Annotated in this window: 211 protein-coding genes, 9 tRNA genes, 2 pseudogenes and 1 riboswitch (2 of these 223 cut by a window edge); of the genes and pseudogenes, 144 read left to right on the top strand and 78 right to left on the bottom strand. The window is 61.3% G+C overall.

Features of this window, described 5'->3' with window-relative positions:
- A protein-coding gene (gene cynR, locus AB4P94_RS16400) for a transcriptional regulator CynR (RefSeq protein WP_395606446.1) crosses the window boundary here: on the bottom strand, window positions 1-64 show its 5' portion. The gene continues 818 nt to the left of window position 1, outside the view; the window shows 64 of its 882 coding nt (coding positions 1-64); it begins with the start codon at window positions 62-64; its stop codon lies beyond the left edge, outside the window.
- Between the two features lie 111 nt (window positions 65-175).
- On the opposite strand from cynR, the gene AB4P94_RS16405 reads away from it, so the two are divergent.
- The gene (locus tag AB4P94_RS16405) at window positions 176-817 is read left to right on the top strand and encodes a carbonic anhydrase (RefSeq protein WP_395606447.1); all 642 of its coding nucleotides are present in this window, start codon (window positions 176-178) and stop codon (window positions 815-817) included.
- Here AB4P94_RS16405 and AB4P94_RS16410 read toward each other — a convergent pair.
- Window positions 814-1,134: a hypothetical protein gene (locus AB4P94_RS16410; RefSeq protein ID WP_395606448.1), complete on the bottom strand. Its 321-nt coding sequence runs from the start codon at window positions 1,132-1,134 to the stop codon at window positions 814-816. The genes AB4P94_RS16405 and AB4P94_RS16410 overlap by 4 nt on opposite strands.
- Window positions 1,135-2,162: 1,028 nt before the next feature.
- On the opposite strand from AB4P94_RS16410, the gene cynS reads away from it, so the two are divergent.
- Window positions 2,163-2,633, top strand: coding sequence for a cyanase (cynS, locus tag AB4P94_RS16415; protein WP_395606449.1), 471 nt, complete (start codon window positions 2,163-2,165; stop codon window positions 2,631-2,633).
- Window positions 2,634-2,735: 102 nt separating this feature from the next.
- On the opposite strand, the gene AB4P94_RS16420 is transcribed toward cynS, so the two are convergent.
- The gene (locus tag AB4P94_RS16420) at window positions 2,736-3,767 is read right to left on the bottom strand and encodes an alpha/beta hydrolase family protein (RefSeq protein WP_395606450.1); all 1,032 of its coding nucleotides are present in this window, start codon (window positions 3,765-3,767) and stop codon (window positions 2,736-2,738) included.
- 161 nt (window positions 3,768-3,928) lie between these two features.
- On the opposite strand from AB4P94_RS16420, the gene AB4P94_RS16425 reads away from it, so the two are divergent.
- Entirely contained in the window at window positions 3,929-4,342 is a 414-nt protein-coding gene (locus tag AB4P94_RS16425; protein WP_395606451.1) for a DoxX family protein, read from the top strand.
- 56 nt (window positions 4,343-4,398) lie between these two features.
- Here the strand turns inward: AB4P94_RS16425 and AB4P94_RS16430 are convergent, their stop codons facing one another.
- A complete protein-coding gene (locus AB4P94_RS16430) occupies window positions 4,399-4,782 on the bottom strand; it encodes a RidA family protein (protein WP_395606452.1) in 384 nt (127 codons plus the stop codon).
- 229 nt (window positions 4,783-5,011) lie between these two features.
- Between AB4P94_RS16430 and AB4P94_RS16435 the strand changes: the two genes are divergently transcribed.
- Both AB4P94_RS16435 and msrA read left to right on the top strand, forming a co-directional pair.
- Window positions 5,012-5,923, top strand: coding sequence for an AraC family transcriptional regulator N-terminal domain-containing protein (locus AB4P94_RS16435; RefSeq protein WP_395606453.1), 912 nt, complete (start codon window positions 5,012-5,014; stop codon window positions 5,921-5,923).
- A 79-nt stretch (window positions 5,924-6,002) separates the two neighbouring features.
- Window positions 6,003-6,509, top strand: a complete 507-nt coding sequence (gene msrA, locus AB4P94_RS16440) for a peptide-methionine (S)-S-oxide reductase MsrA (protein WP_395606454.1) — start codon at window positions 6,003-6,005, stop codon at window positions 6,507-6,509.
- 8 nt (window positions 6,510-6,517) lie between these two features.
- On the opposite strand, the gene AB4P94_RS16445 is transcribed toward msrA, so the two are convergent.
- A complete protein-coding gene (locus tag AB4P94_RS16445) occupies window positions 6,518-7,579 on the bottom strand; it encodes an aldo/keto reductase (RefSeq protein ID WP_395606455.1) in 1,062 nt (353 codons plus the stop codon).
- Between the two features lie 203 nt (window positions 7,580-7,782).
- On the opposite strand from AB4P94_RS16445, the gene AB4P94_RS16450 reads away from it, so the two are divergent.
- From AB4P94_RS16450 to AB4P94_RS16465, 4 genes are all read left to right on the top strand, one after another.
- The gene (locus AB4P94_RS16450) at window positions 7,783-8,694 is read left to right on the top strand and encodes an AraC family transcriptional regulator (RefSeq protein ID WP_395606456.1); all 912 of its coding nucleotides are present in this window, start codon (window positions 7,783-7,785) and stop codon (window positions 8,692-8,694) included.
- A gap of 42 nt (window positions 8,695-8,736) precedes the next feature.
- Complete coding sequence (locus AB4P94_RS16455) at window positions 8,737-9,270, top strand: GNAT family N-acetyltransferase (protein WP_395606457.1); 534 nt, start codon at window positions 8,737-8,739, stop codon at window positions 9,268-9,270.
- A 226-nt stretch (window positions 9,271-9,496) separates the two neighbouring features.
- Window positions 9,497-10,390, top strand: a complete 894-nt coding sequence (locus AB4P94_RS16460; protein WP_395606458.1) for a LysR family transcriptional regulator — start codon at window positions 9,497-9,499, stop codon at window positions 10,388-10,390.
- Window positions 10,391-10,690: 300 nt separating this feature from the next.
- A complete protein-coding gene (locus tag AB4P94_RS16465) occupies window positions 10,691-11,572 on the top strand; it encodes an alpha/beta fold hydrolase (RefSeq protein ID WP_395611345.1) in 882 nt (293 codons plus the stop codon).
- An 88-nt stretch (window positions 11,573-11,660) separates the two neighbouring features.
- Here AB4P94_RS16465 and AB4P94_RS16470 read toward each other — a convergent pair whose 3' ends face one another.
- The 3 genes from AB4P94_RS16470 to AB4P94_RS16480 all read right to left on the bottom strand — a co-directional run bounded on the left by AB4P94_RS16470 (window position 11,661) and on the right by AB4P94_RS16480 (window position 14,084).
- Window positions 11,661-12,572, bottom strand: a complete 912-nt coding sequence (locus tag AB4P94_RS16470) for an enoyl-CoA hydratase-related protein (RefSeq protein ID WP_395606459.1) — start codon at window positions 12,570-12,572, stop codon at window positions 11,661-11,663.
- Window positions 12,573-12,739: 167 nt separating this feature from the next.
- A complete protein-coding gene (locus AB4P94_RS16475) occupies window positions 12,740-13,048 on the bottom strand; it encodes a hypothetical protein (RefSeq protein WP_395606460.1) in 309 nt (102 codons plus the stop codon).
- 70 nt (window positions 13,049-13,118) lie between these two features.
- Window positions 13,119-14,084, bottom strand: a complete 966-nt coding sequence (locus tag AB4P94_RS16480; RefSeq protein ID WP_395606461.1) for a LysR substrate-binding domain-containing protein — start codon at window positions 14,082-14,084, stop codon at window positions 13,119-13,121.
- 98 nt (window positions 14,085-14,182) lie between these two features.
- Here AB4P94_RS16480 and AB4P94_RS16485 point away from each other — a divergent pair, with 98 nt between their 5' ends.
- Window positions 14,183-15,403 (top strand): MFS transporter, encoded by a 1,221-nt coding sequence (locus AB4P94_RS16485; RefSeq protein ID WP_395606462.1) that lies wholly within the window; start codon window positions 14,183-14,185, stop codon window positions 15,401-15,403.
- Between the two features lie 112 nt (window positions 15,404-15,515).
- Here AB4P94_RS16485 and AB4P94_RS16490 read toward each other — a convergent pair whose 3' ends face one another.
- From AB4P94_RS16490 to AB4P94_RS16500, 3 genes are all read right to left on the bottom strand, one after another.
- The gene (locus AB4P94_RS16490; protein ID WP_395606463.1) at window positions 15,516-16,766 is read right to left on the bottom strand and encodes a flavin-containing monooxygenase; all 1,251 of its coding nucleotides are present in this window, start codon (window positions 16,764-16,766) and stop codon (window positions 15,516-15,518) included.
- A 153-nt stretch (window positions 16,767-16,919) separates the two neighbouring features.
- Entirely contained in the window at window positions 16,920-17,360 is a 441-nt protein-coding gene (locus tag AB4P94_RS16495) for a type II 3-dehydroquinate dehydratase (protein WP_395606464.1), read from the bottom strand.
- Between the two features lie 17 nt (window positions 17,361-17,377).
- Window positions 17,378-17,800, bottom strand: a complete 423-nt coding sequence (locus AB4P94_RS16500; RefSeq protein WP_078738207.1) for a RidA family protein — start codon at window positions 17,798-17,800, stop codon at window positions 17,378-17,380.
- Between the two features lie 186 nt (window positions 17,801-17,986).
- Between AB4P94_RS16500 and AB4P94_RS16505 the strand changes: the two genes are divergently transcribed.
- The 7 genes from AB4P94_RS16505 to argE all read left to right on the top strand — a co-directional run bounded on the left by AB4P94_RS16505 (window position 17,987) and on the right by argE (window position 25,224).
- Window positions 17,987-18,961, top strand: coding sequence for a LysR family transcriptional regulator (locus tag AB4P94_RS16505; protein ID WP_395606465.1), 975 nt, complete (start codon window positions 17,987-17,989; stop codon window positions 18,959-18,961).
- 331 nt (window positions 18,962-19,292) lie between these two features.
- Entirely contained in the window at window positions 19,293-20,810 is a 1,518-nt protein-coding gene (locus tag AB4P94_RS16510) for an amino acid ABC transporter permease/ATP-binding protein (protein WP_395606466.1), read from the top strand.
- 26 nt (window positions 20,811-20,836) lie between these two features.
- Window positions 20,837-21,709 carry a phytanoyl-CoA dioxygenase family protein gene (locus AB4P94_RS16515; protein WP_395606467.1) on the top strand — a complete coding sequence of 291 codons (873 nt, stop codon included), beginning with the start codon at window positions 20,837-20,839 and terminating at the stop codon, window positions 21,707-21,709.
- A 42-nt stretch (window positions 21,710-21,751) separates the two neighbouring features.
- On the top strand, window positions 21,752-22,582 hold the full coding sequence (locus AB4P94_RS16520) for an ABC transporter substrate-binding protein (protein ID WP_395606468.1): 831 nt from the start codon (window positions 21,752-21,754) through the stop codon (window positions 22,580-22,582).
- A gap of 54 nt (window positions 22,583-22,636) precedes the next feature.
- Window positions 22,637-23,368, top strand: coding sequence for a class II aldolase and adducin N-terminal domain-containing protein (locus tag AB4P94_RS16525; RefSeq protein WP_395606469.1), 732 nt, complete (start codon window positions 22,637-22,639; stop codon window positions 23,366-23,368).
- Window positions 23,369-23,377: 9 nt separating this feature from the next.
- Entirely contained in the window at window positions 23,378-24,055 is a 678-nt protein-coding gene (locus tag AB4P94_RS16530; RefSeq protein WP_395606470.1) for a DUF1028 domain-containing protein, read from the top strand.
- On the top strand, window positions 24,052-25,224 hold the full coding sequence (gene argE, locus AB4P94_RS16535) for an acetylornithine deacetylase (protein ID WP_395606471.1): 1,173 nt from the start codon (window positions 24,052-24,054) through the stop codon (window positions 25,222-25,224). The genes AB4P94_RS16530 and argE overlap by 4 nt, the downstream gene beginning before the upstream one ends.
- 140 nt (window positions 25,225-25,364) lie before the next feature.
- Here the strand turns inward: argE and AB4P94_RS16540 are convergent, their stop codons facing one another.
- On the bottom strand, window positions 25,365-26,603 hold the full coding sequence (locus tag AB4P94_RS16540) for an acyl-CoA dehydrogenase family protein (protein WP_395606472.1): 1,239 nt from the start codon (window positions 26,601-26,603) through the stop codon (window positions 25,365-25,367).
- Between the two features lie 301 nt (window positions 26,604-26,904).
- Between AB4P94_RS16540 and AB4P94_RS16545 the strand changes: the two genes are divergently transcribed.
- The 3 genes from AB4P94_RS16545 (at window position 26,905) to AB4P94_RS16555 (ending at window position 28,652) form a co-directional block, all read left to right on the top strand.
- Window positions 26,905-27,828 (top strand): ABC transporter substrate-binding protein, encoded by a 924-nt coding sequence (locus tag AB4P94_RS16545; protein WP_395606473.1) that lies wholly within the window; start codon window positions 26,905-26,907, stop codon window positions 27,826-27,828.
- 138 nt (window positions 27,829-27,966) lie between these two features.
- Window positions 27,967-28,269: a type II toxin-antitoxin system RelE/ParE family toxin gene (locus AB4P94_RS16550; RefSeq protein WP_395606474.1), complete on the top strand. Its 303-nt coding sequence runs from the start codon at window positions 27,967-27,969 to the stop codon at window positions 28,267-28,269.
- A gap of 2 nt (window positions 28,270-28,271) precedes the next feature.
- The gene (locus AB4P94_RS16555) at window positions 28,272-28,652 is read left to right on the top strand and encodes an addiction module antidote protein (RefSeq protein ID WP_395606475.1); all 381 of its coding nucleotides are present in this window, start codon (window positions 28,272-28,274) and stop codon (window positions 28,650-28,652) included.
- Between the two features lie 43 nt (window positions 28,653-28,695).
- Here the strand turns inward: AB4P94_RS16555 and gudD are convergent, their stop codons facing one another.
- Both gudD and AB4P94_RS16565 read right to left on the bottom strand, forming a co-directional pair.
- Window positions 28,696-30,021, bottom strand: a complete 1,326-nt coding sequence (gene gudD / locus AB4P94_RS16560) for a glucarate dehydratase (RefSeq protein ID WP_395606476.1) — start codon at window positions 30,019-30,021, stop codon at window positions 28,696-28,698.
- 19 nt (window positions 30,022-30,040) lie between these two features.
- Window positions 30,041-31,402, bottom strand: a complete 1,362-nt coding sequence (locus tag AB4P94_RS16565; RefSeq protein ID WP_395606477.1) for an MFS transporter — start codon at window positions 31,400-31,402, stop codon at window positions 30,041-30,043.
- Between the two features lie 338 nt (window positions 31,403-31,740).
- Here AB4P94_RS16565 and AB4P94_RS16570 point away from each other — a divergent pair, with 338 nt between their 5' ends.
- From AB4P94_RS16570 to AB4P94_RS16585, 4 genes are all read left to right on the top strand, one after another.
- The gene (locus tag AB4P94_RS16570; RefSeq protein WP_395606478.1) at window positions 31,741-32,451 is read left to right on the top strand and encodes a FadR/GntR family transcriptional regulator; all 711 of its coding nucleotides are present in this window, start codon (window positions 31,741-31,743) and stop codon (window positions 32,449-32,451) included.
- Window positions 32,452-32,475: 24 nt separating this feature from the next.
- Window positions 32,476-33,171, top strand: a complete 696-nt coding sequence (locus AB4P94_RS16575; RefSeq protein WP_395606479.1) for a tRNA (adenine(22)-N(1))-methyltransferase — start codon at window positions 32,476-32,478, stop codon at window positions 33,169-33,171.
- Window positions 33,172-33,272: 101 nt separating this feature from the next.
- The gene (locus AB4P94_RS16580; RefSeq protein WP_395606480.1) at window positions 33,273-34,499 is read left to right on the top strand and encodes a DUF1444 family protein; all 1,227 of its coding nucleotides are present in this window, start codon (window positions 33,273-33,275) and stop codon (window positions 34,497-34,499) included.
- A gap of 74 nt (window positions 34,500-34,573) precedes the next feature.
- Entirely contained in the window at window positions 34,574-34,873 is a 300-nt protein-coding gene (locus AB4P94_RS16585; protein WP_395606481.1) for a DUF3144 domain-containing protein, read from the top strand.
- Here AB4P94_RS16585 and AB4P94_RS16590 read toward each other — a convergent pair.
- Window positions 34,843-35,382, bottom strand: a complete 540-nt coding sequence (locus AB4P94_RS16590) for an AAA family ATPase (RefSeq protein WP_395606482.1) — start codon at window positions 35,380-35,382, stop codon at window positions 34,843-34,845. The genes AB4P94_RS16585 and AB4P94_RS16590 overlap by 31 nt on opposite strands.
- A gap of 1,605 nt (window positions 35,383-36,987) precedes the next feature.
- Here AB4P94_RS16590 and AB4P94_RS16595 point away from each other — a divergent pair.
- Window positions 36,988-37,680, top strand: a complete 693-nt coding sequence (locus AB4P94_RS16595) for a methyl-accepting chemotaxis protein (protein WP_395611346.1) — start codon at window positions 36,988-36,990, stop codon at window positions 37,678-37,680.
- 190 nt (window positions 37,681-37,870) lie between these two features.
- Window positions 37,871-38,497 (top strand): glutathione S-transferase family protein, encoded by a 627-nt coding sequence (locus tag AB4P94_RS16600; protein ID WP_395606483.1) that lies wholly within the window; start codon window positions 37,871-37,873, stop codon window positions 38,495-38,497.
- A gap of 37 nt (window positions 38,498-38,534) precedes the next feature.
- On the opposite strand, the gene solA is transcribed toward AB4P94_RS16600, so the two are convergent.
- Window positions 38,535-39,698, bottom strand: a complete 1,164-nt coding sequence (solA, locus tag AB4P94_RS16605; protein WP_395606484.1) for an N-methyl-L-tryptophan oxidase — start codon at window positions 39,696-39,698, stop codon at window positions 38,535-38,537.
- Window positions 39,699-39,841: 143 nt separating this feature from the next.
- Between solA and AB4P94_RS16610 the strand changes: the two genes are divergently transcribed.
- Entirely contained in the window at window positions 39,842-40,315 is a 474-nt protein-coding gene (locus AB4P94_RS16610; protein WP_395606485.1) for a GNAT family N-acetyltransferase, read from the top strand.
- Between the two features lie 36 nt (window positions 40,316-40,351).
- Here AB4P94_RS16610 and AB4P94_RS16615 read toward each other — a convergent pair whose 3' ends face one another.
- Complete coding sequence (locus tag AB4P94_RS16615) at window positions 40,352-40,978, bottom strand: LysE family translocator (protein WP_395606486.1); 627 nt, start codon at window positions 40,976-40,978, stop codon at window positions 40,352-40,354.
- A 78-nt stretch (window positions 40,979-41,056) separates the two neighbouring features.
- Window positions 41,057-41,497 (bottom strand): hotdog fold domain-containing protein, encoded by a 441-nt coding sequence (locus tag AB4P94_RS16620; protein WP_395606487.1) that lies wholly within the window; start codon window positions 41,495-41,497, stop codon window positions 41,057-41,059.
- Between the two features lie 135 nt (window positions 41,498-41,632).
- On the opposite strand from AB4P94_RS16620, the gene AB4P94_RS16625 reads away from it, so the two are divergent.
- Entirely contained in the window at window positions 41,633-42,250 is a 618-nt protein-coding gene (locus AB4P94_RS16625; RefSeq protein ID WP_395606488.1) for a TetR/AcrR family transcriptional regulator, read from the top strand.
- A gap of 152 nt (window positions 42,251-42,402) precedes the next feature.
- On the opposite strand, the gene AB4P94_RS16630 is transcribed toward AB4P94_RS16625, so the two are convergent.
- Entirely contained in the window at window positions 42,403-43,068 is a 666-nt protein-coding gene (locus AB4P94_RS16630) for a TIGR02466 family protein (protein WP_395606489.1), read from the bottom strand.
- 89 nt (window positions 43,069-43,157) lie between these two features.
- On the opposite strand from AB4P94_RS16630, the gene AB4P94_RS16635 reads away from it, so the two are divergent.
- Entirely contained in the window at window positions 43,158-43,406 is a 249-nt protein-coding gene (locus tag AB4P94_RS16635) for a hypothetical protein (protein ID WP_395606490.1), read from the top strand.
- Window positions 43,403-44,260 (top strand): DUF5677 domain-containing protein, encoded by an 858-nt coding sequence (locus AB4P94_RS16640; protein WP_395606491.1) that lies wholly within the window; start codon window positions 43,403-43,405, stop codon window positions 44,258-44,260. The genes AB4P94_RS16635 and AB4P94_RS16640 overlap by 4 nt, the downstream gene beginning before the upstream one ends.
- A 63-nt stretch (window positions 44,261-44,323) precedes the next feature.
- On the opposite strand, the gene AB4P94_RS16645 is transcribed toward AB4P94_RS16640, so the two are convergent.
- A complete protein-coding gene (locus tag AB4P94_RS16645; RefSeq protein ID WP_395606492.1) occupies window positions 44,324-45,580 on the bottom strand; it encodes an epoxide hydrolase family protein in 1,257 nt (418 codons plus the stop codon).
- Between the two features lie 109 nt (window positions 45,581-45,689).
- On the opposite strand from AB4P94_RS16645, the gene AB4P94_RS16650 reads away from it, so the two are divergent.
- The gene (locus AB4P94_RS16650; RefSeq protein ID WP_395606493.1) at window positions 45,690-46,277 is read left to right on the top strand and encodes a TetR/AcrR family transcriptional regulator; all 588 of its coding nucleotides are present in this window, start codon (window positions 45,690-45,692) and stop codon (window positions 46,275-46,277) included.
- 7 nt (window positions 46,278-46,284) lie between these two features.
- Here the strand turns inward: AB4P94_RS16650 and AB4P94_RS16655 are convergent, their stop codons facing one another.
- Window positions 46,285-46,641: a hypothetical protein gene (locus tag AB4P94_RS16655; protein ID WP_395606494.1), complete on the bottom strand. Its 357-nt coding sequence runs from the start codon at window positions 46,639-46,641 to the stop codon at window positions 46,285-46,287.
- Window positions 46,642-46,835: 194 nt separating this feature from the next.
- On the opposite strand from AB4P94_RS16655, the gene AB4P94_RS16660 reads away from it, so the two are divergent.
- Complete coding sequence (locus AB4P94_RS16660; RefSeq protein WP_395606495.1) at window positions 46,836-48,674, top strand: ATP-binding protein; 1,839 nt, start codon at window positions 46,836-46,838, stop codon at window positions 48,672-48,674.
- Window positions 48,675-48,712: 38 nt separating this feature from the next.
- Here the strand turns inward: AB4P94_RS16660 and AB4P94_RS16665 are convergent.
- Window positions 48,713-49,972: pseudogene (locus AB4P94_RS16665) on the bottom strand (serine hydrolase domain-containing protein).
- A 358-nt stretch (window positions 49,973-50,330) separates the two neighbouring features.
- On the opposite strand from AB4P94_RS16665, the gene AB4P94_RS16670 reads away from it, so the two are divergent.
- The 7 genes and pseudogenes from AB4P94_RS16670 to AB4P94_RS16700 form a co-directional block, all read left to right on the top strand.
- Window positions 50,331-51,314: a DUF1852 domain-containing protein gene (locus AB4P94_RS16670; protein WP_395606496.1), complete on the top strand. Its 984-nt coding sequence runs from the start codon at window positions 50,331-50,333 to the stop codon at window positions 51,312-51,314.
- A 27-nt stretch (window positions 51,315-51,341) separates the two neighbouring features.
- Window positions 51,342-52,370 carry a methionine synthase gene (locus AB4P94_RS16675; protein ID WP_395606497.1) on the top strand — a complete coding sequence of 343 codons (1,029 nt, stop codon included), beginning with the start codon at window positions 51,342-51,344 and terminating at the stop codon, window positions 52,368-52,370.
- Window positions 52,371-52,386: 16 nt separating this feature from the next.
- Window positions 52,387-52,896 (top strand): flavin reductase family protein, encoded by a 510-nt coding sequence (locus AB4P94_RS16680; protein ID WP_395606498.1) that lies wholly within the window; start codon window positions 52,387-52,389, stop codon window positions 52,894-52,896.
- A 175-nt stretch (window positions 52,897-53,071) separates the two neighbouring features.
- Entirely contained in the window at window positions 53,072-53,305 is a 234-nt protein-coding gene (locus tag AB4P94_RS16685) for a hypothetical protein (RefSeq protein WP_395606499.1), read from the top strand.
- 259 nt (window positions 53,306-53,564) lie between these two features.
- Window positions 53,565-54,134 (top strand): nucleotidyltransferase family protein, encoded by a 570-nt coding sequence (locus AB4P94_RS16690; protein WP_395606500.1) that lies wholly within the window; start codon window positions 53,565-53,567, stop codon window positions 54,132-54,134.
- Between the two features lie 325 nt (window positions 54,135-54,459).
- The gene (locus AB4P94_RS16695) at window positions 54,460-54,900 is read left to right on the top strand and encodes a TspO/MBR family protein (protein ID WP_395606501.1); all 441 of its coding nucleotides are present in this window, start codon (window positions 54,460-54,462) and stop codon (window positions 54,898-54,900) included.
- Window positions 54,901-54,997: 97 nt separating this feature from the next.
- A pseudogene (locus AB4P94_RS16700) lies at window positions 54,998-55,138 on the top strand (alpha/beta hydrolase); the annotation flags it as partial.
- On the opposite strand, the gene AB4P94_RS16705 reads toward AB4P94_RS16700, so the two are convergent.
- The 4 genes from AB4P94_RS16705 to AB4P94_RS16720 form a co-directional block, all read right to left on the bottom strand.
- Window positions 55,116-55,514: a hypothetical protein gene (locus AB4P94_RS16705; protein ID WP_395606502.1), complete on the bottom strand. Its 399-nt coding sequence runs from the start codon at window positions 55,512-55,514 to the stop codon at window positions 55,116-55,118. The pseudogene AB4P94_RS16700 and the gene AB4P94_RS16705 sit on opposite strands and share 23 nt — an antisense overlap.
- 133 nt (window positions 55,515-55,647) lie before the next feature.
- On the bottom strand, window positions 55,648-56,412 hold the full coding sequence (locus AB4P94_RS16710) for an ABC transporter ATP-binding protein (RefSeq protein ID WP_395606503.1): 765 nt from the start codon (window positions 56,410-56,412) through the stop codon (window positions 55,648-55,650).
- Window positions 56,409-57,413 (bottom strand): FecCD family ABC transporter permease, encoded by a 1,005-nt coding sequence (locus AB4P94_RS16715; protein WP_395606504.1) that lies wholly within the window; start codon window positions 57,411-57,413, stop codon window positions 56,409-56,411. Before AB4P94_RS16715 ends, AB4P94_RS16710 begins: the two co-directional genes overlap by 4 nt.
- Window positions 57,410-58,420, bottom strand: coding sequence for an ABC transporter substrate-binding protein (locus AB4P94_RS16720; RefSeq protein WP_395606505.1), 1,011 nt, complete (start codon window positions 58,418-58,420; stop codon window positions 57,410-57,412). The genes AB4P94_RS16715 and AB4P94_RS16720 overlap by 4 nt, the downstream gene beginning before the upstream one ends.
- A 114-nt stretch (window positions 58,421-58,534) precedes the next feature.
- Window positions 58,535-58,729: riboswitch (cobalamin riboswitch) on the bottom strand.
- Between the two features lie 83 nt (window positions 58,730-58,812).
- Here AB4P94_RS16720 and AB4P94_RS16725 point away from each other — a divergent pair.
- A complete protein-coding gene (locus AB4P94_RS16725) occupies window positions 58,813-59,442 on the top strand; it encodes a hypothetical protein (RefSeq protein WP_395606506.1) in 630 nt (209 codons plus the stop codon).
- Window positions 59,443-59,503: 61 nt separating this feature from the next.
- Here the strand turns inward: AB4P94_RS16725 and AB4P94_RS16730 are convergent, their stop codons facing one another.
- Complete coding sequence (locus AB4P94_RS16730) at window positions 59,504-60,886, bottom strand: aldehyde dehydrogenase family protein (RefSeq protein ID WP_395606507.1); 1,383 nt, start codon at window positions 60,884-60,886, stop codon at window positions 59,504-59,506.
- Window positions 60,887-60,990: 104 nt separating this feature from the next.
- Between AB4P94_RS16730 and AB4P94_RS16735 the strand changes: the two genes are divergently transcribed.
- Complete coding sequence (locus AB4P94_RS16735) at window positions 60,991-61,863, top strand: LysR family transcriptional regulator (protein WP_395606508.1); 873 nt, start codon at window positions 60,991-60,993, stop codon at window positions 61,861-61,863.
- A 39-nt stretch (window positions 61,864-61,902) separates the two neighbouring features.
- On the opposite strand, the gene AB4P94_RS16740 is transcribed toward AB4P94_RS16735, so the two are convergent.
- Both AB4P94_RS16740 and AB4P94_RS16745 read right to left on the bottom strand, forming a co-directional pair.
- Window positions 61,903-62,112, bottom strand: coding sequence for a hypothetical protein (locus AB4P94_RS16740; RefSeq protein WP_159958220.1), 210 nt, complete (start codon window positions 62,110-62,112; stop codon window positions 61,903-61,905).
- Between the two features lie 298 nt (window positions 62,113-62,410).
- Window positions 62,411-63,607, bottom strand: coding sequence for an amino acid aminotransferase (locus AB4P94_RS16745; protein WP_395606509.1), 1,197 nt, complete (start codon window positions 63,605-63,607; stop codon window positions 62,411-62,413).
- 343 nt (window positions 63,608-63,950) lie between these two features.
- Between AB4P94_RS16745 and uvrB the strand changes: the two genes are divergently transcribed.
- The 13 genes from uvrB to AB4P94_RS16810 all read left to right on the top strand — a co-directional run bounded on the left by uvrB (window position 63,951) and on the right by AB4P94_RS16810 (window position 75,524).
- The gene (gene uvrB, locus AB4P94_RS16750) at window positions 63,951-65,966 is read left to right on the top strand and encodes an excinuclease ABC subunit UvrB (RefSeq protein WP_395606510.1); all 2,016 of its coding nucleotides are present in this window, start codon (window positions 63,951-63,953) and stop codon (window positions 65,964-65,966) included.
- A 202-nt stretch (window positions 65,967-66,168) separates the two neighbouring features.
- Window positions 66,169-67,650, top strand: a complete 1,482-nt coding sequence (gene gltX / locus AB4P94_RS16755) for a glutamate--tRNA ligase (RefSeq protein ID WP_395606511.1) — start codon at window positions 66,169-66,171, stop codon at window positions 67,648-67,650.
- Window positions 67,651-67,797: 147 nt separating this feature from the next.
- Window positions 67,798-67,873, top strand: a tRNA-Ala gene (locus tag AB4P94_RS16760).
- 78 nt (window positions 67,874-67,951) lie between these two features.
- Window positions 67,952-68,027 (top strand) — tRNA-Glu (locus tag AB4P94_RS16765).
- A gap of 50 nt (window positions 68,028-68,077) precedes the next feature.
- Window positions 68,078-68,153 (top strand) — tRNA-Ala (locus AB4P94_RS16770).
- Between the two features lie 78 nt (window positions 68,154-68,231).
- Window positions 68,232-68,307: transfer RNA gene (locus AB4P94_RS16775), tRNA-Glu, on the top strand.
- Window positions 68,308-68,488: 181 nt separating this feature from the next.
- Window positions 68,489-69,028 carry a TetR/AcrR family transcriptional regulator gene (locus AB4P94_RS16780; protein ID WP_395606512.1) on the top strand — a complete coding sequence of 180 codons (540 nt, stop codon included), beginning with the start codon at window positions 68,489-68,491 and terminating at the stop codon, window positions 69,026-69,028.
- Window positions 69,029-69,043: 15 nt separating this feature from the next.
- Window positions 69,044-69,877, top strand: coding sequence for an alpha/beta fold hydrolase (locus AB4P94_RS16785; protein WP_395606513.1), 834 nt, complete (start codon window positions 69,044-69,046; stop codon window positions 69,875-69,877).
- Between the two features lie 40 nt (window positions 69,878-69,917).
- Entirely contained in the window at window positions 69,918-70,352 is a 435-nt protein-coding gene (locus AB4P94_RS16790; protein ID WP_395606514.1) for an acyl-CoA thioesterase, read from the top strand.
- A 55-nt stretch (window positions 70,353-70,407) separates the two neighbouring features.
- Window positions 70,408-71,373, top strand: coding sequence for a tRNA dihydrouridine synthase (locus tag AB4P94_RS16795; protein ID WP_395606515.1), 966 nt, complete (start codon window positions 70,408-70,410; stop codon window positions 71,371-71,373).
- 381 nt (window positions 71,374-71,754) lie between these two features.
- Entirely contained in the window at window positions 71,755-73,167 is a 1,413-nt protein-coding gene (locus AB4P94_RS16800; protein WP_395606516.1) for a hypothetical protein, read from the top strand.
- A 121-nt stretch (window positions 73,168-73,288) separates the two neighbouring features.
- Entirely contained in the window at window positions 73,289-74,209 is a 921-nt protein-coding gene (locus tag AB4P94_RS16805; RefSeq protein ID WP_395606517.1) for a hypothetical protein, read from the top strand.
- A 40-nt stretch (window positions 74,210-74,249) separates the two neighbouring features.
- Window positions 74,250-75,524: a hypothetical protein gene (locus AB4P94_RS16810; RefSeq protein WP_395606518.1), complete on the top strand. Its 1,275-nt coding sequence runs from the start codon at window positions 74,250-74,252 to the stop codon at window positions 75,522-75,524.
- Between the two features lie 2 nt (window positions 75,525-75,526).
- Here the strand turns inward: AB4P94_RS16810 and AB4P94_RS16815 are convergent, their stop codons facing one another.
- Window positions 75,527-78,805 carry an EAL domain-containing protein gene (locus AB4P94_RS16815; protein ID WP_395606519.1) on the bottom strand — a complete coding sequence of 1,093 codons (3,279 nt, stop codon included), beginning with the start codon at window positions 78,803-78,805 and terminating at the stop codon, window positions 75,527-75,529.
- A gap of 65 nt (window positions 78,806-78,870) precedes the next feature.
- On the bottom strand, window positions 78,871-79,761 hold the full coding sequence (locus tag AB4P94_RS16820) for a LysR family transcriptional regulator (protein ID WP_395606520.1): 891 nt from the start codon (window positions 79,759-79,761) through the stop codon (window positions 78,871-78,873).
- A gap of 147 nt (window positions 79,762-79,908) precedes the next feature.
- On the opposite strand from AB4P94_RS16820, the gene leuC reads away from it, so the two are divergent.
- From leuC to AB4P94_RS16915, 19 genes are all read left to right on the top strand, one after another.
- The gene (gene leuC, locus AB4P94_RS16825) at window positions 79,909-81,327 is read left to right on the top strand and encodes a 3-isopropylmalate dehydratase large subunit (protein WP_049712328.1); all 1,419 of its coding nucleotides are present in this window, start codon (window positions 79,909-79,911) and stop codon (window positions 81,325-81,327) included.
- A 10-nt stretch (window positions 81,328-81,337) separates the two neighbouring features.
- Window positions 81,338-81,982, top strand: coding sequence for a 3-isopropylmalate dehydratase small subunit (gene leuD, locus AB4P94_RS16830; protein WP_058426887.1), 645 nt, complete (start codon window positions 81,338-81,340; stop codon window positions 81,980-81,982).
- A 136-nt stretch (window positions 81,983-82,118) separates the two neighbouring features.
- Window positions 82,119-82,883: a class I SAM-dependent methyltransferase gene (locus AB4P94_RS16835; protein ID WP_395606521.1), complete on the top strand. Its 765-nt coding sequence runs from the start codon at window positions 82,119-82,121 to the stop codon at window positions 82,881-82,883.
- Between the two features lie 53 nt (window positions 82,884-82,936).
- Window positions 82,937-84,019: a 3-isopropylmalate dehydrogenase gene (gene leuB, locus AB4P94_RS16840; RefSeq protein WP_016970952.1), complete on the top strand. Its 1,083-nt coding sequence runs from the start codon at window positions 82,937-82,939 to the stop codon at window positions 84,017-84,019.
- A 64-nt stretch (window positions 84,020-84,083) separates the two neighbouring features.
- A complete protein-coding gene (gene asd / locus AB4P94_RS16845; RefSeq protein ID WP_395606522.1) occupies window positions 84,084-85,196 on the top strand; it encodes an aspartate-semialdehyde dehydrogenase in 1,113 nt (370 codons plus the stop codon).
- 242 nt (window positions 85,197-85,438) lie between these two features.
- Entirely contained in the window at window positions 85,439-86,449 is a 1,011-nt protein-coding gene (locus tag AB4P94_RS16850) for an aspartate-semialdehyde dehydrogenase (RefSeq protein ID WP_395606523.1), read from the top strand.
- A 162-nt stretch (window positions 86,450-86,611) separates the two neighbouring features.
- Window positions 86,612-89,155 (top strand): FimV/HubP family polar landmark protein, encoded by a 2,544-nt coding sequence (locus AB4P94_RS16855; protein ID WP_395606524.1) that lies wholly within the window; start codon window positions 86,612-86,614, stop codon window positions 89,153-89,155.
- A 229-nt stretch (window positions 89,156-89,384) separates the two neighbouring features.
- Window positions 89,385-90,209 carry a tRNA pseudouridine(38-40) synthase TruA gene (truA, locus tag AB4P94_RS16860; RefSeq protein ID WP_053128844.1) on the top strand — a complete coding sequence of 275 codons (825 nt, stop codon included), beginning with the start codon at window positions 89,385-89,387 and terminating at the stop codon, window positions 90,207-90,209.
- Between the two features lie 63 nt (window positions 90,210-90,272).
- Window positions 90,273-90,905 carry a phosphoribosylanthranilate isomerase gene (locus AB4P94_RS16865; RefSeq protein WP_395606525.1) on the top strand — a complete coding sequence of 211 codons (633 nt, stop codon included), beginning with the start codon at window positions 90,273-90,275 and terminating at the stop codon, window positions 90,903-90,905.
- 244 nt (window positions 90,906-91,149) lie between these two features.
- Window positions 91,150-92,070, top strand: a complete 921-nt coding sequence (accD, locus tag AB4P94_RS16870) for an acetyl-CoA carboxylase, carboxyltransferase subunit beta (RefSeq protein ID WP_078738128.1) — start codon at window positions 91,150-91,152, stop codon at window positions 92,068-92,070.
- Window positions 92,067-93,374 (top strand): bifunctional tetrahydrofolate synthase/dihydrofolate synthase, encoded by a 1,308-nt coding sequence (gene folC / locus AB4P94_RS16875; protein ID WP_395606526.1) that lies wholly within the window; start codon window positions 92,067-92,069, stop codon window positions 93,372-93,374. Before accD ends, folC begins: the two co-directional genes overlap by 4 nt.
- The gene (locus tag AB4P94_RS16880) at window positions 93,358-94,020 is read left to right on the top strand and encodes an SPOR domain-containing protein (RefSeq protein WP_395606527.1); all 663 of its coding nucleotides are present in this window, start codon (window positions 93,358-93,360) and stop codon (window positions 94,018-94,020) included. Before folC ends, AB4P94_RS16880 begins: the two co-directional genes overlap by 17 nt.
- A gap of 245 nt (window positions 94,021-94,265) precedes the next feature.
- Window positions 94,266-94,823: a CvpA family protein gene (locus AB4P94_RS16885; protein ID WP_003192538.1), complete on the top strand. Its 558-nt coding sequence runs from the start codon at window positions 94,266-94,268 to the stop codon at window positions 94,821-94,823.
- A gap of 41 nt (window positions 94,824-94,864) precedes the next feature.
- A complete protein-coding gene (gene purF / locus AB4P94_RS16890) occupies window positions 94,865-96,370 on the top strand; it encodes an amidophosphoribosyltransferase (protein ID WP_058426877.1) in 1,506 nt (501 codons plus the stop codon).
- A 65-nt stretch (window positions 96,371-96,435) separates the two neighbouring features.
- Window positions 96,436-97,647, top strand: a complete 1,212-nt coding sequence (locus AB4P94_RS16895) for an O-succinylhomoserine sulfhydrylase (RefSeq protein WP_395606528.1) — start codon at window positions 96,436-96,438, stop codon at window positions 97,645-97,647.
- 11 nt (window positions 97,648-97,658) lie between these two features.
- Window positions 97,659-98,423, top strand: a complete 765-nt coding sequence (locus AB4P94_RS16900; protein WP_395611347.1) for an SDR family oxidoreductase — start codon at window positions 97,659-97,661, stop codon at window positions 98,421-98,423.
- A 107-nt stretch (window positions 98,424-98,530) separates the two neighbouring features.
- Window positions 98,531-98,606, top strand: a tRNA-Val gene (locus AB4P94_RS16905).
- Window positions 98,607-98,661: 55 nt separating this feature from the next.
- Window positions 98,662-98,738 (top strand) — tRNA-Asp (locus AB4P94_RS16910).
- A gap of 105 nt (window positions 98,739-98,843) precedes the next feature.
- Window positions 98,844-98,920, top strand: a tRNA-Asp gene (locus AB4P94_RS16915).
- Between the two features lie 153 nt (window positions 98,921-99,073).
- Here AB4P94_RS16915 and AB4P94_RS16920 read toward each other — a convergent pair.
- On the bottom strand, window positions 99,074-100,357 hold the full coding sequence (locus AB4P94_RS16920) for an NAD(P)/FAD-dependent oxidoreductase (RefSeq protein WP_395606529.1): 1,284 nt from the start codon (window positions 100,355-100,357) through the stop codon (window positions 99,074-99,076).
- Between the two features lie 184 nt (window positions 100,358-100,541).
- On the opposite strand from AB4P94_RS16920, the gene AB4P94_RS16925 reads away from it, so the two are divergent.
- The 3 genes from AB4P94_RS16925 to AB4P94_RS16935 all read left to right on the top strand — a co-directional run bounded on the left by AB4P94_RS16925 (window position 100,542) and on the right by AB4P94_RS16935 (window position 102,504).
- Window positions 100,542-100,618 (top strand) — tRNA-Val (locus AB4P94_RS16925).
- A gap of 324 nt (window positions 100,619-100,942) precedes the next feature.
- A complete protein-coding gene (locus AB4P94_RS16930) occupies window positions 100,943-101,914 on the top strand; it encodes an acyltransferase (RefSeq protein ID WP_395606530.1) in 972 nt (323 codons plus the stop codon).
- Window positions 101,915-102,279: 365 nt separating this feature from the next.
- Window positions 102,280-102,504: a hypothetical protein gene (locus AB4P94_RS16935; protein ID WP_395606531.1), complete on the top strand. Its 225-nt coding sequence runs from the start codon at window positions 102,280-102,282 to the stop codon at window positions 102,502-102,504.
- A 44-nt stretch (window positions 102,505-102,548) separates the two neighbouring features.
- Here AB4P94_RS16935 and AB4P94_RS16940 read toward each other — a convergent pair whose 3' ends face one another.
- The 3 genes from AB4P94_RS16940 to AB4P94_RS16950 are packed head-to-tail and all read right to left on the bottom strand — an operon-like array spanning window position 102,549 to window position 106,005.
- Window positions 102,549-103,580, bottom strand: a complete 1,032-nt coding sequence (locus AB4P94_RS16940) for an SIS domain-containing protein (RefSeq protein WP_395606532.1) — start codon at window positions 103,578-103,580, stop codon at window positions 102,549-102,551.
- Window positions 103,581-103,582: 2 nt separating this feature from the next.
- The gene (locus AB4P94_RS16945; protein ID WP_395606533.1) at window positions 103,583-104,593 is read right to left on the bottom strand and encodes an ROK family protein; all 1,011 of its coding nucleotides are present in this window, start codon (window positions 104,591-104,593) and stop codon (window positions 103,583-103,585) included.
- Between the two features lie 8 nt (window positions 104,594-104,601).
- Window positions 104,602-106,005, bottom strand: coding sequence for an APC family permease (locus AB4P94_RS16950; RefSeq protein WP_395606534.1), 1,404 nt, complete (start codon window positions 106,003-106,005; stop codon window positions 104,602-104,604).
- 209 nt (window positions 106,006-106,214) lie between these two features.
- Between AB4P94_RS16950 and AB4P94_RS16955 the strand changes: the two genes are divergently transcribed.
- The 5 genes from AB4P94_RS16955 to pcp all read left to right on the top strand — a co-directional run bounded on the left by AB4P94_RS16955 (window position 106,215) and on the right by pcp (window position 110,439).
- Window positions 106,215-107,417 carry an ROK family protein gene (locus AB4P94_RS16955; protein ID WP_395606535.1) on the top strand — a complete coding sequence of 401 codons (1,203 nt, stop codon included), beginning with the start codon at window positions 106,215-106,217 and terminating at the stop codon, window positions 107,415-107,417.
- Window positions 107,418-107,463: 46 nt separating this feature from the next.
- Window positions 107,464-107,889, top strand: a complete 426-nt coding sequence (locus AB4P94_RS16960) for a GNAT family N-acetyltransferase (RefSeq protein ID WP_395606536.1) — start codon at window positions 107,464-107,466, stop codon at window positions 107,887-107,889.
- A 240-nt stretch (window positions 107,890-108,129) separates the two neighbouring features.
- Window positions 108,130-108,843 carry a DUF969 domain-containing protein gene (locus tag AB4P94_RS16965; RefSeq protein ID WP_395606537.1) on the top strand — a complete coding sequence of 238 codons (714 nt, stop codon included), beginning with the start codon at window positions 108,130-108,132 and terminating at the stop codon, window positions 108,841-108,843.
- A complete protein-coding gene (locus AB4P94_RS16970; protein WP_395606538.1) occupies window positions 108,840-109,790 on the top strand; it encodes a DUF979 domain-containing protein in 951 nt (316 codons plus the stop codon). The genes AB4P94_RS16965 and AB4P94_RS16970 overlap by 4 nt, the downstream gene beginning before the upstream one ends.
- A gap of 7 nt (window positions 109,791-109,797) precedes the next feature.
- The gene (pcp, locus tag AB4P94_RS16975; RefSeq protein WP_395606539.1) at window positions 109,798-110,439 is read left to right on the top strand and encodes a pyroglutamyl-peptidase I; all 642 of its coding nucleotides are present in this window, start codon (window positions 109,798-109,800) and stop codon (window positions 110,437-110,439) included.
- Window positions 110,440-110,454: 15 nt separating this feature from the next.
- Here the strand turns inward: pcp and AB4P94_RS16980 are convergent, their stop codons facing one another.
- The 5 genes from AB4P94_RS16980 to AB4P94_RS17000 all read right to left on the bottom strand — a co-directional run bounded on the left by AB4P94_RS16980 (window position 110,455) and on the right by AB4P94_RS17000 (window position 114,146).
- Entirely contained in the window at window positions 110,455-110,772 is a 318-nt protein-coding gene (locus AB4P94_RS16980) for a hypothetical protein (RefSeq protein WP_395606540.1), read from the bottom strand.
- Window positions 110,773-110,892: 120 nt separating this feature from the next.
- The gene (locus AB4P94_RS16985; protein ID WP_395606541.1) at window positions 110,893-112,293 is read right to left on the bottom strand and encodes a heavy metal sensor histidine kinase; all 1,401 of its coding nucleotides are present in this window, start codon (window positions 112,291-112,293) and stop codon (window positions 110,893-110,895) included.
- Window positions 112,290-112,961 carry a heavy metal response regulator transcription factor gene (locus tag AB4P94_RS16990; protein ID WP_395606542.1) on the bottom strand — a complete coding sequence of 224 codons (672 nt, stop codon included), beginning with the start codon at window positions 112,959-112,961 and terminating at the stop codon, window positions 112,290-112,292. Before AB4P94_RS16990 ends, AB4P94_RS16985 begins: the two co-directional genes overlap by 4 nt.
- A 42-nt stretch (window positions 112,962-113,003) precedes the next feature.
- A complete protein-coding gene (locus AB4P94_RS16995) occupies window positions 113,004-113,264 on the bottom strand; it encodes a DUF2790 domain-containing protein (RefSeq protein ID WP_395606543.1) in 261 nt (86 codons plus the stop codon).
- Window positions 113,265-113,375: 111 nt separating this feature from the next.
- Window positions 113,376-114,146 (bottom strand): alpha/beta fold hydrolase, encoded by a 771-nt coding sequence (locus AB4P94_RS17000; RefSeq protein WP_395606544.1) that lies wholly within the window; start codon window positions 114,144-114,146, stop codon window positions 113,376-113,378.
- A 218-nt stretch (window positions 114,147-114,364) separates the two neighbouring features.
- Between AB4P94_RS17000 and AB4P94_RS17005 the strand changes: the two genes are divergently transcribed.
- Window positions 114,365-115,039: an HAD family hydrolase gene (locus AB4P94_RS17005; protein WP_395606545.1), complete on the top strand. Its 675-nt coding sequence runs from the start codon at window positions 114,365-114,367 to the stop codon at window positions 115,037-115,039.
- Window positions 115,040-115,060: 21 nt separating this feature from the next.
- Here the strand turns inward: AB4P94_RS17005 and AB4P94_RS17010 are convergent, their stop codons facing one another.
- The 3 genes from AB4P94_RS17010 to csrA all read right to left on the bottom strand — a co-directional run bounded on the left by AB4P94_RS17010 (window position 115,061) and on the right by csrA (window position 116,107).
- Window positions 115,061-115,342: a hypothetical protein gene (locus tag AB4P94_RS17010; protein ID WP_395606546.1), complete on the bottom strand. Its 282-nt coding sequence runs from the start codon at window positions 115,340-115,342 to the stop codon at window positions 115,061-115,063.
- 94 nt (window positions 115,343-115,436) lie between these two features.
- Window positions 115,437-115,700: a hypothetical protein gene (locus AB4P94_RS17015; protein WP_395606547.1), complete on the bottom strand. Its 264-nt coding sequence runs from the start codon at window positions 115,698-115,700 to the stop codon at window positions 115,437-115,439.
- 212 nt (window positions 115,701-115,912) lie between these two features.
- Window positions 115,913-116,107, bottom strand: coding sequence for a carbon storage regulator CsrA (gene csrA / locus AB4P94_RS17020; RefSeq protein ID WP_003192511.1), 195 nt, complete (start codon window positions 116,105-116,107; stop codon window positions 115,913-115,915).
- Window positions 116,108-116,369: 262 nt separating this feature from the next.
- On the opposite strand from csrA, the gene AB4P94_RS17025 reads away from it, so the two are divergent.
- Complete coding sequence (locus AB4P94_RS17025; protein ID WP_395611348.1) at window positions 116,370-116,735, top strand: SPOR domain-containing protein; 366 nt, start codon at window positions 116,370-116,372, stop codon at window positions 116,733-116,735.
- Between the two features lie 30 nt (window positions 116,736-116,765).
- On the opposite strand, the gene AB4P94_RS17030 is transcribed toward AB4P94_RS17025, so the two are convergent.
- The 3 genes from AB4P94_RS17030 to AB4P94_RS17040 all read right to left on the bottom strand — a co-directional run bounded on the left by AB4P94_RS17030 (window position 116,766) and on the right by AB4P94_RS17040 (window position 118,983).
- Entirely contained in the window at window positions 116,766-117,455 is a 690-nt protein-coding gene (locus tag AB4P94_RS17030) for an endonuclease (protein WP_395606548.1), read from the bottom strand.
- A gap of 4 nt (window positions 117,456-117,459) precedes the next feature.
- The gene (locus AB4P94_RS17035; RefSeq protein WP_395606549.1) at window positions 117,460-117,711 is read right to left on the bottom strand and encodes a DUF1654 domain-containing protein; all 252 of its coding nucleotides are present in this window, start codon (window positions 117,709-117,711) and stop codon (window positions 117,460-117,462) included.
- Between the two features lie 183 nt (window positions 117,712-117,894).
- Window positions 117,895-118,983 carry an asparaginase gene (locus tag AB4P94_RS17040; RefSeq protein ID WP_395606550.1) on the bottom strand — a complete coding sequence of 363 codons (1,089 nt, stop codon included), beginning with the start codon at window positions 118,981-118,983 and terminating at the stop codon, window positions 117,895-117,897.
- A gap of 564 nt (window positions 118,984-119,547) precedes the next feature.
- Here AB4P94_RS17040 and AB4P94_RS17045 point away from each other — a divergent pair.
- The 7 genes from AB4P94_RS17045 to AB4P94_RS17075 are packed head-to-tail and all read left to right on the top strand — an operon-like array spanning window position 119,548 to window position 126,515.
- Window positions 119,548-120,507, top strand: a complete 960-nt coding sequence (locus tag AB4P94_RS17045) for a sugar ABC transporter substrate-binding protein (protein ID WP_395606551.1) — start codon at window positions 119,548-119,550, stop codon at window positions 120,505-120,507.
- A gap of 57 nt (window positions 120,508-120,564) precedes the next feature.
- Window positions 120,565-122,118 (top strand): sugar ABC transporter ATP-binding protein, encoded by a 1,554-nt coding sequence (locus AB4P94_RS17050; protein WP_395606552.1) that lies wholly within the window; start codon window positions 120,565-120,567, stop codon window positions 122,116-122,118.
- Window positions 122,115-123,092 (top strand): ABC transporter permease, encoded by a 978-nt coding sequence (locus AB4P94_RS17055; RefSeq protein WP_395606553.1) that lies wholly within the window; start codon window positions 122,115-122,117, stop codon window positions 123,090-123,092. The genes AB4P94_RS17050 and AB4P94_RS17055 overlap by 4 nt, the downstream gene beginning before the upstream one ends.
- Before the next feature lie 3 nt (window positions 123,093-123,095).
- Entirely contained in the window at window positions 123,096-124,118 is a 1,023-nt protein-coding gene (locus tag AB4P94_RS17060) for a LacI family DNA-binding transcriptional regulator (protein ID WP_395606554.1), read from the top strand.
- 23 nt (window positions 124,119-124,141) lie between these two features.
- Complete coding sequence (rbsK, locus tag AB4P94_RS17065; protein ID WP_395606555.1) at window positions 124,142-125,059, top strand: ribokinase; 918 nt, start codon at window positions 124,142-124,144, stop codon at window positions 125,057-125,059.
- Window positions 125,056-125,460, top strand: a complete 405-nt coding sequence (gene rbsD, locus AB4P94_RS17070; RefSeq protein ID WP_395606556.1) for a D-ribose pyranase — start codon at window positions 125,056-125,058, stop codon at window positions 125,458-125,460. Before rbsK ends, rbsD begins: the two co-directional genes overlap by 4 nt.
- A gap of 26 nt (window positions 125,461-125,486) precedes the next feature.
- Window positions 125,487-126,515, top strand: coding sequence for a nucleoside hydrolase (locus tag AB4P94_RS17075; RefSeq protein WP_395606557.1), 1,029 nt, complete (start codon window positions 125,487-125,489; stop codon window positions 126,513-126,515).
- A gap of 33 nt (window positions 126,516-126,548) precedes the next feature.
- Here AB4P94_RS17075 and AB4P94_RS17080 read toward each other — a convergent pair whose 3' ends face one another.
- A complete protein-coding gene (locus AB4P94_RS17080; protein ID WP_015884938.1) occupies window positions 126,549-126,761 on the bottom strand; it encodes a hypothetical protein in 213 nt (70 codons plus the stop codon).
- A 155-nt stretch (window positions 126,762-126,916) separates the two neighbouring features.
- Here AB4P94_RS17080 and AB4P94_RS17085 point away from each other — a divergent pair, with 155 nt between their 5' ends.
- Both AB4P94_RS17085 and AB4P94_RS17090 read left to right on the top strand, forming a co-directional pair.
- A complete protein-coding gene (locus AB4P94_RS17085) occupies window positions 126,917-127,225 on the top strand; it encodes a hypothetical protein (protein ID WP_395606558.1) in 309 nt (102 codons plus the stop codon).
- A 142-nt stretch (window positions 127,226-127,367) separates the two neighbouring features.
- On the top strand, window positions 127,368-127,688 hold the full coding sequence (locus tag AB4P94_RS17090; RefSeq protein ID WP_395606559.1) for an I78 family peptidase inhibitor: 321 nt from the start codon (window positions 127,368-127,370) through the stop codon (window positions 127,686-127,688).
- Between the two features lie 72 nt (window positions 127,689-127,760).
- Here the strand turns inward: AB4P94_RS17090 and AB4P94_RS17095 are convergent, their stop codons facing one another.
- The gene (locus AB4P94_RS17095; protein ID WP_003234260.1) at window positions 127,761-127,973 is read right to left on the bottom strand and encodes a cold-shock protein; all 213 of its coding nucleotides are present in this window, start codon (window positions 127,971-127,973) and stop codon (window positions 127,761-127,763) included.
- A 289-nt stretch (window positions 127,974-128,262) separates the two neighbouring features.
- On the bottom strand, window positions 128,263-128,577 hold the full coding sequence (locus AB4P94_RS17100; RefSeq protein ID WP_395611349.1) for a hypothetical protein: 315 nt from the start codon (window positions 128,575-128,577) through the stop codon (window positions 128,263-128,265).
- A 366-nt stretch (window positions 128,578-128,943) separates the two neighbouring features.
- On the opposite strand from AB4P94_RS17100, the gene thrS reads away from it, so the two are divergent.
- From thrS to AB4P94_RS17145, 9 genes are all read left to right on the top strand, one after another.
- Window positions 128,944-130,866 carry a threonine--tRNA ligase gene (thrS, locus tag AB4P94_RS17105; protein WP_395606560.1) on the top strand — a complete coding sequence of 641 codons (1,923 nt, stop codon included), beginning with the start codon at window positions 128,944-128,946 and terminating at the stop codon, window positions 130,864-130,866.
- Window positions 130,866-131,417 carry a translation initiation factor IF-3 gene (infC, locus tag AB4P94_RS17110; RefSeq protein WP_015884933.1) on the top strand — a complete coding sequence of 184 codons (552 nt, stop codon included), beginning with the start codon at window positions 130,866-130,868 and terminating at the stop codon, window positions 131,415-131,417. The genes thrS and infC overlap by 1 nt, the downstream gene beginning before the upstream one ends.
- A gap of 60 nt (window positions 131,418-131,477) precedes the next feature.
- Entirely contained in the window at window positions 131,478-131,672 is a 195-nt protein-coding gene (gene rpmI / locus AB4P94_RS17115; protein ID WP_002553160.1) for a 50S ribosomal protein L35, read from the top strand.
- Between the two features lie 29 nt (window positions 131,673-131,701).
- Window positions 131,702-132,058, top strand: coding sequence for a 50S ribosomal protein L20 (gene rplT / locus AB4P94_RS17120; protein WP_003174975.1), 357 nt, complete (start codon window positions 131,702-131,704; stop codon window positions 132,056-132,058).
- A 106-nt stretch (window positions 132,059-132,164) separates the two neighbouring features.
- A complete protein-coding gene (gene pheS, locus AB4P94_RS17125; protein ID WP_065874065.1) occupies window positions 132,165-133,181 on the top strand; it encodes a phenylalanine--tRNA ligase subunit alpha in 1,017 nt (338 codons plus the stop codon).
- A gap of 26 nt (window positions 133,182-133,207) precedes the next feature.
- Window positions 133,208-135,586: a phenylalanine--tRNA ligase subunit beta gene (gene pheT / locus AB4P94_RS17130; RefSeq protein WP_395606561.1), complete on the top strand. Its 2,379-nt coding sequence runs from the start codon at window positions 133,208-133,210 to the stop codon at window positions 135,584-135,586.
- A gap of 3 nt (window positions 135,587-135,589) precedes the next feature.
- A complete protein-coding gene (ihfA, locus tag AB4P94_RS17135; protein ID WP_002553164.1) occupies window positions 135,590-135,892 on the top strand; it encodes an integration host factor subunit alpha in 303 nt (100 codons plus the stop codon).
- On the top strand, window positions 135,873-136,229 hold the full coding sequence (locus AB4P94_RS17140) for a MerR family transcriptional regulator (protein WP_003174972.1): 357 nt from the start codon (window positions 135,873-135,875) through the stop codon (window positions 136,227-136,229). Before ihfA ends, AB4P94_RS17140 begins: the two co-directional genes overlap by 20 nt.
- A gap of 90 nt (window positions 136,230-136,319) precedes the next feature.
- Window positions 136,320-136,396, top strand: a tRNA-Pro gene (locus AB4P94_RS17145).
- Between the two features lie 58 nt (window positions 136,397-136,454).
- Here AB4P94_RS17145 and AB4P94_RS17150 read toward each other — a convergent pair.
- Window positions 136,455-137,288, bottom strand: a complete 834-nt coding sequence (locus tag AB4P94_RS17150) for a CmcJ/NvfI family oxidoreductase (protein WP_395606562.1) — start codon at window positions 137,286-137,288, stop codon at window positions 136,455-136,457.
- Window positions 137,289-137,304: 16 nt separating this feature from the next.
- Window positions 137,305-138,033 carry an SDR family NAD(P)-dependent oxidoreductase gene (locus AB4P94_RS17155; protein WP_395606563.1) on the bottom strand — a complete coding sequence of 243 codons (729 nt, stop codon included), beginning with the start codon at window positions 138,031-138,033 and terminating at the stop codon, window positions 137,305-137,307.
- Window positions 138,034-138,214: 181 nt separating this feature from the next.
- On the opposite strand from AB4P94_RS17155, the gene AB4P94_RS17160 reads away from it, so the two are divergent.
- From AB4P94_RS17160 to fecE, 5 genes are all read left to right on the top strand, one after another.
- A complete protein-coding gene (locus tag AB4P94_RS17160) occupies window positions 138,215-140,620 on the top strand; it encodes a TonB-dependent siderophore receptor (RefSeq protein ID WP_395606564.1) in 2,406 nt (801 codons plus the stop codon).
- A gap of 268 nt (window positions 140,621-140,888) precedes the next feature.
- The gene (locus AB4P94_RS17165) at window positions 140,889-141,803 is read left to right on the top strand and encodes a Fe(3+) dicitrate ABC transporter substrate-binding protein FecB (RefSeq protein ID WP_395611350.1); all 915 of its coding nucleotides are present in this window, start codon (window positions 140,889-140,891) and stop codon (window positions 141,801-141,803) included.
- Window positions 141,804-141,805: 2 nt separating this feature from the next.
- A complete protein-coding gene (gene fecC / locus AB4P94_RS17170; RefSeq protein WP_395606565.1) occupies window positions 141,806-142,795 on the top strand; it encodes an iron-dicitrate ABC transporter permease FecC in 990 nt (329 codons plus the stop codon).
- Window positions 142,792-143,760, top strand: a complete 969-nt coding sequence (locus AB4P94_RS17175; protein WP_395606566.1) for an iron chelate uptake ABC transporter family permease subunit — start codon at window positions 142,792-142,794, stop codon at window positions 143,758-143,760. The genes fecC and AB4P94_RS17175 overlap by 4 nt, the downstream gene beginning before the upstream one ends.
- A 4-nt stretch (window positions 143,761-143,764) precedes the next feature.
- Window positions 143,765-144,556 carry a Fe(3+) dicitrate ABC transporter ATP-binding protein FecE gene (fecE, locus tag AB4P94_RS17180; RefSeq protein WP_395606567.1) on the top strand — a complete coding sequence of 264 codons (792 nt, stop codon included), beginning with the start codon at window positions 143,765-143,767 and terminating at the stop codon, window positions 144,554-144,556.
- A gap of 21 nt (window positions 144,557-144,577) precedes the next feature.
- On the opposite strand, the gene AB4P94_RS17185 is transcribed toward fecE, so the two are convergent.
- From AB4P94_RS17185 to AB4P94_RS17195, 3 genes are read right to left on the bottom strand one after another with little or no spacing between them, the layout of a single operon-like run.
- Window positions 144,578-145,501 carry a sulfonate ABC transporter substrate-binding protein gene (locus tag AB4P94_RS17185; RefSeq protein ID WP_395606568.1) on the bottom strand — a complete coding sequence of 308 codons (924 nt, stop codon included), beginning with the start codon at window positions 145,499-145,501 and terminating at the stop codon, window positions 144,578-144,580.
- Entirely contained in the window at window positions 145,498-146,829 is a 1,332-nt protein-coding gene (locus AB4P94_RS17190) for an LLM class flavin-dependent oxidoreductase (protein ID WP_395606569.1), read from the bottom strand. The genes AB4P94_RS17185 and AB4P94_RS17190 overlap by 4 nt, the downstream gene beginning before the upstream one ends.
- A 2-nt stretch (window positions 146,830-146,831) precedes the next feature.
- Window positions 146,832-149,021: a TonB-dependent receptor gene (locus AB4P94_RS17195; protein ID WP_395606570.1), complete on the bottom strand. Its 2,190-nt coding sequence runs from the start codon at window positions 149,019-149,021 to the stop codon at window positions 146,832-146,834.
- Window positions 149,022-149,230: 209 nt separating this feature from the next.
- Between AB4P94_RS17195 and AB4P94_RS17200 the strand changes: the two genes are divergently transcribed.
- The 18 genes from AB4P94_RS17200 (at window position 149,231) to AB4P94_RS17285 (ending at window position 168,287) form a co-directional block, all read left to right on the top strand.
- The gene (locus tag AB4P94_RS17200) at window positions 149,231-150,271 is read left to right on the top strand and encodes a LacI family DNA-binding transcriptional regulator (protein WP_395606571.1); all 1,041 of its coding nucleotides are present in this window, start codon (window positions 149,231-149,233) and stop codon (window positions 150,269-150,271) included.
- Window positions 150,272-150,522: 251 nt separating this feature from the next.
- Window positions 150,523-152,220, top strand: coding sequence for a type II secretion system ATPase GspE (gene gspE / locus AB4P94_RS17205; protein WP_395606572.1), 1,698 nt, complete (start codon window positions 150,523-150,525; stop codon window positions 152,218-152,220).
- Entirely contained in the window at window positions 152,217-153,413 is a 1,197-nt protein-coding gene (gspF, locus tag AB4P94_RS17210) for a type II secretion system inner membrane protein GspF (protein ID WP_395606573.1), read from the top strand. Before gspE ends, gspF begins: the two co-directional genes overlap by 4 nt.
- A 13-nt stretch (window positions 153,414-153,426) precedes the next feature.
- Window positions 153,427-153,837 (top strand): type II secretion system major pseudopilin GspG, encoded by a 411-nt coding sequence (gene gspG / locus AB4P94_RS17215; RefSeq protein ID WP_395606574.1) that lies wholly within the window; start codon window positions 153,427-153,429, stop codon window positions 153,835-153,837.
- Window positions 153,838-153,844: 7 nt separating this feature from the next.
- Window positions 153,845-154,270: a Tfp pilus assembly protein FimT/FimU gene (locus AB4P94_RS17220; RefSeq protein WP_395611351.1), complete on the top strand. Its 426-nt coding sequence runs from the start codon at window positions 153,845-153,847 to the stop codon at window positions 154,268-154,270.
- The gene (locus AB4P94_RS17225) at window positions 154,267-154,599 is read left to right on the top strand and encodes a prepilin-type N-terminal cleavage/methylation domain-containing protein (protein ID WP_395606575.1); all 333 of its coding nucleotides are present in this window, start codon (window positions 154,267-154,269) and stop codon (window positions 154,597-154,599) included. The genes AB4P94_RS17220 and AB4P94_RS17225 overlap by 4 nt, the downstream gene beginning before the upstream one ends.
- Complete coding sequence (locus tag AB4P94_RS17230; protein WP_395606576.1) at window positions 154,596-155,165, top strand: prepilin-type N-terminal cleavage/methylation domain-containing protein; 570 nt, start codon at window positions 154,596-154,598, stop codon at window positions 155,163-155,165. Before AB4P94_RS17225 ends, AB4P94_RS17230 begins: the two co-directional genes overlap by 4 nt.
- Window positions 155,162-155,863, top strand: a complete 702-nt coding sequence (locus AB4P94_RS17235) for a type II secretion system minor pseudopilin GspK (protein ID WP_395606577.1) — start codon at window positions 155,162-155,164, stop codon at window positions 155,861-155,863. The genes AB4P94_RS17230 and AB4P94_RS17235 overlap by 4 nt, the downstream gene beginning before the upstream one ends.
- Entirely contained in the window at window positions 155,860-156,852 is a 993-nt protein-coding gene (locus AB4P94_RS17240) for a type II secretion system protein GspL (protein ID WP_395606578.1), read from the top strand. Before AB4P94_RS17235 ends, AB4P94_RS17240 begins: the two co-directional genes overlap by 4 nt.
- Window positions 156,827-157,426 (top strand): type II secretion system protein GspM, encoded by a 600-nt coding sequence (gene gspM, locus AB4P94_RS17245; RefSeq protein WP_395606579.1) that lies wholly within the window; start codon window positions 156,827-156,829, stop codon window positions 157,424-157,426. The genes AB4P94_RS17240 and gspM overlap by 26 nt, the downstream gene beginning before the upstream one ends.
- Window positions 157,423-157,941 (top strand): hypothetical protein, encoded by a 519-nt coding sequence (locus AB4P94_RS17250; protein WP_395606580.1) that lies wholly within the window; start codon window positions 157,423-157,425, stop codon window positions 157,939-157,941. Before gspM ends, AB4P94_RS17250 begins: the two co-directional genes overlap by 4 nt.
- Before the next feature lie 5 nt (window positions 157,942-157,946).
- Window positions 157,947-160,058, top strand: a complete 2,112-nt coding sequence (gene gspD, locus AB4P94_RS17255) for a type II secretion system secretin GspD (protein WP_395611352.1) — start codon at window positions 157,947-157,949, stop codon at window positions 160,056-160,058.
- Between the two features lie 1,104 nt (window positions 160,059-161,162).
- Window positions 161,163-163,556 (top strand): TonB-dependent receptor plug domain-containing protein, encoded by a 2,394-nt coding sequence (locus AB4P94_RS17260; protein WP_395606581.1) that lies wholly within the window; start codon window positions 161,163-161,165, stop codon window positions 163,554-163,556.
- A gap of 16 nt (window positions 163,557-163,572) precedes the next feature.
- On the top strand, window positions 163,573-164,538 hold the full coding sequence (locus AB4P94_RS17265; RefSeq protein WP_395606582.1) for an amino acid ABC transporter permease: 966 nt from the start codon (window positions 163,573-163,575) through the stop codon (window positions 164,536-164,538).
- Window positions 164,531-165,304, top strand: coding sequence for an amino acid ABC transporter ATP-binding protein (locus AB4P94_RS17270; RefSeq protein WP_395606583.1), 774 nt, complete (start codon window positions 164,531-164,533; stop codon window positions 165,302-165,304). Before AB4P94_RS17265 ends, AB4P94_RS17270 begins: the two co-directional genes overlap by 8 nt.
- A gap of 17 nt (window positions 165,305-165,321) precedes the next feature.
- The gene (locus AB4P94_RS17275; protein ID WP_395606584.1) at window positions 165,322-166,245 is read left to right on the top strand and encodes an ABC transporter substrate-binding protein; all 924 of its coding nucleotides are present in this window, start codon (window positions 165,322-165,324) and stop codon (window positions 166,243-166,245) included.
- A gap of 12 nt (window positions 166,246-166,257) precedes the next feature.
- The gene (locus tag AB4P94_RS17280) at window positions 166,258-167,841 is read left to right on the top strand and encodes a flavin monoamine oxidase family protein (RefSeq protein ID WP_395606585.1); all 1,584 of its coding nucleotides are present in this window, start codon (window positions 166,258-166,260) and stop codon (window positions 167,839-167,841) included.
- 11 nt (window positions 167,842-167,852) lie between these two features.
- Window positions 167,853-168,287 carry a RidA family protein gene (locus AB4P94_RS17285; RefSeq protein ID WP_395606586.1) on the top strand — a complete coding sequence of 145 codons (435 nt, stop codon included), beginning with the start codon at window positions 167,853-167,855 and terminating at the stop codon, window positions 168,285-168,287.
- Window positions 168,288-168,291: 4 nt separating this feature from the next.
- Here AB4P94_RS17285 and AB4P94_RS17290 read toward each other — a convergent pair whose 3' ends face one another.
- The 4 genes from AB4P94_RS17290 to AB4P94_RS17305 all read right to left on the bottom strand — a co-directional run bounded on the left by AB4P94_RS17290 (window position 168,292) and on the right by AB4P94_RS17305 (window position 171,675).
- Window positions 168,292-168,864, bottom strand: coding sequence for an HD family hydrolase (locus AB4P94_RS17290; protein ID WP_395606587.1), 573 nt, complete (start codon window positions 168,862-168,864; stop codon window positions 168,292-168,294).
- An 80-nt stretch (window positions 168,865-168,944) separates the two neighbouring features.
- On the bottom strand, window positions 168,945-169,502 hold the full coding sequence (locus AB4P94_RS17295; RefSeq protein ID WP_395606588.1) for a helix-turn-helix domain-containing protein: 558 nt from the start codon (window positions 169,500-169,502) through the stop codon (window positions 168,945-168,947).
- 90 nt (window positions 169,503-169,592) lie between these two features.
- Window positions 169,593-170,429, bottom strand: coding sequence for a 5'-nucleotidase, lipoprotein e(P4) family (locus tag AB4P94_RS17300; RefSeq protein ID WP_395606589.1), 837 nt, complete (start codon window positions 170,427-170,429; stop codon window positions 169,593-169,595).
- 40 nt (window positions 170,430-170,469) lie between these two features.
- Window positions 170,470-171,675 (bottom strand): DUF1835 domain-containing protein, encoded by a 1,206-nt coding sequence (locus AB4P94_RS17305; protein WP_395606590.1) that lies wholly within the window; start codon window positions 171,673-171,675, stop codon window positions 170,470-170,472.
- Window positions 171,676-171,850: 175 nt separating this feature from the next.
- Between AB4P94_RS17305 and AB4P94_RS17310 the strand changes: the two genes are divergently transcribed.
- A complete protein-coding gene (locus AB4P94_RS17310) occupies window positions 171,851-172,534 on the top strand; it encodes an ATP-binding cassette domain-containing protein (protein ID WP_395606591.1) in 684 nt (227 codons plus the stop codon).
- The gene (locus AB4P94_RS17315; RefSeq protein ID WP_395606592.1) at window positions 172,531-173,322 is read left to right on the top strand and encodes an ABC transporter permease; all 792 of its coding nucleotides are present in this window, start codon (window positions 172,531-172,533) and stop codon (window positions 173,320-173,322) included. Before AB4P94_RS17310 ends, AB4P94_RS17315 begins: the two co-directional genes overlap by 4 nt.
- A 696-nt stretch (window positions 173,323-174,018) precedes the next feature.
- Here the strand turns inward: AB4P94_RS17315 and AB4P94_RS17320 are convergent.
- From AB4P94_RS17320 to AB4P94_RS17330, 3 genes are read right to left on the bottom strand one after another with little or no spacing between them, the layout of a single operon-like run.
- Window positions 174,019-175,071 (bottom strand): L-idonate 5-dehydrogenase, encoded by a 1,053-nt coding sequence (locus AB4P94_RS17320; RefSeq protein ID WP_395606593.1) that lies wholly within the window; start codon window positions 175,069-175,071, stop codon window positions 174,019-174,021.
- Between the two features lie 14 nt (window positions 175,072-175,085).
- Entirely contained in the window at window positions 175,086-175,859 is a 774-nt protein-coding gene (locus AB4P94_RS17325) for a glucose 1-dehydrogenase (protein WP_395606594.1), read from the bottom strand.
- Window positions 175,860-175,879: 20 nt separating this feature from the next.
- Window positions 175,880-177,232, bottom strand: a complete 1,353-nt coding sequence (locus AB4P94_RS17330) for a GntP family permease (protein ID WP_395606595.1) — start codon at window positions 177,230-177,232, stop codon at window positions 175,880-175,882.
- Window positions 177,233-177,374: 142 nt separating this feature from the next.
- Here AB4P94_RS17330 and AB4P94_RS17335 point away from each other — a divergent pair, with 142 nt between their 5' ends.
- The 5 genes from AB4P94_RS17335 to AB4P94_RS17355 all read left to right on the top strand — a co-directional run bounded on the left by AB4P94_RS17335 (window position 177,375) and on the right by AB4P94_RS17355 (window position 181,986).
- Window positions 177,375-178,247 carry a LysR family transcriptional regulator gene (locus AB4P94_RS17335; RefSeq protein ID WP_395606596.1) on the top strand — a complete coding sequence of 291 codons (873 nt, stop codon included), beginning with the start codon at window positions 177,375-177,377 and terminating at the stop codon, window positions 178,245-178,247.
- A gap of 105 nt (window positions 178,248-178,352) precedes the next feature.
- Entirely contained in the window at window positions 178,353-178,985 is a 633-nt protein-coding gene (locus tag AB4P94_RS17340; protein WP_395606597.1) for a glutathione S-transferase family protein, read from the top strand.
- A 172-nt stretch (window positions 178,986-179,157) separates the two neighbouring features.
- Entirely contained in the window at window positions 179,158-180,078 is a 921-nt protein-coding gene (locus tag AB4P94_RS17345; protein WP_395606598.1) for a LysR family transcriptional regulator, read from the top strand.
- A complete protein-coding gene (locus AB4P94_RS17350; RefSeq protein WP_395606599.1) occupies window positions 180,078-180,962 on the top strand; it encodes a LysR family transcriptional regulator in 885 nt (294 codons plus the stop codon). The genes AB4P94_RS17345 and AB4P94_RS17350 overlap by 1 nt, the downstream gene beginning before the upstream one ends.
- A gap of 79 nt (window positions 180,963-181,041) precedes the next feature.
- Window positions 181,042-181,986: a pyridoxamine 5'-phosphate oxidase family protein gene (locus tag AB4P94_RS17355; RefSeq protein ID WP_395606600.1), complete on the top strand. Its 945-nt coding sequence runs from the start codon at window positions 181,042-181,044 to the stop codon at window positions 181,984-181,986.
- A 300-nt stretch (window positions 181,987-182,286) separates the two neighbouring features.
- Here the strand turns inward: AB4P94_RS17355 and AB4P94_RS17360 are convergent, their stop codons facing one another.
- The 3 genes from AB4P94_RS17360 to AB4P94_RS17370 all read right to left on the bottom strand — a co-directional run bounded on the left by AB4P94_RS17360 (window position 182,287) and on the right by AB4P94_RS17370 (window position 184,867).
- On the bottom strand, window positions 182,287-182,472 hold the full coding sequence (locus AB4P94_RS17360) for a hypothetical protein (protein WP_395606601.1): 186 nt from the start codon (window positions 182,470-182,472) through the stop codon (window positions 182,287-182,289).
- Window positions 182,473-182,648: 176 nt separating this feature from the next.
- Window positions 182,649-184,073 carry an AdeC/AdeK/OprM family multidrug efflux complex outer membrane factor gene (gene adeC, locus AB4P94_RS17365; protein ID WP_395606602.1) on the bottom strand — a complete coding sequence of 475 codons (1,425 nt, stop codon included), beginning with the start codon at window positions 184,071-184,073 and terminating at the stop codon, window positions 182,649-182,651.
- On the bottom strand, window positions 184,073-184,867 hold the full coding sequence (locus AB4P94_RS17370) for a helix-turn-helix transcriptional regulator (RefSeq protein ID WP_395606603.1): 795 nt from the start codon (window positions 184,865-184,867) through the stop codon (window positions 184,073-184,075). The genes adeC and AB4P94_RS17370 overlap by 1 nt, the downstream gene beginning before the upstream one ends.
- A 504-nt stretch (window positions 184,868-185,371) precedes the next feature.
- On the opposite strand from AB4P94_RS17370, the gene AB4P94_RS17375 reads away from it, so the two are divergent.
- The gene (locus tag AB4P94_RS17375) at window positions 185,372-191,641 is read left to right on the top strand and encodes an amino acid adenylation domain-containing protein (RefSeq protein ID WP_395606604.1); all 6,270 of its coding nucleotides are present in this window, start codon (window positions 185,372-185,374) and stop codon (window positions 191,639-191,641) included.
- Between the two features lie 121 nt (window positions 191,642-191,762).
- Here the strand turns inward: AB4P94_RS17375 and AB4P94_RS17380 are convergent, their stop codons facing one another.
- The 8 genes from AB4P94_RS17380 to AB4P94_RS17415 all read right to left on the bottom strand — a co-directional run bounded on the left by AB4P94_RS17380 (window position 191,763) and on the right by AB4P94_RS17415 (window position 201,761).
- Window positions 191,763-192,071, bottom strand: coding sequence for a hypothetical protein (locus AB4P94_RS17380; RefSeq protein WP_395606605.1), 309 nt, complete (start codon window positions 192,069-192,071; stop codon window positions 191,763-191,765).
- Window positions 192,072-192,963: 892 nt separating this feature from the next.
- On the bottom strand, window positions 192,964-194,076 hold the full coding sequence (locus AB4P94_RS17385; protein WP_395606606.1) for an LLM class flavin-dependent oxidoreductase: 1,113 nt from the start codon (window positions 194,074-194,076) through the stop codon (window positions 192,964-192,966).
- Window positions 194,066-195,031, bottom strand: coding sequence for an LLM class flavin-dependent oxidoreductase (locus AB4P94_RS17390; protein WP_395606607.1), 966 nt, complete (start codon window positions 195,029-195,031; stop codon window positions 194,066-194,068). The genes AB4P94_RS17385 and AB4P94_RS17390 overlap by 11 nt, the downstream gene beginning before the upstream one ends.
- A gap of 16 nt (window positions 195,032-195,047) precedes the next feature.
- Complete coding sequence (locus AB4P94_RS17395) at window positions 195,048-196,037, bottom strand: LLM class flavin-dependent oxidoreductase (RefSeq protein ID WP_395606608.1); 990 nt, start codon at window positions 196,035-196,037, stop codon at window positions 195,048-195,050.
- Window positions 196,034-197,023 (bottom strand): LLM class flavin-dependent oxidoreductase, encoded by a 990-nt coding sequence (locus AB4P94_RS17400; protein ID WP_395606609.1) that lies wholly within the window; start codon window positions 197,021-197,023, stop codon window positions 196,034-196,036. The genes AB4P94_RS17395 and AB4P94_RS17400 overlap by 4 nt, the downstream gene beginning before the upstream one ends.
- Window positions 197,020-197,934 carry a 5'/3'-nucleotidase SurE gene (locus AB4P94_RS17405; RefSeq protein WP_395606610.1) on the bottom strand — a complete coding sequence of 305 codons (915 nt, stop codon included), beginning with the start codon at window positions 197,932-197,934 and terminating at the stop codon, window positions 197,020-197,022. Before AB4P94_RS17405 ends, AB4P94_RS17400 begins: the two co-directional genes overlap by 4 nt.
- Window positions 197,931-199,268, bottom strand: coding sequence for an LLM class flavin-dependent oxidoreductase (locus AB4P94_RS17410; RefSeq protein WP_395606611.1), 1,338 nt, complete (start codon window positions 199,266-199,268; stop codon window positions 197,931-197,933). Before AB4P94_RS17410 ends, AB4P94_RS17405 begins: the two co-directional genes overlap by 4 nt.
- 57 nt (window positions 199,269-199,325) lie before the next feature.
- Window positions 199,326-201,761 (bottom strand): TonB-dependent receptor plug domain-containing protein, encoded by a 2,436-nt coding sequence (locus tag AB4P94_RS17415; RefSeq protein ID WP_395606612.1) that lies wholly within the window; start codon window positions 201,759-201,761, stop codon window positions 199,326-199,328.
- Window positions 201,762-202,068: 307 nt separating this feature from the next.
- Here AB4P94_RS17415 and AB4P94_RS17420 point away from each other — a divergent pair, with 307 nt between their 5' ends.
- Window positions 202,069-203,061: a P1 family peptidase gene (locus AB4P94_RS17420; protein ID WP_395606613.1), complete on the top strand. Its 993-nt coding sequence runs from the start codon at window positions 202,069-202,071 to the stop codon at window positions 203,059-203,061.
- A 125-nt stretch (window positions 203,062-203,186) separates the two neighbouring features.
- On the opposite strand, the gene AB4P94_RS17425 is transcribed toward AB4P94_RS17420, so the two are convergent.
- The gene (locus AB4P94_RS17425) at window positions 203,187-204,533 is read right to left on the bottom strand and encodes a tetratricopeptide repeat protein (RefSeq protein ID WP_395606614.1); all 1,347 of its coding nucleotides are present in this window, start codon (window positions 204,531-204,533) and stop codon (window positions 203,187-203,189) included.
- A gap of 355 nt (window positions 204,534-204,888) precedes the next feature.
- Between AB4P94_RS17425 and AB4P94_RS17430 the strand changes: the two genes are divergently transcribed.
- The 6 genes from AB4P94_RS17430 (at window position 204,889) to AB4P94_RS17455 (ending at window position 211,633) form a co-directional block, all read left to right on the top strand.
- Window positions 204,889-206,472 (top strand): ABC transporter substrate-binding protein, encoded by a 1,584-nt coding sequence (locus AB4P94_RS17430; protein ID WP_395606615.1) that lies wholly within the window; start codon window positions 204,889-204,891, stop codon window positions 206,470-206,472.
- Entirely contained in the window at window positions 206,469-207,446 is a 978-nt protein-coding gene (locus tag AB4P94_RS17435; protein WP_395606616.1) for an ABC transporter permease, read from the top strand. Before AB4P94_RS17430 ends, AB4P94_RS17435 begins: the two co-directional genes overlap by 4 nt.
- Window positions 207,446-208,273, top strand: a complete 828-nt coding sequence (locus AB4P94_RS17440; RefSeq protein ID WP_395606617.1) for an ABC transporter permease — start codon at window positions 207,446-207,448, stop codon at window positions 208,271-208,273. Before AB4P94_RS17435 ends, AB4P94_RS17440 begins: the two co-directional genes overlap by 1 nt.
- Complete coding sequence (locus AB4P94_RS17445; RefSeq protein WP_395606618.1) at window positions 208,270-209,877, top strand: ABC transporter ATP-binding protein; 1,608 nt, start codon at window positions 208,270-208,272, stop codon at window positions 209,875-209,877. Before AB4P94_RS17440 ends, AB4P94_RS17445 begins: the two co-directional genes overlap by 4 nt.
- A 143-nt stretch (window positions 209,878-210,020) precedes the next feature.
- Window positions 210,021-210,848, top strand: coding sequence for an alpha/beta fold hydrolase (locus AB4P94_RS17450; protein WP_395606619.1), 828 nt, complete (start codon window positions 210,021-210,023; stop codon window positions 210,846-210,848).
- 53 nt (window positions 210,849-210,901) lie between these two features.
- Window positions 210,902-211,633, top strand: coding sequence for an ATP-binding cassette domain-containing protein (locus AB4P94_RS17455; protein ID WP_395606620.1), 732 nt, complete (start codon window positions 210,902-210,904; stop codon window positions 211,631-211,633).
- Here the strand turns inward: AB4P94_RS17455 and AB4P94_RS17460 are convergent.
- The 3 genes from AB4P94_RS17460 to AB4P94_RS17470 form a co-directional block, all read right to left on the bottom strand.
- Window positions 211,614-213,131, bottom strand: a complete 1,518-nt coding sequence (locus AB4P94_RS17460) for an ArnT family glycosyltransferase (RefSeq protein ID WP_395606621.1) — start codon at window positions 213,129-213,131, stop codon at window positions 211,614-211,616. The two genes, AB4P94_RS17455 and AB4P94_RS17460, sit on opposite strands and share 20 nt — an antisense overlap.
- 27 nt (window positions 213,132-213,158) lie before the next feature.
- Window positions 213,159-214,814, bottom strand: a complete 1,656-nt coding sequence (gene arnT, locus AB4P94_RS17465) for a lipid IV(A) 4-amino-4-deoxy-L-arabinosyltransferase (RefSeq protein ID WP_395606622.1) — start codon at window positions 214,812-214,814, stop codon at window positions 213,159-213,161.
- 187 nt (window positions 214,815-215,001) lie between these two features.
- Window positions 215,002-215,676, bottom strand: a complete 675-nt coding sequence (locus tag AB4P94_RS17470; protein ID WP_395606623.1) for a histidine phosphatase family protein — start codon at window positions 215,674-215,676, stop codon at window positions 215,002-215,004.
- Window positions 215,677-215,949: 273 nt separating this feature from the next.
- Between AB4P94_RS17470 and AB4P94_RS17475 the strand changes: the two genes are divergently transcribed.
- Genes AB4P94_RS17475 through AB4P94_RS17485 form a run of 3 tightly spaced genes read left to right on the top strand, consistent with a single transcriptional unit; the run spans window position 215,950 to window position 220,136 of the window.
- Complete coding sequence (locus tag AB4P94_RS17475) at window positions 215,950-216,618, top strand: ABC transporter ATP-binding protein (protein WP_395606624.1); 669 nt, start codon at window positions 215,950-215,952, stop codon at window positions 216,616-216,618.
- 1 nt (window position 216,619) lies between these two features.
- Complete coding sequence (locus AB4P94_RS17480) at window positions 216,620-219,082, top strand: FtsX-like permease family protein (protein ID WP_395606625.1); 2,463 nt, start codon at window positions 216,620-216,622, stop codon at window positions 219,080-219,082.
- On the top strand, window positions 219,072-220,136 hold the full coding sequence (locus AB4P94_RS17485) for a lipocalin-like domain-containing protein (RefSeq protein WP_395606626.1): 1,065 nt from the start codon (window positions 219,072-219,074) through the stop codon (window positions 220,134-220,136). Before AB4P94_RS17480 ends, AB4P94_RS17485 begins: the two co-directional genes overlap by 11 nt.
- Before the next feature lie 178 nt (window positions 220,137-220,314).
- On the opposite strand, the gene AB4P94_RS17490 is transcribed toward AB4P94_RS17485, so the two are convergent.
- Both AB4P94_RS17490 and AB4P94_RS17495 read right to left on the bottom strand, forming a co-directional pair.
- A complete protein-coding gene (locus tag AB4P94_RS17490) occupies window positions 220,315-221,415 on the bottom strand; it encodes an SMP-30/gluconolactonase/LRE family protein (protein ID WP_395606627.1) in 1,101 nt (366 codons plus the stop codon).
- Window positions 221,412-222,089, bottom strand: coding sequence for a sterol desaturase family protein (locus tag AB4P94_RS17495; protein WP_395606628.1), 678 nt, complete (start codon window positions 222,087-222,089; stop codon window positions 221,412-221,414). Before AB4P94_RS17495 ends, AB4P94_RS17490 begins: the two co-directional genes overlap by 4 nt.
- Window positions 222,090-222,382: 293 nt before the next feature.
- On the opposite strand from AB4P94_RS17495, the gene AB4P94_RS17500 reads away from it, so the two are divergent.
- Window positions 222,383-223,300: a substrate-binding domain-containing protein gene (locus AB4P94_RS17500; RefSeq protein ID WP_395606629.1), complete on the top strand. Its 918-nt coding sequence runs from the start codon at window positions 222,383-222,385 to the stop codon at window positions 223,298-223,300.
- A gap of 63 nt (window positions 223,301-223,363) precedes the next feature.
- Window positions 223,364-223,855, top strand: the 5' portion of a protein-coding gene (locus tag AB4P94_RS17505; protein ID WP_395606630.1) for a sugar ABC transporter ATP-binding protein. 1,017 nt of this gene lie beyond the right edge of the window; only the first 492 of its 1,509 coding nucleotides appear in the window; it begins with the start codon at window positions 223,364-223,366; its stop codon lies off the right edge, out of view.

Here is a 223,855-nt window from a genome sequence, read left to right on the forward strand (position 1 = left end):
CCGCTTTGGTGAAACCTTCATGTTGCGCCACGGCAAGGAAGTACTGGAGGTGTCGCGCGAGCATGGCTTGATCCATAAGATTATCGAATGTGGTTGATCACATATCAGACTTTTACCTTATTTCTTGGGCTGCGTAACCTTTGCTCCATCGCATCGCGGTTCAGAGGAGTCACCCATGAAAGACATCATCGACGGTTTCCTGAAATTCCAGCGCAACGCTTTCCCTGAACGCGCAGGCCTGTTCAAAGACCTCGCCAATCAGCAGAGCCCGCGTGCGCTGTTCATCTCTTGTTCCGACAGCCGCCTGGTGCCGGAACTGGTGACCCAGCGCGAGCCCGGCGACCTGTTTGTGATCCGCAACGCGGGCAATATCGTACCGTCCTACGGCCCGGAGCCGGGCGGGGTGTCGGCCTCGGTGGAGTACGCCGTCGCGGCCTTGCAGGTCAGCGATATCGTGATCTGCGGGCATTCGGACTGCGGCGCGATGACGGCCATCGCCACCTGCAAATGCCTCGACCACATGCCCGCCGTGGCCGGTTGGCTGCGCTATGCGGACTCGGGCCGGGTGGTGAACGAGGCCCGCCAGCACCCGGACCCGCAGGCCAAAGTCGCTTCGATGGTGCGTGAAAACGTCATCGCGCAATTAGCCAATATTCAAACCCACCCCTCGGTGCGCCTTGCCCTTGAAGAAAAGCGCGTGACGCTGCACGGCTGGGTCTACGACATCGAAAGCGGCTGCATCCAGGCCGTCGATGGTCGCACCGGCAAGTTCGTGTCCCTCGCCGACAACCCTGATGTACGCGCCATTTCGCATTAACCCTGCCACTCCTGTTGTCGCACCACAGCTCCCCTGTGGGGGCTGTCGACATTTTTTTCAGCCGTGCCGCCGCCCTCGCAGGCAAGCCAGCTCCCACCTTTGAGCTTTATCGCTGGCGGGAAGGCGTTCGGCAGTGGCGTTTTTTGAAACACCGCAGTTCCCCTGTGGGAGCTGTCGAGCTTTAGCGAGGCTGCGAAGGCGGCGGGCCAGGCGACATCTTTTTCAGCCGTGCCGCCGCCATCGCAGGCAAGCCAGCTCCCACCTTTGAGCTTTATCGCTGGCGGGACGGTGTTCGGCAGTGGCGTTTTTTGAAACACCGCAGTTCCCCTGTGGGAGCTGTCGAGCTTTAGCGAGGCTGCGAAGGCGGCGGCTCAGGCGACATCTTTTTCAGCCGTGCCGCCGCCATCACAGGCAAGCCAGCTCCCACCTTTGAGCTTTATCGCTGGCGGGAAGGCGTTCGGCAGTGGCGTTTTTGAAACACCGCAGTTCCCTTGTGGGAGCTGTCGAGCTTTAGCGAGGCTGCGAAGGCGGCGGCTCAGGCGACATTTTTTTCAGCCGTGCCGCCGCCCTCGCAGGCAAGCCAGCTCCCACCTTTGAGCTTTATCGCTGGCGGGAAGGCGTTCGGCAGTGGCGATTTTTGAAACACCGCAGTTCCCCTGTGGGAGCTGTCGAGCTTTAGCGAGGCTGCGAAGGCGGCGGCTCAGGCGACATTTTTTTCAGCCGTGCCGCCGCCCTCGCAGGCAAGCCAGCTCCCACCTTTGATCTTTATCGCTGGCGGGAAGGCGTTCGGCAGTGGCGATTTTTGAAACACCGCAGTTCCCCTGTGGGAGCTGTCGAGCTTTAGCGAGGCTGCGAAGGCGGCGGCTCAGGCGACATTTTTTTCAGCCGTGCCGCCGCCATCGCAGGCAAGCCAGCTCCCACCTTTGAGCTTTATCGCTGGCGGGAAGGCGTTCGGCAGTGGCGATTTTTGAAACACCGCAGTTCCCCTGTGGGAGCTGTCGAGCTTTAGCGAGGCTGCGAAGGCGGCGGCTCAGGCGACATTTTTTTCAGCCGTGCCGCCGCCATCGCAGGCAAGCCAGCTCCCACCTTTGAGCTTTATTGCTGGCGGGAAGGTGTCTGGCAGTGGCGTTTTTTGAAACACCGCAGTTCCCCTGTGGGAGCTGTCGAGCTTTAGCGAGGCTGCGAAGGCGGCGGCTCAGGCGACATCTTTTTCAGCCGTGCCGCCGCCATCGCAGGCAAGCCAGCTCCCACCTTTGATCGGCGGTGCCTTGCTGATGGTGGTCACTCACTCAATCGATCAGTTACAGCTGTTTTACTTCCAGTGTTTTACCCACGGAGAAAACCCATGATCCAGTCGCAAATCAATCAGAACTCCCGCCTGGCCCTGACCGACGTCATTCTGCTGGCCAAGGCTCGCAAGGACCTTTCATTTGCCCAAGTTGCCGAAGGCACCGGCTTGTCCGAGGCCTTTGTCACCGCGGCTTTGCTCGGCCAGCACCCATTGCCGGCCAGCGCCGCCCAGGCGGTTGCCGACACCCTCGGCCTGGACGCGGACGCTGTGGCCCTGCTGCAAACCATCCCGTTGCGCGGCAGCCTCGGCAACGGCATTCCGACCGACCCGACGATCTACCGGTTCTACGAAATGATTCAGGTCTACGGCACCACGCTCAAGGCGCTGGTTCACGAGAAGTTCGGCGACGGCATCATCAGCGCGATCAACTTCAAGCTGGAGGTCAAAAAGGTCGATGACCCGGACGGTGGTTCGCGCGCGGTCATCACCCTGGATGGCAAGTATTTGCCGACCAAACCGTTCTGATTGCACGGCAAGAGACCCGGCGCCGCAAGGCGGCCGGGTCACGTGCGTTTGGAAGGGGGATTCGGTTCGTTTTCTAAAGCGGTTTTTCTGTTTTAGCCTGAATTACTGCTTCGCCAAAAACGCCGTAATCAGCTCGATCACCTGCTGGTGAATCACCGCCCGTGGCCGAGCCCCTTCGCCATCCCGGCAGATCATGCCATCCCCCGGCGAACCCTCTTCAATCAACGCTATCGCCCCCGGCTTGCAGATCGACATAAAGCTGAAATGGTTGGCGTCGCTGATATCCACGTAGGTTGTCGACGCTTTGGGCAGCCGCTTGGCCAAGTCGGCGGATTCCAGTTCGGCAGGCATATCCTGCGAGGGCGTACCGCCGGCAATGACCAGCGCCGGAACCGGCAGTTTGGCCAGGCTGGCGTCGGTGAAGCCACGTGACAGGCCCAGGTCCAACGGCACAATGGCGGTGACGCGCTTGTCGCTCAAGTCAGAGGCCAGATGGGCCTTCAGGGCCGGTGTGCCGGCAGGGTTCATCTCATGGTAGGCGATGCAACCGCCCAATTTCGGGTGCACGCTGCAGTCGCGGCTGAACAGGTCGGGGTCGAAGCGGGCGCCGGCGATTTCCAGCGCGGTCCAGCCGCCGAGGGAATGGCCGATGACGGCAATTCTGTGGTTTTCGACCGCGCCAAATTGTTTGGGCTGTGCCAGCACGGCGTCGATCGCGCGGCTCAGGTCGGCGGGGCGCTTCCACACCTGTGCGGCGGCTTGCGGGTTGCGGTCTTTCGTCGTGGTGCCCGGGTGGTTGACCGCCGCCACGATGTAGCCCTTGTGCGCCAACGCGCTGGCCAGCCACACCTGTTTACCCCAGTTGCCGCCGTAACCGTGGGAGAGCACGACCAAGGGATGCGCGCCAGCGGCTGGCGGTGCGTCTGGAACGCCAGGGGCTCCGACGAAGACCACGGTGTCGGCGATCAATTCAGGTTTGGCGGTGGTTGTGGCGGGGTACCAAACCACCAGTTCCAGTGGGTTGTTGTTTTGCGCATCGTGAAGGGTGGTGGTGCGAAAACCCACGGGGCTTTCTTCGGCGAGTGCAGGGGTGGCCAGGCACAGCAGAAACAGGGCGGTGAGGGCGTTTTTCACGGTTGTTATCGTCCTTGATTTTTTGTCGGCGCATCATGCCCTGAAGTCTGAGGCGCGCGCATCCCCCCTGTGCACGAAAAGTAGCTGCTACGAATGGGCGCAATTGACTATGGTTAAGCAACTGCCCATTACAAACACACAACCGCAAAAGGACCAACGCCATGCGATACACCCTGTTCGAGCGCCAACGCGACCTGATCATCCTGCTGGCCCGCATCCTGCTGATGCTGCTGTTCGTGACCTCCGGCTGGGGCAAACTCACCGGGTTCAGCGGCACCGTCGGCTACTTCACCTCCATTGGTGCACCGCTGCCGTCCATCGCCGCGTCGGTGGCCGTGGTCATGGAATTCGGTGTAGGCATTTTGCTGCTGATCGGTTTTTATACGCGGCCACTGGCCCTGTTGATGAGCCTGTTCGTATTGGGCACGGCGATTATCGGTCACCACTTCTGGGACATGGTTGAACCGGCCAGGTCGGCCAACACCCTTCAATTCTTCAAGAACATGAGCATCATCGGCGGGCTTTTGCTGCTGATCGTGACCGGGGCCGGGCGCTATTCGCTTGACCGGCGATAAGCGCGGCTGAGCGCCCGATGCGCAGGCATCGGGCGCCACGCCCGCCAACGGGGGGATTACAGCGCGAAAATAGCCTCGATTTCGATATTCAGTTCCGGGGAAAACAATTTGGAGACTTCCACCAAAGAGCTGGCCGGCAGGTTCCCGGCATAGTGATGCACCAGCACTTGGCGCAGCTCACCCACCTGGCTGAAGTCGGTAATGAATACGGTGACTTTCAAGAGTGAGGACATGTCGGTGCCTTCTTCAGCAGCCACCGCTTTTATCTGCTCCAGGATGGCATTGGCCTGTTTATCCATGCTCTGGCCCTGGGCTTGCGTGCCAAAGGCGGTGAAGCCTGACAGGTAGAGCGTGTTGCCGTTTTTTACCGCGTGGGAATAAGGGCCGACGGCAGGAGGAAGGGCCGCGTAAGTTTTGCGTTCGACAGGCGTGCTTGGCATGGTGTCTTCCAGGTTTTCGAGTGAGTGGTGAGTCAGGCTCGGTTCACGTTATCCATGTTCCCAAAGGCGCCCGGCTGGCTGTAGTCACGTTCCTCCACGGTTACTGCCTGATTCTCTATGTGTTGAATCAGCTCATATTCCAGGCGTTCTTCCCTGTGTCATAATTTTTTTGGGCGCCCTGTCGATACCCTTTCTGGCGATGGTAATGCCGCGCCGGAGGTCATTGTCTGTGAAGAATTACAGAGTTTCATTTGAAGACGGCTGCCTGGCGCTCAGGGAACGCCTACTCGCGCTACTTCCCGAGGCGGGCCGCTTCGCCACGCCAATCGAAGGGTTTGCACTCCATCGTTATGACCAGTGCGACACGGCAAAACCGCATTTCTACAACCCGATATTGATCATAGCGGTGCAGGGCAAAAAGTGGGTTCGCATCGGCATTCGGGACATTTCATTCGGTGAGCGCACGTGCTTTATCGCAGGGGTGAACATGCCCGTCACCAGTTGCCTTGTGGACGCCACGCCGCAAATGCCCTACCTGTCGATGTCCCTGGACCTGGACAGAAACCTGATGGCCACATTGGCCGCCAAAATCCCGCAGCCCATTGAATACAGCGCCCAGGCGGCTATCGGCGCCGCTGTGCAAGACCTCAGCCCGGAACTGCTCGACGCTTTTTTGCGCATGCTTGAGCTGCTGGATAAAGCCGATGAGGCAAAGGCGTTGGGCGCGCTGATCTATCAGGAAATCCACTACCGCTTGCTGGCCACACCGTTCGGGCAGCAACTGCGCCAGTTAAATACGGCAGGCTCTCAAAGCCATAAAATTGACCAGGCGATTCTCTGGCTGCGCGAGCATTATCGGGAAACCTTGCAGGTGGATAAACTGGCCGCGCGGTTGAATATGGCGTCTTCAACGCTCTATAAACACTTCAAGGACGTGACGACGCTCAGCCCGCTGCAATATCAAAAGCGTTTGCGCCTGGATGAAGCTCAGCGACTGATGCTGGTTGAACACCGTGATGTCAATCAAGCGGCTTTCAGTGTCGGGTATGAAAGTGCCAACCAGTTTGGCCGGGAATACAAGCGGCTGTTTGGCGAGCCGCCGCGGCAGAATGTGGTGAACATCAAGGCGGGCAGGCAGTGAAAGCAATCTTGGCCGGCCCACCTTGGTATCCGCCAACCCGGCCCCATAACTACACCGGTATCCACTGAGGTGACCGACCATGACCAACCCGACCGAAACCGCCATCCTCGCCGGCGGCTGCTTCTGGGGCATGCAAGACCTGTTGCGCCGCTACCCCGGCGTGCTGCACACGCGCGTCGGCTACACCGGCGGCGAGGTGCCGAATGCTACCTACCGCAACCACGGCAACCACGCCGAAGCGATTGAAATCGAGTTTGACCCGGCCGTGATCACGTACCGGCAGATTCTCGAGTTCTTCTTCCAGATCCACGACCCCAGCACGCCCAACCGCCAAGGTAACGACCGTGGGCCGAGCTACCGTTCGGCGATTTATTACCTGAGCGAACAGCAACGCGACATCGCCGAAGACACTGCCGCCGACGTGGATGCCTCGAAGCTGTGGCCGGGCCGTGTGGTCACCGAAATCGAACCGGCGGGGCCGTTTTGGGAAGCCGAGCCGGAGCATCAGGATTATCTGGAGCGCATTCCCAATGGGTACACCTGCCACTTCATCCGGCCGAACTGGAAGTTGCCCAAACGCGGCTGAGAAAGGGATCAGGACGTGTGGGCCGTCGCGGCGTCCCACAGGTCCGTCTCGCCAAAACGGTCGGCGCCTTGGGTCTCGACCATCCAGCCGGGGTATTCGCGCGGCAACTCGCTGACCTCATCGAGCTGGCGCATTTCGTCGGCGGTGAGTGCCAGGTCGATGGCCGCGAGGTTGTCCTCCAACTGATCCAGCCGCTTGGCACCGACCAGCACCGACGTCACCGCCGGCTTGGCCAGCAGCCAGGCCAGCGCGACGCGGGCCGGGCTGCAGCCGTGGGCTGCTGCAATCGGGCGCAGCACGTTGATCACTTTCCAACCGCGTTCTTTATCCACAATCGGGAAATCAAACCCGGAGCGCCGTGCACCTTCGGGTGACGGGTTTTCGCGGCTGTACTTGCCCGACAGCAAGCCGCCCGCGAGGGGGCTCCAGATCAACAAGCCCATCTGTTCGGCCTCCAGCAGCGGCACCAGTTCACGCTCAAGGTCACGCCCGGCCACCGAGTAATACGCCTGCAGGCATTCGAAACGCGCGAGCCCCGCCCGGGCCGCGATGCCCTGCGCAGTCGCCAGCCGCCACGCCTGCCAGTTGGACACGCCGATGTAGCGCACCTTGCCTTGGCGCACGAGGTCATCGAGCGCGCGCATCGTTTCCTCCAGCGGCGTGAGGGCGTCCGTGGCGTGAATCTGATAGAGATCGATATGGTCAGTCCCCAGCCGTTTCAGGCTGGCGTGCACGGCGTCCATGATGTGCCCGCGAGACGCGCCCACCTGATTTTTCCCGGGCCCCATGCGCCCGGCCACTTTGGTGGCAAGCACATAGTTGCTGCGGGCGATGCCCAGGTTTCGAAACGTCTGGCCGAGGATCTGCTCGCTCTCGCCGCCTGAATAAATGTCGGCGGTGTCGAAGAAATTGATCCCGGCTTCAAGGCTGGCCTTGACCTGGGCATCCGCCGCGCTTTGCCCCACTGCGCCAATGTGCTTATAGATGCCGGTGCCGCTGCTGAAGGTCATCGTGCCCAGGCACAGCTGCGAGACGATGAGGCCAGTGTTACCCAGTTGTTTGTATTTCATCACGAACTCCTGCGGTCAATCGGACAAGGCGGGGCGGCGTGAGGCCGACCCGGTTTCGAGGTTTATCCTCTGACCGGCCAGGCGTTGGCCGGTAGCATGCTTGTCCCGGATGCTTGCACGATCGTCCGGATGCGCGGACGGCTGGCTTTCGTACTCGGCCAAATCATGAGAAAACAACGGCATGCCCCAACCGGTGAACGTGCATGACCCCGCTGACAAGCTTCGCCCACCTGATTTCACGCCAGACCCCAGGCGACGGCACCTTCGACACGCCGGTGGCCGGGGTGAAGCTTATCCGCTGGTCGACGCCGAGCGCGCCGATGCCGGTGATCTACGAGCCCACCGTCTGCCTGGTCGCCCAGGGCCGAAAGCGTGCGAGCGTGGGAACAACCTCCTATGTTTATGATCAAGCGCGTCACCTCATCGCCTCGGTGGCCCAGCCGGTCATGGGCGCCGTGATTGAGGCCAGCGAGGCCGAGCCTTACCTCTGCTTGCAGATCGACCTCGATATCAAGGAAATCGCTGAACTCGTGATGCGCCATCCCTCGGGCATGAACACCGCCGCGCCGGCCTCTGGCTTGTCACTCAACGACACTTCGCCAGCCCTGCTCGACGCCGCCGTGCGGTTGGTAGCGTTGTTCGAAACCCCCGCCGACGTCCCCGCCCTGGCCCCGATGATCCTGCGTGAAATCTACTACCGGCTGCTCACCGGCCCCGGTGGCGGCGTACTGCGCCACATGGCACACGCCAACAGCCGGCTCAACCAGATCGCCCGCGCCGTGGTGTGGATCCGCCAACACTTTCGCCAGGCCTGCCGAATCGAACAGGCCGCCGACGTTGCAGGCATGAGCCGGTCAAACTTCCACCTGCATTTTCGTGCCGTCACCTCGCTCAGCCCTCTCGAGTTCCGCACCCAACTGCGCATGCAGGAAGCCCGCAGGCTGATGCTCGCCGAGGGTGCCGACGCGGCCAGTGCGGGGTTCGAAGTGGGCTACAACAGCCCGTCGCAGTTCAACCGTGACTACTGCCGGTTGTTCGGCGCGCCCCCGGCCCGGGACGTGGAGCAACTGCGTGCCGGCGGCAGAGGGAGAGCGGTGGGCGTCATCGAGTTGTGATAAACACTGAGGACTTTCCCCGTTCGAAGAAGGATGACTTCGATGATTCGCAACGCATTACCCGGTGACGCCAAGGCCATTGCCCAGGTGCATGTCAGCAGTTGGCAAGCGGCCTATCGCGACTTGATGCCCGTAGACTATTTGCACTCGCTGGGCGCGACGCTGGCCAGGCGGGAAGACTATTGGAACCGTGCGATTGAAGCGCAGGAGCCGCGCGTATTGGTTGCCCAGGTGAACGAGCAGGTGGTGGGGTGGATAGCGGTTGGCGCCAGCCGTGATGAGGCGGTTGCCGGAGGGAGGGTGGGCGAGGTGCTGGCCATCTACGTGTTGGCGGATTATTGGCAGACGGGTGTGGGGCTGGCGCTGTGGACGGCGGGTTTACAGTGGTTGCAGCAGCAGGGTTATGACGGTTTGACGCTTTGGGTTTTGAGCGGTAATGAACGGGCTATCCGGTTTTATCGCAGGGTGGGATGTAGCGAGGACACGGGAAGTGAGCGCGGCCTTGAGAGGGGAGGCGTGTCGCTGGTGGAGGTGAGGTACCGGATGTCTTTGGCCCCTTTAAGTAAGCAAGCATGATGCAATATTTAACGTTTGCCATTGCCCGGATCGGCCAGATCCACCAGATCGCTGGATTTTGTTCCTCACGTTGGCGGCAATCACATTAACGGGCACAGACAAAGCAAACGTACCTGTAATTTGTTTTATGAATAAGCCGGCCAAGAGGTGATAAAAACCAAGGTGAAAGTCGTGGGATCAGAGACCCGCGCGGTACTAAGTCAGCACAGTGGGGGACGTTGTTCCAATGGAACTTCCTTGGCTTTATTCCTTTGTGAAGTTGGCCGAATATCTGCATTTTGGCCGGGCCGCATCCGCACTTTGCCTCAGCCAATCGGCACTGAGCGTGCAGATTCGCAACCTCGAATCCGCACTCGGCGTTTCACTGTTCGAACGTGACAGGCGGTCAGTGTCATTGACCCGGGCAGGCGAAAGTTTCCGTCAGAATGTGCAGCGTATCCTTAAAGAACTCGAAGCCGCCAAACGCAACGCCAAGCAGTCTGCGACCGGGGAAGTCGGCACGATTCGCATTGGATTCGTTCAGTCCGCCGCGCTTGGCATTGTTCCCAGGATTGTTCGCTACTACCGGGAACACCTGCCGGGCGTGCAGTTGAACATGGTTAATCTGCCCTCGGCACAACAAGTTGCCGCACTGCTGCGCAAGGACATCGACGTGGGCTTTATTCGCTTGCCGTTTGAAGCCAGGGAGCTGGCTGTGCAGCCGTTGGAGGAGGAGCCTTTCATGTGCTTTCTTCCAAGGAACCATCCCTTGGCCAAGTGCAGGAAAATTGATCCCAAGGACCTCGGTTCAGAGTCTTTCATTCTGTATGAGCGCCGCCAGGCACCCGGTTTTTTTGACCGTATGCTGAGCATTTGCCTCGCGTCGGGCTTCAGCCCCAACGCGATTCAGGAAGCCTGCGAGATGCAAACAATTTTGAGCATGGTCGCATCGGAAATGGGCGTTGCCCTGTTGCCGAAGTCCTCGGGTGCTCTGGGGCTTACCGAAGTCGTGATGCGCCCGCTCGCCGGCACATGGCCTGCGTCCGAGACGGGTACCGCCGTGCTGAGTCAGCACATGGATGACGCCTTGATCGGGCGGTTCCTGCAGGTCGCCAAGGCGCAGAGCGGAACCCGGTTGTAATGTGTTTTTCCGATCACAGGCGGTCGATCATTTCAAGAAGGGCATTGCGCCGAAGGTGATCTAATTCAAGGGGGTTCCAACACGATGTAAGCGAGGATCACGATGAACAGACGACACTTCACGACTCTTACGATCAGTGCAGCAGCGGCAGCGCTGATCAGAAACGCATCTGCCCAGACATTGCCGGCGGTGTCCCCTGGAGGTCTGCTGCAGGCGCTTCCGAGCCCGGTTGAGGGGCCGGGCAGTTGCCCTGTGCTGCCAGAACTTCCGCTGCCTTTGTCGAATGCGATCACGCAAAAGCTGTTTCCTGGTTTCAAGTCACAGTTCATCAAAACATCGGGAGCGACGATCCGCGTCTTGACCAAAGGCGACGGGCCGCCCTTGCTGTTGCTGCACGGGCACCCGGAAACGCATGTCACCTGGCACAAGGTCGCCCCGGCGCTCGCCGCAGAATACAGCGTTGTCATACCGGACTTGCGTGGCTACGGCGACTCCAGCAAGCCGGCTTACAGTGAAAATAGCAGTCAATATTCTTTCCGGGCCATGGCGCTGGACCAGATCGAAGTGATGAAACAGCTGGGCCATACGAAGTTTCTGGTTGCGAGCCATGACCGGGGCTCGCGGGTAGCCCATCGGCTCTGTCTGGATCACCCCGAAGCGGTCAAAAAAGTTGTCTTCATGGACATTGCGCCGACGCTGACGATGTATGACGGCACCAACAAAGCGTTTGCGACCCGCTACCTGTGGTGGTTCCTTCAGATTCAACCCAGCCCGATGCCCGAACATCTGATCAGCCTGGACCCTGCGTATTACCTGCGCGAACACCTCCTCGTGCAAAGCAAGACGCCCGGTGCAGTGACACCGGACGCCATGGCGGAGTACATCCGCTGCTACTGCTGCAAAGGAACCATTCGTGCCGTTTGCGAGGACTACCGCGCGGCCGCAGGCATCGATCTTGATATGGACCGCGCCGACGATGCGGCGGGCCGCAAGGTCCAGGCCCCCGTGCACGCCTTGTGGGGCGCAAAGGGCACGGTGGGTGAACTCTGGGATGTGCTGGCTACCTGGAAATCCAAGGTTGCAGGCCCTTTGACCGGCAAGGCGTTGCCCTGCGGCCATCTGCTGCCTGAGGAACAACCTGAGCTTGTACTTGCGGAGTTGCGGGCCTTCTTCAATTCATGAGATGCCGCCCGAATCGACGCTTGCGCATCTCTGCGCTAACCCCGTCGGAGGCTGCCTGGTGCAGCCTCCTCGGGATGTGCAACGGGCCTCAGTTACCCTGGTAGACCGGTTTTCTCCCTTCAGCTTCCGCCTTGCGGCCTTCCTGAAAATCGTTCGATTTATACAGCGCTGCACGTTGCACATCCAGGGCGGACAGCGCGTCGGCTTGTGCCGGGTCGATCACCCGATGCGCAGAAGCCAGCGATGCTTTGATCCCCAAGGGGCCATTGGCGGCGATCTTGTTGGCGATCTTGATGGCTTGGTCCAGGGAAGATTTTGCACCGGCGATCTCCTGGATCTCTCCCATGCGATAGGCCTCACCTGCGGTCCAGTGATCGCCCGTCAGGATGTAGCGCATCGCGTTGCCCCAGCCAGCTTCGCGCACGAAGCGTACGGTCGAGCCACCGCCCGGGTAGCGCCCGTGGGTATTTTCGTCCTGCCCGAAGTCGGTGTTTTTCGCTGCGACCCGTATATCGCCAACCAGAAACAGCTCGTGCGCCATATTCCAGGTGTCACCGTGCACCGCCACAATCAACGGTTTGGTCAGGAAGGGCATTTTCTTGCCGAGCGGGTCAATGAACCCGTCACCCAGCGTTACTCCGCCTGAGGTGGCGGCGGCCTTGAAGCCCTCAACATCGAGGCCTTGCGAGAAATTGTCGCCATGCCCGAACAGCACGGCGGCACGCAGCGACGGGTCATGGTCGTAGTCGTAATAGGCCTTGGCGAGGGCCAGATACGCTTCCGGGTCCAGCCGGTTCTGAATGGACGGCCGGTTGATACCGATCAAGACGATCTGACCACGCCGCTCGACCGTAATCTTGTGGGCCGCACTGGTCGCAATATCGACCATGGTGACGTTGGCAGCGGGGGCTTTGGCGTCGTCGACCGATTGCGCAAAGGCAGACGCCGTGGACAGGGAAAGTGCCGAGAGAATGAAGATCGTCTGGAATAACCTTTGCATCGATGGTTCCTCGTGTGGAATGGATCGCGGCGACTCGGCGGGGCACCGGGTTGGCGTCGATGCTGGAAGGTTAGAGGACGGAGTGAATCGGCTATAGGCGGCCAGCGGGACTAACTTTTATTCCTGGTTGGAATGCTCGTTTACGGCCTGCGCAAAAAGCGGATGCCTTAATCAGTGAGCAGGTGCGTATCTACAAATCGGAAGGTGAACTCCATGGGATCGGCCGTCGATCCGTTCTGCTGGATGGAGTTGGAATAGGCATCCCATTGGGCGTTGATCAGGCTGGAAAAGTCATCTGGAAGATCCATCTGCCTGGCAACTATTTCAAACCACGTGCCCTGGAGGGCATAGGTCTCGCGTAGTTTGGGTTCAAGTTGAGCAAGGGCATTCAACTGCCCGGGCTCAAGCTTGCCGATGGATTTTAAAACGTAGAAATCGACTAGTTTTAGAAAGGGTTTGCCTTCGTAGCGGCTCATCGCTGCCTCCTTGCGCATGGGGTGATGGGGGTATTGAATCACACATCCAAACGCCAGGTGTTGCCTCAGGTCAGCTCGGTTTTGCGCTCAACCTCCTGCCATCAGGCACTTCAACGTCCAACAACAGCTCATCGGTCGCGTGTTCAAAATGCTCAATAAGGAAATCCAGCAATACACGCACGCGGGGAACCCGGTAACGGCTGCCGTGTAATACCGCAAAAACGCCGGCCTCTCGGACACAACAGTCAGGCAACAGGACTTTCAGCCGCCCAGCTCGGATATCGGCTGCCGCGTCCCAAATGGTCTTGCGTGCAATGCCATGCCCGGCCAATGCCCATGCGCGCGCGAGTGCGCCATCATTGGTTTCCCATGCCTGGCTCATGGGCACGGTGTGGTTCCATGCCTGACCGTCCACCACAAAGTGAAAGGTGTTCAATGGCCCTGCGCCCGTCACCAGCACGATGAACTTGTGGTTAACCAAGTCAGCCGGGGTCTGGGGTTCACCGTATCGCGCCAGGTAGTCAGGCGAAGCGCAGAGTACTCGCCAGTTGGGCGCCAGCTGCCTGGCGATCATTGAGTTTTCATGGGGCTGGCCAAACCGAATTGCCAGGTCGACATCGTCCTGCACCAGGTTCGACACCGAATCCGATAGCGTCAGCGCGATGGACAGTTCCGGGTGCAATGCACTGAATGCCTCAAGCCAATCATTCAAAAGGTTGCGGCCAAAATCGGCAGATGCGGATATGCGTACCTTGCCACGCACCTCTGTTTGGCTGGCTTGAAGCCCCGCTTCCGCCTCGTCGATAGCCCGCAATGCGACCCAGCACTGTTGCAGATAAAACCGGCCTTCTTCCGTGAGGCGCAATTGGCGTGTGGTGCGATCAAACAATTTGGTGCGCAACGCCGCCTCAAGCTTGATAAGGCGCGCGCTGGCCGCCGCGGGCGACAACGCCAGTTTGCGTCCTGCGGCAGAGAGGCTGCCGAGTGCTGCCGCCTCGACAAACAGGCGCATATCACCCAATCGGTCAGTGGCCATATTCAATTCACATTTGAAAGTTCATCAAATGGTAGGCCAATTATCAAATCAGTGGCAATTCCTCACACTCCGGTCTTCCATCCTCTTGAGCACAGGTCATGACCGGCAAATCCCACTTTGAAAATGGCTCTTTCACGCCTTCGGGTAATACCGAATATCTCGCGACCGCGCGCCTGCCAGTGGCGGCCCTGTTGGCGCTGACCATGGGCAGCTTTATCGCCACCGCCAACGAAACGGTACCTGCAGGGCTGTTGCCGCAAATCGCCGAAACATTGGGGGTGTCGCAAGCATGGGCCGGCCAGATGGTGACGCTCTGTGCCTTGGGCTCAGGGTTGGCGGCTATTCCATTGACGCTCGCGTTGCAGGGTTGGCGTCGGCGCCTGGTGCTGTTACTGGCCGTCGGGGTGTTTTGCGCCTGTAATGCGGTGACCGCCCTGTCGCCCTGGTTTTCACTGACGCTGGCTGCCCGCTTCATGGTGGGTATTGCAACCGGTCTGGCCTGGAGCCTGCTGGCCGGCTACGCCAGACGGTTGGTCATTCCGCAACTGCAAGGCCGCGCCATGGCGCTGGCCATGCTCGGCATCCCTTTGGCACTGGCCCTGGGCGTACCGCTGGGTGCCTGGCTCGGCAAACTGCTGGGGTGGCGTTGCGTGTTCGGGGCGCTCTCGGGGCTCAGCCTTTTGCTGATGGCGTGGATCTACCTGAAAGTGCCTGATTATCCCGGACAACGTTCCGACCGACGCCTACCGCTACGCGGGGTTTTGCAAACCCCGGGTGTACGGCCCGTGCTGGCGGTGGTCATGCTTTGGATCCTGGCCCATTACACCCTCTATACCTATATTGCTGCGTTCCTGGCCTCGGTTGGATTGGCCGATCAGGTAGACCGGGGCCTCCTTTCATTTGGTATTGCAGCCTTGTTTGGCCTATGGATGATCGGCACGCTGATTGACGGCAGGCTTCGGGGCCTGGTTGTGCTCAGCCTGACAGCCTTCACTCTGGTTTCGTTTGCCCTCGGGCTGGGTCACCTGCCCGTCAGTGCGATCTATATCAGCATCGTCTTGTGGGGGATGAGCTTCGGCGGTGCGCCAACCTTATTGCAAACCGCCTTGGCGGATGTGGCCGGTGACGGCGCTGATATTGCGCAATCAATGCTGGTCACCGTCTTTAACCTGGCGTTTGCAGGCAGTGGTGTGATCGGCGGCGTACTCCTGGAAACCTGGGGGGCAAGCGCCATTCCCTGGGTCGCGTTGGCGTTGTTGCTGCCGGCGCTGTGGGTTGTCTCTCTGGCCTGGTCAGGGCCTACACCGCTTCGCGACTAAACGAAGGGGTGGCAGCTGTGCACAGGTTAGTAGACCGGGGAATTACACAAAGCCGGCGCGCCCGAGGGCGCCCTGCGCACAGCCACGCGCTGCGGCCTCGGACTTTGCTGTTTCAGGGCTTGCTGTAGGCCATGTACTCATTCTGCAAAACAATATGGTCGGCCACGTACTTTGCGTCGTGCCACACGCCATAGATAAACGACGACGCGCGGTTGACCAGGTTGGGCAGGCCGAGGAAGTAAATCCCGCTCTGCGCCGAGATGCCGCGCTTGTGGAAGGGCTCGCCTTTTTCGTCGAAGGCATCCACTTGCAGCCAGCTGAAATCGAACTTGAACCCCGTCGCCCACAGAATGGTGGTCACGCCAGCCTCGGCCAGGTTCAGGCTGAGCGTGGGGTTAACCAGGCATTCGGGGTCGGGCAGCAGTTCCCAGGCGTCGGGCTCCTGGGGGAAGGGCAGGCCGTTGGCTTCGATGTAGGCGTCGGCGTCGCGCAGCACGTCGAAGTAGGCACGGTCGCCTTCGGCCACGTTGGCGGCCAGGCCGGGTTCGAAGGCCATGACGCCGTCGTCCCAATTGCGCGTGACGCCCACCAAATGGATGCCCTGGTGGGCGAGCCGGCGGAAGTCCACCGTCTTGCCGCCTTCGTAGCCACTGACGGCAAAGGCCACGTGCTTTTTCTTCGGCTGGATTTTAACTTCGTCCCACAAGCCCAGCGCACCCAGCCACCAGCAATAGTCGCGACCACGGTAAGCGCGGGGTGGGCGGTAGTGTTCGCCGACAGAGAGGTACACGGTTTTGCCGGCCTTTTGCAGTTCTTCGGCGATCTGTGAGCCTGAGGCGCCGGCGCCGACCACCAGCACCGCACCTTCGGGCAGTTGGGCGGGGTTCTTGTAGGCGGAGGAGTGCAGTTGATGCAGCGGCGCCGACGCCGGGACGATAGTGGGGATCGACGGGCGCTGGAAGGGGCCGGTCGCCGCCACCACGTTGGCGGCTTCGATCACGCCTGCCGAGGTGGTGACCTTGAAGCCGGGGCGGCCCACTTGGCGTTCCACTTGCAGCACTTCCACGCCGGTGCGCACGGGGGCCTGCAACTTGTCCACGTAAGCTTCGAAATAGTCGGCCATGCGTTCTTTGGGCGGGAAGGCTTCGGGGGAAATGCCCTCGAATGTCAGCCCCGGAAAGCGGTCGTGCCAGGCCGGGCCGTTGGCGACCAGCGAGTCCCAGCGCTCCGAGCGCCAGCGTTCGGCGATGCGGTGGCGCTCCAGCACGATGTGCGGTACGCCCATCAGGGAAAGGTGTTCGCTCATGGCCACCCCGGCCTGGCCTGCGCCGACAACCAGGGTGTTGATGGTTTCTACTGACATAAGGCGTTTCCTGGAAATAAGAAATTTATCTGCCAAACCGAAGATCAACTGTGGGAGCTGGCTTGCCTGCGATGCGGGCACTGCGGTCCATCAGGTGGACCGGGTTGATGCAATCGCAGGCAAGCCAGCTCCCACAGTTTGGCGGTGGTGTTTTTAAGGTTTCAGCAAGGCGGCCACCGCTGTGAGAGCCAGCTCGTAACCCAGCGCCCCCAACCCGGCAATCACGCCCGTGGCGGCCTTGGACACATAGGACTGATGCCGAAAACTTTCGCGCTTCCAGATATTGCTCATGTGCGCTTCGATGATCGGCCCGTCGAAGGCCAGCAGCGCATCCAGAATCGGCACCGAGCTGTAGCTCAACCCGGCGGCGTTGATCACGATGGCGTCACCGTTGAGCCGGGCCTCTTGAATCCAGTCCACCAGCACGCCTTCGTGGTTGCTTTGGCGAAACGCCAGGGTCAGGCCCAGCTCGGTGGCGTGGCGTTGGCAGCGTGCTTCGATGCTGGCAAAGCTTTCGCTGCCGTAGGTGCCGCTTTTGTCCAGCCCATAGAGGTTGGCGTTGGGCCCATTGAGGAAAAACACGCGGTGGCTCATGGCGTACTCCAGGTTGTTCAGGGCTGCCAGTCATCCGGCACCACGGCGATCACGTCGATTTCCATCAGCCATTCCGGCTGGCCCAGGCCGGAAATCACCAGCCCGGTGGAGATCGGGAACACGCCTTTGAGCCATTTGCCGACTTCCTGATAGACCGGCTCGCGGTAGCGCGGGTCGATCAGGTAGGTGGTGGTTTTGACGATGTGGCTCAGGTCGGAACCGGCCTCTTCAAGCAGTTGCTTGACGTTTTTCATCGCCTGTTCGGCCTGGGCGCGTGGGTCGCCGAGGCCGACGAGGTTGCCGTCGAAGTCGGTGCCGATCTGCCCGCGTACATAAATGGTGTTGCCGGCGCGCACGGCCTGGCACAGGTCGTTGTCCAGCGCCTGGTTGGGGTAGGTCTGCTTGGTATTGAACATGCGGATGCGGGTGTGGGTGGGCATGGCGGTGGCTCATCGGCAGCGGGATGAAGGCAGCTTCACACCGCCCCCGTTCCGGCGAAACCAGCATTTGCGCGGGGTAGTGCTTAGGAAAAACCGAAGCCTGTGCGCCTCGTCGGCTGGGGCTGTGACCCGGCACGAACTCTGCAACACCGACGGTGCATACCTATTTGCTGCTGTGGAGGCGTGATGCTCAGTCGTATAACCCAACGCCAGCTGGAATATTTCGTCGCGTCCGGCGAGGCGGGCAGCATCAGTGCTGCGGCGGAACGCATTCATGTGTCGTCGCCGTCGATCTCGGCGGCGATCACGCACATGGAAGCGGAACTGGGGATTCAGCTGTTTATCCGGCATCACGCCCAGGGCATTTCCCTCACCGCCGTGGGGCGCCAGGTGATGCAGGAGGCCAAGCTGATTCTGGAGCAGATGACCAACCTCTACACCATCGCCTCCGAATCGTTGAACACCGTGCGCGGGCCGTTGCGCGTGGGGTGTTTGGAGTCGCTGGCGCCGATGATCACGCCGGAACTGGTGTTCGGGTTTGGCCGCGCCTTTCCCGGCGTGCGCCTGACCCAGGCCGAAGGCAACCATGAGGAACTGCTGGAAAAACTGCGCAGCGGCGAACTGGATATCGCCTTGACCTATGATTTGGTGACCAGCCCGGACATCGACTTCCAGCCCCTGGCGCACCTGCCGCCCTATGTGATGGTCGGCGAGTACCACCCGTTGGCGAGCGCTGCGGCGGTGAGCATGCAGGACCTCGAAACTTACCCGGTGGTGCTGCTCGACACGCCGTGGAGCCGCGACTATTTCCTCAGCCTGTTTATCCAGGCGGGCACCACGCCGAACATCATCATGCGCTCCACCAACCTCGAAACGGTGCGCGCGATGGTGGGCAATGGCATTGGCTATTCATTTGCGAATGCGCGGCCCAAGTCGAACCTGTCCCAGGACGGCAAACGGGTGATCCGCCTGCGCCTGGCGGGTTCGCACCGGCCCATGCGCCTGGGCTACGCCACGGCCAGCAACACCCAGCTGTCGCGGGTGGTGTCGGCGTTTGCCGAGCGTTGCCGCATGTTTGTGTCCGACCAGTACATCCCCGGCATGGCGCCGCCGAGCTTTTTTGATCCGCATGCGGTGCGGGTGTTGAGTGGTGTGAGCTGAGGTTGCACCAATAAGTGGCGTGTGCGGGGTCGCTGATTCAGACGCGCACCATTTTGGGCGCTGCACTCAATCCCTAAAACACTGCAGATCAAATGTGGGAGCGGGCTTGCTCGCGAAGGCGGTGGTTCAGCGGATGAATCTGTTGACTGACACACCGCATTCGCGAGCAAGCCCGCTCCCACATTTAGCTCCTTGGTGGTTTTAGAAGGTAGTTACCACTGCATAGGTTCTGCCTACCCAGTGCCCCGGCTTTTACGAATTGACCCTGAGCCCCTCCCGCCACGACTCTGAACCCATCGATGTCGATCCACTTATTCAGGGCACCACCACGATGACTTTCGACTGGCACTACATGTTTGGTTTGCTCGGCGATGCCGAGTTCTGGCGCGCGACGTGGACGGTCATCAAGCTCAGCACCCTGACCTGGCTGTTGAGCATCGCCCTGGGCTTTCTACTGGCCCTGGCCAAACAGTCGAAAAGCCCGCTGCTCAGTCTGCCGGCCCGTGGTTATATCTGGCTGTTCCGCAGCCTGCCGCTGCTGGTGCTGCTGATCTTTATCTACAACTTGCCCCAGGCGCTGCCGGGCACCTCGGCGGTTCTGGCCGACCCGTTCTGGTCCGGCCTGCTGGCCTTGGTGATTTGCGAAACAGCCTACGTGGCCGAGATTCATCGCGGCGGTTTGCTCTCGATTCCAAAGGGTCAGGGCGAGGCGGCGCGGGCGTTGGGCTTGCGCTTCTTCGGCACCCAGATTCGCGTGGTGATTCCTCAGGCGTTGCGTGTTGCGCTGCCGTCACTGGCCAACGAATACATCTCCATCGTCAAGCTCACCTCGCTGGTGTCGGTGATCTCCCTCACCGAAATCCTGATGGTCGGCCAGCGCCTGTATTCGCAGAACTTCCTGGTGATTGAAACCATGGCGGCGGTGGCGTTCTTCTACGTGTTTATCGTCACCGTGTTCGACTTTTTGCTTAAACGCCTGGAGCGCTTTCTCGACGTCAACCAGCGCAATGTCTCGCGTGTGCCGGATGCGGCGGTGCTGGCCCTGGCCACTCAACAACGCCCGGCGATTGCGCGCCCGGCCAGCACGGGTGTGGCCGCGTTGCAGGCTTCGCGGTTGCACAAGGCTTACAACGACATCGAGGTGCTGGGCTCGGTCAATTTGCAGGTGCAGCCGGGTGAAGTGGTGTCGGTGATCGGGCCGTCGGGTTCGGGTAAAACCACGCTGATCCGCCTGCTCAACGGCCTTGAGCAACTGGACAACGGCGAGATTCATATCAACGGCCTGCCGTTCATTCATTTGAGCAAAACCGGCGCGCTCAAACCCCAGTTCATCGAGCACGCCGAGCACCGCCTGAACATCGGCATGGTGTTCCAGAGCTTCAACCTGTTCCCGCATTTGAGTGTGCTCGACAACCTGCTGATGGCGCCCAAATACCACCGCCTGGGCGCGACCTCTGAACTGAAACAACAGGCCTACGCGCTGCTGCACAAGGTGGGCATGCTCGACCACGCCTGGAAGTATCCGCACCAGTTGTCCGGCGGCCAACAGCAGCGGGTGGCGATTGCCCGCGCGTTGATGATGCGCCCGCAAATCATGCTGTTCGACGAGCCCACCTCGGCCCTCGACCCGGAAAAAGTCAACGAAGTGCTGCAGGTCATCGAAGCCCTGGCCGGGGAGGGCATCACCATGGTGATCGTCACCCACGAGATGAATTTCGCCTTCAAAGTCTCTGACCGCATCGTCTTCATGGAGAAGGGCCGCGTGGTCTGCGACGACACGCCGGTTGCCCTGCGCAGCGGCCATAACCCACGCGTGGAGGCGTTCCTCAAGGACGTCTCGCTGGCGTGAACCCTTTAACGTTGAGGAACCAGAAAATGATCGGGCAAGCGCAAATCGAACAATTCCAGCGTGACGGATTTTTGGTGGTGCAGGACGTGCTCTCGGCTGAAGAAGTGGCCGCGCTGCAGCATGACTTCGACCAGTGGGTGGAAGACAGCCGCAGCCACGCTGAGGGCTGGGGCGCCACGGTGGATGGCCGCGCGCGGTTTGATCTGGAGGGCGACCATCGCCCGGATCACCCGTCGTTGCGTCGGGTGAGTTCGCCCACCGAGATTTCCCCGGCTTATGAGCGCGTGGCGTTGCAGTCGCGCATGGCGGCGATTTCCGCCCAGTTGATTGGCGCCGGTGGCGCGCGTTTTCACCACAGCAAGATCAACTCGAAATTGCCCCACACCGCGACCCAGGTGAAGTGGCACCAGGACTTTCTGTTCACGCCCCACAGCAACGACGACATCGTTACTGCCTTGCTGATGGTCAGCGAAGTGACCCCGCAGAACGGCCCGCTGAATGTGATCCCCGGCAGCCACAAAGGCCCGCTGTGGTCGCACTGGCAGAACCAGCGTTTCACCGGTTCGGTGGACGATGCGGTTGTCGAGGAACACTGCCAGCAACCGGTGGCCTGCTACGGCCCGGCCGGTTCCGTGTGCTTCATGCACACCCGGCTTTTACATGCGTCGAGCCCTAACGAGACCGAACTGCCGCGCACCCTGTTCATCAGCGTCTACGCCGCTGAGGACGCGCTGCCATTCGGCGAAAACCCATTGCCCAGCGCACACGCCGGCCTGCTGGTAGCCGGTGAAGAAAGCGGTTTGGTGCGCTCCACGGACAACCACATGCGCTTGCCGCAGAAACCCCGTGGCGCCTCCTTTTTCGTGCAACAGGCCGGTCAAGACTCCGCCACTGCCTAACTGCTTAATCCACGAGCTTCTTAAACCTTGCAGGTAATGACCATGACAGCGTTTCGCAAAAGTGTTCGCCCCCTTGCCGTGTGCCTGCTGGGCGCTGCGGTTGCACTGACATCGCTGGCCGCTTCGGCGTTCCAGCAGGAAGGCAAGATCATCGCCGGGTCCGACGTGACCTTCTTCCCGTATGAGTACATGGACAACAACAAGCCGGCAGGCTTTGACATCGAATTCATGGAAGGCCTGGGCAAGGTCATGGGGCGCAAGGTCGAGACCCTCGACACGCGTTTCCCCAACCTGATCACCGGCCTGCAAGCCGGGCGGTTTGACGTGACCAACTCGTCGATGTACATCACCGCCGAGCGGGTCAAAGTCATCGACATGATCCCCTACCTGAAAAGCGGCGAGTCGATCCTCACCCTCAAGGACAGCGCCTATCAGCCCAAGACCCCGGAAGATTTCTGCGGCCACAAGCTTGGCTCAATGGGCGCCACGTCCTGGCTGGCGCAGATGCACAAGCTGTCGGATGACTACTGCGTGGCCAAGGGCTTGAAGCCGATCCAGATCAGCGAATACAGCACCGACCCGCAAACCACCCAGGCCTTGCTCGCCCACGCGGTTGAAGCGCAAATCACCGACGCCGCCGTGGCCCGTGGCGTGATCGACAAGCTGGGCAGCCGCGTGGTGATTTCCTCCGACACCCTGATCTACCCGGTGCTCAACGGCTTCGGCGTGAAGAAGGGCAATGACGAGGTGAAGAAAGCCCTGGTCGATGGCCTGGCGAAATACCGCACCACCCCTGAGTACGCGGCCTTGCTGAAGAAGTACAACTTCCAGGCGCCGACCGATGCCGACATCGCCGAACTGATGCCCAAGTAAGCCTACCGCGCGCGCCGCAGCCTGCTGCGGCGCGCGCCCTGTGGAGACCGATTCATGGCGTTATCCCTTGAAGAACAGGCGCGCATTGATCTGGCGGCGACCTTTCGCATCATCGCCCACGTGGGCATGCACGAAGCGGTGGCCAACCACCTGAGCGCCGCCGTGTCGGCCGATGGCAAACAGTTTTTGCTCAACCCCAAGTGGAAGCATTTCTCGCGTATTCGCGCCAGTGATTTGCTGCTGCTGAACGCCGACGACCCGGCCAGCGCCGACCACCCGAATGTGGATTCCACCGCCTGGGCGATTCACGGGCAGATTCACCGGCTGTTGCCGCAAACCCGCGCCGTGCTGCATTTGCACCCGATCTACACCACGGCGGTGGCGTGCCTGGCCAAGCCGCATATCCCGCCGATCGATCAGAACACCGCGCGCTACTTCAACCGCGTGGCGGTGGATGAACTCTACGGCGGCATGGCCGACACCGAAGCCGAAGGCGCGCGCCTGGCCGGGTTGCTCGACGGCAAGAGCCGGCTGTTGATGGGCAACCATGGTGTGATGGTCACGGGTGTTTCCATAGGCGAGGCGTTTGACGATATCTGGAACCTGGAGCGTGCCTGCCAGATTCTGGTCACGGCGTGGTCCACCGGGCAGCCGTTGCGCGTGCTGTCGGACGATGTGGCGGAGAAAACCGCGCGGGGCTGGGAAGGCATTGCCGATTTCTCGCGCCAGCACTTTGAAGAGATGAAGCAATTGATGATCGAGGCCGACCCTTCGGTGCTCGACTGAGGGCTTTTTATGACGTTTTCCGTTGTCGCCCGCTGCGCTGAAACGGGCCAGTTGGGCATTGCGATCAGCTCGTCGAGCATTGCCGTGGGCGCGCGTTGCCCGTGGCTGCGGCCCGGCGTGGGCGCGGTGGCGTCGCAGAACATCACCTTGCCCAGCCTGGGGCCGTCTGTGCTGGACCGGCTGGAGCGGGGTATGACGCCGATTGAGGCGTTGGCCAGGGCGCTTGAACACGAAGAACACCATGAATACCGCCAGGTGACGGTGATTGATCATGAAGGCCGCACCGCGCATTTCAGCGGCGCGCAGACCCTGGGCATTCATGCCGCGCTGAGCGGTGAACAGTGCGTGGCCGCCGGCAATATGCTCGCCAACCCCGGCGTGATCGGTGCCATGGTGCACGCCTTTGAACACGCGCCCGGGCACCTCGCCGACCGCCTGCTCGCCGCGATGCACGCCGGCCAGGCCAAAGGCGGCGAAGCCGGGCCGGTGCATTCGGCCGCGTTGATTGTGGTGGATGACCTGCTGTGGCCCATCGTGAACTTGCGTGTGGACTGGGCCGATGAAGATCCGATTGGCGCCCTCGACCAGCTCTGGCAAGCCTATCGTGGGCAGTTGCAGGCCTACATCGACCGCGCCCTCAACCCACAACAGGCGCCGGGCTATGCCGTGCCGGGAGATGACCGATGAGCAGCAGCCGCGACCTGCTCGCGCACCTGGTGCGCTTCGACACCACCAGCCGCGAATCCAACCTGGCCTTGATCGATTTTGTGCGCACCTATCTGCAAGGCCATGGCGTGGCGTGCGAGCTGGTGTTCAACGAACACAAAAACAAGGCCAACCTGCTGGCGACCATCGGCCCGGCTGACGTGCCCGGCATCGTGTTGTCTGGCCACACCGACGTGGTACCGGTGGACGGCCAGCGCTGGAGCGTGGCGCCGTTCGAGCTGACGGAAAAGGACGGCAAGCTGTATGGCCGTGGCACGGCAGACATGAAGGGTTATATCGCCTGTGTGTTGGCCAGCGTGCCGGCGTTGGTGGCGGCGCCGTTGCGCCTGCCGGTGCATATCGCACTGTCCTATGACGAAGAAGTCGGCTGCCTTGGCGTGCGCTCGCTGATCGAAAGGTTTCACACGAATCCGGTCAAACCGCTGCTGTGCGTGATCGGCGAGCCCACCGAGCTCAAACCAGTCCTGGGCCACAAAGGCAAGCTGGCGATGCGCTGTGAAGTGCACGGCGCAGCCTGCCATTCGGCGTATGCGCCGTCGGGCGTGAATGCCATTGAATACGCCGCGCGCTTGGTCAGTGAGCTTGTACGTTTGGGGGAAACCTTGAAGTCGCCGCAGCATCTGAATGCACGGTTTGATCCGCCGTTTTCCACGGTGCAAACCGGTGTGATTACCGGAGGCAAGGCGCTGAACATCGTCCCGCAGCATTGCAGTTTCGATTTTGAAGTGCGCTCGTTGCCGGTCCAGAACCCTTGGCAGGTGGCAGACCAACTGCGCGACTATGCCGAGCACAGCTTGCTGCCCGCGATGCAGGCGGTCAGCGCGCAGTGTGCGATCAACTTCAGCGAGTTATCCAGCTACCCGGGCCTGGCCACCTCGGTCGAAAGCCAGGCGGCCGAATGGGTCGCGCAGTTTTGCGGCTCCCGGGATTACGGCACCGTGGCCTTTGGCAGCGAAGGCGGGTTGTTTGACCAGGCGGGCATTCCCACGGTGGTGTGCGGGCCGGGCAGCATGGAGCAGGGGCACAAGCCGGATGAGTTCATCAGCCTGGAACAGTTGGCGGCGTGTGACCGGATGCTGGCGCGGGTGGTTGGGTTTGTGAGCCGCCAGGCCGCTGTACCTCTCAAGTAATACACCGATAAAAAGTGTGGGAGCGGGCTTGCTCGCGAATGCGGTGTATCAGTCACAGATGGGTTGACTGACCCACCGCATTCGCGAGCAAGCCCGCTCCCACATTGGTCCTCAGGTGTTTTGGCTGGCGAGCAAGGCTTTCAGCCTTTCGCCACACCCACCCGCCACTGCGCCGGTGGCAGCAACCCATTGACCAGGTAGTTGCCCACAATCCGCGACTTGTACACCCGCGGGTTGTGGTTCGCCAGCGTGCGCGCGTTACGCCACAAACGGTCCAGCGCCTTGTCGCTGGCCGTGGCGCTGGCGCCCAGTGCGTCGAACAATGCCGTGGTCGCGGCAAGCGTGGCGTCAATCACCGGGTTTACCGCCAGGCACACTTCCAGTTCCGCCAGTGCCACCTGCGGGTCGTCATCATGCAGCGGCTGGTCGTGGGCGATCACATACTGCGCCGTCTGGTCCAGCCGCTGCGCCGCTTGCCGGGTGATGGCTTGCGCGGCATAGGCCTGGCTGGCGACTTCGCCGATCACTTGCAGCAATTGCACATCCTGGGCCGCCGTGTCGGCGTTGCCGGTGGTGAAGGTTCTGGCGCGTGCTCCGAGTTCTTCGGCGCCACTGAGTGCCGCGCGGCGGGCGATGCCGGAGAGGGTGGCGAGGTGGTAGATCTGGAAGAAGGATTGGCCATAACCGAAGCGGTGTGTGGTGGGGCGGCCTTCGTCGACCAGCGGGGCATTGTCGAAAATGCACGTGCCGCTGGCGGTCAGGCGCTGGCCGAAGCCGTTCCAGTCGTCGACGATTTGCACGCCGGGGGCCTTCAGGTCGACAACCACGCTGTGGGTCTCGCCGTCTTCGCCCGTGGCGATCGTGTTGATCAGGTCGCTGTAGAGCGCGCCGGTGGTGTAGAACTTTCTGCCGCTGATGCGCAGCGTACCGTTTGCATCGCGGTGCAGGCGGGTTTCGAATTCACCACGGGTCTGGTTGCCGACCTCGGTGCTGCCCGGCGAGAGCAGGGCGCCGGTGCCGAGCCGGTCGAGCCAAGTGGCGCGCCAGCCTTGGTCCTTGGCGCAGAGCACGTCTTCGCAAAAGCCGAAATGCCCGCGCAGGGCCTGGGTGATATTGGAGTCGGCGGCAGAGAGTTCGGTGAGCAAGGCGAGCAATTCGGCGAACGTCGCGTCCTGGCCGCCGTAACGCGCGGGCAGACGCCAGCGCGGCAAGCCCAGTGCGTTCAGTTGCTGGATAAACTCGGCCAAACTGGCGCGTGTCTGATCAGCCTCGGCAGCTTGGGCCAGAATGTGTGCGAAGAGCGGGCGAAACGGTGCAGCCAGTTGTTCATAACGGGCAGACGGCGGTGCGCCCCAGATATTCAAAGCAGGATTGGACATGATTGACCTTGCCGGGCCGGCCCGCGTGGTCGCGGCGGCGCTGTAAAAAGGGGTTCAGAAGCGGGGCCCAGTGGTCTGGTGACGTCACCCTAACCCACGGGTGGCGAAGTTTTTAATACGAAAAATAGCTATCGATCTGCGCGGCAGTTCTATCGATAGTGCCCAACAGTATTAAACCTTGCGCTTTTATTGCGTTAGCTTCTACGGGCGCCACGCTTGGCGACCGTCAAACCCCTTTCCTCATCACCAGACTGCACGCCCACAGATGGTTGAGTCAGCCTTCAACCTGTGGAATATGTTCATGATCAATCGTCGCAACTTGCTTGCCCTGTTGGGCCTGGCCTCATTCACGCTGCACGGCTCATCGGTGTGGGCCGCAGAGCCCCTGACCCTGACCGTGGGCGACCAGTTCTTCTCCAACCGCATCGTGCTGGAGCTGTCTGGCGAGCTCAAAGACCTGCCATACAAGATCGACTTCAAGCGTTTCAATACCGGCTCGCCGGTGGCCTCGGCCGTGGCCAGTGGTGCGCTGGATATCGGCATTGTCGGGGATACGCCGGTGATCAGCCTCGCCGCCAATGGCGCGCCGGTCAAAGTGGTCGCCAGCACGCAGACCAGCCTTGACGGCGTGGGGATTGTGGCGCGCAAGGGCATTGCGTCGGTGGCAGATCTGAAAGGCAAGACGGTCGCCATCTGGAACGGTTCGTGGAGCCAGCAACTGGCGTACAAAGCCCTGGACGAAGCTGGCGTGCCGCGCAGCAGCGTGACCTTCAAATACCTGCTGCCCGCCGAAGCCAGCCTGGCACTGACCCAGGGTGACATCGACGCCTTCGGCACCTGGGAACCCTATGTGTCGTTGCAGGAAAAAGAAGGCAGCAGGCTGATTCGCAATGCCAAGGGCCTGATGAGCGCGCCGACCTACATCGTCGCGTACGAACCTGCGCTGGCGCAAAAAAGCGCAATCATCAAAGACTTTATCGCCCGCCTGACCCGCGCACGGGTGTGGAGCAACAGCCATATCGACGCGTACGCCGAAGCCTGGTCGAAGGCCAACCAGTCCGCGCCGGAAATTGCCAAGGTGTGGTTCAAGCGCGACGCGATCACGGTGCTGCCGATCTCGCCGACGATTGTCAGCGAAGCCCAGGCCACGGCAGATTTTCTGGTGGATGCACAGATGCTCAAGCAGCGGTATGACGTGACGCCGTTATTTGATCGGGCGCTTTAAACGGCAGGGAAACAAGCGCTAATAGAATTGAACGGCTGCTCCTGCGGGGCTGGGCTAGGTTTTTTTGATCCGGAGCTCACCGGAACTGAAAATTCACTAGCATCGGCAAGGAGTAGCCAGTAGGCTACATGTGAAAACGTGACCAATTTGATCGGCAGGACGCCGGAGTTCGACACATGGCTCGACGGCATGAAGGATATTTGCGGGAAAACGGCGGTTCTGACTCGCTTGGACCGCGCCGAAGAAAACAATTTTGGCGACTGTGAGGCAGTAGGCGACGGAGTCAGTGAAATGCGTGTTTTTGTCGGGCCCGGCTACAGGATTTATTTTGTGCGCACGGGCATTGCCGCTTACCTGATGCTGTGGGGCAGTGACAAGACCGACCAGAACAGAGGAATCAAACGGGCAAAAGAGATTCTTGATGCCCTGAGAGGTCAATGAAAATGAGCGAATCAACCTTCAAACCCGAGGACATGCCAATCCTCGACCTTGATACATCCGGTACCAGCGTTTACGAGGCCTCGCGCTTCCTCGACAGCCCGGAGGTGATCAGTGCGTATTTGGCGCAAAGCATGAAATCGCAGGACCCCCAGATCCTCATGAAGGCACTTGCCGAGGTGGCCAAGGCCCAAGGCGTGAACAAGGTGGCCGAGGCGGCGGGGGTCAATCGGGAGAGCCTTTATAAAACCCTGAAAGGCGGCTCGAAAACCCGTTATGAGACTGTGCAGAAGCTGATGCTGGCCTTGGGAGTAGAGCTTACGGTGCAGCCGATTGCAGCCAGGAAAACGGCCAGGGCGAAAGCGGTGTCGGCCACCAAACCCTGATGCTAAAGCGCCCCTTTTTAGGGGCGCTTTGGTTTCCATGGCGTTATCGCACCAGGCAAGGCTGCTTGTTGTTGAAGCTCCAGCCCGGAATCAGGAACTGCATCGCCACGCTGTCATCCCGCGCGCCGAGGCCCATGCCTTTGTAAAGCTCATGGGCTTTGGCCACGGCGTCCATGTCGATATCCACGCCCAGGCCGGGTTTGCTCGGCACCTTCACGTAACCGCCTTCGATTTGCAGCGGCTCTCTGGTCAGGCGCTGGCCGTCCTGCCAGATCCAGTGGGTGTCGATGGCGGTGATGTCGCCCGGCGCGGCGGCGGCGACCTGGGTGAACATCGCCAAGGAAATATCAAAGTGGTTGTTGGAGTGCGAGCCCCAGGTCAGGCCCCACTCGTTGCACATCTGTGCCACGCGGACCGAGCCCTGCATCGTCCAGAAGTGCGGGTCTGCCAAGGGAATGTCGACCGATTGCAACTGAATCGCGTGGCCCATTTCCCGCCAGTCGGTGGCGATCATGTTGGTGGCGGTTTTAAGGCCCGTGGCCCGGCGGAATTCGGCCATGACTTCACGGCCCGAATAACCGTTTTCAGCGCCGCACGGGTCTTCGGCGTAAGCGAGTACGTGATGTTGATCGCGGCACAGGCGGATGGCTTCCTTGAGTGACCAGGCGCCGTTCGGGTCGAGTGTGATGCGCGCATCCGGGAAGCGTTCGGCCAGTGCGGTGACGGCGTCGATTTCCGCATCGCCACTCAGCACGCCGCCTTTGAGTTTGAAGTCGTTGAAACCGTATTTGGCTTTGGCGGCTTCGGCCAGGCGCACCACGGCTTCGCTGGTCAGGGCTTTTTCATGGCGCAGGCGGAACCAGTCGTCATCAGCGTCGGCTTCGTTGCGATAGGCCAGGTCTGTCGCGCTGCGATCACCGACGTAGAACAGGTAGCCGAGCATTTTCACCGCATCGCGCTGCTGCCCTTCGCCGAGCAAGGCTGCCACCGGCACTTCGAGAAATTGCCCCAGCAGGTCGAGCAGCGCGGCTTCCATCGCGGTCACGGCGTGAATGGTGATGCGCAGGTCAAAGGTTTGCAGGCCGCGGCCGGCAGAGTCCCGCGAGGCAAAGGTGCTGCGCATTTGATTGAGGATGCGTTGGTACTGGCCGATGGGTTGGCCAACCACCAAATTGCGCGCGTCTTCCAGGGTTTCGCGGATGCGCTCGCCGCCCGGCACTTCGCCTACGCCGGTATGGCCGGCGCTGTCCTTGAGAATCACGATATTGCGCGTGAAGTAGGGCCCGTGGGCGCCGCTCAGGTTGAGCAGCATGCTGTCATGGCCGGCAACGGGAATGACCTGGAAGTGGGTGACGACAGGGGTATTCATGGCAGTTTCCTGAGTAAGCTTAAAGAGGTTTGCTGAGGGCGGCGCCGGCTGGCACGGCGCTTGGCGCGGTCAGTACGGCAGAGGGAGCGGTCTTGGCGAAGAACACCAGGATCGCCGCGAGCACCGACGTGCCGGCCAGGCCGTAGAGGCCGCCCTGGATCGAGCCGGTGGTCTGTTCCAGAAAGCCGAAGGTGGTGGGGGCGACAAAACCGCCCAGGTTGCCGATGGAGTTGATCAGCGCGATCACGGCGGCGGCGATGCGCACGTCCAGATAGCCCTGCGGGATCGGCCAGAACAGCGACGAGGCCGACTTGAAACCAATGGCCGCAAAGCAAATCGCAACAAAGGCGAAGATCGGCCCGCCGGTGGTGGACATGAACATGCCGGCCGCCGCGATCAACAGCGCTGCAGCAACCCAGGCCTGCTGGAACTTGAACTTGCCCGACAGCGAGGCGAAGGCGTACATGGCGATGATCGAGATCAGCCATGGGATCGAGTTGAAGAAACCCACCTGGATATCGCTCAGGTCACCCATCTTCTTGATGATGCTCGGCAGCCAGAATGTTGCGGCGTAGATCGTCAGCTGGATGCAGAAGTACAAGGCGCAAAACAGCAGGATCTGGCGGTCTTTGAGTAGCTTGCCGATGGTCGGTTTGACCGTGGTCAGTGCTTCGCGCTCACGCTGTTCCTGATCGATCGCGTCCACCAGCGTGTCTTGTTCTTCGCGGGTCAGCCATTGGGCGTCATGGGGTTTGGAGTCCAGCCAGAACCACACGAAAAAACCCAGCGCCACCGAGGCCAGGCCTTCGATGGCAAACATCCACTGCCAGCCGTGAAAACCAAAGCCCTCAATCTGCAACAGCGCACCCGACAGCGGCCCGGATATCAGTGAGGCAACCGCCGACCCGCTGAGGAAGATTGCAATGGCTTTGCCGCGCTCAACACCGGGCAGCCAGCGGGTGAAGTAATAGATCACCCCGGGGAAGAACCCCGCTTCGGCCACGCCCAGCAGGAAGCGCAGGATGTAGAACTGGGTTTCGTTCTGGATGAACGCCATCAAGGTGGCGACGATGCCCCAAGTGAACATGATGCGGGTCAGCCAGATACGTGCGCCGACCTTTTGCAGCAGCATGTTGGAGGGTACTTCGAAGAGTGCGTAGCCGATGAAGAACAGCCCGGCACCGAGGCCGTAGGCGGCCGCGCCGATGCCGAGGTCATGCTCCATGTGGGTGCGCACGAAGCCGATATTGACCCGGTCGATGTAGTTGAGGATGAACATGATCACGAACAGCGGGAGCACATGGCCCTTCACTTTGCTCACGGCGCGCGCGAGGACGGAATCATTTTGTGAAGCGGCAGATGCATGGCTTGAATTGTTCACAATTCAAAACTCCCCCTGATTATTTTTATGCGGGTTTGTGTGTCTTGTTGATAGACATCATACAAGTGCTTTTCTGATGATCGCAATGCAGGGGTGAGTGTATTTGTTTTTATAAGCACGGTGGTTGAGTGCGTATTTTGGTTATTTACTCAATATTTGTTGGGTTTTTTTGCGAGGTGCGGCGTGCTGGAAACTTCGTGTGAGGTACTTGCTGGCGGGCGTTGGAGAATTTCTCGACTAGACCGGAATAGGTTGGTTGTCATACAAGTAGATTGATTTCGAAACAGCTCGGTGAGGGTGTTAAGCTCCCACCAGCCCAACCCCGTGGACCCGTAACAATGCCCATTGAAAGCGCAAATGTTGTCCGCCGACGTTCCAACAACCTCGCCCAGGGCGTGGTCGAGGCGCTGAGCCAGCGCATCCTGCTCGGCCAACTGAAACCCGGGGAAAAACTGCCATCGGAATCCACCATCGTGCTGGAGCATGGCGTGAGCCGTACGGTCGTGCGTGAGGCCATCTCCAAGTTGCAGGCGTCGGGCCTGGTGGAGACGCGCCACGGCATCGGCACGTTCGTGCTGGCGCCGCATGCCCAGCAAGGTTTGCGTTTGAATGTGGACACGGTCGCCAGCGTGCGCAACATGCTGGAGCTGCGCCTGGGCCTGGAGGTGCAAGCCGTGGCGCTGGCCGCACTGCGCCGGTCTGACGAGCAACTGGCCCACATGCGTCAGGCGCTGGACGACTACCAGGCCTCGCTGGCCAACAACGACAGCTGCGTGGAGGAAGACAAACGCTTTCACCAACTGATCGCAGAAGCCACCGGCAATACGTTTTTCACCGAGATCATGCTGCACCTGGGCAATGCGATGATCCCGCGCACCCAGGTCAAGGGCGACGAGCGCGGCGGTGCCGACTTCGCCAGGCTCGGGCAGTTGGCGAACCTGGAGCACGAGGCGATCTTCAATGCGATCAAACGTCAGGACCCGGACGCCGCAAGGGCGGCGATGGTGCTGCACCTGACCAACAGCCGCGACCGGTTCTCGGGTGAGTAATTTTTTAGCGACAAGGAACAACCGTTGAACGAACACACTTTATCCCTGCGCCTGGAGCGCGTGGCGGCGAACGTGCCTGCCGGTGCGCGCCTGGCCGATATCGGCTCGGACCACGGTTACCTGCCGGTAGCCCTGATGCGCCGTGGCCTGATCACTGCGGCGGTAGCGGGGGAGGTGGCGGCCACGCCCTTTCACGCGGCCCGGCGCACGGTGCGTGATAACGCTCTGGAGCAGCAGATCAGCGTGCGCCTGGCCGATGGGTTGGCGGCGATTGAACCTGGCGACGGCATCACCGCGATCAGCCTGTGTGGCATGGGCGGCGAGACCATTCGCGACATTCTCGAAGCCGGCAGGGCCCACCTGGGTGGCGGAGAACGCCTGATCCTGCAACCCAACGGCGGCGAGCAACCGCTGCGCCAATGGCTGATGGACAACGGCTATCGCATCCTCACTGAAGAGTTACTGCGGGAAAACCGTTTCTACTACGAAATCATCGTTGCCGAGCGCAGCGGGCCTGTGATCTACACCGATGAAGAGCTGTACTTCGGCCCCCTGCAAATGCAGGCGCGCAGCCCGCAGTTCCTGGCCAAGTGGCAACGCATGCTGCGCCAGAAGCACAAGACCTTGGCCAGCCTTGAGCAAGCGCTGCAATCGGTACCGGAAGATAAAGTGCAGGAGGTCGCCCGACAGGCTCGGTGGATCACCCAATTGCTGGCCTGAGCTGGCAGCAGTGAACGCGATCACACAACGCGGGTCGTTACTTTACCCCGGCCCTTGCACCGCCCATGATGGGCGTCTCGCACTCATGGAGGAACCTGCGCATGTTCGGCACGCTGATCGACAAACTCTTCAATCGCCCCCTGACCGAGGAGGCCTTTGCCCAAAAAATCATCAAGGCTGCCCGCGATGCGGGCTTCAGTGGCCACCTTGAATACGTGCCGAATGAATTTCGCCTCAGCCATGGCGACGGCGACGGTTACTTCAACCTGCATAACGCGTTCCGTGATTACCAGAGTGCCGAAAAGTCGCAAAAGCCCGATGTGTTGAACGGGTACGCCTCGACCCTGCTCAATTACAAAAAGGATGCGCCGCAAAGCTTCGAAGAGGTCAAGCCGCTGCTACGGCCAGTGATTCGTAACCTGGCGATGCTCGAGGAAGTGCGCCTGCATCAGGTGCGTACCGAAGGCTGGGACAAGGCCCACGCTGCTGTCCACCAAGCCCTGGGCAAAGACTGCGTGACCTTGCTGGCGGTTGACTATCCCGAGACCACCGCGACGCTGACGGATGGCCCGAAGGAAAACTGGGGCGTGAGCCTCGACGAGGCGCTGGCGGTGGCGGTGAGCAACCTGCGCGAAACCACCCCGGATGCGTTCGACGAAATTGTGCCCGGGCTCTACATTGGCCGCTGGAACGACAGCTATGACACCAGCCGCGTGCTGCTGCCGGATGTGCTCCAGCGCGCGCCGATCAAGGGGCGTCCGGTGTTCATGATCCCGAACCGCGACGTGCTGATGGTCACCGGTGACAAAGATGAAGACGGCATCCGGCATATGGTGGAGGTCAGCTTCAAGGCCATGGAAAACGGGCGCGTCGTCTCCAGCCAGGTCTATACGTACGAGGGCCAACGGATTGTGCCATTTGTCACCCACGACGAAGCACTGCTGACGCGTATGGCAAGCCTTGAACGCATGTTGCTTGAAGGTAATTACAACGCACAAAAGGAGCAGCTCGACACGATTCATGAAGAGCAAAATATCGACGTGTTTGTGGCTTCTTACAAAGTGCTCGCGTTCAAGGGAGGCGACGGCCAGCAGTTTTCGCTGAGCAGTTGGACGCAAACCGTGGACACTTTGCTGCCCAAAACCGAGCGCGTAGCGCTGGTCACGCCACAACCCGATGGCACCGTCCAGACCCGGATTGTTGAATGGGCTGACCTTGAAGCCCGGGCGGGTGATCTGTTGAAACCGATGGACATTTATCCGCCACGCTACAGGACGCTGGGGTTCCCGACGGATGAGCAGTTGAGCCGGATGACGTCGTTGGTTTAGCCCCCGCGTCTGCAAACCTGTTGCCGGATATGCTCCAATGACCACCCTCATTCGTTTATCCGGGAACACCCTCAATGGCCGACGCCACCGACCAAGCCTTCTACGACCGCGCAGACGCTCATATCGAGTTGTCGAACGAGCAGCTTAAAACCTGTGACAACTTCGGTGAGGTCAGCGCCTCAATGATGTTCGGCGCCACGCGCTTCAATGCTTGGGCGTGCGCCCGCAACTTCAAGTCCGGCGCCGAAATGGCAGCGGCGCGGGAGGCGATGCTGAAGTATTTCTGTGATCAGTACCGGATGATGCTGGAGGACAATCTGGATGACCATATCAATAATTTCAGTCAGTACGGGCTGGTTAAAGCGCAAGGTTGAGCTGAGCGTTTCAGAAAATCGGCAACCTCGCGTGCAGTGCGCAGATGAATGACCGGAATATGCGGCCCGATGGCCAGGCGCACCGCGTCAATCCGCGGGCGGCTCACCCGGTCAAAGTTCCAGCACCAACTGAGGAAGGTCAAGAACGCCCTGTCGAGTTTTTCCTTGCAGCCCGCCGGTTTGTCCGTGCGGGGCCGGTCCAGCAGGCTGCGCAGCAGTACACGTCTCACGCACGTCGTACGCGGGGTGTCCAGCCAGATGACCAGGTCTGCGCGGGGCAGGCGCAGGTCGAAGGTGCGGCGCGCGTAATTGCCCTCACACACCCAGCGATCCGGCGCGATGGCCTGCTGAACCCGTGCCCGGAAGATAGCGTTGTCGGCCTCCACCCAGCCCGGTTCCCAGAACAATCTGTCCAGGTGAACCACGGGAGCGTCCAGGCGTTTGCCCAGTTCGCGCGCCAGGGTTGATTTGCCGCTACCGGCGTTGCCGAGTATGACGATGCGTTGCATGCCGCAGGCCCTTTGCTGAAAACGTAAAAAAACCGGACTTCGTCTCCGGGGGTTACAGGTGTGTGTTCAGCACTGAGTGTTTTTGCCCCATTTTCGTGCGCGGCTTGATGATTATCCGTCGTCGCAGCGCCTATCTCCGGCCCTGGCACCTGCGGCCCGTATCTTGCTAGAGCCAAGCTAATCAATGACATGGCATTTTGCTTCCAGTCATTTTCAGGTTGCTTCAGGGAGTGGTCGGCCATGCACAGTCTTTTATCACCCGGTATCCGTCTGCTCGGCCGTTTCGGTTTCGCGCGCAAGTTTCAGATCCTGTTTTTCCTGTTCATGCTGCCCCTGGCCGGGAGCCTGTGGATGATCGGCCAGGATTATCGCGACAAACTCGCGGTGATTTCCAGTGAACAGTCCGGCGTGCGCCAACTGCTGGCCGTGGACACACTGGATGGCCAACTGACGACGCAACGCAACCTGGCCGCGCGCTGGAAAGCACTGGACATCCTGCACACCCCGACGCCTGCGGCCCAGGCCGCGATGGACAAGGTTGACGCCGGCAGCCCCGCGATTGCCCAAAGCCTGCAAGCCTTGGGCGATGCCCTCAAAAGCCAGAACGCCAGCGCCGACACCCTCGCGCGTTTCGAGGCGCTGCAGGCGACGGTCAAGGGCATGGACACTCAAGCCCTGCGCTCCGTGGGTTGGTGGCCGGACGGTTACGATCGTTTCACCGCCGCCCTGACTGCGATGCAAACCTTGCGTGAGCAAATCACGCTGGATGCCGGCCTGATTCTCGATCCCTGGCTGGAAACCTACCTGCTGATGCAGATTTCCACCCAGCACACGCCGGACCTGATCGAGTGCATCGGCCGCACGGCGAGTGTCGGTGAGTCTTCCATCGCCTCGGGGCAATTCACCCTGCAAAGCCGCTTGCAGATGCGCGACCTGCGTGGCCGCATCGGTGATGCGCGTGACCAGTTGGCGAAGGCCGCCACCTCGCTCAAAGCCAAGCAATACGCGGGGCTGGAACCGTGGACGGCGCAATACGACAGCAGCCTGCAATTGCTGGATAACGAGCTCAAAGCCCTGGATGACGGGGTGTTCGGTGGCACCATCAAACTCGACATTGCAGGCTTCGACCGCAGTGTCGACAGCATGCTCGGTGCCTTGGGCGCGTTGCGCAGCCAGTCGCTGAATTCGCTGGATGAGCGCCTGGGTTACTACCGCGACCGCTCGCTCAAGCAGTTTATCCCGGTGGTGGCGACGTTCAGCCTGTTGGCACTGGCGGCGTTGTACCTGTTCATCTGCCTGCAGGCCTCGATTCGCCGCAGCGCCAGTGGCATCACTACGCTGGCCGAGTCCCTGCGCGACGGTAACCTGTGCGTGGAAGTGGCGGTGGAAGGCCGCGATGAACTCGCGGCCATCAGCACGGCACTCAACGTGGCGGTGGTGCAGTTGCGCACCAGCCTGCTGGGCGTGAACCACGAGACTCAGCAGCTTGGCTCGGCGGTGCTCACGCTCAATTCACAGTCGGGCAGCACCCTCACGGAAGTCGAAGACCAGCAACAGCAAATCAGCCAGATTGCCGCCGCCGCGACTCAATTGGCCGCCACGTCCATGGGCGTCGCCAAAAGCTGTGAACAGGCCTCGGGCAGCGCCCAAAACACCCGGCGCATCGCGCAAGAGAGCAGCCGCGACAGTCAGCGCACCACGGCCAGCATCCAGCAGCTTAACCAGCGCCTGACGGACACCGCCAACGCACTGGAACAAGTCAGCCAGCAGGGCCAGCAGATTCAGTCGGTGGTCGACACTATTCGTGGCATCGCCGAACAGACCAACCTGCTGGCGCTGAACGCGGCCATCGAAGCTGCCCGTGCGGGCGAGCAGGGCCGGGGGTTTGCCGTGGTCGCCGATGAAGTGCGCAGCCTGTCGCAACGCACCCAGGCCTCGACGGCGCAAATCGCCGGCACCGTAGACAGTTTGCGTTCAACCGTCAGCCAGGCCGTGAGCCTGATGAGCGCCGCGTGCGACCAAGCGCTGACCGATGCCGAATCTGTCACCGGTTTGGGGGCACGGCTGGGCGAGATCGCCGGGGCTGTGCAAAACGTCACTGACACCCTGGCGCAGATTGCAGCGGCGGTGGAGGAACAAGCGGCCACCGCCGACGAAGTCAGCGGCAATATCCAGCAAGTGGACCAGGCCGCAGGCCGCCTGCTCGACGGCGCCCGCGCAGTGAACCAGGCGGCCGACACGCTGAGCAAAGGCAGCCGCGCATTGAGCGACAACACCGCCCGGTTCCGGTTGGCCTGATCAGAGGCTCGCGGCGAGCGGGCTCCATGTCGCAGGCGGGCTTGTTGTGGTGAGCGGGGCAAGCTCACTCACCACAACAAGCCCGCTCACCCTATAAGGCCCACAAACGCGTTAACAACTTCAGGGCACTCCCCTGCGCGCGCGCAGTCTGCTGATGTACCCTCAACGCTCGCCCAATGGAGCTGCCCCCATGATCACCGTCCACCACCTCAACAATTCCCGCTCGCAACGCATTCTCTGGCTGCTTGAAGAGCTCGGCCTGCCTTACGAAATCAAACGCTACAGCCGCGACTCGAAAACCAACCTCGCCCCGGCGGAACTCAAGGCCATCAACCCGCTGGGCAAATCGCCGGTGATCGAAGACGGCTCGCTGGTGCTGATCGAATCCGCCGCGATCATCGACTACCTGATTCGCCGCCACGGCCAGGGCCGCCTGCAACCCGATCCTGCTACCGCCGCCTACGACACATACGTGCAATGGCTGCACTTCGCCGAGGGCTCGGCGATGTTGCCGCTGATGCTCAACCTCTACGTTGGCCGCCTGGGTGACGCCGGCGCGCCGCTGCAACCGCGTATCCAGTCGGAAGTGGCCAACTACCTGGGCTATTTGAATGACGTGCTGGCGGACACCCCGTATCTGCTGGGTGACGAGCTGAGCGGCGCGGATATCCAGTTGAGCTTTATCGGTGAGGTCGCCGGCGCACAGGGCAAATTGCAGGCGTACCCGAACCTGGTCGCGTGGGTGAAGCGGTTCCAGGCGCGCCCGGCTTACCGTAAGGCGGTGGAGCAGGGTGGCGAATACGCGTTCGCTAAATAACCCGGGCAAGGGGCAAACGTGCCCCTTTTTTTGGCAGTTATTGGCTTTCGAAGCGTTTGAGTGAAAACGAGGAAAGGTCCAGGTCACTCGAACCGCGTATGCACCACTGTGCGAACGCTTCGCCCAACGCCGCCGAGTGCTTGAAGCCATGCCCTGAACAGGGCGACACCACCAGTGTGTGCTGCAGTGTGGGGTGTTCGTCGATGATGAAGTGGTGATCCGGCGCCACGGTATAGGCGCAAACCGCCGACTTGACGACCTTGGCGGTCACGCCTGCGATACGCCCCTGCACCTGCTGTTCATACATTTCCTGTTCCTGCACCGTCGAGACGGTGCGGTCCAGTGTGTCGGGCGTGGAGGGGGTGTGATACTGCGCCGTGGCAATCTTCAGGCTCCCCTCGCCGGGTAACGCCGGGAAACCGTAGTGGGTCTGGTCTGTGCCATGCGTGAGGATGTAGGTGGGCGACTTCCCGACCAACTCGGCGCCCGGCTCAAGCTCGAACCAGAAAAGCTCTTGCCGGTAAACGCTGAGCAAGCGATCAAACGGCGCTCCCAACAAACCTCCCGCCCAATTGCCCGCGCTGACCACCAGCTTGTCGGCCTGCAACGTACGTCTGTCGGTGGTCACCGTTACGCCGTGGGCGTCGGAGCTGATATGGGTGACAGTCTCGCCCTTGTACAGCGTGGCCCCGTTTTGCTCAGCCAGCTTCAATTGCACATCAATGCACCGCTCGGGGCGTACAAAACCGCCTTCGGGTTCGTAGTAACCGATGGCGCTGTCGACCACTTGGGCAAACTGGGGGAAGCGCCGGCGAATCTGCGCAGCGTCCAGCTGTTCGTGTTTGATTCCGTAGGTTTGCGCCAGGCTTATTGTGCGCAGGGTAAAGTCGGTTTTATCGCCGGGGTCGAAGTCAGCGCTGGAGGTCAGCACCAACAGGCCCGACTGCTCAAACAGTGCTTCCCCCGACAACGCTTCAAGCTCGCGCCAGATACGGTGCGAGTTGCGCACAATGGGCACGTACTGCGCACCCTCACCGACAGAAAGCCGTGTGATCCGGGTATCGCCGTGGCTCGAACCCCATGTATGGGGCGGGTGATGACGGTCAATGCCGGCCACTTTTACACCGGCCTTTGCCAGTTGATAGACCGTGGCCGCACCCATGGCGCCGAGGCCGATGACCAGCGATTGATAGCGTTCCAAGGTTGATACTCGCGTCTGGGGGAGCGGACTAGTTGAGGCCAAGGCGTAAAAAAAAACAATGAGGATTTACGGGTAGCGTAGCTGTTGAGAGGCGACGTGTAGATCAGCCATAGTGACTGCTGGTCTCAACCCAGGAAGAAGCCGTGAGCGTGCCGCATCATGAACAACCGCCGATAGCCCACCGACTGCGCAAAGCCCTGGTCACCGACCTGCCCTTGATCTACCGGGGTGAGCGCGAGTACATCCAGCGCTGGGAGCCCAGCCACGAAGACGGCTGGCTGCGCCAGACCGAGCGGCACCTTGCGGATTGGATAAACCACTTCGACCGCTTGATTGTCGCCACGGTTGATGAGCAGTTTGCAGGTTATTGCTTGTGGATGCCGCAGGACGGCTGCGCGCTGCTGTGTACGATTGGCGTCGGGGCGCAATACCGTCAAAGGGGTTTAGGCGCTGCGCTGTTGACGGCCTACGCCAGCGAAGCTGGCCTAGCAGGGTTTACCCATTTGACCTTGAGTGTGCGTGCCGACAACCCCGCGAGGCGGCTGTATGAAAGCGCCGGGTTTACGCAGACGGGAGCGGACGCCAATGGCTATTTGAGGTTCGAGCTGGAGGGTTGACGCTTCCCAGAGGGCCACGGGATTTTTACCCGTTGTTTATCGCTGCTGAAAGGCTATTTTCAACCCCAGCCCCATAAACAACGTGCCAATGATTTTCCCTTCCCACCGCCGCAGCCTCGCAAGCCCCTTGAACCCCCGGCTCAACGGGCGGATGGCGATGGCCAGCAGGCTGGTGTACACGGCGCTGAGCCCGGAAAAAATCAGGCCCAGCACCGCGAATTGAACCAGCGACGAGCCGGCTTCGGGGTGGACGAATTGCGGCAGGAAGGCGAGGAAGAAAATTGCGGTTTTCGGGTTCAGCACCTCGGCGCCCACGGCCTGGAAAAATGCCTGGCGCGGCGTGACGGCGGGCAAGGCCAAGCGGGTGTTCGCGCCCGACTGAGCCATGAACGCCCGTATGCCCAGGTAGATCAGGTAAGCGGCGCCGGCCCACTTCACGGCGTTGAAGGCTGTGGCTGAGGTCATCAGAATCGCCGACAACCCCAGTGCTGCGCACAGGGTGTGTACAAGGTCACCGCACGCCACGCCCAGGCCGGTCGCCACGCCGACCTTGCGGCCACCTTGAAGCGTGCGCGTGAGTACCAGCAACACGGAAGGGCCGGGAATCAGGAACAAGCCAATCACAACGGCGATGTAGGTGATGAGGGAGGCAGGTTCAAACATGGCGGCTTATCTCGACGCGGGGCTTGGGCCACAGTAATCCTCAGCCTGCACCTGAATGCAACCCCGCGTCGATGACCCCTAACCGAGCTTCACATTCATGGTGATGCTCGCGGTAAACACCTTGACCCCGGCTTCATCAAAGATCGTCACCGGCACGAACTTGTCGCCGGCAGTTTGCCAGTCAATGCCCGAGCCATCGGCCACCGCGCGGATGTTCGACTTGGCTTTGGCCAGATATTCCACGGTCATGCCCTTGGGAATCCATTTGGCGCCCGAGGGAATTGATACGTCCGTCATTGTGCCGCCCGCCAACTCGGCGGCGTTGCATAGGGCAATGGCGTGCACTGAGGCCAAATGGTTGGTGATCTCCTTGCGAAACGGCACGTTGACCACCGCGTGGCCGGGGCGCAGCTCGGAGATTTCCGGCGTGATGGTGCTGAAATACGGAGCGACCTGACACGCCATTTGGCTGAACGCAGCCGGGCCGACGCTGTTGAACATGTTTAGGAACTGGCTCATGGACTATCCTCGAAATTGGTTTACAGAATAATATTCTGTAACGGAACAATATTCCGCCATTCCGAGGAGTGTCAAGCCATGCCTTCTCTGCGAGCCGATGTACCTTTAGACTCCGCTGATTTGGCGAGCTTGCTCATGCACGCACCTGATTTGATCGAACGCACCTTCCCCGGCCGGCGCAGCGAGCTCAAGCGCAGCATCCTGCGCCAGGCGCTGGCGTGCTTTAACGAGGTGGGCATCGAAGCCACCAATATCGAAACCATCCGCGCGTTATGCGACACCAGCGTGGGGGCGATCTACCACCACTTCGGCAGCAAGGAAGGCATTGTTGCGGCGCTGTTTTTTGCCGCGCTTGAGGACCAGAGCGCGCTTCGCGACACCTATTTGCAACAGGCTGACAGCGCTCACGACGGTATCGTGGCGCTGGTGCAAAGCTATGTCGAATGGGTGAGCGAGCAACCGGAATGGGCGCGCTTCGTGTTCCAGAGCCGCTTTGCCGTGGCGAACGGGCCGTTCAAGGACGAGTTACTGTCACGCAACAAACTGCGCAACCAGCAATTGGCTGACTGGATGAGCGTTGAGGGCCGCAAGGCGCATTTCAGCCACCTTCCCGCCGAGCTTTTGCCGTCATTGATCATCGGCTCGGCGGAAAGCTATTCACGTGCCTGGCTGTCGGCACGGGTAAAGCAAAGTCCGCGTGAGTATGGGCACGTACTGGCAGAAGCGGCCTGGCGTTCGATCTGCCCGGATTAAGGCGAACTTTCAGGCGAACAACGCGGTGGCGCCCGTCAGCAGTGACACGGCCACGCTCATTTCGTGAAGTGAAACATGTGCCGACGGCAGCTGTGGTTTGATTTGTGGGTGGCGTTAAAAAAGCTGGGTCTTTGAGGGCTCGAGGGTGCTTCTCAAGCACCGAAGTTAAACGCAATGGAGACGCGCGGCCTGGCGCCTTCAAAGCGTTGCACTGAATGCATCAGCCAGGAGGGGAACATCACAAATGTTCCACTGGTGGCCGCATAGGTGCTGCTGAAACCGGCCGTCAGGCAATCCTCGACACGCATGCGCAGGGCTGGGTTGTAGGTTGATGCGACCATGCCGCGCGGGTCTATAAACTCCAGATCGCCGCCCACTGCGGGGTCGTCTTCGCGCCCCCCGGCGTCGACCCAATAAACCCCCAACCAAAACGCACCCGGGTGGCCATGCAGTGAATTGCTGTGCCCCGCTTGATTCACGTTGGCCCACGCGTTGAGTTTCCATTCAAAAGCGGGCTCGGTTAACCCGTATTGTTCGCTGTGAACGGCGGTGAGTTGAGTGGCGAACGCGGTGGCGAATGTCACCAGCGCAACGCAGGAGGCATCGTCCCATTTCTGGAAGTCGTTCGCGGACTGCCAGCCGCCCTCATTGCTACGCTGCGCGCCTCTCAGATCGTGGGCCATGCGGCGGGTGATCACGGCTTTCAGTTGTGCGTTGAGCGTGGCTGCGTCGGGGTATTGGATACTCGCCAAGGGCGTTGTGAAGAGCCGTTTGATCGTTATCAGTTCGGGATCTACCGGGTAGTTACTGGGCAGCATCAAGGCGTCATCGGGTGGCGGTATAAGCCATAAACCTTAACGGATCAGATAAATGGCTGATGTAAACCTTTGTCAAAAAAACAGGGGTGGTGAGTACAAATACCTTACAGAAAAAGACAGAAAATGCCCTGAATTTCCAATTGGTTGAAGAGTTTCCGATGTTCGCCGTTGTTATCGTTTCCGGGACGACCGGTGAGATTGCAATGCACACAGAGGCTGGGGTCTGTTGTTTGAAAAAGTTTTGGCCTGGCCCTGACTCATCGTGGTTTGATCTGCGAGTGGCAATTAATGCAGAAGGCTTTTTACCGGCAGGCGTTTTCAATAAGGAGTCACAATGATTGACCTGAAGCAGGATGCTCTGACGATTACACACTTCAATCAACAGTTCGATGCGCTGATCGGCCGGCATAAAGAGGCCGTGCTTTCGGGGCTGGGAAACGACCCTCAACGCATCATCATCCGCCATTATCTGAATGTGTTGGTGGAACTCAGCCAGCAGGGCTGTCGATGCCTGCACGCCAAGGCGTTCTCTACGCTGGAGGCCTTGAGCCGGGTCATCATGGAGCAATCGGCCAACCTGCTCTACATCGGCATGGACGCGGGCGATAACGCGCTCGCACTGCTGCGCAGCAGCAAGCAGATGACCGCCGGCAATGGCAAGGCCTGGGCGGCTTACCTGGACTCGCAGGGCGCCCACAATCCGGCTGCGCGAGCGCGGCAGGCGAATGGCGAGGCGATGTTGGCGCACTTCGACGAGCGCTGGCCAAAGGTCGAGCGCTACCCCGGCGGCAAAGGCTTGTTCACGGCTCTTGGCTGGGAAAACCACTACCACGCTTTCTATGCGCCGCTGTGCGATTCCGTCCATAGCTATTCTGACGATATGTCCGCACTGGTCGGCTTCGGTGACCTGTTTGTACAGTCACCGTCAGAGGGTGAGCAGTTGCTCCGCTACTGGGACAAGGAGCGCCGCCGCCTGGCGACGTATCACTATGCAATTGCGCTGGGCCTGCGTGCCGAGGCGTCCATCCGGCTGTTCAACCTGCTGACTTCCGAACTCGAAGATGACGCCGCCGATGCCATCTTCAAACCGCTGAGTGACCTGATCAAGCGCCATGATCAGTTTGACCATGGCCGCTTGGACGGGATGAAGGAGGACGGTGCGGTGTTTGGCGATTTTGCGATCAAGACCTGACCGCGGGCGTCTGCTCTGCCGAGTTCATTGCCCGCGTTACAGGTACTGTGCAGATTTGCAGAGTCAAACCGGCGTACGGCGAAACGGCCGAAACGCTCTCCACATTTCCTGCGCAAAAATCTGCGGCTGTTCGAACGCGGCAAAGTGCCCGCCTTTTTCCACCGCATTCCAATAAAACACATTGGCCCACGCTGCCTCAGCCCAGGCCCGTGGCGGCTTGAAGGTTTCGGCCGGGAAAATACTTGCGCCCATGGGCACCTCAATGCGTTCAACCCCACCTCGGGCCGCCGAGAAGAAATCCGCCCCGCGAATGGTCGCGCCCACGCCTTCCCAGTAGAGGCGCGCACTGGAGGTGCCGGTGCCGGTAAACCAATACAACGAGATGTCATCGAGCATCTGGTCACGGGTGAGGGCGTCTTCCGGGCGGCCGTTGTTGTCGGTCCATTCCTGGAATTTTTCGTACATCCAGGTGGCCATGGCGATGGGCGAGTCACTCAGCCCATAGCCGATGGTTTGTGGGCGGGTGTTCATCTGGTTGGCGTAACCGGCCTTGTCGGACACGTAACGCTCAATGTCTGCCAGGGCCTGGCGTTCCTCTTCGGTGGGGTTGGCGGGGAGCCGGGCCGGCACCACCATCGGTAAGTTCACGTGCGCCGCCATCAGCCCTTGGGGGGCCTGGCCTGCCAGAGCAGTGGTGATGGCCGCGCCCCAATCGCCGCCCTGCGCTACCCAGTTTTTATAGCCAAGGCGTTCGGTCATCAATACCGCCCAGGCCCGGGCGATACGCGCCGGGTTCCAGCCTTGCTCGGTGGGTTTGTCGGAAAAACCGTAGCCCGGGATCGCAGGCACCACTACGTCAAAAGCGTCTTCGGCGTTGCCGCCAAACACCACCGGATCGGTCAGGCGCTCGATCACATCCAGAAACTCCGCCACTGAGCCCGGCCAGCCGTGTGTCAGCAGAATCGGCGTGGCGTTGGGGTGCTTTGAGCGGGCATGGATAAAGTAAATGCCCACGCCGTCGATGCGCGTGCGGAACTGCGCGAACGTATTCAGACGCGCTTCAAAGGCGCGCCAGTCATAGCGGTTGAGCCAGTAATCCACCAGCGATTTGGCGGCGTGTAACGGAACACCCTGGGACCAATCGCTCACCAGCTCCTGGTCCGGCCAGCGCGCCAGGCTCAGGCGCAGACGCAAATCATCCAGGGCGGCCTGAGGTACGTGGACTTCAAAGGCAGTCACCGCTTCGGTGGCGGGTGGCAACACCAGTGCGTTGCGCGCAGTGCTGTCGTTAAGGGCGGGCATATAAGGGGTGGCGAGCATTGCTTTCTCCGTGAACTATTGGTTGTAGCGACCGCTACAAAATAGCTCGAGCAGAAATGCCGCGTCAATGATATTGTATCGGCCGATACAGAAACGGCGAGTGAGCCCCATGGCGAGAAAAATTGCATTCGATTACGACCAGGCCGTGGACAAGGCCAAGGTGCTGTTCTGGCAGCGTGGCTATGTCGCCACGGGCTTGCGCGACCTGCTGAAGGTCATGGATATCGGCGAGAGCTCTTTCTACAACTCCCTCAAAAGCAAAAAGCACCTCTACCTAGCATGTGTGCAGCGTTACGAAGATGACGTGGTGGCCCGGCGCCTGGAAGCGCTGGTGTCTGCCCCCACTGCTGCCGCCGGCATCCGCGCGTTTTTCACGGCCATCCTCGATGATCTTGATACCGCGCAACTGCCATCGCCGTTGTGCATGGTTGCGGCCATGGTCACCGATGTGGTGCTGTCCGACCCTGAACTGCGCGAGCGCGCCGAACAAGGGCTGGAGGCGGTGCGCGGGATCATGTGTGAGCGCTTGATCGAAGATCAGGCCAGCGGCGTGCTCCCGGCTTCGCTGGACCCGCAGGTGACCGCCTCAGTGTTGCTGACCTACCTGCAAGGCCTGTGGCGCATGGCGTTGGTGAAGTTTGAAAGGCCCGTGTTTGAGCAGCAGGTGAACGCGTTTCTGCGCGGGATGGGGCTTTAGGCGCGCGTTACTTGCGTGCCAGGCGCCGCCGCCAATCTCCACCCTGTTGGGCCTGGCATTCTTCTTCCGAATCAAAACGCACGCAACGCTCCATCGGTATCGGCGCCACGTCGGCTTCGAGCAGGGCGGCGGCGGTCAACTCGCGCATGCGTTGGTCGGCGCCCGTCGACAGGGCGTGGTCCTTGTTGGCGCGAGTATCGAACACCCAGGTGATGCGCAGGCTATGGGGGAATGTGGCGTAGTCGACGGTGTGGGTCAGCCAGTCGAAACCTGGAATTTCAGCCTTGGCGGTTTCGCAGGCGTCGGTCAGTGTGGCGACCAGGCGGCGTTCGAGGCGGGCGTTGTCGCGTTTGGGTGAAGGCATCAAAACTCCGGCGTTTGTTGTCATTTCAAGTGTTTCCAAATAACCCTATCCCATTGTTCACTCAGGGTCATTCTGGAAAAGTCAGCCTTCAGCCGCACAAAAGCTGAACACCACCGAACATCCGCCCATTTCGCGTGGTCAGAGCTTTACTGATAATCTGCTACTAGCTCAATGCCAGCTCCCCAGGGGCCTCCATGAAAACCTTGCGCACCGCCTTCCCGGCCGCGTTTCCCCGAGGCGTTTCCCGCGCCTCGCAAACGGCTCTCTCAGACATCGAATTTCTGCATCGCATCAGCCTCGACCTGATCGGCGAACAGGACCTCGAAGCCCTCTATGCCAAGATTGTCGATGCGGCCGTGTCCATCACCGGTTCGCAGTTCGGCACCATGCAGATGCTGTGCCCGCAAGGGCATGCGTCCGGGCACGATGGCGAGTTGCAGTTGCTCTGTTCCCATGGCCTGCCGCCCGAAGCCGTCGGCTTCTGGCAATGGGTGAGCCCCTTTGCCTACAGCAGTTGCACCATGGCCCTCAAGCTGGGCCAGCGCGCAATCATCCCTGACTTCGAACAGTGGGCCGACATTGCCGGCACTGAAGACTTGCAAGCCTTCCGCCGTGCGGGCATCCGCGCGGCGCAGACCACGCCGCTGCGCTCGCGCGATGGCCGTTTGCTCGGCATGATTTCCACCCACTGGAGCCAGCCGCACCAACCGTCCGAACGTGACCTGCGCCTGCTCGACATCCTCGCGCGCCAGGCCGCCGACCTGCTGGAGCGCACCCAAGCGGACGAGGCCCTGCGCGAAACCCAAGCCCAGTTGCGCGCGCTCAATGAAACCCTCGAACAGCGCGTGGCCGAACGCACCGCCATGTTGATGCAGGCTGAAGAAAAGCTGCGCCAATCGCAGAAGATGGAAGCCGTCGGCCAACTCACCGGTGGCCTGGCCCACGACTTCAACAACTTGCTGGCGGGCATCTCCGGCGCCCTGGAACTGATGAACCGACGCATTAACCAAGGCCGCCTCAGCGACGTGGACAAATACATGGTCGCCGCCCAAGGCGCAGCCAAACGCGCCGCCGTGCTGACCCAGCGCCTGCTGGCGTTTTCGCGGCGCCAAACCCTGGAGCCGCGCGCCACCAACGTCAACAGCCTTGTGTACGGCATGGCCGAATTGATCCAGCGCACCGCAGGCCCTGGCATCCAGATCGAGACCCTCGGTGCCGCCGATGCCTGGAATGCTTTTGTTGATGCCAGCCAACTGGAGAACGCACTGCTCAACCTGTGTATCAACGCCCGCGATGCGATGCCCGAAGGTGGCCGCATCACCCTTGAAACAGCCAACCGCTGGCTCGACCACAGTGCTGCCCGCGCCTTTGACCTGCCCGAAGGCCAATACCTGTGCCTGAGCGTGCGCGATACGGGCTCCGGCATGCCACCTGACGTGCTCGCCCACGCCTTCGAGCCTTTCTACACCACTAAACCTATCGGCCAGGGCACCGGGCTGGGCTTGTCGATGATCTACGGCTTTGCCCAGCAATCCGGCGGCCAGGTGCACATTCACTCCCACGTGGGCGAAGGTACCTGCGTCACGCTCTTTCTGCCGCGCCATCATGGTGCCGCAGCTTTCGACGAACTTGCCCCCGGGCAAGCTGAAATCGAAGGGGCTCAGCACGGTGAAACCGTACTGCTGGTGGACGACGAGTCCACCGTGCGCATGCTCCTCGCCGATGTGCTCGGCGAACTCGGCTACACCGTCATTGAAGCCGCCGACAGCGCCGCCGGCCTGAAACTGCTGCGCTCAGACGTGCACATCGACTTGTTGGTGACCGACGTCGGCTTGCCCGGTGGCATGAATGGCCGGCAAATGGCCGAGGCGGGAATGCAACTGCGGCCTGGGTTGAAAACGCTGTTTATCACCGGCTACGCGGAGAATGCGGTGATGGGGTATGAGCAGCTGGGGGCGGGGATGGGCGTGTTGACCAAGCCGTTTGCGGTGGAGGTGCTGGGGGGCAGGGTGAGGGAATTGTTGGGGCGGTAGGGGGGCGGATCCATCTTCAATAAACCCGCCCCTCTCTGTTACGGCAGCACCTTGGCAATCGCGTCAAACGCGACCATATCGTCGATCACCTCGCCCCCGGTGGGTTTGGTCTGCGCTTGCCACGCCACAATCACCAGGTTTTTGGTCGGGTTGATATAGATGAACTGACCAAACGTACCGGCTGCCGTAAAGGCTTTATCGGCCTTGGAAGCCGCTGTCCAGCCCGGCCACCACATGGAGGCAAACTCACCGTCCTCCTCGGTTTTGCCGGTGGTCGCGCTGGCGAAACTCAACCAGCCTTCAGGCAAGATTTGCTGCCCACCCGCCTTGCCGCCGCTGAGTACGAACTGGCCAAAACGGCCGTAGTCTTCCAGGGTTGCGCTGATGCCGCTGCCGCCGACCTCATTGCCGTTCGCGCCGTCGAGCCACCACTTGGCGTCGGTCTGCATGCCATAGGGGGCCCAGATTTTCTCGCTCAGGTATTGCGTCAGTGGTTTGCCCACCGCCGAGCTGACCAACTGCCCTAATACCTGCGTTTCACCGGTACTGTAGTTGGTGCGCGTTCCCGGCGGCGCGGCAGTGGACAGGCTTGCCATGAACTTGAGCATGGAGCCGGACACCTGTTCGCTGCGCAACTTGATCAAGTGGCGTTCGTCCTAGGTGGGGTCGGTGTATTTCTCGTTCCATTTGACCCCGGAACGCATGGCCAGAATCTGCCGCACGGTGACCTGGTCGTACGCGCTGCCTGCCAACGAAGGCAGATAGCGAGTCACCTTGTCATCCAGGCTCTTGATGGACCCATCCTGCAGCGCCGCACCCACCAGAGTCGACGTGACCGACTTGGCCACCGACATCGACATCCAGCGCGTCTCGGCTGTATTGCCCTTCTCATAACGCTCATCAACGATCTTGCCGTCCTTGAGCACCAACAGGCCGGTTACATGGTTGGTCGCCACGTAGTCGTCTAGGGTGTAGTGCTTGCCTTTGAAGTCAAAGGCCACCGGGGGCAGGGGCTGGCTGCTGCGCGGCAGCGGGAAAGGGTGGCCCCCCGCCTTGATTGTGCGCACCGGGAACAAGCGGTCGGTGTTGCGGAAGGTGGTGACCGCCAGTTCTTCGCTGAGCCTGCCGTCAAAAATGGTTTGTACGTCGCCAATCGGCTCCTGGGCGTGCGGGTAGGGCTTGGTGGCGTCGGGGTGGGTGGCGCACGCGGACAGCGACAGCGCGAGGGTTGCAGCGCACGTCAGTAGGTGAAGAGGGTGGAGCTTGAAGCGCGATAAAGGGCGAGGGAGTGCGGGCATAAGAACCTCTTTGATTATTTTTCATCGGTCTTAAACGGCGTTGCGCACGTCCGAAGGAAAACGTGCCAGGGAGAAGCATGCGATGGGCGATTTTTTTTGGCGCGCGGGATCGGGACGGGTTTTGCGTGGGATTGGGCCGTGGGCAGAAGCTTCACCAACGGGCCTTATATCCATCATGAGGAGGGCTAAAGGTTTAGTGAAATCAATTCATTTTCTCTCGAACAGTTGCTCAGCCTAAAATGCACCTTAATTAAAGAACATATAAATATTCTTGGGTAAGACCGCAGAGATAGCGTGGGAGCATTTCAAGGACCACGCGATTGAGGTGTTATCTCGATAGTCAGGGTGTCAGATTACAATGAGTACTGATTTTTCATTTTCGATTAAAAGCATCGGTTTCGACGAGGATTATCATCCTTCGGAAAATACGCGCATCACGACTAACTTCGCCAACCTGGCCAGAGGGGCAAGCCGTCAGGAAAACTTGCGCAACACCCTGACAATGATCGATAACCGCTTCAATGCCCTCGCGCACTGGGATAACCCCAGGGGCGATCGCTATACCGTCGAACTTGAAATTATTTCCGTCGAGATGGACCTGGCTGTTGAAAACGGTGGTCGTGCCATCCCGCTGATTGAAATATTGAAAACGACGATTATTGATCGAACAACCGGTGAGCGTGCCGACGGTATCGTCGGCAATAATTTTTCCTCCTACGTTCGGGATTATGACTTCAGTGTGGTGTTGCTGGAGCATAACAAGGGCAAGCCCGAGTTCGGCATTCCAGAGGGGTTTGGCGAGCTGCATGGCCAGCTGTTCAAGCATTTCGTGAACTCGAAGGCCTACACGGATCATTTCAACAAGCCGCCGGTTATTTGCCTGAGCGTTTCAAGTGGCAAGGTCTATCACCGCACTGAAAACACGCACCCGGTATTAGGTGTTGAATACCAGCAGGACGAATACTCATTGACCGATGAGTACTTCAAGAAGATGGGCTTGAAAGTTCGCTATTTCATGCCCGCCAACAGCGTTGCTCCGCTGGCGTTTTACTTTTCCGGTGATTTGCTGGGGGATTACACCAACCTTGAGCTGGTCAGTACCATTAGTACGATGGATACCTTCCAGAAGATTTACCGCCCCGAGATCTATAACGCTAATTCGGCGGCAGGGAAATCCTATCAGCCGAGTCTGAAACATCAGGATTATTCACTCACGCGCATTGTTTATGATCGCGAAGAGCGCAGCCGGCTGGCCATTGAACAAGGCAAGTTTGTTGAAGAGAACTTTATCAAGCCGTACCAAACGGTGCTGCAACAATGGTCCGCCCACCACGCGCTCTGATTCATTTAAAAGACAAGGTCATCTGTTATGAAAAAGCTGTTACCCACTTCCACTGCCGGTAGTTTGCCTAAACCGTCCTGGCTCGCCCAACCTGAGACGTTGTGGTCACCCTGGAAACTGCAGGAAGAAGCGTTGGTGGAGGGCAAACAGGATGCGTTGCGCCTGGCCCTGCAGGAACAACAGCAAGCCGGTATCGATATCGTCAGTGATGGTGAGCAGACTCGCCAGCACTTCGTCACGACCTTCATTGAGCACCTCAGCGGCGTGGATTTCGAAAAGCGTGAAACTGTGCGCATTCGTGACCGCTATGACGCGAGCGTACCGACTGTGGTCGGCGCGGTAACCCGCCAAAAACCCGTGTTTGTGGAAGATGCCAAATTCTTGCGCCAGCAAACCGATCAACCCATCAAGTGGGCGCTGCCAGGCCCGATGACAATGATCGATACGCTGTACGACAACCACTATAAAAGCCGCGAAAAACTGGCCTGGGAATTCGCCAAGATTCTCAACCAGGAAGCCCGGGAGCTGGAAGCCGCGGGCGTGGATATCATTCAGTTTGATGAGCCGGCCTTTAACGTTTTCTTCGATGAAGTGAACGAGTGGGGCGTTGCCACCCTGGAACGGGCAATCGAAGGGCTCAAGTGTGAAACGGCGGTGCACATTTGCTACGGCTATGGCATCAAGGCCAATACCGATTGGAAAAAGACCCTGGGTTCAGAGTGGCGCCAATATGAAGAGGCGTTTCCAAAACTGCAAAAATCCAGCATCGATATCGTCTCGCTGGAATGTCATAACTCCCACGTGCCGATGGAGTTGATTGAGCTTATTCGCGGTAAAAAAGTGATGGTGGGTGCCATTGACGTGGCGTCCAACCTCATTGAAACGCCTGAAGAAGTCGCCAATACCTTGCGCAAGGCCCTGCAATTTGTGGATGCCGACAAGCTCTACCCGTGCACCAACTGTGGCATGGCGCCGCTTTCCCGTGGGGTTGCAAGAGGCAAGCTGAATGCTCTGAGTGCGGGCGCTGAAATAGTCCGAAGAGAACTCTCGAACTAAGTATTCAGGATTTGCCATGTCACTTCCCACTACGGTTATCGAACCCTTGAGCTTTCGCGAAGCGCTCGGGCACTACGCGTCCGGCATCACGGTGATTACCTCCCAGGTAGATGGCGAGCCGATTGGTTTCACGTGCCAGTCGTTCTACAGCGTCTCGGTGAGCCCGCCGCTGGTGTCGTTCAGCGTCATGTGCAGCTCGGCCAGCTATCCCAAGATCCGCCGGGCCGGGCGGTTTGCCGTGAACATCCTGTCGGGTGAACAGGTCGGGATTTCCAACCGGTTCGCCCGGCGCGGCACAGACAAGTGGCAGGGCGTCGACTGGCAGGCGTCGCCGCTGGGTAACCCCATCATCGGCGGCAGCCTGCACTGGCTGGATTGCGAAATTCACGCCGAGCACGTTGCCGGTGATCACCTGATCGTGATTGGTGAAGTGAAAGCGCTGAACCTGCAGGAAGCCGCTGCGACGCAGCCCTTGCTGTATTTCAAGGGGCAATATTGCAACCTCGCCACGCACAGCGCTGTTTGAGCCTTTACCGGAGCACGTTGCCGTGCTCCGGTTTTTCATGCCCGAACGTCCTGCAGATTTCAGCCCGTCACGGCTCGGGGCAGTAAACCAGCCCCTTTTCTCATCAAACAGGTCTACCATGCCTCCCCGGCAGTGGTTCCACGCGCTACCGACTCTTCTTATTAAAGGTACCGCCATGTCCATCGACCAAATTTCCCTTCCTAAAGGCGTAGGCCCTCACGCCGCCAAGCTGCGCGACGCCATCACCGGCGCCGCCACCCATGAAGAACTCAACCGCGCAGGCGGGAAAGCCGAGGGGTTTGTGTTGGGGCTGGAAGCTAGCAAAGCCATCAAAAGCCAGATCGCTGAATCGTTGTATGTGGCTTACGATGACGCGGCGAGTCATCGTGAAGGTGAGCTGAAGGGCTGATGTTCAATCAGGGCAATGTCGCGTGGTTTTCCGCTCAGGTCTTCGCACATGTCGAGCGGCAGGGGCTGGTGAAGGTTTCGTAGCGATGGGTGATTAAAGTGCCGAGGAAGATCAAAGTACATGCCCTGCATCTCGCCCAGCGGTTGGTTGAGTCAGGTTGGACCCTGAAACACGAGTTCAAGGCTGAAAATGTAACCTACGAGTGGTATCTGGAGTGGGAGCATGCCGGAGACCCGCCGACATTCAAGGACGCATAAACATGACATTGACCGTCAACACCTTCCTCGAACTGGCCATGGCCAACCCCGTCAACGCCGAAATCATCGCGCGCTTGCCAGCCCTCGGCGTGAGCCAGTGCATGCTCACGGCGGGTTGTCTGTTTCAGGCGGTGTGGAATCACCAGGCGAATTTGCCTGCTGATCAGGGTGTGAAGGATTACGACGTTTTTTATTTTGACACCGACCTTTCCTACGAGGCGGAAGACAAGGTCATTCGAGCGGCTGAGCATTTGTTTCAAGACCTTGGCGTCAATGTGGAAGTGAAGAATCAGGCGCGGGTTCATCTTTGGTATGGCCAGCGCTTTGGCCGGCCCTATCCGCAATTGCACACGGCTCAACAGGGCGTTGACCGTTACCTCGTCGCGGGTACGTGTATCGGTCTGGAGATAGACACAGGCGAGGTGTATGCGCCATACGGGTTGGAAGACGTGGCGCAGGGTATTTTGCGGATTAATCCGCTGCACCCCGAGCCTGAATTGTTCGTGGCGAAGGCCAGGAGTTATCAGTCGCGCTGGCCGTGGCTCAGGATTGTGACGCCGCAAGCAGTTTAGCGATGCAGGCTTTGGCGGTTGGCAGCGAATGCGTGGTGATCCCTTCGCAGCCTCGCTGAAGCTCGACAGCTCCCACAGGGGACTTGCTGTGTTGGGAAGACCGCTATCAGCAAGGCCAGCTTGCCGGGCGCTTTATCGCCAGCAATGAAGCTCCAATGTGGGAGCTGGCTTGCCTGCGAAGACGGCGGCACGGCCAATAAAGAGGTCGCCTGACCTACCGCCTTCGCAGCCTCGCCAGGGCTCGACCGCTCCCACAGGGGATCGCAGTGAACTTTTACCTGCGTGTTGGGCGTCCAAGCTTGAAATGATCAACTGAGCACAGACGATGACCTTCTTTATCTTCCTGCTAGCCTGCGCTGCCGCTGCGAGTACCGGCATTCTCTTCAAGCCGGGCGCTTGGTACGAGGCGCTGGTTAAACCCGGCTTCACGCCGCCCAATTGGCTGTTCCCTGTCGCGTGGACGATTATCTATTTGTTGCTCGCCTGGGCCGGTTATCGGTTAAGCCTGATACCGGACAGCCAGGCCGTGCTGGCGTTGTGGGCGGCGCAAATTGCGTTGAACACGCTGTGGACGCCGGTATTTTTCGGTGCGCATCGCATCTTCGCGGCAATGGTGGTGATCACGCTGCTTTGGGTGACCGTGGCGACCATGGTAGTGCTGGCCGTGCGCCTGGATTTGATCACCGGGTTGATCCTGTTTCCGTACCTGGTGTGGCTGAGTGTCGCGGCAGCATTGAATTTCTCGATTTTGCGCAATAACCGCTGATGGCCCATAAACCCTGGCCTGCCAGTGAGCCCGAGCTGGCGCGGCGGTGCTGTATTACGGCGCATACGATACACATTGCTGCTGAACGGGCCGGGAATGGCCGCAGGCCGAGGCGCATTTGCTGCCAGAAGCTGCTCATGGCTTTATCCATTTCCCGGTGGCGCTGGGCGCCAGTGTGTTGGCTTACAGCCACCGGTGGATCACTCGGCAAATGCTCACGCCTGCTCTTGAGGGCTGACCAACAAGGCCTGCCAGGCCAAGCCAAGCTGGACCAGTTTCTCCACCGGGAAAGGCGCAGAAGTGAACCGCAAGGAAATGGGGGTTACGTAAAGGATACGCAGGTGAATTTCACCAGGCTTTTTGCTTTTTACCAGTGACAGCCGGTTCCAGATGAAGCGGGCAGGTTTCCACTTCACCACCTGCCCCGGAGCTGAAGCCGTAAAAAAAGCTGACAACCTGGGGGCGTCTGCGGCCTTTATAAAAAGGTGGAAGTTGCCCGTACTGCCTTGCTCCATGGTCAGGTAAAAGTCTTGCTTCCTGGATTGCAGGAACAGGTAAACGCAGCGCCAGCCGCTTTCATGGCAAACACTGAACAACGCTTTTGCATTGATCATGGTTGAAGTCTTCCGTGACGGGGTTCCGTGAGGTGTAGCTGATGCCGCGCAGGTTTGCACGTGCAGGGGCTCAGGCTCAATGCCACCGCCTTCGCAGGCAAGCCAGCTCCCACACGGATTTGCGCTTGCTCTGTCAGATAGGGCGCAGCCGCAGTATCTGCGCGCCGTCAAACGGGTCTGTCAGGTAATGCGCCTGCACGCCAAACGTGTTGCGCAAGCGCTCTGGGGTCAGCACCTCCAGCGGTTTACCCAGCGCCACTAACCGCCCGTGATCCAGCACGGCCAGCCGATCACACGTCAGCGCCTGATTCAGGTCATGCAGGGCAATCAAGGTGGTCACCGGCAGCGCTTGCACGCCTTTCAAAATCCCCAGCTGATGCTGAATGTCCAGGTGATTGGTCGGCTCATCCAGCAGCAAAATCTGCGGCCGTTGCGCCAAGGCGCGGGCGATGTGTACGCGTTGGCGTTCGCCGCCGGAGAGGCTGCGCCAGGCCCGCTGGCTCAGGTGGGTGGCGTCTACATCGTGCAAGGCTTGATGCACGATGGCGTCGTCTTCGGCGGACCACGGGCTCAGCGCCGACAGCCACGGCGTGCGGCCCAACGCCACGGCGTCGAACACGCGAATGGCGTCGTCAGTGTCGGCCTGTTGCTCCACCACGGCCAGTTGTTGCGCGATGGCGCGACGGGACAAATTTCCCAGGCGCTGCCCGCCCAGCAGCACTTCACCGGACGCCGGTGTACGCAAGCCAGCGAGCAGTTTGAGCAGGGTGGATTTGCCGGAGCCGTTTGGCCCGACAATCCCCAGTGTTTCGCCGGTTTTCACTTCCAGGTGGATATCGCGCAGCAACTCGGCCTCACGCACCTTGAAGCCCAGCCCGCTGCAACTGAGCACGCTCATCGCGCATTCCTCCGGCCGATCAGGATCAGCGCAAACACTGGGGCGCCCACCAGAGCGGTGACCACGCCAACCGGAATCACCTGGCCCTTGATCAACGTGCGGGACAGCACATCGGCCGCAATCAGAAACAGCGCGCCACCCAATGCGCTGGCCGGCAGCAAGCGTGAATGCCCGGTACCGAGCAGCAGGCGCGCGGCGTGGGGAATCACCAATCCGACAAAGCCGATAGAGCCAACAATCGACACCATCACCGCCGTCACCAGCGCTGCGCAGCCCACCAATACCAGCTGTACGCGGCGCACCGGGATGCCCAGGGAGGCCGCCGAATCAGTGCCGAAAGTGAACGCATCCAGCGCGCGACGGTGCCACAGGCACACGGCCAAGCCTGCGACCGCCACCGGCACTGCCAGCCACACCGACGGCCAGCGCACGCCGCTGAGGTTGCCCAGCAGCCAGAACATGATGCCGCGCGCCTGTTCGGAACTGGCGGACTTGGTGATGAGGAACGCGGTGAGCGCGTTGAACAGCTGCGAACCGGCGATACCCGCGAGAATGATTTGCCCGGTGCCGCTGGCAGAACCGCTGGCCCGCGCCAGCAGAATAACCAAAGCAAATGCAGCCATCGCGCCCACAAACGCGCCCGCCGACAACGAAATCAAACCGCCGCCGACGCCGATCAGCGCGACCAGAACAGCGCCGGTGGAAGCCCCGGCGCTGATGCCCAATAAGTACGGATCCGCCAACGGGTTGCGCAACAGCGACTGCAGGATCACCCCGCACGTCGCCAGCCCGGCCCCGCACGCGGCGGCCACCAGGGCGCGCGTCAGACGGTAGTTCCACACCACGCCTTCGTCGATGGGGTCGAGTACATAGCCGGCAGCCCAGAGTTTGTTGGCCAGCACTTGCAGCACCACCTGTGGCGAGATGGCGGTTTCGCCAATGGCCACGCCAGCCAGCACGGCCGCCAGCAGCAAGGCGAGGGCGAGCAGGGTGCGCATCATTTGGGCAGGTCGTATCCGTCGATGGCTGCGGCCAGTTGTTCCAGGCCATCGAACATGCGGATGCTGGCCTGCAACGCCAAGGCGTCGAGGATGATGATGCGGTTGTTTTTCACGGCGTCCATATTGCGTGTCACCGGGTCGCTGCGCAGGAAGGCGAGTTTCTTTTCATGGTCGTCGGCGGGGTAGCGGCGCCGGTCCATGCGCGCGATCACCAGGAAGGTCGGGTTGGCCTTGGCAATGGTTTCCCAGCCGACGGCGGGCCACTCCTCATCGGACTGCACCACGTTGGACAGGCCTAGGGTTTCCAGCATGAATTCGGGAATGCCCTTGTGGCCCGCCACATACGGGTCGCTGGCCATTTCGGAGCTGGAGAACCACACCAGCGCGCTGGCGTGCTTGAGGCCTTTGCCTTGTGCAGTGGCAACCGACTTGGCCAGGCGCGCCTTGAGCTCGTCGTTCAGCTGTTGGCCGCGGTCTTGTACGTCGAAAATTTCGGCGAGCTGGCTGATGCTTTTATAGATCGTCTCGATATGGAACGGCTCAAGACGGGTGCCATCGGCGCCCACCAGGTTGTCCTTGCCTTCGCAGTCGGAGGGCAGCAGGTAGGTGGGGATTTTCAGTTCGTGAAACTGCTCGCGGGTGCCAACCACACCTTGGGGGCCGACCACCCATTCCAGTTCGGCGGCCACCAGTTGCGGGCGTTTGGCGATCACGGCTTCGAAGCTCGGCTCGTTGTCGGCCAGGCGCTCGATCTTGTCGTTCTGCGCCTTGAACTGTGGCAACACGCTGTTGAACCACAACGAGGTGCCGACCACTTTATCGGCCACGCCCAGGGCGTAGAGCATTTCAGTGGCGGCCTGGCCGATGGTCACGCTGCGCGCCGGTGCCTGCTGGAAGGTGATCGTGCTGCCGCAGTTCTGCACGGTCAGCGGGTAATGGGTGGGTGCAGCCTGGGCCAGGGCGCAGAAGCCAACACCTGCGAGCAGGACGGTAACGCGTGGCAGCATGGGGCAATCTCCGTGAGAACCGTAGGTGAAGCGGGAGAGGTACGGTTCGGAAACACACCCTCAGAGGCTGCGGGTAAGGCAGGCGAGGACGTCCTTCCCGGACACCCCGCCGGTCAGTGATAACGCTGGGCCGGCAGGTCTCCTGACTGATGCGTCGTCGCCACGCTCCGGCCTTCCCGAGCGCAGCTCAGTGGCGTTTTGGAGCAGGCTCAGCACCTACAGTTGCGGGGGCAGTTTCGATTGACGTCGCGCGCGGCGTTTCGAATTCCCTATTAGTCCCGTTTGGGAACCGGCGCGGTATGGTAGTCGATTAGGATCAGTGAGGGGAGTTTCTTAAAGATGGCTCAGTGATATCATCTGCCGCGTTCATGCCCCTTGCTCATGGAGAGCCTATGCACTTTCGCCGTGTTGTCGCGTTGACTCATTTGTCTGCCGTATTGCTGCTTTCGGGCTGTGCCCAATCGGTTGCGCCGCCTGCGGCGGTTGCCCCTGTACAGCTTGAAGCCCTGGGCCAGCCACTGCCCTCAAGCCCTGCGCGCGCGGGGTGGATCGACCAGATTATCAAGCAGGATCCGGTAGTGGTTTCATCGCTCAAACCGGTGTTGAAACCGGCGGTGGATAACGATGAGCGCATCGCCCGGCTGCGTAAACAGGATGGCGGCGTGTTGCCGGAGGGCTACTGGGCGCTCTACAAACAAAATCTGGAAGCCATGCAGTACGACTTGAATCACCAGCACGATGCAGCGCGCGAGCAATACACGCAGGTTTACCGGGATGAATTGGGCCGTTTGAGTGATTCGACGCTGCAGGCCATGGCCACCACACCGCAGGCGGTGGATGCCGGTACCCGGCGCCAGCTGAGTGCGCGGATGAGCGACCGCATGGTGAACTACATGACCACCAGCGAGCAGGCATTCAAAGGCGCCACGGATGCGCACCTTAACCGCATGGCCTTGATGGACCGACAGTACAACGTGTGTGCGCGCAAGCCCGATTGCTGGGATGCGCCCGTCAAAAAGTGAAGTGCCCGTTTGACCCCGTGGCGAGAGAGCAGGCTCCCTCGCCACGGGAGCAGGTTTGACGTTATTTGCGATCCAGCCACACCGTCTGCGCATTGCAGAATTCCCGCACGCCGAAGTGCGACAATTCCCGCCCAAAGCCACTCTTCTTCACACCACCGAATGCCACCCGAGGGTCCGACACGCTGAACGCGTTGACGAAGATCCCGCCGGTTTCCAGTTGGTTTGCAATATCACGCGCCTTCGCAGAATCCGTGGTGAAGATGCTCGCGGTCAGGCCGAACTCGCTGTCGTTGGCCAAGGCCACAGCATGGTCGGCGTCACGGGCGGTGATGATCGACGCCACCGGGCCGAACAGTTCCTGTTTGAACGAGGTCATCTGGTCGGTCACGCCGGCCAGCACGGTCGGCTCGTAATAGTTGCCCGCGCCTGGCACTTTGTTGCCGCCCAGTAGCAAGATCGCGCCTTCTTCCAGGGTGGCCTGGACCTGGCCGTGCAGTTCGTCACGCAAGTCGAAGCGTGCCATCGGGCCGACGTAGGTGCTTGTCGACGTCGGGTCGCCCATCACCAGCGCGCGGCTGGCTTCGAGGAATTTAGCGGTGAAGGCTTCGGCCACGCCGGCTTCGATGATCAAGCGCTTGGCGGCGGCGCAGACTTGGCCACTGTTCTGGAAACGGCCGATCAGCGCGGCCTGCACGGCGGCGTCGAGGTCGGCGTCGTTGAGCACAATGAACGGATCGGAGCCGCCCAGTTCCAGCACGCATTTTTTCAGCGCGGCGCCGGCCTGAGAGCCGATGGCGATGCCGGCGCGCACGCTGCCGGTCAGGGTCACGGCGGCGATGCGTGGGTCGGCGATGGCTTTGGACACGCCGTCAGTGGTCACGTTGATCACTTCAAACACGCCTTCGGCAAAGCCTGCTTTGTGGAACGCTTGCTGGATCAGGTAGGCGCTGCCCATTACGTTCGGTGCGTGTTTGAGCACGTAGGTATTGCCGGCGAGCAGGGTTGGCACGGCGCCGCGCAGCACTTGCCACACCGGGAAGTTCCACGGCATGACGGCGAGGATCGGGCCCAGCGGGCGGTATTCGATGTGGGCGGTGCCGTTGTCCACCAGGGTCGGTTCCGGGGCGAGCATGGCTGGGCCGTGAGTGGCGTACCACTCGCTCAGTTGCGCACATTTTTCGATTTCGGCGCGGGCCTGGGCGATGGGTTTGCCCATTTCCAGGGTGATCATTTGCGCCATGTCTTCGGCTTGTTCACGCAGGGCGGCGGCCAGGGCCATCAGCAGTTCTGCGCGTTGGCTCACCGGTTGGCGGCGCCAGGTACGGAAGGCAGCGGTGGCGCGGTTGAGGGCGGCCTCCAGTTGCGAATCGGTTTCGTACGGGTAGCTGCCGACGGTTTCGCCATTAGCCGGGTTGATCGAGAGAGCGTGGGTAGTCGCGTTCATGGCACCGTCCTGCGCAGTGATTTAAGTTGCGTTCAGCGTACGGGGCTATCTCTTTTCTGGAAACTGAATAATATTAAGCAATACGTTCACGATTGGAGAATGATTTGGACTTGGTGCAGCTGGAAATTTTCAAGGCCGTTGCCGAGCAAGGCAGCATCAGCGCCGCCGCGCAGTTGATTCATCGGGTGCCGTCGAACCTGACCACCCGTATCAAACAATTGGAGCAGGACCTGGGCGTGGAATTGTTTATCCGCGAGAAAAGCCGCCTGCGGCTGTCACCGGCGGGGTGGAATTTCCTCGGCTATGCGCGGCGCATTCTTGATTTGGTGCAGGAAGCCCGCGCGACGGTGGCGGGGGAGGAGCCTCAGGGTGCCTTCGCTCTGGGCTCGTTGGAAAGCACGGCGGCGGTACGCATTCCGTCGCTGCTGGCGGCGTATAACCAGAAGCACGCCAAGGTCGAGCTGGACCTGAGCACCGGGCCGTCGGGCACGATGATCGAGGGCGTGCTGTCCGGGCGGCTGGCGGCGGCGTTTGTCGATGGGCCGGTGCTGCATGCCACGCTGGAAGGGGTGGCGGTGTTTGAGGAGGAAATGGTGGTGATCGCGCCGCTGCATCACGCGCCGATCACCCGGGGGCAGGACGTGAACGGGGAAAGCATCTATACCTTTCGTTCCAACTGCTCGTACCGCCATCACTTGGAGCGCTGGTTTTCACAAGATGGCGCGGTGCCGGGCAAGATTTTCGAGATTGAGTCCTACCACGGCATGCTTGCCTGCGTCAGCGCCGGCGCCGGGCTGGCGCTGATGCCACGCAGCATGCTGGAGAGCATGCCGGGGTATGCGGCGGTGAGTGTGTGGCCACTGACGGACAACTTCCGCATTCTGCATACCTGGCTGATCTGGCGGCGGGGCACGGTGTCGCAGAGTCTCAACAGCTTCGTAAAGCTGCTGGAGGAGCGCAATCTGGTCGCAACCTGAATCCAATGTGGGAGCCAGCTCCCACATTTTTGATCTTCATCAGCCGCCGAACTGGAAGGTGCCCATCGCCAGTTTGGCCATGATGGCCGTCGCGCCCAATTGCACCAGCCACAGCGCCAGGCCGCCGAGGAATACGCCAAGGGCCACTTGCAACACCAGGCTCTTCTGGCGCTTGGCTTGCGGGGCGCGCGGGGTGAAGTCATGCAACTCGTCGCGGTCGGCGCGCAGGTCCAGGTCGTCGTTTCTCATAAGGCTCTCACGGCAAAGGGGCAGTCGGGGTTCAGTTTAGGGCTTGGGCGCACGTCGCAGCGATCTTTTTGCGGCCAGCTTTATGCAGCGAGCGAGTTTGTTGTGGCGAGCGAGCTTGCTCGCGCTGGGGCGCGTAGCGGCCCCTTGTTCAGGCACCGCGGTCGTCCAGTAAGTTCACCGTCGCAGGTTTTGGGGCCGCTGCGCAGCCCAGCGCGAGCTCGCTCGCCACAGGAAACAGGGGAGCATCAGTATAAAAAAGGGGAAGCCATTGGCTTCCCCTTTTCACAACCGCTGAGGCTTACAACACCTTAACGATGGCTTCGGTGACTGCACCAATGTTGGACTGGTTCAGCGCCGCCACGCAGATACGCCCGGTGTCCAGCGCGTAGATGCCGAACTCGGTGCGCAGGCGGGTGACTTGTTCAACGGTCAGGCCGGAGTAGGAAAACATCCCGCGCTGACGGCCGACGAAGCTGAAGTCCTGGCCCGGGGCTGCCTTGGCCAGGGTGGCGACCATTTGCTCGCGCATGCCGCGGATGCGCAGGCGCATTTCGGCCAGTTCGGCTTCCCACTGGGCGCGCAGCTCAGGGGTGTTCAGCACTGCTGCCACAATCGCCGCGCCGTGGGTAGGCGGGTTGGAGTAGTTGGTGCGGATCACGCGCTTGACCTGGGACAGGATGCGCGCGCTTTCTTCCTTGGACTCGCCAACGATGGACAGTGCGCCCACGCGTTCGCCGTACAGCGAGAACGATTTGGAGAACGAGCTGGAGACAAAGAAGGTCAGGCCCGACTCAGCGAACAGGCGCACCGCAGCGGCGTCTTCGTGGATGCCGTCGCCGAAGCCCTGGTACGCCATGTCGAGGAACGGCACCAGGTTTTTCGCCTTGACCACGTCCAGCACGTTTTGCCAGTCGGCCGGGCTCAGGTCGACGCCGGTCGGGTTGTGGCAGCAGGCGTGCAGCACCACGATGGACTGTGGCGGCAGGGCGTTGAGGTCTTCGAGCAGGCCGGCGCGGTTCACGTCGTGGGTGGCCGCGTCGTAGTAGCGGTAGTTCTGCACCGGGAAACCGGCGGTTTCGAACAGGGCGCGGTGGTTTTCCCAGCTCGGGTCGCTGATGGCGACGACGGCATCCGGCAGCAGTTGCTTGAGGAAGTCAGCGCCGATTTTCAGCGCGCCGGTGCCGCCGACCGCTTGTACGGTGGTGACGCGGCCGGCAGCCAGCAGTGGCGACTCAGCCCCGAACAGCAGGGTTTGCACGGCTTTGTCGTAGGCGGCAATACCGTCGATCGGCAAGTAGCCACGGGCGGCGTGTTGCGCCACACGAATGGCTTCCGCTTCGGCAACGGCACGCAAGAGTGGAATCTTCCCCTCCTCGTTGCAGTAAACGCCCACGCCAAGGTTGACCTTGGTGGTTCGTGTGTCGGCGTTGAATGCTTCGTTGAGGCCCAGGATTGGATCGCGTGGTGCCAACTCGACAGCGGAAAACAGGCTCATTTTGCGGCAGCTCTATGGGGGATAGGAGGGACGTGTCGCGCTCCAGCCGAATGCACTAGAGCGGTGCACAAACGGGGAGCTAGTATAGAGGCCCTCAACGCCGAGGGCGACCACAGAAACGGCTTTTCGACCAAGTTTTTCGGTTTATTTGCTGACCGTTAGTCTTATTGCAATGTTGATCTGTGGCAGCGGGAAAAACGATGGCCTTGAAACCCGTCACATTCGGCACCACTTCTACAGCTATCATGGTTTTTTCCTGCAACCTGCGAAGACAATTCGCGGGTCGCTGAGCTTTTTTCGTCCTGGTGCGGTTCCATCCGGGGTGACTTGAAAGAGGTACGTAATGTCGGATTTCCAGCTCGTCACCCGCTTTGAACCCGCCGGCGATCAACCCGAAGCCATTCGCTTGCTGGTCGAAGGCATCGATGCCGGCCTCGCGCACCAGACGTTGCTCGGGGTGACCGGTTCAGGCAAAACCTTCAGCATCGCCAACGTGATTGCGCAGACCAATCGCCCGACGCTGGTGCTGGCGCCGAACAAAACCCTGGCCGCGCAGCTCTATGGCGAGTTCAAGGCGTTCTTCCCGAACAACGCGGTGGAGTACTTCGTTTCCTACTACGACTACTACCAGCCCGAGGCCTACGTGCCATCCTCCGATACCTTTATCGAGAAGGATGCGTCGATCAACGACCACATCGAGCAGATGCGCTTGTCGGCGACCAAGGCGCTGCTGGAGCGCAAGGACGCGATCATTGTCACCACGGTGTCATGCATCTACGGCCTGGGCAGCCCGGAAGCCTATTTGAAGATGGTGCTGCATGTGGATCGGGGCGACAAACTCGACCAGCGCGAGCTGCTGCGCCGTCTGACGAGTTTGCAGTACACCCGCAACGATATGGATTTTGCCCGCGCCACCTTCCGCGTGCGCGGCGATGTGATTGACATCTACCCGGCCGAATCCGACCTCGAAGCCATCCGCATTGAGCTGTTCGATGACGAAGTGGAGAGCCTGTCGGCGTTCGACCCGTTGACCGGCGAGGTGATCCGCAAGCTGCCACGCTTCACGTTCTATCCAAAAAGCCACTATGTGACCCCGCGTGAAACCCTGATGGGTGCCATCGAGGGCATCAAGGGCGAGTTGGTCGAGCGCCTGGATTACCTGCGCGCCAATAACAAACTGGTGGAAGCCCAGCGTTTGGAGCAGCGCACGCGCTTCGACCTGGAGATGATCCTGGAGTTGGGCTACTGCAACGGCATCGAAAACTACTCGCGCTACCTCTCAGGTCGCGAATCCGGGCAGGCGCCGCCGACGCTGTTTGACTACTTGCCGGACGACGCGCTGCTGGTGATCGACGAGTCCCACGTCAGCGTGCCGCAGGTCGGCGCGATGTACAAAGGTGACCGCTCGCGTAAAGAAACGCTGGTGGAGTACGGGTTCCGCCTGCCGTCGGCGCTGGATAACCGGCCGATGCGCTTCGACGAGTTCGAAGGCATCAGCCCGCAGACCATTTTTGTCTCGGCCACGCCGGGTAATTACGAAGCCGAGCATGCAGGGCGCGTGGTTGAGCAGTTGGTGCGCCCGACCGGCCTGGTGGACCCGGAAATCGAAATTCGCCCGGCGCTGACCCAGGTCGACGACCTGCTGTCGGAAATCACCAAGCGCGTCGCCCTCGAAGAGCGGGTGCTGGTGACGACGCTGACCAAGCGCATGTCCGAAGACTTGACTGACTACCTGGCCGACCACGGCGTGCGCGTGCGGTACCTGCACTCGGACATCGACACCGTGGAACGCGTGGAAATCATCCGTGACCTGCGCCTGGGCACCTTTGACGTACTGGTGGGCATCAACCTGCTGCGCGAAGGCCTGGACATGCCGGAAGTGTCGCTGGTGGCGATTCTGGACGCGGACAAGGAGGGCTTTTTGCGCTCCGAGCGTTCGCTGATCCAGACCATCGGCCGAGCGGCGCGTAACCTCAATGGCCGCGCGATTCTCTACGCGGACCGTATCACCGGCTCCATGGAGCGGGCGATTGGCGAGACGCAGCGTCGTCGCGACAAGCAGATAGCCTTCAACCTGGAAAACGGCATTACCCCCAAAGGTGTATTCAAGGACGTCGCCGACATCATGGAAGGCGCCACCGTACCAGGCTCGCGCAGCAAAAAGCGCAAGGGCATGGCCAAGGCCGCCGAAGAAAGCGCCAAGTACGAGAACGAACTGCGCTCGCCGAGTGAGATCACCAAACGTATCCGGCAACTGGAAGAGAAAATGTACCAGTTGGCGCGGGACCTGGAGTTCGAGGCGGCGGCGCAGACGCGGGATGAGATTGGCAAATTGCGCGAGCGTCTTTTGGCTGTTTGATCTGTAGTGACTGAGCTGACGCCTTCGCGAGCAAGCCCGCTCCCACAGGTTGACCGCATTTCAACTGAATGAATGCGGTCAACCTGTGGGAGCGGGCTTGCTCGCGAATGCAGGCGCCTCGGTCTGCCAGAATCCCCCGTGCTGATGTTACCATTCGCCCCTTGTTTCAATTTTCAGTTTTATCGCCCATTCGAGACCTGCCATGACCACCGTCCGCACGCGCATTGCGCCATCGCCTACCGGCGATCCCCACGTCGGCACTGCCTACATCGCCCTGTTCAACTACTGCTTTGCCAAGCAGCACGGCGGTGAATTCATCCTGCGGATCGAAGATACCGATCAACTGCGTTCGACTCGCGAGTCGGAACAGCAGATTTTCGATGCCTTGCGCTGGTTGGGCATTACCTGGGCGGAAGGCCCCGACGTGGGTGGGCCGCACGGCCCGTATCGCCAGAGCGAGCGCAGCGACATCTACAAGCAGTACACCCAGCAACTGGTCGACATGGGGCATGCGTTCCCGTGTTTCTGCACCGCAGAAGAACTCGACCAGATGCGCGCCGAGCAACAGGCCCGCGGCGAAACCCCGCGCTACGACGGCCGTGCGCTGTTGCTGTCGAAGGAAGAAGTGGCCGCACGCCTGGCCGCCGGCGAACCTCATGTCATCCGCATGAAGGTCCCGAGCGAAGGCGTGTGCGTGGTCCCGGACATGCTGCGCGGTGACGTCGAAATTCCGTGGGACCGCATGGACATGCAGGTGCTGATGAAGACCGATGGCCTGCCGACATACTTCCTGGCCAACGTGGTCGACGACCACCTGATGGGCATCACTCACGTACTGCGTGGCGAAGAGTGGCTGCCGTCGGCGCCGAAACTGATCCTGCTGTACGAATACTTCGGCTGGGAACAGCCGCAGCTGTGCTACATGCCGCTGCTGCGTAACCCGGACAAGAGCAAGCTGTCCAAGCGCAAGAACCCGACCTCGGTAACCTTCTACGAGCGCATGGGCTTCATGCCTGAAGCGATGCTCAACTACCTGGGCCGCATGGGCTGGTCGATGCCGGACGAGCGCGAGAAGTTCTCGCTGCAGGAAATGGTCGACCACTTCGACCTGTCCCGTGTCTCGCTGGGCGGACCGATCTTCGATATCGAGAAGCTGTCGTGGCTCAACGGCCAATGGCTGCGTGACCTGCCGGTGGAAGAATTCGCCAGCCGTGTGCAGCAGTGGGCGTTGAACCCCGAGTACATGATGAAGATCGCGCCGCTGGTGCAGGGCAGGGTGGAGACGTTCAGCCAGGTTGCACCACTGGCCAGCTTCTTCTTTGCCGGGGGCGTGAACCCGGATGCCAAGCTGTTTGAGTCCAAGAAACTCTCGGGCGATCAGGTTCGCCAGTTGATGCAATTGATCCTGTGGAAGCTCGAAAGCCTGCGCCAGTGGGAGAAGGATGCGATCACTGCGACGATTCAGGCGGTGGTGGAGTCCCTGGAATTGAAGTTGCGTGATGCCATGCCGCTGATGTTTGCCGCGATCACCGGGCAGGCCAGTTCGGTGTCGGTACTCGATGCGATGGAAATTCTCGGCCCGGACCTCACGCGTTTCCGTCTGCGCCAAGCCCTTGATTTGCTTGGTGGTGTGTCGAAGAAAGAAAACAAAGAGTGGGAAAAGCTGTTGGGCGCCATCGCCTGAATAAGCGGTTGTAACGGCGAAACCCCGGTTTTCCGGGGTTTCGCCGGTAAGTGATTGTTATCCCGGCAAAAAACTTTGGAAATTGTTGAAAATAAATTTGACACACTTCCAAACCGCCATTAAGATTCGCCCCGTCCTCACCGATGAGGGGCTATAGCTCAGCTGGGAGAGCGCTTGCATGGCATGCAAGAGGTCAACGGTTCGATCCCGTTTAGCTCCACCAATTTACAGGTTCAAGGTCTGGCCACACCGTCCTTGAATCGATCAGTTCTCAGCACTGATTAGTTGTACAGAAGGTTTTGTCCCCTTCGTCTAGTGGCCTAGGACACCGCCCTTTCACGGCGGTAACAGGGGTTCGAGTCCCCTAGGGGACGCCAGTTTCAACAAGTAGTTCGAAAGGCCTGCTGCGTCGCGAGACGAAAAATCCGGGGCTATAGCTCAGCTGGGAGAGCGCTTGCATGGCATGCAAGAGGTCAACGGTTCGATCCCGTTTAGCTCCACCAATTTACAGGTTCAAGGTCTGGCCACACCGTCCTTGAATCGATCAGTTCTCAGCGCTGATCAGTGTATAGAAGGTTTGTGTCCCCTTCGTCTAGTGGCCTAGGACACCGCCCTTTCACGGCGGTAACAGGGGTTCGAGTCCCCTAGGGGACGCCACGATTACCCGCTCTGCGGGATTTTTAAGGGTCATTCAATTATTGAATGGCCCTTTTGTTTGTCTGGCGTTTGGCCAATTCTCTCCTCATTTCCTGTTTTTGCTCTGACCAGCGGTCATGCCTGTCGCTTGTCAAATATTATTATGGTAATAATATTCAACCCATGAAAAACGGAGGCTGTGATGAGCGATAAAAAAGCGCAAACCCGCGAACGCATTCTGCAGGCTGCCAGCGCCGCGTTGGTCCAGCGCGGCCCGGCCGAGCCGAGCGTCGGTGAAGTCATGGGCGCCGCAGGGCTTACGGTCGGCGGCTTCTACGCGCACTTTGAAAGTAAGGATGCGCTGATGCTGGAGGCCTTCACCCAGCTGCTGGCCAGGCGTCGCGCGTCGATTGACGACATGGACGCGCAACTGACTGGCGAAGAGCGCAGAAGCCTGGTGGCGGCCTTTTACCTGTCGCGCAAACACCGCGATTCGACCGCCCAGGCCTGTCCGATCCCGGCGACCGTTGGGGAAATGAGCCGTTTGCCTGATGTGTTTCGCGAGGCGTTGAACGAGCACGTCGAGCTGATGGCTGCCCAATTGGCCGCGAGCCCTGAGGACACTGACAAAGCGCTGGCCGACATGGCATTGATGATCGGTGGCCTGGCCCTGGCGCGGGCCCTGGGCCCTGGCGAGTTGTCCGACCGCGTATTGCGCGCAGCCAAATCGGCGGTGCGTTGAAAAAGGAGTCGCATCATGGGCGCATTAACCTGGATCCGTGGCTTCAATGGCACCGTCGGCCGTCTCGCGCCGCACACAGTGGCCAGCAAACTGCGCCGCACCTTCATGACGCCGCGCAATCTGCCGCCGCGTGATTGGGAGCTGCCGCTCCTGGCGCAATCGGAGCGCGTCACCCTGCGCTTTGGTTTGTCGGCGTTGCGCTGGGGGCAGGGGCCTGCCGTTCTGTTGATGCACGGCTGGGAAGGGCGCCCGACGCAGTTCGCCAGCCTGATTACCGCGTTGGTGGATAATGGCTATTCGGTGATTGCCCTGGATGGCCCTGCCCATGGCCGTTCGCCGGGGCGTGAGGCGCATGTGTTGCTGTTTGCTCGCGCCATGCTGGAGGCGGCCAATGAGTTGCCGCCGCTGCATGGGGTTATAGGTCACTCAATGGGTGGCGCCAGTGCGATGCTGGCCGTGCAATTGGGGTTGCGTACCGAAACATTGGTCAGCATTGCTGCGCCGTCACGCTTCCTTGATGTGTTACGCGGTTTTACCCGCATGGTGGGCCTGCCGCCGCGCGCGCGCTCGGCGTTCATTCAGGAAGTAGAATTAACCTTCGGCATGCCGCTCAAGCATCTGGACGTCGCGCACTACCAGATGAATATCCCGGGGCTGATCGTGCATGCCGAAGACGATACTTTCGTGCCGGTCAGGGCCGCTCAAGCGATTCACGAGGCTTGGTTCGACAGCCGCCTGCTGCGCCTGGAGCAGGGTGGCCACCAGAAAGTATTGGCCGATCCCCGTGTGATCGACGGCGTACTGGCGCTGCTGGCTGGCCGTCGCTCACTGGAGCGGCAAACCGCCTGATACACTGCCCCCCGCCGACATTAATCGACTGGAGCAAGGCATGGGCTGGGATTTGGCAACGCCGTTTATCATCGACCTGCAGGTCGCCGCCGAAGATATCGACGGCCTGGGGCACGCCAATAACGCGGTGTACGTGTCCTGGCTGGAACGCTGCGCCTGGCGCCACTCCCAGCGCCTGGGGCTGGACCTCACCGAGTATCGCCGGCTGGACCGAGCCATGGCGGTGGTGCGTCACGAGATCGACTACCTGGCCGCTGGCTACGAAGGCGATGAGTTGCAGCTTGCTACCTGGATTGTCGATTGGGATCAGCGCTTGAAGATGACGCGGCGTTTTCAGCTGATTCGACCCCGGGACGGTGCGACCTTGTTGCGTGCACACACCACGTTTGTCTGCATTGAACTCTCCACCGGCAAGCCCAAGCGCATGCCTGCCGAATTTCTCGACGGTTATGGCCCTGCACTGACGGGGGGTTAACGGTTTCTGCGGGAAACCCAGTAAACTGCGCCACGATTTTTGTTGAGTGTTTTCCATGCAAATTGCTTTGGCGCCCATGGAGGGGTTGGTCGACAACATCCTGCGGGACGTGTTGACCCACGTGGGGGGTATTGATTGGTGTGTGACCGAGTTTATCCGCGTCAACGACCGCCTGCTCACGCCTGCCTATTTCCATAAACTCGCCCCGGAACTGTTGCACGGTGCCCACACCGCAGCCGGCGTACCGCTGCGCGTGCAGTTGCTCGGTTCCGACCCGGTGTGCCTGGCGGAAAACGCCGCGCTGGCCTGCGAGCTGGGGTCGCAGGTGATCGATCTCAACTTCGGCTGCCCAGCCAAGACCGTCAACAAGTCCCGGGGCGGCGCGGTATTGCTCAAGGAGCCGGAGCTGCTCAACCAGATCGTCGAGCACGTGCGTCGCGCGGTGCCGGCGCATATCCCGGTCACCGCCAAGATGCGCCTGGGCTTCGACAGCCCTGATGGCGCGCTGGTATGCGCCACGGCCCTGGCCGAAGGCGGTGCGGCGCATATCGTGGTGCACGCGCGGACCAAAACCGATGGCTACAAGCCGCCGGCCCACTGGGAGTGGATCCCGCGCGTGCAGGATGTGGTCAAGGTCCCGGTGTTCGCCAATGGTGATATCTGGAGTGTCGAAGACTGGAAGCGTTGCCGCGAAGTCAGCGGCGCCGAAGACATCATGCTGGGCCGAGGCCTGGTGGCACGGCCTGACCTGGCGCGGCAAATCGTGGCGGCAAAGGCAGGTGAAGAGGTAGTGCCAATGACCTGGGCACAGATGCAGTCCATGTTGCGGGAGTTCTGGACCCAATCAGTAGCGCAGTTGACGGAGCGCCAGGCGCCCGGCCGTTTGAAGCAGTGGCTGGCGATGTTGACGCGCAACTACCCGGAGGCGGTGGAGCTGTTTACGGCGTTGCGTCGCGAAACGGACCTGCAACAGGTCAGCCGTTTGCTGGGTATGAATCACCCAGGCGTTTCGGCAATGTAGACATACCCAGTTTATCTTTATAAAAGATACATTTATTAAAAGGCGCCATGGGCGCCTTTTCTATGGCAGCACTAACATAATTGTGGGCTGTGGTTGTTGGTCAATGGTGTCATTAAATTGCGTCTGTCACGGTTTATTAGCGCGTATGTCAAGGCTGTAACTCTCGAACAGCCTGCGTAAAGGGTTCGGGGTCAAGAAGGCGCTAGGAAAAATCCCAAGATTCATTTTGGTTTCCTTATATGAAAAGCGATTCTTGGAACTCGGCGAGGTAAAAGTCCACGAACTTGGGACTTGATAGCAACGTCGATTGCCTTCAAGTTTTTCGTGTCTCTCTGCTGGCTCGTTAATAGAGCCGCCTTTTACTGAATAAGGAACTTGGCTATGTCTATGTCGATAAATACTCCTGCGTTCGTTAACGTTGACAGTGCTCATCTTGATCAACCGTCGCAAGCGCAGGCTCAGTTGAACTTGCCCGCCGCCAACAACAAGCCTGTTCAGGATGTACTCACTACTCTACAGGGGGATACAACAGTTGATTCAAATGCGTTGAATAAGTTGTTCGATATGTTGGAACTTGTCTTCAAGGCACTTCGGCAAATGTTCGTCGGCAAGCAATCGAAGGCCGAGGTGTTGCCCGATGATAAAGCTGACGTGCCGGCTGCCAAATTGGCGGAAGGCAAGCAACCGTTGAGCCCCGCGGTAAACGATCTGCCAGCGGTGAAGGCGCAAGCGCTCATGAAACAACTGGAACCCGTGGCTCCGCAGGCGACGAAGCACGACGCCAACGCTACCTCTGATGCCAAGGCAACTGATGTATCTGCACTGGTAAGCGACACGCTGAACCCACAGTCGGTGCCGAAGGCCTTGCTTGCAACCAAACCTGACGCCAATGCGACCCTTGATGCCAACGCCGGCGATATGTCTGCCTTGGTGCGCGATGCGCTGAAGCAGTCGCCGGAGCCGAAGGCTTTGCTCGCAACCAAGCCAGCCATTGTCGCTGATCAAGATGCTGAAGCAACTGAACTGCCGCAAGCGCCGCGCAGCACACTAAGGCCGCGTCTGGACCAGATGTTGTCAGCGACGCCCAGGCAAGACGTTGTTGTGAATAATGATGCCAAGGCTAACGTACATTTGAACGTAAACATTGATCACTGCTACTGCCCGGAGGCGTCGCTGGAGAGTGGCGGGAAGTCAAAGGGGCTGCCGAAGGTTAGCGTTATATCTTCTGACCCTGGCATTGAGGTTACGACTGTAACGACCCCGCATAACAAGCATGAAACTACACCGAAACCAATACCGGTGTTGAGTCGGAACGTTACGACTGAAGCGGTGCCAGGTCAGAAGAATGACGCTGCAACGACCTCCGGGCTGGTACTGAGCCCGACCCCCACGACTGAAACGGAGCCAGGTCACAAGCATGATGCTGCAACCACCTCCGGGCTGGCGGTGAAGCCGACCCCCACGACTGAAACGGAGCCAGGTCACAAGCATGATGCTGCAACGACCTCCGGGCTGGTACTGAACCCGACCCCCACGACTGAAACGGAGCCAGGTCACAAGCACGAAGCTGTAACAACATCCGGGACGGTGGTGAACCCGAATATCACAACTGAAAATACACCAGGCACCCAACGTGAAGTGATTGCTGGGGCGGTAGTCGATGACGCCAATAATAAAACTAAAGCTGAAACTAAGACTGAAAAAAAAACTGACCTGACAAGCCCGGGCCCTGCCGCCGATCAATTTGAATTCCGGGATTGGCGCTCTAACAGGGTGTCAAACTTCGGCGCCTGACAAGGCGGCTGCGTTTAAAATTTTTTAGCAGAGTAAATACTTCTTCGGGGGTGTTGAGCCTGGAGAAGTATTTGCCGAGGGAGGGGATATGCGTTGTTGCTCGGTCATTAATGTTCGCAGAGTGGATATCTATGAAACGCCTTCGGTGGCGGACATCCAAGGCAATCGCAACACATCGCAGTGCAGTGCTGTTTCAGACAGGCGTCATACTGAAAGGCAAGTTCAAACCGCAAACGAGATGAGAGGCTCATTGGGTTCGGTTGATCGCTTCAGCGTGTTTTCCACAATACAGGCACTGTTCACCTCGCTGTTTGATGCGTTTGCCAGTCTGATAGGGGGCAGTTCCAATCGAGAGCCTGCCACTGTACGGCCGCAGACTGAAGCGGCTGTTGAGGTATCGCCGGTGCCGGAGTCGATCTTTACCGATAAACCCCCTGCGGGTTACATCACGGCCTTGTCGATGAAGCGCAACGGTGAAAAACCGGACGATATCTGGGGGGGCTTTCGCCAGGGCCCGGATGGTAACTGCGTGACGGTATCGGCCATCAAGGCGGCCATGCATCGTTTTGGACAAAGCCCGACGGATATTTACAAAGAGGTCACCAAAACGGAGGACGGTTACCGAGTGGTCATGCGCGACAATTTTACGCTTACGCTGAGTGAGCATGAATTGAGGCAAGCCGAGTGGGGGTCAAATTTTTTAGGGCGTGATAGAGAGATGCTCAAGGACGCGCATTTTCTTTATGCCGTGAGCGTGAAGCGTGCGCAAATCGAAAATAACGACGGAACGGCTGGCAGGAGTTTTCAGGCAGCAATGCGCAGCTTGAACGATAAGGAAGATGAGTTCGGGCCAGGGGAGGGGCTGGAGCGCTTGGGTTTGCGTCAGCATATGCGCACCGTCAGGGCCGGGGACCTCGCCAGTGGCCAGGTCGGTATTTGTAACCGGAGTGGCCATTCGGTTGCGGTGATTAATGGCATCGAAGAGCAGTGGGGCAAGCCGGGTAGTGCGCCGTTGTATGGCGATGCGATTGCCTTGATGTGATATCGCGGTTGGATTTTTCTTACGCCAAAGGATCAACTGTATGCATTTAAGCTCGGTAAACCAACCCACTGCTGTAGCGAACGGCGACACCGGCCGTTCAGCGCAACTTGAACGCCAAAAGCCGGCAGGCGCTATTCCCGCCTTCCATGCCAGCGAGCGGCGTTTCGGTGAAAACTTCGACTGCAGCACCCATGCGGCAGTCATCAAAATGATGATGATGACCTTCGGGCGAACGCCGGCGATGATGTTTGAGCAGGTTCGGCCCATTCCTGACGGTTACGTCATTACGATGAAGGATGAGTTCAAGGTTGCAGTTACCCGTGATGAACTGAAACTGGCTGCAGCTGCTTCCAGGTTTACAGGGGCGGATAACGTTGCGGTCAGAGACGCCAATTTCATGTTCGCCGCTTTTGTAAAGCGCAAGCAGGTGACGGGGGGCTTTGCGGATTTTGCGACGGCGATGGCGAAAACCCTGGAAGGCGAGACTGCCCTCAGGTGTCTGCAAGGCATGGGGGTGTATGGCCTGGCTCAGTACGTGCCCGCTCAACAGATGGTCGGTGAGGGCCGTGTGGGGGTGTTGGAAACCCATAATCGGGGAAATGCGCTGGTCCTGGACGGCGTCAAGTATGCCCACGGTGCCCGCTATCCAGTGGATAGAGGGTATGGGTTTCGCCTGCTGAATTTTGATAATGACCGCCAAGCCCGCGCCCCTGCGGTCGTGTCTGCGGTAGCCGTCGGCGCAAAACCCGCGGATGTCTGGTCCGGGTTTTATCAGGGCAATGAGGGTAATTGTGTCACCGTTTCCGCGATCAAGGCATCAATGATGCGCTTCGGGCAAAACCCGGCTGGCATCTATAAACATATCGGCGCCACCCCCGAGGGTTATGAGGTGGTGATGCGCGACGGCTTCAAGCTGTGCTTGAGCCATGACGAGTTGAAAAGGGCGCGGCAGGCTTCGAACTTGCGCGGCGAAGATCAGGCGCTGCTGAACGATGCCAACTTCCTGTACGCCGTCAGCGCCAAGCGCGCGCAGTTGGAGAACAATGATTTCAGGGGCGACCAGGGTTTTGCGGTTGCCCTGGACACCTTGAATGACGGTGAACATCCGGGGGAAGCCTTGCGCAGGCTGGGCCTGTATGGCTATCTGCGTGACTCGGACGTCACGGAGCTGGCGAATGGCGCCATCGGCACCTTGGCTGATTTTGGCCATTCGATGGCTGTGGTGCAGGGCGTATTGGATTACTACGGCCAAAAACACGATTTAACGCCCTCGCGATGGATGAACAGCGGATATCGTGCCTTGAAGCTGGTGTGAGCCTACCCCAGCAATCGTTTGAAACCCTCGATCGGCAACGGCCGGCTGTGCAAATACCCCTGAAACAAATGGCAGCCCAGTTTTTGCAGGAATGCCAGTTGTTCCGGGGTTTCCACACCCTCGGCGATCACTTCCAGGTTCAGGCTGCGCGCCATGGCCACAATGGCGCGGATGATTTCGGCGTCGTTGGGGTCGTGGGTGGCATCGCGTACAAAGGACTGGTCGATTTTCAGCGCGTCCACCGGCAGGCGCTTGAGGTAGGTCAAAGAGGAATAACCGGTGCCGAAGTCGTCCATCGCAAAGCTGACGCCCAGGCGTTTCAGGCGGCGCATCTTGAGCACGGTGTCATCCAGGTTCTGGATCACGATGCCTTCGGTGATTTCCAGTTTGAGCAGGCTGAAGGGTAATTGATGCGTCTTGAGGCTGCGCTCCACGCGCTCCACAAAGTCGTTCTGGCGAAACTGCCGGGGGCTGATGTTGACGCACAGGCTGAAATTCAACGGGTCCACCAGGCCTTCGGCAATCAACTGTGCAAAGGCGCTGCAGGCTTCATCGAGAATCCAGGTGCCGACTTCCAGGATCAGGCCGCTGTCTTCCAGCACTTTGATGAACTCGGTGGGGGATTGCGCACCCAACTGTGGGTGCTGCCAGCGCACCAAGGCTTCGGCCCCCACGATCTTGTTGCCGCGCGCATCCACTTGAGGTTGATAGTGCACGCTGAATTCGCCGCGTGAGAGCGCCAGGCGCAGGTCGGTTTCCATGCGCAACCGCTCACTGGCGGTTTTCTGCATGCTGTTGTGGAACATCTGCGTGGTGTTGCGCCCGGAGTCCTTGGCTCTATAGAGGGCGATGTCGGCGCGTTTGAGCAAATCCGCTGGAGTCGAGCCGTGATCGGGAATCAGGGCCACGCCAATGCTCGGTGTGACCTGCAAGCGATGTCCATCGAGAAACATCGGCTCCGAGAGCAATTCGCGCAGGGTGTCGGCCAACTCCTGCACCTGGCGGCTGACTTCCGTTCGCGTACCGTCCAGGCCGCTGAGCAACACCACAAATTCATCGCCGCCCAGGCGCGCGACGGTGTCTTCCATGCGCACGCTGGCTTCCAGCCGCGCGGTGACGATTTTCAGTACCGTGTCGCCCACCGGATGGCCGAGGGAGTCGTTGATGTGTTTGAAGTGGTCCAAGTCGAGGAACAGCAGCGCGCCGCGCAGGTTGTGGCGCTTGAGCAGGGCGATCTGCTGGCTCAGGCGGTCCATCAGCAAGGCGCGGTTGGGCAGGTTGGTGAGCGGGTCATGGTAGGCCAGGTGCCGAATCTGCGCCTGGGCGTTTTTGAGCAAACTCACGTCCCGCGCGGTGAGCAGCAGGCAGGGCGTTTCATTCAGGGTGATCGGTTCTACCGAGACTTCCACCGCGAGTAGTTCACCGCGCTTGTTGTGCCAGAGCATCTCCAGGTGATGAATGCGGCCCTTGATATGCAGCTCGGCCAACAGCGCAGAGCGCTGGTTTTCGTCGGCCCAGATGCCTATCTGGTAAAGGGTCAGGCCAATGGCTTCCTCGGCGCGGTAGCCGGTCAGGCGGCAGAAGCCGTCATTGACCTCCACATAACGCCCCGTGTCGCGCTCGGTGATGGAAATCGCATCGGGGCTGGAGTGGAAGGCCTTGGCGAACTTCTCTTCGCTGGCCTTGAGTGCAGCTTCCGAGCGTTGTTGCTGGGTGATATCGCGCAGGGTGGTGACGATGCACGGCTGGTCGCTGACCTTGATCAGCCGGCTGGAAATCACGCAGGTCAATATCTGGCCGCTCTTGTGATGCACCACGATGGCCACATTGCTCAGTGACTGCTCGCGGATCACCCGTTCGATGCGCTGCAGGCGCTTGCTCGAATCGTCCCACAGGCCAATTTGCTCGGCGCTGATGCCGATGACTTCGGCGGCGGTCCAGCCAAAGGTCTGGGTGAAGGCCGGGTTGATTTCGATGAAGGCACCGCTGTCCAGGCTGGTGACGCAGATCGGGTCGGGACTGGCCTGGAACAGGCTGGCGAATTTTTCTTCGGAGGCGGTCAGGCGTTGCTCGCGTTCCACCTGGTCGGTGATGTCCAGCAGCGTGCCGGCCATGCGCAGCGGCTTGCCGGCTTCATCGCGATACAGGCGCGCGCGGCTTTCCAGAAAGCGCGGGCTGCCGTCTTCCATCAGCACGCGGTAGGTCAACTGGTAGTTGCCGTCCGGGCCTTCGCGCAGGCTGCGGTAAGCGTTGCGCATGCCCTCGCGTTCCTCATCGGACATGCCTTCGAAAAACGCATCGAAGGGTTCGTGAAACGGCTCCGGTGGCAAGCCGTGCAATTGGGCGGCGCGGGCCGAGCCGTAGAGCATGCCGCTGGGGATGTGCCAGTCCCAGGTGCCCAGTTGCGCCGAGTCCAGGGCAAGGTCAAGGCGTTCCTGGCTGTCCTTGAGGGCCTGCTCGGCGTTCTTGCGTTCGGTGGTGTCAAGAAAGGTGCTGATCAGGTAAGCCTCGCCCTCCAGCTCGACTTTTTGCGCGCTGAGGGTGCCGTCGTGGATCTGGCCATTGCTGGCGCAGAATTGCACCTCCATGGTGATGGGCTCGCCTTTGCGCTGGGTGGCCTTGACCAGCAGCGCGCGCTGTTCCGGATGACGCCACAGTCCCAGCTCCAGGGTGGTGCGTCCGATGACGTCGGCCACCGGCCAGCCGAACAGCATTTCGAAATACTGGTTGGCTTCACTGATCCGTCCATCGGATTGGCGGGTGAGCAACACCATGTTCGGGCAGAGGTGAAACAACGTGGCGAAGCGTTTTTCAGAGTGGCTGAGGGCGCTTTCACGGTCGCGCTGGTGGGTGATTTCGCGAATCACCCCGATCATTCGCCTTCGTCCGGTTTTGTCCGGCGCCAGGCTGCCGTTGATTTCCAGCCAGTGCAGGCTACCGTCGGGCCACTGGATGCGGTGGTGCATGGCCTGCTCGAAAGGTTCGCCCGCCAACACGGCATGAAAGGCCCGCACCACGCGGGCGCTGTCTTCGGGCGCCAGCAGGTCCAGGTAATCGAGGTCTTTGGGCAGCGGTTGGCGCGGGTCGAAGCCGAACAGCGCCTGGGTGCCCCGTGACCAACTGATGCGCCCGGTGTCGATTTCCCAGCACCACGCACCCAGCCGGGCAGCGTTGAGGGCTGCCAGCAACTGCGGGGCGCTGTCCCAGCTTTGCTCCGCCTCTTGGGGGTCAAGGGCGTAGATGCGGGGCAAAGGTGGCACGGAATCAACGGGGTTGCGCATTATCAAAGGGCCTTGGCTCGATGGGCATTCGGCGCGGTTTTTTCAGGCCTTGAGGCCGCACAGCTTCATGCCGGTATCCCTGGCAGATCGACCTGTGCATCCAACAGGCTCATGAAAGCCCGCGCAGCGTTCGACAGCGTCCTTTCGGTGTGCACGATATAGCCTAGCTGGCGACTGAGCTGTATGCCCGGCAATGCGATGCTTGCCACCTGCTCATCCAGCATGGTGCGCGGCAGCACGCTCCAGGCCAGCCCAATGGACACCATCATCTTGATAGTTTCCAGATAGTTAGTGCTCATCGCGATGTTCGGCGTCAGGCCCTGGGCCTCGAACAGCCGGCTGACAATATGGTGGGTAAAGGTATTACCGCCGGGAAACACCGCCGGGTGGCCGGCAATGTCTGCCAGGTTGACCGTGGTGTTGCCGGTGAGGCTGTGCTCCGGGGCCACCACGAAATCCAGCGGGTCGTCCCACACCGGTGTGGCGCGCACTAAATGATGGGGGTCGGGTGCCAGGGTAATCACCGCCACTTCGGCACGACCATGGAGGATTTCTTCGTAGGCCACTTCCGAATCGAGAAATTGAATGTCCAGCGCCACATTCGGGTATTCCCGGGTGAACGTGCGCAGGATCGGCGGCAGGCGGTGCAGGCCAATGTGATGGCTGGTGGCCAGGGTGAGGCGGCCGCTGACTTCGCCGGTCAGGTTGGTCAGCGCGCGGCGTGTATCGTCCAATACGTTGAGAATCTGATAAGCGCGCGGCAACAGGGCCCGGCCCGCCTCAGTCAAGCCGACTTCGCGGCCCAGGCGGTCGAACAGGCGTACCTTCAGTTGTTGCTCCAGCCCGGCAATGCGCTTGCTGATAGCGGGCTGGGTCAGGTGCAGCCGTTCGCCGGCGCCGGAGAAGCTGCCGGTCTCGGCGATGGCTATAAAGGCGTTGAGGTTGGCCAGGTCCATAGTTGTATTCCAGTTGGTAATCCAAAGCATAAAAAATATGAATTTGAGTTATTTAATGTAGCGCCATACCATCAGCCTCACAAGCCAAAGGGTTATTGAATGTCTCAAGGCCCGGGGCATAGAAAGACCGATGATGAGGACCGACTGATGGCCGGCAAAACGCTTTACGACAAGCTTTGGGATTCCCATGAAGTGAAACGGCGCGACGATGGCTCGTCGCTGATCTATATCGACCGTCACATCATCCATGAAGTGACCTCGCCCCAAGCGTTCGAAGGCCTGCGGCTGGCCGGGCGCAAGCCTTGGCGCGTTGACTCCATCATCGCCACCCCGGACCACAACGTACCGACAACCCCTGAGCGCAAGGGCGGGATCGACGCCATCGTCGACACCGTGTCGCGTTTGCAGGTGCAAACCCTCGACGACTACTGCGACGAATATGGCATCACCGAATTCAAGATGAATGACGTGCGTCAAGGCATCGTGCATGTGATCGGCCCGGAGCAGGGCGCTACCTTGCCGGGCATGACCGTGGTGTGCGGCGACTCCCACACCTCCACCCACGGTGCGTTTGGCGCCCTGGCCCACGGCATCGGCACCTCCGAGGTGGAGCATGTGTTCGCCACCCAGTGCCTGGTCGCCAAGAAGATGAAGAACATGCTGGTTCGCGTTGAGGGCAAATTGCCGTTTGGCGTGACCGCTAAAGACATCGTACTGGCCGTGATCGGCAAGATCGGCACCGCTGGCGGTAACGGCCACGCCATCGAATTCGCCGGCAGCGCGATTCGCGACCTGTCCATCGAAGGCCGCATGACCATCTGCAACATGTCCATTGAAGCCGGTGCCCGCGTAGGCATGGTGGCGGCGGACGAAAAGACCGTTGAGTACGTCAAGGGGCGCCCATTTGCACCGGCGGGCGCAGACTGGGACGCAGCGGTCGAAGCCTGGAAAGACTTGGTCTCCGACGCCGACGCAGTGTTTGACACCGTGGTCGAACTCGACGCAGCCCAGATCAAGCCACAAGTGAGCTGGGGCACTTCGCCGGAAATGGTGTTGGCCGTTGACCAGAACGTGCCGGACCCGGCTAAAGAAGCGGACCTGGTCAAGCGCGGCTCCATTGAGCGCGCCCTGAAGTACATGGGTTTGAAAGCCAATCAGGCAATCACGGACATTCAGTTGGACCGTGTGTTCATCGGTTCTTGCACCAACTCGCGGATCGAAGACCTGCGCGCGGCGGCGGTGATCGCCAAGGGCCGCAAAGTTGCCTCGACCATCAAGCAAGCCATCGTGGTGCCGGGTTCGGGTCTGGTCAAAGCGCAAGCTGAAGCCGAAGGCCTCGACAAGATCTTCCTCGAAGCCGGTTTTGAATGGCGCGAGCCGGGCTGCTCGATGTGCCTGGCGATGAACCCGGACCGTTTGGAGTCGGGCGAGCATTGCGCGTCTACGTCCAACCGTAACTTCGAAGGGCGTCAGGGCGCCGGTGGGCGTACCCACTTGGTCAGCCCGGCCATGGCTGCTGCGGCGGCCGTCAACGGTCGTTTCATCGACGTTCGCGAATTGATCTGAGGAATACCCGATGCGTGCTTTTACCCAACACACCGGCCTTGTCGCCCCTTTGGATCGCGCCAACGTCGACACCGACCAGATCATCCCCAAGCAGTTCTTGAAGTCGATCAAGCGCACCGGCTTTGGCCCGAACCTGTTCGACGAGTGGCGCTACCTGGACGTGGGCTACGCCTACCAGGACAACTCCAAGCGCCCGCTGAACAAGGACTTCGTGCTCAACGCCGAGCGTTACCAGGGCGCGAGCGTACTGCTGGCCCGTGAGAACTTCGGTTGCGGCTCCAGCCGTGAGCACGCACCGTGGGCCCTGGAAGAATATGGCTTTCGCAGCATCATCGCGCCGAGCTATGCCGACATCTTCTTCAACAACAGCTTCAAGAACGGCCTGTTGCCGATCATCTTGAGCGATGCCGAAGTGGACGAGCTGTTCAAGCAGGTGGAAGCCGAAGAGGGCTACCAACTGACCGTCGACCTGGCCGCGCAAACCGTGACCCGCCCGGATGGCAAGGTGTATCACTTTGAGGTGGATGCGTTCCGCAAGCACTGCCTGATCAACGGCCTGGACGACATCGGCCTGACCTTGCAGGACGGCGATGCGATTGCCGCGTTTGAGGCCAGGCACCGGGCCAGCCAGCCTTGGTTGTTTCGTGATGCCTGATTGGCGGTAGACCGTGCGGGCCCCATCGCGGGCAAGCCCGCTCCCACATTTTGATCGGTGAATACAATCGAATGTGAGAGCTGGCTTGCCTGCGATAGCGCCAGTACCAACACCCCAAAACCCAAGGAAAACCACCATGACCACCACCGCCCACACCCAAGTCGTGCAAAAACAATTCGGCGAGCAAGCCTCGGCCTACCTGAGCAGTGCCGTGCACGCCCAAGGTACCGAATTCGCGCTGCTGCAGGCCGAACTGGCCGGGCAGGGCGGTGCGCGACTGCTGGATTTGGGCTGTGGTGCCGGTCATGTCAGTTTCCACGTGGCGCCACTGGTTAAAGAAGTGGTGGCCTACGACCTCTCCCAGCAGATGCTCGACGTGGTCGCAGCCGCTGCGAAAGACCGGAACCTGGGCAACATCCGCACCGTCCACGGCGCCGCCGAACGTTTGCCGTTCGCCGATGGCGAGTTCGACTTCGTGTTCAGCCGCTACTCGGCTCACCACTGGAGCGACCTCGGCGTGGCCCTGCGCGAAGTGCGCCGCGTGCTCAAGCCGGGGGGCGTGGCAGCTTTCGTGGACGTCTTGTCACCGGGCAGCCCGTTGTTGGACACTTACCTGCAAACCGTCGAAGTGCTGCGTGACACCAGCCACGTGCGCGATTATTCCGCCGCCGAGTGGATACAGCAGCTCAGCGAGTCCGGTTTGCATGTGCGCACCAGCAGCCGTCAACGCCTGCGCCTGGAATACACCTCATGGGTCGAGCGCATGCGCACGCCCGAGGTGCTGCGTGCGGCCATCCTTGAGCTGCAACAGGCGATGGGCCAGGAAGTGCGCGATTACTACGACATTCAGGCCGACGGCACTTTCAGCACTGACGTGCTGGTGGTCTTTGCCGAACGTTGATTGATTTTTCCCGACCTGCCCGCGGGCGGGTCGCTTGATGAAATGAGGAACGCATGAGCAAGCAGATTCTGATTCTCCCTGGCGACGGTATTGGTCCGGAAATCATGGCCGAAGCGGTCAAGGTCCTGGAGTTGGCCAACACCAAGTACAGCCTGGGCTTCGAACTGAGCCACGACGTGATCGGCGGCGCCGCCATCGACAAGCACGGCGTGCCCCTGGCTGACGAAACCCTGGACCGCGCCCGTGCGGCCGACGCCGTACTGCTCGGCGCCGTGGGTGGCCCGAAATGGGACAAGATCGAGCGTGACATCCGCCCTGAGCGCGGCCTGCTGAAAATCCGCGCGCAACTGGGCCTGTTCGGCAACCTGCGCCCGGCGATCCTCTACCCGCAACTGGCCGACGCGTCGAGCCTGAAGCCGGAAGTGGTCGCGGGCCTGGATATCCTGATCGTGCGTGAACTGACTGGCGGCATTTACTTCGGCTCGCCACGTGGCGTGCGCGAGCTGGAAAATGGCGAGCGCCAGGCCTACGACACCCTGCCGTACAGCGAGAGTGAAATCCGCCGTATCGCCCGCGTCGGTTTCGACATGGCCCGTGTGCGTGGCAAGAAGGTCTGCTCGGTGGACAAGGCCAACGTCCTGGCTTCCAGCCAGCTGTGGCGCGAAATCGTCGAAGAAGTCGCCAAGGACTACCCGGACGTCGAGCTGAGCCACATGTACGTCGACAACGCCGCCATGCAACTGGTGCGCGCGCCCAAGCAGTTCGACGTGATCGTCACCGACAACCTGTTCGGCGACATCCTGTCCGACCAGGCCTCGATGCTCACCGGCTCTATCGGCATGCTGCCGTCGGCGTCCCTGGACACCAACAACAAGGGCATGTACGAGCCTTGCCACGGTTCGGCGCCGGACATCGCGGGCCAGGGCATTGCCAACCCGTTGGCGACGATTTTGTCGGTGTCGATGATGCTGCGTTACAGCTTCAACTTGAGTGAAGCCGCAGACGCCATCGAGAAGGCCGTCAGCCTGGTGCTGGACCAGGGTTTGCGCACCGGTGACATTTGGTCACAGGGTTGCACCAAGGTCGGGACGCAAGAAATGGGCGACGCAGTAGTCGCCGCGCTGCGGAATCTGTAATCTCTCGGGCCCCCTTGCAGAAGTTTGCTGCAGGCGGCCCACTTTTTAACAAGGTGTAGTTGCGATGAAACGTGTAGGTCTGATCGGTTGGCGCGGTATGGTCGGTTCCGTGCTCATGCAGCGGATGCTGGAAGAGCAGGATTTCGATCTTATTGAGCCGGTGTTTTTCACCACTTCGAATGTGGGTGGCCAAGGGCCGTCCGTGGGCAAGGATATCTCTGCGCTCAAAGACGCCTACAGCATTGAAGAGCTGAAAACCCTCGACGTGATTTTGACCTGCCAGGGTGGCGACTACACCAGTGAAGTCTTCCCCAAGCTGCGCGAAGCTGGCTGGCAGGGTTACTGGATCGACGCCGCCTCCAGCCTGCGCATGCAGGATGACGCGGTCATCGTGCTGGACCCGGTCAACCGCAAGGTGATCGACCAGCAGCTGGATGCCGGGACCAAGAACTACATCGGTGGCAACTGCACCGTCAGCCTGATGCTGATGGGGCTGGGCGGCTTGTTCGAAGCCGGCCTGGTCGAGTGGATGAGTGCCATGACGTATCAGGCGGCCTCCGGTGCCGGCGCGCAGAACATGCGTGAACTGATCAAGCAAATGGGCGCGACCCACGCCGCTGTCGCCGACCAACTGGCGGATCCTGCCAGTGCGATCCTCGACATCGACCGCCGTGTGGCCGAAGCCATGCGCAGTGACGCTTACCCGACCGAGAACTTCGGCGTGCCGTTGGCCGGTAGCCTGATCCCGTGGATCGACAAAGAGCTGCCGAATGGCCAAAGCCGTGAAGAGTGGAAGGCACAGGCCGAGACCAACAAGATTCTGGGTCGCTTCAAGAGCCCGATCCCGGTGGATGGCATCTGTGTGCGCATCGGTGCCATGCGCTGCCACAGCCAGGCGCTGACCATCAAACTGAACAAAGATGTGCCGATTGCCGATATCGAAGGGCTGATCAGCCAGCACAACCCATGGGTCAAGCTGGTGCCGAACAACCGTGATGTCAGCATTCAGGAGCTGAGCCCGACCAAGGTCACCGGCACACTGAATGTACCGGTAGGCCGTCTGCGCAAGCTGAACATGGGTACCCAATACCTGGGCGCGTTCACCGTGGGCGACCAACTGCTGTGGGGTGCGGCCGAGCCGCTGCGCCGCATGCTGCGGATTTTGCTGGAGCGTTGATCGCTTAGCGTTGTATGAAAAACCCGCGACTGGTGACAGGCGCGGGTTTTTTGTTGTTCTATCGGGCCTCTTCGCGAGCAAGCCCGCTCCCACATTTGATTGCATTTCAACTGAAGGAACTCGGTCGAATGTGGGAGCGGGCTTGCTCGCGAAGAGGCCATCAGCTTCGCCACAAAAACTGGCCCAATTGCCCCGCCACCCGGTAAAGTGCCGCTCCCCCCGCAATGCCCGAGGCAGCCCCCATGACCCAGACCTTTGAAATCGCCGTGATTGGCGCCACCGGCACCGTCGGCGAAACCCTGGTGCAGATCCTCGAAGAACTGGAGTTCCCTGTGGGCACCCTGTACTTGCTGGCCGGCAATAACTCTGCCGGTGCATCGGTACCGTTTCGCGGCAAAAACGTGCGGGTCAAGGAAGTCGATGAATTTGACTTCAGCAAGGCTCAGCTCGCGTTCTTCGCGGCTGGCCCGGCCGTGACCCTGAGTTTCGCTCCGCGCGCCATTGCGGCGGGGTGCTCGGTGATCGACCTGTCCGGCGCCTTGCCGGCCGATCAGGCGCCCCAAGTGGTCCCGGAAGCCAATGCCCACATTCTCAAAGGCCTGAAAAAGCCCTTCCAACTGGGCAGCCCGAGTCCGTCCGCCACCAACCTGGCGGTCGTCCTGGCACCCTTGCGCGCAGTGTTGGATATCCAGCGTGTCAGCGTCACCGCCAGCCTGGCCGTTTCCGCCCAAGGCCGTGAAGCCGTCAGCGAGCTCGCCCGTCAGACCGCTGAGCTGTTGAACGTGCGCCCGCTGGAGCCGAAGTTCTTTGACCGGCAGATGGCCTTCAACCTGTTGGCACAAGTCGGCACGCCAGATACCGAAGGTCATACAGCCCTGGAGAAACGTCTCGTACACGAATTGCGTGCAGTGCTGGAAACTCCTTTACTCAAGATTTCTGCAACCTGCGTTCAAGCCCCGGTGTTTTTTGGCGATAGCCTGACGGTGTCGTTGCAATTGGGCGCGCCGGTGGATCTGGCCGCCGTCAACCGCGCACTGGATGCCGCGCCAGGTATCGAGTTGGTGGAAGAGGGCGATTACCCCACAGCCGTGGGCGATGCGGTCGGTCAGGATGTGGTTTATGTAGGAAGAGTTCGCGCAGGTGTGGATGACCCGGCGGAACTAAATCTTTGGCTGACGTCAGATAACGTACGCAAAGGCTCTGCGCTGAACGCCGTGCAGCTGGCTCAGTTGTTGATAAAAGGCCTTGTGTAAAAGATACTTGGCGCCAATTTGTAGATTGATTCTAACCAGGCGCTATGCTTGGCCCCAGGCAGGAACAGTTGCGCGTCGGTGACCTATCGGCTCGCCATGCCTTATGGCAGCGGTTACCCACCTTCTCGCAAGTCGGGGAGTGTTCAGACAAAGGATGAGGCTATGGTTCAAGTTCGCAAACTGGTGTTAGCAATAGCGGCCGCCTCGGCGCTGTCTTCCGGTATGGCGCAGGCGCTGCAGCTGGGGGAGATGACCCTCAAGTCGAAGTTGAACCAGCCACTGTCGGTGGAAATTGAATTGCTCGATGTCGGCGGCCTGACCGCTTCCGAGATCACGCCAAGCCTGGCGTCTGACCAAGCGTTTGTTGACGCGGGCGTGGATCGCCAGGCGTTTCTCAATGACCTGACGTTCACGCCAGTGGTCAACCCGAGCGGTCGCAGCGTGGTGCGTGTCACTTCCAGCAAGCCGCTCCCTGATTCCTATGTGCGTTTCCTGCTGCAGGTGCAATGGCCCAATGGCCGCCTGATGCGTGACTACAGCGTGCTGTTGGATCCTGCCAAGTTTGAGCAAGCACCGGCCGCTAAACCGCCTGCCGCTGCTCCCCGCTTGAGCGCGCCGACAACGACGGCCCCGGCTGTCAGCAAAGCTGCGCAACACACCACGACGTCCCGCGATACCTTGTGGGAAATTGCCGAGAAGAATCGCCATGGTGCCTCGGTACAGCAGACCATGCTCGCCATTCAGGCGCTCAACCCGGATGCTTTCGTCGACGGCAATATCAACCGTTTGAAAACCGGCCAGGTCCTGCGCCTGCCCGATCACGTGCAGGCCACCAGCCTGCCGCAGCCCCAGGCCATTGCAGAAGTGACCGCACAAAATGCCGCCTGGCGTGAAGGTCGTCGCACGGCCAGCAATCAGGCGCTGGGCAAGCAGCAACTGGATGCTACCAAGCGCACCGAAGCGGGCAATGCGCCTTCGAGCACCAATGCCAAGGACAACTTGAGCCTGGTTTCGGCCGAATCCGCCAAGAAAGGCGCGAAAGGCAAGGCCGGTGACAGCCGGGCGCTGAGCGACAAACTGGCGATGACCCAGGAACAGCTGGACACCACCCGCCGCGACAACGAAGAGTTGAAAAGCCGCGCGGCCGACCTGCAGAGCCAATTGGACAAGCTGCAAAAGCTGATTCAGCTGAAAAACGACCAGTTGGCCCGCTTGCAGGCGGAAAAAGGCGACCCGGCAGCCACCGCGATGCCTGCGCAAGTGGTCGCCGACCCGGCTGCCACTCCGGCTGCGCCTGCTGCAACATCCACGGCTGCAGCGCCCACGCTTGAGCCGGTCAAGCCGGATGCTGCTCCTGCGAGCACCGAAGGCAAATTCAATGACCTGCTGACCAATCCCATTGTTCTTGGCGTCATCGGTGGCGCGGCAGGGTTGGTGGTGTTGCTGCTTCTGCTGCTGTGGGCACGCCATCGCAATGCCCGCCGCGAAGAGGAAAAACACCTGCGCATGGCGCGCGCGCTGGCCGAAGAGCCAGCACTCACCGCGAACGTCGATCACGATTTGCCGCCTGACAGCTTCGAAGGCCTGGAAGTCCCGCCGCCAAACGTCAAGTTGGCTGCTGCCCCGGCACCTGCGCCAGCGGTTGAGCCGGTTGTGGTGCCGACAGTCGCCTCGGTGCTGGCACCCCTGGCCGTCGCCGTGGCTGCGCAGAATTCCAGCGATGCGCTGGCACAAGCCCAGTCCCATATCGACCGAGGCCACCTGAACCAGGCCGCCGACGTGCTTGAGCAAGCGATCAAGCAAGAGCCGAAACGCAGCGACCTGCGTTTGAAGTTACTGGAAGTGTATGGCCTGCAAGGCGACAAGGACGGTTTCGTCACTCAGGAGCGTCAACTGGTGGCCAATGGTGAAAACCACGCTCAGGTTGAACAGCTCAAGAGTCGCTTCCCGGCCATGGCTGTGTTGGCCGCCGGCGTAAGCGCCGCCGTCGCCGCTGCAGCGCTCGATGCGCAATATGTCAAGGATCTGCTGGAAGACAAGCCGGCAGCGCCCGCCCCGGAGCCTGAAGCGTTCGATACGGATTTCGACCTGAGCCTGGATGATCTGGAAACCGCTTCGCCTGCTGTGGTCAAGCCGGAAGACGAACTGAGCTTCGAGTCGGTGCTGCAACAGCAGACTGAGGCCAAGGCCAGCCCGGACGACCTGTCGGACTTTGACCTCGACCTGCAACTGGACGAGCCGGCGTCGCAAGATGACTTTCTTTCCGGTCTTGAAGCGCAGATGAAGGACGCTCCTGCGGCAGAGCCACCGACCCTGGCGCCTGCCGCGCTGGACGATTTCGACTTGCCGGAAGACTTCGACCTGTCCCTGGCCGACGAACCCGCCACGCCGGCAGCGGCCAAGCCTGATGCCTTTGCGTCTGAGCTGGATGACGTGAATGCCGAGCTGGACCGCCTGTCCCAGAGCCTGGAACACCCGCCGATCGAGCCGTCCTTTACCGCTGATGACGCGGCACTGGACAGTGATGAGCCGGAGTTCGATTTTCTGTCGGGCACCGACGAGGTCGCCACCAAGCTGGACCTGGCCCAGGCGTATATCGACATGGGCGATGTCGACGGCGCACGGGATATCCTTTCCGAAGTGCTGACCGAAGGCGATGAGGCCCAGCGTGGCGAGGCCAAGGAAATGCTCGGCCGGTTGGCGTAATCGTTTTGCATTTCTGTGGGAGCTGGCTTGCCTGCGATAGCATCAACCAGGTTTGGCTGAAGGACCGGGTCGCCTGAATCGCAGGCAAGCCAGCTCCCACACAAATCAGCTTCTCACTGGCCAGCCCCACTAAATGGCCCAAGCTCAGGTTTGCCGCCTATAATGGCCGCCTTTGCGCAACTCATCAGGCTCTCAGTTCTTGGCAAATATAGATAACGCGGCCGCCGAAATGGCGGCCGCAGGCTTTTACCGCATCGCCCTGGGCGTGGAATACAAAGGCTCGCGCTATCGCGGCTGGCAGCGCCAGGCCTCCGGTGTGTTGACGGTGCAGGAAACCCTGGAGAAGGCGCTGTCAAAAGTTGCCGACTCGCCCGTCTCCCTGATGTGCGCCGGGCGTACCGACGCCGGTGTGCACGCCTGCGGCCAAGTGGTGCACTTCGATACCCAGGCCGAGCGCACCATGAAAGCGTGGGTGATGGGCGCTAATATCAATTTGCCCCATGACGTCAGCGTCAGTTGGGCCAAGGTCATGCCCGCGCACTTTCATGCGCGCTTCAAAGCCATCGCTCGGCGTTACCGCTACGTGATCTATAACGATCAGATCCGCCCGGCGCACCTCAACGAAGAAATCACCTGGAACCACCGCCCGCTGGACGCCGAGCGCATGGCCGAAGCCGCGCAGCATCTGGTCGGGGTGCATGATTTCAGTGCCTTTCGGGCTGGCCAGTGCCAGGCCAAGTCGCCGATCAAGGAAGTTCATCATTTGCGGGTGACCCGTCACGGCAAGATGATCGTGCTGGATATCCGCGCCGGCGCGTTTCTGCACCATATGGTGCGCAACATTGCCGGTGTGTTGATGACCATCGGTACGGGCGAGCGCCCGGTGGAGTGGGCCAGGGAAGTGCTGGAAAGCCGTGTGCGCCGTACTGGCGGTGTGACTGCGCATCCGTTCGGCCTGTATTTGGTGGATGTGGAGTACCGCGACGAGTTCGAGCTGCCGCAGCGTTTCATCGGGCCACACTTCCTCACAGGTTTCAGCGAACTTGGCGGCTGACGCCCGGAATAGCTTTTGTTACCATCCGGGACTTTCTCTGCCCAACCGTTGAGGTTTCACGACATGCCAGCCGTTCGCAGCAAGATTTGCGGGATTACCCGCATAGAAGACGCGCTGGCGGCAGTCGAGGCGGGGGCGGATGCCATTGGTTTCGTGTTTTATGCCAAGAGCCCACGTGCGGTGAATGTGTTGCAGGCGCGGGCGATCATCACTGCGTTGCCGCCGTTCGTGACCACCGTCGGCTTGTTCGTCAATGCCAGCCGCTGCGAACTCAACGAAACCCTGGATGCCGTGCAATTGGACATGCTGCAGTTTCACGGCGACGAAAGCCCTGAGGAATGCGAAAGCTACGGGCGCCCGTACATCAAGGCGCTGCGCGTCAAGGCCGGGGATGATATTGCCGCCGCGTGTGCTGCCTACACCAGCGCGCGCGGGATTCTGCTGGACACCTATGTTGAAGGCGTGCCCGGCGGTACCGGCGAGGCGTTTGACTGGTCGCTGATTCCAGAAGGCTTGAGCAAGCCGATTATCCTGGCTGGCGGGCTCAACCCCGAGAATGTCGGGGCGGCAATCGAGCAGGTCCGGCCCTATGCCGTGGATGTCAGTGGCGGGGTAGAGCAGGGCAAGGGCATCAAGGATCACGGCAAGATTCGCGCATTCATGCAGGCTGTGCGCGACAGTGGTAACGGTATGTGACGGCTGGCAGTCTGCCGCCGTCCATAACTACCACTGTGTAAAACAGCCCGGCGCTACCTGTGGGCGGCCCGGTAATGAAGTGGCAACCCTGCACGGGCAGGTTGTCTGGAAGGCTGAGGATGCAGGCGGGAAATGGCAGGTCGAACGTATGACCCCGTCCCGCACGCATCATCGCCACATATGAATTTAGCTCAAGGGCATACGCGGGGCTGTGTTCAAGCCACCGGTACTGGAGAAAGAAAGCATGAGCAACTGGTTAGTAGACAAACTGATCCCTTCGATCATGCGTTCCGAGGTGAAAAAAAGCTCGGTTCCTGAAGGTCTGTGGCACAAGTGCCCATCCTGCGACGCGGTGCTGTACCGCCCTGAGCTGGAAAAGACCCTGGACGTTTGCCCCAAGTGCAACCACCACATGCGTATCGGCGCGCGCGCGCGTATCGACATCTTCCTGGATGCTGATGGCCGTGCCGAGCTGGGTGCAGACCTGGAGCCGGTTGACCGTCTCAAGTTCCGCGACGGCAAAAAGTACAAGGACCGCCTGACGGCTGCGCAGAAGCAGACTGGCGAGAAAGACGCGCTGATTTCCGTCAGTGGCAAGCTGCTGGGCATGCCGGTTGTGGTGTCCGCCTTCGAATTCTCCTTCATGGGCGGCTCCATGGGTGCCATCGTCGGTGAGCGCTTTGTCCGCGCCGCCAACTACGCCCTGGAAAATCGCTGCCCGATGATCTGCTTCGCCGCTTCCGGCGGTGCGCGGATGCAGGAAGCCCTGATTTCCCTGATGCAAATGGCCAAGACTTCTGCGGTACTGGCGCGTCTGCGCGAAGAAGGCATTCCGTTCATCTCCGTGCTGACCGACCCGGTCTACGGTGGTGTTTCCGCCAGCCTGGCGATGCTGGGTGACGTGATCGTCGGCGAGCCAAAAGCGCTGATCGGTTTCGCCGGCCCGCGCGTGATCGAGCAGACCGTGCGTGAAAAGCTGCCGGAAGGCTTCCAGCGCAGCGAGTTCCTGCTGGAGCACGGCGCAATCGACCTGATCATCCCGCGTGGCGAGTTGCGCCCACGCCTGGGTAACCTGTTGGCACAAATGATGGGCCTGCCGACGCCTGTGTACGTCGCGCCTAAAATCGAACCTATCGTCGTTCCGCCGGTGCCTGCAAACCTATGACCCAACGTACCCTGGGCGAATGGCTCGCCTACCTTGAGCAGTTGCATCCGTCAGCCATCGACATGGGCCTGGAGCGCTCGCAACAGGTAGCGGCCCGCCTCGGGTTGGGCCGCCCGGCACCGCGTGTAATCACGGTGACCGGCACCAACGGCAAAGGCTCTACGTGCGCCTTTGTCGCCGCGCTACTGCAGGCCCAAGGGCTGAAAGTGGGCGTGTATAACTCTCCGCACCTGCTGCGTTACAACGAGCGGGTGCAGCTCAATGGCGTCGAAGCTACTGACGAGCAACTCTGCGAAGCCTTCGCCGCACTCGATGTCGGGCGCGGCGATATCTCCCTGACCTATTTCGAAATGGGCACCCTGGCAGCTTTTTGGCTGTTCGAGCGTGAGCAATTGGATGTGGTCGTCCTGGAAGTCGGCTTGGGTGGGCGTCTGGACACCGTCAACGTGGTGGATGCCGACCTCGCGCTGATCACCAGCATCGGTGTCGACCATGCCGATTACCTGGGCAATACCCGCGAATCCGTGGCCTTTGAAAAGGCCGGGATTTTCCGCCAGGGCAAGCCTGCATTGTGTGGTGACATCGATCCGCCGCATACCTTGCTCGACAAGGTGCGCGAGCTGGATTGCCCGTTCTACCTGCGCGGCCGTGAATTCAATCTGGATATTGGCACTCGGCACTGGCAGTGGCGCGGTCGGGATGCACGCGGGCAAGTGGTGGAACTGCGTGATTTGCCGCTGCTGAACCTGCCGATGGAAAACGCAGCGCTGGCCTTGCAGGCTTATCTGCTGCTGGACCTGCCGTGGGATGCTGAGCAGATTGCTGCGACCTTGCTGTCGACACGCGTGGTTGGCCGTCTGGATCGTCGTTTCTTTGAATGGAAAGGCAAGCGGTTGAACCTGCTGCTGGACGTGGGGCACAACCCTCATGCCGCCGAATATCTGGCGCAACGCCTTTCCCGCACACCGCCGGTCGGTCGTCGCCTGGCGGTGTTCGGGCTGCTGGCTGACAAAGACCTGGGCGGCGTGGTTGCGCCGTTGCTGGGCAACGTTCAGTCCTGGGCGGTAGCGCCGCTGGATACGCCACGCAGCCGTCCGGCCGTTGAGCTCGAATCGGCGTTGCAGAACCTTGGTGCGCCGGTGACGTCGTATGCAAGCGTTACCGCTGCGCTTGAGGCGCAATGCGCGGTGGCGACGGCCGATGACGAGATTCTGTTGTTCGGATCATTTTATTGTGTTGCCGAGGCGCTTGAGTGGTTGGCCCGGCGCTCCACGGAGGAAGCTGCACATGGCATTACTGGATAGCGCATACAAGCAGCGAATGGTCGGAGCCCTGGTGTTGGTGGCATTGGCAGTGATTTTTCTGCCGATGCTGTTTTCCCGCCAGGATGAACAGCGCCAGGTGGTGGTAGAGGCTCCGGCTGCTCCGCAGGCCCCGGTGATGCCGCAGGTTCAGGTCGAGCCGGTGGTGGTGCCGGAGCCGCAGGCGTTGCCCGAAGAGCCGGTGCCGAGTAGCGAAGAAGTGGCCCAGCAACAGGCGCCTTCGACGCCAGTGCAGCCGAGCGTGCCGGTGGTCAAGCCGGCGCCTGCTCCGGCGCCGGCCGTGGTCGCCAAACCGGCCGCACCAGCGCCTGCGCCCAAGCCAGTAGCGCCGCAACCTGCTGCGCCGGGCAAGCCGGATGTGGGTCAGAGCCGCATCGACCCGAATGGCTTGCCAATCAGTTGGTCCATCCAAGTGGCTAGCCTGGGCAATCGTGAAGGTGCCGATGCCTTGCAGAAAAAGCTGCGCAGCCAGGGCTATAACGCCTACATCCGCAGCGCCGAAGGCAAGAACCGCGTGTTTATCGGGCCGCTGATCGAGCGCGCCGAGGCGGATCGCCTGCGGGACCTGCTGGATCGCCAGCAGAACCTCAAGGGTTTTGTCACCCGATTCCAGCCTGAGCGCGGTTGATACCGTAGGTCTGTGGTTGGAATGCAAGCTGAATGTGGGAGCTGGCTTGCCTGCGATGACGGTAGTTCAGTCAACAGTGATGTTGAATGTCCCGGCCCTATCGCAGGCAAGCCAGCTCCCACATTGGTTTTGTGATGATCCCAAGATAGACAACCCATTGATTTGCAACGCACCCGCAATCACAGCTTACCGATAGCCCGGCGCTCTGCTAAAATGCGCCGCCTTATCCGTACGTAGGCTGCACTGTGCCATTTACCTGGGTTGATTGGGCGATCGTTGCAATCGTCGCCATCTCCGCTTTGATCAGTCTAAGCCGCGGCTTCGTAAAAGAAGCACTGTCGTTGCTGACCTGGATCATTGCAGGAGTCGTAGCCTGGATGTTCGGTGGTTCACTGTCGGTTTACCTGGCCGGGTACATCGAAACACCTTCGGCTCGCGTCATTGCGGGCTGCGCCATCATGTTCATCGCCACGCTGCTGGTGGGGGCAATGGTCAATTATCTTATTGGCGAGTTGATACGTGTCACCGGCCTCTCCGGGACCGATCGATTTCTCGGCATGGCCTTCGGCGCTGCGCGCGGCGCGTTGCTGGTGGTTGTGGCGGTCGGGCTGTTGAGCCTGGGGCCAGTACAGCAGGATTCATGGTGGCAGGAGTCGGTACTCGTGCCAAAATTTCTATTGGTTGCAGACTGGTCCAAAAACCTCATTTTGGGGTGGAGCAGTCAGTGGCTGGCCAGCGGAATCAGCGTACCCGCTGATCTTCCGTTCAAGGAACACCTCTTGCCGGCCAAAACGCCTCAGTAAGTTGTGTTCAGTCAAGATTCATTAAGTAGGGGTTGCGTCGCATGTGTGGCATCGTCGGTATCGTCGGTAAGTCGAACGTGAATCAGGCGCTGTATGACGCGCTAACCGTCCTCCAGCACCGCGGCCAGGATGCTGCCGGTATTGTGACCAGCCACGACGGCCGGTTATTCCTGCGCAAGGACAATGGCCTGGTGCGTGACGTGTTCCATCAGCGTCACATGCAGCGCCTCGTCGGGCACATGGGCATTGGCCATGTGCGTTACCCGACTGCCGGTAGCTCGACCTCGGCCGAAGCTCAGCCGTTCTACGTCAACTCGCCTTACGGCATCACCCTGGCGCACAACGGTAACCTGACCAACGTTGAGCAACTGGCCAAGGAGATTTACGAATCCGACCTGCGCCACGTCAACACCAGTTCCGACTCGGAAGTGCTGCTTAACGTATTCGCCCACGAGCTGGCCCAGCGCGGCAAGCTGCAGCCGACCGAGGAAGACGTGTTCGCCGCCGTGACTGACGTGCACAACCGCTGCGTCGGTGGTTACGCCGTGGTGGCCATGGTCACCGGTTATGGCATCGTCGGTTTCCGTGACCCGCACGGCATTCGCCCGATCGTGTTCGGCCAGCGTCACACTGACGAAGGTGTCGAGTACATGATCGCGTCCGAAAGCGTGTCCCTGGACGTGCTGGGCTTCACCCTGATCCGCGACCTCGCGCCGGGCGAAGCGGTGTACATCACCGAAGACGGCAAGCTGCACACCCGCCAGTGCGCCGTGGCGCCGAAACTCACCCCGTGCATCTTCGAGCACGTCTACCTGGCGCGTCCGGATTCGATCATCGACGGTGTTTCGGTCTACAAGGCGCGTCTGCGCATGGGCGAGAAGCTGGCCGAGAAGATCCTGCGCGAGCGTCCTGAGCACGATATCGACGTGGTGATCCCGATTCCGGACACCAGCCGTACCGCTGCGCTGGAACTGGCCAACCACCTGGGCGTCAAGTTCCGCGAAGGCTTTGTGAAGAACCGCTACATCGGCCGTACCTTCATCATGCCGGGCCAGGCGGCGCGCAAGAAGTCCGTGCGCCAGAAGCTCAACGCCATCGAGCTGGAATTCCGCGGCAAGAACGTGATGCTGGTGGACGACTCGATCGTGCGCGGTACCACGTGCAAGCAGATCATCCAGATGGCCCGCGAAGCCGGTGCGAAGAACGTGTACTTCTGTTCCGCAGCGCCCGCCGTGCGTTACCCGAACGTGTACGGTATCGACATGCCTAGCGCTCACGAGTTGATCGCTCACAACCGTTCGACCCAGGACGTCGCCGACCTGATCGGCGCTGATTGGCTGATCTACCAGGACCTGCCGGACCTGATCGAGGCCGTCGGCGGTGGCAAGATCAAGATCGAGCAGTTCGACTGCGCCGTGTTTGACGGCAAGTATGTGACCGGTGATGTCGACGAGGCCTACCTGAACAAGATCGAGCAGGCGCGTAACGACTCGTCGAAGATCAAGACCCAGGCAGTCAGCGCGATCATTGATCTGTATAACAACTGAGTAACGACCGGCCCTGAGGGGCCGGTTTTGTATCTTAAATAAAGCTTTGAGTAAGGAGTCGCAGCATGAGTCAGGAATGGGATGCCGGTCGGTTGGACAGCGACCTCGATGGCGTAGCTTTCGATACCCTGGCTGTGCGTGCCGGCCAGCACCGTACCCCGGAAGGTGAGCACGGCGACCCGATGTTCTTCACCTCCAGCTATGTGTTTCGCACCGCTGCCGACGCCGCTGCGCGTTTTGCCGGTGAGGTGCCGGGCAACGTGTACTCGCGCTACACCAACCCGACCGTGCGTGCGTTCGAAGAGCGTATTGCGGCCCTGGAAGGCGCTGAGCAGGCGGTGGCTACGGCGACCGGCATGGCAGCGATTCTCGCGGTGGTGATGAGCCTGTGCAGCGCCGGTGATCACGTGCTGGTATCGCGCAGTGTGTTCGGCTCGACCATCAGCCTGTTCGAGAAATACTTCAAGCGCTTCGGCATCGAAGTGGACTATGTGCCACTGGCGGACCTGTCCGGCTGGGATGCGGCGATCAAGGCCAACACCAAACTGCTGTTTGTCGAGTCTCCGTCCAACCCGCTGGCCGAACTGGTGGATATTGCCGCGCTGGCCGAAGTGGCACACGCCAAGGGCGCCATGCTGGTGGTGGATAACTGTTTCTGCACGCCGGCATTGCAGCAACCGCTGAAGCTGGGCGCGGACATTGTCGTGCATTCGGCGACCAAGTTCATCGACGGCCAGGGCCGTTGCATGGGGGGCGTGGTGGCCGGCCGTAGCGAGCAGATGAAAGAAGTCGTCGGCTTCCTGCGCACTGCTGGCCCGACCTTGAGCCCGTTCAATGCGTGGATCTTCCTCAAGGGCCTGGAGACGCTGAGCCTGCGCATGAAGGCGCATTGCGCCAATGCCCAGGCGCTGGCCGAATGGCTGGAGCAGCAGGACGGCATCGAGAAGGTGCATTACGCCGGCCTCAAGAGCCATCCGCAGCATGAGTTGGCCCAGCGCCAGCAGCGTGGCTTCGGGGCGGTGGTGAGCTTTGAAGTGAAGGGCGGCAAAGAGGGCGCCTGGCGCTTTATTGATGCGACGCGCTTGATCTCCATCACCGCCAACCTGGGTGACAGCAAGACCACCATCACGCACCCGAGCACAACTTCTCATGGGCGTTTGGCGCCGCAAGAGCGTGAAGCTGCCGGCATCCGTGACAGCTTGATCCGCATCGCGGTGGGCCTGGAAGATGTGGCCGATTTGCAGGCAGACCTGGCTCGCGGGCTGGCTGCCTTGTGATCGAGTGGTCCATGGAGGCGGCGACGGCCAGTAACGGGCGTGTCGCACTGGTCACCGGCGCAGCGCGGGGCATTGGCCTGGGGATCGCCGCCTGGTTGATCAGCGAAGGCTGGCAGGTGGTGTTGACCGACCTGGACCGCGAGCGCGGTTCAAAAGTATCCAGGGTGCTGGGTGAAAATGCCTGGTTCATCACGATGGATGTGGCCGATGAAAAACAAGTGGCCCAGGGAGTTGCCGAGGTGCTGGGGCAATTCGGGCGCCTGGATGCGCTGGTGTGTAACGCGGCGGTCGCCGACCCGCGCAATATCACCCTCGAAAGTCTTGATCTGGCTTACTGGAACCGTGTACTGGCGGTGAACCTCAGTGGGCCGATGCTGCTGGCCAAGCACTGTGCGCCGTATTTGCGTGCTCACGGCGGTGCGATCGTCAACCTGGCATCAACCCGGGCCCGCCAGTCGGAGCCGGACACCGAAGCCTATGCGGCGAGCAAGGGGGGGCTGCTGGCCCTCACGCATGCGTTGGCGATGAGCCTTGGGCCGGAAGTGCGGGTCAACGCAGTCAGCCCGGGTTGGATCGATGCGCGTGATCCGGCGGCACGTCGCGCCGAGCCGCTGAGCGACGCTGATCACGCGCAGCATCCGGCGGGCAGGGTGGGCACCGTAGAGGACGTGGCAGCGATGGTGGCCTGGTTGCTGTCGCGTCAGGCCGGGTTTGTCACCGGGCAGGAGTTTGTCGTGGACGGCGGCATGAGCAAGAAGATGATTTACAGCGAGTAGGGCGCATGGCCGTCTTGAAGCAATTTTGTCTTTTTCAGAAAAACTTCAAGCAGGCTATTGACTTAGGTCTGCTACCTGCGTAAATTTCGCGGCCTCAACGAAGCAAAGGGTGATTAGCTCAGCCGGGAGAGCATCTGCCTTACAAGCAGAGGGTCGGCGGTTCGATCCCGTCATCACCCACCACTTCTTGAGAGTTTTGCCTTCGGGCAAGACGCAACGTTAAAGGTTGCACCGACGCGCAGCGGTAGTTCAGTCGGTTAGAATACCGGCCTGTCACGCCGGGGGTCGCGGGTTCGAGTCCCGTCCGCTGCGCCATATTTTCCAGGCCTGAGTAGTCGGGTTTGAGATTGAACAGCCGAGGCTGATCAGTCAGATGTTTAAAGACGGTTGAGGCGTTACGCTTAACCGGTCAAGCGATACGCAGCGGTAGTTCAGTCGGTTAGAATACCGGCCTGTCACGCCGGGGGTCGCGGGTTCGAGTCCCGTCCGCTGCGCCATATCTGCTTCAAGGCCCACTGAACGCCTTGAAGCACAAAGCAAGCGTCAAGCTTCTTTGATCCGATAGCAAAGACCCTGGTCGAAAGACCGGGGTTTTTTGTTTCTGCGATTTGGAACTGTAGTGAGCGGGCAAGCCCGCTCACTACAAGTGTTCAGAAACCCAGCTTATCCCGCAACCCGTAATACCAGGCCCCCAAGGCCGCAAACGGTGTGCGCAGCAATTGCCCGCCCGGGAAGGGGTAGTGCGGTAGGTCGGCAAACGCATCAAAACGCTCTGCCTGGCCCCTCAGGGCTTCCGCCAACACCTTGCCCGCCAGGTGCGTGTACGTCACGCCATGGCCGCTGCAGCCCTGTGAGTAATAGATGTTGTCGCCCAAGCGGCCCACTTGCGGCAACCGCGACAGGGTCAGCAGGAAATTGCCGGTCCAGGCGTAGTCAATCTTCACATCCTTGAGCTGCGGGAAGGCCTTGAGCATCTTGGGGCGGATGATCGCTTCAATGTTCGCCGGATCCCGCGCGCCATAGACCACGCCGCCGCCGAAGATCAGGCGCTTGTCGTCTGTGAGGCGGTAGTAGTCAAGCAGGTAGTTACAGTCTTCGACGCAGTAATCCTGCGGCAACAACGTCTTGGCCAACTCATCACCCAAAGGCGCGGTGGTGATCACTTGCGTTCCGCACGGCATCGACTTGGCTGCCAGCTCCGGCACCAGGTTGCCCAGGTAGGCGTTGCCCGCGACGATGATGAACTTGGCCCTGACCTTGCCCTCGGCCGTGTGCACCACCGGGTTGGCGCCGCGCTCAATGCGCACTGCCGCCGATTGCTCATAGATGGCACCGCCCAGCGATTCCACGGCTGCCGCTTCACCCAGCGCAAGGTTGAGCGGATGGATATGCCCGCCGCTCATGTCCAGCAAGCCGCCGACATAGTTGTCACAGGCTACAACTTCACGGATGCGATGCTCGTCCAGCAACTCCAGTTGCGTGTGGCCGTAGCGTTCCCACAAGCGTTTCTGCGACTCCAGGTGGCCCATGTGCTTGCTGTTGAGTGCAGCGAACACGCCGCCGTCTTTGAGGTCGCACTGGATCTGATATTTGGCCACTCGCTCGCGAATGATCTTGCCGCCTTCAAACGCCATATTCCCCAACAGCTGCGCCTGCTTGGGGCCGACGCTGCGCTCGATCACATCAATATCGCGGCTGTAGCTGTTGACGATCTGCCCGCCATTGCGGCCCGAGGCGCCAAACCCCACTTTGGCGGCTTCCAGGACGGTCACACGAAAGCCGTTTTCCAGCAGAAACAACGCGCTGGAAAGCCCGGTATAGCCGGCACCGATCACGCACACATCCGTTTCGACTTCACCTCGCAGCATCGGCCGGGGTGGAACTGCATTTGCGGACGCGGCGTAATACGACTGGGGGTAGGGGGTGTTCGCCATCCTGGAACCTCTGTTTTATATTTTTTACGAGTGCCGAGATCCTACCTCAGTTGAAAATTGCCTGCCAGCCACCCCAAAATCACAAACATGCCCGCCGCAAATAAAAAATTCGCGTATTCATAGGGTTAGCTGCAAAAAAGATGTTGACACCCCTCCGCAATTCCGTAGAATGCCGCCTCACAGCAGGCACGTAGCTCAGTTGGTTAGAGCACCACCTTGACATGGTGGGGGTCGTTGGTTCGAGTCCAATCGCGCCTACCAAACAAAATCCGCTCTGCTGGGCGGTCTGGAAGGGCCCACCGAAAGGTGGGCCCTTTTTTGTTGCCTGGGATTTGCCGAGGCTATAACTGGCGGCCACCTACTCGCCCAATATGGCCAGCGCCTCTACCGTGATATTCTCCCGCGGCTTAAAAAGTCGATCTGATACACCCCGGTTGTTGTGATACGCATTTTTGCTGTTCGCGGTCATATCGATAAGGTTGTATGGGAATACCAAAAAAGAATTTTGCATGGAAAGGCTCGGCCCTAATGATAAGAAAAGACCTCAGCGCTGGACTCGACTTCACCCGAATAATCGCGTGTTTCATGGTCGTTTTTCTTCACGTATCGGCCGCTGGAGTTTCGGAGTTTGGTGAGGGGTGGATATATTTTAATATCTACGACTCGCTCGTCCGGGCGTGCGTGCCGCTGTTCCTGATGTTGTCCGGCGCGCTTTTGCTTGGCAGGGATGAGGCGGTTGCAGTGTTTTATACAAAGCGATTCCTCAGGATTTTCCCACCACTGATTTTCTGGTCGATTTTCTATGTGGTTTGGAAGGCATGGCTGGCTGGCGATCTCAGCGGTGTGAGTGCCTCGTTGTTATCTGTGCTCAAAGGGCCTGCCTACTTTCACCTGTGGTATCTGTATGCCTTGGTGGGGATTTATTTGTTTATTCCCTTCATGTCAAAGATCTACCGAAATTCCACACACTCCGAAAAGATCGCGTATCTCTCTATCTGGTTTTTAGTGGCCTGCGTTATTCCCCAGGTCACTTACTTCTATCCCGGCTTGGGTGATCTGGTCTCGGTATACGGCCTTTCATCTTTTATGGGGCTCAGTGGTTTCGTGTTTCTTGGCGCCTATGCCTTTGATCGGATCCAAGCGCAAACGGCCCCGTCACTCGTGTTGGACGCCGCTGTTTTTGTGGCCTGCGCAGTGGGCACTGCGTTGTCGACCTATGGGTTGTCGATGCACGATGGTATGCCCAACCAATTATTTTTCTCTTATCTTTCACCCTGGGTTGTCGTCGGGTCTTTTTTTGGCTTCCGGCTGTTTGTCGCGTTAGGCGCACGATTGTCCAGGTACGCAAAAACATTGAATGTCCTGGCCGGGTGTACCTTGGGTGTGTATTGCCTGCACATGTTTGTGATGAACAGGCTGAGTCTCGTCTATGGCGGCTTGATTGAGGGGCATTCAATGCTCTGGATTATTCCGGCACTGGTGGTTTCAATCTCGGTGATCACGCTTGTGCCTATATTCATTGCCCGACAGTTCAAGCCCTTGAGGCATATTATTTAAAGCGTTAAGCGCACTTTGGCGTGCCGCATGAGCTTCAGCGGTTGATGTTGTAGGGCGGGTGTTGGCGATCAGTCAGCAGAACAGCGTAGCCACCGAGAGCAGGCAGATGATTTGCACCACCATCTGGCAGCGAATTTCACCGTTGGTTGTCGCCATACCCATTTGTCCGGCGTACATAGTGGCACCCTCTTTGTCGGCAACAGTGCCGTCAGCGCTGCGCGGGAACGCGCAGTGGCTTTAGTGAGTATAGGTGCCTATTCGAATTCTTCATGGCCGGCTCTGTTTAGAGCCGTCCTGCCGGTACAGGGCGTTCGTACCTGTTTTAGTCAGCATTCATCTTTAAGGGCGCGACGGATGCAACCGCGGTGAAAGTGCATATTGTTGAGTTCTGGTCGTGGTTTACTCCCGGGTTTTTCTCCGTCGATGTCAGCAATAAATCGCACTTGCGTATTGAGACGCCAGGCGCTGCCGAGTTGAACGTGGTGACCCGCAAAAACGAAAGCATGCAGGCTGTCACTGAAAGCGATTGGAAGAAAATCACCGAGGCAGGTTTGCAGGAAGTGTCGCGCGAGACGCTCAAGCAGCTTTGAGAATGCTTCATTGAGGAGGGGCGGCCGAAGGTCGCCCTTATCCTTTATCGTGTCTGCGTCACCTTCTGCAAAAACCTCGGCTGATCCGGGTTGCGCCCACGCGCAACGGCCAACTGTGCGGCATTCAAATAGAACCCCTGGATCATTGTGAACGGCTCCAGTAACGGATGCGCCGTCGGCACGCTCGGCAGCAAACCTTCACAGGCCGTGCCGCGAGGTGCGACTACCAACACTTGGGCGCCTCGCACACGCATGTCTTCGGCAAAGGCCAGGGTGCCGGACTGCTCTGGGCCCGAGGGCGCAAATACCAGCACGGGGTAGCCTTCCTCGATAATTTCCATTGGGCCATGGCGCACTTCCGCGCTGGAAAACGCTTCGGCCTGGATGCCGGAGGTTTCCTTGAGTTTAAGCGCGGCCTCCTGGGCAATCGGCAGCGCTGCACCTCGGCCGACAACAATCATTTTGTCAGCCGTTACCAGCAGCTTGCGCAATGGCGACCAGTCTTCGGCGGCTGCCTGATTCAGTTGGTCTGGTAATGCTCTCAGGGCCAGACTCAGCCCGTTGCCGATAGCCAGCGCTTGTGCAAGGCATGCAACTGTTTGCGCGCCAGCCATCAACATCGCCACATAGCTTTTGGTGGCCGCCACACTCTGTTCAAGGCCGGCCGGCAGCAGGATTTCGTGATCGCTCACAGTGGCCAGCGGTGACCCGGCGGTGTTTACCAGTGCGACGGAACGGGCGCCGCGCTGGTGCAGATAATGCACGCTGTCGATCAGGTCCGGGCTTTTGCCGGACTGGGAAAAGGCCGCCACCCAAGCGTTTTTCAGGCGCAGCGGCGGTTGTTGCAGGCTGACCAGCGACAAGGGAATCGACAGGCTCGGGGTGCCGATCTGGCTCATCAGCGCGTAGGCGAAATAGGCGGCGGCGTGATCGGAGCTGCCGCGCGCCACCGTGATCATCAGCTCAGGCAGGGATTGAGCCCACTGGTGTGCCAGCCCGCGAACAGCGCTGTCATCGTCGAGCATGCGTTGCACAATTGTAGGGATGGACAGGGTTTCACTCAGCATCAATGACATGGTCAATCTCCAGAGATATCGATGCGCTTACCCGCAGCGATCAACTGTTGGGCAATCGTGTTCAGCCCGGCGGCCTCCATGGCCATGCTGAAGGCACCCCACAGCGGTGCGTCGTGGGTGAAGTGGGCGGTGGCAAGGGTGGGTGGGAAAGGCACCACGCGCTGGATCAATTGTTCGATCATCGGCGCCAGCAGCGCCGCCTGACGGTAGAGGCCGCCGCCCACCGTGATGCGTTCCACATCCAGCGCCACGGCGAGGTTGGCAATGTGCACGGCGCAGGCGGCGATCCGCAGTTCAAGGGCCTTGCGCACGTCGGTATCCGTGCTGCTGAACAGGTCCAGCGGTTGGCGGCCATGGCCCAACAGGTGTTCCGCCAACTGGCTGAGCGCGTTGCCGGAAAATAGCTCTTCCAACGGCGCGTTACCGTTTTGGTAGGTGGCCCAGTGTTCAGGCTGCCGAGGGTCGAGGAAGGGCGACAACAGATAGCCGATCTCCATGGCTGCGCCGTTATGCCCGCGAATCAATTTGCCATTGGCGATAGCGGCCGCCGACAGGCCCGTGCCCAGGTTCAGGTAGATTGCATTGTCGACCCCCGCCAGCGAACCCCAGCGCACCTCCGCCAGCGCGCCGGCTTTCACATCGTTATCGAGGCTCACGCACACATTGCCAAAGGCCTGGGCGATCAGCGCCTGCAAGTCGAGGCCCTCGAAGCCTGGCGTGTTGGGCGCCATCAGCAGGGTAGGGCCGCGCACCACGCCGGGAAACACGGCCGCCACACTCAACACTTGAGCATTGCCGAATTCGGCCACGCAATCGTGTGCGGCCTGGAGGATACGCTGCAGGGCAGGCACCCCGGATAAACCCTCGGCATGGGTGGCGAGAATCCGCGTATTCATGCGCTGGCGAGCCGTGTCGTAGCAGGCGACCTGAGTCTTGGTGCCGCCCACATCAATCGCCAGCAGCAAGCCTTGTCGCGGCGCCGCAGCGCCGGTTGATGCCAGGGGGTCATGCATTGCATTCATCACTTATTGAAGGGCCACAGCCGTTGAACCCGCGCCCAGAACAGATAGGCCACGCTGCCCGCCAACACCCACACCAACGACCACTGGATCGGGTAGGCACCGGGCGCATTGTGGTTGGACGCCATATAGATATAGACCCAACCCAGCAGCGCAATGAAGGCCGGCACCGGGTAGAGCCACATTTTGTAGGGCCGCGCCAGGTGCGGTTTGGTTTTACGCAGCACCAGCAGCGAAACGATCTGTGCCACCGACTGCACGAGGATCATCACCGTGGTCAGCAGTTGAATCAGGGTGTTGAGGTCGGTCAGCCGGCCGATCATGAAACCGACCGACGTTAGCAGGCCCATGCTCAAGATGCCCCAGGTCGGGAATTCATGCTTGGGGTGGGTTTTGCTGAAGGCGTTGAAGAACACCTTGTCTTTGGCCGCTTCGAACGGCACACGCGAGCCACCGAGCAAACCGGCAAAGACCGAGGCGACGGCGGTGATCAGGATCAACACCGTGACGATCCCGGCGGCGGTACTGCCCCAGGTTTCACTGAGGACCACGGACGCCACGGACTTGTAGGCGGCGGATTCCGGATCAAGCATGCGATGCCAATCCACCACGCCCAACACGCCCACCTGCATCACCAGGTAGATAGCGAGGATGCCGACGATCGACAGGATGATCGACTTGGGGATCACCCGGCCTGGTTGTTCGACTTCACCGGCCAGGTAGGCCGAGGTGTTGTAGCCCAGGTAGTCATAGATGCCGATGGTCAAACCGCCGGCCATGCCGAACCAGAAGCCGCTGTCCGCCAGGTTGAACGCGCCTTCGGGAAAGGTGAACGCCAGGTCGGCATGGAAGTTGGACAGCGCGGCGGCAATCAGCGCGCCGATGCTGACCAGCATGATCACCCACAGCACGATGCTCAATTTGGCGATGGATTCGATCTTGCGCCACAGCATCGCGATGATCAGCCAGATGACGACCAGGCCGATCAGGTTGCCGGCGGTCTGGCTCATATCGGGCCAGAACCAGGTGAGGTATTGCACGAAGCCGATGATGCCGGTGGACATGATCAGCGGGATAAACAGCATCGCCGTCCACACAAACAGAAAGGGCAGCAGCTTGCCGGTACGCTTGCCGAAGGCTTCACGCAGGTACACATAAGTACCGCCGGCACCGGGCAAGGACGCACCGAGTTCGGCCCAGACCAGCCCGTCACACAGGGCCAGCAAGGCGCCGAGAATCCAACCCAGATAGGCCTGGGGGCCGCCCATGATCACGATCATGGCCGGGATGGTGATAAACGGACCCACGCCGCACATCTGGCTCATGTTCAGGGTAATGGCGGGGAATAGGCCGATTTTGCGTTTGCCGCCTGGCAAATCCGGATCGACGGGTGTCAGCGTGCTCATGGGGACGACCTCTTGTTCGAGTGACAGACGCGTGAGGGCAGATTGCAAAAGGGCCTGCTTGCCATCGAGGGTTCTGTCGACCCGTCATTGTTGTTATGGGGCGTAACCGGCATTCGCAGTGGCTGCGAGAGGCCGAGGCGCCTAGAAAACCACAGCAAGAGTATTAATTCAACTTGATTTAATTAATCGGCAGCGTGGATCATCGGACGATGAAAAGCCCCCAGAACAAACGCTCTGTCACCACCGGTACCAATGCCGAACACGCCCGCCTGCATAACCGCCGGGTGATACTCGAGGCCATTCGCCAGAACGGGCGACTGACCCGTGCCGACCTCACGCGCTTGACGTCGCTGACCGCACAGACCATTTCCAATATCGTCACCGAGCTGCAGGAAGAGGGCGCGCTGCTGGCCCACGCGGCAGAGAAGGGCGGGCGTGGCCAGCCGCCGGTGCCGCTGTCGCTGAATCCTGACGGTGGCTATTCCATTGGCATCCATGTCGAGCAGCACCGCATCATCGGTGTGTTGCTCGACTTGCTGGGCCAGACCGTGGCCCAGGTCACGTTGACGGTCAGCTACCCAACCTTTGAGCAAGCATTGCCGCTGATTCTCGACAGCGTAAAAAGTTTTCGTGGCCAGCGGCCGGAAGGGCGATTCCTTGGGGTGGGCATTGCCTTGCCCGGCCCGTTCAGTGTGGAGGGCATGACGGCCGTGGGCCCGACGGCCATGTCGGGCTGGGACGCGGCGGATATTCCGCTGCGCCTGCAACAGGCGATTGGCTTACCCGTGCTGATTGAAAATGACGCCACCGCTGCAGCGATGGGCGAGCGGCTGTATGGCGTCGCCAGCGAGCTCAACAATTTTGTGCACCTGTTTATCGGCAGTGGCCTGGGCGCCGGTTTGTACCTGGATAACCGCCTGTATTCCGGGCACTGGCACAACGCCGGTGAAATCGGCCACATGACCGTGATCCCCGGCGGCAAGGCCTGCGATTGCGGTAACCAGGGTTGTCTGGAGCGTTACATTTCCATCGCGGCGTTGCTGGAGCACCTGGGCTTGCCGGCCGAGCATGACCTTGGCACCTGGGACGTAAACGATCAGGGCCTCAATGCGCGCGTCGATTTGTGGCTGGATGAGGCGGCCCCGGCGTTGCGCCAGGCCATCAACATTCTTGAGTCGGTGCTCGATCCGCAGACCATCCTGATCAGCGGCTTCCTCCCCCAGGCCCTGCTCGCGCGGCTGATGAGTCGGCTGGAGCCGTTAAGCCGCTCCATCAGCAGCCGTTCCGACCGCCAGCACCCACGCATACAGATGGGCGCAGCCGGGCAGGACGCGGTGGCGTTGGGCGCGGCGGCGTTGATGATTCTGGCGGAGATCAGCCCGGACTATGAGGCGCTGCTCAAGCCGGAGTGAGGCGGGCATACTGGCCGGTGATTGAACTCAGAGTTGGGAGCAAAAAATGGAATTGGCAATAGAAGTGTCGTTTGACGTAACGGCGCAAGAGCGGGAAGCCATCCTTAAGCCGCTGCTGGCTTACAACCGCAGCCACACTGGTGAATTGCCTTACGAAACCGTGGGGATTTTACTGCGTGACCCCGTCAGCGAAGAGGTGGTGGGTGGGCTCTACGGGAAAGTTTCCTACAAGTGGATGTTCATCGAGTTACTGAGCATTCCGGATTCAATGCGTACCCAAGGCACTGGCACGCGCCTGATGCAGACCGCCGAAAGCCTGGCCCGGGAAAGGGGCTGTACGGGAATCTGGCTGGATACCTTCAGCTTTCAGGCGCCGGGCTTTTATCGCAAGCTGGGGTTCAGCGAAGTGGGGCATATCGCTGATTACCCGCCGGGCCATCAGCGGTATTTCTTCCAAAAACGTCTGGCGTGAATCCCTGCGCGGCGCCGGATTTTCCGGCGCCCGTCCCTCACAAAATTTATTGGTTCGCAGCTACAATTTTTCTTGTTGGACACCCCCGCCCCCAGGCAGCAAAGTTGCCGCCACTGACGCTCGACCTTCCAGGTCAACAATAAAAACCGCGCCGGGCTGCACGCCACTTTCATGCTGTGAACCCTTTGTTCACATCCTGCTGTAATGGCGCCGCAGCGCGCATCCAAGGATCTCATCGTCATGCAAACTGTTGTGAACCTATGGCCGTTGATCGGCGTACTTGTCATCGTGGTTGGCTTCGTCTTGCGCTTCAATCCGCTGTTGGTGGTGACCGCCGCCGCCATCGCCACCGGGCTTGCTGCCCAATTTCCCCTCGAAAAAATTCTCGCCAGCATGGGTGACGGTTTCCTTCAGACCCGCGCCTTGCAACTGATCCTGTTATTGCCCCTGGCGGTCATTGGCCTGCTGGAACGCCATGGCTTGCGCTTGCATGCGCAGAACTGGATTGCGCGTTTCGAGCGGGCAACCGTCGGGCGTTTGTTGATCATCTATCTGTTTGTGCGTGAGTCCACAGCGGCCATGGGGCTCACCAGCCTGGGCGGGCACCCGCAGATGGTGCGGCCATTACTGGCGCCCATGGCCGAAGGCGCGGCGGAAAAGCGCTACGGCAAGTTGCCCGACAAGCTGCGCCATAAGGTACTGGCCATGTGCGCGGCGACCGATAACGTCGGGCTGTTTTTCGGCGAAGACATTTTTGTCGCTTTTGGTGCGATTGCGCTGATGCACACCTTCCTGCTGGGTTCAGGCATTGATGTAGAGCCTTTGCACATTGCCGTGTGGGGCATCCCGACGGCGATTTGCGCTTTTATCATCCACGCGATTCGCTTGCACCGATTTGACCGAAGGCTGACCCGCGAGATGACAGTTGCTGCTCCGGTGGAGGCTGCGCAATGATCATTTCCATTCAATACCTCTACTGGCTGGCTGGCGTTTTGCTGCTGATTACGGCGGGCATGATCCTGATGGATCGGAGCCACCCCAAACGCTGGTCCACCGCGCTGTTCTGGTTGCTGTTTGCCATTCCGTTTCTGGCAGGCGAGCGCTTGCCGTCGGTGGTGATCGGCGCCGGTGTTGTGGTGATGGCGCTGATCGCAGGTTTTGGCGGGGTTGGCCGTGGTGCGCACGGCCAGTTGCACGACAAGGCTGCGCGTGCCAGTGCCGGCCGCCTGGGCCACAAGTTGTTTATTCCGGCGTTGGCAATTCCGCTGACCACGGTGATTGGTTCTGTGTTGCTCAAGCACACCGAAATCGGCGGTGTGCCGCTGCTGGACCCAAAAAACACCACCTTCGTTTCTCTGGGCATCGGTTGCCTGATCGCCCTTGGCCTGGCGTGCTGGTTGACTCGCGATACGCCGGTGCAAGCCCTGCGTGAGTCCCGGCGCCTGACCGAGGCGCTGGGCTGGGCCATGGTGTTGCCGCAAATGCTGGCGATGTTGGGATTGTTGTTCAATGAGGCAGGTGTTGGCACAGCGGTTGCCCATGTCACGACCACCTACATCAACCTGGATTTCAAACTGGTGGCTGTCATGGTGTATGTGCTCGGTATGGCGCTGTTCACCGTGATTATGGGAAACGGCTTTGCGGCTTTCCCGGTGATGACCGGTGGCGTTGGCGTGCCCGTGCTGGTGGGCATCTACGGTGGCAACCCGGCGGTGATGGCGGCGATCGGCATGTTCTCCGGCTATTGCGGCACGCTGATGACGCCCATGGCGGCCAACTTCAATATCGTCCCGGCAGCGCTGCTGGAACTGCCGGACAAAAACGCAGTGATCAAGGCGCAACTGCCGACCGCGCTGATGATGCTGGTGGTCAACATAGTCCTGCTTTACCTGCTGATGTGAGGTCCAGATGCACACTGTATTGCTGACGGGTTTCGAGCCCTTTGACAAAGACCCGATCAACCCGTCCTGGGAAGCCGTGCGCCGGTTGGACGGCGTGCAACTAAGTGAGGATGCGCAAATTGTTGCGCGCCAATTGCCCTGTGCGTTTGCCACGGTGGGGGCGTGCCTGACGCAAATGATCGACGAGTTGCGGCCAACGATGGTGATAGCCACCGGGCTCGGGCCCGGTCGTAGCGCCATCTCGGTCGAGCGGGTGGCGATCAATGTCAACGATGCGCGCATTCCCGACAACCTGGGCGAGCAGCCGGTTGATACACCTGTCTTGGCCGACGGGCCAGCGGCGTATTTCAGCACCTTGCCGATCAAGGCCATGGTCAAAGCCGTGCACGAGGCAGGGATTGCGGCCTCGGTTTCGCAGACCGCCGGCACCTTTGTGTGTAATCAGGTGTTTTATCTGTTGCAGCATGCGCTGGCGGGCACAGGTGTGCGCAGTGGTTTTATCCACGTGCCGTATTTGCCGGAGCAAGTGGTTGATACTGGGCAGCCTTCGATGGCGCTGCTGACGATGGTTGAAGGCTTGCGTGTGGCGGTATGTGCTGCCTGGGAGACAGGCGTGGATTTAGCCGAGACCGGCGGCCAGGTCAGCTGACCTGCCGGGTTGGCCTCAGCTGCTGAGCAACCGGGTCAGGCCAAAGGTGATGGCGCAGGCCAGGCCGGTCATTGCGAACGCGGTGGCGACGTACCACTTTATGAGGTTGAGCTCGGTGGTTGCGAGGTCGGCGCGCGTAGCGAAGTGTTTTTCATTGGGGTCTGCCCTGCTCGAAACGGCGAATAGCTTCTCTTTCATTTCAGCCAGCCCCTTTTCCAGTAAACCCAAGCGTTTTTCCAGGCCCGAACTTCCGTCGTTTCCTCCGCCGCCTCTGCCTTGAGCGGGAATGTTCAGCGCGTTCGCCCCACTGATTCGATACTGTTTTTTCTCCAAAGCATGACACCCGTTTCAAACAATGTGAGATAGCACTTGAGAACAAGAGTAGTCGGAGTCAGGGGGCTGAGTGATAAACAAACCTTTGCAAAATAACACCAGGTTTCTGGCGCGCTGCTTTCAGTCCTCCCTGCGTGGGAAGAACAACTCAAAACACGTCACACCCTGCTCGCTGGTGACGCTGTAGCGACCGCTATGCAGCTGCATGATGGTCGCCACAATCGACAAGCCCAGCCCATTGGACTGCGCGGAACGTTCGCGGGACTCATCAACCCGGTAGAACCGTTCGAATAGTCTGGGCAAATGCTGCGCGGGAATGGTTTCCCCCGTGTTGCTGACCCTCAGGCTTATGCCCTCGGCGTTCGGGACTGCCTGAATGACCAATTCAGAGCTCGGCGCGCCATACTTGATGGCATTGGCACACAGATTCGCCAGGGCCCGGCGCAACAGCATCGGTTCAGCCCAGATGACACCGTCGCCCTCGGAGAGAATGCTGATACCCACATCGCTCGCCAGCCCTTCGAAATAGTCCGCCATACGCTCCACCTCATCCGCCGCGCTGAGTGCCTGGCGCTGGCTCAGGGCACTGGCCGGGTCGGTTCGGGCGAGGAACAGCATGTTGTCGAGCATGCGTGCCAGGCGCTCGAGTTCTTCGACATTGGAGGCCAGCAGTTGCTGATAGCTTTCGATGCTGCGGCTTTGGTGCAGTGCCACTTGGGTTTCGCCCAGCAGGTTGTTGATCGGCGTGCGCAGTTCGTGGGCCATGTCCGTGGAAACCTGACCCAACTGTACAAAGCCTTTGGCCAGCCGTTCGAGCATGGTGTTGAACGAGTCAATCATCGGCAGCAGCTCTTTGGGGGCACCGTGACTGTCGAGGCGCTCGGCCAGGTTGCCCACGCCAATGCCCTGGGCGTGTGTGGCCAGGCGCCGTAGAGGCACCAGCCCACGGTGAACCATCACATAACTCACCATGGCGAGGATGATCGCGGCAATGCTTGCCAGGATAAACACACTCAAACGATAGCTGGCGAGCATGGCGGTGCGTTCAGTCATCAGGCGCCCGGTGGTCACTTGAAGGCTGCCCAGGTCGCCGGAGTCGATGGACGCGGCGATGGTCGCGAAGGGCACGCCATTGATACCGGGCAAATGGTGCACGTCGGAAAAGCCCAGTTCATGGTTTCTTGGAACGGGGGTCACCGTTGGCATTTCGATGTTGCCCGGGTTGACCAACAGCAGCGGCTTCTGCCCCGGCGCCGCAATGCTCAGCACCGACTCGCTGTTGCCCAGCATGTTCTGGAACAGTTCCGGCTTGGTTTTGATCAGGTCCAGGGTGTTGCTGTCATTGAGCAGGTTGCGCAACTGGTCAGCGCGGTAGATCAGCGCCGCATCGTCACGCTTGATCAATTCGCGCTCCAGCTCGCGGTACAGCGCCACGCCCAGGGTGGCCAACAGGGCAAAGGCGAGCAGGGCGAAGATCAACGCCAGGCGCAGGGTCAGCGAATAATGACGACGGCGGCTCATGGCTGGGTATCGAAGCGGTAGCCGATGCCCCGCACGCTGTGGATCAGCTTGAGCTGGAAAGGGTCGTCGATTTTAAGGCGCAGGCGCCGTACGGCCACATCGACCACGTTGGTGTCGCTGTCGAAATTCATGTCCCATACGCGCGAGGCAATCATCGAGCGCGACAGCACCTGGTCCTGATGGGTGGCGAACAGGTGCAGCAGCGCGAATTCCTTGTTGGTCAGGGTGATGCGTGTACCACCGCGAGTGACACGGCGTTTGAGCACATCGATCTGCAGGTCGGCAATCTGCAGTTGTTCCTCTTCGCGGCTGGGGCCACGGCGCGTCAGGGTACGCAAGCGTGCAACCAGTTCGGCGAAGGAGAACGGTTTGATCAGGTAATCATCGGCGCCCAGTTCCAGGCCCTTGATGCGGTCAGCAATGTCGTCACGGGCGGTGAGGAACAGCACCGGCGTGTCGGCTTCCTTGCGCAACCGGCGCAGCACTTCCCAGCCATCCATTTTCGGCATCATGACATCCAGCACGATCACGTCGAATGGCGTTTCCAGCGCCTGGTGCAATCCATCCACACCGTCGCGGGCCAGGCTCACGGAGTAGCCCAGTTCCTGCAGGCCATTGAGCAAGTAATTGCCGGCCTTGGGTTCGTCTTCGACAACAAGAATGTTCATGGGAATTGCCCTGGTTCTGTGCGTGGCGCAAGTGTAGCCCGATCAATTGTCACTGGCGCAACCGATGCCCTGTACCTGGTAGTCCAACACGTGTTCACGGCCCTGATGGTCGAGGTAGTCGAGGCGCGCGGGTACGATGCCGCATTGGCCGTAGGTGTCGGTGCTCGACAGCACTTTATCGACATCAAGGTGTACGAAGAAGCTGGCTTTGTCGTGGATCACGTCGGCGGCGGAGGCGGTGTCGGCAGCAAACACGGAGCCGGTGGCAAGCAAAGCGGTAAAGCCGAGGATAAACAGTTTCATGGCGGTATCTCTCTTTAAGGGTGGGCTGCCGGGTGATGGCAGTGAGTTCACGTTAACCAGTGGCACCCAACAGCCAACCAACAGGATGATGACAAGTTCGTCATTCAGGGTTTAAGGCTGGCGACCGGACGCTTCGAGGATCAGGTCGGTGATTTCCTTGGCGTGGGACACCAGCGACAAGTGGCTTGAAGGCAGCTCGATGGTGGTGGCGTTCATGCGTTTGGCGAGGAAGCGTTCCAGGTCCGGGTTGATGGTCTGGTCATTGCTCGACACCGCGTACCACGACGGTTTGGTGTGCCAGGCGGCATTTACCGTGCGGCCACTGAACAGGGTTTTGGTGATCGGTTGCTGTACGGCGTACAGCTCCAGGGCCTTGGCGTGCGGCACGTCGGCGGCGAAGTACTTGAGGAAGGCGTCCTGGCTGAGGGTGAGGTAGCCATCGTGATCTTCCACGCCGGCTCGTACAGGCATGGTCGGGTATTTGGCGGAAAGTGCGACGAAATCTTCGTTAGCGTCCGGTGCGCGAGCGGCGACGTAAACCAGCGAGCTGACTTTCGGGTTGACCCCGGCGTCGCTGACTACGGTGCCCGCGTAGGAATGGCCGACCAGCACGGTAGGACCGTCCTGTTGATCGAGTACGCGATTGGTGGCGGCGACGTCATCGGCAACCGAAGTCAGCGGGTTTTGTACCGCAGTGACGTGTAGCCCGGCTGCCTGGAGGCGAGTGATCACCTCGGACCAGCTCGAACCGTCAGCCCAGGACCCGTGTACCAGCACCACGTTGTTGGCCTTGACCGGCGCGACGGTGCCGGCCATCGCAGTGCCGGTGCCGAGCATCAACAGGCTGGCGGCGATCAGGCAGAGTTTGCTTGCAGGTTTCATGGATGGACCCTTTTTCATCAGTGGGAAGTGGCGTCAACCGGTGTGGGTGACTGACGACTCCACTGTATGAAGTGAGGGTGCTGACAAGACTTACAGCTTCATTACAAGGTTGTAATGCAATGCAATGCCATGGCGCCCGCAGCGTTTACAAGTTGCACAGCGATCCGTAGATTGCATCGGGGTCAGCCTTTGTTACCGACCAAAAGGAAAACTCAGCAGTGTCCACCCAAGGCCCCGCCGTATTTACCCAGCGTTACCGCGCCTTTCTGTTTGATATGGACGGCACTTTGCTCAACTCCATTGCCGCTGCCGAGCGCGTATGGAGCCTCTGGGCAGAACGCCACGGCCTGGATGTGGCGGCATTTCTCAAGACCATCCATGGAGCCCGTGCGATTGACACGATCACTCGCCAGGCGTTACCCGGTGTCGACCCTGATGTGGAAGCGCAGTGGATTACTGAGGCTGAGATCAATGACGTCGAGGGCATCGTGGCGATTCCCGGCGCCAACGCATTTTTGAACCAACTGCCCGCCGATCAGTGGGCGCTGGTCACGTCAGCACCCAGGGAACTGGCGTTGCGTCGCCTGCAAGCGGCGGGTATCGCGCCCCCGGCTGTGCTGGTGACGGCTGAGGATGTAGCCAAAGGCAAGCCCGACCCGGCCTGTTACCTGCTGGGTGCGCAGCGTTTGGGCGTGCCGGTGCAGGATTGCCTGGTATTCGAAGATGCAGCGGTGGGGATTCAGGCGGGAGAGGCCGCGGGCGCGCAAGTGTTGGTGGTGACCTCAACGCATTTGCAGCCGATGGCGACCGCACATGCCTGTATTGAGGCCTATGACACGCTGCAGGTAAGTCGTGACGCTGATGGCTTATTGCGTTTGCAGTGTCTGGTGTGATGACAGGAAGCGGTTGAGGCCTCATTTGCAGGAGGTCGAATCCGAGGATGCCTGGAGCCGGCTGCTTTTCATGCCTTGGCGCGACAGCACCATTTCTCGGAGTATCTCGTTGGCGAGCCGGGCAATTGCCTCTGCGCCGCGATAGTGCGCGCGAACAATTCCGGTAATTGCAAAATGATCGGTTTCCGGGCCGCTGAGGACGGCAGACAGCGTGCCGTCGGCATGTAGCGTACAGGTGACACTGTAGCTGGGCAGGCGGGAAGCCAAGGCAGACTCGATTTCGGATTTACTAAGAGTGTCCATCTGCGTTGGCGCCTCTCACTGACCGTGCAAGCCCTAGCATAGATCGTGCTGCGCGGCTGTACATACCGATAATCCGATTGCCGGCATCTGGGGGTTATCGTGCGATTTTCTGATGGGTACGGTGATCGGCGCGCTGGGACAGTTTACGCAGGACGACTTTCTGCATTGGCTTGAGGCAGAACACAAACAGGTAGCCACTCAGAAACAGCGCCAGGTCCAGCCATGAGCGTTTGCCGGGGTCGCGAACACCTTCAATTTCGAATTTCAAGCCATACCCCAGTGCCACAAAAACCAGCCCGATCAACAGGACGATCATCCAGGATCTGGACACAAGGGGTTGCCTTATCGCAGGCCTCATCGGCGTACTCCTGAATTCGCTCGGATGGCAAGGCATTAGTCAGGAGGTTCGGCTACAAAATATGTAACAAGTTCCAGACATAAAGATAGTTTCATCTTTCAGCGGTGCAGGGGATCGCAAGGTGCGCTGGTCACGCGTGAACGCGCGGAGCAGGCCAAAAGGGTTTTCGCCAGCCGTTACAGTGAACGAAAGGGCTGGCTACTGAGAGTGCTTCAAGGCGTCTGGTTTTTGTCCGGAGCAGTCAGGCCTGCCTGGATGCGCTGGTAAATCTCCTCGCGATGCACGGCAACATCCTTGGGTGCGTTGATGCCGATTCGTACTTGCTGGCCGCTGACGCCCAGGATGGTGATCGTGATGTCATCACCGATGTTTATGCTTTCACCGACTTTGCGGGTGAGTATAAGCATGGACTTCTCCTTGATTACTTTTAAGGACACATGTTTCAGACAGGGCAGGTGTCGGATGTGTGTAGCTTACTGCTAAGCGCTTCCCTGTGACTGCCTCTTTTAGGACGCATAGAGGCGACATTAATTCCCATGGCGGCATCATACAGGTCTGCGATACATCATTCGCATTGTTTAAGCCAACGTTTATGACGGCCAGAATAGACAGTGAATGATAAAGTTGCCTCTTTATCCTCAAAGGAGCAGGGCTGTGCGTAAAGTAGCGATGGCAATTGCGGTGTTGGCATTGGCCGGTTGCGGTGAAGGTAAAAGCGTCGATACGCCAAAGGCCAAGCCTGCCGTGACCGAAAGCCAGCCGCAAACCGGAGCGATTGCCGCCCAGGAATGGGATGTGTGGGTCGGCCCGCCGGACCACAAGTTGCAGGCGATCACCGACCTGACCGCGTGGTTGCTGGAACACGGTTTCAATTTTTATATCGCGAAGGTCGACGGCAAGGACGAAGTCTATCTGGGGCCGTTCGCCAGCAAGGCTGAAGCCGAGGCCAAACAAGCGCAGTTGAATGAGAAAATGGCTCGCGCCAAGAAAAGCGACACCGAATCCGAGGTCGTCGAGCACAAGGCTTCGCAGTAGGCGCAGGCTGGGCGGGGTTCCCGCCCATTTTCAGCTGCAGGCTTTCAGGTTCACCGGGCCGACAAATTCGTTGCCGCGCCCCATCACACAGGCCACCGTCTGGTTACGCTGGCGCTCCCACGCCTGCACCGGGTAGGTCTTGTTCCAGGCTTCATACAATTGACGGTCCTGTTTTGACAGGCGCAAACCGTATTGTTTGCTCATGTAGAAGTACGTGCGGGCGATCATCCCTCGAATCGACGGGCGTGGCATGACCTTTTTGGCCTTGAAGTCCACCTGGGTCAAGCATGAGCCATATTGCCCGCGTTGAGCGGGCAACCAACCAAAACTGAAGTTGTTTCGGTCGCCATTGACCTCGCCGATGCTGGGCACGAGGTTATGCAGGTCGGCCTCGGCGCGTTTGAACACGTCATCACGGCGCGTGCAGTTCTTGCGTCCACCGTCCTGCCAGCACTGGCGTTGATGCCCGATCTGCCAGGCGGGGACGATGTGTTCCCATTCGATGCGTGCGGCGCGGCTGGCGTTTTTGCGCGGAACGTAGCCACAGGCTTTCAGGTCCACGCGGTTGCCGGTGTACTTGCAGCCACAATAAAATTCGGTGGATTGCGGGGCGTAGAGCTTCCAGGCGACTTTTTTGGCCTCGCTGAACGTACGAGGCGCCTGAGCATGGGCGGTAACAGCAAACAGCAGGCAAAACACAGCGATAAAGCGGGCAATCATTGAATCAATCTTCCTTTGGTACAACCCAGAAAATCTGCACGCCGCCGTCATCCCGATAGGCGAGGGTGACGTTGTCGTTCTCTGCAATTTCTTCCAGCAAACGTGCCCATTCATCCTCGGGCTCATCCGGCAAACGGAAGATCAAGGCCGCCTTGGATTTTTGGGCATTCGTTGAGTTGATGATTTTCTGCACACGAAGGGCAAGGCGTTCGTAGGCGTCAGGCGGGGTGGGTGTTGCGGAAGAAGACTTTGCCACGGAGTATTCCTTGGTTTGCTGTACGTGCATACAGTATTTAACTGTGGGCAATTTCGCAACTACTTAAAGTTCTGGTAGTTCTTCTGACGGCGACCAAGGCATTTTGGTGTGAGGCGCAAGGGGGGAGGCTCGCGAGAATGTAGAGGCGAGCAAGGCCCGCCTCTACAAGGACGTCACCAGGAATCAGTATTCCCAGAACATCCGTTGCAGTTCTTTGCTGTCCTGGGTCTTGGTCAAGGCAACCATGGCCAGGATCCGTGCTTTCTGTGGGTTCAGGTCGTGTGCGACAACCCAGTCGTACTTGTCGTCAGGCTGTTCGGCGTTGCGTAGAACGAAGCCGCCGGCGTTGACGTGGGAAGAGCGAATGATCTGCACGCCTTGCTTGCGCAACTCTTGCAAGGCAGGGACGACTTTGGAGGACACCGAGCCATTGCCGGTACCGGCATGGATGATGGCTTTGGCGCCGGCTTGGGCCAGGGCTTTGACGGCGGTGTCGCTTACGTTGCCGTAGCCGTAGGCGATTTCCACGTCGGGCAGGCTCTTGATGGTCTTGATGTCGAATTCGGAGTCCAGGGTGTGGCGCTTGGCAGGCAGGCGGAACCAGTAGGATTTGCCTTCAACCACCATGCCCAGCGGGCCCCACGGGCTCTTGAATGCTTCGGTCTTGATGTTGATCATCTTGCTGACATCGCGACCCGACTGGATTTCGTCGTTCATGGTCACCAGCACGCCTTTGCCGCGTGCGTCTTTGCTGCCCGCGACGGCCACGGCGTTGTACAGGTTCAGCATGCCGTCAGCCGACATTGCGGTACCTGGGCGCATGGAACCGACGACCACGATTGGCTTGTCGGTTTTTTCCACCAGGTTCAGGAAATAAGCGGTTTCTTCCAGCGTGTCGGTGCCGTGGGTGATCACGATACCGTCCACGTCCTTGCTGTCGGCCAGTTCGGCCACACGCCGACCCAGTTGCAGCAGGTTTTCGTTGTTGATGCTTTCGGACGCAATTTGCATCACTTGCTCGCCGCGTACATTGGCAATCTGGCTAAGCTCAGGAACGCCGGCGATCAGTTGTTCGATGCCGACTTTGGCCGCCTGGTACGTGGCACTGTTGGCCGCACTGGCGCCGGCGCCAGCAATGGTGCCGCCGGTGGCGAGAATCACCACATTGGAGAGCTTGGTTTTGGTTTCAACGTCCTTTGCCTGGGCGGCAACGGGGAACAGCAGCAGAAGGGCGAGGGCGCCCGGAACAATGTTCTTCAATGCAGATTTCATTATTTTTCTCTCTGGTTTTTGATGAGTGCGGTAGCAGGTTCATCTAGAACACCCGGGCGTTTTTGAATGCCACGAGGTGCTGAGAAAGAGCAGGATTTGTACCAAGCTGATTGTGTTTGTGTTTTTTAGTTAAGCAATTGATTTAAAACAATTAAATGTGATTTTTTGAAATGCCTCGGTACGGCGTTGTCCGGCTTTCCGAACGGTGGTTCGGTATTGCGTTCGGTTGCCCGAAAACCATGATGAAATACCGACGCTGCGTTGTATGAAGGGTCTCTTGCAGCCTGTCGTTTTAAAGAACGACGAGAGGAAGGTGATGTTTAATCGTTTCAGCTGAATGGCTTAACGGTGTAGCCGGGAGGGCCTGGATGAAAGGTGGTTTTCTCTCGTTGACAAATCTCGACAAGGTTCTCATAGTTTGAATAACGCAAACGTTTGCGAGATGTTTCCGGCGTACTCCTGGAGTCGCGTGACAGCTCGTATCAGTCACCCGGGTGGGAGGGCTGCCGAAGCGTTCTTCGGTGCAAGCGTTGCCCACAATAATCATAAGATCGGAGTGAACCCATGAAGCTGCCATTCGCCGGACGTCTTCTTGCTGTCGCTGTGCTTGCTGCCGCATCCGCTGCCCTGCCTCTCTCCTCTGCATTTGCCGATGACGCTGCCGCCAAGCCCAAGATCGGCCTGGTCATGAAATCCCTCGCCAACGAATTCTTTGTCACCATGCAAGACGGTGCCAAGACGTACCAGAAAGAACATGCCGCCGATTTCGACATGATCACCAACGGGATCAAGAACGAAACCGATACCAGTGCGCAGATCGATATCGTCAACCAGATGATCCTCGCCAAGGTCAACGCGATCGTGATCGCGCCGGCCGACTCCAAGGCGCTGGTCACCGTGCTCAAGAAGGCCTCCGATAAAGGCATCAAGGTAGTCAACATCGACAACCGCCTTGATGTGGACGTCCTGAAAAGCAAATCCCTGGATATCCCGTTCGTGGGGCCAGACAACCGCAAAGGCGCTCGTCTGGTGGGTGAAGAACTCGCCAAACACCTCACGAAGGGCGATGAGGTTGCCATCATCGAAGGCGTGTCCACCACCACCAATGCCCAGCAACGCACCGCAGGCTTCAAGGATGCGATGGACGCTGCCGGCATGAAGATCGTTTCCACCCAGTCCGGTGAGTGGGAAATCGACAAGGGCAACGCCATCGCCGCCGCAATGCTCCAGGCCAACCCGAACATCAAGGCCCTGCTGGCCGGCAATGACAACATGGCCCTCGGTGCTGTCTCTGCCGTGCGTGGCGCAGGCAAGGCGGGCAAGGTACTGGTTGTAGGCTACGACAACATCGAAGCCATCAAGCCGATGCTGCAGGACGGCCGTGTACTCGCGACTGCCGACCAGGCTGCCGCCCAGCAAGCGGTGTTCGGTATCCAGAACGCGCTGAAGCTGGTCAAGGGTGAAAAAGTCGATGCGGTTGACGGCATGATCGAAACCCCGGTCGAACTCGTCCTCAAGAAGTAATCCTGGCAGCACCCAACAGCGCCCGCTCGTCCTGAGCGGGCGCCTGGAGATTTTCCTATGTCATCTTCCGCCCCGAACGCTGTCCTCTCGGTCAGCGGTATCGGCAAGACCTATGCCCAACCGGTTCTGTCCGACATCACTCTGACGCTCAATCGCGGGGAAGTGCTGGCGCTGACCGGTGAGAACGGCGCAGGTAAAAGCACGTTGTCGAAAATCATCGGCGGGCTGGTCACGCCGACCGCCGGGCACATGCAGTTCAATGGCCAGGATTACCGTCCGGGCAGCCGCACCCAGGCCGAAGGGCTGGGCGTGCGCATGGTCATGCAGGAACTCAACCTGTTGCCAACCCTGACCGTGGCCGAAAACCTGTTCCTGGATAACCTGCCCAGTCACGGCGGCTGGATCAGCCGCAAGCAACTGCGTAAAGCTGCGATCGAGGCCATGGCCCAGGTCGGCCTGGATGCGATCGACCCGGACACCCTGGTTGGCAGCCTGGGCATCGGCCACCAACAAATGGTCGAAATCGCCCGTAACCTGATCGGCGACTGCCATGTACTGATCCTTGACGAACCCACGGCCATGCTGACGGCCCGGGAAGTCGAGATGCTGTTTGAACAAATCACCCGCCTGCAAGCCCGGGGCGTGGCGATCATTTATATTTCACATCGGCTCGAAGAGCTGGCCCGTGTCGCCCAACGCATTGCAGTATTGCGTGATGGCAAGCTGGTCTGCGTCGAGCCGATGGCCAATTACAACAGCGAGCAACTGGTCACCTTGATGGTCGGTCGCGAACTGGGCGAGCAGATTGACCTGGGCCCGCGCACTATCGGCGCCCCAGCTTTGACGGTGACGGGGCTGACCCGTTCGGACAAGGTTCGCGACGTTTCCTTTGAAGTGCGTGCCGGTGAAATCTACGGCATCTCCGGCCTGATCGGCGCCGGCCGTACTGAGTTGTTGCGCCTGATCTTCGGTGCCGACATTGCCGACAGCGGTACCGTGGCCCTCGGCTCGCCGGCCAAGGTAGTGAGTATTCGGTCGCCCGTGGACGCGGTAGGCCATGGCATTGCCCTGATCACCGAAGACCGCAAGGGCGAAGGTTTGCTGCTGACTCAATCGATCAGCGCCAACATTGCCTTGGGTAACATGCCGAAAATTTCCGGTGGCGGCGTGGTGAACAGTCGCGACGAAACGGCCTTGGCCAAGCGCCAGGTCGATGCCATGCGTATTCGCAGTTCCAGCCCGGCCCAACTGGTTTCCGAGCTTTCGGGCGGTAACCAGCAAAAAGTCGTGATTGGTCGCTGGCTGGAACGTGACTGCGCGGTGATGTTGTTCGATGAACCGACCCGAGGCATCGACGTGGGTGCCAAGTTCGATATTTATGCCTTGCTCGGCGAACTGACTCGCCAGGGCAAAGCGCTGGTGGTGGTGTCCAGTGACCTGCGCGAGCTGATGCTGATCTGTGATCGCATCGGCGTATTGTCCGCCGGGCGTCTGATCGAGACCTTCGAGCGCGACAGCTGGACCCAGGACGAATTGCTCGCCGCCGCGTTTGCCGGCTATCAAAAACGTGATGCGCTGCTCAACGACGCAGTGCTTAGGGAAACCCCATGAAAACCACACATTCCCCCGGTAAAGCGGGTGGCAACTTCTACGGCCTGGGTACCTATCTGGGGCTGGCCGGTGCCTTGCTGGCGATGATTGCGCTGTTTTCGGTGCTGAGCGATCACTTCCTGTCCTACGACACCTTCAGCACGCTGGCCAACCAGATCCCTGACCTGATGGTGCTGGCAGTCGGCATGACCTTTGTCTTGATCATTGGCGGCATCGACCTGTCGGTGGGCTCGGTGCTGGCCCTGGCGGCGTCGGCGGTCAGCGTGGCCATTCTCGGTTGGGGCTGGAGCGTGTTGCCGGCCGCCTTGCTCGGAATGGGTTGCGCGGCATTGGCCGGTACCGTCACCGGGTCGATCACCGTGGCCTGGCGCATTCCGTCGTTTATCGTGTCCCTGGGCGTGCTCGAAATGGCACGTGGCGTGGCCTACCAGATGACCGGCTCGCGTACGGCCTACATCGGTGACTCGTTTGCCTGGCTGTCCAACCCGGTGGCCTTCGGTATTTCGCCGTCCTTTATCATTGCCTTGCTGGTGATCATCGCTGCGCAGCTTGTATTGACGCGTACCGTGTTTGGCCGTTACCTGATCGGTATCGGCACCAACGAAGAAGCTGTGCGCCTGGCCGGGATCAACCCAAAGCCCTACAAAATCCTGGTATTCAGCCTGATGGGCCTGCTGGCCGGTGTGGCGGCACTGTTTCAGATTTCACGCCTGGAAGCGGCGGACCCGAATGCCGGCTCCGGCCTGGAATTGCAGGTGATCGCGGCTGTGGTCATCGGCGGCACCAGCCTGATGGGCGGGCGCGGCTCGGTTATCAGTACTTTCTTTGGTGTATTGATCATTTCGGTACTGGCCGCCGGCCTTGCGCAAATTGGCGCCACGGAGCCCACCAAACGCATTATCACCGGTGCCGTGATCGTGATTGCGGTGGTTCTGGATACCTACCGCAGCCAGCGCGCCAGCCGGCGGGGCTAAGCCATGGCAACGATCAAGGATGTGGCAGCGCTTGCGGGTATTTCCTACACCACCGTCTCCCATGTGGTGAACAAGACGCGCCCGGTCAGCGAGCCTGTGCGGATCAAGGTCGAAGCGGCTATCAAGCAGTTGGACTATGTGCCGAGCGCAGTAGCGCGCTCGCTCAAGGCCAAGACCACTGCGACCATCGGCCTGCTGGTGCCCAACAGCCTCAACCCGTACTTTGCGGAATTGGCTCGCGGCATCGAGGATTACTGTGAACGCAATGGCTACTGCGTGATCCTGTGCAACTCTGACGACAACGCTGAAAAGCAGCGCAGTTACCTGCGCGTGTTGCTGGAAAAGCGCATCGACGGCTTGATTGTGACTTCCGTGGGCGGCGACGACAGCGGCCTCGCCGCAGGCTTGAGTGCCGTGCGCACGCCCATGGTGATTGTAGACCGGGCGCTGGATGGGATTGATGTGGACCTGGTGCGTATCGACCACGAGGAGGGCGCTTACCTGGCGACCCGGCATTTGCTTGAGCTGGGCCATCGGGATATCGCCTGCATAGGCGGCCCTGCTCATACCCGCGTGGCGCAAATGCGTCTGGCGGGCTATCACCGCGCGCTGCGTGAAGCGGGTGTGGAGGTGAGGCCCGACCGTACCCGCGAAAGCGACTTCACCAGCACGGGCGGTTATGCCGCAGCGGTGCAGCTGCTGGCGGACAACCCGCCCAGCGCGATTTTCGCCAGCAACGACATGATTGGTTTCGGCGTATTGCGCGCTGCTGCAGAACGCAATATCCGCGTGCCGGGCGAGCTGTCGGTGATCGGTTTTGATGACATTCAAATGGGCCGCTACGTGTACCCCGCGTTGACCACGGTCGGGCAATCGATCGTGCAGTTGGGCGAGACGGCGGCCGAGCTTTTATTGCAAAGAATTGCGACACCCCAACTGCCGATCGATCAGCGCATCGTGACGCCGAGCATCGTATTGCGTGAGTCCACGGCGCCGTTTGCCGGTGTGTTCGCCCAATACCGCTGAACCGAATTGATGAGTACTGATGTATGCCAGCAAAAGTAGTGGTAATAGGCAGCTTGAACATGGACCTGGTCACCCGCGCCAGCCGGTTGCCGCGTGCCGGTGAAACCCTGATTGGCCAGACGTTCTCCACCGTTCCTGGCGGTAAGGGGGCTAACCAGGCGGTGGCGTCGGCGCGTCTGGGCGCTGATGTGGCGATGATCGGGTGCGTCGGCACCGATGCCTACGGCACCCAATTGCGTGATGCCCTGTTGGTGGAAGGCATTGATTGTCAGGCCGTCAGCACCGTGGAAGGCTCCAGCGGTGTGGCGCTGATCGTTGTCGATGACAGCAGCCAGAACGCAATTGTGATCGTAGCCGGCAGCAATGGTGAGCTGACGCCTGCTTCGTTGCAGGCGGCTGACGTAGTGTTGCAGGCTGCCGACGTGATTGTCTGCCAGCTGGAAGTGCCGATGGACACTGTCGGTCATGCGCTCAAGCGCGGCCGTGAGCTGGGCAAGACGGTGATCCTGAACCCGGCGCCTGCCAGCGGACCGTTGCCGGCCGAATGGTACGCCTCGGTCGATTACCTGATTCCCAACGAAAGTGAAGCCACCGCCTTGAGCGGTATAACGGTCGACTCCCTCGACAGTGCCAAGCTCGCTGCAACTCGGTTGATCAAGGCCGGAGCAGGCAAGGTCATCATCACTCTGGGTTCGCAAGGCGCTTTATTCGCCGATGGCCAAAGCTTTGAGCACCTGGCCGCGCCAAAGGTCAAGGCGGTGGACACCACGGCTGCCGGTGACACCTTTGTCGGCGGTTTCGCCGCCGCACTGGCTGATGGCAAAAGCGAAGCCGAGGCCATCCGGTTCGGCCAGGTCGCAGCGGCATTATCGGTGACCCGTGCCGGTGCACAACCCTCTATTCCTACGCTGCACGACGTTCAAGGTTTTGTGCCCTCATGAAAAAGACACCTCTGCTCAATATCGCCCTTTCGCGCGTGATTGCGTCCTTGGGGCACGGCGACATCCTGGTCATTGGTGATGCCGGCCTGCCGGTGCCGCCGGGCGTCGAATTGATCGATCTGGCGCTGACCCAGGGCATTCCGGATTTCATCAGCACCTTGCGCATTGTGCTCAGCGAGATGCAGGTGGAAAGCCACGTGCTGGCGGAAGAAATCCTGCTCAAGCAGCCGCCGGCGCTGACAGACCTCAACACTTTGACTGAGCAGGCGGCTTTAGGTGAACGCCGGCTGGTCAGCCATGAGGAGTTCAAGCAATTGAGCCGCAGGGCTCGTGCCGTCGTTCGCACAGGCGAATGCCAGCCCTACTGCAATATCGCGCTGGTCTCCGGCGTTACGTTCTAGCGATTCCCTACGACAAGGAGTGTTTCATGCAACGTGGTCTTCCAACCTTGAAAAACCTGTTTCGGAGTGTCCTGCTTTTGTCCGCACTCACTGCAGCCAGCGCCCACTCGGCGGAAAAAATCGACCTGATCATCGACACCGATCCGGGTGCCGATGATGTGGTCGCCTTGCTCTTCGCCATGGCGTCCCCTGAAGAACTGAGCATCCGTGCGCTGACCACCGTCGCCGGTAACGTGCGCCTGGACAAAACCTCCCGCAACGCGCGCCTGGCCCGTGAGTGGGCAGGGCGCGAGGACATCCCGGTGTACGCAGGGGCTCCCGCGCCGCTGCTGCGCAAGCCGATCTACGCCGAGAACATTCATGGCAAGGAAGGCATCTCGGGCGTGACGGTGCATGAGCCGAAAAAAGGCCTGGCCGAAGGCAATGCGGTTGATTACCTGATCAAGACTCTGAGCACCGCCAAGCCGCACAGCATCACCATTGCCATGCTCGGCCCGCAAACCAATCTGGCACTGGCACTGACCCAGGCCCCGGAAATCACCCAAGGCATCAAGGAAGTGGTGGTGATGGGTGGCGCGCACTTCAACGGCGGCAACATCACGCCGGTGGCGGAATTCAACCTGTTTGCCGACCCGGTGGCGGCGGAGATTGTGCTTAAAAGCGGCGTGAAGCTAACTTACCTGCCGCTGGACGTGACCCATAAGGTCCTGACCAGCGAGGCTCGCCTGAAGAAGATCGCGGATCTGAACAACAATGCGAGCAAGGTCGTCAGCAGTATTCTCAACGAATACGTCAAAGGTGATATGGAGCACTACGGTATTCCGGGTGGCCCAGTACACGACGCCACAGTGGTTGCCTATTTGCTCAAACCCGAGCTGTTCACCGGCCGCGACGTCAACGTTGTGGTAGACAGCCGCGAAGGCCCGACCTTCGGGCAGACCATCGTCGACTGGTACGATGGCCTGAAACAGCCGAAGAATGCGTTCTGGGTTGAGAACGGCAACGCCCAGGGCTTTTTCGATCTGCTGACCGAACGCCTCGCGCGCTTGAAATAACGTGTGTGCCGGTCGGTGCTCGCCGACCGGTTCTTATTCGCGCTCGGGGTTATGAGCCCCCATGTGATCCGCCGGGTATTTCTCGAAAATCTGGCCGATGAACGCTTGCGCAGCCTGGGTCCCCAGTTCCTTGACCAGCAGGTCGATACCAATGATTGCCAGCTCCTCCGGGCTTCCGGGGCTGTAGGAGCTTTGTCCTTGGGGCCACTTGGCTTTGATGTCGGCTTGCAGGGTTACAGTGGTCATGGGTGTCTCGCGAGCTGGAAGTACGGGGCAATGCGCTAAAACGCGGTTTTCACCCCGGCAGTTAACCATTTTGCGCGGTGTTTGGCACTGCGACTTAGGCATGAAGGGAGTGCTGTGCGACACTGTGCCCCTGTCCAATTGCCGGGAAACACCGCGTGCAGATCGATTTGAACAACCCCGAAAACCTGACGCTGGCCGCCGTGCGCCAATTGATCGCCAGCGCCAGCGACGATGAGCATACCCAGCTGAGAGTGACCAAGGAGGGCATCGCCTATATCTCTTCCGGCAGCGTCGTGGGGGGTGTAGAGATCGAAGGGCTGCTGTTTCGCCTTGAAACCTGGGCCAAGGGCTCCGGTTATGTCGGTAACGTGGCCGCGAGCGACGAAGTATGGGTCACGCAGATTTTCAATGCCTTGCAGCAGAACTGGCCGAAACCTGCGTTCGACTACATCGATATCTATTGAGCACGTTCATATCTGGTCACGATTGACTGGACGAACGCCGCTTGAGAGTCAGGCAGACTTGCCCTGTGCGGTTTACGTCTTGAAACCAATCCGACATATAGCTGTCGCACGATCTCTGTCCATTTTTATCATAGGAGGCTTCATGCCTTGGAAGCTCGCATCATTCGGTACTTTGTTGGCAGCACTCGCGTTGGCGGGTTGCAGCACCCCGGGTGCCTCTGTGCCAGCTAAAGACGCCGCCGTGACCGAAGCAGGCAGTGGTCGCTGTGAGTCAAAGGCTGCCGAGTTCGCAGTCGGTCAAACCGCCTCTCCCCAGTTGCTGGAGCAGGCACGTGCTCGTTCCGGTGCGCAGAATGCACGCATTCTCAAACCCAATGACATGGTCACCCTTGAATACCGCTCCGATCGCTTGAACCTGAACACCGATGACAAGCTGGTAATCACGCGGGTCAACTGCGGCTGAAACACCACAGCTTTTGCAGCACCCATAAAAAACCCCGTCACATGGACGGGGTTTTTTTAGCTCAGCGGAGAATTACTCGCCGCGAACCTGTGCAGCTTGCATACCCTTTTGGCCTTTCTCAGCCACGAAGGAAACGGTTTGGCCTTCTTTCAGGCTTTTGAAACCGTCGCTTTCGATAGCTTTGAAGTGTACGAACAGGTCGTCACCGCCACCTTGAGGAGTGATGAAGCCGAAGCCTTTTTCATCGTTGAACCATTTAACGGTGCCGGTTTGGCGATTAGACATGGTGTATCTCCAAGAAACATATATTTTCAGTAGTGCTGTGCTGCTCAGGCCAACTGGGCACACCGGGCTATCATAGTCGAAATGTTCGGCTTGGGAGCCCCCCCAAGGCATTGTTTGCTAATCAATAGCGTTGCGTTTAATGCCTTGATCGGCTGTAAGCCCCGATCTACGGGGCTTTGGCACAAAATATCGACTGTTAAAAAAAGCCGTAAAAGCTGCGTAATTTGTGAGAAATGGCAGTTTTCAGGCCGTTTTTCCAGCCAAATGCTTGCCTGAACCTTGGTCAATCTTACTTTTTCTTCACGACTTTGCAGGACGAAATAGCCGCGACTGCTTTGTTTTTAAGCTCCTGGCTGGCGTTCTGGTTGGTCATGAGTTCTTTGATTTCGGCAGTGCTCAACTCGGCGTTGATTTTGTCTGCGCCACATTCGCAATGATCTTTGGCGGTTTTGGCATCTACGCTCTGTTGGGCGGCGCCGCTGCAGTCTTTAACAAAGCTGTCGCGGGCACCGGCTGGCCAGTTCGACGGGGCTGCTGCCTGAGCACCGAAAGACAGGAAGGCCAGGGAAGCGGCGAGGGCGAGTGTCGAGGTAAAACGCATCATGTGGATGCTCCTTTGGGTCGAGGACGAACGGCGATTCTCAGTGGGTTTGAGGCTTGGCGTACAGCCCAAGTTCACTTTTGCGGCAATAAAGGCTGGAATTTGTATTTCGTAAGGCAGTGCCGGCACGATGACCGTTCATCTGTGCTAGCATCGTTCGCCTGGCTATTTCCCGGTGTGCCATGTGCCGCCTTGCCAGGTTCTTTTCAGTTCACTCCAGTCACTCTGGTTCGATTATCGGTTGGCCGAAAGGCTCCTGCCGCTGTAAGGCAGGCGTTCATCACTGAACGGCCTGGTATTGGATCTTGTACTGGCTCATCCCAACCCACGTGACCTTTGGTAGGGGTCACCACTAGGAGAGGAGGCGCCATGCCAACTATTACTCTTCCCGACGGCAGTCAACGTTCATTCGATCATTCGGTTTCCGTAGCCGAGGTCGCCGCATCCATCGGTGCAGGCCTGGCCAAAGCCACCGTGGCCGGCAAGGTCGACGGCAAGCTGGTGGACGCCAGCGACCTGATCACCGCTGATGCCAGCCTGCAAATCATCACGCCCAAGGATCAAGAGGGGCTGGAGATCATTCGCCACTCTTGTGCGCACTTGATTGGCCACGCGGTCAAGCAGCTGTATCCAACCGCGAAAATGGTCATCGGTCCGGTCATCGATGAAGGCTTCTATTACGATATCGCCTATGAGCGTCCTTTCACGCCGGACGACTTGGCCGCTATCGAGCAGCGCATGCACGCGCTGATCGAAAAAGATTACGACGTGATCAAGAAGGTCACGCCGCGTGCCGAAGTGATCGACGTGTTCACCGCCCGTGGCGAAGACTACAAGTTGCGTCTGGTGGAAGACATGCCGGACGAACAGGCCATGGGCCTGTATTACCACGAAGAATATGTCGACATGTGCCGTGGCCCGCACGTGCCAAACACGCGCTTCCTCAAGTCGTTCAAGCTGACCAAGCTGTCCGGTGCCTACTGGCGCGGCGACGCAAAGAACGAGCAACTGCAGCGGATCTACGGCACGGCCTGGGCTGACAAAAAGCAGTTGGCGGCCTATATCCAGCGCATTGAAGAAGCCGAAAAACGCGACCACCGCAAGATCGGCAAGCGCCTGAACCTGTTCCACCTCCAGGAAGAAGCGCCGGGCATGGTGTTCTGGCACCCGAATGGCTGGACTCTGTACCAGGTGCTTGAGCAATACATGCGCAAGGTTCAGCGCGACAACGGTTACCTGGAGATCAAGACTCCGCAAGTCGTTGACCGCAGCCTGTGGGAGAAATCCGGGCACTGGGCCAACTACGCCGACAACATGTTCACCACCCAGTCGGAAAACCGCGACTACGCCATCAAGCCGATGAACTGCCCATGCCACGTGCAGGTGTTCAATCAGGGCCTGAAGAGCTACCGCGAGTTGCCGCTGCGCCTGGCCGAGTTTGGTGCCTGCCACCGTAACGAGCCGTCGGGTGCGCTGCACGGCATCATGCGCGTGCGTGGTTTCACACAAGACGACGCCCACATCTTCTGCACTGAAGAGCAAATGCAGGCCGAGTCTGCGGCGTTCATCAAGCTGACCATGGACGTGTATCGCGATTTCGGCTTTACCGAAGTCGAAATGAAGCTGTCCACTCGTCCGGAAAAACGCGTTGGCTCCGACGAGCTGTGGGATCGCGCTGAATCCGCACTGGCCGCTGCGCTCGACAGTGCGGGCCTCTCGTACGATCTGCAGCCGGGGGAGGGCGCATTCTACGGTCCGAAGATCGAGTTCTCGCTGAAAGATTGCCTTGGTCGCGTCTGGCAGTGTGGTACCCTGCAGCTCGATTTTAACCTGCCGATCCGTCTGGGCGCCGAATACGTCTCCGAAGACAACAGCCGTAAGCACCCGGTTATGCTGCACCGGGCGATCCTCGGTTCGTTCGAACGGTTCGTCGGTATCCTGATCGAGCACTACGAGGGTGCATTCCCTGCGTGGCTGGCTCCGACCCAGGCAGTGATCATGAATATCACTGATAAACAGGCAGATTTTGCCGCTGAAGTTGAAAAAACTCTCAATGAAAGCGGGTTTCGTGCCAAGTCCGACTTGAGAAATGAAAAGATCGGCTTTAAAATCCGCGAGCATACTTTGCTCAAGGTTCCCTATCTTTTGGTTATCGGAGATCGGGAAGTCGAGATGCAGACTGTCGCTGTGCGTACTCGTGAAGGTGCTGACCTGGGCTCGATGCCCGTCGCCCAGTTCGCCGAGTTCCTCGCTCAAGCGGTTTCCCGGCGTGGTCGCCCAGATTCGGAGTAATTATTATTAAGCGTGAAATGAGACAAGATAAACGAGCTGCACCGAAAGCCCCGATCAACGAGAATATCTCGGCACGCGAGGTTCGGTTAATTGGCGCTGACGGCGAGCAGATTGGCATCGTCTCGATTGATGAAGCGCTTCGTATTGCTGAAGAGTCCAAACTGGACCTGGTGGAAATCTCCGCCGATGCAATCCCACCTGTTTGTCGGGTGATGGACTACGGCAAATCGATCTTTGAAAAGAAGAAACAGGTTGCCGCAGCGAAGAAGAACCAGAAGCAGATTCAAGTAAAAGAAATCAAGTTTCGTCCAGGGACGGAGGAAGGGGATTACCAGGTAAAACTGCGCAACCTGGTACGTTTCCTGAGTGATGGGGACAGGGCCAAGGTATCCTTGCGATTCCGCGGCCGTGAGATGGCCCACCAGGAGCTGGGGATGGAACTCCTCAAGCGGGTTGAAGCTGACCTGCTGGAGTACGGTTCCGTCGAGCAGCATCCTAAGATGGAAGGACGCCAGCTGATCATGGTCATCGCCCCGAAAAAGAAGAAGTAATCAACAGGGCACGGCAGGCCTTCTGATTATGTTTATCAACTGAATGCGGAGTATCCGAACATGCCAAAGATGAAGACTAAAAGTGGTGCTGCTAAGCGGTTTCTGAAAACTGCTAACGGTATCAAGCACAAGCACGCTTTCAAGAGCCACATCCTGACCAAAATGTCGACCAAGCGTAAGCGTCAACTGCGCGGTAGCAGCTTGCTGCATCCGTCTGACGTGGCAAAAGTCGAGCGCATGCTGCGCCTTCGTTAATTTTTGGATCAAGATAGAGGAAATAACTCATGGCTCGTGTAAAGCGTGGCGTCATTGCCCGTAAACGTCACAAAAAAATTCTGAAACTCGCTAAAGGCTACTACGGCGCGCGTTCACGCGTATTCCGTGTTGCCAAGCAAGCGGTAATCAAGGCAGGCCAATACGCCTACCGTGACCGTCGTCAGAAAAAACGTCAGTTCCGCGCTCTGTGGATCGCTCGTATCAACGCCGGTGCACGTGTTAACGGTCTGTCCTACAGCCGTTTCATCGCTGGCCTGAAAAAAGCGTCCATCGAAATCGACCGTAAGGTCCTGGCTGAACTGGCCGTGAACGAAAAAGCGGTGTTTGCTGCGATTGTCGAGAAAGCTAAAGCCACCTTGGCTTAAGTACCCCCGACAGTCATCTTGAGCTGCTGCAGCCCAAGGTGGTAAACGTCTTAAATAGGGGAAGAGCCTTCAAGCTCTTCCCCTATTTTGTATCTGGAGTCTGTACATGGAAAACCTGGACGCGCTCGTCGCTCAAGCTCTTGAGGCTGTGCAAAGCGCTGAAGATATCAATGCCCTGGAGCAAATCCGGGTTCACTACCTTGGCAAAAAGGGTGAATTGACTCAGGTGATGAAGACCCTGGGGAATTTGCCGGCTGAAGAGCGTCCGCAAGTCGGTGCGCTGATCAACGTCGCCAAGGAGCGTGTTACAGAGGTTCTCAATGCGCGCAAGGCGTCGCTCGAGGAGGCTGATCTTGCGGCCAAGCTCGCCGCCGAGTCCATTGACGTGACCCTGCCTGGCCGTGGCCAGACCTCGGGCGGCCTGCATCCGATTACCCGGACTCTGGAACGCATCGAGCAGTTCTTCACCCACATTGGCTACGGCATCGCCGAAGGCCCCGAGGTCGAAGACGATTATCACAACTTCGAGGCGCTCAACATCCCAGGCCATCACCCGGCCCGGTCGATGCATGACACCTTCTATTTCAATGCCAACATGCTGCTGCGCACCCATACCTCGCCGGTACAGGTCCGCACCATGGAAGCGAACAAGCCGCCGATCCGCATCGTCTGCCCTGGCCGTGTGTACCGTAGCGACTCGGATATCACCCACTCGCCGATGTTCCACCAGGTTGAAGGCCTGCTGGTTGACCGCGACATCAATTTCGCCGACCTCAAAGGCACCATCGAAGAATTCCTGCGGGTGTTCTTCGAGAAGGAACTGGCGGTGCGTTTTCGCCCATCGTTCTTCCCGTTCACTGAGCCATCCGCTGAAGTCGACATGGAGTGCGTGATGTGCAGCGGCAAAGGCTGCCGCGTCTGCAAGCAGACCGGCTGGCTGGAAGTGATGGGCTGCGGCATGGTTCACCCGAACGTGCTGCGCATGTCCGGGATCGACCCGGAAGAGTTCTCGGGCTTTGCCTTCGGCATGGGCGTTGAGCGTCTGGCCATGCTGCGTTACGGCGTGAACGACTTGCGTCTGTTCTTCGACAACGACTTGCGGTTCCTCGCGCAATTTCGCTAGTCGTAACGAATCTTTAGGAGAGCAGGATGAAATTCAGTGAACAATGGCTGCGCGGCTGGGTAAGCCCGCAGGTAGATCGCGACGAGCTGGTTGCCCGTCTGTCGATGGCCGGTCTTGAGGTCGATAGCGTTACGCCGGCCGCCGGTGTTTTCAGTGGCGTGGTGGTGGGCGAGGTGCTGAGCACCGAACAGCACCCCGATGCCGACAAATTGCGTGTGTGCCAAGTCAGCAATGGCGCGGAGACTTTTCAGGTCGTGTGCGGAGCGCCTAACGTGCGCCCGGGCTTGAAGATCCCGTTCGCGATGATCGGTGCCGAACTGCCGGGCGACTTCAAGATCAAGAAGGCCAAGCTGCGTGGCGTTGAGTCCAACGGCATGCTGTGTTCCCAGTCGGAGCTGCAGGTCGGCGAAGGCAATGATGGCCTGATGGAGCTGCCGGCCGACGCGCCAGTAGGCCAGGACATCCGCGTATACCTGGAACTGGAAGACGCCAGCATCGAGGTCGACCTGACCCCGAACCGTGGTGATTGCCTGTCCTTGGCTGGCTTGGCCCGTGAAGTTGGTGCGCTGTACAACGCCCCGGTCACCCGCCCGGTCGTTGACGCTGTGCCTGCGGTACACGACGAAGTACGCCCGATCGAAGTGCTGGCGCCCAACGCCTGCCCACGTTACCTCGGCCGTGTGATCCGTAACGTCGACCTGTCCAGGCCAACCCCGCTGTGGATGGTCGAGCGCCTGCGCCGCGCCGACGTGCGCAGCATCGACGCTGCCGTCGACATCACCAACTACGTGATGCTGGAGCTGGGCCAACCGCTGCACGCATTCGATCTCGCCGAAATCAACGGCGGCATCCGCGTGCGCATGGCTGAAGAAGGTGAGAAGCTGGTTCTGCTCGATGGTCAGGAAGTCAGCTTGCGGGCCGACACCCTGGTGATCGCTGACCACTCCCGCGCCCTGGCGATTGCCGGCGTGATGGGTGGCGAGCACAGCGGTGTTTCGGACACGACTCGCGATGTATTCCTTGAAAGTGCCTTCTTCGACCAGATCGCCATCGCTGGCAAGGCCCGTTCCTATGGCCTGCACACCGATGCGTCGCACCGCTACGAGCGTGGCGTGGACTGGCAGCTCGCCCGTGAAGCCATGGAGCGCGCCACTGGCCTGTTGCTGGAGATCACCGGTGGCGAAGCTGGCCCGATCACTGAAACCGTCAACGAGCAGTTCTTGCCGTCCGTTGCGCCGATCACCTTGCGCGCCAAGAGCGTCGAGCAAATGCTCGGCCTGGTAATTGCGCCGGCTGAAATCGAGCAACTGCTGTCGGCCCTCGGCCTGAGCATTACCGCTGGTGGGGAAGGGCAGTGGCACGTTGAAGTGCCAAGCCACCGCTTCGATATCAGCCTGGAAGTTGACCTGATCGAAGAACTGGCCCGCCTGTACGGCTACAACCGCCTGCCGGTTCGTTATCCGCAAGCGCGCTTGGCGCCACAACCCAAAGCCGAGGCGCGTGCACACCTGCCGGAGCTGCGTCGCTTGCTGGTTGCCCGTGGTTACCAGGAAGCCGTGACCTACAGCTTCATTGATCCGAAGCAGTTCGAACTGTTCAACCCGGGCGTTGAGCCGCTGTTGTTGGCCAACCCGATCTCCAACGACATGGCCGCCATGCGTTCGTCTCTCTGGCCAGGTCTGGTGAAAGCACTTTCCCACAACCTGAACCGTCAGCAAGACCGCGTGCGCATGTTTGAAAGCGGCCTGCGTTTTGTGGGGCAGCTGGAAGGCTTGAAGCAAGAGCCGATGCTCGCGGGCGTAGTCTGCGGTAGCCGCTTGCCGGAAGGCTGGGCGCAGGGCCGTGACACGGTGGACTTCTTCGACGTTAAGGCTGACGTGGAAGCGGTACTGGGCTTTGCCGGTGCACTGGGCGACTTCAAGTTTGTCCCGGGCAGCCATCCTGCCTTGCACCCTGGCCAGACTGCACGCATCGAGCGCGAAGGTCGCTTGGTGGGTTTCGTCGGCGCCATTCACCCAGAGCTGTCGAAAACCCTGGGTCTGGACCGTCCAGTCTTCGTTTTTGAGCTGGTCCTGGCTGAAGTGGCGTCGGGCAAAATGCCTAAATTCAGTGAGTTGTCGCGCTTCCCTGAAGTGCGCCGCGACCTGGCCCTGATCGCCGACCGTGAAGTCGCCGCCACTGCCGTTCTGGATGTAATCCGTGAAAATGCAGGGGAATGGCTGACAGACCTCAGGCTATTTGACGTTTATCAGGGTAAAGGCATTGATCCGCATAGAAAAAGCCTTGCAGTTGGCTTGACCTGGCAGCATCCATCGCGCACTCTTAATGACGATGAGGTGAATACCACGACGCAAAATATCCTCACCTCGCTCGAACAAAGGTTGAACGCCACGTTAAGGAAGTGACGTATGGGGGCTTTGACGAAAGCTGAGATGGCGGAACGTCTGTACGAAGAGCTGGGTCTGAACAAGCGTGAGGCCAAGGAATTGGTCGAGTTGTTCTTTGAAGAAATTCGGCACGCTCTGGAAGACAACGAGCAGGTCAAATTGTCCGGTTTCGGCAATTTTGACCTTCGGGACAAACGCCAGCGGCCTGGCCGCAATCCAAAAACGGGAGAAGAAATCCCGATCACGGCTCGCCGTGTGGTCACCTTTCGTCCAGGGCAGAAGTTGAAGGCCCGAGTTGAGGCTTATGCTGGAACCAAGTCATAACGACGAACTACCCGTCATCCCGGGCAAACGCTACTTCACCATTGGTGAAGTCAGCGAGCTCTGTGCGGTAAAACCGCACGTGCTGCGCTATTGGGAGCAGGAGTTTCCTCAACTCAACCCCGTCAAACGTACCGGGAACCGTCGGTATTATCAGCGCCAGGATGTGCTGATGATCCGGCAGATCCGTGCGTTGCTGTACGATCAGGGGTTCACCATCAGCGGCGCGCGCCAGCGCATGTCCGGTGATGAAGCCAAAGACGACACCACCCAATACAAACAACTGATCCGCCAGATGATCTCCGAGCTCGAAGATGTGCTGGTGGTTTTGAAGAAGTGATTCAAGCTTTTAAAATACTTCCACATTTCAAAAGCTTGCGGTATATTCCGGTTCGCTTCGTCAAGAAGCGAACCCAGTAACACGCCTAGTCGGGGCGTAGCGCAGTCCGGTAGCGCACTAGCATGGGGTGCTAGGGGTCGAGTGTTCGAATCACTCCGTCCCGACCATATCTTCGATAAAACCCAGTCTGAAAAGGCTGGGTTTTTTCATGCCCGTACAAAACAACTAATCCGCGAAAAACACCAACGCTCGCAACTCAATACTCCGACGAGCCGGTGCATCCGTTGGCGTGGTGGGGTCGTCAAACGCTGTATGCGCACTCAGCCTGGCCACGTCGCGGCGTGAATCGTAAATCTTCAGCAACAAGGCCTCATCCGGGCGTAACTGTGGGTAGTAATACCAACGGTGCGCCGGGTTGGCCTTGACTGAAAACGTTTCGCCGACCTTGTCGCGGTAGACCAGGTCGCTGGCTAACAAGTCGCTGTCTGCCATGCTGCGCGCGTCGCACAGGGCGAGCGGCGTGCTGAAGACCGGCGCGCCAATGGGTCGCCAGACGTTGATGATCGCAAACCGCCCCGATAATCGTTGCTCTGCCTCGTCAGCCGGCAGGTGGTCGCGCACTCGGCGGATGGCCGAACGCTCTGTCTGGTCGTTGTGCACGTAGCGCACGGGTTCGCGCAGGCCGCGCGCTTCGCGGCCGGGGTCGTCAACGCGGATCGTGTGATCGAATATCACCACCTTCACGGCTCCGGTTTGCTGTTTGAGCAATGCTTCGGTTTCCGGGTAGTAGTGTTGGCGGACTTGGGCGTCGTCTTCCAGGTTCGTCACGTTACTGGCGTGATCAACCTTCTCGAAACCCTGGCGATTGATACTTGCGGGCTCGTCGAGCAGCCGCGCGTTGTGGACGGTCACCTCGGTCGGGTCCAGTACGCCGCTGCGCTGGGCCGCGCCTTCTGGTGCGGGGTAGGTGTAGTTCACCGGGCGCTCGCCGGTGTCCTGCAGGTAATTGAGCACACCGCGTACCGAACGGGGTGTCAGTTGAGCTTGATGGGTTCTCATGAGCCACCTCCAAAAGTCAGAACGGTTCCTTGAACGGCCGCAGGTCTAGCTCCTGGGTCCAGGCGCTGCGCGGTTGGGTGTGCAAATACCAGTAGGCGTCGGCGATGTCGTCGAGTTTCAAGGCGCCGTCTTCGCCCAGCCGCTCAAGATAATCGGCGGCCCGGCTGCGGACTTTTTCACCGTCGATGGAGCCGTCGATGACCACATGGGCCACATGCACGTTCTGCGGCCCAAACTCCCGGGCAAATGACTGGCTCAGCGAGCGCAAGCCGGCTTTCCCGGCGGCAAACGCAGCATAGGGTGGCTTGCCGCGCAGCGACGCAGTGGCTCCGGTGAACAGCAGGCTTCCGCCGCCATTGGCCAGCAGCGAACGGGTCGCCTCGCGGGCAAACAAAAAACCGCCCAGGGTCGAGGCTCGCCAGGTTTGCTCGAACAGTTCCGCGCTCAGTTGCAGGGTTGGCGCTGAAACCGCATTGCCGACGTTGAAAATCGCCGCCTTGAGCGTGCCGAGCTGGTTCACCTGAGCGACAGCCGCGACGACCTCAGCCTCGACGCCCGAGTCGGCGGCAATCGCATTTGCCCGGCCCCCGGAGGCCTCGATATCGGCGACCACCGCCTGCAGTTTGTCCAGGCTCCTGCCACTGACCGCCACGCGATAACCCTCGCGGGCAAACCTTCGCGCCAAGGCTGCGCCCAATCCCGCGACGGCACCGACACCGGCAATCCACACCACTGACTCAGACATTTGCCACTGCTCCAATGAAGTACGTGGTTAACAATCTACCCATCGCATCGCGCGAGGAATAAGAACATCGACAGCTAAGGTTATGCTCCCGGCTTTGATCGAAAAGATTGGCGAAAGCCTGTCCCCTTTTTTCACCTCGCCTGTCATTCCAGGCAAGTGAACAAATCGAGAGCTTCCTCCAATGCCCGCAGTCCCACCTTTGCGCTTGCGCCCGTTACTCAACTTGAGCCTGTTGTTGAGCCTCAGCACCAGCCCGTTATTCGTGGCCGTCAGCTATGCCGAAGACACGTCCACCCGCCGCAGTTATCAGGTACCGGCCGGTAGCCTGAGCGCAGCCTTGACCCGGTTTGCGGGGTTGGCCGGCGTCAACCTGTCAGTCGACCCCGCGCTCGTGAGCGGCCGCAGCAGCGGTGGTTTGTCCGGCGAGTACGGCGTGGAGGAGGGGTTCGCGCATTTGCTGCAGGGCTCCGGCCTGCAATTGCAGCCACTGGGCGAGCAGGCTTACAGGTTGTTGCCGGTGCCAGAGGGCGGCAGCTTGCAGCTGGCGCCGACGTCTATTCTTGGCACCACCGGCCTGGCCGACGGCGATGCCTACGCCGGCGGACAAGTGGCACGGCGTGGCTCCCAGGGCCTGCTGGGTTCACGGGATTTCATGGAGACCCCGTTCAGCATGACCACCTACACCGCGCAGGCGGTGAAGAACCAGCAGGCGCGCACCCTCGGCGATTTGGTCGCCAGCGACCCGTCGGTACGCGCCACCAACCCGGCCGGTGGGCGCTATGAGCAGTTCACCATTCGCGGCTTCAGCCTGTTCAACAGTGATGTGGCCTACAACGGCCTGTACGGTGTTTTACCGACCTACACCATCGACATGGAAATGGCCGACCGCGTTGATATCCTCAAAGGCCCGAGCCAATTGATCAACGGCATCTCGCCGCGCGGCAGCGTGGGCGGCGGCATCAACGTGGTGCCCAAGCGCGCCACCGACAAGGACATCACCTCATTGACGGGCACTTGGGCATCCGGCAGCCAGGCGGGTGGCGCGGTGGATGTGGGGCGGCGTTTTGGCGAAGACAACAAATTTGGCCTGCGCTTCAACGGCGTCAAGCAGTCCGGCGATACCGAATGGGACCACCAGAGCGTCGACCGTGAAATGGCGGTAATAGGCCTGGATTTTCGTGGCGAGCGCCTGCGCCTCTCCACCGATATCGGCCACACCGAGCGTGACACCGATGCCCCGCAGGAGCGTGTGCAGGTCGGCGCCAATGCCAGGGTGCCGAGCTCCAATGATGTGCGCCGCAACTATGCGCAGCCGTGGAGCAACGCCAGCACCCGAGACACCTTCGGCACCCTCAACGGTGAGTTCGACTTCAATGACAGCGTGATGCTGTATGGCGGCGTCGGCGCGCGCAAGAGCAACCACGACTTCCTGCGTCATGCGGTGGCCGTCACTAATAACGCCGGGGATTTCAGCGTGCAGCCCCGGGATTTCACCCGTGACGAAAACGTGCGTACCGCCACGGCGGGCGTGCGCAGCTGGTTTCACACCGGGCCGGTCAGCCATGAGGTCAACTTGGCGGCCAGCTATTTCTACATGGATTTCGAAAACGGCGGCGCCCGTTATGCAGCCGCGCCGAGCAACCTTTACAACCCGGTGCAAACCCCGACGCCCTCCCGGCCGACGCGCTTTGATTCCAGGGTCTACACCGAAAACCGTTTCAGTGGCGTGGCGCTGTCCGACACCCTGGGCTTCTTTGACGACCGCCTGCTGCTCACCCTCGGCGCGCGCTGGCAGCGCGTGAAGGTGGATGACTGGACCGACGACGTCAAAGGCGACACTGCCTATGACGAAGAAAAAATATCGCCCTCGGGCGGCATTTTGTTCAAGGCCACCGACACACTGTCGCTGTACGCCAACTACATGGAAGGCTTGAGCCAGGGCAAGATCGCGCCGTCCACGTCGGTCAACGAAGATGAGATCTTCCCGCCCTTCATCAGCCGCCAGGTCGAGGTCGGTGCCAAATACGATGCAGGTGCTTTCGCCGTGACCGCTGCGGTGTTCCGCATCAAACAGCCGGCCTATGAGACCAACGCCACCACCCGCGTGTTCGGCCCCAACGGCAAGCGCCAGAACGATGGCGTGGAGTTGAGCGTGTTCGGTGAACCGCTGAAGGGCGTTCGGCTGCTCGGCGGGGTGATGGTCATCGACAGCGAGCTGACCCATACCACCAACGGCACCTTCGACGGCAACCGTGCGCCGGCCACACCCAAATACAACGTTAACCTGGGGGCCGAATGGGATGTGCCGACAGTGGAGGGGCTGACCCTGACCAGCCGGGGCATCTATTCCAGCTCGCAGTACCTCGACCAGTCCAACGTCAAGCAAATCGACGCCTGGAACCGTATCGACGTGGGCGCGCGTTATGCCTTCAAGGTGGATGAAAAAAACATCACCTTGCGCGCGAATGTGGAGAACGTCGCCGATAAACGCTACTGGAGCTCGGCCGGGGCGTCGGATGACAGCGAGCCAGGCTTGACGCTATCGACGCCGCGCACTTACCTGCTCTCGGCCACGGTTGATTTCTAATCGTTGATCCTGATGTGTGCGGGCTGGTGTGGGAGCTGGCTTGCCTGCGATAGCATCACCGGCGTGCATCTGAAACACCGAGGTGTCTGCATCGCAGGCAAGCCAGCTCCCACACAAGCCAGCTCCCACAAAAAACCGCCCAACGCCCGGCGGGGGGGTATCAATGAGAATGTTTTTTGATTGCACTGCCCTGATATGGAATAGTACCCGCCGTTTTCCCCGGCCTGTCTAGCTGGGGTGTTTTAACGCCGAGGTCCTTGTCATGCGAATGCTGCGCTCCATCCCCACCCTGGCCGCCTGCCTCCTGGCGTTCTCTTCAAGCGTGTTGAGCGCTGCTCCCATCGACCTCAACGACGGCCAGCACGCCGTGCATCTGCCGGACGCGCCCAAGCGTGTGGTAGTGCTGGAGTTCTCCTTTCTCGACAGCCTGGCGGCCGTTGATGTGACACCGGTGGGCGCCGCCGACGATGGCGACGCCAACCGCGTCCTGCCTCGCGTGCGCCAGGCCATCGGCCAGTGGAAGTCTGTCGGTTTGCGCTCGCAGCCGAGCATCGAGGAAATCGCCCGGCTCAAACCGGACTTGATCGTGGCTGACCTCAACCGCCATCAGGCGTTGTACAGCGACCTGGCGAGCATCGCGCCAACGCTGTTGCTGCCCTCGCGCGGTGAGGACTATGAGGGCAGCCTCAAATCCGCCGAGCTGATCGGCAAGGCCCTGGGCAAGAGCCCGCAGATGCAAGCGCGCATTGTGCAGAACCGTGACCACCTGAAAGCCATCGCACAGCAGATCCCCGCCGGTGCCAGTGTGCTGTTCGGCGTGGCGCGCGAAGACAGCTTTTCCGTGCACGGCCCTGACTCCTACGCCGGCAGCGTGCTGCAAGCCATCGGCCTGAAAGTGCCGTCGGTGCGCGCCAAGGCCGCGCCCACCGAGTTCGTCAGCCTGGAGCAACTGCTGGCGCTGGACCCGGGTTGGTTGCTGGTGGGGCATTACCGTCGCCCAAGCATCGTCGACACCTGGAGCAAGCAGCCGCTGTGGCAAGTGCTCGGTGCGGTGCGTAATCATCACGTCGCCGAAGTCGATGGCGACAGCTGGGCGCGCAACCGTGGCGTACTCGCCTCCGAGCAAATTGCCGAAGATGCCCTGGCAATCCTTAAGGGCGGCAAAGCCGTACTGAGTCAATAAGCATGCAACGCAGCGTTGCCGCCGTCGGCATTGTACTGCTGGGCGCCTTGTTGTTCTGGTTCTCGTTGTACAGTTGGTCACCGTTCACCATTACTTCCACGGATGTCTGGAACGGTCTGGTTCATCAGGGCAGCGTGGGCGGCAATATGGCCTATATCGTCGCTCAGTTGCGGGTGCCGCGCGCGGTCTGCGCCGCGCTGGTGGGCGCCTGCCTGGGCCTGGCCGGCGCGCTGATGCAGGGCATCACGCGTAACCGCCTGGCGTCGCCTTCGTTGTTCGGCGTCACGGCGGGGGCGGCGTTGGGGCTGGCGCTGTTTTCGACCGGCCTGGTTGCGCCGCCCTTTGCCGGCGGGGCCTTGTTGATGACGTGTGTGGGCGGCGCGCTAGCCTGGATTACGGTGTTCAGCCTCGGTGGCGCGTGGTCGCCGACCACGGCGCAGGGGCGTCTGGTGTTGGCCGGTGTGGCTGTCGCTGCATTGTGCGCAGCCCTGACCCGGCTCACCGTGATTCTGGTCGAGGCCCAGGCGCAAAGCGTATTGAACTGGCTGGCCGGCTCGCTGGCCAACGTTGGCGCCGCGCAAGTCCAGTTGCTCTGGCCCTGCACCCTGATCGGCGGCCTGTGGGCCCTGTGGTGTGCGCCGCGCCTGAACCTGATCAACCTGGGCGAAGACGCCGCACGCTCCCTCGGCGTGGGCATTGCCAGCCTGCGCCTGCAGGTGTTTGTCGCCAGCCTTCTGCTGGTGGGCGCCAGCGTTTGCGCGGTCGGCCCCATCGGTTTTGTCGGGTTGATCGCGCCGAACATCATTCGCCAGTTTCTCGGCAACGACTACCGCTGGCTGATCCCGCTGAGTGCGGCGCTGGGCGCGGTGATCGTGCTGGGTGCCGACTTGCTCAGCCGTGCCGTCGCCTTTCCGGTGGAGACGCCGGCCGGTGTGGTCACCGCACTGATCGGCGCACCGTTCTTTCTCTTTCTTGCCAGGCGCACCCTATGATCCGGCCACGCGTGCGCCTCTGGCTGCTGCTGGGCCTGTTAGTGGCGGCGACCTTTGTCAGCCTCAGCGCGGGCACCCTGTGGCTCACACCGACCACCGTGCTGGAGCGCTTGCTGGCCCACGATGCCCTCGACTTTGAAGTGTGGAACCACCGCCTGCCGCGCAGCCTGATCGCGATCCTCGCGGGGTGTGCTTTTGGCCTGGCCGGGGCGATTGTGCAGGGCGTGATCCGCAACCCGCTGGCCTCGCCGGAAATTCTTGGCGTGACCCAGGGCGCCGGGCTGGCGCTGACGGTCGCGATCATTGGCTGGCCACAGATGCCCATCGCCTGGCTGCCGTTGGTGGCTTGCCTGGGCGGTGCCGGCGGCGCCTTGCTGCTGGCGCTGTACAACACTGGCGTGAGTTTTTCCGGGGTGCGGTTTGCGCTGTCCGGGGTGGCGATTGCGGTGACCTTGTCCAGCGTCACCGAGTTTTTGATCCTGTCCCATCCGCTGGACATCAACACCGCGTTGCTCGCCCTCACCGGCAGTTTGTGGAGCCGCAACTGGCACCACGTCGTGCTGGTGTTGCCGTTTCTGGCGCTGATCCCGCTGGGCCTGTGCCTGGCCAAGCCGCTGAACCTGATCGCACTCGGCGACGAAGCGGCCCACAGCCTGGGCACTGCGCTGAACCGCACGCGCTGGCGGGCGATGGCCTGCGCGGTGCTGCTCACCAGCCTGGGAGTGGGCGTGATCGGGCCGATCGGGTTTATCGGCCTCGTCGCGCCGCATATGGCGCGGCGACTGGTCGGCGGGCATCACCAATATTTGCTGCCTGCGGCAATGCTGATCGGCGCGCTGTTGCTGGTGCTGGCCGACACGCTTGGGCGCACACTGATCGCGCCCAGCGAAATCCCGGCAGGGATCCTGACGGCGGTGATTGGCGCGCCGTATTTTCTTTGGTTGCTGGCACGGTTCAAGGGCTGATGACATGAGCATTCTCCAGGCACATCAACTGGATATCGGCTACGGCGCCACGCGCATCGTGCAAAGCCTTACGTTTGCACCACCGGCAGGGAAGGTCACCGCGTTGATCGGCCCGAACGGTTGCGGCAAGTCCACGTTGCTCAAGGCTTTCGCACGCATTCTCAAGCCCACCCGGGGCGAGCTGACACTGGATGGCCAAGCCTATGCCAGCCTGTCCGCGCGGCGGTTGGCGCAGCAGATTGCGTTTTTGCCCCAAGTGTTGCCGGTGCCGGAAGGCGTCAGCGTGCGCCAGTTGGTTGCCTATGGCCGCAGCCCGCATAACTCGCTGTGGGGGCGCCTCAGTGGCAGTGATCAAACCCATGTGACGCAGGCCATGCAACGGTTGGAGCTGGACAACTTGGCCGACCGCGCCCTGGCGGATTTATCCGGTGGCCAGCGCCAACGCGCCTGGCTGGCCATGGTGTTGGCGCAGAATGCACCGATCGTTTTACTGGATGAGCCGACCACTTACCTCGATATCAGCCATCAGGTTGAGCTGATGGACTTGATGGGCGAGTTGGCCGCTGAAGGCAAGACTGTGATCACCGTGCTGCACGACATCAACCAGGCCTGCCGATATGCCGACCATCTGGCGGTGATGCACGCCGGCAAGCTGGTGGCCGACGGCACACCCACAGCGGTGATCAGCGCCGAGTTGATGCGCCAGGTGTTTGAAGTGCAAGTGCAGATCATGAGCGAACCGGTGTCCGGCACGCCGATGTGCCTCGTTGAAAAAAGCATCCGCCTTCACGCCTGACACCGTTCAAAATGTGGGAGCTCAGTCGGCTGCTACGGCTTTCTTCACATCGATGGCTTTGGGCAACAAGTGGTTCTGATAGAACAGATCCGCCGTCACCTGCTGCGCCTGAATAATCCCCTCATCAATCGGCAATATCGGCGAAGGCGGGCGGTTATCCATATAACGCGCGATGACGTCCGCAGGCAGGCCCATGAAACGCGTCAACACCTGCACACTCTCTTCACGCTGACTGCGCGTGAGGGCTTCGGCAGCACTCAGTTCTCCCAGCAAGTCACGAACAAACGCGCCATTGGCCCGGGCATACTCCCGCCGCGCGGTGTACACCGGCCCGGATAAGCCCAGCCCTTCACCATTAGCCAACACATGGCTCGGGCTCTGGCTCAGCGCGAGTGACGTATAGGGTTCCCAGATCGCCCAGGCATCCACACTGCCTTGTTCGAACGCCGCGCGCGCATCGGCCGGCGGCAGGTACACCGGCTGGATATCCTTGTAGCTCAACCCGGCTTTATTCAACGCCCGCAGGATCAGGTTGTGGGAGCTGGAACCCTTTTGAAACGCCACCTTCTTGCCCTTCAAATCAGCCACTGAATGCAACGGGCTGTCGTCTCGCACAAGGATGGTTTCGGCCGTCGGCTTGGGCGGTTCGGCGCCGATGTAAACCAGGTCGGCACCGGCGGCTTGAGCAAAAAGAGGCGGGATGTCGCCGGTGGAACCCACATCCAGCGCGCCCACATTCAGGGCTTCGAGCATCTGCGGGCCGGCGGGGAATTCGATCCATTTTACTTCGGTGTGTGGGAAGCGTTTTTCCAGCAGTCCATGTTCTTTGGCGAGGACCAGGGCAATCGAGCCTTTTTGATAGCCGATACGCAGGGCCTCGGGGTCGGCCGCCATCGCGGTATTCGCCACGGCGAGCAGGGCAAACATCAGTGCCGAAATGTTCATGCCGGCACCTGCGTGAAGCGATTTGCAGGGCGGGCCAAGCCGAGGTTTTCCCGCAACGTCGTTCCGGCGTATTCCGTGCGAAACAACCCACGCCGTTGCAGCTCGGGCACCACCCACTGGGCAAAGTCCTCAAGCCCGCCCGGCAGATGCGGCACCAGAATATTGAAGCCATCGGCCGCGCCCTGTTCAAACCAGCGTTGCAGTTCATCCGCGATCTGCATAGGCGTGCCGATCACGCTGTAATGCCCGCGGCCACCGGCAATGCGCCGGCCCAATTGCGCCAATGTCAGGTGCTCGCGGTGGGCCAGTTCACTGAGCAATTGCTGACGGCTGCGCTGCCCGCTGTCGGTCAGCGGCAACTCCGGCAGCGGCCCGTCCAACGGGTAGCCGGACAGGTCGAAATTACCCAGCATGCGCCCCAGCAACGCCACACCCACCTCGGGCTCAACCAGGTCCTGAAACGCCTCGAATTTGGCCTGCGCCTCGGCCTCGGTCTGCCCTGTGACGACAAACACGCCCGGCATGATTTTCAGCGAATCCACCTCACGCCCGTATTGCCCCAGGCGCCCTTTGACGTCTGCATAAAACGCCTGCGAGTTGGCCAGAGACGTCTGCGCGGTAAACACCACCTCGGCGGTTTGCGCCGCCAGCTCACGCCCTGCCTCTGAAGAACCGGCCTGCACGATCACCGGTTGGCCCTGGGGCGAGCGTGCCACATTCAGCGGGCCCTTGACCCGAAAGTGCTCGCCGACGTGGTCCAGCACATGCACCTTCGCCGGGTCGTAATAGCGCCCGCTAGCCTTGTCGCGCACAAAGGCGTCGTCGTCCCAACTGTCCCACAGCCCGGTCACCACCTGATGAAACTCGCGCGCGCGGCTGTAGCGTTCGCCATGGCCGAGGTGTTCATCGCGCCCGAAATTCTGCGCCTCGGCGGCGTTGTCCGACGTCACCAGGTTCCAGCCCGCGCGCCCGCCGGACAGGTGATCCAGTGAGGCGAATTTACGCGCCACAGTGTAGGGCTCGTTGTAGCTGGTGGTCGCCGTGGCGATCAGGCCGATGTGCTCCGTCACGGCACTCAGCGCCGAGAGCAGCGTCAGCGGTTCGAAGTGGTCCGAGCGCGCCATACGGCTGGCGATCTCGCCGGTGGCTGCTGCGAGGCTGTCGGCCACAAACAGCGCATCAAACTTCGCCGCTTCCGCTACCCGCGCCAAATGTTTGTATTGGGCGAAATCCAGCCCGGCCTCTGCCGGCACACCCGGATGGCGCCAGGCGGCGACGTGGTGCCCGGTGGCCATCAGGAAGGCACCGAGTTTCAGTTGACGGCTCATGCTCAGAAATCCTTGCGCAGTTGCACGCCGAAGTAACGTTCATCGTCACGGGGCACGGCGCGGTAGATGTAATTACCGCCGCTGGCCAGCAGCGGGGAGTAAGACTTGTCGGCGAGGTTCTTGGCCAAAAAGGCGACGCGCCAGCCATTGCTGTAGTCGGCCAGGGCCACGCTGGCGTTCCAGATGCCATAAGCGCCTTGTTTGGTGTCGAGGTTCTGGCTGATGTCGTACTGCACTTCGCTCTGCCAGCTGTAGTCGGTGCCCAGTTCGATATCCAGGCCGTTATCCAGCGGGATCGTGTAGTCGGCGCGCACGTAGCTTTTCCAGTCCGGGCTGAATGGCAGCGGCTTGCCATTCACGTTGCAGGTTGCCGCCGCGCCCGCCGGGCAGGCGAATTCATCGATGCGCGCACGGGTGTAGGCCAGGGCGCCGGAGAGCTTGAGCTGCTGAGTCGCCTGCAAGGCGTAATCCAGCTCGACGCCTTCGGTGCTGACGCTGCCGGCGTTGATCAACCGCGTCACGACTTGCCCGGCGACGGTGTCGAAAAAGTTCGCCTGGTAGTTGTCGTAATCGCTGTGGAACACGGCGAGGTTGGTGGTCAGGCGGTTGTTCCAGCCTGTCGCTTTGATGCCGGCTTCCCAGGTGTTGGAGGTTTCCGGCTTGAGCGCGTCGGTGTCGCGCGGCTGCATGTTGAAGAACACGTTGTAGGCCGGGCCCTTGTAGCCGCGCGAATAGGTCAGGTAGCTGGTGATGTTGTCGGTGATGTCGTACTGCACGCCGAGCCGGCCAGACCAACCGTCTTCATCCACCGAGCCCGAGCTGGCGGTGGCGGGTTGTATTCCGCTGACCGTGGTGGCTGAGGTGGAGACGCGGCGGTGATCGTATTTGAGGTCATCATGGGTGTAGCGCAAGCCGGCGATGCCGCGAAAGCGCGAAGTGAAATTCAGCGTGGTTTCGCCGAATACCGCGTAGCTGTCGCTGGTGGTGCTGTAGTCGGCGATGCCACGGTCGGTGCGTGTGGTGGTCGTGAGTGTGCGCTGGTAGGTCTCTTTGTCTTTGCCGTGCATGTAGAACAGCCCGCCAACGTACTCCAGGAATTCACCCTTGGGCGAAGCCAGGCGCAGTTCCTGGGAGTATTGGTCGAAGGCCAGGTCGCCCTTGTCGGCGGTGCCCGGGAAGGCGGCGGTCACGTTGCCGAGGCGGTCGCCGTCCTGGTACTGGGTGTTGTCCCAGCCGCGCCAGGCGGTGATCGAGGTCAGGGTGTAGTCGCCGAGGTTCCAGTCCAGTTGGGCGGACAGCCCTTTATTGGTGTCATCGACATGGGTGCGGGTATCGGTGTTGATGTTGCGGTTATCGCTGGAGGCGCGCACCGGGTTCAGCGCATTGGCAAACGCCGGAGTCAGCGACTTGCTCACCACGCCATTCGGGCCGTCATCGTGGGCCTGCATGTAGTCGGCGATCAGGGTCAGTTTCACGTCGTCGTTTGGCGTGAACTCCAGCTTGCCGCGAATGCCCTTGTGGTTGTAGCCGTTGACCTCCTGACCGTTGAGCTTATTGTCGACATTGCCGTCGTAGCTGCCGAACAGTGTGCTGATCGAACCCTTGAGCACGCCCGGCACCAGGGTGCCGCCGAGGCCGAAACGGGTGCGGCTTTCATTACCGCTGTAGTACGACTGGTCGATATAGCCGTGGGTCTCGGCGGTGGGCGCTTTGCTGGTGATGTTCAGCACACCGGCCGAGGCGTTCTTGCCGAACAGCGTGCCTTGGGGCCCGCGCAGCACTTCGACGCGCTCCAGGTCCAGCAGGTCGAGGGTCGCCTGGCCCGGGCGGGCGTAGACCACGCCGTCGATCACCGTGGCCACCGTCGGCTCGACGCCGGGGGAGGTGGAAATAGTGCCCACGCCACGCACGAACAGCGAGGTGTCCTTGTTCGAGGCGCCGGTGCGGAAGTTCAGCGACGGCACCTGTTGCACGATGCTCGCCACACCGTTGCGGTTGTCGCGCTCCAGCTGTTCGCCATCCAGCACCGAAACGGCCACCGGGACTTTCTGCAGCGATTCTTCGCGGCGGGTGGCAGTGACTGTCACCGGTTTAAGGGTGGGTTCCTGTTCGTCGGCGGCAGATGCACCGCCGGCGGGGAGGGCCGTCAAGCTTGCCAAAATCAGAAAAGTGCCGCGTTGCAGTGTATGCATGCTGTGTCCGCTCGAAAGGAATGCCCTGAACCGCTGCGGTTCTTGCGACCGTCAGCGCCTGTGTAACTGTCGTTGGCATTCGCTCGAGCGAGTAGCAGACAAAGCGCTTTGTTAGCGCTAACATCGGCATTATTGGTAGGTCTGGTTTAGAGCGTCAAATACTAAAAAATTAGCCCTATATTCTTTTTGGTTTTTAACAGGATTCTCTCTTGAGCGAAGACAAACCGCGCAAACGCCGTGGCGCCGGGCGCGTCACCTTGAGTACCGTGGCTCGCGAAGCCGGCGTGTCGGCGATCACCGTGTCGCGTTATTTCAACCAGCCGGAGCAGGTGTCGCCTGAACGCCGCGAGCGCATTGCGGCGGTGGTGGCGCAACTGGGCTATGTGCCGAATCTGGTCGCTGGCGGGCTGGCCTCGGCACGGGGCCGGATTGTGGCGATGGTGATTCCGAACATCTCGGGGCCGATCTTTGCCAACACCATTCAGGGCTTTAGCGACACCCTCAGCCGCCACGGTTATCAGCTGTTGCTGGCGTCGAGTTACTTCAGCGCCGAGCAGGAAGAAAGTGCGGTGCGCGCGTTTCTCGGCTGGTCGCCTGCTGCGTTGGTGCTGACCAGTCGCTTCCACAGCGCGGTCACCGAAAAAATGATCGCCGAGGCGGATATCCCGGTGGTGGAAACCTGGGACTACGTACCCGAACGCGAACCCTTGCAGATCGGTTTTTCTCACTACGACGTCGGCGTCAGCGCCGCGCGTTACCTGCACGGCAAAGGTTATCGGCGCATCGCGTTTGTGCAGAACAGCGCGCCGGGCGACTTCAGTGCATTGGAGCGGCGCGACGGTTACGCCGCCACGGTCACCGAGCTGGGTTTGCAGCCGTGGGTCTTCGCCCCGGATGCCGACCGTGCGCCTTTCGACGCCGGCAAGCAGGCCATGGAAACGCTGATGAGCCACGCCAGCCCGCCCGACGCGATCTTCTTCGCCAATGACAACCTCGCCGCCGGCGGCTTGCTCGCCGGGCAGCGTGCCGGGCTGAAGATTCCGCAAGACTGCGCCGTGCTTGGTTTTGGCGATTACCCGTTTGCCGAGATGTTGTTGCCGAGCCTCAGTACGATCAAACCGCCCGCGCTGGAAATTGGGGTACTGGCCGCCACGCGCGTGCTTGAAAGTTTGGGGGTTTTACCTGTCGAAGATGAAGTTCAACGCTTGAATCTTTTGGGCTGCCATTTGATCAAGCGCGAGAGCGCCTGAGCAACTAACGAAGTGGCTAATTGCAATTAGCCAATCCGCATATAGGTCGCAAGGGCCTTGCAGTAAGGGCTGTACCGGAAATCCGGGACAGCCTCACTCTATTCATTTCAGTTTGTTTCCCCATCTCAGGAACTAGATTTAGAACTTCAAGTCGATTAACCCTGCTAACGCGCTCTTCGTGCGTGGCGAACTAATGGCACTTCTCGGTAGTTTCAAATAGCCATACTTTCTCGCAACTAGACTTTAACTTTATGTCGTCAGCCCTTATCGATGCCTGCCATTTGCAGATACCGCACACGGATCAAGTGTGCGCGTGGCTGATGCAGCACGCCGGGTTGAAAACCATTGACCTGGAACGTGCCCGACGGCTGTCCACCGACGCGAGTGACCTGCTGGGCCTGCTCACTCGGCTGGGGTTGGTGTCTGAAGCCGAGTTGGCCCGCGCCTGGGCCGGTTTGCTCGGCGTACCGTTGTTGCTGGCCGAGGCCGCGCCGCCGTTGCTCGACCCCTTGCCCGCGTTGACCGAGCGCTTCATGCGCCATTACCAGGTGGTGCCCATGGGCTGGGCCCAGGGCGGTGTGCGCGTGCTCGCCGCCAACCCGGCGCAGCTGTATCCATTCCAGGCCCTGGCCTACGCGTGCCAGGCCCCGGTGTGGTTGGCCATCGGCCCACGCACTGAAGTCGAGACGCTGATCGAGCGCTACTACGGCCAGGGCCGTTCCGCCATGGGCACGCTGATCGAAAACCTCGACGAGCAGGGCGGGGCGCTGGAGGATATCGAACACCTCAAGGACATGGCCTCCGAAGCGCCGGTGATCCGCCTGGTCAACCTCATCCTGCAACGCGCCGTGGAACAACGCGCCTCGGACATTCATATCGAACCCTTCGAAAACCAGCTCAAGGTGCGCTACCGCATCGACGGCGTGCTGCACGACGCCGAGGCGCCACCGGCCAGTTCCTCGGCGGCGGTGGTCTCGCGGGTGAAGATCATGGCGCGGCTGGACATTGCCGAACGCAGGCTGCCCCAGGACGGACGCATCATGCTGCGCATCCAGGGCAAGGAACTGGATTTGCGCGTGTCCAGCGTGCCCACCAGCTTTGGCGAGTCGGTGGTGATGCGCCTGCTGGACCGGCAAACCCTGAGGTTCGATTTCCAGAGCCTGGGCTTCGACGGCCAGCGCCTGGCAAGCTTCCTCGATCTGCTGGAGTGCCCCCACGGCATCCTGCTGGTCACCGGGCCCACCGGCTCCGGTAAAACCACCACGCTGTACACCGCGCTGTCACGGCTCAACACCGCCGAACGCAAAATCATCACCGTGGAAGACCCGGTGGAATACCAGCTCGAAGGCATCAACCAAATTCAGGTCAAGCCCGCCATTGGCCTGGACTTTGCCGGTGCGCTGCGCTCCATCGTGCGCCAGGACCCGGACGTGATCATGATTGGTGAAATCCGCGACCTGGAAACCTGCCGCATCGCCATCCAGTCCTCCCTTACCGGGCATCTGGTGCTGTCGACCCTGCACACCAACAGCGCCGCCGCGAGTATCACGCGCCTGCTGGACATGGGCGTGGAGAGCTACCTGATTGCCTCCACGGTCAGCGGCATTCTTGCGCAGCGGCTGGTGCGGCGCCTGGATCCGGCCACACGCGTGGCCTTTGAAGCGCCGCCGCAATTGATCGCCGAGCACGGGCTGGATCGCTTGACCGGGCAGCGCCCGATTCTGCTCTACAGAGGCGCTTACCACGGCCGCAGCGCCATCACGGAACTGCTGGTGATGAACGATGAACTGCGCAACCTGTTGATGCGCCACGCCGACGCCGCGACCCTTGAACACGCCGCGCGCCGCGCCGGTTTGCGCACCCTGTACGAGGAGGGTTTGCGCCAGGCGCTGGCGGGCATTACCTCACTGGAAGAAGTGCTGCGTGTGACCCGGGGGGAGGGCGCGTGAGCCTGTTCAAGTTCCGCGCGCTGGACGCCGAGGGCGCTGCGCATAACGGCACGCTGGAGGCCGCCGACAGAGCGGCCGCCGTTGCCACGCTGCACAAGCGCGGTCTGCTGTTGTTGCAGATCGAAGCGGCGGGCAGCCCCTTGCTGCGACGCGCACGCGGGCCATTGAAGGGCGCGGCGCTGGTCAGTTTCACTCAACAACTGGCGACCTTGTTGGGTGCCGGCCAGCCACTTGAGCGTTGCCTTGGCGTATTGCTCAGGCAACCCGGGCAACCCCGGGTGCGCGCGCTGATCGAACGCATCCGTGATCAGGTCAAAGCAGGCAAACCGTTATCTGCCGCGCTGGCGCAAGAGGGCGGCACGTTCTCCCCGCTGTACCTGAGCATGGTGCGTGCCGGGGAGGCGGGTGGCGCGTTGGACAGCACCTTAAGCCAGCTCGGCGACTATCTGGAACGCAGCCAGTTGCTGCGCGGCGAGGTGGTCAACGCGCTGATCTATCCGGCGTTCCTGCTGGTCGGCGTATTGGGTTCACTGGCGTTGTTGCTGGCGTACGTGGTGCCGCAGTTCGTGCCGATATTCCAGGATCTGGGCGTGCCGATTCCGCTCATCACCGAGGCGGTTCTCGCGCTCGGGCAATTTCTCGGCGGCTACGGCCTGGCGCTGTTGGCCGCTCTGATTGCGCTCGCAGGTCTGGTTGTTGCCCGCCTGCGCGACCCGCAGCGCCGGGAAAAATACCACCGCCACCTGCTCGGCATTCGCGTGTTCGGCCCGTTGTTGCAGCGCGTCGAAGCGGCGCGGCTGACGCGCACCCTTGGCACCTTGCTCAGCAACGGCGTGGCGCTGTTGCCGGCGCTGGTGATCGCCCGGCAAGTCTGCAGCAATTGCGCGTTGCAGGCGCAAGTCGAGAGAGCGGCAGAGGCGGTAAAAGGCGGCGCCACCCTGGCAGGTGCGTTCGGCGCCCATCCGCTGCTGCCGGAGCTGGCGTTGCAAATGATTGAAGTCGGCGAGCAGGCCGGTGCACTGGACAGCCTGTTGCTCAAGGTCGCCGACGTGTTCGACATTGAAGCCAAACGCGGCATCGACCGCTTGCTCGCGGCACTGGTGCCCTCACTGACCGTGGTCATGGCGGTGCTGGTGGCGGTGATCATGCTCGCGATCATGCTGCCGCTGATGAGCCTGACCAGCACGATATGAAGGAGAAAGCCCGATGAAAACCCTGCGCCGCCAAGGCGGTTTTACCTTGCTGGAAATGCTCGCCGTGATTGTGCTGCTGGGGATTGTCGCGACCATTGTGGTGCGCCAGGTCGGCGGCAATGTGGACAAGGGCAAGTACGGCGCGGGCAAGGCCCAACTGGCCGGTCTGAGCATGAAAATCGACAGCTACGCCCTCGACGTCGGCTCACCGCCCGGCAACCTGCAACAACTGCTCGACAAGCCCGGCAATGCGTCAGGCTGGACGGGGCCGTACGCCAAACCGTCGGACCTCAAGGACCCCTTCGGCCACGCTTTTGGCTATCGCTTTCCAGGCCAGCACGGTGCTTTCGACCTGATCTTCTACGGCCAGGACGGCCAGCCCGGCGGTGAAGGCTACAACGCCGACCTGGGCAATTGGGAATAACCAGGCCATGCCCCAGCGCGGCTTCACCCTCATGGAAATGCTGGTGGTCATCCTGTTGATCGGCTTCGCTGCGGGGGTGTTGGGGCTGGGCGTGCGCCAGGGGTTGCAGGTGGGGCAAGAGCGTCGGGTGGTCGGCGCGATGGTTGACGCGCTGCGCGCCACGCGCGCGGGTGCCGTCATCGGTGGCAAGGCGGCGCGCACCGAGTTTGATCTGCAAGGGCGGACGTTTCAGGCGCCGGGGCGTGCGCGCCAGCACTGGCCGCAGGCACTTAAGGTCACTGTAGAAACGGCTGAAGAGCAGGGCGCCGCGGTGACGTTCTATCCCGATGGCAGCTCCACGGGCGGCAATCTGCGGGTGGCCAACGGCAACCGGAGTTGGCGCATCGATATCGGCTGGCTCACCGGCAGCGTGCAATCCAGGGCGTTGCCATGAGGCGCCAGGCCGGTTTCACTTTGCTCGAAATGCTCGCCGCCCTGGCGTTGATGGCGCTGGGCTCTACGGTGCTGTTGGTTGCATTCGGGCAGAGTGCGCGTTCGCTGGCGCAAGTCGCCCACAGCGACCGCCTGACCCACGCCGCGCTGAGCGTGCTGGATCAGGAAGCGAGTGGCCCGCTGACGGAAGGCATCAGCCAGGGCGAACTCGATGGCATCCATTGGCAACTGACGTGCACCTCTGAGCCGCCGCGCCTGTTTCGTCTCGACCTGATCGTCAGCGAAGGCCCGTATCAAGCCCGGTTCAGCACCTTGAAGGCCCGCCTGTGAAGCGCTCTCAGCAGGGTTTCACCTTGCTGGAGATGCTCGTGGTGTTGAGTTTGCTCAGCGTATTGCTGGTGCTCGTCAGTGGCGCCTTGCTGGGGGCCAACCGCGCGGTGGCCAAGGCCCAGCGCTACACCGCCAGCCTGGATCAAATGCGCGCGGCCCAGCAGTTCTTGCGCACCTCGATCAGCGAGGCGTTGCCGTTGTACGTCGGGCATGCCGAGGGCTTTTTCATTGGCACGGCCGAGCGCCTGACGTTTGTGACGACCTCTCCCGGCGTGCTCGGCGGCGGGATTCAGCAGGTCAGCGTGCAGCGAGCCGGGCAGGATCTACAGGTCGGGTTTGCCGGCCTTGAACCCCAAGTGCTGTTGAGCAATATCGACGGTGTGCACTTCAGTTATCGCGGCCAGTCGCCGCTGGGCCAGGCCACCGGCTGGCTGGATGAATGGCCGTGGCCCAAGCGTTTGCCCGGCGCGGTGCGTATCGCGGCGAACGTCAACGGGCCGGTGCCGTGGGTCACCCAGGTGATTGCCCTGCGCCTGAATCTGGCCAGCGCGGGCACAGCAGAATGAGGCGTCAACGCGGTGCCGCGCTGTTGCTGGTGCTGTGGGTATTGGCCTTGCTCAGTGTGTTGCTGGGCGGGCTGGCCGGTTGGGTGCAACTGCAAAGTCGCCAGGCACTGTGGCTGCGCCAGCATGCCCAAACGGTATTGGCCGCCGAGGCGGGTATCGCGATGGTCATGGCTGGGCAACGCTGGGTTGCCGATGGCCGCGAAATACCCCTGAGCTTCGACGACGCTCAAATACACGTCAGCCTGCGCAGCGAGCGCGGCAAGTTGTATGTGGTTAACGCCGAGGCGGATGACTTCAGCCGCCTGGCCCTGGCCTGCGGTGCCACCCGGGCCCTGGCCGCGCAATTGGCAGAGGCTCTCGATGCACGGCGCAATCAGGGCCTGGCGCCGTTTCGGGTGCTGGAAGAAGTGCGTCAGTTGCCCGGTATGACCCAGGCGCTGTACAGCCGATTGCTGCCGGAAATCACTTTGTGGAGCGACCTGGATCGCCCCGATCCGGCCTTCGCCAGCCCGCTGATGCGCCAGGCGTTGAACCTGCCGCACCCCCACGCCGAGGGTAGCGACCCCGGTGAAATGCTGGAAATCGACAGCCGCGCCGAGCGCCCCGGTGGCTACCAGGCGCGGTTGCACGTCACGGTTTTATCAAGCCCCCAGGAGGACGGCGCGCAACCCTACCGGGTGCTGCGTTGGCACAAATGAATCGACTGGAACCCATCGCCCGGTATTGGCGCGGCAGCCTGCTGCAACAGGGCTGGCGCCTGTGGCTCGCAGAGTTGCGTGCCTGTGTGCCGAGTTGGCTGGCATTGCAGGAGCCGCCGGAGCACATCCATCATTGGCCTTTGAAAGCGCCGGTTGTGCCGGATACTGCACGCCAAGTGTTGATGCTTGCCCCGCACACGGTACTGCTGCAAACCGTGCAACTGCCCCTGGCCGCAGCGCGCAACCTCAGTACCGTCGTCGGTTATGAGCTGGACCGTTTCACACCCTTCGACGCCGAGCAGTTGTATTTTGTCGCACACCTGCAACAGCGCACGGCGGCCCATCTTGAGGTGACGCTGGTGGCGATCCTGCGTGAACACCTGGACCGGATCCTCGCCGACTGCGCCGCCCTTGGCCTGCACCCGTATCGTGTGGATGCCGCAGGCCTGGGTATCGACTTGCTCCCCGCCCCCCTGCGGCCGCGCAAACAGCCGCGTGGCAAAGGCCTGCAACGCAGCCTGCCCTGGCTGTGCGGCGCACTGCTGATCGCCGCGATGCTGTTGTGGCTCAATGACCGCCAGCGTGTGGTCGACGCCATGCGCGCCAGCGTCGAGCGGCAACAAATCCAGGTCGCCGAAGTACACGCCTTGCGCCAGCAATTGCTCAACACCCGTGGCGCGGCGCAGTACCTCACCCGGCACAAGCTCGCCCAGCCACCGTTGGCCGCGCTGCTCAATGACCTCACCACTTGCCTGCCTGCCGATACCTGGCTCGACCAGTTGGACGTCAAGGACGGTGAAGTCTCCCTCTCCGGGCAAAGTGCCAAAGCCAGCGGCCTGATCACCCGTCTCAAAGGTTGCCGGCGCCTGGAAAACGCTCAGTTCGAAGGGGTGATTCAACCCGATGCACACACCGGCAAAGACAGGTTTGCCTTGCGTGCCCACTTGCGCCAGGAGGCCGCCTATGTGCCGACCCCTTACACCCCGTGAACGTCGCGGCGCGGCGTTGCTGCTGCTGGCGGTGGTCGCAGGCACCGCGTATTGGCTGTTGATCGACAGCTGGTTTGCCGGGCCCTTGCGCACCATGGGCGAGCAGGCCGAGCAATTGCGCGAGCAGCAGCAACGCTATGCCGGCGTGTTGCGCCAGGGTGAGACGCTGCGCCGCCAGCTTGCGCAAGCGCAGCAAGACCCGGCCAGCAGCACCAGCCTGTTGCCCGGCGATGACCCCGACGTGGTCGCCGCCGACCTGATGCAACGCCTCGCCGATTTGGTCAGCAGCCACGCCAGCCTCGGTGGCGGTTGCAGCCTGACCCAGCGCAAACCCATCACCCCGGAACAGGACAGCGGCGAGCCGTATCGTCAGGTGCAGGTCAGCCTGACGCTCAACTGTGCCATCGAGCCTTTGGAGGCGTTGCTGCATGAACTGGAGTATCAGCCGCCGTTTCTGTTCGTCGATGAACTGCGCATCCGCCGCAGTCGAGAAGCGCCGGCGATGGGCGGTGCCGGGAAACTGCAGGTGCAGTTGTTGGTACGCGGCTACCTGCAACCCGAGGTGGCGCGATGAGGGGTGTATTGCGTCCGTTGGAGTGGGGCTTGCTCGGTTTGTCGGGTTTGCTCGGTGTGTTGATGGCGGTCATCCTCAGCAGCATTGGCGACGAACCCCAATGGCTGCCCGAACCGGACGCCCATACCCAGGCTTCGGCCCGCGTGCAGGTTGCACCGAATGTCCCGCTGGAAAACCTCGCCGCCACCTGGCAGGCACCGCTGTTCAGCCCGGACCGCAGCCCCGACCGCGAGGTGGGTAATGCCCGCGTCTCGAGCCTGGCCAACCTGACGCTCAGCGGCATCATGATCACCGGCAACCTGCAAATGGCCCTGCTCAAACAGGCCAACGGCCCGGCATTGACCGTCCGCCTCGGCCAGACCCTGCCCAACGGCTGGCGCCTGGAACACCTCACCCCGCAATCCGCCCGATTCGCCCTGGATGGCCGCACCCAAACCCTGAATCTCTACGCCAAGCGTTTGCCACCGCCATCCTCCCGCCCACCCGTGACTCTGCCCCGCGAGCCTCTCCCTTGATCGACCTGCGCACCTCCCTGTTTTGCCTGGCCACTGCCGTCTCTTTGGGGGGCTGTGGTTCCATCCCTGACCGCCTTGATGCGGACGACGATCTGCTCCACGAAGCCCTGCAAGGCACAGGCTCGCAGCGCCCGCCGACCGAAGCGCCTGCGCCCGACAACCCCCAGCCCCAAGCCCACGTTGCGCCGCAACGCCAGTTGATCCGTGGCAACCAACAGTTTGTGCGCCCGCCAGCGGCGACCGCGTTGGCGAAAGAGGAGGGGGGCGACATCGTGTTCAACTTTGCCGACCAGCCGATCGAGGCGGTGATCAACAGCGTGATGGGCGACCTGCTGCACGAAAACTACAGCATCGCCCAGGGCGTGAAAGGCAACGTGAGCTTTTCCACCTCCAGGCCGGTGGATAAACAACAGGCGCTGTCGATCCTCGAAACCCTGTTGTCCTGGACCGACAACGCGATGATCCGCCAGGGCCAGCGCTATGTGATCCTGCCCGCAGACCAAGCCGTGGCGGGCAAGCTGGTGCCGCAGATGAACGCGGCCGCGCCCTCCAGCGGGCTTTCGGCGCGGCTGTTCCCGTTGCGTTTTATCTCCGCCACCGAGATGCAAAAACTGCTCAAGCCGTTCGCTCGGGAGAATGCGTTTTTGCTGGTCGACCCGGCGCGTAACGTCTTGAGCCTGGCGGGCACACCGGATGAGCTGGCCAACTATCAGGACACCATCGACACCTTCGATGTGGATTGGCTCAAGGGCATGTCGGTGGGCGTGTTTGGCCTGCAACGCGCGTCGGTGGCCGAGCTGATGCCTGAGTTGCAAGCGATGTTCGGCACGGACAGCGGCAGCCCCTTGGCGGGCATGCTGCGGTTTTTACCGATCGAACGGACTAATTCGGTGGTGGCGATTTCTTCGCAACCACAGTACCTCAGCGAAGTGGGCGACTGGATTCGCACCATCGACGAAGGCGGCGGCAACGAACCGCAGATGTACGTTTACGACGTGCGCAATATGAAGGCGGCGGACCTTGCCAAGTATCTGCGGCAGATCTACGGCATAGGCGCGATCAAGGACGACCCGCCGGCGAAAGTCGCGCCGGGGCTGCGCACGGCGACCCTGTCCTCGCCCAACAACAGTGTGCAGAACCCTGCGCCTGTTGCTGACGAGCCGGAGCCGGAAAGCACCGAGATGGCGCCAAGCGCCAGCCTCGAAGCGGGCACCCGTATTACTGCGCAGAAAAGCAGCAACCAACTGCTGGTGCGTACCCGGCCGGCCCAGTGGAAAGAGATCGAGGCCGCGATCAAACGCCTCGACAATCCGCCGCTGCAAGTACAGATCGAGACGCGCATTCTTGAGGTCAAGCTCAGTGGTGAACTGGACCTTGGGGTGCAGTGGTACCTGGGGCGTCTGGCGGGTAACTCCACCAGCACCACGGTGGCTAACGCCTCCGGCAGCCAGGGTGCACTGGGCGGTGGCGGGGCAGGGTTGGGGGCCACGGATGCGCTGTTTTATTCGTTTGTCAGTTCCAACCTGCAAGTGGCGTTGCATGCATTGGAAAAGAACGGGCGCACCCAGGTGTTGTCGGCGCCGTCGCTGGTGGTGATGAACAATCAGCCGGCGCAGATTCAGGTGGGGGACAACATTCCGATCAGCCAGACCACGGTCAATACCGGGACCTCGGATACCACATTGAGCAGCGTTGAGTATGTGCAGACCGGGGTGATTCTGGATGTGGTGCCGCGCATCAATCCGGGGGGGCTGGTGTATATGGATATTCAGCAGCAGGTCAGTGATGCGGAGCGTCAAAGTGGTGATGCTGATACGCCGGTGAATCCGCGTATCTCGACGCGTTCGGTGTCGACGCAGGTGGCGGTGCAGAGTGGGCAGACGGTGTTGCTTGGGGGGTTGATCAAGCAGGACAACGCTGAGGGGGTTAGTTCGGTGCCGTATTTGGGGAAGATTCCGGGGTTGCGGTGGTTGTTTGGGAGTACCAGCAAGTCCAGGGAACGGACGGAGTTGATTGTGTTGATCACGCCGCGGGTGGTGACCAGCAGCGGGCAGGCGCGGCAGGTGACGGATGATTATCGGGAGCAGATGCGGCTTTTGAGGGCCCCGGGGGAGTGAGTGGGGTGGGGTACATATCCGTTATTTGAGTGAAGGCTGAAAGTGGTTCCGCCCTTACGGCGGGTCACTTTGAAAAGCGCAAAGTAACCAAACGCTCTTGCCCCAACACTCGGCACCTCGCTCACGCTCGGTGTGCCCGTAATCCGACAGCGTGTTTTAACGGGGCGCCCAGGATCAAGAGCAAAAGCACGGCCGCCTGACAGCCGGCCTGAGTGGTGTAGATCAAAAGCGCGGTCCAGCTCCCACAGAAAAGCAAAGCCGAGCGCGATCAAAAAATGTGGGAGCGGGCTTGCTCGCGAAAGCGGTGGTTCAGTCAACATATTTGTAATTGCGAGACCGCATTCGCGAGCAAGCCCGCTCCCACATTTGGATCTTCATTTGTCTGGGAGATCGCAACCTGCCCTGGCAAAAACAGCGCTTTTGATCCAACCACTCAGGCCGGCTGTCAGGCCGCCGTGCTCTTGCTTTTGATCTTGATCTCAGGCGCCCCGTTAAACACGCTGGCCGAACGCAGGCTTGAATCCGTGGGCAACCCGGCAGGACGCCGGGTTAGCCGCGATGGGCCAGGGATGGCCCATGGCGGCGGCCCACGGATTCAAGCCTGCGTTCGGGCATGCCGAGCCTAGGCGAGGCACCGAGTGCAGGGGCAAGAGCCCTTTGGTTACTTTGGGGCTCTTTTCCAAAGTGACCCGCCGTAAGGGCGGAACCATAAGCAGCCATCACCCAAATACCGGATATGCCCCCCTGACAATCTCAAAAAAGACATTACACATATGAATAACATAATCAAAAAATAATGAATTCCAAGAATATTAGCTTATGCCCAAATAGCATTATATTTTTAAAAACCATTCCGTTATGTTTGATCGCAACAGCCTACCCCTGACCTCGGATGGTACCCAGCGTGATTCAGATTCTGCGCGCCATAACCGGGTAAAGACCCTGCGGCAGAATCGTTGGAAGGGAGTTCAACGTATGTTGCCAATTCAAACCCCGCACTCGCTCCACACCTAGTTCCAGACCGCCGATACCGCTGAAAAAACCGAGCACCGCGCCCGCCCGCGCGACGGCCCGACTTCGCGATCTGGAAAGTTTGGAGTGGTTATGAAGCAAGTCTTGCAACCCACCGCTGCCCTGGCGCTGGCCCTGTTGGCCAACACCGCCCAGGCCCAGGACGACAGCACCCTGTCCACCGTAGTGGTCACCGGTAACCGTGGCGCTGAACAGCGCACTGTCACCAGTAGCCCGGTGCCGATTGATGTGGTCAGCGCCAAGCAACTGCAAAGCACTGGCAAGCCCGGACTGATGGAAGCCCTGAGCGCCGTCATCCCCTCGCTGACCCTGCCGGAAAAAACCGGTTGGGACGCCAGCGGCATCGCCCGGGCACCCAACTTGCGCGGCCTGAGTGCGGCCGAAGTGCTGGTACTGGTCAACGGCAAGCGCCGCCACACCAGCGCCACCCTGAACATCAATGGCATCAACACCGGCGCGGCGCCGGCTGACCTGGATTTGATTCCGATCAGCGCCATCGACCACGTCGAAGTCCTGCGCGACGGCGCCGCCGCCCAATATGGTTCCGATGCGATTGCCGGGGTGATCAACGTGATCCTCAAGGCCGACACCCGCGGCACGTCGGTGACCAACGTCGGCCAGGGCTACGACGGCAAGAAGCAGACCGTGCAGCAAAGCCTCAACAAAGGTTTCGAAGTCGGCAACGGCGGCATCGTGCAATTGGCCCTGGATGCCCGCAGCCAGAACGATGACAACAAGGCCAGCGCCAACGGCTACAGCTATGCACAGGCCTTTGATCAGGCAGGCCGTGCGACCTATGGCGGCTACGGCACACCCAAAACCAACCTGCTGACCCTGGGCTACAACGCCGAGCTGCCGGTCGATGACCGCTTGAGCCTGTACTCCTTCACCACCTATTCACGGCGCAAGGCCGAGCAGGGGCAGAATTTCCGCCTGCCGACCATCACCAACACCATCACCACCGGGCCAAACGGTTACCCGGCCGGTTACACGCCGACCTGGTACATCGACGAGGACGATTTCCAGGCCGCGTTCGGTGGCAAAGGCACCGTCGGCGAGTGGGACTGGGACCTGTCCACCACCTACGGGCGCAACGAGGCGGAGCAGGGCACCACCCACAACCAGAACCCGTCTTTGGGCGAATACACGCCAAACAGCTTCACCTCCGGCACCTGGATTTCCACCGAACTGACCACCAACCTCGACTTCAAGCGCGGCTTCGACATCGGCCTGCAAAAGCCGCTGGACCTGAGCTACGGCTTCGAGCATCGGCGTGACACCTATGAGGTGCAGGCCGGTGATTACGCGTCCTATGCCAACGGCGGCTACTGCGTGGCGCCAGGCAATTGCGCGTCGTCCGGGGCCCAGGTCACCAACGGCATTTCGCCGGACGAAGAAAGCAGCGCCTCGCGCAACAGCCTCGCCAGTTATGTCGATGTGGGCTTCAACCCGCTGCCGGATTGGTATGTGGGCAGCGCGTTTCGCTATGAGCATTACAACGAAGGCGTGGGCGCCACCCGCAGCGGCAAGCTGACCACCCGCTACGACTTCACCCCGCAATTCGCCGTGCGCGCCACCGTCAGCAATGGCTTTCGTGCGCCGTCGTTGGCCAACAGCCTGTTCAGTGCGCGCTCCACCACCTATGGCGTGGTGGACGGGGTCTATCAGTCGATCAACTACGGCGTGCTGCCGGTGAGTTCGGCGGCGGCCAAGGCCCTTGGCGCGCAGGATTTGAAACCCGAGCGCTCGACCAACTTCAGCCTCGGCTTCACCCTCACGCCTACCGACCGCCTGAACTTCACGGCCGATGCCTACGTGATCAACCTGCGCGACCGCATCACGCTGACCGGCACCTTGCTCGGCCCTGAAATCACCCAGGTGTTGCAGAACAGCGGCATCAACTCCACCTCCGGCGGCCAGTACTTTCTCAACGGTGCTGACACCCGCACCAAAGGCGTGGACCTGGTCAGCAACTACACCCAGGACCTCGGCCGGTTCGGCTCGCTGAAGTGGACGGCCGCGTTCAACTGGAACCAGACCAAAATCCTCAGTTACAAGGACTCAACCACCATCCTGGGCACCTCGTACGAGCTGATGGACCGTCAGGCCCGAGGCTTGATCACCGATGTGCAACCCAAGACCAAGCTGATCCTGGGCGGCGACTGGAGCATCGACCGTTTCAACCTCAACCTGGCCCTGACGCGCTACGGCGCTTACAAAGAGGTCAACGTCTCCGCCGACCGCAGCCTGGACCGTATCTACAGCGCCAAATGGATCACCGACCTCGACCTTGGCTACAACCTCACCAAAGACCTCAACATCGCCATCGGCGCCAAGAACCTGTTCGACCAGTACCCCAAGAAACAAGGCGTGCCGAGCAGCACCATGGTTGCCAGCTACGGCACTTATTCGCCCTACGGTTTTACCGGCGGGTACTACTACACCCGCTTGACCTATGCCTTCTAAGGCGGAGGAATAACACATGCCCATTGTCGCCAAGTCCTATGACCTGATCGAAAACGTCAGCCCGGTCCGCCAGGCCCGCGTTTCAACGCCGATCAAAGCCCTGCAAGTGGTGCCCGCGCGGCATCCGTGGCGCTGGGCCGGGTCGATTTTTGCCGCGCTGGTACTGCTGGCCATCGCCCATTCACTGGCCACCAACCCGCGTTGGGAGTGGGGCGTGTTTGGCCAGTGGTTTTTCTCGCCTTCGGTACTGCGCGGCCTCGGCCAGACGCTGCTGCTGACGCTGCTCAGCACGGTGTTCAGCGCCATTCTCGGCACCGGGCTGGCACTGGCGCGGTTATCGGGTTCACCGCTGCTGTCGGCATTGGCCTGGGGCTATATCTGGTTTTTCCGTTCGATGCCGGCGCTGCTGGTGCTGATCATCCTCTACAACTTTGCCTACCTGTATGACCACATCGTGCTCGGCGTGCCGTTCACCTCGGTGGTGTTCGCCGAATGGTCCACAGTGGATGTGCTCAGCCAGTTCACCGTGGCCGTGTTGGGCCTGAGCCTGATGCAGGCGGCCTATGCGGCGGAGATCATTCGCGGCGGTCTGATCGGTGTGGACGCCGGCCAGCACGAAGCTGCGGCGGCGCTGGGTTTGCCGGCGTCACGGCGAATCTTCCGCATCATCCTGCCCCAGGCATTACGCTCGATTCTGCCTTCGGGTTTCAACGAAATCATTGGCCTGGTCAAGGGCACGTCCATCGTCTACGTGCTGGCCTTGCCCGAGCTGTTCTACACCGTGCAGGTCATCTACAACCGTACCCAGGCGGTGATCCCGCTGCTGATCGTTGCAACGGTCTGGTACCTGATCATCACCAGCGTGCTGACCAGTGCCCAGTACTACGTCGAGCGCCATTTCGCCCGGGGCACCGCGCGCGTGCTGCCACCGACGCCACTGCAACGCGTGCGCCGCTGGCTCAAGGAGAAATCCCATGAGTGAAGCTCGCGCCGGCCGTATCCAGATCCAGGGCGTGGGCAAGCGCTTTGGCAACCAGCAGGTGTTGAAAGACATCGACCTGACCATCGCGCCGGGTGAGGTCACGGTGATTCTCGGGCCTTCCGGCTCGGGTAAATCCACCTTGCTGCGCACCATCAACCACCTGGAGAAAATCGACAGCGGCCACATCACCATCGACGGTGAATACGTCGGCTACCGGCGCAAGGGCGACCTGCTCTACGAGCTCAAGGAGCGCGAGATTCTCAAGCGCCGTATCGACGTGGGTTTTGTGTTCCAGAACTTCAACCTGTTCCCGCACCTCACCGCCTGGGAAAACATTGCCGAAGCGCCGCTGGCCCACAAACGCTGGAGCAAGGCCCAGGCACAAGGCAAAGCGGCTGAACTGCTGGCCAAGGTCGGCCTGGCGGACAAGGTCGATGCTTACCCGCGCCAACTCTCCGGTGGCCAGCAACAGCGCGTCGCCATTGCCCGCGCGTTGGCGCTGGACCCCAAAGTGCTGCTGTTCGATGAACCCACCTCGGCCCTTGACCCGGAACTGGTGGGCGAAGTCCTCGACGTGATCAAGGGCCTGACCCAACTGGGCGTGACCCTGGTGATCGTCACCCACGAGATCGGTTTTGCCCGCGAAGTGGCCGACCACGTGGTGTTTCTCTGCGACGGCCAACTGATCGAAGAAGGCCCGCCCGAACAGATTTTCCGCCAACCCCGACATCCCCGCACCGTGGCCTTTCTCGGCAAGGTGCTTTAGTTCAAGGAGTGACTGCCATGTTTATCTCTGCTGCCCGCGTAGCCCTGCTGACGCTTGCCGTCAGCGCCGCACAAACGGCGTTTGCCGTGCAAACGGTGGACCTCAGCCCCGACCGCCCGCGCATTCATGCACCGCGCAATGACGCGGCCATCGCGCAGATCCCGCCGGGCTTCAAGTTCGCCCAGCCCGGCAAATTCACCGTGGCCGTGTCCGGCGTGGCCGGGCCACCGCTGGCGCTGCTGGCCAACGACGACAAGACCACCATCGGCAGCGAAGCCGACACCGCGCAGCTTGTGGCGGATAGTTTGGGCCTGCAACTCAACGTGGTGCAGACCAGCTGGGAAGACTGGCCGCTGGGTGTCAGCTCGGGCAAATACGACGCGGTGATCAGCAACGTCACGGTGACCGAAGCGCGCAAGAAGCGTTTCGACTTCGCCACCTACCGCCAGGATGTGCTGGGGTTTTATGTGAAAACCACCAGCAAGATCACCGAGATCAAACAGGCCTCGGACATCGCCGGGCTGAAGATTATCGTCGGCTCCGGCACCAACCAGGAGAAAGTCCTGCTGGCCTGGAACGAGGCGAATGAAAAAGCCGGGATCAAACCCGCGCTGTTGCAGTACTTCGATGACCAGGCCGCCGGGCAACTGGCGGTGCAGTCCGGGCGCAGCGATGCACTGTTCGGTCCCAACTCGGTGTATGCCTATTCCGCCGCGATCACCGGCGGCATCAAGCTCGTCGGCACGGTGAACGGTGGCTGGCCATTGAAAGCGGATATCGCCGTGACCACGCGCAAGGACAACGGCCTGATTCAGCCCATCCACACCGCGCTGGAAGGCGCGATTGCCGGCGGCCAATACGAGCAGGTGCTGCAACGCTGGGGCCTGGCTATCGAACGGGTCGACACGTCGCTGATCAACCCACCGGGCCTGCCGGATTAAGGAGTCGCGAGCATGGGACTGACACGACGTGAAGCGCTGTCGAGCATCGCCGCCGTCGGCGGTGAGAAGGCCGCCAAGGATGCGCTGGCGGCATTGGGGTTAGGGCCGTCGTCGCATCGCCGGCCACAACCGTTGAAACTCAAGGACGGCCTGGGGCAGGGCACCCGCGTGCTGGTGCTGGGCGCCGGGATTGCCGGGCTGGTCACTGCGTTGGAACTGACCCGCGCCGGTTTCACGGTGCAAGTGCTGGAAGCCCGCGACCGCGTGGGCGGGCGCACCTGGACCCTGCGCAACGGCGACCGTGTGGACTACACGGATGGCCGCACGCAAACCGTGGCGTTCGATCAGGGCCTGTATTTCAACGCAGGCCCGGCAAGGATCCCGAGCCAGCACCGTACGCTTCTTGATTACTGCAGTGAGCTGGGCGTGCCATTGGAGGTCTTGGTCAACAGCAGCCATGGCGCTCAGGTGCGGCCGGACTTGCAGCAACCGGCGTTCACCGTCGGCCAGGCGGTCAATGATACGCGCGGGCACCTGTCCGGCTTGCTCGCCAAGGCGGTGCAGCGTGATGCCCTTGATGATGTATTGAGCAGCGAAGAGCGCACGCGTTTGCTGGCGTTTTTGCAGGTGTACGGTGACCTGTCGCAAGCGCTGGCGTTTGAGGGCAGCCTGCGGTCCGGTCACCTGGAATCGCCCGCCCATCCGGGCGCATTGCCGCCCAGCGCCCGCCCGATCGGTCTGGAGCGCCTGCTGCATCCTGAGTTGTGGGGCGCGCTGCTGCACACCGAATTTCCGGAGTTTTCCGCGACCATGTTTCAGCCGGTCGGCGGCATGGACCGCATCACCGACGCGTTCTACGGGCGCGTGCGTGATCACGTACAACTCGGCGCCCAGGTCCGCCAGATCCGCCAGCTGGACGACGGCGTGGCGGTGACCTACCACGACAAACACAGCGGCCGTGAACAGGTGGTGCGTGCCGATTACCTGATATCCACGCTGCCTTTGCGACTGCTGGCCAAACTCGACACTGACTTCAGCGACCCGATCAAAGCTGCGCTGCGCAGCACGCGCAGTGACCAGGCGACCAAAGTGGCGTGGCAGTCGCCGCGCTTTTGGGAAACCGATTACCGCACCTATGGCGGCCTGTCGTGGATCGAACACCCGGCCCGCCTGCTGTGGTACCCGAGTAATGATTTGAATACCCGCAGCGGCCTGCTGGTGGCGGGTTACGTGACCGGGGAGGGCGCCGACGTGTTTGGCGCGCAGCCGTTTGAACAGCAGTATGCCACGTCGAAAGAGGCGGTAGAACTGCTGCACCCAGGCTATTCGAAACACCTGCGCAACCCGCTGGCAGTGTCCTGGGAACAAATCCCTTACAGCGAAGGCCCGTGGCTGCAACGCGAACACTTCCCGGCCGACGCCAGCGCCTTGCTCGAAGCCGGCCATGGCCGCGTGTACTTCGCCGGTGACGGCCTGGTGCAAAGCGGCGTGGGCATCTGGCAGGAATCGGCGGCCAATTCGGCGCGCCATGTGGTCGGGCAACTGGCGGAGCGCGTGACTCAACAGCGACATCTTGCGGCCCTGGCCGCCTCTTAAGGAGCACCAACATGAGCGACAGCATTCAACGCACCAGCGTCGGCGATTTTCCGATTTCGCAGACCGTCACCGTCCCGGCCTCCGCCAGTTTGATATTTGTCAGCGGTACCTTGCCCGATCTTCACGACGCAAACGCCCCGGCGGGCACACCTGCGGCGTATGGCAATACCGAAGTGCAGACGGTGTCGGTGTTCAACAAGTTACGCAAGATCCTCCGGCAGCAGGACCTGGACCTGGGCGACATCGTGCAGTTGCGCGTGTTTCTGGTCGGTGCCGAAGAGACCGGCGGCAAGCTGGATTTCGCCGGGTTGCAGGCGGGGTACACGCAGTTTTTTGGTACGCCGCAGCAACCGAACAAACCGGCACGCACGGCGTTGCAGGTGGTGGCGCTGCCTTTGCCGGGTGCCCTGGTGGAAGTGGAGGCGGTCGCGGCCAGGCCGCTTTGATCAATTAATGCGTGGCGTCGAGCTTCTCCTGGGTGGCCTTGTCGATGAGATGGCGCAGCCTCTCGAAGATGGGTTCGGCATCCGTGTGTTTTTTGCCGTAAGCCAGGTTGAAGGCGTAGTCGAAATCGGGCGGGTTCAGCCCCTGGGTGTGTTGCAGCAGGGTTTCCAGCTTGTCCATGGCCTTGACGGCCTTGGCTTCCGGTGACGCTGCGTTTTCGTAGTCGTCCCACAGTGCCAGGATTTCGTCGCGCAGGGGGCTGTCCAGGGATTGGGCCAAAACCAGCAAGTCATTACGCTCCTGCTCGCCCTTGTTGGGAAATGCTGCCTGACTGACCGCCGGGATGTCGCCATGGAGGGCTTCGCCCAAGTCATGGATGACACACATTTTGAGGATTTTCAGTAAGTCGAGGCCCGGGAGTTCATCGGCGAACACCATCGCCATCAGGCACAGGCGCCAGCTGTGTTCGGCCGTACTTTCGGTGCGGCCGGACGCGGTGTGGGCGCTTCTGAGCACGTCCTTGAGTTTTTCTGCCTCGCGCAGAAAGTCGAGGCGACCTTTGATTTTTTCAATGTCCATGCGTTTGCCCATGTCTTAAAGCGTAAAGCCTAGGCGCCAGGGTGCGACTCGTCCACGCATAAAATATGCGCGGGCGGGTGTCAGAGCGTCTCGACCAGACGCGCGGCGCTACCGTCGCTCAAGATCAGGCGCGTCCAGCGGCACAGGCTGGGGTGAATGGGAACGAGGCTCGAGGCGTTGCTGCCGGTCATAAACTCCAGCGCCGCTGGCGCCTGGGTTTCGCGCCAGCCAGTGGTTTCGAGCGCGGCCTCGACCTGCACAATTTCGGGCGTTGCGAAGTGCCATAGCGACTGCCCCATCAATTCGCCCAGCGGCCTGCTGAATTGCGCGGCGCGGGAAGGCGAACACGCCAGCAGGCGATGGGTCAGGTCGCACACCAGATGCACCGGGCGCGAATGCCCCGCTACCAGCCGGGCCAGCGCCTGATCGGCAGCCGCCTCGAGGCGCGCGGCCAACAACCGCTCAAGCTGGTGCTGCGCGTCCGGGTCCATAGCCAGTGCGCCGCTTTCCCAGCGTGAAATGGTCGATTGGGTCACCTTGAACAGCTGCGCGGCATGGCTTTGCTTGACGCGGTGCAGCGTTCGCCAACGCCGCAGGGCAATACCTGGCAAGGCGGGCTTGAGCAATGGCGCGGGCATTTGGACCTCCGTAGTGGGTCGGCTGGGTTGTCAGTGTGATGGGTGGGGAAGCAGGCAAGCCAGCTCCCACACTTGAACGTGGGTTTATTTTTATTCCTGCAACTGCAACGCCTGTTGTTTGAGCCCGCGTTTCTGCTCAAACGGCAATTTCTCATCATCCCCGTACGGCGCGCTGTACCAGTTGCCATAGCTTGGGTTGGGCAGCAGGAACCAGCGCTGCCCGAACCACTTCACGTAGGGTTCGGCCGCCTTGCGCTGGGCCGCCAGGGTGTTGTGTTCAGCCTGCACAAAATCCCCCAGCGAATCCCCGGCCATCAACAACACGCGCGCATGGCTGGCGACCCACTGGCGGCGGCAATTTTTGCCGTACCCGGCGCTCTCGCAATGGCCGGTGGGCGTGCTGGCGGCGAGCACCTGCTCATCGTTTTCCACCGGGAAACCACGCAGGCGCAAGTTGGCGACCGTGGCTGCCACCTGGCTGTGTTCACGGTTGGTCAGGTAATAAACCTTGATGCCTTTTTTCTGCGCAGCCTGCAGGAATGCCACCGCACCCGGGAGTGCCTGGGCCTTGGCCTGATCGACCCAAGTGTTCCAGCGGTCGTAGGAGTAGACCTGATTATTGATGATGTCCCGCGCGTTGAGCGGCACGTTGTCCAGCAACGTTTCATCGATATCCACCACCACGGCGGGCGGCAACCCCTTCAGGTCTCGCGCAGGAAAGGGCAGTGCATCCCAGCTCGGGTCGGCGAGGGCCACGTCGAGTTGGCGGGTGGCGCTGGCGAACAACTGGCGATAGATCAACTCGTGTTCGATGGACGTCTGGGTCCAAAGCACCGCATCGAGTTGGTCATTGGCCGGCGGGTGTTGCTGGCAGCCAACCAGCACCGTGGCCAGCAGGCAGACGCTGGTGAAGAACAGGTTACGCATGGGCAGGTCTCTGAAGGGGATGGGCAGCACAGTACTGCATTCACCGGCGCTTTACAGGCATCAAGTCCTGATCAATCGCCCAGTGCGGCTGGCCGGGTTGCAGGCATACACCGCCAACCCAGCGTTCCAAGCTGGCAAAATCCAGCCAGTTGGCGCCGCCGCTTACAACCTCCTGCCCCAACGCTGTCAATGCCAGCACGCGCTTGGGCCAATCCAGATGCGCCTCGGTTTGCAACAACAGCGGGTGCTGTCCCTCAATCAACGGCCGCAACAACGCGTGAAACATCATGTCCCCCAGAAACGGCAGCGGCTCGCGCTTGGCCATCAGCTCGGCGAACACTCGGCCGAAGGGCACCGGGCCGGCTTCGGCGATGTAGCTCAAAGACAGGCGTTCGGTGAGTGACAAGCCGTCACGAATGCCTGGCAACTCCTGCAACTGGCGCAGCAGCGCCGGCGCCAGAAAGGGCAGGGCCAGGTGGGTGTCATGGGCCAGTTCCGCCAGCTTGACCGGCGAGCTGTCGCAATACGCCGACCACGCCCGGCGGGCGAGTTGCACCGCGCCGTCATCAATCACGCGGCGTTGCGGCCATAACCACGCCAATACATCGGGCGCGAGCTGGCCGATGCCGATAAAACGCTCGACGCCGGGAATACGGTCAACCTCGATCAGCTCAAGTTTTTTCGGCGCGTGCTCAAGGCCCGCCAGCGCGCGGATCAGGAACAGTTGGTCATAGGCATCCGCCTCGCACCACAACACGCTGTGTTCGGCATTCGCCAGTTCTTCCAGCTGATCGTATTCATCGCTAATACGGTGTGCCGCATCGCTTGGGGCCATTGCAAACGCCTGGCTGATAAAAGCACTGCGCATTGCCCGGAAATCTTCCTTGGGCAAATCGCGAACCGGCCCCATGCACAGCGGGTCGGTGAGCATCCGGAACCGGCCTTTGAACCCGGCCACTTGCAGGCTGTGGGCGATGTCATTGCCACAGCGCCAGTGCGTGGTGCGGGCTTCGTCGCCGGCGTGGAAGCCGGGGTGGCGGGCGGCAAAGTCGATAGCGTCGACGTGCGCCTTGAGCTTGGGCCAACTGCTGAAACCCAGCTGCCTGGCGACCTGCCATTGGGCCTGGGACAGCGTGGCGCCCGGGTCCTGGTGTTTGAGGTGCGGCAACAGTTCCTTGGCGCGCTTGCGCTGCTGCTCAAGGTTCAGACGGCCGTTGGTGTTGGAGGCGAAAGGGCGCTGCGGCATACGATCTCCTTGCACAAACCTTGTCCGCTTTAAGGTTGGGAGTCGTAGAAATAGGAGATTTCAGTCAAGATCCTGGGCGCAGCCCTTTCCGCGGAAGGTGGCGTAGAAAGCGCCAGGCACGAAATATAGGCAGTGGGGTGGTTGTTTGCAAGCCGTTCAACCGAGTAATGAATTCATGACCGAAACACCGTTAATCGAGACCCGGGGCCTCACACGAGAGGACGAGCGCCGTCAGGTGCTTTTGCTCCAGCCGACGAATTTCACCCTCAACCGCGCCGACCGCGTGTCGATCACCGGGGCTTCCGGCTCTGGCAAGAGCGTATTCCTGCGTGCGCTGGCGTTGCTCGACGCGCCCACGGGCGGGCAGATCCTGTGGAACAGCCAGCCGATTGCCAACGCACAGATTCCCCACTACCGCAGCCACATCAGCTACCTGTCCCAACGCCCGGCGTTGATTGAGGGCACGGTGGAGGCCAACCTGCGTTTCCCGTTCAGTCTCAAGACCCTGCGCACGCGCAGTTTCGACCCGCAGGCGGTCATCACGCTGTTGGGGCATGCCGGCAAATCCCCGGATTTCCTGGAGAAAAACGCTGGCGACCTGTCGGGCGGCGAGTCCCAAGTGGTCTCGCTGATCCGCACCCTGCAACTGAACCCCGAGGTGCTGCTGCTGGACGAACCCACCGCCGCGCTTGATCCCGCGTCTTCGCGCGAGGTGGAAACGCTGATTGATGCCTGGTTCGCCGCGGATACTGCCCGCGCCTGTATCTGGGTGTCCCACGACCTCGACCAGGCCCGCCGCATGAGCGACATCCACTTGCAGATGAGTGCCGGTGTACTGAGCGGAGCGGCCCGGCCATGAACTATCAAAACCTCACCGCGCTGGACATGGGCATCGCCGCGTCGCTGATCCTGATCAATGGCGCGTTGTCGTTGCTGCTGCGCCTGGGCCTGGAGCGCCAGTTGCTGTGGGCGGCGGTGCGCACGGTGGTGCAGTTGCTGGCGATTGGTTACCTGCTCGGTTGGGTATTTGAATTCGCCTATTGGTACGTGGTGCTGCCGCTGATGTGCGCGATGACCTTGATTGCCGGCTTGTCGGCGGCCGGGCGCGGGCGACGCACGTACAGGGGGCAGCGCGCCGACAGCATCCTGTCGGTGTGGGGCAGTTCGTGGCTGGTGACGGCGGTGGGCCTGTTTGCGGTGATCCGTATCCACCCGTGGTACGAGCCGCAGTATGCGATACCGATTCTCGGCATGATCCTCGGCAATACCCTGACTGGCGTGTCCCTGGGTATTGAACGCATGACCCAGGAACTGACCTCGGGCCGCAACACCATCGAGATGATCCTGGCCCTGGGCGGCTCGCGCTGGGAAGCTGCCCAGGAAGCGATTCGCCAAGCGGTGCGCGCCGGCATGATCCCGACACTGAACCAGATGACGGTGGTCGGAATCGTCAGCCTGCCCGGCATGATGACCGGCCAGGTACTGGCAGGGGAGAGCCCGGTGGATGCGGTGCGTTATCAGATCGTGATCATGTTCCTGATCGCCGCGTCGTCGGCGCTGGGCACGGTCGGCGCGGTGCTGCTCACCTACCGGCGGCTGTTTTCGGCGAGCCACCGGTTTTTGCGTGACCGGCTGGAAGAGCGCTGACGCTCCCAAAACACGGGCGATCAAAATGTGGGAACTGGCTTGCCTGCGAAGGCGGCGGCACAGCCAATAAAAATAGTGCCTGTGCCGCCGCCTTCGCAGCCTCGCTAAAGCTCGACAGCTCCCACAGGGGATTTGCGGTGTGTGAACAATCACACTCGGCAGGGCCATCGTGCCAAGCATGTTTTCACGGGCACTGCGGATCAAGTGTGGGAGCTGGCTTGCCTGCGAAGGCGGCGGCACTGTCGATACAGGTGGAGCCTGACTCACCGCTATCGCAGGCACGGCCGATACAGGTGGAGCCTGACTCACCGCTATCGCAGGCAAGCCAGCTCCCACAGGGGATTTGCGGTGTGTGAACAATCACACTCGGCAGGGCCGTCGTGCCAGGCACTTTCTCACTGGCACTGGAGATCAAAATGTGGGAGCTGGCTTGCCTGCGAAGACGGCGGCACTGTCGATACAGGTGGAGCCTGACTCACCGCTATCGCAGGCAAGCCAGCTCCCACAGGGGATTTGCGGTGTGTGAACAATCACACTCGGCAGGGCCGTCGTGCCAGGCACTTTCTCACTGGCACTGGAGATCAAAATGTGGGAGCTGGCTTGCCTGCGATGGCGGCGGCACGGCCGATACAGGTGGAGCCTGACTCACCGCTATCGCAGGCAAGCCAGCTCCCACAAGGGTCCAGCGCACAGGTTTTAAGGCTGGTCCGGCACACCAAAGTCCAGCACCACTTTCATCGCCTGCGTCTTGTCCGCCGCCAACTCGAACGCCTGCACCGCTTCCTCAAACGGCACGGTGTGAGAAATCACCGGGCGCACATCGATCACGCGGCGGTTGAGCAAGTCCACTGCCTGGGCAAACTCCGCATGGAAGCGGAAGGTGCCGCGCAAATCGATCTCGCGGCTCACCAGCAGGTTCAACGGCAGCGACACATCACCGCCCAACCCCACCGTCACCAGCACGCCGCGCGGCGCGATGCATTCCAGGCCGTTGCGCAAGGCCTGGGCGCTGCCGGAGACTTCGAACATCACATCAAAGTAGCCTTTCTCGGCGGTGTAGCGTTTGAGCGCATCAGCACCGTCGGCGATGTTGTGGGTGCGCGTGGCGCCCATTTTTTCCGCGCAGGCGAGGGCGCTGGCGGACAAGTCCACCGCAACGATTTCACCCGCCCCGGCAGCGCGCAGGCTGCCGATCAGCAAATTGCCGATGGGCCCACAACCGGTCACCAGCACGCGTTTGCCGAAGACAGCGCCGGCGCGCTGAATCGCGTGCAACCCTACCGATAACGGCTCAGCCAGCGCCCCTTCAGCCAGGCTGACGGTGTCGGCCAGCCGATGCGCCTGGTGAGTCTCGATCACCAGGCTTTGGCGAAAAGCGCCCTGAATGTGCGGGAAGGGCATGGCACTGCCGTAGAAGCGCATGTTCAGGCAATGGTTCGGCAGGCCTTGATGGCAATAACGGCAACCGCCGCAAGGGCGCGACGGTGACACCGCAATGCGCTGGCCGACCTTGAACAAGCCGGCGTCAGTGCCCACGGCATCGATCACCGCCGACACTTCATGGCCGAGCACCATCGGCTCGCGCAGGCGTACGGTGCCGAAGCCGCCGTGCTGGTAGTAATGCAGGTCCGAACCGCAGATACCGCCCCGGGCGATGCGTACGCGCAGTTGGTCGGGGGCGAGGGTTTGCGGCTCATCCTGCGGATCGACCCGCAGGTCCTTCGAGGCATGGCAGACAATGGCGTGCATAAGGTTCTCCAGGGTTACAGCGACGCGGTGATGCCACCGTCGACGTACAGAATATGGCCGTTAACGAAGCTCGCGGCATCGCTGGCAAGAAACACCGCCGCGCCCGCCAGCTCCTCGACGTCACCCCAGCGTCGGCTCGGGGTGCGCTGCACCAGCCAGTCGCTGAATTCAGGGTTGGCCACCAGGTTGGCGTTGAGTTCAGTCTTGAAGTAGCCGGGGCCGATGCCATTAATGGTCAGGCCGTGCGGGCCCCAGTCAATCGCCATGCCCTTGGTCAGCATCTTCAGCGCGCCCTTGCTCGCGGCATACGGCGCAATGCCCGGGCGGCCCAACTCGCTTTGCACCGAGCAGATATTGATGATGCGCCCCCGTTTGCGCGGGATCATCGCCCGCGCCACGGCCTGGCCGACCAGAAAGGCGCTGTCCAGGTTGGTGCTGATCAATTCGCGCCAGTGCTGCTCGCTGTAGTCTTCCAGCGGGCCACGGCGTTGCATGCCGGCGTTGTTGACGAGGATTTCCAGCGGGCCGAGGCGTTCTTCGATATCGGCCACGGCGGCCTGAATCGCCGCGCTGTCGGTCACATCAAATGCTTGGGTATGCACCTGCAAACCTTGCGCCGCCAGCAGCGCCGCCGCGTCACGCAAGGTGCTGCGGTTGCGCCCGTTGAGCACCACCCGCGCACCGGCCTGGGCCAGCCCGCGGGCAATCGCCAGGCCGATGCCGGCGCTGGAACCGGTGACCAGCGCGAGTCGGCCATCGAGGCGGAAGTTGTCTAAAACGCTTTTCATGGGTTACCTCTCCTAACGCTTCACACCACCAACGACAGCAGCATGATGAACCCCAGGGCGGCGAAGGAGAGCACGGTCTCCATCAGCGTCCAGGTCTTGAAAGTTTCGACGACGGTCATGTTGAAATACTGCTTCACCAGCCAGAAGCCGGCGTCGTTGACGTGCGACAGCACCAGCGAACCGGCGCCCGTGGCGAGCACCAACAGCTCACGGTTCACCCCGGGCATCAGGCCGATGACCGGCGCAACAATCCCGGCGCCGGTAATGGTCGCCACCGTGGCGGAGCCTGTGGCCACGCGAATCACTGCCGCCACCAGCCACGCCAGCAGGATCGGCGAAATCTCGGCGCGCACCGCCATATGCCCGATCACATCACCGACGCCGCTGGCCACCAGCATCTGTTTGAAGCCACCGCCGGCACCGACGATCAACACAATCGCGGCCGTCGGCGCGAGGCTTGAATCCAGCAGCTTGCTCAACTGTTCCCGCGAAAAGCCCCGCGCCGCGCCAAAGGTATAGAACGCCAGCAGCAAGGCTGCGAGCAGGGCAGTGATCGGGTGGCCGATAAAGTCCATCCACACGCGGAACGTGCTGTCGGCAGCAAAGGCCACGTCGGCAAAGGTCTTGAGCAACATCAGCACCACCGGCAACAGAATGGTGATGACCGTGATGCCAAAGCCCGGCAGGTTGTCGCCCGAAGACTCCTTGGCGAGTTGCTCCATCAGTTCGTCCGACGCTTTGCCGGGTACGTAGCGTGAAATCAGGTTGCCAAACAGTGGGCCGGCGATCACCGCCGTGGGCAGGCCGACAATCAGCCCGTAGAAAATGGTCTTGCCGATATCGGCGCCGAAAATACCAATGGCCAAAAGCGGCCCCGGATGTGGCGGTACCAACCCGTGCACCACCGACAAGCCGGCCAGCAGCGGCATGCCGACTTTGATCAGTGACAGCCCGGTGCGCCGCGCGACGATAAACACCAGCGGAATCAGCAGCACAAAGCCGATTTCAAAAAACAGCGGAATGCCCACCAGGAACGCTGAAAACATCATTGCCCAGTGCACACGCTGTTTGCCGAAGGCGCGAATCAACGTGCGGGCGATCTGATCGGCACCACCGGAATCGGCCATCAACTTGCCGAGCATGGTGCCCAGGCCGAGGATGATGCCGACAAACCCCAAGACACCGCCAAAGCCGTCCTGGAATGACTTCATCACCTTGTCCACCGGCATGCCGGACGTCAGGCCGAGAAAGCCTGCGGCCACGGTCAGCGCAACGAAAGGGTGGACCTTGAGGTGGGTGATCAACAATATCAATCCGATAATCGTGACCAGCGCGTCCAGCAGTAGATAAGTGTCGTTAGCCATGCCGAGCATGGTGCCTCCTTGTTCTCATTGTTATAGGCCAAGCCCTGTCATATCGTGTATGACGGGGTGTTACTTCACCCCAGGCGCGGGGCAGCGTCCAATTTTCATTTGTGATCGGGTGATCAATGTTTGTGATAACCGGGGAGGCTTGATGGAACTCAAGCACTTGCGCGCCTTTGTGGTGCTGGCCCAGGAGCTGCATTTCGGCCGGGCAGCGGCGCAGCTGTCCATCGTGCAGCCGGCGCTGAGCATGCAGATCAAGCTGCTCGAAAGTGGCCTGGGCGTGCGCCTGCTCGACCGCAACCGCCACTCAGTGACGCTGACCGAGGCGGGCCGTGCGTTCCTGCCCGAGGCTCAGGCCACCTTGCATCAGGCGGCCCGTGCGGCCGACGCGGCGCGAGCGTCAAACCGCGGTGAAATCGGCCGCGTGCGCCTGGGCTTCGTGTCCTCGGTGTTGCCGCAACTCTTGCCGCAATTGATTCGCGCGGTGCACCAGCGCTACCCGCGTATCGAGCTGGAGCTCAAGGACATGCCCGGCCCTGACCAGGCGGCCGCATTGAAAAACGGCCTGCTGGATTTCGGCCTGATGCGCCTGCCCGCTGCCCACCCCGGCGTGCAGACGCGCGCCGTGTTGCGCGAAAGCTTCTGCGTGGCGCTGCCGATGGACCACCCGTTGGCGGCCCGGCAATCGATCCAGCCCGCCGATTTGCTCGACGTGCCGGTGTACATCCTGGCGCGCCGTTACGCGCCGGGCTTCTATGATGAATTCATGCAGGCGGTGGCGGTTACCCTGGACATCGCCTCGGAACTGGGCGAGTTCACCACCATGCTCGCGCTGGTGTCCGCCGGCTTGGGGGTTGGCGTGTTGCCCCAGCAGGCGGCGCGGGCGCTGCCGGCTAATTGCGTGTCGCGGCATCTGGAACTGGGGGCGTTCCAGGCGTCCACCGGCCTGGCCTGGACCGAACTGGACAGTGCCGTGAAAACCACGCTGTTCAACCTGATCGTTGAATTGTTCGGCGAGTGATTGTTTCATCCGGTGAAATACTGGATTGTGATTTCTGATGATTCCATCGGTCAGGGCAGCGGTGGAACATGCAGGGCGTCGATCCCCTCACTTTTGGAGCCTTTCATGTCCCAGCCTGCGATCAAACACTACGGTTTTCCACTGTCCGGCCACTCCCACCGGGTCGGGTTGATGTTGTCCCTGCTGGGCTTGCCCAGCGAATTCATCCTGGTCGACCTCAAACAGGGTGCCCATAAAGCGCCTGAGTTCATGGCCTCGGTCAACAGCTTCGGCCAGGTGCCGGCCATTGACGACAACGGCACGGTGCTGGCGGACTCCAACGCGATTCTGGTCTACCTTGCCAATACCTATGGCAAAGGCCAGTGGTTGCCGAGCGCCCCGGCCGGGCAAGCGCGCGTGCAACGCTGGCTGTCGGCGGCCGCGGGTCAGTTGCACGCCGGCCCGGCCGCCGCGCGCCTGGCTACGGTGTTTGGTGCTGACGTCGACACCGTCGCCGCCATCAGCCGTTCCCACGCATTGCTGCAATTGGTGGAACAACAACTGGGCCACAGCCGCTTCCTGGCCAGCGAACAACCGAGCATCGCCGATGTGGCCTTCTACACCTACGTGTCACACGCGCCGGAAGGCAATGTGTCGCTGGCCGATTACCCGAACGTGCGCGCCTGGCTCGCCAGCATTGAGGCACTGCCGGGCTTTGTCGGCATGCCGCGCACACCTGTTGGCCTGCAACAAAGCTGATGCGCCCCTGTGGCGAGGGAGCTTGCTCCCGCTGGGCTGCGCAGCAGCCCCAACCCAATCACCGCGTTTTCCAGGTACTACGCGGTGGCAGGTTTTGGGGCCGCTTCGCGACCCAGCGGGAGCAAGCTCCCTCGCCACACAAGGGCAGGCACTGTAAACAAGAGGAGCACCGATGGACCGATTTCATGAAATGCAGGTGTTCCTGGCGGTGGCCGAGGAGGAGGGCTTCGCCGCTGCCGCGCGCCGCCTGAAAACCTCGCCGCCGAGCGTGACCCGGGCCATCGCGGCCATGGAGCAACGCATCGGCACCCAGTTGTTGGCACGCACCACGCGCAGCCTGCACCTGACCGAAGCCGGCCAACGTTATCTGGAAGATTGCCGGCGCATCCTGGCTGAACTGGATGAGGCCGAGGAAGCGGCGGCGGGCAGTTATTCAATTCCCTGCGGCCACCTCACGGTGACCGCGCCGGTACTGTTTGGCGAGCTGTATGTGGCGCCGGTACTGGGGGATTACCTGGACCGTTTTCCCCTGGTGAGCATCAACGCCTTGCTGGTGGACCGTGTGGTGAACATGACCGACGAAGGTGTCGACATCGCCGTGCGCATTGGTCATTTGCAGGAACCCGGGCAGCAAGCGATCAAGGTGGGAGAGGTGCGCCGGGTGGTCTGCGCATCGCCCGGTTATCTTGACCTGCACGGGCGGCCCCGGCATCCGTCGCAATTGCGCGAGGCTAAAATTGCCACGTCGTCCTCCAGCCAGTTGGTCAGCGAATGGCAGTTCGTTGACGGCGGCCAGCCGCTGACGGTGCCCATCGAGCCGCGTCTGGTGGTCACGGCCAACAATGCCTCCATCAACCTCGCTCGCCTGGGCTGGGGCATGACGCGGGTGTTGTCTTATCAAATTGCCGCATCGGTGGCCGCAGGTGAGCTGGAAATCGTGCTGGAAGATTTTGAGCCGGCACCGTTGCCGATCCAGGTGGTGTTCCAGAAAAGCAGCCGTGTGCCGGCCAAGGTCAACACGTTCGTAGAGTTCCTCACCCACCGCCTGGGTCAGGATGCCGCCCTGAACCCGGCCATGAAGCGGCGCGGCTGATGGAGCGCTATCGCGACATGCAGCTGTTCGCCACATTGGCCGAGCACCCGAGCCTGGCGTCGGCGGCCCGCAGCGCCGACGTGTCCGGCCCGACCCTGGTGCGCGCCATCGCCCGTCTGGAAGCGCGTTTGCGCGTCACGTTGCTGCAACGCAGCACGCGGGGTGTGAGCCTCACCGAAGCCGGCAGCGCGTATCTGGCCGATTGCACGCGGCTACTGGCGGCGGTGGACGCCGCCGAAGCGTCGGCCAAAGGCCTGCACGTGCAGGCCCAGGGTAACCTGCGGGTGTTTTTGCCGTTCCTGTTCAGTCGTTATGTGATGGCGCCCGTATTGGCCGATTACATGGAGCGCTATGGGCAGGTGAATCTGGTCGCGCACTACCACGACTATTACCCGAACCTGCACGAGGAGGGGCTGGACGTAGCGATCCTCGTCGGTGAACTGCCCGGTTCTTCGTTGATCGCCCGCACTGTCGGGCAGGTGCGCCCTATCCTGTGTGCCAGCCCGGCCTACCTTGCCGCCCATGGCGAGCCTCACCACCCGGATGACCTCAAACGGCACCGCCTGATCGCCAGCGCCGATCAAGTCCACTGGGATTTTCAGGGCTACCCGCTCAAGGCCCGCGCACGCTTGAGTTGCGCCACGGTGCAAGGCGCAATCAACGCGGCGGTACACGGTGCAGGGCTGATTCGTTGCCAGAGTTACCCGGTTCACGAGCACCTGCTCAACGGCGACCTGCTGCGCGTATTACCCGGCCATGAAATGCCGCCCATGCCGGTGCACGTGGTCTACCGCGAAGGCCGTAATGCGCCGATGCGCGTGCGCAGCTTTGTCGACCACTGTGTGGCGGCGCTGCGTGAACATCCGGCATTTCAGTTGGCGTAATGGTGGATTGCCTGGCGTGGTGATTCTCTCTTCGTCGGGTGCGGAGCAGCATGAACACAGTCCATTGGAGGTGCTCGCCATGAACCCTACCGAACAATCGCCCTGGCATGCCGGCGAACTGCGCATGCAGGAAAGCGCGGGCGCCGCCGAACGCATGGCTGTGATCGGGCCCAAGGTCATTCGTGATCATTTGCCGGAACAGCACCGGGATTTCTACCCGTTGTTGCCCTATCTGATGCTGGGCGTGGTGGATGAGCAGGGCATTCCCTGGGCGACCCTGATCGAAGGCGCGCCGGGGTTTGCACATTCGCCGGACCCGCAGACGTTGCAGGTCGACAGCCTGCCTTCCAGAAGTGACCCGGCGTATGCCGCGATGGCTCAAGGCGCGTCGGTCGGCCTGCTCGGCATCGACCTTAATACCCGCCGCCGCAACCGCATGAACGGGCGTGTCGCAGCGCTGGACCGCGAGGGGTTTTCGGTGGACGTGGTGCACACCTATGGCAACTGCCCCAAGTACATCCAACTGCGGCCAGTCGATTCAATCGCACGCAAACCCGGCACCGTGGTTGAACGTTTCGACGGCCTGGACGATGCGGCAACCATGATTATCCGCACGGCCGACACGTTCTTCGTCGCCAGCTATGTCGAGGTTGATGGGCAGCGCTCGGTGGACGTCTCCCACCGGGGCGGCAACACCGGCTTCGTGCGGGTGGACGGCAATGTGCTGACCATTCCCGACTTCGCCGGCAACCTGTTTTTCAACACCCTCGGCAACCTGCAGGTCAACCCGGTGGCGGGGTTGCTGTTCATTGACTTTGAATCGGGGGATGTGCTGCAGCTGTCCGGGCGCACGTCGCTGATCCTGGACGGGCCCGAAGTGGCCAGGTTCGACGGTGCACAGCGGTTGTGGACGGTGACGGTGGACGAGGTCATCCGCCGTCCCGCCGCGTTGGCGCTGCGTTGGCAGTTCGCCGGGTTTTCACCTCACAGCCTGGCGATGGGGCGTTGGCAGGGCATTGTGTGAGGATCAACTGTAGGAGCTGGCTTGCCTGCGATAACGGCGGTACTGCTGAAAAAGAGGTTGCCTGACCCACCGCCTTCGCAGCCTCGCTGAAGCTCGACAGCTCCCACAGGGAACGGGTGGTGTCAGGGAAAAAACGCCGACAGGGCCATTAAGCCGGGCGCGTATTCGTCCGCGATATAGATCAAGTGTGGGAGCTGGCTTGCCTGCGAAAGCGGTGGCACTGCTGATAAAGAGGTCGGCTGACCCACCGCCTTCGCAGCCTCGCTGAAGCTCGACAGCTCTCACAGGGAACGGGTGGTGTCAGGGAAAAAACGCCGACAGGGCCATTAAGCCGGGCGCGTATTCGTCCGCGATATAGATCAAGTGTGGGAGCTGGCTTGCCTGCGATAACGGTGGCACTGCTGAAAAATAGGTCGCCTGACCCACCGCCATCGCAGCCTCGCTAAAGCTCGACAGCTCCCACAGGGGACGGGTGGTGAGGGCCATTAAACCGGGCACGCCTTCGCCCGCGATACAGATCAACTGTGGGAGCTGGCTTGCCTGCGATAACGGCGGTACTGCTGAAAAAGAGGTTGCCTGACCCACCGCCTTCGCAGCCTCGCTAAAGCTCGACAGCTCCCACAGGGGATGGGTGGTGTTTGCGAAAATCCTCGGTAATCACATCAGCGCCGCGCCGTCACCACCGGCGCATCCGCCCACGCCCCACCCAGCGCGGTATACAGGTTCACTTCAGCCACCAACTGCGCCAGGCGATCCACGATCAGCGCCTGCTGTGCACTGAACAGCGAGCGCTGGGCATCGAGAAACGTCAGGTTGCTGTCCACCCCGCTGCGGTAGCGGTTTTGCGCCAGGTTGTAATAAGTCTGGTTGGCGGCAACGAAATCGCGCTGTGCCTCCAACTGGTCGTTGAAGGTCTGCCGGGCGGCGAGGCCGTCGGCGACTTCCTGGAACGCGGTCTGGATCGATTTCTCGTACTGGGCCACGGTGATGTCTTTTTGCAGCTTGGCGTAATCCAGGCTCGCGCGCAGGCTGCCGGCGTTGAAGATCGGCAGGTTGATCTGCGGCTGGAAGGTCCAGGTGCCCGAGCCGCCTTTGAATAATCCCGATAGCTCTTTGCTGGTGCTGCCGGCGTTGGCCGTCAGGGTGACTGACGGAAAGAACGCAGCGCGTGCGGCGCCGATGTTCGCGTTGGCGGCCTGCAGCTGGTATTCGGCCTGCAGGATATCCGGGCGCCGCTGCAGCAGATCCGACGGCAACCCTGCCGGCACACGCGCCACCAGGTCATCGGCCAATGGGCGCGCCGGCAGGTGTTCATTCACCGGGGCGCCGACCAGCAGGGCGAGGCTGTTGAGGTCCTGGGCCACCTGGCGTTCATAGCGAGCCACGCTGGCGCGGGTGCTTTCGACCGCCGTGCGGGCTTGCACCACGTCCAGCGCCGAGGCCTTGCCCGCGCTCTTGCTGCGGCTGGTCAGTTGCCAGCTGTGGTCGTTGGCCACCAGGGTTTGCTGGGCCAGGGCCAGCAGTTCCTGGTCGGCGCGCCAGGTCAGGTACGCATTGGCGACGTTGGCCACCAGGCTCAGTTGCGCGCTGCGCCGTGCTTCTTCAGTGCCCAGGTAGGTGAGCATCGCCTGTTCGCTGAGGCTGCGCACGCGGCCGAAAAAATCCAGCTCGTAGGCGCTCAGGCCAAGGGTCGCGGAGTAGTTCGAGGTGATCGCAGACTGGCCGGTGCCCGTCACATCGCCAGGCAGTTTCTGACGCTTGCCCAGGCCGGTGGCGGACACCGCCGGGAACAGGTCCGCGCGCTGGATGCGGTACTGCGCCTGGAAGGCTTCCACATTCAACGCCGCCACGCGCAAGTCGCGGTTGTTGAGCAGCGCATCGCCGATCAACTGCTGCAAGGCCGGGTCATGAAACAGCAATTGCCAGTCCGGCTTGATCGCCACCGTTGCAGCTTGTGCCTGGGTGTAGACACCATTTTGCGGGTACTGCGCCGGCACCGGTGCCGCCGGGCGCTGGTAGTCCGGGATCAGCGAACAGCCGCCCAGCATCCAGGCCAGGCCAGCGGTGGTGATTATCCGTGTCTTCATCAAGCGCCAACCATCCATTTGGCCAAGCCATGCCGGCCACTCACGCCCAGCTTGGCGGCGGCGCGTTTGAGGTAAGTTTCGATCGAACTGTTTTTCACGCTGAGTTTTTCCGCCATCTGCGGCACGGTGCCGCCGGTCAACAGCCCGAGGCAGACTTCCTGCTCCCGCGCCGACAAAGTCACCTCGCTCAGCGACAGGCGCTTGTAGAACTCGCGCTGCAATTGCGACTGTTCCAACAGGCTGTGGGTCGGCTCGGCCTCGGTATGCGGCGCTTGGCGCAGGAGCTGTGCGTGGCGCTCCATCAGCGGCAGCAGGGTGTCCGACAGGCATTTGAGAAACGACAGTTCAGCCAGGGAAAACCCGCGCTGTGTAGGCGGGCGGTAGAACGAAATCACACAACGGCGGTTGCCCTGGCGCGACACCAGGTTGCACTGGTGCGAGGTGCCAAGCGGGTGTGCGCTGTTGGCCTTGGCTTTCATCTGGATCAACAGCGGGTCCTGCATGCGCAGCATTTCGCGCAGCAGCGGGTGATCTTTGAGAGGGTGCAGGGTTTGCGGCGCTGACAAATCCTTTTTCAGGCCGGCGCTGCCCAGCAGCTTGATGTCGCGCACGCTGTCGCGCAGTTCATCGAGGGTCCATTCACTGAGGTCGACCAAGTGAACCGGCACCCATTTGTCCACCAGGTGCAACATGGTGGCAGCGAAATTTTCCTGGCCGCTGCTGGAAATCAGCTCGCCCATTTCGGCGTAAAAGTGTGGGCTGTGTGTGGCGGTAATGCTGCGGGTCAGACTCATAGCCATCTCATCCTTGATGTCGAAAACCATCGACGGGCGCCCTGGGTCTGTGTGGGGCGGTCCGTGCTCCTTGAGCGTAACTGTCGTTGAACGTAGCTCGGCGTTCGAGAATTCATTTAGCCATAGCGATTTGTCCTACGTATGTAGCGGAAACGAGGGACACAAGTTGCCATAAAAACAACGTCATTAATTCGACGTTTCTGACGGGGAAACCCGTCCACGAAAATCCACGGAAAAACTTTAGAGTTTAATAACTAGTTGATATTTAACAAAAATAATTGTCGGACAAAAATATCGCTGCTGGCTGACATCGGCCAGATATAGCCAATCTCCTACAGCGCTTTAATCGTTTCAGCTATGAACCATCAGCCAAGCCTGTTTCCATCCATTTGGATGTCCGGGTTTCGGGTGACAGACAGCCCCTGACCCCCATGCTCAAATCCGCCAATTTCGGCGTATTGGGCCTCCCTGCGCGGCCAGTGCCTGACCCATGAGAAGGATCTTATGAAGCAACTCTTAAGCCCGACGGCCAGCTTCCCCCTCACCGCCGCCCAACAGGATATCTGGCTGGACCAACTGCGCGTGGGTGAATCGCCGCTGTACAACATTGGTGGCTATGTTGATTTGGCGGGCCCCGTAGTGCCTGCGTTGATCCAGCGCGCCGTCGAGTTGCTGGTGGCCAAGCACGATGCCTTGCGCACGCAACTGCACACCGACGCGCAGGGTTTGCCACGCCAGAGTTTCGTCGCCACGCTGGCGGCCGATGTCGCGCTGCACGATTTTTCCCGCTTGCCCGACCCGCAGGCAGCAACCCAGGCCCTGATGCAAGCGCAAATGGCCCGGCCCTACGCCATGACCGGCGAGCCGCTGTTTCGCTTTTTTCTGGTCAAGCTCGACGACGACCATTACCGCCTCGGCACCCAGGCCCATCACCTCATCCTTGATGGCTGGGGCTTTGGCCAGATGCTGCAATCCCTGGCGCGGCTGTACACCGCGCTGGAACAGGGGCGCGAACCCGAGCCGCTGGCGCCGTCCTATGTCGACTTTATCGACACCGACCAGCGCTACCACCAATCCCCGCGCTATGCCCGGGACCGGGCTTATTGGCTGGACAAATATCAGGTGCTGCCCGAGCCGCTGCTCTCGCCACGGCATAACGCTCAGGCGTCGAGCAACACCCTGGTGGAGCCGTTTCCTGTGGCGCTGCTCAACCGCATGGAGCAAGTCGCCAACCGTTATCAGGCCTCGGCATTTCATGTGTTGCTGGCCGCGATGTATGTGAACTTCACGCGCACCCACCAGCGCGATGAGTGGGTCGTGGGGCTGCCGATTCTCAACCGTTCCAATGCGCAGTTTCGCTCCACCGTGGGCTTATTTACACAAGTGAGTGCGGTGCGTTTCCAGTTCAGCGAGGCGTTGCCGTTCAGTGCCGTGGTGCGCGGCGTGCGCGACCAGCTCAAGCAGGATTTTCGCCACCAGCGTTTCCCCTTGAGCGAGATGAACCGCGAGCTGGGTTTGCGTCGCACCGATCGCGGCCAATTGTTCGACCTGTCGGTGTCCTTCGAGCAGGATGACCACGACCTGCGTTACGGCAGCGTCCAGGCGCGGGCGGTCAAGGTGTCCAACCACCACGAGCCGCTGCCGATTGCCATCCACCTGCGCAGCAACCGCTACCAGGACACGGCGTGCCTGCATTGCGTATACAACGAGGCTTATTTCAGCCACGACGAGGTGCAAGCACTGGCGCAACGCTTCACCTGGCTGCTGGAGCAGGGGCTGGAAAACACCGCGTTGGCAGTGGCTGATTTTTCCCTGGTCACGCCTTCCGAGCAGGCGCGTTTGCAGCAATGGAATGCCACCGCGCAACCCACGGCTGAACTGCAAACCCTGCACGGGCGTATCGAAGCACAGGCTGCGCGCACCCCGGATGCGATTGCGGCGGTGTATCAGGGCCGGCACCTGACCTACGCCGTGCTCGATCAACACGCCAACGCGCTGGCCCATCAATTGCTCAGCCATGGCGTGCAGCCCGATGACCGCGTGGCAATCCTCGCCCGGCGCGGCCTGGATACCCTGGCGGGGCTGTTGGCGATTCTCAAGTCCGGCGCCTGTTATGTGCCCATCGACCCGGCCCATCCCGCCGAGCGCTTGAATTACCTGCTGCAAGACAGCGCCCCCGTGGCGGTGCTGACCCAGCCTGACCTGCTGCATCGGCTGCCTGTTTCTCAAGTGCCCGTGCTGTTGCTCGACGCACCGGGCACTCACCTCGGTGCCAGCCCGCAGGTGGCGGTCAAACCGTCAAACCTGGCCTACGTGATCTACACCTCCGGCTCCACCGGGTTGCCCAAGGGGGTGATGGTCGAACACCACACGGTGTCGAACCTGGTGGACTGGCACTGCCGGGCCTTCGACCTGCACGCGGGCAGCCACACCGCCAGCGTGGCCGGGTTCGGGTTTGACGCGATGGCCTGGGAAGTCTGGCCGGCGCTGTGCGTGGGTGCGACGCTGCATTTGCCACCGGCGCAGGACGACGCGCAGGACATCGATGCACTGCTGAACTGGTGGCGCGCGCAGCCGCTGGATGTGTGCTTTTTGCCTACCCCGGTGGCCGAGTACGCCTTCAGCCAGCGCCTGGAGCACCCGACCCTGCGTACCTTGTTGATCGGCGGCGACCGCCTGCGCGCGTTCAACCGCGCGCAGACCTTTGATGTGATCAACAACTACGGGCCCACTGAAGCCACAGTGGTTGCGGCCTCCGGGCGGGTCGAAGTCGGCCAGCCTCTGCATATCGGTGCCCCCATCGCCAATGCCTGCGTGTACCTGCTGGATGAAAAGCAGCGCCCGGTGCCGCTCGGTGCAGCGGGGGAGTTGTATGTGGGCGGCAAAGGCGTCGCACGCGGCTACTTGAACCGCCCGGAACTGAGCGCGGAGCGTTTCCTCGACGACCCGTTCACCCACGGGCGCATGTACCGCACGGGCGACCTCGCACGCTGGCTGCCCGACGGCACCCTGGAGTACCTGGGCCGCAATGACGACCAGGTGAAAATCCGTGGCGTGCGCATCGAACTGGGGGAGATCGAATCTGCGCTGGCCACGCATCCAGCGGTCAAGGAGGCCGTGGTGCAGTATCGCGACGGGCAGTTGCTCGCCTGGTTTATCGAGCATCACCCGGTCGAAATCGAAACACTGCGCACCCATCTGCAAGCCCGGTTGGCGGACTACATGCTGCCAGCCGCCTACATCAAACTGGAGGCCTTTGCGCTCACCGCCAATGGCAAGCTTGACCGCAAGGCCTTGCCTGCACCGACCAAGACGGCCTTTGTCACGCGCGTGTTTGAGGTGCCGCGCGACGGTGTGGAAACCACCCTGGCGCAAATCTGGGCCGAGTTGCTGCAGGTGCAGCAAATCGGACGGCACGACCATTTCTTCGAGCTGGGCGGGCACTCGCTGCTGGCCGTGCAACTGGTGCAACGCATGCGCCAGGCCGGGTTGCGTGCCGACGTGCAGGTGCTGTTCGGCCAGCCGACGCTGGCCGCATTGGCCGCGGCCTGTGTGGGCGGCGAAGTGGACGTGCCGGCCAACCGGATCCCGGCGGGTTGCCGCCAGATCACCCCGGACCTGCTCGCACTGGCCGAGCTTGATCAAGCCAGCCTTGATCGCATCCTTGCCAGCATTCCCGGTGGTGCGGCCAACGTGCAGGAAATTTACCCGCTGGCGCCGTTGCAGGAGGGGTTGCTCTACCACCACGTCACCGACGAGCGCGACCCGTACCAGCAACAGGCACTGTTCAGTTTTGCCCGGCGCGAGCAGCTCGACGCGTTTGCCCAGGCCTTGCAACAGGTGATCAACCGTCACGATATCCTGCGCACCAGCCTGGTGTGGGACGCCCTTGAGCAGCCGATGCAAGTGGTGTGGCGCGAGGCGCAGTTGCCGCTTGCGCCGCTGAGTGAGCCGGCGCAACCACTGGACCTGCGCCAAGCGCCGCTGATGGCCCTGGACTACGCAGAAGAGCCGCACAACGAGCGCTGGATCGCCAGGTTGCGCTTTCACCACCTGGTCAACGACGCCACCTCGGTGAGGTTGCTGGCCGATGAAATCCGCGCGCACCTGCTCGGGCAACAGGCCGAACTTCCAGCGCCGGTGCCTTACCGCAACGTGGTGGCGCACAGCCGTGCGCCGGCGCAGCAGGCCGCGCACGAGGCGTTCTTTCGTGAGCGGCTGGCGGATGTCGACGAACCGACCCTGGCGTTCGGCGTGCAGGCGCACCAAGTGGACCGCGCTGAAATCGAAGCCTTCGAACAGCCGCTGACCGCTCACCTGAACCAACGCCTGCGCGCGCAGGCGCGTGCCCTTGGGGTCAGTGCCGCGAGCCTGTTTCACCTGGCGTGGGCGCAGGTGCTCGGGCGCGTGGCGGGCCGTGACGACGTGGTGTTCGGCACCGTGCTGCTGGGCCGTTTGCAGGCCGGCGAGGGCGCCGACCGTGCCTTGGGCATGTTCATCAACACCTTGCCGCTGCGGGTGCGCCTGGCCGGGCAAAGCGTGGTCGCGGCACTGCATGACACCCACACCCGGCTCAGCGCCTTGCTCGTGCATGAGCAGGCGTCCCTGGCGCTGGCCCAGCGGTGCAGCAGCGCGTCGCCGTTGTTCAACAGCCTGCTCAACTACCGCCACGGCTCCGCCGACAGGGCGTTGAACCTGGTGCCAGGCATCGACCTGCTCAGCAGTGACGACGTCCTCAGTTACCCGTTGATGATCTCGGTGGACGATGTGGCGAGCGGCTTTCACCTGCAGGTGATCGCGCCGCGCCAGGTCGGTGCCGAGCGCTTGTCGGGTTACCTCAGCACCGTGCTGGGCGGGCTGGTGGACGCGCTGGAACACACGCCCGCAAAGCCGTTGCGCGAGGTCCAGGTACTGCCCGCCAGCGAATTGCGCGCGCAACTGGTTGACTTCAACGCCACCGAAACCGACGACCCGCAGACGCTCACGCTGCAAGCGCTGTTTGAAGCTCACGCGCGGCACATCCCCCATGCCATCGCCGTGCAGGCCGGCACGCTGCAACTGACGTACCGCGAGCTTAACGAGCGCGCCAACCGGCTCGCCTACCACCTGCGCGAGCGTGGGGTGCAGCCCGACTCTCGAGTGGCCTTGTGCGTCGAGCGCGGGCTGGACCTGGTGGTGGGCTTGCTGGCGATTCTCAAGGCCGGCGGCGCGTATGTGCCGCTGGACCCGGGCTTCCCGCGTGAACGCCTGGCCTACATGCTCAGCGACAGCCAGCCCGTGGCGTTGCTGGTCCATGCGGCCACTCGTGAGGTGGCCGGTGAGGTGTCGATTCCGGTCATCGACTTCGACCACTGCGCCTGGAGCCAGGCGCCCAGCGGCAACCCGTTGGTACCGGGCTTGAGCGCCACCCACCTGGCCTACGTGATGTACACCTCTGGCTCCACGGGCACTCCAAAAGGCGTGATGGTCGAGCATCGCGGCCTGTGCAACCTGATGCACTGGGCGTCCCGGCTGTGCCCGAATGCCGAGGGGGGCGCGCTGCTGCAACGCGCGCCGTTCAGCTTCGACGGTTCGGTGTGGGAGCTGTTCTGGCCGCTGGCCAACGGCATGCGCCTGGTCCTGGCGCGCCCCGACGGCCATCGTGAACCGGCGTACCTGGCGCAGGTAATCCGCGAGCAGCAGATCACGGTGATCCAGTTTGTGCCGGCGATGTTGCAGCAGTTCCTCGAACTTGACGAGGCGGCCCTGTGCACCAGCCTCACGGATGTGTTGTGTGGCGGCGGTGAACTCACTGAAGCACTGGCCCGTGGCGTGCAGGCGCGTTTGCCGAACGTGCGTTTGCACAACGTTTACGGCCCCACCGAAGCCACGGTTGACAGCTGCACCTGGACGCTGGAGCCCGGCGCGCCGGTGCCTGCCGTGCAGTTGCCGATTGGCCGGGCGATCAGCAATACGCGCCTGTACGTATTGGACGCGCACGACATGCCGGTGCCGATGGGTGTCAGCGGCCAGTTGCATATCGGCGGCGTCGGTGTGGCCCGGGGTTACCTGGGGCTCGCGCAGATGACGGCCGAGCGGTTTATCGACAGCCCGTTCGTGGCGGGTGACCGGTTGTATCGCACGGGCGACCTGGTGCGTTACCTGCCCGATGGCAACCTGGAGTTTCTGGGGCGCAATGACTTTCAGGTCAAGCTGCGTGGCGTGCGTTTGGAACTGGGCGAAATCGAGGCACGGCTGGCGGCGCACCCGGCGTTGCGTGAAGTGGCGGTGTCTGTTCGTGACGAGCGTTTGGTTGCCTACTTCACCCTGCGTGAGCAGGCGCCGACGCCACAGGCGCTGCGTGCCCACCTGTTGGCGCACTTGCCGGAGTACATGGTGCCGGCCGCCTTCGTGGCGCTTGACGTGATGCCGCTCAACCCTGCCGGCAAGCTCGACCGCAAGGCGCTGCCTGCACCTGGGCTGGAGGCGTTAGTCAGCCGCGCGTATGAAGCGCCTCAGGGCGAGCCGGAAACCTTGATGGCGGGCATCTGGGCGCAGGTGCTGAAACTGGAGCGGGTAGGGCGCCATGACCACTTCTTTGAATTGGGCGGGCACTCCCTGCTGGCGGTCAGCCTGGTGGCGCAGATGCGCAAGGCCGGGCTGGAGGTGGATGTGCGCGCGCTGTTCAGTCATCCGACGTTGGCGCAGCTGGCGGGTCGCGTGGTGACGCCCGTGCAGCAGGTGGACGTGCCGCAAGCCGCCATCCCCCAACTCGGCCGCCGCCGCCGGATCTAGCTGCCGGCATGGGGTCACTGTGGGAGCCGGGCTTGCCCGCGATGGTGGTGTATCAGGCAGCGCAGCTGTGTCTGAGCTACCGCTATCGCAGGCAAGCCAGCTCCCACATTTTTTACCGCGTTCAGGCAGCGGTTTGAGTGGGTTTCAGGCATTCGATGGAGCGGTCGACGGTGGTTTTGGCGATTTCCGGCAGGTGCCATACGGCCAGGATTTTTGCTTGCTCGGGGGGTGGCAGTCGTTCGCCGCAGTCCAGTGCTGTGGCGGAGGCGCTGTTGAGCAGGCTGGCGGTGTAGAGCAGGGCGTCTTCGAAGCTGAGGTCTGCGTTGATGCTGTGGAAACCTTGGGTGGGGAGGTAGTGGTCGATGGCGCGGTTGAAGGCGGCGCGGTCTTTGGCGGGGTCGCAGGGTGGATCGGGGACGACTTTGTTCATGGTGTAACTCCAACTGGTAGGTAAGGAGCCGACCTATTCGCGACTAAACGAATTTTGGGTGGCGGCTGTACGCAGGTTAGTCGACCGGCCAGTTGGATCCGGCGCACCCAAAGGTGCCCTGCGCACAGCCACCATGTACATGGCGACAGCTTGCGCACAACTGGTAGCCGGGCGACTAAACCCGATCACTGAAATGGCAGTGACGGACCGCAGACTAGCCACCGGTTCCAGCAGGCACAAGGCGGCAGGGATTGTCTAGGAAACGTCCTGCAATTAAAAGCGACGGGGCTTGCTGGCCTTTTACAAACCGTGACCAAGTGCCGCCACGGGGGGGGTGGTGTACATATCCGTTATTCAGGTAACGGCCGCTGACGGTTCCGCTTTTACAGCGGCTCACTTTTGGAAAGACCCAAAAGTAAGCAAAAGGTCTTCGCCCCACCACTCGGCACCTCGCTTAGGCTCGGTGTGCCCGCACTCCGGCTTGAATCCGTGGGCCGCCGCCATGGGCCATCCCTGGCCCATCGCGGCTAACCCGGCGTCCTGCCGGGTTGCCCACGGATTCAAGCCTGCGTGCGGCCAGCGTGGTTTAACGGGGCGCCCAAGATCAAGATCAAGATCAAAAGCACGGCGGCCTGACAGCCGGCCTGAGTGGTTGAATCAAAAGCACAGCTGCGCACCATTTACCTGATAGACAGGGATCCAAATGTGGGAGCGGGCTTGCTCGCGAATACGGTGGGTCAGCTATGCATCTGTTAACTGACCCGCCGCATTCGCGAGCAAGCCCGCTCCCACATTTTTTGACCGAGTTCGCCTCTGCTTTTCTGTGGGAGCTGGCTTGTCGAATCGTCGCACCGCTGCGATGCGTACGCCTCGGTCTTTCGGTTATACCCAGTTAACCGCCCAGCCTGCGCAACAACGGCAACACCTCTGCCCCCACGTGAATCGCTTCCTCCAAATGGGGAAAGCCTGACAGGATAAAGCTGTCCACCCCCAACTGGTGATACTCCTCGATCCGCTCTGCCACCCGCGCGTAACTGCCGACCAGCGCCGTGCCCGCACCACCGCGTACCAGGCCGACACCGGCCCACAGGTTGGCGGACACTTCCAGTTCCCGCGCGCCGCGGCCGCGGCCTTGCATGAGTTGGGTCTGGCGGCTTTGGCCGACGGATTCGTAGGCGGCCATTTGGCGTTGGGCCTTGTCGATGGCGTCTTTGGGGATTTCTTCGAGCAGGCGCTCCACGTGGGCCCAGGCGGCGTCGTCGGTGGGGGCGGCGAAGATGTGCAGGCGCAGGCCGAAGCGCAGGGTGCGGTTTTGCGCGGCGGCGAGGTCGCGCATGCGTTGGATGCGTTCGGCGATCATTGCCGGTGGTTCGCACCACATCAGGTAGGTTTGCCCGTGGGCGGCGCCGACGCGTTCGGCGGCTTCGGAGGCGCCGCCGAAGTAAATCGATGGCACTTCAGCCCCCGGCGCAATGGGTGTGGTGACGCCGCTGCGATAGAAACGGCCCGGGTGCGTCGGCGGTTGCCCGGCCCACACGGCCTGGAAGACCTGGAGGAATTCGGCGGTGCGCGCGTAGCGCTCGTCGTGTTCGAGAAAATCACCCAGCGAGCGCTGTTCAAAGCGGCTGGAGCCGGTCACCACGTGCAGGGCCAGGCGGTTTTCGCTGAGCAGTTGCAAGGTCGCGGCGCGGTGGGCGGTGTAGGCGGGCAGTTCGGTGCCGGGGCGCAACGTCAGCAGGAATTTGAGGTGGCGCACTTCCTGGGCCAGCACGGCGGTGATCAGCCACGGGTCTTCGAAGCCGCTGGCGGTGGGCACCATGATGCCGTCGAAGCCCGCCTGTTCGGTGGCGCGCACGATCTGGCGCAGGTAGTCCAGGGTCGGCGCGCGTTCGCCTTGCTGGAACAACCCGACCTTGGGCAAGCCGCTGCTGGTGAGGTGGCGGCCGTCGCCATTGGTGGGCAAAAACCAGTCCAGCTGCAGGGGCGGGCGTACCTCAGTGTTCATGGTGCGGGCGCTCCTTGCGCAAAAGGGGGGTGACTTGCTCACCGAATCGCAGCACGTCGCTGACGGCCGGGCCGCCTTCCACAATCACCTGGCTCAGGCCCAGCCCGTGCAGTTCCTGCAGGCGGGTGGCGACCTGTTGCGGGGTGCCCACCAGTATCAGCGGCTGCCCGGGGTGCAATTGCAGCAGGTTGGGGTGCACTTCCCATTGGCGCAGCGGGTGGCGGGCGCGGGGCACGGTGGCGAGGCGTTCGTCTGGCAGCTGTGGCACGGGCAATACAGCGGCGGCGGTTTCCCAGGCGAGGTCTTCGCTGTCGCCGAGGACCAGGCCGAAGGTGCAGGCAAAACGCAGGGTCGGTTGAATCTGCCGCCAGCGCTGTATCTCTTTGGCCAGCCACTGCGGATGGCCCGGTGTGAGCAGGCAGGTTTGGGCATGGGCCGCCACCAGCGTGTGGCTTTGGCTGTCATCCAGTACAAGCGTGGGTGCAGGCAATTCGCGGCGGGCGACGCCGGCGTTTTCCAGCTGGAAATACAGGCCTTGATAGTCGAGGCCGCTGCCCTGCGGTGCGAGCAGTTGCTGAAGGATTTCCAGGTATTCGCCGATGCGTTCGCTGCGCTGGTCGCGGTTGAGCCATTCGCCAAAGGCGCTGCGTTCACTGTTGGGCACGTGCAGCTGCACGCGGTGGCCGCTGATCGATTGCAGGCTTTGCAGGGTGGTCGCCAGCGCTGCCGGCAGCATCACTTCCGGCGGCACGCTGACCGACAGTTGCACCCGCCGCGTGTGTGCGCACAGTGCCGCTGCCACGCCCAGGCTGTCGGCGCACAACGCGCCACCGGGAATCCACAGGCCGTCGAGCCCGGCGTATTCCACGGCCTGGGCCAGCTGAATCCATTGCCCTGGCCGCGCCGCCCAGTCGGGTGTACACAGGGGCATCAGCCAGCTGAAGTGAAGGGGCATGCACACACTCCGTTGTTCATGATTTTTTCGCGCCTTTTTCCCAGCCCAGAGCCGGGGCAATGTCCCGGGCGATGATTTCCAGGCGCTTGAGGATCTGCGCCTGGGTCGAGCTTTCGGCCTGGACCACGGCGATCACGTAGTCAGCATAAGGCAGCAAGGACGGATCTTGCTGCAAGCTTTTGATCACTTCATCGTGATGCCCGTGGTGCACGTTCATCAGGCGCAGGTGTTCCTGCAAATCCACGGCTTCATCGATCAAGCCTTCGCGTTGCAGGCGCGGGATATGCCGCTCGATGTCCACCGCCAGCTCCGCCTGGGCACTGGCGCGGTCGGCGGCGGGGAAGATGGCGCGCACCACCCCGATACGGGGTGCGCGTTCGGCATGCGACCAGGCGTGCAGGTAGGCATCGGCCAGCGGTTTTTGCACGGTCAGCGGGTCGTGGGTGGCGGTGCCGAGCAGCAGGCCATTGCCTTGGCGGGCGGTGTAGGCGGCGCCGTCGAGGCTGCCGTGGGAGTGCCACACCCGTGAAGCCAGGCCGGGCGCAGGCGGTTGCAAGGTCAGCTCGCCACTCAGGGGTTTGCCTTCCAGCAGGTGTTGCACGCGCTGTTGGCGCTCGGCGAAATCCGCCTGGCGTTGGCTCGGGTCGCGATCAAACGCACTGAAGTTGTCGAGGTTGGCGCCGCCGCTGCCCAAACCCAGTTGCACCCGGCCGCCACTCAAGGCATCCAGCACACTGGCGTCTTCGGCCAGGCGAATCGGGTCTTCAAACGGCAGCACGATCACACCGGTGCCCAACTCAATGCGCTGCGTGCGCTCGGCCACTGCCGCCAACAGCACCAGCGGTGAGGGCAGGCGGCCAAAGCCGTTGCTCAGATGGTGCTGGGCAATCCAGCCGCCATCGAAGCCCAGCGCCTCGGCGACTTCAAATTGTTCGATCAGGTCGCGGTAGACCTGCTGCGGGTCATCGCCAAAGGCGTGGCTCAGAAAGCCCAGTTTGAAGCTCATGACAGGGCTCCTGTCGTCAGGGTCGGTTGCCAGCCGAGGGCCGGTGCGATGTGTTCGCGGATAACTTCCAGGTTGCGGATGGCCTCGCGCAGCGGCGTGCTGGTGGTCTGCACTTGCAGGATCAACTGGTCGTGGGCGCCCAGCGTCGGGCCGTGTTGCAACTGCTCGACAATCTGCTCCACCGGCCCGTGCAGCACGCCGAGGCGCTTGAGGGTGCTGTCGAAGTCGTCGTCTATCGTGCCCTTGAACACGCCGATGCTTTGCTGGCGCTGAACATAGGCGAGGATGTCGCGGCGCGTGGCGTCATCGGGTGACGGCAACAGCGCCTGCACCCGTGCGACCCGCGCGGGCGTGCCGTTGTCGCCCGTCCAGGCGTTGCGGTAACGGCTGACCCGTTCCACGCTGGCCGCTGCGGGCTGGTGCGGGTCGGGCGCCATGATCAAACCGTGGCCGCGCTCGGCCACCAATTCCACCCGGGACGTGGCTTCCCACAGCCGCTGATTCAGGCCGTTGGCGCGCGGCAGCAGGCGTGAGCCGCTGTCGGTCAGCGGCGCATTTCCCAGGGCGTTGAGCACCTGTTGCAAGTGCTGTTCGTAGTCGCGGTGGCGCGCCTCAGGGTCGCGGCCAAACGCCAGGAACGTCTCTGGGTCAAACCCCGCGCCGAGGCCCAGTTCCAGGCGGCCATTGCTGAGCAAGTCCAGCACCGCCGCATCTTCCGCCAAGCGCAGCGGCGTTTCCTGGGGCAATACGATGATGCCGGTACCGAGGCTGATATGCCGCGTGCGCTGGGCAATCGCCGCCAGTAACACCAGCGGCGACGGCAAGCGGCCGTGCTCACTGGCAAAGTGGTGCTGGGCCACCCAGCCGCTGTCGAAGCCCAGTTCCTCTGCGACCTTGAACAGTTCAAGCGTGTCGCGATACACCTTGGGGTCGAAGCCCGGGCTGTAGACCCGGCTCAGGAACCCCAGGGAAAATCCTGCGCTCATGGTGTCACCTCACGGGCCAGTTGTTTTTGCAGGGCCGGGCCGGCGCTGATGGATTCCGGCAGGCCGCTGAACGGGCTGATGGTCAGGTAGCCCTTGTTCAGCCACACCGCTTCGTCGTTGTGTTGTGTTGCGGTGGCGGCGGGGCTGTACTGGAAGCCGATGCCGGGTTTGCCCGGCAGGTTGAATGACTTGAGGTCCTCGGTGTACAGGGCCTCAAAGCCCACGTAACTGCCGATGCGCGTGAGCTTCACGCCTTTGATCGGCGAGTCTTTGGGCAGGTTGATATTCAAGCCCAGGCCTTTGGGCAGCAACGCACCGTCGGGTTGGCGATGCTTGTCGAGGGCCTGCACCAGTTTCGCGATCAACTGCGCGGCGCGTTGCGGGTCTTTTTCCTTCAGGTCGGTGCTCACCGCCAACGCGGGAATGCCTGCCTGCAAGGCGGCGCTGGCAGCGTTGAAGGTGCCGGAAGCCATGTTGATAGCGCCGAGGTTGTTGCCGGGGTTGGGGCCGACGATCACCAGGTCCGGATGCGGCAGTATTTTGTTCAGGCCCAGCAGCAACGCCATCACCGGCGTGCCGCTGATTGCAATCTGCACGTCTTTGCCGGCGCAATCCGGGCTTTGGCACACGCCTTTTTCGGTGGTGCTGATGAAGTAGCTGTCCGGGTAGGCCGGGTCGCTGTCGTGGCCGACCGTGACTTCACGCCCGAAAAAGAACGCGCCGCCGCGTGCGCTCTGGTCGCTTTGGGGCGCGGCAATCTTGACGGTATGCCCCTGGGCCTTGAGCGCGGTGTACAGCGCGCGAATGTTCGGGTGCTGATAGCCGTCGTCATTGGTGAGCAAGATAGACAAGGCGAAGGCTTTGGAGGCGATCAAGCTGGTGCAGGCGAGCATCCATGCGCTGCGTTTCATGTCTGCGCTCCTGCGGTAAAGCGGTTGGCCGGGCGCGGCAGGCCGAGGTTTTCACGCAAGGTGGCGCCTTCGTATTCATGGCGGAACAGCCCGCGCGCCTGCAACAACGGAATCACGCGGTCTACAAACAGGTCGATGGCGCCGGGAAAGTAGGGAAAGAACACATTGAAGCCATCGCAGGCGCGCGCCTGGAACCACGCCTCGAAGTGATCCGCCACGTCCTCAGCGGTGCCAATCACCGGGTTGCCACCCGCCAGGCGCAGGTACAGCTGGCGGATGCTCAGGTTCTCGGTGCGTGCCAGTTCCAGCACCTTGTCACGGCGGCTGCCGCGCTGGCCCACGGGCGTTTCCGGCAACGGGCCGTCGAGGTCATGACCTGACAGGTCGATGTCGTCGCCAAGGGTATCGGCCAGCAAGCGCAGGCCCAGCACCGGGTCGATCAGGGCCTGGAATTCCTCGAAGAGTGCCTGGGCCTGTTCGCGGGTGTCGGCGATAAAAGGCGTGACGCCGGGCAGGATCTTGACGTGGTCCGGGTCGCGGCCAAACGCCTCGGCGCGGGTCTTGATGTCCTGATAAAAACCTTGGGCACCTTCCAGGCTGTGTGAGTGGGCAAAGATCAATTCGGCCACGCGGGCAGCCAGGTTTTTGCCTGGCTCCGAGGCGCCGGCCTGTACCAGCACCGGGTGGCCCTGGGGTGGGCGCGCGACGTTCAGCGGGCCGCGCACCGAGAAATGCTCGCCGCGATGGTTGAGGGTGTGCAATTTGGCCGGGTCGAAGTATTCGCCGCTGGCTTTGTTGCGGGTGAAGGCGTCGTCGTCCCAGCTGTCCCACAAGCCCTTGACCACATCATGAAACTCTTCGGCGCGTTGGTAACGGTCGCCGTGGTCCACGTGGTGTTCGCGGCCGAAATTCCAGGCTTCGTCGGACACTACGGAAGTCACCAGATTCCATGCGGCCCGGCCTTTGGACAGGTGATCGAGGGACGCGAATTTGCGCGCGATATGGTACGGCTCGTTGTAGGTGGTGGTGGCTGTGGCGATCAGGCCGATGTGGCGTGTGACAGCGGCAAGCGCCGACATCAAGGTCAGCGGCTCGAAGTGCTCGGCGCGGGCTGTGCGGCTCAGCGCGTCGTGATGATGCCCCCACAGTGCGACCACGTCGGCGATAAACAGCGCATCGAATTTGCCACGCTCGGCGGTCTGGGCGATGTGTTTGAAGTGGTCAAAATCCAGGCTGGCATCTGCCTGGGCCAGGGGGTGGCGCCAGGCAGCGACATGGTGACCGCTGTTGGCCAGAAACGCCCCCAGCTTGAGTTGATCGGTGCGGCGGGTCATGAACAGGCTCCCATCGGAGTCAGCCACGGGGCCTTTGGGCAGGCCCCGTGAGCCGGGTTAGAAGTTGTACGTCACGCCGGTGTACCAGTAGCCGCCGGTGGTGCCGTAAGGCGAGAAGTTGCCGTAAGGGAAGGCGCCCGAGCTGCTGGCCAGGCCGGTGCGTTCCGGGTACTTGTTGAACAGGTTGTTGGCGCCGGCGTTCAGGGTGACGGCCTTGGTCAGGTGGAAGTCGACGTTCAGGTCGGTGATCCACGCCGGCGAAAAGGTGCGGTCGTAGATCTCGGCGGTGCCGTACTGGGTGTATTCGCCGTAGCGGGTCAGGTTGAGCGCCACTTCGAACCTGTCGTAGGTCCAGGTGGTGCCCAGCAGCAGTTTGGATTGCGGCAGGCCGTACTTGAGGTTGCCCTGGCGCTGACGGTCGTAGCCGCCGTCCGGGCCGAGCGCCTGGGTGGCGACGGAGGAGGCGTGGATCGAGTCGATCTGGGTGGTGTTCCAGTTGAACCCTGCCGAGTATTTCAGGCTGCCGTACGCGCCGATGTCCTGGCGATAGTCGCCGACCAAATCAACGCCACGGGTGGTAGTGTCCAGAGCGTTGGTGAAGTAGGTGACCGCCTGGTTCGGGTTAAGCCCGGCCGCAGCCAGGATCGCGCTGATCTGCGGGGTGCCGCCGAGGTAGCCGGTCTGGGCGATGCGGTCCTTGATTGCGATCTGGTAGGCATCGAGGGTGATGTTGGTGGCCTCGGTGGGTTGCAGGGTGAAGCCAAGGCTGAAGTTGGTGGATTTTTCCGGCTTGAGGTTGCTCGCGCCGAGGGCCTTGGCCACGTCGGAGTCCACTGCCACGTTGCGGTAGTCAAACAGCTGGCCGTTGACGCTGGTTTGCGAGGTCGAGCTGTAGATCTGCTGGGCCAGCGACGGCGCGCGAAAGCCGGTGCTGAAGGTGCCGCGCACGGCCAGGATCGGGGTCAGCTGGTAGCGGGTGGAGAACTTGCCGTTGGTGGTGGTGCCCGAACCGTCGTTGTAGTGCTCATAGCGACCGGCCAGGTCAACGTGCCATTTGTCGGTGAAGTCCTGCCCGATTTCGCCGTAACCGGCCAGGCTGATGCGGCTTTTTTCGGCGGCGTCGGCCGGCGTGGTGCCGGCGCCGGAAATAGTCCCAGGTGGAATGATCGCTCCGTTAGCCCCCGTGTTGAAAGGCCCGCTGGCATAGGAGGCGAGGTCGCCCTTGCCGATCTTGTAGTCCTCGTAACGCTGTTCCAGGCCCCAGGAAATCTGCGTCGGTTTGTACAGGCCCAGGTCAAAGGCGCGGGTCAGGTCGAGGTTGTTGGTCCACTGGCTGAAGGTTTTCACGCCGGTGTCCACCGAGGTCGGCGAGGTCGGGCCGTAGCTCAGGTTGTAGGTGTCGGTGAGGGTGGCGCGGGCATGGTCCTGGCCGTAGGTGCTGGACAGGTCATAGTCCCAGCCGGCGGCCTGGCCCTTGCCGCCGAACGCGACCTGGAAGTCGTCTTCGATAAAGCGCAGGTTGTCTTCGATGCCTTGCGGGTACGGCGTTTGGATGCCGTTGAAGCTCGGTGGCTGGTGGAAGGCCAGGGGTTTTTCCGAGTTGCGGTGGGTGAAGGTCGAGAACGAGTACAGGGTCAGGGCGTCGTCCACCGGCAGTTCGGCGTTGTAGCCCAGGCTGAAGTTCTTCGCCTCGGGCAAGCCAGTGCCGTAATAGGTGTGGCGCTGGGTGGTATAGCCGCTGGAGTCGGTGTAGGGCGCATCGTCGGAGCGGTCGGAGACGTTCTGTTTCTTCACGTCCAGCGCGAGGTTGATGAAGCCGTCGTTAGGCAGGGCCAGGCCGACGTTACCGGTTTGGCGCACGGTTTCGCCGTCGCCGTTTTCATAGTTCTGGCCGTAGCTGGTGGACAGGCTGCCGCCGTGGTCGGTCTGCTTGAGCACGATGTTGACCACGCCGCCGATGGCATCCGAGCCGTATTGCGCCGAGGCGCCGTCGCGCAGCACTTCGACGTGATCCACCAGGGCGGTGGGGATCATGTCCAGGTCCACCGGTTGCGAGCCGGAGTTGAGGTAGGTGCCGTTGTTCAGCAGCGCGCTGTTGTGGCGGCGCTTGCCGTTGACCAGCACCAGCACTTGGTCGCCGTTGAGACCGCGCAGGCTGATCGGGCGCACCACCGAGGTAGAGCCGAAGCCCGAAGAGGCGGGTTGATTGAGCGATGGCAGCACTTTGCTCAGGGCACGGGTCAGGTCACCTTGCCCGGTGGCCAGCAACTGCTTGGAAGAAATCACGTCCACCGGTGCCGGGCTCTCGGCCAGGGTGCGCGCCTGGCCCCGGTTGCCGATCACCACCACGGTGTCCAGCGGGTTGTCGCTGGCCGGGGCGTCGGCGGCGAGGGTCAGGCTGCTGTAGCTCGCGGCCTCGCACAGGGCCACAAATAACAGGGTGTGGGCGAAGGCCTTGCCGGGTCGGCCGGCGGCGGTACGTGATGCATTCATGATGGGAAACACTCCAGTGGTTGTAGGCGTTGGGCCTGATCGAGGGCGGCTTGTTGGGTGCAAGCTCTGGTGAAAGGCTGGAGAGCAAGGGCTGTGCCATCTGTAAAAAGTGTGTGTAAACAGATGGTTAGGGCGAGGCGGTGAGGGGTGTTGGTGCTTTTCTAGCAGGCCGCAGGGCAGGCTGTTGATTTTCACGCAGGGGATTTGCAGGCGCAGCGAGTGGCGAGCCGCGTGGTCGGGCCGGGGCGGCTTGGCACACCCCTTGCTCTCCCCACGCCATACCTGAACCCAAGGAAGTTTTATCTGTATGCCCAGACCCGGCCCACGCAACGCCCTCACCGATATCCCAGGCCTCACGGTCGGCCATGCCACGGACCTGCACGTCGACACCGGCGTCACGGTGATCCGCCCCGATGGTTTCTGGACCGCCAGCATCGACATTCGCGGCGGCGGCCCCGGTGGGCGCGAAACCGCCGCCCTAGAACCGGAAAACATGGTGGGCCAGTTGCACGCGCTGGTGTTCAGCGGCGGCTCGGTGTTCGGCCTCGGCGCGGCGGATGCCGTGGCGGCCAAGTTGTCTCAGGACGAAGTGGGGTTGCATTTGAAACCCGGTGCCCCGGCGATTCCGATCGTGCCAGCCGCCGTGCTGCATGATCTGGCCAATGGCGGCGACAAGGCCTGGGGGTTGGAGCCGCCGTATCGACGTTTGGGTTTTGAGGCGTTGGCCAATGCCGGCGAAGCCTTTGCGCTGGGCTCGGTCGGCGCTGGCCGTGGGGCCATGGCGGGGGTGTTGAAAGGTGGATTGGGCACGGCCTCGCTGGACCTGGGCGACGGGTTGATCGTGGCCGCGCTGGTGGTCGCCAACCCGATTGGCTCGGTGTACATGCCTGACGGTCAAACCTTCTGGGCGTGGCCGTGGGAGGTCGCGGGGGAGTTTGGCGGGCATCGGCCCGAGGGTGAGATGGACTGCAGCGACCCGATGCCGGAGTTGTCGCGCCTGGATTCCATGGGCCGTTTGCAGGCCGGGGCGAATACCACGCTGGTGGTGGTTGCCAGCACCGCACGGCTGACCGTGGCGGAGTGCAAGCGCGTGGCGATCATGGCCCAGGACGGCATTGCCCGCGCCGTGCGGCCGGCGCATTTGCCGTTTGATGGGGACACGGTGTTTGCCCTGGCGTCGGCGGCGGTGGCATTGACCGACGGGCCGAGGCGGCAGGTGGAGATTGGCCGGATTGGCTCGGCGGCGGCTGATTGTGTGGCGCGGGCGATTGCCCGAGGGGTGTTTGCCGCTCGGAGCTAACAGTGAAATGCGGTCAAAATGTGGGAGCTGGCTTGCCTGCGATAACAACCTGTCAGTTAACAGAGATGTAGCTGACCCACCGCTATCGCAGGCAAGCCAGCTCCCACAGTTTGGATCTTTGTCGGTCAGATGAATCGTGACACTCGGGCCTGCGCTTTCGCCGCCTGCTCCGGCAACCCCAGCGCCTCATACACCTTCACCAGGCTGCGGTTCGTCGGCACGTCCCAGCCGTCATACCGGCGCCGCAGCTCCAGTGTCTGCTGCGCGCCAAACCAGTCGCCGGCGTGCAACCGCGCATCCAGTTCCACCTGCGCAAACAGGTCACGCTGGGCGTGGCTGCCGCCAATCTCATTCAAGCGCGGCAAGGCGATGCTCAACTGTTCCAGCGCCTGTTGCCATTCACCGCGCGCGTGGGCCAGTAAGCCTTTGGCCAGCGGCAAGGTGACTTCGCCCCACACCGGCCTGGCGTCGAAGCTGTGCCGCCGCAGCGCCGCCAGCAGTGTGTCGGCCTCCGGCTCTCCCGCCCGCGCCAACCCATACAGATATTGCACGCTGAGAAACGGCTGCACCGTGTCGCCCACCCGGCGTTGCAGGTACGGCGCCAAGGCCTGCCAGCGCTTGCCCACGTCAATCCCGGCCAGTTCCAGGCGCGCCAGCAACGACACCGCGCCCACCTGGTCCTGGGAGTATTCCGGCAAGATGCCCCACACATGTTGATCGTAAATCTCCAGCACCCGCTGATCCTCACCGCGTGCCAGGTAGAACAGCGCCAGGTGCCACCAGTTGTGGGTGTACATGAACGAGTTCAAACCGGCCCAGTGGTGCGCCACGCTCTCCAGAAACGCGGTGCCTTCCTCGATACGCCCCTGGGTCAGCATCACATGGGCCAACGCGTGCTGGGCCCACGGCTCGGACGGTTGCAGGCGCAGGGCTTGCAGTGCGCTGGCTTCGGCCTCTTCGATCAGGTGGCATTGCTCGTAGGCAAAGGCCAGCAGGCCATGGCTGTGGGCGATATCCGGCGCGCCCGCCACCGCCTTGAGGCCGATGCGCAGCAGCGCCGGCCAGTTGCCCCGGTTGAATTCCAGGTACTGGTTGAGCTTGGCGGCGAACAGGTCGCGGGGGTATCGCTCCAGCACGAGTTCGCTCAGGTGCAGCACGTGATCGAGGTCATCGCGCACCCAGGCTTCCAGCAACGCCAGGTACAGCTGGGCGCGCGGGTGTTCGGTGTTGACCGCAGCGCTGCGCTGGCGATAGTGCGCGGCCAGCGTGGGGCCTTCGGGGGACTCGATAAACATCAGCAGCAGCCCGGCGAAGGCGTTGGCCAGCGCGGACTCGGGGGCGGCATCAGCGGCGGCGAGAATGCCCTCGGCGCGGGGCTGATAGCCGAGGAAGCCGCCGATGAAATCATCCAGGCCCTGGCGGGTGGCGGGGTCTTGGGTGTCGATGGGGTTGCCCAGGTAATCCAGTGACATGGTGGAGAGGCTCAGTGGTTCGGATGGACTTACAGGGGCAAACCTTGTGCCAGCTGACACCCTGCAATCCCTGGGGGAGCTGGATTGCTGTGGCGAGGGAGCTTGCTCCCGCTCGACTGCGTAGCAGTCGCAGGCTATTGGGGGCGCTACGCACCCCAGCGCAAGCAAGCTTGCTCGCCACAGCAAGCCAGCTCCCACATTTGAGCTGCGGTGCTGTTGCTTTTTGCACAGTCACGCAGGCCGCTGTGGTTTTTTCATCATTTTGCCTGCATCAAAATCCAGTATCACTGGCCCAACCCCCCATGGCACAGCCCTTGCAAAATCCTTCGCCTACCGTTCAAGCCGAGGAGGCTCCATGCGCTCATTCTCTTTCCGCCGTGCCCTCTCGTCTGTGGGGCTGTGCACTGTCTTGCTGGCCGGCCAGGCCCAGGCACAACCCCATGACGGCGGGGTGCTGAACCTGGTAGCCCAACCGGAGCCACCGTCGCTGATGCACGGCGTGGTCAGCCACGTGTCCACCCAATACGTCAGCGGCAAGATCCTGCAGGGCCTGTTGACCTTCGACACCGACCTCAAACCCAAACCGGTATTGGCCAAGGCCTGGACCCTCTCCCCGGACGGCCTGACCTACACCTTCGACCTGCAGGACGGCGTGCACTGGCACGACGGCCCGGCGTTCACCGCCGATGACGTGGTGTTCAGCTTCCAGACCTTCTACCCCGAGGTGGACAAGCGCCTCGGCGGGATCATCACCGAGTACGTCGACAGCATCACCTCCACGGGCCCGCTGCAAGTGGTCTTTCACTTGAAAAAACCTTTTGCGCCGCTGCTGTCGGCGTTGGGCAGCGGCCTGCGCCCGGTGGTGCCCAAGCACCTCTACGAGAACACGGATTTTCGCAACAACCCCTACAACCTCAAGCCGGTCGGCACCGGGCCATTTGTGTTTGTGGAATGGAAGCGCGGCGCCTACATCAAGCTGGCCAGGAACCCCGACTACTGGAAAAAAGGCCTGCCCCATCTGGACGGCATCGTCTTCCATGTGATCCCCGACGGTTCTTCGCGTGCGGCCGCCTTTGAGCGCAACGACGTGCAAGTACTGCGCAGCGGTGATGCCGATTACTCCGACCTCAAACGTCTGAGCGCCTTGCCGAATGTGCAGTCTTCCGAGAAGGGTTGGGAGTTGTATGCGGGCCTGGCCTTCCTGCAAATCAACACGCGCAAACCGCCGCTGAACAACCCGAAAGTGCGCCAGGCGGTCCTGTATGCGCTGAACCGTCAGTTCATCGTCGACAACATCTTTTTCGGCTCCGGCAAGGTGGCCCAGGGTGAATTCGTCTCGACCACGCCCTACCACGACCCGCAGTTGCCGCAGTACACCTATGACGTGAAAAAGGCCAAGGCGCTGATTGCCGAGTCTGGCGTGGATGTGGGCGCGGTGCGCATTCGCTTACTTAATGGCGAGAAGGGCGGGGCGTGGGAGCGCCTGGCTGAATACACCAAGCAATCCCTGCAACCCCTCGGCTTCAAGGTGCAGGTGGTGACGTCGGATGCGGCGACCTGGTTCCAGCGTGTCAGCGACTGGGACTTCGACTTGACCTACAACTTCATCTTCCAGATCGGCGACCCGTACCTGACCAGCGCCTACCTGTACCGCTCCGACTACATCCTCAAGACCTCGCCCTTCGCCAACGTCAGCGGCTACAACAGCCCCGAGGCCGATGCGTTGTGGCAGAAAGTCGCCGATACCCCGCAAGGTCCCGAACGCACGAAACTCTACAGCCAGTTGGAGAACGTGCTGAACACCGACCTGCCCATCGCGCCGATCTTCGAAATGCGCTACCCGACGCTGTTTCACACGCAGGTGAAGAACCTGCTGCAAACCGCCACCAGCCTTAACGAAGACTACGAAAGCGTCTATCTCGACGCGCCCGCGCCATGAACGGCGTGCTGTATGTCGGCGGGCGCCTGTTCAAGGCGCTGCTGATGGTGGTGGCGGTGCTGGTGTTGAGCTTTGTGTTGATCCACCTCGCGCCGGGTGACCCGGCGCTGTTGCTGGCCGGCGAGGCAGGGGTGGACGATGTGCAGTTTATCGAGCACCTGCGCCAGACCATGGGCCTGGACAAACCCTTGCTCCAGCAGTTGTTGATTTACCTGGGCAATATCGCCCATCTCGACCTGGGGTATTCCTACCGCAACCAGACCTCGGTGTGGGCGCTGATCGCCGAGCGTTTGCCGGCGACGCTGGCCTTGATGGGCTCGGCGTTTGTGCTGTCGTCGGTGCTGGGCGTGACGCTCGGCGTGCTGGCGGCGCGGGCGCGACACAAGCGGCACTGGCTGGACAGCGTGATTTCCCACGGCGCCTTGTTGCTGTATGCGATGCCGCCGTTCTGGCTGGCGATGCTGTTGATCCTGCTGTTTTCGGTCAGCCTGGATTGGCTGCCGGCGTTTGGCATGGAAACCGTCGGCGGGGATTTTTCCTTGCTCGACCGCGCGCAGCACCTGCTGCTGCCGTGCCTGTCTTTGAGTGTGTTGTTTCTCGCCCTGTACATCCACCTGACCCGCGCCGCCGTGCTCGACGCCCTCGGCCAGGAATACGTGCGCACGGCCCACGCCAAAGGCTTGCACCCACGGCGGATTCTTTACGTGCATGTAGTGCGCAACGCGTTGCTGCCGGTGGTGACGTTCGCCGGGCTGCAACTCGGCCAACTGGCCAGCGGCGCGCTGTTGGTAGAGGTGGTGTATTCGTGGCCGGGCATAGGCCGCCTGATGTACGACGCCCTGGCCCAGCGCGACTACGGCGTGTTGATGGGGGGCTTTCTGGTGATTTCGACATTGGTGGTGGGTTTTAACGTGTTGACCGATGTGATCTGTCGCTTTCTCGACCCGCGCATCGGCGCCGGAGGGCAGGGCTGATGGCTGTGTTCAAACGCTTTATGGGTCAACCTTCAGCACTGGCCGGCGCGGTGTTTTTACTGGCGCTGGCCGCCCTGGCGATTGCCGCGCCGTGGCTCACCAGCAGCTCGCCCTGGGAAATGAATACCCAGCCGATGCTCGCGCCGTTTCAGGACCCGGCCCACTGGCTGGGCAGCGATTTGCTCGGCCGCGACCTGGGCAGCGGTTTGCTCTACGGCGCACGCGTTTCACTGGCCGTGGGTGCACTGGCCAGCCTGGCGACTTTGCTGGTGGGCCTGGTGGTCGGCGCGCTCGCCGGTTACTTCGGTGGCTGGCTGGACGGCGTGCTGATGCGCATTGCCGAGTTCTTTCAGATCATTCCGCAACTGGTGTTGGCGGTGATTCTGGTGGCGGTGCTGGAGCCGTCGCTGGGCACCATCGTCTTGGCCATCGCACTGGTCGCCTGGCCGGCGGTGGCGCGGCTGGTGCGCAGTGAGTTCCTGACCCTGCGCCAGCGCGAATTTGTGCAGGCCGCGCGGGTATTGGGGCAATCGCCGCTGGGGATCATCACCCAACAAATTTTGCCGAATGCGCTGGCGCCGTTGCTGGTGGTGATGACCTTTGTTATGGCCACCGCGATCCTCACCGAGGCCGCCCTGGCATTCCTCGGTTTGAGCGACCCGGAAGCCATGAGCTGGGGTTACATGATCAACGCCTCCCGGGGTTTGTTGCGCGATGCCTGGTGGATGAGTTTCCTGCCAGGCCTGGCGATTGTGTTGTGCGTGCTGGCGGTCAACCGGGTGGGCGAAGGCTTGCGCGTGGCCTTTGAACCGGGGAGGTCGCTATGACGTTATTGAGTGTGGAGCACCTGCGCATTGCCCTGCCACCGGGCGCGGACCGCAGCCATGCGCTGTATGACCTGTCGCTGCAATTGAACAGAGGCGAATGCCTGTGTGTGGTGGGTGAGTCCGGCTCGGGCAAGTCGATGCTGGCCAGGGCGTTGTTGCGCCAATTGCCGGTGCCGTTGACGGTGCAAAGCGGGCGGCTGGTGTTTCGTGAAGAAGACCTGGCGGCGCGCAGTGAAGCGGCCATGCGCCAACTGCGCGGGCGCGATATCAGCATGGTGTTCCAGGAGCCGATGAGCGCCCTGAACCCGTTGTTGCGCGTGGGTGAGCAGATTGATGAGACCCTGCGCGCCCATGGCGTTAAATCTTCACGCGAACGGCGCCAGCGGGTGGTGGATTTGCTCGGCTATGTCGGCCTGCCCGACCCCGAGCGCCTGCGCCTGGCCTATCCTTTCGAACTGTCCGGCGGCCAGCGCCAACGCGTGGTGATCGCCATGGCGCTGGCGTTTGATCCGGCCCTGTTGATCGCCGATGAACCCACCTCGGCGCTGGATGTGACCACTCAGGCGCAGATTCTCGATTTGTTGCGCAAGATCCAGCAGGACAAGGGCATGGCGCTGTTGTTTATCACCCACGACTTTGCCGTGGTCGAGGCGATTGCCGACCGCGTGCTGGTGTTGGAAAAAGGTCACGTGGTGGAGCAGGGCAGCGCCCGCCAGGTGTTGCGCGAACCCCGGGCGTTGTATACGCAGCAATTGCTGGCGGCGGTCTCGGCACAACCCTTGGCGCCACGCGCTGCGGTGGCCGGCGCGGTGGTGCTGGAGGCCGCGCAGTTGGGCAAGGTGTTCAGCACCCGCAGCGGCTGGTGGAACCGGCGCACCACACGGGCACTGGACGCGGTGCGGTTGCAGTTGCGCGAAGGCGAGACGCTGGGGATCGTGGGGGAGTCCGGCTCGGGCAAATCCACCCTGGGCCGTTGCCTTGTGCGTTTGTTGCAGGCTGACAGCGGCCGGATTCAATGGTTGGGGCAGGACGTGGCCGGGTTGTCGGAAAGGCGTTTACGCCCGCTGCGCAGTGACGTGCAGATGATTTTTCAGGACCCGTTCGCCTCCCTCAACCCGCGCCAGACCGTGGGCCGCATCATCATGACCGGGCCGCTGGTGCAGGGCCGTTCCAGCGCCGACGCCGAGAGACGCGCGCGTGAGTTACTGGCGCTGGTGGGCTTGCCGGCCACGGCGTTCGAACGCTACCCCCATGAGTTTTCCGGCGGCCAGCGCCAGCGCATCGGTATCGCGCGTGCGTTGGCCGTGGAGCCTAAAGTGTTGATTGCCGATGAGTGTGTGTCGGCGCTGGATGCGCTGATTCAGGTGCAGATTCTGGAACTGCTGGAGTCTTTGCAGCGGCGTTTGAAATTGAGCATCGTGTTCATCACCCACGACCTGCGGGTGGCAGCGCGCTTGTGTGATCGCATTGCGGTGATGCAAAACGGGCGGGTGGTGGAGCAGGGTGAGACGGCGGGTTTGTTCGCGGATGCGCGGCATCCGTACACCCGGACGCTGTTGCAGTGTGTGCCGGCTGCCCCTGCACTTGAGACCAATGCTATCTAGTGTGGGAGCTGGCTTGTCGGGTCGCCGCATCGCTGCGATGGCAATGTCTCAGCTTGCAGGTGTGGTGGCTGACACGCTGCTATCGCAGGCAAGCCAGCTCCCACAGGGTTTACCGAGTTTCGTCATTGAGGAATGGGGTGTTTATGAGTGTCAATTTTAAAGACCTGCCGGTGGTGCGCGGCGAGACCGTCGAAATCCGCCCCAACCGCCACCTGAGCATCGCCCACCACCCGGGCACCACCCAGGCCGGCACCGTGGTGTTCTTCTGCCACGGTGCCGGCGGCAACAAGGACCAATGGCGCCTGCAATGGCAAGCCCTGCAAGCGCAGGGCTACAGCCTGGTGGCGTGGGACCTGCTGGGCCATGGTGCCAGCGCCAAGCCTCGCAAGGCGTCAGCGTATGAATGGTCGGAACTGGTAGCCGACTACGGGGCGATCCTGCAGCGTTACGCCGGGTCACGTAACCTGATCGTGGCGCACTCTTTCGGCACGGGCTTGACGCTCAGCACCTTGCTGAAGAGGCCCGCAGCACCTGTCGAAGCGGTGCTGTTGTTGGGCACGCTGCTGCATCGCCCGGCTGCCAGCGGCGGCTTGTTGTCGTTACCCGCGTGGATTCTGGAATGGCTGCGCCCGCTCCTGGCGAAGGGGTTTCGCGAGCGTGCCTGGCATTCCACGGCGGACCCGGCGCTGGTGGCCTATGAAGAAAAACTCACCGAACGCAACCCGCTGTACATGTTCAAGGCGTTGATGAAAAACGCCAGTTGGCCTGACGCTGGGCAGATTCCGGGCCTGACATTGCCCATCAGCATTCTGGCCGGTGACAGCGACGGTCTGACCCCCGCCAGCGCAGGGCAGGCGTTGGCCGAGCGGTTGCCAAACGCGCGGTTCCAGGTGCTTGCGCAATGCGGCCACCAACTGATGCTGGAGAAACCCGAGGCGGTGCTTAAAGCGTTCAGCGCACTGACGGAATAAACCCGTGCCCTGATGTGTTGTATTGGCTCATTGTTCCGTTTTCGAGATTTGCCATGAGCAACACCACCGAGCCCCTGGTCCGCATCCGTGACCTGAGCAAGACCTTCGGCACCGTGCAGGCGCTGGATCAGGTCGACCTGGATATTTACCCCGGAGAAGGTGTGGCCTTGCTCGGGGCCAGTGGTGCGGGCAAATCGACCCTGGTGAAAATCCTCGGCGGCCGGTTGGCGGCGCAGGGCGGAGATGTCTGGGTTGACGGCCAGCGGCAGCGCTTTACCTCGCCGTTGTCGGCGCGGCGCGTGGGCATTGTCGCAGTGCATCAGCGCCCCGACGAAGGCATCGCCCCCGGCCTGAGTGTGGCCGAGAACCTGTTGCTCGATGAGCTGTGCCTGCCGGGCGCGGATTTCCTGCTCAACCGCAAAAACCTGTTGCTGCGCGCCGAAGCCATCGCCGCCGTGTTGGGCCTGGACCTGCCGTTGCAACACCCGGTAGAACGCCTGGGCCAATCGGACCGACAGCTACTGGTGCTGGCCCGGGCGTTCGCTTTACAGCCACGGCTGTTGATGCTCGACGAGCCGACCGCGGCCCTGTCGGACACGGATGCCGAGCGCCTGCTGGGGCTGATCGATCGGCAACGCAATCGCGGCATGGCCGTGCTGTGCATTTCGCAGCGGGTCGCCGATTTGCAGCGGGTGACGAGCCGGGCGGTGGTGCTGCATGAGGGCCGGCTGGGCTTTAACCGCCAGCGCGCCAAGGCGCAGGCTGTCAGCGCGGCGTGGGGATAAACGCCACACTCCCACCCTCACGCTTCTGAAACAACCGCTCGCCATTATCCGGCTGGGTGGTGACCACCTGATGATCGGCGCCCAGGTAGGCCAGCGGTGTCGGGTCTTCCTTGGAATACTGCGCGAGGATAATCGTGCGTTGCGGGTCGAAGTGTCGGCCGCTGGTTTTTTCCAGCCAGGCCATGAGGGCGGCGCTGTCGCCCTGGCGCGGGAAGTCTTGGGTTTCGCTGACGTAGTAGAAGGGCTTGCCGCCATTTTGCAGGTACATCGGCAGCTTGTTGTCGACTTCCACCATGACCATCTGCCAGTCGCTCCATGGCGCGGTGTGCTGCGCCTGGGTTTGTACGTCCCGGGCAAAGCGGGTCACGCCGCCGTTGCCGGTGGTCCAGGGGTAGATCACCCCCAATACCAGCAGCAATAAACCTGCGGTGAAGCCGAAGCCTTTCTGCCAGCGCGGCCAGCTCGCGGTTTTTTGCTCAAGGCGTTCGCTCAGCCACCAGGCCGCCAGCAGTTGGGCGAAGGGCACCAAGGGCAGCACGTAGTAACTGCGGCGGCTGCCACTGGCGGTGAAGAACACAAACAGCAGGCCCAGGCCCCACACCAGCCAGCGGACGTTGGGTGGCGTCTGGCGCCAGTGCCGCAGCGCCAGCCACAGGCCGAGTACCCAGCAGGGCGCCCACGGCAAGGTGTAGGCGGGCAGGTAGATCAGGTAGGTGTAGATCGGCCCCATGTGGTCGAAGGGGTCGAAAAAGCGTACGACGTTTTCTTTGAACACCAGCGCCAGGCCGCTTTCACCGTAGCTCGGCGCGCCGTAAAAATGCGACAGCACGAAGGGGATCGCGTAGAACGCCGCCGCGATCAGCACGGCCAGCAGCAGGCGCAGGTTGAGGTGGCGTTTATAGCGGTGCTCGCTGAGCAGGTGCGGCAGCAACACCAGGCCTGGCAGCACGAAACCGATCAAGCCTTTGAACAGCGAGGTCGCCGCCAGCAACAGGAAAAACACCGTGTAACGGCCCAGCCGTGTGTCGTCCGGCCCGCGCCAGTACCACCACACGGACGCCAGCACGCCGCACACGGTCAGCACGTCAGCCGTGGCCACTCGCGCCCAGAACAGGAAGTAGAAGCTGGTGGCGAGCATCCAGCCGGCAATCAGCCCGGTGCCTTTGCGGAACAGGCGCTCGCCGATCAGGTACACCAGCCAGATGCTCAGCCACGCCGCGATCACCGACGACAGGCGCAGTGACCACGGGCCGAGCCCACCCATCAGGTTGGCTGCGCCTGTGATCAGCCAATAGGAGGGGAGCGGTTTGTCGTAGTACGGCGCGCCCTTGAGGTAGGGGTCGAAGTAGTCACCGCTTTGCAGCATTTGCAGGGCGATATTGGCCCAGCGGGTTTCCGGCCCCCACAAGTCGCGGCTGCCCAGGCCCAGCAGCAGGAGAAGCGCCGAGACGCCCAGCAGCAACACCAATGCGCCACGTTCGGTTTTCCAGTAGCTCATTGGGGTTTTCCTGTGGCAAGCCAGACGTTAAGGAAGCTGCGGGTAAATGATCATGAGCATGGGGCCCTTGCGGTAGCGCTTGCCGCCCGGGGGCAGTTGCCCTTCTTCACGGTGTTCGCTAGTGCTGCGCACGCGCATCAACACGCCGACCGAGCCCTGTTTGCGTGCCTCGCTGAGCCAGGGCTGGACATTGTCCAGGGTAACCTTGCGATGGGCGGAGTCCGCGTATTTAAGGCCATAGCGCAATTCGCCTTCGGTGTCGTAAAGCGCCACTTCGGGCCGGCGCAGGCGCCAGGACAATGCCGACGCCGTGCCCAACTCGTTGCTGATCAAAGCATTGGTTTGTTGCAATTCATCCAGATGCTCCAGCACAAACTGGTCGGGCATTTCGGTATCGGTGATTTCCTCCGGCATGCCCGCCGGCAGCAGGGCCACCAGCACGCCGATGGCCAGTGCCGGCATTGCCCACAGTGTGAGTGGCCGCGACACCTGCAACAGGTTGGCGAGGATCCAGCCCAGCAGCACGATAAAGCTCAGGGACAGGCTGAACATCTCCGCGTGGCTGTTGCTGTACATCGGGTTGTCGACCTGCAGATAAATCAGGGCTGCCATCGCGCCTGTGCCGATGACCAGGTTCAACAGGCCGTTGGCGCGCAGGGTGCGTGTCTTGCCGCGGTTGATCAGGTCGATCAGCGTGTGGCCCATCAGCAACGCCAACGGCAACAGGCAGGGCATGATGTAGGTTGGCAGCTTGCCGCGGCTCATGCTGAAAAAGGCCAGGGGCAGCAGCAGCCACAGGGCGAGAAAACCAATCGATGGCTGGGCTTTGTCTTTCCAGGCCTTGAGCAGGGTGGCCGGCAACAGCGCGGCCCACGGCAGGCACGCCACCACCATGATCGGCAGGAAGAACCACCAGGCCCTGGCGTGTTGCGCATTGTCGGAGGAGAAGCGCCGAATGTGCTCGTGCCAGAAGAAGAAACGCCAGTAGTCCGGTTCCTGCAGGTGCACCGCCCACACCCAGGGCAGGCACACCAGCGCGGCGACCAGGATCGCCAGCGGGCCATGGCGCAATAACTCGCCCAGGCGTCGTTGCCAGGCCATGTACGGTACGGCGATCAATACGGGCAACAGCCACGCCAGAAAACCCTTGGTCAAAAAGCCCATGCCGCAGGCAAACCCCAGCAGTGCCCAGGCGCCCAACCGATGCTTGGGTGTGCGCCCGTCGAGGGCAAACCACAGCGCGACCAGGCTGAGGTTGACCCAAAAGGTGAATTGCGGGTCGAGGTTGGAATACCCGGCTTGCCCGGCCACCAGACCAAAGCTCATGTAGAGCAGGGCGCTGGCAAAACTTTTGCGCGGGTCGTTCCACAGGCGCCGTGCGATGAGGTAAGCCAACAGCACGCTAAGGCCCGTGGTCAGGGCCGAGGCGATGCGCACCCCGAACAGGTTTTCGCCAAACACGGCCTGGCCGAGGGCAATCAGCCAATAGCCGGCAGCCGGTTTTTCGAAGTAGCGAATGCCCATGAAATGCGGGCTGACCCAGTTGCCGCTCAGCAGCATTTCCTGGCTGATCTGGGCGTAGCGGGTTTCATCGGGGATCCATAAACCGTGCAGGCCCATGGGCAGTAGATAAAACACCACGAAGGCCAATAACAACAAATGCAGGGGTTTGATACGGGTCATGAAAACGTCGCTCCTTGACGTTCAATGGCGGGAAATGTGTGGAGTAAAGTAATAGAAGAGAAAGTCACAAAGTTCACTAAGTCGCTGAAATTATTCATGACGCCGCCAAATAACGCGCGCAGTTAAACATGCCAGAAGAGGCCTGTCGTTTTGCTGAACATGAAAGAAAGTATAGGTAAAAAAGTGTCTAGAGCTTCTTCAGAACTGCCAGCCAGGCCTGGCTGTTCATGAGGCCCAGGGTCTCGAACTTGCCGTTGGGCAGTACGCGCACAAACAAGGCGCTGCCGTAGTGGGGGAAGTCGGCGCGAGGGTAGCCCAGGGCGCTTTCGAAGTCGGCGATGCAGCCGCTGTGGGTCACGAATACCAGGTTGCGCCCGGTCTGTTTGCGGCTGAGCAATTCCTCGCCCATGGCCGCGCCGCAAATGGCTTGCTGGCCGGACGTCAACTCAGCGTTGCCGAACATCGCGTGGGCAGTCTGGGCCGTGCGAACCGCGGGGCTGGCGAGTACATCGCTGTTCTGCATGCCCAGTGCCTTGAAGGCTTTGCCCAACTCTTCGGCGCGTTCGCTGCCGACGATTGTGAGGCCTTCCGGCGGGCCGAGGCAGGGGTTGGTGGAGCGATCGCAGCGCTCTTCGTGGCGCACCAGAACGATCAGGTCGCCATCGCGCCAGGTGGGCAATACTTTGGATGTGAGCAGGCGATTGCCCACGCCGAGGTCACGCGGCGATGACGGCCAGAATATGTAACCGGTCAGCAGTAAACCGACCACGGCAACGCCTGCGCCCCACTTTCGTAATCGCTTGATAGTGGCGCGGCGCGAGCGCGGTTTGGTCAGGGTAAGGTCAACCACATCATTCACCATGGGCACTGTTGCAATGTTGTATTAATTAGGCGCAACGCATTTACGGATACCCGTAGTTGTGCGAGAGCCTGTCACAGGGCTGCTGTCTTTTCGCTGAACATCCAGCGGTTAAAAGTTGCCGGGCGCGGCAACTAAAAAGTTGCCGTTTATCAGCACATGGCGGGCAATTTAGAGAGGCGGGGGTGGGCAGGCAGTGAAATCCATGTGAAAAATTTGCGTAGGGCCGTCGGTGAGCCGTTATTCTCGTTTGCAGTCCTTCAAGCGAGCGTTCTTATGTTGCAGGTGCAAGGTGTTCTGAAGCGTTACGCCACCCCCCAAGGGCCGCTGGTGGTTCTGGCAGGTGTGGACTTGCACCTGGGTGAGCGCAGCAGCCTGGCGCTGATGGGCGAGTCGGGCAGTGGCAAAAGCACGTTGCTGCATTTGGTCGCTGGCCTGGACCGCGTGGACGGCGGCCGCATCCAGGTGGGTGAACAGCGCCTGGACCAACTCAACGAGGCGCAACTGGCCCATTGGCGTCGAACCGAAATCGGCCTGGTGTTCCAGCAATTCAACCTGATCGGCAGTTTGCGCGTGGAAGACAACCTGGCCTTCCAGGCTCGTCTGGCCGGGCGTTTTGACCCGCAATGGCAAGCCGAATTGGTGGCGCGCCTGGGCCTGGGCGACTTGCTCAAGCGCTATCCCGAACAGCTCTCCGGCGGCCAGCAACAACGGGTGGCGGTGGGGCGCGCGCTGGCCTCGCGGCCCGGCTTGCTGTTGGCCGACGAGCCCACCGGCAATCTCGACGAAGCCACCAGTGATGAAGTGCTGCAGTTGATGCTCGACCTGCTGCGCGACAGCCCGACCAGTTTGTTGATGGTCACCCACAGCCCGCGCATTGCCGCGCGCCTGGATCAGCAGGTGGTGCTGCATCGCGGGCGTGTCGTGCCTGCGGACGCGCGCTGAAATGGCCGTATTTTACTGGGCGTTGCGCGCACTGCTGAGCCACTGGCGGCGCCATCCCGTGCAGTTTTTCAGCGTGTTGACCGGCCTGTGGCTGGCCACCGCGTTATTGACCGGCGTGCAAGCTCTCAACAGCCAGGCGCGGGAGAGTTACGCGCGCGCCAGCCAACTGATCGGAGGTGAACCCCAGGCCAGTTTGAGCGCGCCGGATGGCGCGGCGTTCCCGCAAGCGCTGTTTGCTCAACTGCGCCGCGCGGGCTGGCCGGTGTCGCCGGTGGTGCAGGGGCGTTTGCTGCTCAAGGGGCATGAGGACCAGCGCCTGCAATTGATGGGGATCGACCCGTTGTCGTTGCCCGGCAGTGGGGTGGTGGCGGGGCAACGTTTGAGCCAGGCGCAAATGCTCGCGTTTTTCGAACCGCCGGGGCGCACCTGGATTGCTCCGCAAACCTTGCAGGCACTCGGGCTGCACGAAGGTGAGCAACCCCTGACCGCCAGCGGGCAGGCGTTGCCGCCCTTGCAGGCTCAACAGGACATGGCCCCTGGCATGCTGTTGACGGACATCGGTTTTGCCCAACCCTTGCTGGCAATGCCCGGCCAGCTGTCGCGCCTGCTGCTGGACAAGGCCTTCGCCGTTTCGCATTCCACGCCACCGGTGGCACTGCAACTCAAACGCAGCGAAGACAACAACCTCGCGCGCCTCACCGAAAGCTTTCACCTGAACCTCGATGCCCTGGGTTTTCTGTCGTTTGTGGTGGGCTTGTTTATCGTCCATGCCGCCATCGGCCTGGCGCTGGAACAGCGACGCGGGTTGCTGCGGACCTTGCGTGCCTGTGGGGTGAGTGCACGCATGCTGATCCTCAGCCTGGGTGTCGAGCTCGGCGCGTTGTCGTTGTTGGGCGGTGTGCTGGGTGTTGCCAGTGGTTACTTGCTGGCCAGTGTGTTGCTGCCTGACGTGGCCGCCAGCTTGCGCGGTTTGTACGGCGCCGAAGTGCCGGGGCAACTGAGCCTCAGCCCCTGGTGGTGGCTGGCGGGTTTGGGCTTGAGTTTGCTCGGCGCACTGCTCGCCGGTGCCAGCAGCTTGTGGCGGGCGGCGCGTTTGCCGTTGCTGGCGCTGGCCAACGCCCAGGCCTGGCATGAGGCCCATGGGCGCTGGCTGCGACGCCAGGCCTGGGTCGCTGCGACGGCGCTGGTGATCGGGTTGCTGGCGCTGTGGCTGGGTGACAGCCTGGCCGCCGGTTTTGTGCTGATGGCCGCCTTGCTGTTGGGCGCTGCGCTGGGTTTGCCGGTGGTGCTCAACGGTTTATTAAAGGCCGTGCTGGGGCGCAGCCGCTCCGTGCTGGGCCAATGGTTTCTTGCCGATTGCCGCCAGCAGTTGCCGGCCCTGAGCCTGGCGCTGATGGCCTTGCTGCTGGCGCTGGCGGCGAATATCGGCGCGGGCTCCATGACTTCGGGCTTTCGCCAGACCTTTAATAACTGGCTGGAACAACGCCTGACCGCCGAGCTGTATGTCAACCCGCAGAATCCGGCCCAGGCCGAGCAATTGTCGACATGGTTGGCGCAGCAACCGCTGGTACAAACCGTGCTGCCCGCCTGGGAGGTCTCGTTGCAATTGCAGGGTTGGCCGGCCGATCTATTTGGCGTGATCGACGACCCCACGTATCACCAGCACTGGCCCTTGCTGGAGGCGGCCAGCGAGCCGTGGAAACAGTTGCTCAACGGCGACAGCGTGATGCTCAGTGAGCAAATCGCCAGGCGCCTGAATGTTCACTTGGGCGACGCGGTAAACATTCCTGCGCCTCAGGGCGTTTGGTCGCCTCGAGTTGTGGCGATTTATGCCGACTATGGCAACCCGAAGGGCCATTTGATCGTCAACTATCGGCACCTGTTGGCGCATTGGCCAACGTTGTCACCGGTGCGTTTCAACCTGCGCGTGCTGCCGCAGAATGTGCCTGCGTTGGTGCGTGAAATGCAGCACGCCTTCGCCCTGGAAGACAGCCGCATCGTCGACCAACAGCAGCTCAAGGGCTGGTCGAGCCAGGTGTTCGAGCGCACCTTCGCGGCCACCGCTGCGCTGAATAGCCTGACTCTCGGTGTGGCGGGTGTGGCACTGTTTATCAGCCTGCTGACCCAGAGCCAAAGCCGCCTCGGCCAGCTCGCACCGCTGTGGGCGCTGGGCGTTACCCGACGGCAACTGATGCTGCTCAACCTGGGCCAGACGTGGCTGCTGGCCGTGCTCACCTTGATTCTCGCGTTACCGCTCGGCCTGCTGCTGGCGTGGAGCCTGGACGCGGTGATCAATGTGCAGGCGTTTGGCTGGCGCCTGCCGCTGCAGGTGTTCCCGTGGCAGCTGGCGCAATTGTTGGGCCTGGCCATGCTCGCCACCTTGCTGGCCTCGGCCTGGCCGCTGTGGCAGTTGTACCGCAGCCGCCCGGCAGATTTGTTGAGGACCTTTGCCCATGAAGATTAAAGCGCTGTTGTGCGCCGCGCTGTTGCTGCTCAGTGCATGCGACAAGGCGCCTGCGCCCGAAGAGAGCTTTGCCGGGCTGGGCAGCGATGCGGCGGACTTTGCCCAGGTGGTGCCGGGCAAGGTGTTCAGCTTTCCCGAAGACCACGGCCCGCACGACGGCTTTCGCATCGAGTGGTGGTACGTCACCGCGAACCTCAAGGATGCCCAGGGCAATGTGTTCGGCGTGCAATGGACCCTGTTTCGCAACGCGTTGAAAGCCGGGCCTGTGCAGCCGGGCTGGCACGACTCGACCGTGTGGCTCGGCCACGCCGCCGTCACCTCGGCCAGCCGGCATTACGCGGCGGAACGCTTCGCCCGAGGTGGCGTGGGGCAGGCGGGGGCCCAGGCGATGCCGTTCAACGCCTGGATCGACGACTGGAATTTCGCCACCCGCCCTGGCGCCGCAAGCCCCTTGGCGGACATGCAGCTCAAGGCGGGCGGGGCGCAATTCGCCTACGACCTGCACCTGACATCAAGCCGGCCGCTGGTGCTGCAAGGCGATAACGGCTACAGCCGAAAGTCCGATCAGGGGCAGGCGTCTTACTACTACAGCCAGCCGTTTTTCACCGCCGAAGGCAGTGTCAGCATCGACGGCAAAACGTACGAGGTCAGCGGCTCGGCCTGGCTCGACCGCGAATGGAGCAGCCAACCGCTGGCGGCCAGCCAGACCGGTTGGGACTGGTTCTCCCTGCACCTGGACCGTGGTGAACAATTGATGCTGTTTCGCGTACGGCAAACCGACGGCGCGGGTTACCTGACCGGCACCTGGATCGACAAGGAAGGCCACACCGAAACCCTGCACAATGCCGATATCCAGCTTGCGCCACTGGCAACTACCGACATTGACGGGCGCCACATTCCTACACGTTGGTCGCTGAAAATTCCTGGCAAGCAGCTGGATATCACCACCGAAGCCGTCAACCCGAAAGCGTGGATGAACCTGAGCATTCCCTACTGGGAAGGGCCAGTGAAGTTTGACGGTGGGGTGGGGTATCTGGAAATGACCGGGTACTGACGCCATGCAACGGATTGTGGCCAGCACCCTGAAGTAAAAGATGAACACATGTCCCTGTGGCGAGCGGGCTTGCCCCGCGTTGGGCTGCGAAGCAGCCCCCATAACAGCCACCGCGTTTTGCCTGACACTCTGGAGCCAGCCTTAATGGGCTGCTACGCAGCCCAACGCGGGGCTTTTGTCACTCACGCGCCAGCGCCAACCTCAACGGTAGCCTCGCCATGCTCGTGCTTTTCAGCGAGCCCAGGTACAGCCAGTCGCCATATTCGCGGGCGGTGGTGATGGGCGAGTAATTCCCTGCGCTGCCGTCCTGCAGGTTGGCGATGACGTTGCCTTCGGTGTCCAGCCCGAGCACGAAGGCTTTGCGTTCGATGGGCTTGGGCACCACCATCAGCGCCCGAACCATCACCTTGCGCAACAGGGGGTAGCCGGCGAAGCCATCCAGCAATGGGTTGCGCGGTGAATACAGGGCCACCCAGAAGCGGTCGCGGCCGTTGAAACTGAGGTTGTCCGGCAGGCCGGGCAGGTTGTCGATAAACAGGTCGTGGTGGCCGGCGCGCTCGCCTTTGAGCCAATAGCGGCTGATGCGGTAGGCACCGGTTTCATTCACCAGCACGTAGTTTTCGTCCGGGCCCAGCGCCACGCCGTTGGCGAATTGCAAATGCTCTAGCAGCACCTCGGTGGTGCCCTTGCTGAAGTCATAGCGCAGCAGCCGGCCATCGCCGCCGTGCTCGATCACGGCCTCGCCATCCTGCCCGTAGCCCCAGCGGCTGGAGGCGTCGCTGAAATACGCGTAGCGCCCGCTGGCATCCACGGTGACATCGTCAGTGAAACCGAAAGGCACGCCGTTCGCGCCGGTGCTCAGGGTGATGAGCTGGCGGTTGGCGTCCAGGGCCAGCAGGCCTTTGACGCCGTCGGCGATGATCAAGCGCCCGTCCGGGTGCCGCGCCATGCCGAGCGGGCGCCCGCCGGTGTTGGTCAGCACTTCGAGGGTGTGGCTGTCAGGCGAGGTGCGGATGATGCGCCCGTCCTGCAGCCCGCTGATCAGAAAGCCCTGAGCATCCAGCAACAGAGCTTCGGGCCCGGCGATGCCCTGGGCGCCGATTTTTTGTATGTCTTTGAGGCGGTGGTTTTCAGCGTATGGGCCGTCTTTCATCGAGGGGGCTTTGGGGGGCGCCCAGTTCACTGGCTGGACTTTGGTCGGCATCAACAGCAGAAAGGCGATCACGGCGAGAAACAGCACAAAGAGTAAATGGCGTAATTTTTTGGGGCGGGTATTCATGACGACTTCCGGTTGTCGTGGGCGTTCGGTTCCCAGTGCAGGGTGCCGAATAGGTAGTCCATCAGGGGCAGGACGATATTGAAGTTGCGCCCCTGCATCAGCTCGCGGCGGTGGTGCAGGGCGTGCAGGTGGTGCATCTGGCGAATCCACGGCAGGCGTGCCACTGGGTGAGCTGCGGGCAGGTGTTCGCAGGCGTGGAAGGTTTCGTAGAGCAGGTAGCCGAGGATCATGCACCCGGCGAACAGCCCGGCCACGTTGGGGCTTAGCTGTTTGAGCAGCCACCAGGCGGGGAGGGTGATGGCCAGGCTGTGCAACACGATGAGCCAGGCGGGGAACAGGATCACGCGCCAGTCGCGGGGGCTGTCGAAGGTCATGTGGCCGGGGGTGAAGAAGCTGTGGTGGTCGCCGGTGTGGCGCGCATAGAACAACCGGCCGAGGGTGTGTTTGTGATGGCCGAGGTGGCGGTGCACGAGGTAGATGCACAGGTTGAAGAAGATCAGGGTCAGGGGGACTGTGAACCACTGGAGTGGGGTGATGTTTTCGGTGCAAGACCAGGCCAGGGTGATGCAGGTGATGCCGTAGGCGAACACGAATGTGGCGTGGAGCCAAGGGTTGTAGCGCGATGACACATTTGCGCGGTAGTGGGCGCGGAAGGTCTCGGTTGGATGGACCATGGTGGAACACTCAGTGTTTTTTTGTTGGAGGGTGAGCTTAGTTGGCGGTGGAAAATGTGCGAGTTTTTGCGTCATGCACGTATCAACTGCGGGAGCTGGCTTGCTCGCGAAGAAGGCATGTCAGCCGCTGCATAGGGCGACTGGATGACCGTCTTCGCGAGCAAGCCCGCTCCCACATTCGACCGCGACCGACCAACGGCCTCTTGCACGGGCTGAATTTCCTTGTTAGCTTCTGACAAAATGTTATCGATAACATTTGCTCTAAAAATAAAAACAAAACAGAGACCCACGCCATGAAAATGCTCCCGAAAACCCTGTGTTTACTGGCCGTCAGCATCACCCTCGGCACTCAAGCTTTCGCCGACACCCCCAAGCCCATCCGCATCGGCGCCTCGTTCCAGGAAATCAACAACCCCTATTTCGTCACCATGAAAAACGCCCTGGAAGAAGCCGGCGCGACCATCGGCGCGAAACTGATCATCACCGATGCCCGCCACGATGTGTCCAAGCAAGTCAGCGACGTCGAGGACATGCTGCAAAAGGGCATCGACATCTTGCTGATCAACCCCACCGACTCGGTCGGCGTGCAATCGGCCGTCAAATCCGCCCACGCCGCAGGTGTGGTCGTGGTTGCCGTAGACGCCCAGGCCGACGGCCCGCTGGATTCCTTCGTCGGTTCGAAAAACTTCGACGCCGGCTTCCAGGCCTGTGAGTACCTGGCCAAGAACATCGGCGACAAAGGCAACATCGCCATTCTCGATGGCATCGCGGTGGTGCCGATTCTGGAACGTGTGCGCGGTTGCAAAGAGGCCGTGGCCAAGCACCCGGACATCAAGATTGTCAGCGTCCAGAACGGCAAGCAGGAACGTGACCAGGCGCTCACCGTCACCGAAAACATGCTGCAGGCCCAACCGACCCTCAAGGGTATTTTCAGCGTGAATGACAACGGCTCACTCGGCGCGTTGTCGGCCATCGAAGCCAGCGGCCTGGACGTGAAACTGGTCAGCGTCGACGGCGCGCCGGAAGCGATCAAGGCGATCCAGAAACCGGGCAGCAAGTTCATCGCCACCTCGGCGCAATACCCGCGCGACCAGATCCGCCTGGCCCTCGGTATCGCCCTGGCCAAGAAGTGGGGCTCACAAGTACCCGCCACGATTCCGGTGGACATCACCTTGATCGACCAGGCCAAGGCCAAGGATTTCAGCTGGTAAATCACCTGGGCCCCACGAAAATCGTGGGGCTTGAGGTTTCCTTCTGAATACGGGGTCGGCGGTATGAGCAGTCTTCTGAAGCTGGAAAATATCTGTAAGCGGTACCCGGGCGTACAGGCCCTCAAGTCCATCAACCTGCAAGTGGAACGCGGCGAAATTCACGCGTTGCTCGGGGAGAATGGCGCGGGCAAATCGACCTTGATGAAAATCCTCGGCGGCGTCGAGCATCAGGACGAAGGCCGGATCCTGATCGATGGCCAGGCGCAGCAATTCGCGACGTACCGCGATGCGATTGCCGCCGGCATCGGCATTGTGTTCCAGGAGTTCAGCCTGATTCCCTACCTCACGGCGGTGGAAAACATCTTCCTCGGCCATGAGCTGAGCAACCGCTTCGGCCTGTTGCGCAAGCGCGAAATGGTCGAGGCATCCGAAGCATTGTTCCAGCGCCTGGGCGTGACCATTGACCTGCAATGCGCCGTCAAGCACCTGAGCGTGGCCGAGCAGCAGTTCGTCGAAATTGCCAAGGCCCTGGCCCTGGATGCGCGCCTGCTGGTG

This window comes from Pseudomonas sp. B22129 (assembly GCF_044218875.1).
Lineage (GTDB): Bacteria > Pseudomonadota > Gammaproteobacteria > Pseudomonadales > Pseudomonadaceae > Aquipseudomonas.

Coding starts and splice junctions, on each gene's coding strand:
- AB4P94_RS16570 (WP_395606478.1), top strand. CDS start 31,741: ATGCCCATTGAAAGCGCAAATGTTGTCCGCCGACGTTCCAACAACCTC.
- AB4P94_RS16620 (WP_395606487.1), bottom strand. CDS start 41,497: ATGAGCCAGTTCCTAAACATGTTCAACAGCGTCGGCCCGGCTGCGTTC.
- AB4P94_RS16880 (WP_395606527.1), top strand. CDS start 93,358: ATGGCATTACTGGATAGCGCATACAAGCAGCGAATGGTCGGAGCCCTG.
- AB4P94_RS16475 (WP_395606460.1), bottom strand. CDS start 13,048: ATGAGCCGCTACGAAGGCAAACCCTTTCTAAAACTAGTCGATTTCTAC.
- AB4P94_RS17360 (WP_395606601.1), bottom strand. CDS start 182,472: ATGGCCCTCACCACCCGTCCCCTGTGGGAGCTGTCGAGCTTTAGCGAG.
- AB4P94_RS16505 (WP_395606465.1), top strand. CDS start 17,987: ATGCTCAGTCGTATAACCCAACGCCAGCTGGAATATTTCGTCGCGTCC.
- AB4P94_RS17220 (WP_395611351.1), top strand. CDS start 153,845: ATGCCCCAGCGCGGCTTCACCCTCATGGAAATGCTGGTGGTCATCCTG.
- uvrB (WP_395606510.1), top strand. CDS start 63,951: ATGTCGGATTTCCAGCTCGTCACCCGCTTTGAACCCGCCGGCGATCAA.
- AB4P94_RS17475 (WP_395606624.1), top strand. CDS start 215,950: ATGTTGCAGGTGCAAGGTGTTCTGAAGCGTTACGCCACCCCCCAAGGG.
- adeC (WP_395606602.1), bottom strand. CDS start 184,073: ATGAAGACACGGATAATCACCACCGCTGGCCTGGCCTGGATGCTGGGC.
- AB4P94_RS16930 (WP_395606530.1), top strand. CDS start 100,943: ATGGTCGTTTTTCTTCACGTATCGGCCGCTGGAGTTTCGGAGTTTGGT.
- AB4P94_RS17050 (WP_395606552.1), top strand. CDS start 120,565: ATGTCATCTTCCGCCCCGAACGCTGTCCTCTCGGTCAGCGGTATCGGC.
- AB4P94_RS17500 (WP_395606629.1), top strand. CDS start 222,383: ATGAAAATGCTCCCGAAAACCCTGTGTTTACTGGCCGTCAGCATCACC.
- AB4P94_RS17235 (WP_395606577.1), top strand. CDS start 155,162: ATGAGGCGTCAACGCGGTGCCGCGCTGTTGCTGGTGCTGTGGGTATTG.
- AB4P94_RS16455 (WP_395606457.1), top strand. CDS start 8,737: ATGATTCGCAACGCATTACCCGGTGACGCCAAGGCCATTGCCCAGGTG.
- AB4P94_RS17265 (WP_395606582.1), top strand. CDS start 163,573: ATGCCCATTGTCGCCAAGTCCTATGACCTGATCGAAAACGTCAGCCCG.
- AB4P94_RS16950 (WP_395606534.1), bottom strand. CDS start 106,005: ATGAGCACGCTGACACCCGTCGATCCGGATTTGCCAGGCGGCAAACGC.
- AB4P94_RS16835 (WP_395606521.1), top strand. CDS start 82,119: ATGACCACCACCGCCCACACCCAAGTCGTGCAAAAACAATTCGGCGAG.
- AB4P94_RS16745 (WP_395606509.1), bottom strand. CDS start 63,607: ATGAGCCTGTTTTCCGCTGTCGAGTTGGCACCACGCGATCCAATCCTG.
- AB4P94_RS17435 (WP_395606616.1), top strand. CDS start 206,469: ATGAACGGCGTGCTGTATGTCGGCGGGCGCCTGTTCAAGGCGCTGCTG.
- rbsK (WP_395606555.1), top strand. CDS start 124,142: ATGCCAGCAAAAGTAGTGGTAATAGGCAGCTTGAACATGGACCTGGTC.
- pcp (WP_395606539.1), top strand. CDS start 109,798: ATGCACACTGTATTGCTGACGGGTTTCGAGCCCTTTGACAAAGACCCG.
- AB4P94_RS16555 (WP_395606475.1), top strand. CDS start 28,272: ATGAGCGAATCAACCTTCAAACCCGAGGACATGCCAATCCTCGACCTT.
- AB4P94_RS17195 (WP_395606570.1), bottom strand. CDS start 149,021: ATGCATACACTGCAACGCGGCACTTTTCTGATTTTGGCAAGCTTGACG.
- AB4P94_RS16780 (WP_395606512.1), top strand. CDS start 68,489: ATGAGCGATAAAAAAGCGCAAACCCGCGAACGCATTCTGCAGGCTGCC.
- gspG (WP_395606574.1), top strand. CDS start 153,427: ATGAAAACCCTGCGCCGCCAAGGCGGTTTTACCTTGCTGGAAATGCTC.
- AB4P94_RS17455 (WP_395606620.1), top strand. CDS start 210,902: ATGAGCAACACCACCGAGCCCCTGGTCCGCATCCGTGACCTGAGCAAG.
- fecE (WP_395606567.1), top strand. CDS start 143,765: ATGAGCATTCTCCAGGCACATCAACTGGATATCGGCTACGGCGCCACG.
- leuC (WP_049712328.1), top strand. CDS start 79,909: ATGGCCGGCAAAACGCTTTACGACAAGCTTTGGGATTCCCATGAAGTG.
- AB4P94_RS16955 (WP_395606535.1), top strand. CDS start 106,215: ATGAAAAGCCCCCAGAACAAACGCTCTGTCACCACCGGTACCAATGCC.
- AB4P94_RS16615 (WP_395606486.1), bottom strand. CDS start 40,978: ATGTTTGAACCTGCCTCCCTCATCACCTACATCGCCGTTGTGATTGGC.
- cynS (WP_395606449.1), top strand. CDS start 2,163: ATGATCCAGTCGCAAATCAATCAGAACTCCCGCCTGGCCCTGACCGAC.
- AB4P94_RS17350 (WP_395606599.1), top strand. CDS start 180,078: ATGGAGCGCTATCGCGACATGCAGCTGTTCGCCACATTGGCCGAGCAC.
- AB4P94_RS16820 (WP_395606520.1), bottom strand. CDS start 79,761: ATGGACCTGGCCAACCTCAACGCCTTTATAGCCATCGCCGAGACCGGC.
- AB4P94_RS17370 (WP_395606603.1), bottom strand. CDS start 184,867: ATGAGTCTGACCCGCAGCATTACCGCCACACACAGCCCACACTTTTAC.
- AB4P94_RS17075 (WP_395606557.1), top strand. CDS start 125,487: ATGCAACGTGGTCTTCCAACCTTGAAAAACCTGTTTCGGAGTGTCCTG.
- AB4P94_RS17045 (WP_395606551.1), top strand. CDS start 119,548: ATGAAGCTGCCATTCGCCGGACGTCTTCTTGCTGTCGCTGTGCTTGCT.
- AB4P94_RS16855 (WP_395606524.1), top strand. CDS start 86,612: ATGGTTCAAGTTCGCAAACTGGTGTTAGCAATAGCGGCCGCCTCGGCG.
- AB4P94_RS16495 (WP_395606464.1), bottom strand. CDS start 17,360: ATGAGCCACCGCGTGTTTTTCCTCAATGGGCCCAACGCCAACCTCTAT.
- accD (WP_078738128.1), top strand. CDS start 91,150: ATGAGCAACTGGTTAGTAGACAAACTGATCCCTTCGATCATGCGTTCC.
- AB4P94_RS16625 (WP_395606488.1), top strand. CDS start 41,633: ATGCACGCACCTGATTTGATCGAACGCACCTTCCCCGGCCGGCGCAGC.
- AB4P94_RS16545 (WP_395606473.1), top strand. CDS start 26,905: ATGATCAATCGTCGCAACTTGCTTGCCCTGTTGGGCCTGGCCTCATTC.
- AB4P94_RS17175 (WP_395606566.1), top strand. CDS start 142,792: ATGATCCGGCCACGCGTGCGCCTCTGGCTGCTGCTGGGCCTGTTAGTG.
- AB4P94_RS16695 (WP_395606501.1), top strand. CDS start 54,460: ATGACCTTCTTTATCTTCCTGCTAGCCTGCGCTGCCGCTGCGAGTACC.
- AB4P94_RS17095 (WP_003234260.1), bottom strand. CDS start 127,973: ATGTCTAATCGCCAAACCGGCACCGTTAAATGGTTCAACGATGAAAAA.
- AB4P94_RS16790 (WP_395606514.1), top strand. CDS start 69,918: ATGGGCTGGGATTTGGCAACGCCGTTTATCATCGACCTGCAGGTCGCC.
- AB4P94_RS17080 (WP_015884938.1), bottom strand. CDS start 126,761: ATGACCACTGTAACCCTGCAAGCCGACATCAAAGCCAAGTGGCCCCAA.
- AB4P94_RS17190 (WP_395606569.1), bottom strand. CDS start 146,829: ATGAGCCGTCAACTGAAACTCGGTGCCTTCCTGATGGCCACCGGGCAC.
- folC (WP_395606526.1), top strand. CDS start 92,067: ATGACCCAACGTACCCTGGGCGAATGGCTCGCCTACCTTGAGCAGTTG.
- AB4P94_RS16785 (WP_395606513.1), top strand. CDS start 69,044: ATGGGCGCATTAACCTGGATCCGTGGCTTCAATGGCACCGTCGGCCGT.
- AB4P94_RS16650 (WP_395606493.1), top strand. CDS start 45,690: ATGGCGAGAAAAATTGCATTCGATTACGACCAGGCCGTGGACAAGGCC.
- AB4P94_RS17415 (WP_395606612.1), bottom strand. CDS start 201,761: ATGAATGCATCACGTACCGCCGCCGGCCGACCCGGCAAGGCCTTCGCC.
- AB4P94_RS16460 (WP_395606458.1), top strand. CDS start 9,497: ATGGAACTTCCTTGGCTTTATTCCTTTGTGAAGTTGGCCGAATATCTG.
- AB4P94_RS17140 (WP_003174972.1), top strand. CDS start 135,873: ATGCTGGAACCAAGTCATAACGACGAACTACCCGTCATCCCGGGCAAA.
- msrA (WP_395606454.1), top strand. CDS start 6,003: ATGACCAACCCGACCGAAACCGCCATCCTCGCCGGCGGCTGCTTCTGG.
- AB4P94_RS16800 (WP_395606516.1), top strand. CDS start 71,755: ATGTCTATGTCGATAAATACTCCTGCGTTCGTTAACGTTGACAGTGCT.
- AB4P94_RS16730 (WP_395606507.1), bottom strand. CDS start 60,886: ATGAACGCGACTACCCACGCTCTCTCGATCAACCCGGCTAATGGCGAA.
- AB4P94_RS16640 (WP_395606491.1), top strand. CDS start 43,403: ATGATTGACCTGAAGCAGGATGCTCTGACGATTACACACTTCAATCAA.
- AB4P94_RS16920 (WP_395606529.1), bottom strand. CDS start 100,357: ATGGCGAACACCCCCTACCCCCAGTCGTATTACGCCGCGTCCGCAAAT.
- AB4P94_RS17340 (WP_395606597.1), top strand. CDS start 178,353: ATGTCCCAGCCTGCGATCAAACACTACGGTTTTCCACTGTCCGGCCAC.
- AB4P94_RS17325 (WP_395606594.1), bottom strand. CDS start 175,859: ATGAAAAGCGTTTTAGACAACTTCCGCCTCGATGGCCGACTCGCGCTG.
- AB4P94_RS17375 (WP_395606604.1), top strand. CDS start 185,372: ATGAAGCAACTCTTAAGCCCGACGGCCAGCTTCCCCCTCACCGCCGCC.
- AB4P94_RS17010 (WP_395606546.1), bottom strand. CDS start 115,342: ATGGACACTCTTAGTAAATCCGAAATCGAGTCTGCCTTGGCTTCCCGC.
- AB4P94_RS16530 (WP_395606470.1), top strand. CDS start 23,378: ATGACGTTTTCCGTTGTCGCCCGCTGCGCTGAAACGGGCCAGTTGGGC.
- AB4P94_RS17280 (WP_395606585.1), top strand. CDS start 166,258: ATGGGACTGACACGACGTGAAGCGCTGTCGAGCATCGCCGCCGTCGGC.
- rpmI (WP_002553160.1), top strand. CDS start 131,478: ATGCCAAAGATGAAGACTAAAAGTGGTGCTGCTAAGCGGTTTCTGAAA.
- AB4P94_RS16810 (WP_395606518.1), top strand. CDS start 74,250: ATGCATTTAAGCTCGGTAAACCAACCCACTGCTGTAGCGAACGGCGAC.
- AB4P94_RS16485 (WP_395606462.1), top strand. CDS start 14,183: ATGACCGGCAAATCCCACTTTGAAAATGGCTCTTTCACGCCTTCGGGT.
- AB4P94_RS17490 (WP_395606627.1), bottom strand. CDS start 221,415: ATGAATACCCGCCCCAAAAAATTACGCCATTTACTCTTTGTGCTGTTT.
- AB4P94_RS17480 (WP_395606625.1), top strand. CDS start 216,620: ATGGCCGTATTTTACTGGGCGTTGCGCGCACTGCTGAGCCACTGGCGG.
- AB4P94_RS17445 (WP_395606618.1), top strand. CDS start 208,270: ATGACGTTATTGAGTGTGGAGCACCTGCGCATTGCCCTGCCACCGGGC.
- AB4P94_RS17295 (WP_395606588.1), bottom strand. CDS start 169,502: ATGCCCGCGCCATTGCTCAAGCCCGCCTTGCCAGGTATTGCCCTGCGG.
- AB4P94_RS16660 (WP_395606495.1), top strand. CDS start 46,836: ATGAAAACCTTGCGCACCGCCTTCCCGGCCGCGTTTCCCCGAGGCGTT.
- AB4P94_RS17310 (WP_395606591.1), top strand. CDS start 171,851: ATGACCGAAACACCGTTAATCGAGACCCGGGGCCTCACACGAGAGGAC.
- ihfA (WP_002553164.1), top strand. CDS start 135,590: ATGGGGGCTTTGACGAAAGCTGAGATGGCGGAACGTCTGTACGAAGAG.
- AB4P94_RS17395 (WP_395606608.1), bottom strand. CDS start 196,037: ATGAGCTTCAAACTGGGCTTTCTGAGCCACGCCTTTGGCGATGACCCG.
- AB4P94_RS17150 (WP_395606562.1), bottom strand. CDS start 137,288: ATGAGAACCCATCAAGCTCAACTGACACCCCGTTCGGTACGCGGTGTG.
- arnT (WP_395606622.1), bottom strand. CDS start 214,814: ATGACCCGTATCAAACCCCTGCATTTGTTGTTATTGGCCTTCGTGGTG.
- AB4P94_RS16900 (WP_395611347.1), top strand. CDS start 97,659: ATGGAGGCGGCGACGGCCAGTAACGGGCGTGTCGCACTGGTCACCGGC.
- AB4P94_RS16600 (WP_395606483.1), top strand. CDS start 37,871: ATGATCACCGTCCACCACCTCAACAATTCCCGCTCGCAACGCATTCTC.
- AB4P94_RS17185 (WP_395606568.1), bottom strand. CDS start 145,501: ATGAACATTTCGGCACTGATGTTTGCCCTGCTCGCCGTGGCGAATACC.
- AB4P94_RS16960 (WP_395606536.1), top strand. CDS start 107,464: ATGGAATTGGCAATAGAAGTGTCGTTTGACGTAACGGCGCAAGAGCGG.
- thrS (WP_395606560.1), top strand. CDS start 128,944: ATGCCAACTATTACTCTTCCCGACGGCAGTCAACGTTCATTCGATCAT.
- purF (WP_058426877.1), top strand. CDS start 94,865: ATGTGTGGCATCGTCGGTATCGTCGGTAAGTCGAACGTGAATCAGGCG.
- AB4P94_RS16815 (WP_395606519.1), bottom strand. CDS start 78,805: ATGCGCAACCCCGTTGATTCCGTGCCACCTTTGCCCCGCATCTACGCC.
- AB4P94_RS17345 (WP_395606598.1), top strand. CDS start 179,158: ATGGACCGATTTCATGAAATGCAGGTGTTCCTGGCGGTGGCCGAGGAG.
- AB4P94_RS16995 (WP_395606543.1), bottom strand. CDS start 113,264: ATGAAACTGTTTATCCTCGGCTTTACCGCTTTGCTTGCCACCGGCTCC.
- rbsD (WP_395606556.1), top strand. CDS start 125,056: ATGAAAAAGACACCTCTGCTCAATATCGCCCTTTCGCGCGTGATTGCG.
- rplT (WP_003174975.1), top strand. CDS start 131,702: ATGGCTCGTGTAAAGCGTGGCGTCATTGCCCGTAAACGTCACAAAAAA.
- AB4P94_RS17385 (WP_395606606.1), bottom strand. CDS start 194,076: ATGAACACTGAGGTACGCCCGCCCCTGCAGCTGGACTGGTTTTTGCCC.
- AB4P94_RS17030 (WP_395606548.1), bottom strand. CDS start 117,455: ATGATTGCCCGCTTTATCGCTGTGTTTTGCCTGCTGTTTGCTGTTACC.
- AB4P94_RS16490 (WP_395606463.1), bottom strand. CDS start 16,766: ATGTCAGTAGAAACCATCAACACCCTGGTTGTCGGCGCAGGCCAGGCC.
- AB4P94_RS16585 (WP_395606481.1), top strand. CDS start 34,574: ATGGCCGACGCCACCGACCAAGCCTTCTACGACCGCGCAGACGCTCAT.
- AB4P94_RS16470 (WP_395606459.1), bottom strand. CDS start 12,572: ATGCAAAGGTTATTCCAGACGATCTTCATTCTCTCGGCACTTTCCCTG.
- AB4P94_RS17025 (WP_395611348.1), top strand. CDS start 116,370: ATGGCAATTGCGGTGTTGGCATTGGCCGGTTGCGGTGAAGGTAAAAGC.
- AB4P94_RS17440 (WP_395606617.1), top strand. CDS start 207,446: ATGGCTGTGTTCAAACGCTTTATGGGTCAACCTTCAGCACTGGCCGGC.
- AB4P94_RS17090 (WP_395606559.1), top strand. CDS start 127,368: ATGCCTTGGAAGCTCGCATCATTCGGTACTTTGTTGGCAGCACTCGCG.
- leuD (WP_058426887.1), top strand. CDS start 81,338: ATGCGTGCTTTTACCCAACACACCGGCCTTGTCGCCCCTTTGGATCGC.
- AB4P94_RS17470 (WP_395606623.1), bottom strand. CDS start 215,676: ATGGTGAATGATGTGGTTGACCTTACCCTGACCAAACCGCGCTCGCGC.
- AB4P94_RS16445 (WP_395606455.1), bottom strand. CDS start 7,579: ATGAAATACAAACAACTGGGTAACACTGGCCTCATCGTCTCGCAGCTG.
- gudD (WP_395606476.1), bottom strand. CDS start 30,021: ATGAATACCCCTGTCGTCACCCACTTCCAGGTCATTCCCGTTGCCGGC.
- AB4P94_RS16865 (WP_395606525.1), top strand. CDS start 90,273: ATGCCAGCCGTTCGCAGCAAGATTTGCGGGATTACCCGCATAGAAGAC.
- AB4P94_RS17000 (WP_395606544.1), bottom strand. CDS start 114,146: ATGAAACCTGCAAGCAAACTCTGCCTGATCGCCGCCAGCCTGTTGATG.
- AB4P94_RS17015 (WP_395606547.1), bottom strand. CDS start 115,700: ATGAGGCCTGCGATAAGGCAACCCCTTGTGTCCAGATCCTGGATGATC.
- AB4P94_RS16945 (WP_395606533.1), bottom strand. CDS start 104,593: ATGCATGACCCCCTGGCATCAACCGGCGCTGCGGCGCCGCGACAAGGC.
- AB4P94_RS17250 (WP_395606580.1), top strand. CDS start 157,423: ATGAGGGGTGTATTGCGTCCGTTGGAGTGGGGCTTGCTCGGTTTGTCG.
- AB4P94_RS17270 (WP_395606583.1), top strand. CDS start 164,531: ATGAGTGAAGCTCGCGCCGGCCGTATCCAGATCCAGGGCGTGGGCAAG.
- AB4P94_RS17315 (WP_395606592.1), top strand. CDS start 172,531: ATGAACTATCAAAACCTCACCGCGCTGGACATGGGCATCGCCGCGTCG.
- AB4P94_RS17055 (WP_395606553.1), top strand. CDS start 122,115: ATGAAAACCACACATTCCCCCGGTAAAGCGGGTGGCAACTTCTACGGC.
- AB4P94_RS16670 (WP_395606496.1), top strand. CDS start 50,331: ATGAGTACTGATTTTTCATTTTCGATTAAAAGCATCGGTTTCGACGAG.
- asd (WP_395606522.1), top strand. CDS start 84,084: ATGAAACGTGTAGGTCTGATCGGTTGGCGCGGTATGGTCGGTTCCGTG.
- AB4P94_RS16740 (WP_159958220.1), bottom strand. CDS start 62,112: ATGAGAAACGACGACCTGGACCTGCGCGCCGACCGCGACGAGTTGCAT.
- AB4P94_RS17390 (WP_395606607.1), bottom strand. CDS start 195,031: ATGCCCCTTCACTTCAGCTGGCTGATGCCCCTGTGTACACCCGACTGG.
- AB4P94_RS17485 (WP_395606626.1), top strand. CDS start 219,072: ATGAAGATTAAAGCGCTGTTGTGCGCCGCGCTGTTGCTGCTCAGTGCA.
- AB4P94_RS16590 (WP_395606482.1), bottom strand. CDS start 35,382: ATGCAACGCATCGTCATACTCGGCAACGCCGGTAGCGGCAAATCAACC.
- AB4P94_RS16680 (WP_395606498.1), top strand. CDS start 52,387: ATGTCACTTCCCACTACGGTTATCGAACCCTTGAGCTTTCGCGAAGCG.
- gspE (WP_395606572.1), top strand. CDS start 150,523: ATGTCGTCAGCCCTTATCGATGCCTGCCATTTGCAGATACCGCACACG.
- AB4P94_RS17260 (WP_395606581.1), top strand. CDS start 161,163: ATGAAGCAAGTCTTGCAACCCACCGCTGCCCTGGCGCTGGCCCTGTTG.
- AB4P94_RS17380 (WP_395606605.1), bottom strand. CDS start 192,071: ATGAACAAAGTCGTCCCCGATCCACCCTGCGACCCCGCCAAAGACCGC.
- argE (WP_395606471.1), top strand. CDS start 24,052: ATGAGCAGCAGCCGCGACCTGCTCGCGCACCTGGTGCGCTTCGACACC.
- AB4P94_RS17320 (WP_395606593.1), bottom strand. CDS start 175,071: ATGCACGCCATTGTCTGCCATGCCTCGAAGGACCTGCGGGTCGATCCG.
- AB4P94_RS17460 (WP_395606621.1), bottom strand. CDS start 213,131: ATGAGCTACTGGAAAACCGAACGTGGCGCATTGGTGTTGCTGCTGGGC.
- AB4P94_RS16940 (WP_395606532.1), bottom strand. CDS start 103,580: ATGTCATTGATGCTGAGTGAAACCCTGTCCATCCCTACAATTGTGCAA.
- pheT (WP_395606561.1), top strand. CDS start 133,208: ATGAAATTCAGTGAACAATGGCTGCGCGGCTGGGTAAGCCCGCAGGTA.
- AB4P94_RS16525 (WP_395606469.1), top strand. CDS start 22,637: ATGGCGTTATCCCTTGAAGAACAGGCGCGCATTGATCTGGCGGCGACC.
- AB4P94_RS16630 (WP_395606489.1), bottom strand. CDS start 43,068: ATGCTGCCCAGTAACTACCCGGTAGATCCCGAACTGATAACGATCAAA.
- AB4P94_RS16970 (WP_395606538.1), top strand. CDS start 108,840: ATGATCATTTCCATTCAATACCTCTACTGGCTGGCTGGCGTTTTGCTG.
- AB4P94_RS16645 (WP_395606492.1), bottom strand. CDS start 45,580: ATGCTCGCCACCCCTTATATGCCCGCCCTTAACGACAGCACTGCGCGC.
- AB4P94_RS16540 (WP_395606472.1), bottom strand. CDS start 26,603: ATGTCCAATCCTGCTTTGAATATCTGGGGCGCACCGCCGTCTGCCCGT.
- AB4P94_RS16430 (WP_395606452.1), bottom strand. CDS start 4,782: ATGCCAAGCACGCCTGTCGAACGCAAAACTTACGCGGCCCTTCCTCCT.
- AB4P94_RS17495 (WP_395606628.1), bottom strand. CDS start 222,089: ATGGTCCATCCAACCGAGACCTTCCGCGCCCACTACCGCGCAAATGTG.
- AB4P94_RS16450 (WP_395606456.1), top strand. CDS start 7,783: ATGACCCCGCTGACAAGCTTCGCCCACCTGATTTCACGCCAGACCCCA.
- AB4P94_RS16655 (WP_395606494.1), bottom strand. CDS start 46,641: ATGCCTTCACCCAAACGCGACAACGCCCGCCTCGAACGCCGCCTGGTC.
- AB4P94_RS16690 (WP_395606500.1), top strand. CDS start 53,565: ATGACATTGACCGTCAACACCTTCCTCGAACTGGCCATGGCCAACCCC.
- AB4P94_RS16990 (WP_395606542.1), bottom strand. CDS start 112,961: ATGAACATTCTTGTTGTCGAAGACGAACCCAAGGCCGGCAATTACTTG.
- AB4P94_RS16720 (WP_395606505.1), bottom strand. CDS start 58,420: ATGCTGCCACGCGTTACCGTCCTGCTCGCAGGTGTTGGCTTCTGCGCC.
- AB4P94_RS17420 (WP_395606613.1), top strand. CDS start 202,069: ATGCCCAGACCCGGCCCACGCAACGCCCTCACCGATATCCCAGGCCTC.
- AB4P94_RS16795 (WP_395606515.1), top strand. CDS start 70,408: ATGCAAATTGCTTTGGCGCCCATGGAGGGGTTGGTCGACAACATCCTG.
- AB4P94_RS16405 (WP_395606447.1), top strand. CDS start 176: ATGAAAGACATCATCGACGGTTTCCTGAAATTCCAGCGCAACGCTTTC.
- fecC (WP_395606565.1), top strand. CDS start 141,806: ATGCAACGCAGCGTTGCCGCCGTCGGCATTGTACTGCTGGGCGCCTTG.
- AB4P94_RS16480 (WP_395606461.1), bottom strand. CDS start 14,084: ATGGCCACTGACCGATTGGGTGATATGCGCCTGTTTGTCGAGGCGGCA.
- AB4P94_RS16705 (WP_395606502.1), bottom strand. CDS start 55,514: ATGATCAATGCAAAAGCGTTGTTCAGTGTTTGCCATGAAAGCGGCTGG.
- AB4P94_RS17430 (WP_395606615.1), top strand. CDS start 204,889: ATGCGCTCATTCTCTTTCCGCCGTGCCCTCTCGTCTGTGGGGCTGTGC.
- AB4P94_RS16595 (WP_395611346.1), top strand. CDS start 36,988: ATGGGCGTCGCCAAAAGCTGTGAACAGGCCTCGGGCAGCGCCCAAAAC.
- AB4P94_RS17400 (WP_395606609.1), bottom strand. CDS start 197,023: ATGAGCGCAGGATTTTCCCTGGGGTTCCTGAGCCGGGTCTACAGCCCG.
- AB4P94_RS16715 (WP_395606504.1), bottom strand. CDS start 57,413: ATGATGCGCACCCTGCTCGCCCTCGCCTTGCTGCTGGCGGCCGTGCTG.
- AB4P94_RS17300 (WP_395606589.1), bottom strand. CDS start 170,429: ATGCGTAACCTGTTCTTCACCAGCGTCTGCCTGCTGGCCACGGTGCTG.
- AB4P94_RS17425 (WP_395606614.1), bottom strand. CDS start 204,533: ATGTCACTGGATTACCTGGGCAACCCCATCGACACCCAAGACCCCGCC.
- AB4P94_RS16965 (WP_395606537.1), top strand. CDS start 108,130: ATGCAAACTGTTGTGAACCTATGGCCGTTGATCGGCGTACTTGTCATC.
- AB4P94_RS16685 (WP_395606499.1), top strand. CDS start 53,072: ATGTCCATCGACCAAATTTCCCTTCCTAAAGGCGTAGGCCCTCACGCC.
- AB4P94_RS16985 (WP_395606541.1), bottom strand. CDS start 112,293: ATGAGCCGCCGTCGTCATTATTCGCTGACCCTGCGCCTGGCGTTGATC.
- AB4P94_RS17060 (WP_395606554.1), top strand. CDS start 123,096: ATGGCAACGATCAAGGATGTGGCAGCGCTTGCGGGTATTTCCTACACC.
- AB4P94_RS17450 (WP_395606619.1), top strand. CDS start 210,021: ATGAGTGTCAATTTTAAAGACCTGCCGGTGGTGCGCGGCGAGACCGTC.
- AB4P94_RS16675 (WP_395606497.1), top strand. CDS start 51,342: ATGAAAAAGCTGTTACCCACTTCCACTGCCGGTAGTTTGCCTAAACCG.
- AB4P94_RS17275 (WP_395606584.1), top strand. CDS start 165,322: ATGTTTATCTCTGCTGCCCGCGTAGCCCTGCTGACGCTTGCCGTCAGC.
- AB4P94_RS16510 (WP_395606466.1), top strand. CDS start 19,293: ATGACTTTCGACTGGCACTACATGTTTGGTTTGCTCGGCGATGCCGAG.
- gltX (WP_395606511.1), top strand. CDS start 66,169: ATGACCACCGTCCGCACGCGCATTGCGCCATCGCCTACCGGCGATCCC.
- AB4P94_RS17100 (WP_395611349.1), bottom strand. CDS start 128,577: ATGATGCGTTTTACCTCGACACTCGCCCTCGCCGCTTCCCTGGCCTTC.
- AB4P94_RS17155 (WP_395606563.1), bottom strand. CDS start 138,033: ATGTCTGAGTCAGTGGTGTGGATTGCCGGTGTCGGTGCCGTCGCGGGA.
- gspM (WP_395606579.1), top strand. CDS start 156,827: ATGTGCCGACCCCTTACACCCCGTGAACGTCGCGGCGCGGCGTTGCTG.
- AB4P94_RS17335 (WP_395606596.1), top strand. CDS start 177,375: ATGGAACTCAAGCACTTGCGCGCCTTTGTGGTGCTGGCCCAGGAGCTG.
- AB4P94_RS16425 (WP_395606451.1), top strand. CDS start 3,929: ATGCGATACACCCTGTTCGAGCGCCAACGCGACCTGATCATCCTGCTG.
- AB4P94_RS17410 (WP_395606611.1), bottom strand. CDS start 199,268: ATGACCCGCCGCACCGATCAACTCAAGCTGGGGGCGTTTCTGGCCAAC.
- AB4P94_RS16500 (WP_078738207.1), bottom strand. CDS start 17,800: ATGCCCACCCACACCCGCATCCGCATGTTCAATACCAAGCAGACCTAC.
- leuB (WP_016970952.1), top strand. CDS start 82,937: ATGAGCAAGCAGATTCTGATTCTCCCTGGCGACGGTATTGGTCCGGAA.
- AB4P94_RS16580 (WP_395606480.1), top strand. CDS start 33,273: ATGTTCGGCACGCTGATCGACAAACTCTTCAATCGCCCCCTGACCGAG.
- AB4P94_RS17290 (WP_395606587.1), bottom strand. CDS start 168,864: ATGGACATTGAAAAAATCAAAGGTCGCCTCGACTTTCTGCGCGAGGCA.
- AB4P94_RS16895 (WP_395606528.1), top strand. CDS start 96,436: ATGAGTCAGGAATGGGATGCCGGTCGGTTGGACAGCGACCTCGATGGC.
- csrA (WP_003192511.1), bottom strand. CDS start 116,107: ATGCTTATACTCACCCGCAAAGTCGGTGAAAGCATAAACATCGGTGAT.
- AB4P94_RS16710 (WP_395606503.1), bottom strand. CDS start 56,412: ATGAGCGTGCTCAGTTGCAGCGGGCTGGGCTTCAAGGTGCGTGAGGCC.
- AB4P94_RS16725 (WP_395606506.1), top strand. CDS start 58,813: ATGCACTTTCGCCGTGTTGTCGCGTTGACTCATTTGTCTGCCGTATTG.
- AB4P94_RS17285 (WP_395606586.1), top strand. CDS start 167,853: ATGAGCGACAGCATTCAACGCACCAGCGTCGGCGATTTTCCGATTTCG.
- AB4P94_RS17305 (WP_395606590.1), bottom strand. CDS start 171,675: ATGCCGCAGCGCCCTTTCGCCTCCAACACCAACGGCCGTCTGAACCTT.
- AB4P94_RS17330 (WP_395606595.1), bottom strand. CDS start 177,232: ATGCTCGGCATGGCTAACGACACTTATCTACTGCTGGACGCGCTGGTC.
- AB4P94_RS17225 (WP_395606575.1), top strand. CDS start 154,267: ATGAGGCGCCAGGCCGGTTTCACTTTGCTCGAAATGCTCGCCGCCCTG.
- truA (WP_053128844.1), top strand. CDS start 89,385: ATGGCGGCCGCAGGCTTTTACCGCATCGCCCTGGGCGTGGAATACAAA.
- AB4P94_RS16850 (WP_395606523.1), top strand. CDS start 85,439: ATGACCCAGACCTTTGAAATCGCCGTGATTGGCGCCACCGGCACCGTC.
- AB4P94_RS17165 (WP_395611350.1), top strand. CDS start 140,889: ATGCTGCGCTCCATCCCCACCCTGGCCGCCTGCCTCCTGGCGTTCTCT.
- AB4P94_RS17040 (WP_395606550.1), bottom strand. CDS start 118,983: ATGAAATCTGCATTGAAGAACATTGTTCCGGGCGCCCTCGCCCTTCTG.
- AB4P94_RS16515 (WP_395606467.1), top strand. CDS start 20,837: ATGATCGGGCAAGCGCAAATCGAACAATTCCAGCGTGACGGATTTTTG.
- AB4P94_RS16520 (WP_395606468.1), top strand. CDS start 21,752: ATGACAGCGTTTCGCAAAAGTGTTCGCCCCCTTGCCGTGTGCCTGCTG.
- AB4P94_RS17355 (WP_395606600.1), top strand. CDS start 181,042: ATGAACCCTACCGAACAATCGCCCTGGCATGCCGGCGAACTGCGCATG.
- pheS (WP_065874065.1), top strand. CDS start 132,165: ATGGAAAACCTGGACGCGCTCGTCGCTCAAGCTCTTGAGGCTGTGCAA.
- AB4P94_RS17160 (WP_395606564.1), top strand. CDS start 138,215: ATGCCCGCAGTCCCACCTTTGCGCTTGCGCCCGTTACTCAACTTGAGC.
- AB4P94_RS17240 (WP_395606578.1), top strand. CDS start 155,860: ATGAATCGACTGGAACCCATCGCCCGGTATTGGCGCGGCAGCCTGCTG.
- AB4P94_RS17405 (WP_395606610.1), bottom strand. CDS start 197,934: ATGAAACGCAGCGCATGGATGCTCGCCTGCACCAGCTTGATCGCCTCC.